This is a genomic window from Pseudarthrobacter sp. NPDC080039 (assembly GCF_040702335.1).
In the GTDB taxonomy this organism is placed as follows: Bacteria; Actinomycetota; Actinomycetes; order Actinomycetales; family Micrococcaceae; genus Arthrobacter; species Arthrobacter enclensis_A.
Genome location: NZ_JBFBKY010000001.1, coordinates 88222 through 318907, shown reverse-complemented (window position 1 = coordinate 318907; position 230686 = coordinate 88222). Strand labels below are relative to the sequence as shown.

Below are 230686 nucleotides of genomic sequence, written 5' to 3'. Positions count from 1 at the left end.
ACCATGCAGCTGCCAAACAGGAAGTTGAAAAGTGAACACGCAATCAACAGTCATCAACGTCACCGGCGAGGGCGCCGGCAACAACTACGGCGTCGTCGTCGGCCGCGGCCTTCTGGGTGACCTTCCCGCCCTCCTCGGAGAGCGTGTCCGCCGGGTCCTGGTGATCCACCCCCGCGCCCTGCGCCTCACTGGCGACACCGTCCGTGATGAACTCGCAGAAGCCGGCTTCACGTCCCTGACTGCGGAAATCCCGGATGCCGAAGAAGGCAAGCACATCCAGGTGGCTGCCTTCTGCTGGCAGGTTCTGGGCCAGAACGACTTCACCCGCTCGGACGCGATCGTTGCCGTGGGAGGCGGTGCCGTCACCGACCTTGCCGGCTTTGTCGCCGCCACCTGGCTGCGGGGCGTCAAGGTGATCCACATGCCCACCAGCCTGCTCGGCATGGTTGACGCCTCCGTCGGCGGCAAGACCGGCATTAACACCGCCGAGGGAAAGAACCTCGTAGGCGCCTTCCACCCGCCCGCCGCCGTCCTGGCGGACCTGGACACCCTGGACACCCTGCCGAAGAACGAGATCATTTCCGGCCTGGCGGAGGTGATCAAGTGTGGCTTCATCGCCGACCCCGCCATCCTGGACCTGGTGGAAAAGGACCCCGCCGCAGTGGTCGACCCCCGGTCCGACGCTCTTCGTGAGCTGATCGAGCGGGCCATCGCCGTGAAGGCCAAAGTGGTTTCCGAGGACCTCAAAGAGTCCGGACTGCGGGAGATCCTGAATTACGGACACACCCTGGGGCACGCCATCGAACTGGTGGAACGCTACTCGTGGCGCCACGGGGCGGCGGTCTCCGTGGGCATGATGTTCGCAGCCGAACTGGCGCGCAGCGTCGGGCGCCTCAGCGATGCCGACGCCGACAGGCACCGGAGCATCCTGGACGGCCTCGGGTTGCCGGTCACCTACCGGCGGGACCGGTGGCAGGGCCTGCTGGACGGGATGCGCCGCGACAAGAAGTCCCGTGGCGACCTTCTGCGCTTCGTCGTGCTGGACGGTATTGGCAAGCCGGGCATCCTTGACGTCCCGGACACCTCGCTGCTCTTTGCGGCCTACCAGGAAATTGCGTCCTGATGCAGGGCGACATGAGCGGCACCACCGACTGGCCGGAGGCCGGGTTCCCGGGAATCCGCATCAACCCGGACTCACTCCGGCCCCAAATCGTCAACGAGGACGCGGTCCGGGAAGCCTTGGCGGCCTCAGCCGATCCTGCGGACCACATCTTCGTGCTGCTGGTGGAAGGGCACGCGTCCGAGGCGGCTGAGCTGCTGGCCGAGGCGCGGTTCAAGGACCCGGAGTCATTCCGCCTGAGGGTGTTTGAAGCGGAGGTGCTGAGCGTCTCCCACCGCCTGGACCGCGCCATCGATTTGTTCCGCCAGCTCCTCGCGGAGGTGCACGGCACGCCCCGGGAAGCGCTGGCCCTCCAGTACCTGGGGAGGACGCAGTACGCGGCCGGACAAACATCGGCGGCGGTGGAGTCTTTCTCCAAAGCCCTGGACCTGCGCGTGGCTCAATCGGCCGACGCCGCCCAGATCTACTCTTCAACCGTCGCGCTCCAGCGGGCCCGGGACGTCCTGGATCTCGCCTGCTGAAGCGGCAGGCAGCGGCTTCGGAGAGGCTGCCCGTTATTTACCGGTAGAATGGTTGTGGAATTTTTGCATCCACGCGATTTTTGACAAACACGTGCAGGCGGGCCGTTGTGGCGTGCCCGCCCGGCATACAGCATCCGGCCCACGCGGCCGGACAAAGAAACCAGAGGAACCCAGTGGCAACCACTAATGACATTAAGAACGGAACGGTCCTGAAGCTCGAGGGCCAGCTCTGGAACATCATCGAATTCCAGCACGTCAAGCCTGGCAAGGGCGGCGCCTTTGTGCGCACCAAGATGCGCAACGTCATGTCCGGCAAGGTTGTTGACAAGACCTTTAACGCCGGCCTCAAGATCGAGACTGCCACGGTGGACCGCCGCGACTACCAGTACCTGTACCAGGACGGCGCGGACTTCGTTTTCATGGACACCTCCGACTACGACCAGATCACGGTCTCCGGCGCCACCGTGGGCGACGCCACCAACTTCATGCTTGAAAACCAGATGGTCAACATCGCCATCCACGACGGCACCCCCCTCTACATCGAGCTGCCGCCGAGCGTTGTCCTGGAGATCACCTACACCGAGCCGGGCCTGCAGGGTGACCGCTCCTCCGCAGGCACCAAGCCGGCCACCCTGGAAACCGGCTACGAGATCCAGGTTCCGCTGTTCATCGAAAACAACACCAAGGTCAAGGTGGACACCCGCGACGGCAGCTACCTGGGCCGGGTCACTGAGTAGTGAGCGCCCGCGGTAAAGCCCGCAACAGGGCACTGGATGTTCTTTTCGAAGCGGAGCAGCGCTCTGTTTCGGCGTTCGACGTGCTCCGTGCACGCCGGGAAAAGACCGACCAGGTGGTCAACCCCTACACCCTGGAAATCGTCGAAGGCGTGCTGTCCCACCAGGCAGCCATCGACGAGTTCCTGGAGACCTACTCGCAGGGCTGGACCCTGGAGCGCATGCCGTCGGTAGACCGCATCATCCTGCGCATAGGCACCTGGGAACTTCTTTACAACGAGGACGTCCCCGACGGTGTAGCCGTCAGCGAGGCAGTTGCGCTGGCAAAGTCGCTGTCCACCGATGAGTCGCCCCAGTTCATCAACGGCCTTCTCGGCCGGCTGCAGCAGCTGAAGCCTTCGCTGCTCGCGTAGGCTCCGCTCAGGAACGCGCAAAAGGACCCCGCCGTCGGCGGGGTCCTTTTGCGTTGCCGCGGACAGTTCAGCCGGCCACGGACGCCCGCAGGGAGAGGATCTGCTGCAGCTGCTGCCTTTCCTCCGCCTGGTGCAGCGGCACGTCGCGTCCACTCAGGATCCGTTGGCGGGTGTTGGCAAGCTGGGTGGCCGCCTTCAGGAACTGCTTCATCTGCGGCTTCCTGCCTGAGCCCGCCGCCCATGCCAGGGCTGTACGGCGTCCCGCGCGGGTGGCGAGGAGTTCGACCTCGGCGGGCGTAAACCACCCCGCGGCGGAGTATTCCAGCAGACGCTGCCGGGTAAGGCGCTTCTCCGCAACCCGCAGGAAGATGATGCCGCCCACCGCCAGGAGGAAAATCGGCACCTGGACCATGATGTAGTCCAGCACGAAACCCTGCCCCATGCTGTTCCACCGGTTGTGCAGGAACATGGCCGGCAGCAGCCCCACAAAGAAGGCCCCGATCGACGCGCCCGTGTGCCACCGCCTCGCTGCAAAGCCCATGACAAGACCGGTGGTGCCGGTGAAGATCGCGTGGGCGAACGGGGACATGACGCCGCGCAGGAAGAAAATCTGGGCGAAGTCGCTGGCCGGGGACGCCGACTCCGCGACGGCCCTGCCGAAGTAGAGGATGTTTTCGGTGAACGCGAACCCGCCGGCGATGGTGAAGGCGAACACCACGCCGTCCCCTGGTCCATCGAACTGCCGGCGCGCCGCGAGCAGGAGGATCAGCAGGCCCAGCGACTTTGCGAACTCCTCGACGATTGGTGCTTGGACGGTGGCCATGTAGGTCTGCAGGTCAGGTTCCCCGGTGAACTGGAAGGCGATCACGAAGAACGGCTGGATGAGCAGGGTTACGGCGACGGATACCGCCGCGCCCCATGTGAAAGCGAAAAACAGAAGCCGCTTCGGTTCCGGCTCCCACCGGTCAATGATGTGCACGGCCGCCAGGACCACCGTCAATGGAATGAGTGAGGCCAGGAAACCAATCACGAATCCGCCGACGCCGGTGTTGGACAACAGGAACGGCACCACGAGGAAAAGGCTCAGGAAAGCCAGGATGCCACCGGCCACGGCCAAGCCCACCAGCCCGCTGCGCGTGCGCGATGCCTGCAGCACCGCCCCCTGCGCCTGCGGCGGCACCACGGCAGCCAGCGGCTGGCCCTGGTGGCCCGGCGCGGCCCGGTAGTGCTGCGGCTGCACCTGTCCCATCCAGCTCGGGTTGGCCTGCCGGGGGACGGGGCCGCCCGGCCCGAGGTAGGGGTCGTCGGGCAGGCCGGGGGAGGGGTACTGCGAATACATCGGCATACCCGACAGCCTAAGCTGGGCCTACCGCGCCACCAAGGACCGCCCCACCAGGGCCGGGGCGGCCGCGGGACCGGGTGTGATGAGCGCCGCGTTGTTCCGGGGCCGGGGCCCGGGGACCGTGTGGTAATTTTGAAAAGCAAACATTCCTTTTTTAATTCCGTCCTGTGAGGCGGGGAAAGGGGAGACGAGCGTTGACTTCTGTCACCAGCGCACCGGTTCCAGCCAGGGTCGTCCTGAGCCAGGCGGACATTGACCGGGCACTCACTCGTATCGCCCATGAGATCCTCGAAGCCAACAAGGGATCCCGGGACCTGGTCCTTTTGGGCATTCCCCGCCGCGGTTACCCGCTGGCTGTCCGGCTTGCCGAAAAAATTGCCGCCGCGGACAACACCGTTGACGCCGCAGCCATCGTGGGGCAGCTTGACGTCACCATGTTCCGTGACGATCTCTCCCACCAGGGGACGCGGCCGCCGTATCCCACCCGTCTGCCCCGCACCGGCATCGACAACAAAGTGGTGGTGCTCATCGACGACGTCCTCTACTCGGGACGCACCATCCGGGCTGCCCTCGACGCCCTTGTCGACCTCGGCCGACCCCGCATCGTCCGGCTGGCGGTCCTGATCGACCGCGGGCACCGGGAACTTCCCATCCGCGCCGACCACGTTGGCAAGAACCTGCCCACCGCCGCCTCCGAGAAGGTCCGGGTCCGGCTCGAAGAAACGGACATGTCCGACGCCGGCGTCCCGGTCAACGAAGTCGTGATCGAGGGCGGCGCATGAAGCACCTTCTGTCCACTGAGGACCTCAGCCTTTCGAACGCCATCCGCATACTGGACACCGCCGAGGAAATGTCGGCCGTGGGGGAGCGGGAAGTGAAGAAACTCCCGGCCCTGCGCGGACGCACCGTGGTCAACCTCTTCTTCGAGGACTCCACCCGCACCCGTATCTCGTTCGAAGCCGCAGCCAAGCGGCTTTCGGCGGACGTCATCAACTTCGCAGCCAAGGGATCATCCGTCTCCAAGGGCGAATCCCTCAAAGACACGGCCCAGACGCTGTCCGCCATGGGTGCGGACGCCGTCGTCATCCGGCACTGGGCGTCGGGCGCCCCCCACCGGCTCGCCGCGACCGACTGGATCGATGCAGCCGTCATCAACGCGGGCGACGGCACCCACGAACACCCCACACAGGCCCTGCTCGACGCTTTCACCATGCGCCGGCACTGGGCCCGCCTCTCGGGCACCGGTTCCGAAGGGACCGACCTCAAGGGCATGCGGGTGGCCATCGCAGGCGACGTCCTGCACTCCCGCGTGGCGCGTTCGAACGTCTGGCTGCTCCGCACCCTTGGCGCGGAAGTCACCCTGGTCGCCCCGCCCACCCTGCTGCCCGTCGGCGTCGAAAAATGGCCCTGCAGCGTCAGTTACGACCTGGACCAGACGCTGGCAAACGGCGTCGACGCCATCATGATGCTCCGCGTGCAGGGCGAGCGAATGAACGCCTCCTTCTTTCCCAGCACCCGGGAATACTCGCGCCGCTGGGGCTTTGACGACAACCGCCTCCGTGCCCTGGATGACCTTGGCATGACGGATACGATCATCATGCACCCCGGACCCATGAACCGGGGCCTGGAGATCAGTGCCGCCGCCGCGGACTCGCCCCGGTCCACCGTCCTGGCGCAGGTCCGCAACGGCGTGTCCGTGCGGATGGCCGCGCTTTACCTGCTGCTCTCCGGTGACACCCGGGAACCAGCCGCACACCGGGCACCGGCCTACGCTGCCGCCGCCCCTTCCACCAAGGAGAGCATCTGATGGCAGCCAACACCGGAACGTACCTCATCCAGGGCGCCGCCATCCTTGGTGGCGAGCCCGCAGACCTGCTGGTCCGGGACGGCATCATCGCCGAGATCGGCAGTGGCCTTTCCGTCGACGGCGCCACCGTAATCGACGCCGCCGGCCTGGTGGCGCTGCCCGGCATGGTGGACGTGCACACACACCTCCGCGAACCCGGCCGCGAGGATGCCGAAACCGTGGAGACCGGAACGCGTGCGGCGGCGCTCGGCGGCTACACCGCCGTGCACGCCATGGCCAACAGCACGCCGGTTGCCGACACCGCAGGCGTCGTGGAGCAGGTCTACACCCTGGGCCGTGCGGCCGGATGGGTGGACGTCCGCCCGGTGGGCGCTGTAACGGTCGGCCTCGCAGGAGAGCAGTTGGCTGAGCTCGGCGCCATGGCCGATTCCCGTGCCCGGGTTCGGATGTTTTCCGACGACGGCATCTGCGTCCATGACCCCGTGCTGATGCGCCGCGCCCTGGAGTATGTCAAGGCGTTCGACGGCGTGGTGGCCCAGCACGCCCAGGAGCCCCGCCTGACCGCCGGGGCACAGATGAACGAAGGCGATGTATCCGCCGTGCTGGGCCTCACCGGCTGGCCTGCGGTTGCTGAGGAAAGCATCATTGCCCGGGACGTCCTGCTGGCACAGCACGTGGGCTCCCGCCTGCACGTGTGCCACGTGTCCACGGCCGGGTCGGTGGAGATTATCCGTTGGGCCAAGGAACGGGGTATCGACGTCACGGCCGAGGTCACGCCGCACCACCTGCTGCTCACCGACGACCTCGTGCGCAGCTACGACCCCGTCTTCAAGGTCAACCCGCCGCTGCGCACCGACGCCGACGTCCAGGCACTGCGTGCAGGCCTGGCAGACGGCACCATCGACGTGGTGGGCACAGATCACGCCCCACACCCGAGCGAGCACAAGGAATGCGAGTGGGCGCAGGCGGCCATGGGAATGACGGGCCTGGAAACAGCACTGTCCGTGGTCCAGCACGCCATGATCGACACCGGCCTGATGACCTGGGCTGACTTCGCCCGGGTCACGTCCACCGCCGCGGCGAAGATCGGCCGGCTGAGCGACCAGGGCAGGCCCATCGAGGCAGGCGAACCCGCGAACTTCATCTTGGTTGATCCGGCGGCACGCTGGACAGTGGACCCTTTCCGGATGGCCACCATGGGCCGCAACTCCCCGTTCGCGGGCAGGGAACTGCCGGGCAAGGTGGTGGCCACCTTCTTCAAGGGGCACCCCACCGTCCTCGACGGCGCACTCAACACGCCCCACCCCGAAGCCGCCGCAACCCCGGCAGGCGCGGCCTGATGGACAAGATCCTTCCCGGCCTTGCCATGCTGGCGGTGGTCGCCGTCGTCTTTGTCCTTCTTGCCCTGGGGTGGCGCAACCGCCTGAAACGCCAGTCCGACGTCGAGCAGCTGCCCCAGGTGCCCGGTGCACCGGGGGAGCCCACCGCCGTCGCCGAGGGCCAGTATGTGGCCACCACGACCGCCGGCGATTGGCTCGACCGGATTGCGGTGCACGGGCTGGGCATCCGCACCAATTCCAACCTGGCCGTGTACCCGCACGGCGTCCTTTATGAAAGAGCCGGGGCGCCCGCCCTGTACATCCCGGCTGCCTCCCTCACCGGCGTACGCCAGGACAGCGGGATGGCGGGTAAGTTCGTAGAAAAGGATGGCCTGCTGGTGCTCGCCTGGACACTTGGCAGGCACGAGCTGGACACCGGCTTCCGGACCCGCCGCGCCGCGGACAAGGACGTGCTGTACCAGGCCCTTCAGGATTTGATTTCGTCAGCCCCAGCGGCTGGTGCCACCAGTGGAAAGTAAGACAGTGAAAGCGAATACATTGACAGCAACCACCTCCGCTCCGGCAGCGCTAGTTCTCGAAGACGGGCGCATTTTCCGCGGCACCAGCTACGGCGCCACCGGCACCGCCCTGGGCGAGGCCGTCTTTGCCACGGGCATGACCGGCTACCAGGAAACCATCACCGACCCGTCTTACGCCCACCAGTTGGTGGTGCAGACGGCCCCGCATATCGGCAACACCGGTGTGAACGATGAGGACGCCGAGTCCCGGCGCATCTGGGTGGCCGGGTACATCGTCCGCGACGCTGCGCGGCGGCCCTCCAACTGGCGATCCGAGCGGTCGCTGGACGAGGAACTGGTGGCCCAGGGCATCGTCGGCATCCAGGGAGTGGACACCCGCGCCATCACCCGCCACCTGCGCGAGCACAAAACCATGCGCGCCGGCATCTTCTCCGGCGAGGCTGCGGAGGCCACGGACAAGGAACTGGTCGACGCCGTCCTGGCCAGCGCCCCCATGGAGGGTTCGCGCCTGGCCGAGGAAGTCAGCGTCGACAAAGCCTACGTGGTGGAACCGAAGGACCACGGCTGGGACGGTGAACCCCGCTTCACCATTGCGGCGATCGACCTCGGCATCAAGGCGATGACCCCCGTCCGCTTCGCGGAGCGCGGCGTCCGCGTCCACGTACTTCCCGCCACCGCCACCCTCGAGGACGTCAAGGCCGTCAACCCGGACGGCTTCTTCATGTCCAACGGCCCGGGTGACCCCGCCACCGCGGACGCCCAGGTCAGCCTCCTGCGCTCCGTCCTGGACGAAAAGCTGCCGTACTTCGGTATCTGCTTCGGCAACCAGATCCTGGGCCGCGCACTGGGCTTTGGCACCTACAAGCTACGCTACGGACACCGCGGCATCAACCAACCGGTCATGGACCGGCGCACGGGCAAGGTGGAAATCACTTCCCAGAACCACGGCTTTGCCGTGGACGCCCCGCTCGAGGGCGCCACCCAGGCTCCCGAGGCACGCTACGGGCGGGTGGAAGTGAGCCACATCAGCCTGAATGACGACGTCGTGGAAGGCCTGGCCTGCCTGGACATCCCGGCGTTCTCCGTGCAGTACCACCCGGAAGCAGCGGCTGGCCCGCACGATGCCGCCTACCTGTTCGACCGCTTCATTGACCTGATGGCGGACACGAAGAACGCTGACACCAACCCCGCCACCGACAACAAGACCGAGGACAAGAAGTAATGCCGAAACGTACCGACCTCAAGAGCGTCCTCGTCATTGGTTCCGGCCCGATCGTCATCGGGCAGGCCGCTGAATTCGACTACTCCGGCACCCAGGCACTGCGTGTCCTCAAAGAGGAAGGCCTGCGCGTCATCCTCGTGAACTCCAACCCGGCCACCATCATGACGGACCCGGAGTTCGCCGATGCCACCTACGTGGAGCCCATCACCCCGGAGGTGGTGGAGAAGATCATCGCCAAGGAGCGCCCCGACGCCGTGCTGCCCACCCTGGGTGGCCAGACGGCGCTGAACACCGCCATCGCTTTGGACAAGAACGGTGTGCTGGAGAAGTACAACGTGGAGCTGATCGGCGCCAACATCGCTGCCATCGAGCTCGGTGAAGACCGCGAGAAGTTCAAGGGCGTCGTGGAACGCTGTGGCGCCGAATCCGCCCGCAGCCACATCATCCACACCATGGACGAGGCGCTCACGGCCGCCGTCGACCTGGGCTACCCGATGGTGGTCCGGCCCTCCTTCACCATGGGCGGACTGGGCTCCGGCCTGGCCTACAACGAGCAGGACCTGCGCCGCATCGTCGGACAGGGCCTGCAGTACAGCCCCACCAGCGAGGTATTGCTCGAAGAGAGCATCCTGGGCTGGAAGGAATACGAGCTTGAGATGATGCGCGACAAGAACGACAACGTGGTTGTCGTCTGCTCCATCGAAAACTTCGATCCCGTTGGCGTGCACACCGGCGACTCGATCACCGTGGCTCCGGCCCTCACCCTCACGGACCGCGAATACCAGAAGCTGCGGGACGTCGCCATTGCGGTCATTCGCGAAGTCGGCGTGGACACGGGCGGCTGCAACATCCAGTTCGCCATCGATCCCAAGACCGGCCGCGTGGTGGTCATCGAAATGAACCCGCGCGTCTCGCGCTCCTCGGCACTGGCCTCCAAGGCCACTGGCTTCGCAATCGCCAAGATCGCCACCAAGCTCTCCCTGGGCTACACGCTGGATGAGATCCCCAACGACATCACCCAGAAGACCCCGGCGTCCTTCGAGCCCACCCTGGACTACGTGGTGGTCAAGGTACCCCGCTTTGCATTCGAGAAGTTCCCGGCGGCCGACAACACCCTTACCACCACCATGAAGTCGGTGGGCGAGGCCATGGCCATGGGCCGCAACTTCACCGAAGCACTGCAGAAGGCCCTGCGTTCCCTGGAACAGAAGGGCTCGCAGCTGGACTTCAGCTCCGTCCCCGAATACGAAGTGGCGGAGCTCATCGAAAAGGCCAAGCGCCCCACCACCGAGCGCCTGCACCAGGTCCAGCGCGCCCTCCTGGGGGGCGCCACCGTGGAGCAGCTTTTCGAGGCCACCAAGATCGATCCCTGGTTCCTTGACCAGCTCCAGCTGCTCAACGAGATCTCCCACGAAATCCGGCAGGCCGGAGCACTGACAGCGGACATGCTCAAGCGCGCCAAGCGCCACGGCTTCTCGGACGAGCAGATCGGTGCCCTCACGCACAACTCCGAGGCAGTGGTCCGCGGCGTCCGGCAGGCGCTGGGCATCCGCCCGGTCTACAAGACCGTTGACACCTGCGCCGCCGAGTTCGCCGCGTACACGCCGTACCACTACTCGGCGTATGACGAGGAGGACGAGGTTGCGCTGCACTCCAAGCCGTCCATCCTGATCCTCGGTTCCGGTCCCAACCGCATCGGCCAGGGCATCGAGTTCGACTACTCCTGCGTCCACGCCTCCATGGCGCTGCGCAAGGCCGGCTACGAAACCGTCATGGTCAACTGCAACCCGGAAACCGTCTCCACGGACTACGACGTCTCCACCCGGCTGTACTTCGAGCCGCTGACGCTTGAGGACGTCCTGGAGGTCATCGCCGCAGAGGAACGTACCGGCGGCGTCATGGGTGTGTTTGTCCAGCTCGGCGGCCAGACCCCGCTGAAGCTCGCCCAGCAGCTGGCCGACGCCGGCGTGCCCATCCTGGGCACCTCCCCTGAAGCCATCGACCTCGCCGAGCACCGCGGCGCCTTCTCCCGCGTGCTGGACAAGGCCGGCCTGGTTTCACCGAAGAACGGCACCGCCGTGTCGTTCGAGGACGCCAAGAGCATCGCTGACGAGATCGGTTATCCGGTGCTTGTCCGTCCGTCCTACGTGCTGGGCGGCCGGGGTATGGAAATCGTCTACGACGAGCCCAACCTCTCCCGCTACATCGCCAACGCCACCGAGATCACCCCGGACCACCCGGTGCTGATCGACCGCTTCCTGGAAGACGCCGTCGAAATCGACGTCGACGCCCTATTCGACGGCACCGATCTTTACCTGGGCGGCATCATGGAGCACATCGAGGAAGCCGGCATCCACTCCGGCGACTCCGCCTGCGTCCTGCCGCCCATCACCCTGGGCAGCAACGTCATCGAACGGGTGCGCGTGGCAACCCGCGCCATCGCCGAGGGCGTGGGCGTACGCGGCCTGATCAACATCCAGTTCGCACTGGCCTCGGACGTCCTGTACGTCCTGGAAGCCAACCCGCGTGCCTCCCGGACCGTGCCGTTCGTGTCCAAGGCCACCGGCGTCCAAATGGCCAAGGCAGCCGCCCTGATCGGCACCGGCGTGACCATCAACCAGCTCCGCAGCGCCTACAAGATGCTGCCGGAAACCGGCGACGGATCCACTCTGCCGCTGGACGCCCCCGTAGCCGTCAAGGAAGCCGTGCTGCCGTTCAGCCGGTTCCGCACCCTTGAAGGCAAGGTGGTGGACTCCCTGCTTGGCCCTGAAATGCGGTCCACCGGCGAGGTCATGGGCATCGACAAGCACTTTGACACCGCTTTCGCCAAGAGCCAGGCAGGCGCCAACAACGCGCTGCCCACCGAGGGCAAGGTGTTCGTCTCCGTGGCCAATCGGGACAAGCGCTCGGTGATCATGGGCGTCAAGCGGCTCTCGGATCTCGGGTTCGAGATCGTCTCCACCGGCGGTACTGCGGATGTCCTGCGCCGCAACGGCATCCAGGCCACCCCGGTGCGCAAGGTTGCTGAGGGCAGCAGCGCCGAGGGCGAGGGCACCATCGCGGACCTGATCGTGGCCGGCGAGATCGACATGGTCTTCAACACCCCGTCCGGCGGCGAAGCCCGCAGCGACGGCTACGAACTCCGTGCCGCGGCAACGTCCATCGGCATCCCGTGCATCACGACTGTGGCCGAATTCAACGCCGCCGTCCAGGCCATCGAGGCCATGCGCACCTACGAGTGGTCCGTCACCAGCCTGCAGGAGCACGCCGCAGCGCTTGCGGCGTCGCAGAAGGCGGCCCTGCAGCATGCCTGAGCAGGTAGCCGCCGCCGGCCGGGAGTCCTTTGGCTCCCGGCTCGGCGCCGCCATGGCTGCGCGCGGGCCGCTGTGCGTTGGCATTGATCCGCATCCGGCGCTGCTGCAAGCCTGGGGACTGGACGACGACGCCGCGGGGCTTCGGCGTTTCTCGCTGACCGTGCTGGAGGCGGTGGCTTCGCTCGCTGCCGCGGTGAAGCCCCAGGTGGCACTGTATGAACGGCACGGGTCCGCCGGCATGGCGGTGCTGGAGGAGCTCCTGGCCACGGCCCGGGACTCGTCAGTGCTCACGATTGCTGACGCAAAGCGCGGCGACATCGGTTCCACCATGGCCGCCTACGCTGACGCCTGGCTCCGCGACGGATCCCCCCTGGCAGCCGACTCAGTCACGCTGAGCCCATACCTCGGCTTTGAGTCCCTGCGCCCCGCGCTGGACCTCGCGGCCGACACCGGGCGCGGCGTGTTTGTGCTGGCACTGACATCCAACCCCGAGGGAGCTTCGGTCCAGCACGTGGGCGGAAGAGACTCCGTGGCACGCAGGATCACGGAGTCCGCCGCGGCGGAGAACGCCCGGTACGGGGGCAGCCTCGGTTCCGTGGGCCTGGTGGTCGGCGCCACCGTCGGCAGCGCACTGACGGACCTGGAGCTGGATCTGGCTTCCGTCCGCGGACCCATCCTGGCTCCCGGACTCGGCGCCCAGGGGGCAACTCCGGCTGACCTTCGGGCGACCTTCGGCACCGCCTACCCGCTGGTCCTCGGAACTTCCAGCCGCGGCATCCTGACGGCGGGACCGCAGGTCAGCGGACTGCGGGAAGCTGCACTCCACACCCTGGACGGACTCCTGGGATAGCCCGCAATTGCCCGGATGCATTGATTCGGGCTGCACCAAAGGGTAGTTTCAGGACAGGTCCAAGGGCGGCCGCCCTTGGATGAATCCGCCGACTTCGGGGGTGTCCGTGATGGTCCTGCGACCCTTATCTGCGTCTGAACGGGCCGATGCGCTGGGCAAGGCCGCGGCGGCCAGGGCCACCCGGGCTGCCGCAAAGGAGAGCCTGCGGAACGGCGACAGGACCGCCGCTGACATCATCAGCTCCGCGCTGGAGGACGACGCGCTGGCCCGCATGAGGGTTTCGGAACTGCTCGAAGCCCTTCCGGGCATTGGGAAGGTGCGGGCCGCCGCCATCATGCAGCAGCTGGGTATTGCTGCCTCCCGCCGGGTCCGGGGCCTGGGCGTCCACCAGCGCCGGGCGCTGGTAGATTTTATAGACGAGCATTGAGGCAGGCGGCGCCTGTCTTCCCCCAACTGCGCAAAAGGAATACGTGAGCAACAAACCTGGACTGACAGTCCTCGCAGGTCCGACGGCTGTTGGCAAAGGCACCGTGTCCACCTACATCCGTGACAACTACCCCGAGGTTTGGCTTTCCGTCTCAGCCACCACCCGGGCGCCCCGCCCCGGGGAAGTGGATGGCGTCCACTACTTCTTCAAAACCAGGGAGGAGTTCGAGCAGCTCATTGCTGAGGGTGAACTCCTGGAATGGGCTGTGGTCCACGGTCAAAACACCTACGGCACCCTGAAGAGCACCGTGAAACGGGCCATCGCCGAAGGCCGTTCCGTCCTGCTGGAGATCGACCTGCAGGGAGCACGCCAGGTCAAGGCGGCCGTTCCTGACGCCCAGTTCGTGTTCCTGGCCCCGCCCAGCTGGGACGAGATGGTCCGCCGGCTGGTGGGCCGGGGCACCGAAACCCCCGAGGAACAGCAACGACGCCTGGAAACCGCTAAACTGGAACTTGCTGCTGAACCGGAGTTCGACCACACCGTCATTAACGACGACGTCCGCCGGGCAGCGGACGAGCTTGTTTCACTCATGGGGCTGACACCGCATCCACACCTGCCGGAACCGTCAGCCCGCTAGGAATTTGGAGAATTCGTGTCCACGAACCTTGAAGGCATCATCAACCCGCCGATCGACGATCTGCTGAAGGTAGCGGATTCCAAGTACGGCCTGGTCATTTTCGGTGCCAAGCGCGCTCGTCAGATCAACGCTTACTACGCCCAGCTGCACGAGGGCCTGTTCGAATACGTCGGCCCGTTGGTTGACACCAAGCTGAACGAAAAGTCTCTGTCGATCGCCCTGCGCGAGATCAACGAAGGCAAGCTGGTTTCCACGCCGATCGAAGCCGCAGAGTAAACCTGCCGCTGCTGACGTGCTGTTGACGGAGGTCACGTGCGCATAGTCCTCGGAGTCGGGGGAGGGATTGCCGCCTACAAGGTGGCGTCGCTCCTCCGGCTTTTTACTGAAGCCGGCCATGACGTCACCGTGATCCCCACGGAAGCGTCCACCCGCTTTATCGGCACCGCCACCTGGGAGGCGCTGTCCGGAAACCCGGTCAGCAACAGCGTCTTTGATGACGTGCCCCTGGTCAACCACGTGCGCCTTGGTCACGAAGCGGACCTTGTTGTAGTCGCACCCGCCACAGCTGATCTCCTGGCGAAGGCTGCCACCGGCCAGGCCGGAGACCTGCTCACCAACACCCTGCTGATGGCCCACGGCCCGGTACTGTTTGCGCCCGCCATGCACACGGAAATGTGGCAGCATGCTGCCACCCGCGCCAACGTCGAAACGCTCCGCGCGCGCGGGACTGCCGTCCTCGAACCAGCCTCCGGCCGGTTGACCGGCGCCGATTCGGGGCCGGGACGGCTGCCGGAGCCGCAGGTGATCTTCGACGCCGCCATGGCGCTTGTCCAGGGACAGTCCGATTACCAGATGCCCTTGGCGGGCCGCACCGTGACCATCACCGCCGGCGGGACCCGCGAACCCCTCGACCCCGTTCGCTTCCTCGGCAACCGGTCTTCGGGCAAGCAGGGAGTGGCGCTGGCCGTCGCAGCACGCAACGCCGGTGCAACTGTCAGGTTCGTGGCCGCCCACATGGAAGTCCCGCCGCCTGCAGGGGTTGAAGTTGTGCGGGTGGAGACTGCCCTGCAGCTTCGGGAAGCCGCGCTGGAGGCTGCCAACGGGTCGGACGTCGTCATCATGTCCGCGGCCGTCGCTGATTTCCGCCCCGCCGAGATCTCGGATACCAAGATTAAAAAGCGGGACGACACCGCGGATCCCGTCATCACGCTGGTCCGGAACCCGGACATCCTGCAGGAACTTGTTGAGCAGCGGAATGGCGGCGCCGGCGGCGCCCCGCAGCTCATTGTCGGCTTCGCCGCAGAAACCGGGGACAGCCAGGGCGGTGTGCTGGCCTATGCGGAAGCAAAGCTGCAGCGCAAGGGCTGTGACCTCCTGGTGGTCAACCATGTGGGCACGGACAAAGTCTTTGGGCAGGATTCCAACTCGGTGGTCATCCTCTCCCGTTCCGGCGCCGAACCACAGGAAGCATCAGGAACCAAAACCGAGGTTTCCGACGCCATCATCAGCCGCATCAGCTTTGAACTGAACCACGTTTCGCCCCGGGCCTGACGTGTTTCGGGCCACGTTTGCTTAGCACGGGGACATCTCCCGCCTGGCAACCAACACCAACCAGTAAGGTAATTGAGTGACTTTACCGCTGCACCTTCCCCAGACCCATGGGACCACGCCCTCTGCGCTCCGGCTCTTCACGTCCGAGTCGGTTACCGAAGGCCACCCCGACAAGATCTGCGACCAGATCAGTGATGCCATCCTGGACGCACTGCTGGCCAGGGATCCCGAATCGCGCGTGGCAGTTGAGACAATGGCCACCACGGGGCTGGTGCACGTCGCCGGCGAAGTCACTACCGACGCCTACGTCGAAATCCCGCAGATCGTCCGTGAGACCATCCTGGGCATCGGCTACGACTCCTCTGCCAACGGCTTCGACGGCGCCCGCTGCGGCGTCTCCGTCTCCATCGGCCAGCAGTCCAACGACATTGCCGGCGGCGTCTTCAACTCACTTGAGGCCCGCGAAGGCCGCCAGGAGGACGACTACGACCTCCAGGGCGCCGGGGACCAGGGCCTCATGTTCGGCTACGCCAGCGACGAAACGCCGTCCTACATGCCCACCCCCATCTGGCTGGCCCACCGCTTGTCGGAACGGCTCACCGAGGTCCGCAAGACGGGCCAGTTGCCCTACCTTCGCCCGGACGGCAAGACGCAGGTCACCGTGGGCTACGACAAGGACGTTCCGGTTTCCGTGGAAACCGTGGTGATTTCCAGCCAGCATGCCGAGGGCGCAAGCCTGGAGCAGTTGCGGGCAGACCTCGCCGCCGTAGTCATCGGACCTGTCCTGGCCGCCGCCAACCTGGACGTCTCGCGTGCCGCGAACATCCTCAACCCTGCCGGTGAGTTCGTCATCGGCGGCCCGGTGGGCGACGCAGGCCTGACAGGCCGCAAGATCATCGTGGACACGTACGGCGGCATGGCCCGGCACGGCGGCGGCGCTTTCTCCGGAAAAGATCCGTCCAAGGTGGACCGCTCCGCCGCCTATGCCATGCGCTGGGTTGCCAAGAACGTGGTGGCTGCCGGGCTGGCCAAGCGCGCCGAAATCCAGATTGCCTACGCCATTGGCCAGGCGCGGCCGGTGGGAACCTACGTAGAGACCTTCGGGACTGAAACAGTTGATCCGGCCCGCATCAGTGAAGCCATCGCGGAAATCTTCGACCTGCGTCCCCGCGCCATCATCGACGCCCTTGACCTGAAACGGCCCATCTACGCCAAGACGGCCGCGCATGGCCACTTCGGCCGCGACGAACCGGACTTCACGTGGGAGCGCCTGGACCGAGTGGACGACCTCAAGGCTTTCTTCAACGCCTAGTTGCGCGCCTGTCCACGCCGGGAGCCAACCGCGCAGGCCGGGAGTCCAATGTCAGTGCCCGGTGCTTTGCTGTTCCTGTCCACCCGGCGGCTGAACGGAGGTAACTGCCATGGTTGCTGACAGCTCCGTCCAGCCGAGCCTGCTGCAGGGTTTTCCCGTGCGGAAGATGGCCGGCGGCGTCGCCTTGGCGGGGGAACTACCGGTGGCACGGGTCCTGGTTGACTCCTCCCTGCCGCACCTGGACCGCCCTTTCGACTACGCAGTGCCGGCCGCGCTGGACCAGGCCGCCCAGCCGGGAGTCAGGGTGAAGGTCAAGTTCAACGGCCAGGACCTCACCGGATTCCTGCTTGAGCGGTTGGCGGAGTCCGACGCCGGACACACCCTGGTGCCCCTGGCCAAGGTTGTGTCCCCGGTTCCGGTCCTGACGCCCGCCATCAGGGAGCTGTCGGCCGCGGTCGCTGCCCGGTATGCGGGTACAGTCAGCGATGTCCTCCGCCTTGCCGTACCGCCCCGCGTTGCCAGGCTGGAAAAGGATTACCCCGGGTCGCTGGACACCGGGACAGCGGAAGTAGACGCCGCTCCTCCTGCGCCCCCGGGCGTTTCCGCCTGGGCGGTGTACCGCACCGGCGCCGCGTTCCTGAGGCATCTGGCTGGTGGCGGATCTCCCCGGGCCGTCATTAATCCGCTGCAGGGCCACGGCGCGGCAGGGTGGCCGCACCTGCTTGCCCAGGCTGCGGCCGCAGCTTACGCCGCAGGCAGGGGCGCGCTGGTGGTGGTGCCGGACTACCGCGACCTGGACCGCCTGGAGGAAGCGCTGAATGGCCTGGTGCCCGCTGGGGCAGTGGCACGGCTTACTGCCGACGACGGTCCCACGCCCCGCTACCGGAGCTTCCTCCGCCTGCTGGCGGGCCGGGCCAGGATTGCCATCGGCACCCGGTCGGCCGCCTTTGCCCCGGTCCGGGACCTTGGACTGGTTGCCTGCTGGGACGACGGCGACGATCTCCACATCGAGCAGCGCGCGCCCTATGCCCATGCGCGGGAAGTCCTCCTCCTGCGGGCAGAACAGGAGGGGACGGCCTGCCTCCTTGCCGGCCACGCCCGCAGCACTGAGTCCCAGCGGCTGGTGGAGGCGCGCTGGGCGCTCCCCATCGAGGCTGACAGGGCCACGATCCGCAGCACCGTTGCCCGCGTGGTCAATACCGCCGACAGCTTCGAGCAGGAGCGGGACCCGCTCGCCACCGTCGCCCGCTTGCCCCACGCCGCATGGCAGGCGGCAAAGGAAGGACTGGAACGGGGCCCCGTCCTGGTCCAGGTAGGGAGGGCTGGCTACGCCCCTTCCTTGGTTTGTGACACGTGCCGGGAGCCTGCCCGCTGCGGCCACTGCCAGGGGCCCCTGGCACTGGCCGGCACCTCTGCGCTGCCCCAGTGCCGCTGGTGTTCCACCCCCGCTCCGGACTGGAAATGCGCCCACTGCGGCGGGAGACGGCTTCGAAAAGGCGCCACCGGAGTCCTGCGGACTGCCGAGGAACTCGGCCGGGCCTTCCCGGGCAGGACGGTCATCACTTCTTCCGGAGACCAAGTGAAGGCAACGGTATCTGCCGGCAAGACGCTGGTGGTGGCAACAGTGGGTGCGGAGCCGGTTGCGGAGGGTGGGTATGCCGCTGCCCTGCTGCTGGACGGTGATTCACTGCTGCGGCGGGAGACCCTCCGGGCAGGTGAGGACACCGTGCGGCGCTGGTTCAATGCGGCCGCCCTCGTCCGGCCTGCCCCGGACGGCGGACTTGTTGTTGTCACGGCTACGGACCCGGCCGCCACCGGGGCGCTGCTGCGGTGGGATCCCGCAGGTTACGCCCAGCGGGAGCTGTCCCTTCGGGCGGAACTGGGGCTTCCTCCCGCTGTGCGGATCGCATCGGTGACGGGGCCGCGGGCAGCGGTTGAACACTTTACTGGTGCGGTGCAAGCGCACTTGGCGGGCGAGGCCATTGCGGTGCGCACAGCAGGGCCCGCCCCGCTGCTGCTCACCGCGCCTCCCTCCGGCAGGCGCTCAGCCGAGGACGTTCGGACCCTGCTGTTCTTCACGTACGGCCAGGCCGCCGCCGTCGTCCGCGCGCTGCGGGTGACCCGGGCAGCGGTGGCAGCCAAACGGACCACGGACCCTGTGCAGCTGCGCCTTGACGGTGTTGACGTTCTCTAACGGCGCCTCTTCGCCATCACCTCGTGCGCCGCATCCACCAACTGGCGCGCGGATTCATCCCAGCTGAATTGTGCCGCGCGGGCAACCGACCGGCCGGACAGGTCCTTCCAGTGCGCCCCGTCCTGCAGTTGCCCCACTGCATCCGCAAACTGCGAAGGCGACTCCGGGTCAACATAGAGGGCGGCGTCTCCGCCGACTTCCCGGAAAATCGGAATGTCGCTGGCGATGACGGGCGTGCCCACAGCCATGGCCTCGACTAAAGGAAGGCCATACCCCTCGGCCCGGGACAGACTCACCAGCGCCGTCGCCCGCCGCAGCAGTGCGTCATATTCGTCATCTGTCACGCCGTTGTGGAACACCACGGATGCGCCCGGCGGGACAAGGGCTTCCAGTTCGGACTTCCGCTGCGGAGTGATCCGGCTTAGCAGGTGCAGGGTGTACCCGCTCAGCGCGCCCATCCCGGCCACCATTGTTTCCACGTTCTTGTAGGGCATGAACGAGCCCATGTAGATGATCGTTTTGTCCGCTCCGTCGCCCGGATCGCGCGGGTCCTGCGCGGGCTGGGGAGCGTTGGCGATGATGCGGACCGGTCGGCTGGTCAGGCGGTATTTGGCCATCAGCGCCTCCGTTGTCCTGCTGATGGTGGCCACGGCGTCGGCCCTGTTGAGGAGCAGACGCTGCGGCCAGAACGCCTTGTGGTAGAGCCGCCAGAGCAGCCGCACGGGGCCCGGAAGGAAACCGGGGGGAGCGGGGTGCTCGTAGTAGATGAGGTCGTGCAGGGTCAGGATCAAGCCGTACTTCCGGCCCCAGGTGCCCATCGTCTGCATGGGGCACACCACGACGTCGGCCCCCACGGCGTTGACCTTCCGCGCAACGAAGAGTTCCATGGGGGAGAGCGGACTGCTGATGAGCGTGTAGGGGACGTCGGGGAGCAGGGCGAGCTGCCGGGGGTCCGAGATGAGCATTGAGACATCCGCGATTTTCGCGGTGGCTGCGATCAGGCTTGCGCCGTAGCGGCTGATGCCGTCGTGGTGGTCGGTACGGGTAAAACGTGCATCAATGACGATCTTCACGCGGGATGGTCCTTCAGGAAGCTGCGGATGTAGCGGGCGGCCGGTTCCGGCGTTTCGTAGTGAATCAGGTGTCCGACGCCGGGAATCACCTTGAGTTCGCCGTCCGGCAGCAGTTCCAGGAGGCGGTGCTGGCTGGGAAGGGTGGCAATCTCATCCCTTTCACCGGCAATCAGCAGCACGGGCAGTTCCAGTTGCCCGGCGACTTCCGCCACGTGGCTGGTGACGGAGGCAGTGAAGGATTCCAGGAGGCTGTCGCGGTCCGCGAACGAACTGAAATAGGCGTGGTGCTGGCCGTGGATGAAGGCCCGCAGCTGACGGTCGCCGGTTTTGGCCATGGTCTCGCTCATTACCCGCACGATCAGCGGATTGCGCAGCAAAGCCAGGCCCGGGCGGCGGGGCAGCCGTGCAGCGAGCCGGTAGTACAGTACTGCGAGGCGCGTCATCACACCTTTGGGTCCCTCCAAGGCAGGAGCGGCGATGGGGTTGATGAGGATCAGCGGGCGCACAGCGCCCGGGTTGTTGGCCACGAAGTGAGCCGCCACGATGGAGCCAAAGGAGTGCCCAAGGAGCACTGTGTCCGGCCCCAGGTCCAGGGCGGCCATGAAGTCAGAGATGAACTGCCCGTACCGCTCCACGGAGTGCGGGCGCCGGGCAAAAGCGTCGGAGCGGCCAAAGCCGGGCAAGTCCGGCATGATGATCCGCATATCGGGAAGTTGGTCCGCTACGCGCAGCAGTCCGTGGTGGTCGCCGCGGAACCCGTGCACCACCAGCACGGTGCGGGTGTCCGGATTCGCTTCAAGGGGCTCGTAGGTCCAAAAGGCCACAGTGCCGTCGTCGAGGGTGATTGTGGAGGCGGAGGCGCGGGTGGCAAGGCTCTGGCTGAAGTAGGCAGGCGCAGGGGAAGTCCCCGGGTTCACGGTATCCATGCCCGGCCTAGTTCACGTTGTCCGGATGTGAACCGGTCCGCTGTCCGCGGTCCAGCGCCTTGATGGCCACCATGTCGCGTTCGGAGAGCTCGAAACTGAAAACGTCCAGGTTCTCGCGGATGCGGGCCTCAGAGCTGGCCTTGGGGATGGCGATGTTACCCAGCTGCATGTGCCAGCGGAGGATCACTTGTGCGGGGGTGCGGTTATGTTCCGTGGCGCAGGCCTGGATGACGGGGTCGGAAAGGACCTGGCCGCGGCCCAGCGGGCTCCACGCTTCGGTGCGGATTCCCAGCTCGGCGTGCTTGTGCCGGAGCTCGTCCTGTTGCAGCCATGGGTGCAGTTCGATCTGGTTGACGGCGGGGACCACCTCGGCGGTCTGGAGCAGGCGGTCAAGGTGAGCCGGCTGGAAGTTGCTGACGCCAATCGCCCGTACCCTGCCTTCCCGGTACAGGGTTTCGAGGGCCCGATAGGTCTCCGGGAACAGTCCCCGGCGCGGGCAGGGCCAGTGGATCAGGTACATGTCCACATAGTCGAGCCCCAAGTTGACCATGGAGTCATCGAAGGCCTGCAGTGTGGCGTCGTAGCCGTGATGGTCATTCCACACCTTCGTGGTGACAAAAATGTCTTCACGGGACAGAGACGGGAACAACTCGCCCGAGCCGCCACTGCCGGTCCCTGCATCCAGCTGGGAGCTGATGCCGCGGGCCACGCCGGTTTCGTTTCCGTACATCGCGGCGGTGTCGAAGTGGCGGTAGCCCGCTGCGAGCGCGGTGGCGACCAGTCCTTCCGCGTCAGCTGCCGGCACCTTGTACAGCCCGAAGCCGAGCTGGTCTATCAGCACGCCGTTGTTGAGGCTGAGCCGGGGTGAGGTTCTCATGGCAACGACTCTACCCACTTCAGCTGGCCAGTCCTTCGTAATCGACCAGCCGGCGTGCGGTGGCTTCATCGAGGATCAGGTCGGTGGCGAGCCTCGCCGCGAGGGCTCCGCGCAGGCCGTTGATCTTGGAAACTCCTGACACCACACAGATCCGTCGGCGCACTTGGCGGAGTTGGGCCAGCGACGGACCGGTGGAGCGTTCGTTCAGGACAATCCCGTCTGAGGAGCCGTCACCGCGGAAGAATACGGTGGCAACGTCGCCCACCACATCTGAGTTGGCCAGCGCGTTCAGGTCCTCCTCGTCAAGATAACCTCCGGCGTACACGTGACTGGGGTAGTCGGCGTGTACTGAACCCACGCCGAAGATGGCGATGCTCATCTTTGCCTGCAGTTCCAGGACGCGCTGGACGCTGCGCTCGTTCCACATTGCGGTCTTGGTGGCCGCGTGGTCGAAGAAGGCCGGGACGGGGAACTGTTCTACCCGCGCGCCGTAGGCGCTGCCGAACCTCCGCATGATGTCGCTTGCATAGGTGATGCCCGTGGTGTGCATGTTCCCGGCGCCGTTGAGCTGGACAATGACGCTGTCATGCGTGATTTTCCTGGTGAGGTGCCGGCTTACCGCGCTGAGAGTTGAGCCCCAGGCCACGCCGATGATGGCATTGGAATCCACCAGCGGCCCGATGGTGCGGGCGGCCTGCATGGCCACCCGGTCAAGTGTTTCCGCTTCGTTGAGGGTGCCCAGGATGGGGACTACGTGGACGTCCAGGTTGTACCGGCGCCGGATCATGCCCTCCAGTTCGGGACCGGTGTCCAGGGGGTTGCGGATCTGGATCTGCACCAGGCCGGACTCCCTGGCGGAGGACAGGAGCCTTGAAACGGTGGACCGGGAAGTGCGCAGTTCACGCGCGATCGCGTCCATCGTCAGGTCCTGCAGGTAGTACATTTGTGCAGCTCGCAGGGCTTCCTGATCCCGTGAAAGTGCCATCTCAGTTCCCTTCTGCACATTCGTGCATAGTCCTTGACTCCATTTTCCATTTCTCCGAAGAATAGAGCAGAACGGCGGCGCCATCCAGCGGCGGCCGCATCACACAAAGCCCCAAGGGAGTCGTTTTGGGACCCAAGGATCCATATGTTCAACCGTCTGTTGCTGCGCCCCGGCATGGGGTGGAACGCCCTTCAGTCCACAACCTGCGCCGCCGTCCGCACGCCAAAGTACTGGTGGTGGGTGGTGGTACTAACGGTGTGGGAACGTTCCGCGACCTTGCGCTGCAGGGCGTGGATGTCGCCCTGGTGGAGCGCGGTGACTACTGCCAGGGTGCAAGCGGCGCGTCCTCGCATATGATCCATGGCGGTATCCGGTACCTCGAAAACGGCGAATTCCGCCTGGTCCGCGAATCGGTCGTTGAACGGAACCGGTTGCTGAAGATCGCACCGCACTACGTCAAGCCCCTGCAGACAACCATTCCCATCTTCAGTACCTTTTCCGGCATCCTGTCCGCACCGCTGCGCTTCCTGACCCACAAGCAGCAGGGCAAGCCCAAGGAACGCGGAGCATTCCTTATCAAGGCCGGCCTCAGCCTTTATGACTCTTTTTCCCGTGATGGCGGAACGGTGCCGCGGCACCAGTTCCGCACGCACAAGGCAGCCCTTGAAGAGCTGCCCGCCCTTCGTCCGGACGTGAAATACACCGCCACCTACTTTGATGCCTCCGTCCATAATCCGGAGCGTCTGACCCTGGACGTCCTGCAGGACGGTGAGAAGGCCGGCCGCGCAGGTTTTGCCGGTACCGGCGGACAGGGGGCCACCGCACGGGCCAGTAACTACCTTTCCCTGCAGTCGATGTCATCAGCCCCCAACCCAGGGACCGGCAAGGGAGGCACCGTCCGCCTCCGCGACGAACTCACTGGGGAAGAATTCGACTTTACGGCCGACATCATCGTGAACACCACCGGGGCGTGGGTGGACCTCACCAACGAAGCGATGGGTGCTGCGTCATCCTTTATGGGTGGCACCAAGGGATCACACATTGTGCTGGATCACCCCGGCCTCCTCGCCGCCTGCCGCGGACGCGAAATCTTCTTCGAGCACACGGACGGCCGGATTGTCCTCATCTACCCCATGGGGGACCGGGTCTTGGTGGGCACCACCGACGTTGACGCGGACATGGCAGAGGACGCCATCTGCACGGACGAGGAAATCCAGTACTTCTTTGACCTGATCGGCCACGTTTTTCCCTCGATCAACGTCACAGCCGACGACATCGTGTACACCTTCTCCGGTGTGCGTCCCCTCCCGAGCCATGATGCCACCCAGCCGGGCTTCGTCTCCCGCGACTACCGCATCGAACGGCGGGCCTCCGGGGACAAGGGGAGCGGCGCCGTCGTCCTCAGCCTGGTGGGCGGTAAATGGACCACGTTCCGTGCCCTCGCAGAGCACCTGACCAATGACGTCCTCGCCGAACTTGGCGTCCAGCGCAAGGTGTCAACAGCCCAGCTTCCCATCGGCGGCGGTGCCGGCTTCCCTGCGGATGAAGCGGGAGAGCAGAAGTGGATCAAGGCGCATATGGCTGCCGGCCGGGACGCGGACCGTACCGCAGGTCTGCTGACCCGCTACGGGACCCGGGCCGAAGCGGTCATCGAATACCTCCACGCAGAACCTGACCAGCCGCTGCGGTCCACCAGGGAGCTCAGCGTCCGTGAGCTGGAGTTCATGGCGGCAAACGAGCAGGTGGGACACCTGGTGGATGTCTTCATCCGGCGTACCTCCCTGGCGTTCCGGGGTCTGGTCACTGGCGAACTTCTCAATGAAGTGGCGGAGGTGCTGTCCGTCCCGCTGAAATGGGACGCCGCAGCCCGCGCCGCTGAGATCAAGCACGCCCAGGACGTGCTGCAGCGTTTCCACCGTGTGGAAACGCACAGCCTGGTCTCCTAAGGCCGGGCAGCCGGCCGGGGCGCCCCAGTGCCCCGGCCCACCGGTCCTTCGCCCGCGGAGGACCGACAACTAAACAAAGAAGGAGTCAAAGATGTCTCTAGGAATAGTCTTCCTCTCCGAAGTCTTTGGTACGGGCATGCTGACCCTGTTGGGTTGCGGCGTCGTTGCCAACGTGGCTTTGAGGGGGACAAAAGGCAACAACGGCGGTTTCCTGATGGTCACATGGGGGTGGGGAATCGCCGTCTTCGCGGGTGTCTTCGTCGCCGCGAAGTCGGGTGCGCACCTGAACCCTGCGGTTACCCTCGGCCTGCTGCTCAACGGCAAGGCTGAATACGCTCCGGGCGTCACCGTGGACTTCGCCTCCACGCTGACCTACTTCGGCGGCGAGATGGTGGGCGCATTCCTCGGTGCCGTGGTCTGCTGGCTGGCCTACAAGCAGCACTTTGATGACGAGCCGGAGCCTGCCGGCAAGCTTGGCGTCTTCTCCACGGGCCCCGCAATCCGGTCAACGCCCTGGAACGTCATCACCGAAGTCATCGGCACTTTCGTTCTGGTGCTGGTAATCCTCACCTTCGGGGGTACGCCTTCCGGCCTTGGACCGCTCGCCGTGGCGCTGCTCGTCGTCGGCATTGGTGTGTCCCTTGGCGGCCCCACGGGCTACGCCATCAACCCGGCCCGTGACCTCGGTCCCCGCATTGCCCACGCCGTACTTCCCATCCGCGGGAAAGGGTCCAGCGACTGGGCCTACTCCTGGGTGCCCGTGGTCGGGCCGCTGATTGGCGGCGCGCTCGGCGGCCTCGTGGCCCGCATTGTTCCCATCATCGTCACGGCTGCTGCCTGACCCGGACCCACTCAAGAACCAACAAGACAAGGACGTCACAATGAACCAGTACGTAATCGCCATCGACCAGGGCACCACCAGCACCCGCGCCATCATCTTTGACCACAGCGGCGCCATCGTATCCTCCGGACAAATGGAGCACGAGCAGATCTTTCCCCAGGCAGGCTGGGTGGAACACGATGCCACGGAAATCTGGAACAACACCCGCGAGGTCATCGGTTCGGCGCTGTCCAAGGCGAACCTGACGCGGCACGATATTGCCGCAGTCGGCATCACCAACCAGCGCGAGACGGCAGTGGTGTGGGACAAGACCACGGGCAAGCCGGTATACAACGCGATTGTGTGGCAGGACACCCGGACCCAGGACATCGTGGACGAACTGGCCAGGGACGGCGGTGCGGACCGCTTCAAACAGAAGGTAGGCCTGCCGCTGGCCACGTACTTCTCCGGCACCAAGATCAAGTGGATCCTGGACAACGTCGACGGCGCCCGGGAAAAGGCTGAAGCCGGGGACTTGGTCTTCGGCAACACGGACGCCTGGGTCCTGTGGAACCTGACCGGCGGCGTGGAAGGCGGCGTCCATGTCACGGACGTCACCAACGCCTCCCGGACCCTGTTCATGGACCTCGAAACGCTGCAGTGGGACGACGAAATCCTCGGCATCTTCGGTGTTCCGCGGAGCATGATGCCGGAAATCAAGTCCTCCTCCGAGGTTTACGGGGAAGTCCACGGCTCGCAGCTGCTCCGCGAGACGCCGGTGGCGGGCATCCTTGGCGACCAGCAGGCTGCTACGTTCGGCCAGGCCGCCTTCGACGCGGGCGAAGCCAAGAACACGTACGGCACCGGCTGCTTCCTGATTTTCAACACGGGCGAGGAAATCGTCCACTCGAAGAACGGGCTGCTCACTACCGTGGGCTACAAGCTCGGCGACGCCAAGCCGCACTACGCCCTGGAAGGCTCCATCGCCGTCACCGGTTCGCTGGTCCAGTGGCTGCGCGACAACCTTGGCATGATCAGCAGCGCCCCCGAGGTGGAAACCCTTGCCGCTTCAGTCAAGGACAACGGCGGCGTCTACATCGTCCCGGCCTTCTCCGGTCTTTTTGCTCCGTACTGGCGCTCCGACGCCCGCGGCGCGATTGTGGGCCTGACCCGGTTCGTCAACAAGAACCACATCGCCCGCGCCGCCCTGGAGGCCACCGCATTCCAGACCCGCGAGGTGCTCGACGCCGTCAACGCTGACTCCGGCGTTCCCCTCACCGAGCTGAAGGTCGACGGCGGCATGGTCGCCAACGATGCGCTCATGCAGTTCCAGGCGGACATCCTCGGCGTCCCGGTCATTCGTCCCAAGGTCATTGAAACCACCGCACTGGGCGCCGCTTACGCGGCTGGCCTTGCTGTTGGCTTCTGGAAGGACCTCGGCGAGTGCTCGGCCAACTGGTCCGAGGACAAGCGATGGGAACCGCAGATGGACCAGGCCGAACAGGACCGGCAGTTGCGGCTCTGGAAGAAGGCCGTCACCAAGTCCATGGATTGGGTCGACGAGGACGTTCGCTAGTGTGACCCATCGTTGATGGCAGCCGCACCTGCCCTGCCCGCTTCGCGGTGCCCACCACACCCGGGCGAGGTGCGGCTGCCATCAACGTCACCGTCACACTCCCTCAGCCGCTTGTTTGCGACGTACGCTGATGGGGTGTGGACGTGCGCTAAAGTAGATTCATGCGTGCGATCCTTCTGCTTAGTTAGCCGCCGGCTTCCGAATACCGGACAGCTGAGCGGCAGCCCCTCCATGGTGAGGGGCTTTTGTGTGTCCGGGGCTATGCGCCGGGCCGGCAGCAGGGGGATCAGGCCGTTATGGCAGCACAGATGCCGTAACAGAACAGAAGAGGGCAGCAGTGGGCGTTCAGCCGGAGACAGAGACCGGAACAGCAACAACAGTGTCGGCGGAGCCTGAAGAGGGCACCTACAGTTTCGCCGCCATGGAGGCCAAATGGCCGCAGGTGTGGGAAGACCTCAAGGTCTTCACCCCGGTGGACGACGGGTCCCGGGAGCGACGCTACGTGCTTGACATGTTCCCGTACCCTTCGGGTGACCTGCACATGGGGCACGCCGAAGCATTCGCCATGGGTGATGTGGTGGCCCGCTACCTCCGCCAGCAGGGCTACGACGTGCTGCACCCGATCGGCTGGGATTCCTTCGGCCTGCCTGCGGAAAACGCCGCCATCAAGCGCAACGCCCATCCCAGCGAGTGGACCTACGCCAACATCGACACCCAGGCAGCGTCCTTCAAGCGGTATGCCATTTCCGCCGACTGGTCGCGCCGCCTGCACACCTCCGACCCCGAGTACTACCGCTGGACTCAGTGGCTGTTCAAGCGCTTCTACGAGCGCGGCCTGGCCTACCGGAAGAACTCCCCGGTTAACTGGTGCCCCAAGGACCAGACGGTCCTGGCCAACGAGCAGGTTGTCAACGGCGCCTGCGAGCGCTGCGGCACCACGGTCACCAAGAAGTCCCTGAACCAGTGGTACTTCAAGATCACGGATTACGCCGACCGCCTGCTGGATGACATGGATGAGTTGCGCGGCCACTGGCCGGAGCGGGTCCTGGCCATGCAGAAGAACTGGATCGGCCGGTCGGAGGGTGCCCACGTCAAGTTCGTGGTGGAGGCCGACGGCGGCAAGGCCGCCAAAGAGGTGACTGTCTTCACCACCCGGCCCGACACCCTGTACGGTGCAACTTTCTTCGTGGTCGCAGCCGACGCACCACTCGCCGTCGAACTCGTCACCGACGAGCACGCCGCAGCCCTGGATGAATACCGCGAACGGGTCAAGGCGCTGTCCGAGATCGAACGCCAGTCCACCGAGCGTGAAAAGACCGGCGTCTTCACCGGCCGCTACGCCGTCAACCCCCTGAACGGGGAGAAGCTGCCTGTCTGGGCCGCCGACTATGTCCTGGCGGACTACGGTACCGGGGCGATCATGGCCGTTCCCGCGCACGACCAGCGCGACCTCGACTTTGCCCGAGCCTTCGACCTGCCGGTGCGGGCCGTCCTGGACACCGGCGAAGAGGACCCGGCAGTGTCCGGTACCGCCACGGCGGGGGAGGGCACCCTGATTAACTCGGGTGAGCTGAACGGCCTCCCCAAGGCAGAGGCCATTCCCGCTGCCATCGCCATGCTGGAGCGGCAGGGCACCGGCGAGAAGTTCGTGAACTTCAGGCTCCGCGACTGGCTCCTGAGCCGCCAGCGCTTCTGGGGCACGCCCATCCCCATCATCCACTGCCCGTCGTGCGGAGAAGTTCCCGTTCCGGACGAGCAACTGCCGGTCACCCTGCCCTCGGACCTCCGTGGTGAGGACCTGGCGCCCAAGGGCACCTCACCGCTGGCCGCGGCCGAGTCGTGGGTTAACGTGGAATGCCCCACCTGCCACGGCCCCGCCAAACGGGACACCGACACCATGGACACGTTCGTGGACTCCTCCTGGTACTTCCTGCGGTTCGTTTCGCCGCACTACACCGAAGGCCCGTTCGATCCGCGGAAGATCAATGACTGGATGCCGGTGGGCCAGTATGTAGGCGGCGTGGAGCACGCCATCCTCCACCTGCTGTACGCGCGCTTCTTCACCAAGGTCATCCACGACCTGGGCATGATCGACGCTGACGAACCCTTTAGCGCACTCCTCAACCAGGGCCAGGTGCTCAACGGCGGCAAAGCCATGAGCAAGTCGCTGGGCAACGGCGTTGACCTCGGCGAGCAGCTGGACAAGTACGGTGTGGACGCGGTCCGGCTCACTATGGTGTTCGCGTCCCCGCCCGAGGACGACGTGGACTGGGCTGACGTCTCGCCGTCCGGTTCCGCCAAGTTCCTGGCGCGTGCCTGGCGCCTGGCGCAGGATGTCACCAGTGCGGCGGGTGTTGACTTCGCCGGCGGTGACCGCGCGCTGCGTTCCGTCACGCACCGCACCATCGCCGACGCCGCCGAATTGCTGGACGCCAACAAGTTCAACGTGGTGGTGGCCAAGCTGATGGAGCTGGTCAACGCCACCCGCAAGGCCATCGACTCCGGTGCCGGTGCAGGGGACCCGGCAGTCCGCGAAGCCGCCGAGGCTGTGGCTGTAATCCTCAGCCTGTTCGCGCCGTACACCGCCGAGGACATGTGGAACCTGCTCGGTCACCCGGCGTCGGTGGCAAATGCAGGCTGGCCTGCCCACGATCCCGCCCTGCTGGTCCAGGCAACCGTCACCGCTGTTGTCCAGGTACAGGGCAAGGTCCGTGACCGCCTGGAGGTATCCCCGGAGGTCTCCGAGGACCAGCTGCGGGAGCTCGCCCTGGCATCGGAGAACGTCCAGCGCGCCCTTGACGGCCGCGGCATCCGGACAGTGATCGTCCGTGCGCCTAAGCTGGTCAACATCGTCCCGGCCTAGCCGCAGCAGGTACCGGCCGTCGGAGGTTCTCCGGCGGCCTGTGCCGACTGAGCCGGACACCGTCTCCAGGAGGCCCATTGCCCGAGAGTAACGCCGCCGCCTGGCCGTGGGTCCGCGCCCGGTTGTCGGGCCTTCGTCCCGCGGGCCGCCCGGGCGCCCGGCGTGGCGGAAGCGCCGTGGTGCGCACCGCCGTCGTTACCGACTCGGCTGCTGCCCTGCCGGCGGACTATTCCAGCGGATTGCCGCGGGACGGAATCCTGACCGTAACGCCCATGCCGGTCATGGTGGGCTCGGAGATTTACGGTGAAGGCGAAGACGACATCCTGGAGACCATCGCCGTGGCCCTCGCCGCAGGGACCCCGGTCAAAACGTCCAGGCCTTCACCGGGCCAGTTCGAACAGGCGTACCGCGCTGCCCAGAAACGGGGATTCGAGGGGATCGTTTCGGTCCACATCTCCGGTGAGCTGTCTGGCACGGCAGACGCTGCCCGGCTGGCCGCAACCAGGGTGGGTATTCCGGTGGACGTGGTGGATACCCGGACTGTCGGAATGGCGCAAGGAATGGCGGTGCAGGCCGCCGTCGAGGCTGCCGCAGCCGGTGCCGGCAGGGCTGCCGTTGCCGCGGCCGCGGTGGCGCAGGCGTCTCGTACCAAGGTCTACTTCTACGTGCCCAGCCTGGAACAGCTGCGGCGTGGAGGACGGATTGGTGCCGCGGCATCGCTTCTGGGCACCGTGCTTGCCATCAAACCCATCCTGGCCGTTGAGGGCGGCAGGATCGTTCCGCTCGAGAAGGTCCGTTCAACTGCCAGGGCAGTAGCGCGGCTTGAAGAGATTGTGGTGGCCGAGGCCACGGCGCGCACTGGCCAATCCGTGTGCCTTGCGGTGCATCACTTCGGCAACCCTGAAGAGGCGGAGAGCCTGGCAGCCAGGTTGGAAGCCGCCCTTCCCGAGTGTCCTCCGGCCCGGACCAGCTCCCTTCCGGCGGTCCTGGCGGCCCACGCGGGGCTGGGCGTCCTCGCGGTCATCGTGGGCAGGATGGACAGCGGGCCCGGCGGCGGCACGCACTCTCCGACATAAGACGTGGCATGTGCCGGGCTGGAAGTACTCCTGGAGCAGGATGGGAATAAGGAAGCTTGGCGGAGGCTTGTCTTTAAGTGGGGCCGCCGACCTCTGGTTGCCTCTTCGAAAGGACCCTCTTGCCCACAGCTTTCATTCCCTTCACCATGCGCGCTTCAGCCCGTGACGGCCACCGCCGCACTTTCCGTACGGACGTCGAACGGCTGAGGGCCGGACACCTGCACTGGGCACCCCTTGATGTGCTCAGGTCAACCGGTACGCAGGCCGTGTTCCGCGGCGCCGTCCCACAGGGCGCGCACACGACGACCGATGCGGACCTCGCCCGGTTCCTGGAGGACCGGCTCGCAACGGCCGACATACATTTGGATCTCAGCGTCACTATCGACCGATAGCAGACGTGAAAAGCCCCGGACCGCGGTCCGGGGCTTTTGTGTGCCCGTCACGTGCAGTGTGGGAGTAGTAGGTCGGCTCCCCATTTGGCTCCGACAGCGGTCCTGAATGGGTTTGTTCCGCCCTCGTTTCCGCCGCCTGCACCGGAGACGTCGTGAGGCAACAAAGCCCTGCTGCCTGGGAGACGCCAGGCTTGCCGTGAGCGGGTCCTTGGCCTCTGGCTGTACTCCCAGGGAATCCATAGCATCGTCACATTATGCCGACCGCAGCGTTGGCTGCGGCCCACCCGAGAGGCAAGGGGGAAACAATGCCCGCCCAGCCCAAACGTGCTGCCAGTCTGCGTGTCGTTTTCCCGTGCCCCCTGGCACTTTCCTGGCACTTCTCCTGGCAGGGTGCTCGCAGGGAGGCGGGCCACCCGCACCCGTATGGGATCGGGTTTTGAGCGGCGGGCCGTGTGCCCCGGGACAATTTTGGGGCCGGAAGCTTTTGGACGGCGCGAGGGAAACAGGGCGTGCCGACAGGAAGCGTGTCCCTCGGTCAGTGCTTATGCTTTCCGCGGCACTGGCACTCCTCCTTGGGGGGTGCGCGCAAGGGGGCACGCCCTCCTCACAAACCCGGTCTTCCTCATCCGAGCCGGCCCAATATCCATCAAGCACATCAACCGAGTCTCCCTCAACCGTGTCTCCCCCAAGCGGGTCGGGCAGCCCGGCCTGCGACCTGATCAGGCCGGACATCGCTGCGAGGATCGATCCTTCCCTTGCTCAACAGGGGCCCGGTGGTAAACCGGCCGGGAGCCGGGCATCTGTGTGCAGCTACATGAGTAAGACGAGCCAGAGCCGGGTACTTAGCGTCACGTTGAGTACGCCCGCGTCGGAGTCGGAGATCGCTGAAGCAAAGAAGACTCCTGACTGTGCAGCTGTGGCCGGAATCGGTGATTTCGCCTGCATCCAGTGGACGGGGTGGTTCCGCGGTGAGCCAGGAGGGGCGTCGGCAAACACGGTGCTCAAAGCAGTGCGGGGCAGCGAAGCCCTCGACCTGCGCATTATCGACATGCCACCCAGGGCGCCGGAAATCGCGGGTCCGGACGGGGATGCTGCGGCCCGCTCTCTTGCCCAGGCAGTTGTTGAGGGCGGGTGGGGCAACGGGACTGAACTTCGTGTACCGGCTGCGCCACCTGTCGGACCGCAGACTTCTTCGAACAGCCCCGTATGCGCCCTGGTCAGTGTCGACGCTCTCAGGACGGCATTCGGTGCCACAACCCAGGCAGACGTCCTCCCTGGTGAAGGTAACTGCCGGTACCTCTTTGGCGCGTTGGGCACATCTGGTCCGGACTCGCTAATGTTCTCCGTTGAACTTCATCAGGGAGGTGCATCCGCGCTCTCGGGACCTTTGCCGCCGGATGGCCAAAGCATCGAGGGTGTTGGTGACAAAGCAACTCTCATCATCCGGTCGGAACCGGGCGGACCGAAGTCACTCAGGCCAGGAAGCGATGCGCCGGTCACGGTCATGTCACTCATGGTCGCCCGTGGGCAGAACATGGCCATCTTCACCGCACAGATCCTGATCTCCCCGGGCACCGAAGAACAGGTCAAGGAACAGTTCGTCACCTTGGTCAAGGGCATCGACTTCTGAGCCAGAGCATGTCCGCTGCGCCAACAAACTCCAGGGGTTCACAAAAAGGAGGGGATCCAGATGCATCGAGAGACCAGGAACTGCGTGCAAAAGCCCACGTGCACGGCGTCACCCACCGCCGGCAATACCACCCCGACATCGTCACCCAGCACGTCTTCCCTGGCAGAGCCCACCACACTGTCTCCCAGGGTCTTCACTGACCAGGAACTCATGACGATCAGCAGCAAAGTCCTGGAGCCGCATGGCGGAAGAGCCGACGATACGGACATGGCCCGCAAGTCTTACGCGGTGATGCAGCAGCCGCCGGCGTCTGCATCGCCGTCGTCCATACTCGGTCCCACCGAGCCGGCTGAATGCAACGTGTTCCATAGGTCGTGGCAGCACGAGGTGCAGTTGGACCTCTCCATGGGCTTTGCCCAAGGGGAGGTATTCAACATTGGCAATCACGGAACCGGCATGATTCTTTTTGACGTGCGAAGCGCTCCCCGGGACGCCCTCGCCAGAGCCGACTTCGATTACAGCCAGGAGCTGATGGTGCGCTGCGCGACGTTCGACCAGACAGTGTCCGGAGCTACCGGGCCTCAGAAGCTCACCATTCGACTTCTCCCGGGTCCGGACATAGGGGAGAAGGCCTACGTGACCAAGGAATCCATCGACGGGAACAACATGGCTGTCGGACTCCGGGTCCTTGCCGGAACGGTGTCCCTCGACATGGGGTTGAACCTGGGAGCAGTAACCGAGCAAGAGGCGCTCAGCGTGATGTTCCAGATTGCGCAGGAGTTTGTTGACGAGACGAAAAATCGGTAAACGCCTTTGAGCCACGTTTCCACATAGGGCTGTCAGCGGGTGCCGGTGCCTGGACGTGGTTCCTAGGGTTGAACCATGTCACGCCGGGATACTGCAGCAGCAGGTCAGCGGGCGCGCCATGCGAGGGAACGGCTGCAGGCGGCACTGGGGGACTCTCCTCCCGGGCTCCTTCAAAACGGATCCGACCCCGGCGGTTTCGAGTACCGGGGTCCGGATGAAGCGGTGGCCGATGAAACCGGCGCTGGTTCGGGAGCCGTTGCCGGTGGCCTGTCTTCGGTACGGTGGCGGATAGGGCAGCGTGTTGCCGTGCTGCTGGCCGGGCTGGGCGTAGTGGCGGGTGCCTGGTTCTGGTGGCAGGCAGGCACAGCCACCCCGGAGGTAGTGCCCTTGAGCGGTGTTGGGTCCGCCGGTGCACCTGCGGCCACCGGCACCGCATCAGGTGGTGCCGCAGGAACTGCCGGGGACGCTGGGCGGCAGGCCGGCCCAGCCGCCGAGCCGATCGTGGTGGTTCACGTGGCCGGGGCCGTCGCCCAGCCCGGTGTCATCCGCCTCCCGCAGGGCAGCCGTGTGGGTGACGCTATTGCTGCTGCCGGAGGTGCAACGGGGGACGCGGATGCCAACCGCCTCAACCTTGCCCTCGTGGTGGAGGACGGCCAGAAAGTCTACGTTCCGCAGCGGGGGGAGTCCGTGGCCGCCGAACCCGGGGCCTCGGATGCCGGTGGCGCCGGGACAGGCGGGAAGATCAACCTCAACACCGCTGACGCTGCGGAGCTGGATACGCTGCCAAAAGTGGGTCCCATCCTGGCCCAGCGGATCGTGGACTGGCGCAAGGAACATGGCCCCTTCAAGACAGTGGACGAGCTGGACGCCGTGGATGGGGTCGGGCCGAAAATGCTTGAGGCTCTCCTTCCCTTGGTGACGGTGTAGGGCGCCCGCCGTGGCAGTGGATCCGGAGGGGGAAACCAGGGGTGCCAGGCAGATGGGTCCTTCAGCCAGCTGGAGCGGCCGGCCGGGAACGGGCAGTCGCTGGAGCCGGTACATCGACTCCGCTGTCCGCGGCGGCGAGGAACGGCAGGCGCCCGGGCCGTCAGGGCCACCGATATCGGCGCAGGAATGGCCCCTGGAACCACGGCGAACCGGCAGAGTCCAGGCAACAGAGCCACCTCCGTCTCAGCGGGCCCGCAAACTAACACCAGGGCACCAGGGATCTTCCCGCTCCGGATTTCTCCGGAGGGCATGGGCACTGGGTCTTGGCCGTCTTCGCGAACGGATAACCTCCAGTGCCGTGGCTCAGGAAGGGGCCGGATCCGGCTCGGTCGCACCCCGCCGACGGACGGACCTGCGCCTTGTGCTGCCCGCAGCCCTGATATGGGCCGCATCAGTTGCCGGATTGTGGCTGCCGCCCCCCGGCCTCGCCACCCTGTGCGGTGCCCTGGCCGGAGCCGGCGGACTGATCCTTGTCCGGGCCGCCAAGGTATCAAAGGGACTGAAGGTTCATGCCGTCGTCGGCCGTCCGGCATACCCGACCCACAACGCCAGGGGACGGAGTGCCATCGCTGCCCTGGGCCTTTCCCTAATGCTGGCCGCTGCTGCCGCGGCCCATTCGGCTACATCCGCCACCCAGCGCTTCGACGGGCTCCTCGCCGATGCCGTTACGGCCGGCAAGTCAGCCGTTGCCGTGGTCGAAGTGGCCGGAAACCCGCGGGCGGTCGCCGGTCCTGGAGGCATGGACGCACGGTGGGCGGTGCCGGTCTGGACGCGGGAAGTGGCCACCGGAGGCGTCCTGGTGCGCACCCGGGCCCGTCTGGTGGTCATGGGCGGGGACGCGTGGGGTGACGTTGTGCCGGGGCAGACACTGCGGGCCACCGGCAAACTCCGGCAGGCGGAACCCGGGGAGCCGGAGGCAGGGAAACTGGCCGCCTCGGCCGCACCGGGCAAGGCCACCGGCGGTGACCTGCTTGAAGCGGGAGCGCGGGAACTGCGCGGGCGGTTCGTTTCAGCGTCGGCCTTCCTTGCGCCGGACGCCCGCGGGCTCCTTCCGGGAATGGTCACCGGTGACACCAGCGCGCTTGACGAGGGCCTGGGCAACGCTATGAAGGCCGTCGGAATGACGCACCTGACAGCCGTAAGCGGGGCCAACTGCAGCCTGGTCCTGGGGGCGCTGCTGGTGCTGTGCAGGCGGTTCCGGCTGCCACGCGTTGCCGCTGCAGCCTGCGCCCTCACGGGCCTGGCCCTCTTCGTGGTCCTGGTGGGACCCGATGCCAGTGTCCTACGCGCAGCACTGATGGGCGCCATCGGTGTCGCCTCCCTCGCCGGCGGCCGCTCTGGACGCGGGCTGAGCTTCCTGTGCCTGGCTGTCATCGCCCTGCTGCTGACCGACCCCGGGCTGGGCTCAAGTTACGGATTCCTGCTGTCCGTCCTGGCCACCTTGGGGATCATCCTTCTGGGGCGCAGGTTCGTCGACTGGATCCCGGCACCGGTGCCACGATGGATGGCAGCAGCCGTGACCGTCCCGTTGTCCGCCCAGCTGCTGTGCGGCCCCGTCATCATCCTCCTGCAGCCGCAATTCGCAACGTATTCCCTGCTGGCCAACGTGGTTGCCTCACCCCTGGTGGCGCCCGTGACCCTCCTCGGCACGGTGGCGGTGCCCCTGGTAGTCCTGCTGCCGTGGGCAGCAGCGGCACTGATCGCCGTGGCCGGACTGTTCAGTGCCGGCGTCGCTGCCATAGCCAGGTTCGCCGCACAGTTGCCCGGCTCCGCTCTTCCCTGGCCCGAAGGGGTTCCCGGGCTGGTCTCCATGGTGCTGATGTCCTTGGTGACAGTCGCCGCTGTATGGATGGCCACAGGGCCGGCCCGCCTCCTCCACAAGGTAACGGAGGCGCACGCCGCCACCATGACGCTGATAGAACTCGTGGAACTGCGGCTGCAGCGGCTTGCCGGGATGCACGGCTTGGACGGCGGGCGCAGACGTGGCAGGCTGGGATACTCCAATAAAACCTCCGGAAGGGACCGTCGATGGCCGCTGTGCAAAAGCGAGCAACCCGCTCCCCGGCATCGAATGCAGCATCCTGGCGGGACGCGGCCCCGGCCTCGATTGTGCTGGTCAGCGGCCCCGAGGAGTACCTGGGGATCCGGGCCATGGACAGCATCCGGTCCCGGGTCAGGGCCGCCGCGCCGGACGTCGAACTGAGCCGGATGAACGCTGCCGGTTATGAACCCGGAGCCCTGGCCATGCAGGTGAGCCCGTCGCTCTTCGGTGAAAGCAAACTGATCGAGGTCGAGGCTGTGGAGGGAATGAACGACGCTTTCCTGGCAGATGCGCTCACCTACCTGCAGCACCCGGAGCAGGACGCCGTCGTTGTGCTCCGGCATGCCGGAGGCAACCGGGGCAAGAAGCTCCTCGACGCCGTCAGGAAAGGCGGCTGGCCGGTGGTTGACTGCCAGCCGCTGAAGAAGGATTCAGACAAGGTGCAGTTTGTCACTGCTGAGTTCAAGGAGGCCGGGCGCCGCATCAACCACGAGGCCATCCAGGCGCTGGTGAACGCGGTAGGTGCAGACCTGTCCGAACTTGCTGCTGCCTGCGCGCAACTGATTGCGGACGCGGGCAGCACCGTCACCACCGAGACCGTGGACAAGTACTACGGCGGGCGGATCGAGGCCACGGCGTTCAAAGTTGCCGACGCAGCCATGGCCGGAAACGCGCCCCTGGCACTGTCAACGCTGCGCCACGCCCTTGCCACCGGTGCTGACCCCGTGCCACTGGTTGCCGCCTTGGCAGCCAAACTGCGCACCGTGGCCCGCGTGGCCGGTGCCTCCGGGTCATCCGCGCAGATCGCCGCGGAACTTGGAATGCAGCCCTGGCTGGTGGAGCAGGCACAGCGTGACGTGCGCCGCTGGACGCCGGATGGGCTGGTGCGCTCAATCCAGGCAACTGCCGAGGCGGACGCCCAGGTTAAAGGCTTGTCCCGCGACCCCGTCTACGCCGTCGAACATGCCGTGACCGTGATCGCCATGTCCGTCCAGGGCCGATAGCAGCGCCGGATGGGCTAAGCCGCCCGACGGCCGGGCTGCCGCGGAGTCCGGTGCGGCGCATACCAGGGCTTAAAAGGCGTCTGGCCGGTACCCAGGGGTACCGGCCAGACCATCAGTTCGTGGGAACTGGAAACCTTAGAGTGCGTTGACCTTCTTGGAGATCGCCGACTTGCGGTTCGCTGCGTTGTTCTTGTGCAGAACACCCTTGCTGACAGCCTTGTCCAACTTACGGCTGGCAGAAACGAGCGCAGTAGTAGCAGCTTCCTTGTCAGCGGACTCAACGGCGGTGTTGACGGCGCGGATGGCAGTCTTCAGCTCAGACTTGACTGCGTTGTTGCGCAGGCGAGCCTTCTCGTTGGTCAGGATGCGCTTCTTCTGGGACTTGATATTCGCCACGTGTGAACTCTCTTTGTAATGCGGAAATGGTCTAGAGGGCTTTCAGGCTGGCCTTGACTGAGCGGCGTGGGGATACCTATGGCGGCCAACCATCAGTGACCGTCGACCTGCACGGACACACAGCAATATAGAATAGCAGGTCAGTGGCGGGACTGGCCATTTACGCCGGTCAGGACCAGCCGTGTCTCCGGCGCAGCCCTGCCGCCACCTTTTCGAACCGCGTACCGTCCAGCACCGCCCCTTCCCGCCGGATGCTTTCCGGGCGGAGCTGCAGGACGCGGTCCAGCCGCACCTCGCTGGCCCTGCCCTGCTTGTCCCAGCCGCCTGCGCCAAGATCCACGTACCCGTCCGACGCGGTTCCGGCCGGGATCCTGTCCCTGCTGGTCATCATCAATGCCAGGAGGTAGGGGCCGTTGCGCCCCACCAGCAGGACCGGCCTGTCCTTCCCCCTGCTGTGGTCCTCCTCGTAGGGAACCCAGGCCCACACAACTTCGCCGGGGTCCGGATCCCCGTCAGGCTGCGGCGCGTACCGGACCGTGGCACGGCCAAGGTAGTCGCCGGGGTAGCCGGCACGTGCGGACCCACCTGTTATACCGCCGGTTCCTGCCAGTGGACGGCGGTACCTGTCGGGGGCGGGGGCAGCGGACTGCCCGGTCTGCAGCATCCGCAGACCGCGGCGCACTGCCTTTTGAAGGGAACGGAGATTCAGGGCCATCCCGAAAGCCTAGGCGGCTGTCCACCTGAACCCCGAATAAGCTCCGGCCGCGATGCGGTGGCGGTGTCCCGGACGTGGGACACTGGACGTTGAAGATGTGTGGCTGGCCCGCAGGCGCGTTTTGTGTGCCTGGCGGATGGCTGCAGAAAAGCCAACAGTAAGGACCCTGCGTGTCTCCCATGGCCCGCACCGCACCGGTGCCCGCCGCGACAGATCCGGCAATTATTCGGAACTTTTGCATCATCGCGCATATTGACCACGGCAAGTCCACCCTGGCTGACCGTATGCTGCAGTCAACCGGGGTGGTCCAGGCGCGCGACATGAAGGCCCAGTACCTGGACCGGATGGACATCGAGCGCGAACGCGGCATCACCATCAAATCCCAGGCGGTCCGCATGCCGTGGGAGGTGGACGGCGTCAGTTATGCGCTGAATATGATCGACACCCCGGGGCACGTGGACTTCACCTATGAGGTGTCCCGTTCCCTGGCCGCGTGCGAGGGCGCCATCCTGCTGGTGGACGCAGCCCAGGGTATCGAGGCCCAGACCCTCGCGAACCTGTACCTGGCCATGGAAAACAACCTTGCCATCATCCCGGTGCTGAACAAGATCGACCTGCCGGCAGCGCAGCCTGAGAAGTACGCAGCCGAGCTGGCCAGCCTGATCGGCGGCGACCCCGAGGACGTCCTGCGGGTCTCGGGCAAGACCGGCATGGGCGTCGAAGCCCTCCTGGACAAGATCGTCCGCGACCTGCCGGCACCGAAGGGCGACCCCGATGCGCCGGCCCGTGCCATGATCTTCGACTCGGTCTATGACACCTACCGCGGCGTGGTGACCTATGTGCGCGTGGTGGACGGCATGCTCCACCCGCGTGAACGCATCCAGATGATGTCCACCAAGGCCTCGCACGAACTCCTGGAAATCGGCGTCAGCTCTCCGGAACCCACCCCCTCCAAGGGCCTCGGAGTGGGCGAAGTGGGCTACCTGATCACCGGGGTAAAAGACGTCCGGCAGTCCAAGGTGGGTGACACTGTCACCAACCTTGCCAAGCCCGCTGCCGAATCGCTCCCCGGCTACGCCGATGCCAAGCCCATGGTGTTCTCAGGCCTGTACCCGCTGGACGGTGCCGATTACCCGGTACTCCGCGACGCCCTCGAAAAGCTCATGCTCAATGATGCAGCCCTGGTGTACGAGCCGGAGACCTCGGCTGCACTGGGCTTCGGGTTCCGGGTGGGGTTCCTGGGTCTCCTGCACCTGGAGATCACCCGCGAACGCCTGGAGCGCGAGTACAACCTCGACCTCATCTCCACCGCACCGAACGTTGAGTACGAGGTGACGTTGGAGGACAAGAAGGTGGTCCGCGTTACCAACCCCAGCGAGTACCCCACGGGCAAGATCGCCGAGGTACGCGAGCCCATGGTCTCCGCCACCATCCTGGCCCCCAACGAGTTCGTGGGCGCCATCATGGAACTGTGCCAGTCACGCCGCGGCGTCATGAACGGCATGGACTACCTTTCCGAGGACCGGGTGGAAATCCGCTACCGCCTGCCGCTGGCGGAAATCGTGTTCGACTTCTTCGACATCCTCAAGTCGAAGACCCGGGGCTACGGCTCCCTGGACTGGAAGGCCGACGGTGAGCAGGTTGCCGATCTTGTGAAGGTCGACATCATGCTCCAGGGCGAACAGGTGGATGCCTTCAGTGCCATCACGCACCGGGACAAGGCCTACGCCTACGGTGTGATGATGACCGGCAAGCTTCGCGAACTCATCCCGCGGCAGCAGTTCGAGGTGCCCATCCAGGCCGCCATCGGTTCCAGGATCATCGCCCGCGAAAGCATCCGGGCCATCCGCAAGGATGTGCTGGCCAAGTGCTACGGCGGTGACATCTCGCGTAAGCGCAAGCTGCTGGAGAAGCAAAAAGAAGGCAAGAAGCGCATGAAGATGGTGGGTACCGTGGAGGTGCCGCAGGAAGCGTTCATCGCCGCCCTCACCACCGACGAATCAAAGGACAAGGCCAAGAAGAAGTGACCACCGCACTGCGGGGAGCGCGCTGATGCCCAGCGTGCTTCCCCTCGGCGACCCGGCGCCGTCGGACGGTCTGCTGCCTGCCCAGGCGGCGGACGGGGCGGCGGCCCGGGCCTTTGGCCTGTACGTCCACATCCCGTTCTGTGCCGTGCGCTGCGGGTACTGCGACTTCAACACCTACACCGCCACGGAACTGGGCGGCGGTGCGTCACAGGATGCGTACGCGCAGACCGCTGTATCGGAAGTGGCCCTGGCAGCCAAGGTGATGGCACGGTCCGGGCTGCCGGAGCGGAAGCTCGGCACTGTCTTTTTCGGTGGCGGCACGCCCACCCTGCTGCCGGCTGATGACCTCGCCCTGATCCTTCGCGCTGCCATTGACCAGTGGGGCATCGAGGACGGCGCCGAGGTCACCACCGAAGCCAACCCCGATTCGGTCACCCCCGAATCCCTCGCCGTCCTCAAGGAGGCGGGCTTCACCAGGGTTTCCTTCGGCATGCAGTCCGCCGTCCCGCACGTGCTCAAGGTCCTGGACCGCACCCACACGCCCAGCAGGGTTCCGCAGGTGGTGCAGTGGGCGCGGGAGGCCGGACTGGATGTCAGCCTGGACCTGATTTACGGCACTCCGGGGGAGTCGCTCGCAGACTGGCGACACTCCCTGGAGACTGCCCTGTCCTACCGGCCGGACCACATCAGCGCCTACGCCCTGATTGTCGAGGACGGCACCAAGCTGGCAGCGCAGATGCGGCGCGGCGAGGTTCCGGGAATTGACGACGACGACCACGCCGACAAGTACGAGCTCGCCGACCAGCTCATCACCGCAGCCGGACTAGGCTGGTACGAGGTCAGCAACTGGGCGCGGAGTCCGGAGCATGCTTGCCGGCACAACCTGGCGTACTGGCGCGGTGACGACTGGTGGGGGATCGGCCCAGGCGCCCACTCGCACATGGGCGGGGTGCGCTGGTGGAATGTCAAGCACCCGTCCGCGTATGCAAACAGGCTTTCCCAGGGGCTCTCACCGGCCGCGGGCCGGGAAACCCTGGACGCGGAAACCCGGAACCTGGAGCGGGTGATGCTGGAGGCTCGCCTGCAGTCAGGGCTGGACATGTCCACGCTTAGCGCAGCGGGACGGCACCAAGTGGCCGGGCTTATCGCTGACAGCCTGGTGGAACCTGCTGCCGCCTTCAAGGACCGCCTGGTCCTCACGCTCAAAGGCCGGCTCCTGGCGGACGCAGTAGTCCGGCGGATACTGCCCGACTGACTGGGCCCACGCCCGTCGGGTCCGCCCCGTGGGGCCGGTGGCCCCGCGGGAGGCTCGGCTACTTAATCCAGCGCAGGTTGTACTGGTAGCGGTGCGGCTGGCCCTTGTTGACGTGGATGCCCGCGGCCACGGAGAAGCACGTGAGCGCAACCCAGATCAGGGTGGCGATGACCGCGAAGATGTTCCCCACGTAGGGAATGAACACCAGGATGTTGGCCAGCACCGCGGCGATGGTGGGCGGCAGGCTGAAGTTCAGGGCTTCCTTGGACTCCTGGGCGGTGAACGGCCCGCGGTCGCGGAAGATCAGGTAGATCAACAGGGAGGGCACGCATCCCAGGATCCCCCCGAAGTGCGCCAGGGTTGCCCACTGGCGGTCTTCGCTGGCCGTCAGCGGCAGGGCATTGGCGGGGACGCCATGGTACTCGGAACGGCCCTGGCCGTCCCTGTGATCACGTGCGTTTTCTGCCACAGTCGTTTTCCTTCGGGGTGCAAGTGGTGCTGACAACTACCAAGAATACTGGCTTTCGGGGCCGTGCCGCCCGTCAGGGCACGGTGAGGAAGTCAATGACCTCCTCAACGCGGCCCAGCAGCGATGCTTCGAGGTCCGCGTAGGTGCGGACGGCGCCCAGCAACTTCTGCCACCCCAGTCCGACGTCTTCCTTCGTGGCGTGGGGCCAGCCGAAGGCTTTGAGGATGCCCGTCTTCCAGTCCTGCCCCCGGGGCACGGCGGGCCACTTGTCGATCCCCAGGACAGCAGGCCGGATCGCCTGCCACACGTCCACGTAGGGGTGCCCCACGATCAGGACGTTGCCGGCAGCGCCGGGGGAGGCCATAACGGCGTCCGCGATGCGGGATTCCTTGGAATCGGGAACCAGATGGTCAACCAGGACCCCGAGCCGCCGGCCCGGACCGGGCCTGAAGTCCGCGACGGCTGCAGCCAGGTCGTCGATGCCATGCAAAGGTTCGACGACGATGCCCTCCACGCGCAGGTCGTCACCCCAGACCTTTTCCACCAGTTCGGCGTCGTGCTTGCCTTCCACCCAGATCCGGCTTGCCTTCGCTACCTGTGCGCGTTGGCCTTCCACGCGTACTGATCCCGAGGCAGTCCTGCCGGCGGCCGGACCACCGGCAGCGGGTTTCGGCGCCGGCGGCATCAGCCGGATGGGCTGGCCCTCGAGGAGGAAGCCGAAGCCGAGCCGGAAGGACCGGGATTTTCCCCTCCGGTCCTCCAGCGCAACCACATGCATCCCGCCGGATTTCTCCACGCGGGTGACGGCTCCTACCCACCCGGACTGCACTTCCTCGAGCACCATGCCCCGCTCCACGGGCACTTCGGGCAGTTCCGTCCGGTTTGTAGTGGAAATGCCGCGAGGCCCCCAGTTCTGGTAATCCATGGAATCGATCCGCCTAGCGCTAGGTCCTTCCTCCGGAATTTCGCCCGGAGCGGTACCAATGCTAACAACGGGCCAAGGCATAATAGACTGTTAGCACTTAGGCATGTCGAGTGCTAACCCTTGCGTTGCACCGGGCGGGGCATGTACCCGGACCATGGATGGAGGTGGAGAGTGAGCGAGCCACGCAAACTGGAAGTACTGCGGGCCATCGTGGAGGACTACGTCCACTCCCGCGAGCCGGTCGGGTCTAAAGCCCTGGTGGAGCGGCATCATCTTGGCGTTTCCAGTGCCACGATCCGCAATGACATGGCAGCCCTGGAGGATGAGGGGCTGATTACGGCCCCCCACACCAGTGCCGGGCGGATTCCCACGGACAAGGGCTACCGGCTTTTCGTCGACCAGATCTCCGCGGTGAAGCCACTCTCGGCACCTGAACGCCGCGCCATCCAAACCTTGCTCGAGGGTGCCGACGATCTCGACGACGTGCTGGACCGCACCGTCCGGTTGCTGTCCCAGCTGACCAACCAGGTGGCGGTCGTGCAGTATCCGCACCTGAGCAGGGCACTTGTCCGCCATATCGAATTCGTCCTGCTTGCCCCCCGGAAGGTCCTGGTGGTCCTCATCGCCAACAGCGGCAAAGTGGAGCAGCGGGTCATCGACGTCGGGCAGGACCTTGGTGACGAAACGGTGGCAGCCCTGCGCACCCGGTTCCTTGGGGCTCTGGGCGGAACACGCTTGAGCCACCTGGCGCAGGCGCTGCCCGCGGTGGTGGCGGCAACTCCCCATGCGCAGCGCCAGGCAGCCCATGCCCTGGCCCTGGGCCTGGAGGGGCTGGCCCAGAGCAGCCGGGAAGACCGCATGGTCATGGCCGGAACCGCCAACCTCGCCAGGTCCAATGTGGACTTCCCCCTGAGCATCGGTCCGGTGCTCGAGGCGCTGGAGGAACAGGTGGTGATGCTGCGGCTGTTGAGCGAAATGGCCCAGGACCACCGTGGCGTGGCCGTCAGCATCGGAAGGGAAAACCCGTATGACGGCCTTGCGGAAGCCTCCGTGGTGGCCACCGGCTACGGCCCGGACAGCGCCGCGAAAGTAGGCATCCTGGGCCCCACTCGGATGGACTACCCCACCACCATGGCCGCCGTCAGGGCAGTGGCCCGTTACCTGTCCAGGATTCTGGGGCCCTGACTCTTTGCAGCCGGAGCATGCTCGGGCTGGCCATCAAAGCAGCCAGGGTGCCCAACTGAACGCAGTACAAGAAGGAAGAGACACGAACTTTGAGCAGCCACTATGACGTCCTTGGAGTCTCACCCGAAGCAACGGGGGAAGAGATCAAAAAGGCCTACCGCAAGCTGGCCCGCACCCTCCACCCGGATGTGAACCCCGGGGAGGACGCTGCAGAACGCTTCAAGGCCGTAACCCACGCATACGAAGTCCTTTCCGATCCCCAAAAGCGCAGGATCTACGACACCACCGGCAACGAGAACGGAACGGACAACGGGTTCGGTGGCGGCGGGTATGCCGGCCAGGGGTTCGCCTTCCAGGACATCTTCGACACCTTCTTCGGCGCCGGCGGCAGCACCGGACCCGCTTCACGCGTCCGCCGCGGCCAGGACGCGCTCATCAGTGTCCGCATCGACCTTCGGGACGCCGTGTTCGGGGTCAACAAGAAGCTTGAAGTGGACACCGCGGTGGTATGCCCCACCTGTGACGGATCCTGCTGCCGCCCCGGCACCCAGCCTGAACGCTGCGACATCTGCGGCGGCAGCGGCCAGGTGCAGCGGGCCGTCCGCTCCATCCTGGGGCAGGTCATGACCGCAGCACCCTGCGGCACCTGTGAAGGATTCGGCACGGTCATCAAGGACCCCTGCAACGAATGCAGCGGCCAGGGCCGCGTCCGCAGCCGCCGTTCCCTGACCATCAAAGTTCCCGCCGGAGTCGCAACCGGAACCCGGATCCAGCTGTCCGGGCAGGGCGAAGCCGGTCCCGCCGGCGGTCCCGCCGGCGACCTGTACGTCGAGATCCGGGTTAATAACGATGCCACCTATGTACGCGAGGGCGACGATCTGCATGCCACCCTGCACATTCCCATGACAGCGGCGGCACTGGGCACGGATGTCAGCCTGGAGACCTTCGACGGTACCCAGGAAATTGACGTCAAGCCCGGTACCCAGTCCGGTGAAATCATCACCCTCCGCGGGCTGGGCGTCACCCACCTGAGGGGTTACGGCCGCGGCGACCTGAAGGTCCATCTCCAGGTGGATACCCCGGCCAAACTCGATGCCGCCCAGGAAGACCTTCTGCGCCAACTGGCCAAACTGCGTGGAGAACAGATCACGGAAGGCAAGCTGGCGGCCAGCGGCGGCATGTTCGCGAAGCTCCGGGACCGGTTCGGTAACCTGTAGCGGTGAGCAATCCCGTCTTCTTCACGTCGCCCGGTTCGCTGGCCGGGATGCTGCCTGGGCATATTTTCGTGCTCGAGGGTGCGGAAGCACGGCACGCCGTTACCGTCAAACGGCTGTCCCCGGGCGAGGCGGTGGACATCGTCGACGGTGCCGGCGCCCGCATGACCGGGAAGGTCGTCTCCGCCGCCGCTTCCGGGATGGAGGTGGAGTGCGGTTCGCTGACAGTGGAAGAAAGGCCGGAGGTTCGGCTGGTGTTGGTCCAGGCGCTGGCCAAGGGCGACCGGGACGAGCTTGCCATCGAAACCGCCACCGAGCTGGGGATCGACGCCGTCATACCGTGGCAGTCCGAACGCTCCATTGTGCGCTGGAAAGGTGAACGGGCCGCCCGGGCGCACGCCAAGTGGGAGTCTTCGGTTGCCGCCGCCGCCAAGCAGGCGCGGCGGGCCTGGATCCCCGAGGTGCGGGCCGCCGTCGACACACCCGGACTATCCGCTGCGGTGGAGGCGGCAGACCTGGCTGTTATCCTGCATGAAGACGCCGTCCGCCCCCTCCGGACTGTCCTTGAGCAATGGCACTCCGGTGAGGGCGCCGGCCCCCGCGAAGTCCTCCTGATCGTTGGACCGGAGGGCGGGATCGGACCTCGCGAAGTAACGAAGCTCTGCGACAAAGGTGCCGTGACTGCCCTGCTGGGGCACCATGTCCTGCGCTCCTCCACGGCCGGGCCGGCCGCCGTCGTACTGGCCAGCGACATCCTCGGTCGATGGGCCGCTAGCGCACTTTGAAGGACCTGGTGTCCTCGTTCCGGTCCGGTTGGCCATCCTGGCCCGCCTGGGCCACCCTCAGTTCGTAGTCGCCCACGGGCAGGTTGAGGGCAACGGTAAAGGCGCCGGCCTGGGCCGGGTCCGTGGCCGCAGTGGTTTCGCCGGTCAGGAACGGTGCCTTGCTGCCGCCGTCCGTCGACTGCAGGATCTGCCAGTGGAGCTTGGACCCCGGAGAGGTGCTTCGTCCGGTGATCTTGACGCTGCCTGCCGGCACCTCGGTGTTCTCCTGGGGGTCGATGATCCAAACCGGTGCCACCAGGCCGGCAGCGCGGGTCATGAGGGACCCCAACTGGATCTTGCCGAACGCAACATAGTCCGTGTGGCCGTCCACCAGGATCCGGACGCGGATCTGCTGCCCCGCGTCGATAAGGCCCGAACTGGCAGCAGCAGCCGTTGCCGTGTAAATGAGCTGCTGGATGGCGCGGGCCGCCATGTCGGCGTCCAGGTTGCTGTTGAAGGCATCGGAGGAGACATCGACTGTGATGACGTCCTTGCCGGAAATGGACGTGGCAAGTTTGTCCGGGTTTTGCCACGGGGTGAAGAAGTCGGGATCCAGCGGCTTCTCCGACATCATGGCCCGCAGGGCCCGGGTGACCGGGTTCTCCTGCTCCGGGACGTCGCGGAATTCGCGGTACAGGAAGATGTTTCCGCCGCTGCGGCCGATCCAGTAGACCGGGGCCTTGTTGGAGGACTGGGTGGTTTCGAGCGGAGCGCTGGTGGCGGGAGCATCGGGCATGGTGCCGCCGGATGCGGGGACGGACGCGACAGTGGCTGCGGGCGAGGACCCGCCGTCGGCAGTGCAGCCCGCCAGAGCCGGAACCAGCACCAGGATCCCTGCCAGGACAGCCGGGCGCAGGCGGCCCTTGTATCGTCCTGCCCCGTAGGGCGCAGAGGTTACCGGCACAGTACTGCCCTTGTCCTTTCCTGGCATGGCGGGCCGATCCCCTGGCGGCCTGGTGTCCCAACAGATGCTGGATTTCCAGCATTGCACAGCGTTGCGCAACATCAGCCGCTGCCAGCCGCTTCCGGCACAACTGCAACGGGAACGATATGAGGCCGATATGAAGTTGCTATCTAACGGCGGGCCCGGGCAGCCCTGGAAGGACCGTTTCACGCGGGAAGCAGCATCCCGGTATCGGGAGCCTCCAGGTGCTGGCGTAAGATAGAGGGACCGCTGGGCGCGGCGCTCCGGGCAACGGGAGCCGGCATCAGCAACAAAACTAATGACGTCGAACTTCGAGGGGACCACGGGCCTGCGGGCCAGCACCATGACTGAATCAGCGAATGGTAAGCGCCGGCTCAATACGGGCGAAGGCGGTCCGGGGGAATTCCCGCACTCCATGCCCGGGATCCGGACAGAAGTAGTCCTCTTTGAGAACTCCGACCAGATGGTTCAATCACTCGGCAGCCATGATGAGGCCCTGCGATTCATCGAAGAGCAGTTCCCGGATGTCAACTTCCACGCGCGCGGCAATGAACTGTCCATCAGCGGCCCGGTCAGCGATGTACCGCGGATCATGCGGCTGCTCCAGGAGGTCCGTGGCCTGGTGGCCCGCGGCACAGTCATCACTCCGGCGGTGCTGCAGCAACTGGTGTCCCTCCTGCGCACCCAGTCCCTGCAGAACCCGGTTGAGGTGCTCACCCACGACATCCTCTCGAGCCGTGGACGGACCATCCGGCCCAAGACGCTAAACCAGAAGAATTACGTTGATGCCATCGACGCCAACACCGTGATCTTTGGCATCGGCCCTGCCGGCACCGGCAAGACCTACCTGGCCATGGCCAAGGCAGTCCAGGCGCTGCAGCAGAAAGAGGTCAGCCGGATCATCCTGACCCGTCCCGCGGTTGAGGCAGGGGAGCGGCTTGGGTTCCTGCCCGGCACGCTCAGCGACAAGATCGACCCCTACCTGCGCCCGCTCTATGACGCACTGCACGACATGATGGATCCAGAGTCCATCCCGCGGCTGATGGCCGCCGGAACAATCGAGGTGGCGCCGCTGGCCTACATGCGAGGCCGGACCCTCAATGACGCCTTCATTATCCTGGACGAGGCCCAGAACACGACGCCCGAGCAGATGAAAATGTTCCTCACCCGCCTTGGCTTTGGTTCCAAGATGGTGGTCACCGGAGACGTCACGCAGGTGGACCTGCCCTTCGGGACGCGCTCCGGGCTGCGGATCGTCGAGGAGATCCTTCAGGGCATTGAAGGCGTAAGCTTCTCGGTCCTGGACGCCGCAGACGTTGTGCGGCACCGGCTCGTGGGGGACATCGTCAACGCCTACAACATCTGGGATGAAACCCAGCGGAACCGCGTCAAGCACTCAGCAAGCAGGGAAAAACGGGGGGAACGCGCGTGAGCATCGAGGTGAACAACGAGTCCGGCATCCAAGTGGAGGAGTCGGAGCTCGTTGCCCTGTCACGGTACATTTTCGAGCAGCTCTACATCCATCCCCAGGCCGAACTGTCCATCCTGCTCGTGGATGAACCAGCCATGGAGAAGCTGCACATCGAACTCATGGACGAGCCGGGCGCCACGGACGTGCTGTCGGTTCCCATGGACGAACTGACTCCCGGAACCCCGGACCGGCCCACCCCGCAGGGCATGCTGGGCGACATCGCCATCTGCCCGCAGGTGGCGAAGGTCCAGGCCAGGAATGCCGGCCACTCGCTCCAGGACGAGATGCTGCTGCTGACCACGCATGGCATTCTCCACCTGCTGGGCTACGACCACGCCGAGCCCGAGGAGAAGGCGGAGATGTTCGGACTTCAGCGTGAATTGCTGTCCGGCTTCACCGGCAAAGAAGCACCCGCCGAGACCACCCAGTGACGCAACTGCTCCTGGTCGCGGTGGCACTGGTCTTCCTTGCCGTCGCGGCTCTGCTGACAGCTGCCGAGGCGGCGTTCAGTTTCCTTCCCCGGCATGACGCCGAAGAGGCACTGCACAGAAGCCGCGGCACCGCCATGCGGCGCATCCTTGCCGAACCCGTAGCCCACACCCGGGCCCTGCGGTTCTGGCGTGTCTGGTTTGAGATGGCTTCCGCCGTCGCTGTCGCAGTCCTTATCGCGAGCCTCCTCGACAACGTGTGGCTGGCCGGGCTGGTGGCCACCGGCATCATGGCTCTCCTGGGATTCGTGATCGTGGGCGTGTCGCCCCGGCAGCTCGGGCGGCTGCATTCCACGGCCGTGGTGCGCTTCACCGCTCCGATGGTCCGGTTCCTCACCAGCGTGCTGGGACCGATTCCGGGCTGGCTGGTTGCCCTGGGAAGTTCGGCAGCTCCTGGTGCGCCCGGCGGCGACGACGCGTTCTTCAGCGAGCAGGAGTTCCGGGAACTTGTGGACCGGGCCAGCGAGTCCGACATGATCGAGGACACCGAGGCGGAGATGATCCAGTCCGTATTCGACTTCGGTGACACGCTGGTGCGGGCAGTGATGGTGCCCCGGACGGACATCGTGAGCATCGATGCCGGCTCAAGCCTGCACCAGGCGATGTCCCTGTTTCTTCGTTCAGGCTATTCCAGGATTCCGGTCATCAACGAAAACACGGACCACATCCTTGGCATCGTCTACCTCAAGGATGTTGCCGCGGTCGTCCACCAGCTGGGCGCAGGCCAGCAGCCGCCGGTGGTTGAGTCACTGGCGCGCGAAGTCCGTTACGTGCCGGAATCGAAGCCGGTCAGCGACCTCCTGCGCGAACTGCAAAAGGAATCCACACACGTCGCCATTGTCATCGACGAGTACGGCGGCACGGCCGGCCTGGTGACCCTCGAGGATCTGATCGAGGAAATTGTGGGCGAGATCGTGGACGAATACGACACCGAGAGCGCGGACGCGGTGGCCCTCGGTGACGGCTCCTACCGCGTCAGTGCGCGGATGGGCATCGACAACCTCGGTGAGCTTTTCGACCTGGAAATTGACGACGACGAAGTGGACACCGTCGGTGGCCTCCTCGCCAAGGCGCTTGGCCGCGTCCCGATCGTCGGAAGCAGCGTTGAGGTGCAGGGCGTGTCCCTGCGCGCGGAACGGCTGGAAGGCCGGCGAAACCGAGTCAGCCACATCATTGCGGCACCGGTACCAAGAGTAGAGACTGACCTTGAAGGCCTCCTGGAAGAGGCCGAAGCAACCCAGCAGGGAGTTCCACGTGAGCAAGAAAAATAAGGTTGCGGATACGGACGACTTTGGCGGCTTCCGCGCAGGGTTTTCCGTCCTGGTGGGGCGCCCCAACGCGGGCAAATCCACCCTCACCAACGCGTTGGTGGGTAAGAAAGTGGCCATTACGTCCGCCAAGCCGCAGACCACGCGGCACACCATCCGGGGAATCGTGCACCGGGACGACGCCCAGCTGATTCTCGTGGACACGCCGGGCCTGCACCGCCCCCGCACCCTCCTCGGCAAGCGCCTGAACGACCTCGTCGCGGACACTCTCGCCGAAGTGGACGCCATCGGATTCTGCCTTCCGGCCAACGAGAAAATCGGCCCCGGTGACAAGTTCATCGCTGCCCAGCTCGCCGCCGTCGGCCGCAAGCCGGTGGTTGCCATCGTCACCAAGGCTGACCTCGTGGACAAGCAGGCACTGACCGAACAGCTACTTGCCGTGGCGGCCCTTGGCCGTGAGGTGATGGGGGAGGACGGCTGGAAGGACATTGTTCCCGTTTCCGCCACAGACGGTTTCCAGGTTGAGACCGTTGCTGATGTGCTGATCAGCCACATGCCGCCGTCCCCTCCGCTGTACCCGGACGGAGAGCTCACCGACGAACCCGAAGCCGTTATGGTGGCTGAGCTGATCCGCGAAGCCGCCCTGGAAGGGGTCCGGGACGAGCTTCCCCACTCCCTGGCTGTCGTGGTCGAGGAAATAGTCCCCCGGGAGGACCGGCCGGAAGACAACCCCCTGCTGGACGTCCGCGTAAACCTCTATGTTGAGCGGCCATCGCAGAAGGCGATCATCATCGGTAAGGGCGGAAGCCGGCTGCGTGAGGTGGGCACCAACGCCCGCAAGGGCATCGAGGCGCTCCTGGGCACCCGCGTCTACCTGGACCTTCACGTCAAAGTGGCCAAAGACTGGCAGCGTGACCCCAAGCAGCTGGTTAAATTGGGTTTCTGACCCACGACTAGGGGGTCCCCGGGAGCGGGGCGGGGAAGTTCTCCCAACTGGACCACTAAGTTGGGCCGGGTTTCGAATCTAGAGGAAGGTTCAGCACGTGGGTCAAGGCCGCGATCAGCGCGACAACGAGGCTGACCTGTCAGTCGGGCCGGGACCGGTGTCCCGCCATTCGGACGGCGGGGCTGTTGGGGCTGCCCGGCACCTTGGACCTTTGCGCGGGATGCCCGTATGGCTGAAAGCCGTGACCGGCGTGGTGGCACTGGTCCTGGTGGCCGGAATCGCTTTTGCCGGATTCTGGTTTTTCAGGCTCCAGAACAATATTTCCAAAGCACCCCTGAACGCTGGTGGTGAGACCACCGAGTCGCCCGGGAACGATGCCACGGGGCGGCTGCAGATCCTGATTCTTGGTTCGGATACCAGGGACGGAAAGAACTCCGAGTACGGGACGGCTGATGATTCCACCGGTTACGGCAAGTCGGACGTCATGATGCTGATGGACATCTCCGAGGACAACAAGCGCGTCAACGTCATCAGCTTCCCACGCGACCTGCTGGTGGACATTCCCGATTGCAAGGACAGGAAGACCAACAAGGACTACCCGGCCCGTACCGGCGTCATGATCAACGAGGCCATGAGCGAGGCCGGCATCGGCTGTGCCGTGGACACCATCAACAAACTCACCGGTATGCAGGTGGACCATTTCATGATGGCCGACTTCAACGCCGTGAAGGAGCTGTCCAATGCGGTGGGCGGTGTTCAGGTCTGCATCAGTGACGCAGTTTATGATCCCGACTCGGGGCTGCGGCTGCCGGCCGGGACATCCTCTGTGCAGGGGGAGATGGCCCTTGCCTTCCTGCGCGCCCGCCATGCCTTTGCCGACGGCGGCGACCTCGGCCGCATCAAGGCGCAGCAAAGCTTCCTGTCGTCGCTGACCCGGAAGATCAAGGACGACGGAACCCTGTCCGATCCGGCCAAAATGCTGAAGATTGCCGATGTGGTGACCCAGAACCTGACGGTTGACGACGGGCTTGCTTCCGTTCCAGCTCTGTTGACCATCGGAAACCGACTCAAGAACATCGACATCACCAAGGTCGCGTTCGTGGCAGTACCCACGACGCCGGCGCCCATCGACCCCAACCGGCTGGTGATCGCGGAGCCTGCCGGCGCACAGCTTTTCTCGGCATTGCGGAAGAACGTTGACTTGACCGACCCCACCGCACCAACAACTCCGTCACCAAGTGAGACGGCATCCCCGTCCGCGTCTCCAACCGCGACAGCCCCGCCGGTGCCGCCCTACAACAAAGCCATCCAGCCCGTAACCGTTGCGAACGGCAGCGGCGTCAACGGCCGCGCGCAGGAGCTCGTGCAGGCCCTCGTCGCCGGCGGCTTCACCCAGACGGGGCAGTTCCTGGCCCAGCCGGTCGGCAAAACGGCTGTCTATTACGGCAATGGCTTCAATGATGTGGCGGCTGACGTCGCCGCGCTGTTGGGGATCCCTTCGACACTCATGATTCCGGCTCCCGCCGTGACAGGAGTCCAGGTGTATGTTGGCAGCGATTTCACCACAGGGACCGCTTTCGCGGCCGGCTCAGGGGGTGCCGCCGCGGCCGCATTGCCGCAGGACATCGTCAACCAGACGGCAGGCGACAAAGTCTGCCAGCAGGCCAATCCGAACGTCATCGTCCGGCAGTAACGGTACCGCCGCAGTCCCCATAGGACCGGGCTGCAGTCAGCCAACGAAATGGGCCCCCGTCAAAGGGGGCCCATCGTGCATTGGGTTCCGGCTACCAGATGCTGACGCGCTCCGTGGGGGGCATCCACATGCCGTCCTCGTCGGTGACGTCGAATGCCTCGTGGAACGGGTCCAGGTTCCGGGCGATGGCATTGGTTCGGAACTCGTTAGGGGAGTGGGGATCGGTGGCCAGCCGCCGGATGGCCTCTTCCTGCCGGATGACCTGGCGCCACCCGGCAGCCCAGGAGGCGAAGAAACGCTGCTGACCCGTCATACCGTCAAGGACCTCCGGTTCCTTGCCCTCGAGGCTGATCAGGTATGCCTTGTAGGCGATGGTGAGGCCCGCCAGGTCTCCGATGTTCTCACCGAGCGTGAGCCTGCCGTTGACATGGTGCCCCGGTGCGGCGGTGGGGGACAACGCCTCATACTGCGCCACGAGCCGGGCCGTCAGTGCCTCGAACGCCTGGCGGTCCTGGTCCGTCCACCAGTTCCGCAGCGCCCCTCCGCCGTCGAACTGTGATCCCTGGTCATCAAAGCCATGGCCGATTTCGTGGCCTATGACGGCGCCAATGCCGCCATAGTTGACCGCGTCATCCGCGTCGGCAGTGAAGAACGGAGGCTGCAGGATGGCCGCCGGGAACACGATCTCATTCATCATGGGGTGGTAGTACGCATTGACCGTCTGCGGCGTCATCAGCCACTTGTTCCGGTCCACCGGCTTGCCCACCTCGTCCAGGTGCCTGTCGACGTCCGCATTGTGGGCGCGCTCCACGTTCCCCAGCAGATCGCGGGGGTCGATTTCCACGGCGGAGTAATCGATCCATTCGTCCGGGTAGCCGATCTTCGCCCGGAAGGCTTCAAGCTTGCGAAGGGCCTCTGCCTTGGTGTCCGCACCCATCCAGCCGACGTCATTGATGCTGCGGCGGTAGGCCTCAATGAGGTTGGCCACCAGGGTCTGCATGCGCGCCTTGTGCGTCTCGGGGAAATGGCGCGCCACGTATATTTGCCCCACGGCCTCGCCAAGGGCGGCTTCGACGACGGCGACGCCGCGCTTCCACCGGTCCTTGTTCCGGGGCGTGCCGCTGATGGTGGTGCCATAGAAGGCGAAATTGGCGTCCACAAACGCGGGGGACAGGTACGGTGCAGCCGCGCTGACGACGCGCATGGCCAGCCATTCCTGCCACGTGGCCAGCAGTACTTCGTCCAGGAGCGCCGCCGCCCCGGAGAAGAAGTCAGGAGTGCTCACCACGATTTCGGCGCGCTTGTCCGGGTCGATTCCCGCAGCGTCAAACCAGGTGGACAGGAGCGGGAAGAGCGCATTGGCCTCGTCTGCGGTCTTCAGGTTGTACGTCTTTTGCGGGTCCCGCAGTGTGACGTTGTCCCAATGGTGCGAGGCCAGCTTTGTCTCCAGCTGGACCACCCGCCCGGCAGCGCCGTGGGGATCCGGAAGTCCTGCCAGTTCGAACATCTTCTCCACGTGCGCCGTGTAGGCCGTAACGACGGGCGCGAACTTCTCCTCCCGGTAGTAGGACTCGTCCGGCAGGCCCAGGCCGCCCTGCCCCGTGTACAACAGGACCCGGTCCGGATTTCCTGCATCGGGAGCGGGATAGATGTAGAACAGGCCGCCGACGTCGGCACGGAATAACCGGCCGGCAAGCGCAATGAGTTCCGGCACCGATCCGGTGGCGGCCACTTCAGCGAGCCGGCCCCGGATGGGCTCCATGCCCTTGGCTTCCACTGTCGCCTCGTCCATGAAGCTGTTGTAGAGGTCCCCGATTTTCCGCTCGATCCCGCTGGCGTCCGCGCCCTTGGCCGCAGCTTCCTCGATGATGTCCCGGACAGCAATCTCCGACCCGTCGCGGAGTGCCGTGAAGGTGCCCTCAAGGGGCCTGTCGTCGGGAATCTCGGTGGTCTTCAGCCAGGCGCCGTTGACGTGCTGGTAGAGGTCGTCCTGTGGCCGGACTGTGTGATCAAAGGTGGACAGATCGATCCCCGAAATGGGCACGGCAACTCCTTTTGCTGGGACGCCGCTGCCGGGCGGTACACCCGAGGCGTCTGCATGCTGGACTTTACGGACGGTAGTGCCCTTTCATCTTACGCACCCGTGTTACCCTCAAAGAGTGCGTGCAGAGCTCCTTCTCCTTAGCTGCCGCGGCGAGGCCACAGACGCTATCTAGCGCACGGCCCACCCTCGCTGCGGAGTTTGTGTTGCCCGGCCACCCTTTCACTGAAGATCGATAGAAAAGGCCACGAACATCATGCGAAACGCACAGAAGCCCTCCGGAATGCCTGCCCACCGGTACACGCCGTTCCAGGACCAGATCAAGGTTGAACTCCCGGACCGCACTTGGCCGGACAAGGTCATCACCAGGGCGCCGCGGTGGTGCGCGGTGGATCTGCGCGACGGCAACCAGGCACTGATCGACCCCATGAGCCCGGCCCGCAAGATGAAGATGTTCGACCTGCTGGTCCGTATGGGCTACAAGGAAATTGAGGTCGGATTCCCGTCCGCTTCACAGACGGACTTCGATTTTGTCCGCCAGCTCATCGAGGGCAACCACATTCCTGATGACGTCACCATCCAGGTCCTGACCCAGGCACGCGAACACCTCATCGAGCGCACCTATGAGTCCCTCGTAGGCGCCAAGCAGGCCATCGTCCACCTCTACAACTCCACCTCCGTACTGCAGCGGCGCGTGGTCTTCAACCAGGATGAGGACGGCATCCTGGACATCGCACTCCAGGGCGCGCGCCTGTGCAAGAAGTACGAGGAAACGCTCGCTGACACGCACGTGACGTACGAATACTCCCCGGAGTCCTTCACGGGCACCGAGCTCGAGTACGCCGTGCGGGTCTGCAATGCTGTGGCCGATGTCTTCGAAGCTTCCGCCGACCGCCAGGTGATCATCAACCTGCCCGCCACGGTTGAAATGGCCACGCCGAATGTCTACGCCGACTCCATCGAGTGGATGAGCCGCCACCTCCACCCCCGTGAGGGCATCATCCTCTCCCTGCACCCGCACAACGACCGCGGCACCGGAGTGGCGGCCGCCGAACTGGGCTACATGGCCGGCGCAGACCGCATCGAAGGCTGCCTCTTCGGCAACGGCGAGCGTACCGGGAACGTGGACCTGGTCACCCTGGGGCTGAACCTGTTCGTACAGGGCATCGACCCCATGATCGACTTCTCCAACATTGACGACGTCCGCCGAACCGTGGAGTACTGCAACCAGCTGCCCGTCCCGGAACGCTCCCCGTATGGCGGTGACCTGGTGTTCACGGCGTTCTCCGGCTCCCACCAGGACGCCATCAAGAAGGGGTTTGAAGCGCTGGAGCGTGATGCTGCCGCGGCCGGCAAGGCTGTGGACGACTTCACCTGGCAGGTTCCGTACCTCCCGGTCGACCCGAAGGACCTGGGCCGGAGCTACGAGGCTGTCATCCGCGTGAATTCCCAGTCCGGCAAGGGCGGCGTGGCCTACCTGCTGAAGAACGAGCACAGCCTGGACCTGCCGCGCCGCGCCCAGATCGAGTTCTCCGGGGTCATCCAGCGCCGCACGGATACCGTGGGCGGGGAGGTCAGCGGCGCCCAGCTCTGGCAGATTTTCCAGGACGAGTACCTGCCCTCCGGCAAGGCGGACGGCCAGTGGGGACGCTACTCCCTGGGCGGGGTCAAAACGGAGACGGACGCCGACGGCGGCATGACGCTTCACGCTTCGCTCACCATTGACGGTGCGCAGGTGAGCCGGACGGGCACCGGAAACGGTCCTATTGCTGCCCTGCTGAATATCCTGCACGAGGACGGCGTGGATGTCCGGGTGCTGGACTACAGCGAGCACGCCCTGTCCGAAGGCGGCAACGCCATGGCCGCGGCCTACGTCGAATGTGCCGTTGGTGAACGCGTCCTCTGGGGTGTCGGCATCGACGCCAACACCAGCATGTCCTCGCTCAAGGCCGTTATCTCAGCGGTCAACCGGGCCATCCGGGACGCCCAGGCCTGATACGGGACGGTGGTGCCGCCGGTTTGCTCCGGCGGCACCACCGGGTCCTGCCAGCTCCTGCCCCCGCAGGATGGGAAGATAGAGCGTGGTCCAACAGTCTTTTGCCTCCCGGGCATACCGGGACGACGCCGTGGTGCTCCGTACCCACAAGCTGGGCGAGGCGGACAGGATTATTACCCTCCTGACCAAGCACCACGGGCAGGTTCGCGCCGTCGCCAAGGGGGTCCGGCGCACCAGCAGCCGTTTTGGCGCCCGGCTTGAACCTTTCATGGTGGCGGACCTCCAGCTGGTCTCGGGCCGCACGCTGGACATTGTCACGCAGGCTGTTGCCAAAGGTGCATACGGCGGGAGCATCGCTGCTGACTATGGCAGGTACACCGTCGCCGCGGCCATGACCGAGACGGCGGAAAAGCTTACCGACGTGGACGGTGAGGCCGGAACCGCGCAGTACAACCTGCTGGTGGGGGCCCTTGCTTCCCTGAGCCGCGACGAACATGCCGCCGGCCTGATCCTGGATTCCTACCTGCTGCGCGCCCTTGCCACCGGCGGTTGGGCTCCGAGCTTCACCGACTGCGCCCGGTGCGGTGTGGCCGGTCCGCACACCGCGTTTTCCGCACCGCTGGGCGGCATGGTCTGCCCCCAGTGCCGCCCGCCAGGGTCCCCCGCGCCCGCGCCCGAGACCGTCATCCTGCTGGCGGCGTTGCTGACGGGGGAGTGGGCCACGGCGGACTCTTCCCTGCCCCAGCACCGCAAGGAAGCTGCGGGATTGGTAGCTGCATACCTGCAGTGGCACCTGGAACGAGTACTGAAGTCCCTCAAACATGTGGAGCGTAGCTGACAGTGGCCCTGGGAAAAAAGAACAACGCAGCCCGCAGGCGCACCCATCCCGTGGTGGCGCCCTACCCGCACCCCTCCGGCGCGGTGGCGCCGTCCATCCCGGCGGAATTCATTCCCCGGCACGTGGCCATCGTCATGGACGGCAACGGCCGCTGGGCCAATCAGCGGGGCCTGCCGCGGATCGAGGGGCACAAGGCGGGCGAGCCGGCGTTGCTGGACGTGATGGCCGGTGCCATCGAGTTGGGCATCGAGTACGTCAGTGTCTATGCCTTCTCCACCGAGAACTGGCGCAGGTCCCCCGAGGAAGTCCGCTTCCTGATGGGATTTAACAAGGATGTGCTGCGACGCCAGCGGAACCAGTTGGATGACTGGGGAATCAGGATCCGGTGGGCAGGACGGAGGCCGCGGCTGTGGGGCTCCGTGATCCGGGAACTGGAGGAGGCCGAGGAGTTCACGGCCGGCAACTCGACATGTAATTTGACCATGTGTGTTAATTACGGCGGCCGCGCTGAGATCACTGATGCCGTGTCCGCCATCGCCGCCGACGTTGCGGCAGGCAAGCTAAAACCGGGTGCCATCACCGAACGGACCATCCAGAAATACCTCGACGAACCGGACCTCCCGGACGTGGACCTCTTCCTGCGCAGTTCGGGGGAGCAGAGGCTGTCCAACTTCCTGCTGTGGCAGTCGGCCTACGCGGAGTTCGTCTTCATGGACACGCTGTGGCCTGACGTGGACAGGCGCACGCTCTGGGCTGCCGTCGAGGAATATGCCCGGCGTGACCGGCGCTACGGCGGTGCGGTGGATGCCGCCGCGCCCGCGAACCCGGGCCAGAGCCTTCCCTTGCAGTAACTCAGCCGTACGCCCGCAGCCAGCGGGACAGCCGCGAGTAGGCATCGGACCGGATGGGCTCGGGGGACAGGAGCACGTCGTGGAGGGCGCCGTCGATTCGTTCCACGGTCACCGTGCGGCCCAGACTGAGTGCCCTCGCGCTGATGGTGTTGACGTCCAGGACGGCGTCCGTGCGGCGCATTTCCTCCGACCACAGCAGCCCATTGGCGCTGCCCTTGGAGAGCAGGACAAGTATCGGCGCCTCGATCTCCAGGCCCCGGGCCACCCTTGCGTGCCCGGCCAGCACCGCACTCAGCCAGCCCGCCCGCACGGGGAAGGCCATCCGCGGCCGGTAGCGCTCGTCAAGCGGCCATTCGCCATCGGCCGCACTGCTGATGGTGCGCCAGTAGTGGCCCCGCTCAGGCAGGCGGAGTACTGTCTGAGGCCGGAGACGGGCCACGGGACCCACCATGCCGGAGGCGGCACGCCGCACCAGCGAACTGCCATGCATCTCAAGCCACGGGCTGTTAAGGACCAGCAGCGATACCGCCTCCGGATGCCTGCTGGTCCACAGGGCCGCCACCAGTCCGCCGGTGGAATGGCCCATCAAAGCCACGGGTCCCGGCGCCCCTTCAAGGCTGATGAGCCGGCACGCCTCCTCGATTTCGGCATCGTAGGCAGCCAGGTCGCCCACGTAACCGCCCGGTGACTCCGGACGCAGGCTCCGTCCATGGTTGTGCATGTCCAGGGCGTAGAAGTCGTAGCCGGCCGCAGCCCAGAACCGCGCCAGGTCGGTGTTGAAGAAGTAATCGCTCCAACCATGCAGGAAGAGCACAGCGCGGCGGGGGAGGGTGGCCGCGCCCTCCTGCCGCGGCGGCCGGAGCCGGACCAGGGTGGCTGTGCGCTCCACCCCGTCAGGTCCCGACGCCACGAAGGAATGGGACTCGAAGTCCGCGCCCAGGATGTCCTGCTCCCACTGCATGCCCTCATGCTAAACCGGCGCCCCGGTACTTATGTCCTGCCGCCGGCTTCTTCGTTTTGGCACCGCGCCCAAGAGACGGGAAACTGGAGCCATGCGCGTTTACCCCACTTTCTTCAGGCTGGCCTTTTCATGGATGGACGCCGAGCGCGCCCACAAGATCGGATTCAAAGGCATCCGCCTCGCGCATGCATCAGGTGCCGGGAAGGTGCTTCAGAAGCTGACGGCGCCGGCCCCGTCGCTGCGGACCACGGCCTTCGGTGTCACCTTTCCCTCGCCTTTCGGGCTGGCTGCCGGTTTCGACAAGGAAGGCCACGGCATCGAGGCCCTCACTGAGCTTGGCTTCGGCCACGTGGAGGTAGGCACCATCACCGGACAGGCCCAGCCCGGCAACGACAAGCCGCGGCTGTTCCGCCTGGTGAAGGACCGTGCGGTCATCAACCGCATGGGATTCAACAACGACGGCGCCGCGGCCGTGGCCCCCCGGCTCAAGGCAGCGCGTGCCGCGCTTCAGCGCCGCTACCCGGCGGTGCGGCCGGTCATCGGCGTCAACATCGGCAAGACAAAGGTGGTGGAGCTGGCCGACGCAGTGGACGATTACCTGGTCAGCGCCCGCAGCCTGGCACCTGCCGCGGACTACCTCGTGGTGAACGTGAGTTCACCCAACACGCCCGGACTGCGGCTGCTCCAGGACGTGGAGACGCTGCGTCCCCTTCTCACCGCGGTGGGGCACGAAGCCGACCGTGCCGCCGGGCGCCATGTGCCGCTGCTGGTGAAGATCGCCCCTGACCTCAGCGACGAGGACATCGACGACGTTGCACGGCTTGCCTTGGACCTGAAGCTGGACGGCATCATCGCCACCAACACCACCATCGCCCGGACGGGACTGACCTCGCCTGCGGACGAGGTGGAGAAATGCGGTGCAGGCGGGCTGTCGGGCGCACCGTTGAAGCAACGTTCGCTCGAGGTGCTGAAGCGGCTCAAACAAGCTGCCGGAGACGCTTTGACCCTCGTTGCGGTCGGCGGCGTGGAATCGGCGCAGGACGTCCAGGAGCGGCTCGACGCCGGTGCAACCCTGGTGCAGGGCTACACCGCCTTCCTGTATGAGGGACCGTTCTGGGCAGCCAGGATCAACAGGCAGCTGGCAAAGAACCGCCGCTGCTGACCCTAGGGGTGCCGCGGGCACCCCGGGAGCGTGACAAGGATCAAGTGACAGAAAACCCCGGCGGGATCATCCCGCCGGGGTTTTCTGTCTTGAAGTGGTGACGGTTCAGGCGGGGTACTGCCCGCGCTGCACCTGGGGCTTGGGAAGCCGCAGTTTGCGGAACTGAAGAGAGCGCATGGAACCGTACCAAACGGTACCGCCCTCCACAGCGCCAAACTTTTCGGCCAGCCGCTTGCGAAGCTTCCGCGAAAGGATGAAAACGTCCACGAAAACGGCCAGGAACATCACCCAGAAAGCACCGAGGACGTAAATCATCATGTCGCTGGAGGCCGGGACGACCAGGGAGACCAGCACGAAGAGCAGGGCGCCAAACATCAGGTACTCGCCCAGGTTGAACCGCGCGTCCACGAAGTCACGGGCAAAGCGCTTCTGCGGACCCTTGTCCCGCAGCGGCAGGAACTTCTCGTCGCCGGTATCCAGGGCCCGGCGCATCTTCAGGCGCTGGTCCTGGACGGCCTGGCGTTCGGCAGCCTTGGAGGCCTTGCGGTCCTCGGGCACCAGCGGGCGCTTGCGGGCAGCTTCCTGTGCCTTGCGCGTAGGGGTTGGCGCCCCCTTTCCGACGGCGCTGTTCTGCCGCGCAGCCGCCTCCGCTGCCTGCTGGTCTATGGTTTCCTGCGCCGTGGGCGCTTCTTTTCTACGTCCGAACACCTGACCAGAATACCTTGCAGCGGCCCGCCCTTTGCCTGTGCCCGCGGCTGGCGCAGACGGCCGCCGAATGTGACGGGGGTAATGTTTTGGCCATGACTTCATCACCGGCGGCCACCCCGCACAGCACCACAGACACCCCGGGAATGGACACCGGGACAACCGACAGGACGGAAGATCTCCGTTCGGCGGTAGACCGCTCCTTCGACCGGACGCTCTCAAGGCTCAAGGATCTCGTATCCATCCCAGGTATAGCCTGGCCCAGCTTTGACCGGGCACCGCTGGAACGCAGCGCTGACGCCGTCGCCGAACTCCTGCGTGGCGCCGGCCTTGCCGACGTCCAGGTACTCTCCGTCAACAAAGCGGACGGCACCCCCGGCGGGCCGGCCGTCGTCGCGCGCCGTCCTGCCACCGAAGGAAAGCCGACCATCCTGCTGTACGCCCACCACGACGTCCAGCCGGTGGGCGACGAGTCGCTGTGGGAAACCCAGCCTTTCGCCGCCGTCGAGAAAAACGGCCGCCTGTACGGCCGTGGTGCCGCCGATGACAAGGCCGGGATCATGACGCACATCGCTGCATACACCGCCGTGGCGGACGTCCTGGCCGGTTCCCTGGGGCTTGGGGTGACCTTCTTCATCGAAGGCGAGGAGGAAGCGGGATCACCCACGTTCCGCCCGTTCCTTGAGGCAAACCGCGAGCTGCTGCGGGCCGACGTCATCGTGGTGGCCGATTCGGGCAACTGGAAAGTCGGGGTCCCTGCGCTCACCACCAGCCTTCGCGGCTTGGTGGACGGCACCATAGAGGTGCAGGTCCTGGAGCACGCCGTGCACTCGGGCATGTACGGCGGTCCGGTGCTGGACGCACCCACCCTGCTGTCCCGCCTGATCGCAACGCTTCACGACGACGACGGCACCGTGGCCATCGAGGGCCTGGTCGCCCGGGACACGGCCTCGGTCGACATGCCGGAAGCGGACTACCGCACCGACGCTTCGGTGCTCGACGGGGTCAGGCTTGCCGGGACGGGAAGTATCGCCTCACGGCTGTGGACCAAGCCGGCACTCTCCATCATCGGGTTCGATGCCCCCGCCGTGGACGTGGCATCCAATACCCTGCTGCCGCGCGCGCGGGCCAAGTTCAGCCTTCGGCTGGCGCCGGGCCAGGATCCCGCAGAAGCCATGGAAGCTGTGCGCCGGCATGTGGAATCGCACGCGCCGTTCGGGGCCAGGGTCGTCTTCACTCCGGGGGAGGCCGGCAACCCGTTCCGGACCGACACTTCCTCGCCCGCTGCGTCCGTGGCCCTGTGGGCCCTGGGGGAGGCCTGGGGCGTTCGCGCCGTGGAAACCGGAATTGGCGGCTCCATTCCGTTCATTGCGGATCTGACTGAGCTGTACCCGGCTGCCCAGATCCTGGTTACGGGCGTGGAGGACCCGGATTCGAGGGCCCACAGCGCCAACGAGTCCCTCCATATCGGCGACTTCCGCAACGCCATCCTGGCAGAGGCGCTGATGCTTGCCCGATTCAACGGCGAAGGTCTTGCTGCGCAGCACTAAGGTCCTTTTTAAGGCATCGCGAATCGTACGGGCTTCCAGGGAACAACCGGACTGCTTTGACGGTTACGCCAGGAGTTAGAGCTACAGGACTGCCGCGCGTAGCATGTAGCTATAGCCCATACCGTATTTGTAGGGGCAGGCGCCGTTCCGGCGGCGCCGCCAGACCGTCCTAAGAAGGTAGGCCAATGAGCACCTCAACCAACGAAACCAGCACCGCCACCACCGTGGCCAGCGACGAACTGCCCGTTCACGAGGTCAACCTGACCGACGTCGCCGCCGGGAAGGTACGCAGCCTCCTTGAGCAGGAAGGCCGGACGGACCTGCGCCTGCGCGTGGCAGTGCAGCCCGGTGGATGCTCAGGGTTGATTTACCAGCTCTACTTCGACGAACGGCTCCTTGATGGCGATGCCGTGCGCGACTTTGACGGCGTCGAAGTTGTTGTCGACAAGATGAGCGTTCCGTACCTGAGCGGGGCCAGCATCGACTTCGAGGACACTATCTCGAAGCAGGGTTTCACCATCGACAATCCGAACGCCGGTGGCTCCTGCGCCTGCGGTGATTCATTCCACTAAGCCGGTTATTTCGCCTGATGTCCGCGCCGGGTTTCCTGCCGTCCAAAACGGCACGGGGGCTCGGCGCGGACATGTGGGCGAAACGCCCGGCGGAGCGGTAAGCTCTACACCGAGTAGTAAAACTTTTTTGTGCCCGGAGCGCCTTTGGCTGCCCGGACAACAGCAACAAGTAGGAAGGGCCGTCTGTGAGTTCGCAGAACCGAACCGGCAGCCGACGCAAAACGATCACCACGATCTCAAGCTTGGCAATTGCCGGCGCGTTGGTTTTGACCGGATGTTCGCCAGAGGTAGAGAAAGGGTGGATGCCCACTGAACGTGGCACCACCAGCAACACCGACCGCATCATGGACCTCTGGGTCAACTCATGGATTGCTGCGCTCGTGGTGGGCACCATTACGTGGGGCCTGATCATCTGGTGCCTGGTTGCCTACCGCCGCCGCAAGGGAACCGTAGGCTTCCCGCGGCAGACCAGCTTCAACCTCCCGCTCGAGGTCTTCTACCTGACTATCCCCATCTTCATGGTCCTGGTGTTTTTCTACTTCACCGACCGCGACCAGCAGGCCATCGATGACCGTTCGCAGCCGGCCGACGTCGTAGTTGACGTCCGCGGCAAGCAGTGGGCCTGGGACTTCAACTACAAGTCCGGCAACGTCATCCAGGAAGACCTCCACGAGGCCGGCGTCCAGGCGCACCTCACGGGCAACCCCATTGACAAGGAACAGCTCCCCACCCTGTACTTGCCGGTCAACAAGTCCGTCGACCTCGAACTCAACTCCCGCGATGTCATCCACTCTTTCTGGGTCCCCGCTTTCCTTCAGAAGCGCGACATGATCCCCGGCAAGACCAACTACATCCGGTTCACCCCCACTAAAGAGGGCACCTACGACGGCAAGTGTGCCGAACTCTGCGGCGAGTACCACTCCGAAATGCTGTTCCGCGTGAAGGTGGTGTCGGAATCCGAATTCCAGGCCCACATGGACCAGCTCAAGGCTGAAGGCAACACCGGCCTGCTCGGCGTGGATTACGACCGCAACCCGAACCTGAACGAAACCAAGTAAGGGGAGCGACGTGGCTACGTACACCCAATCCGCACCAGCGGGAGTCCTGCCGGCTCCCGTGGTACCCAAATCCAAGGGGCGCATCGTCGTCAACTGGATCACCTCCACTGACCACAAGACCATCGGGTACATGTACCTGATCGCGTCGTTCGTGTTCTTCTGCCTGGGCGGCGTGATGGCGCTGCTGATCCGCGCCGAGCTGTTTGAGCCCGGCATGCAGATCCTGCAGACCAAGGAGCAGTACAACCAACTGTTCACCATGCACGGCACGGTCATGCTGCTGATGTTCGCCACCCCGCTGTTCGCCGGGTTTGCCAACGTAATCATGCCGCTGCAGATCGGCGCCCCTGACGTTGCGTTCCCCCGCCTGAATGCGCTGGCGTTCTGGTTCTTCCTGTTCGGCTCCACCATTGCCGTGTCCGGGTTCATCACGCCGCAGGGTGCTGCTTCCTTTGGCTGGTTTGCCTACGCGCCGCTGTCCAACACCACGTTCACCCCCGGCATCGGCGGTGACCTGTGGGTCTTCGGGCTGGCACTGTCCGGCTTCGGCACCATCCTCGGTGCGGTCAACTTCATCACCACCATCATCTGCATGCGCGCTCCCGGCATGACCATGTGGCGGATGCCGATCTTCACGTGGAACACCCTGATCACCGCCATCCTGGTGCTGATGGCCTTCCCGCCGCTGGCCGCCGCCCTGTTCGCCCTGGGTGCGGACCGCAAGTTCGGTGCGCACATCTTCGATCCCGCCAACGGTGGCGCTGTCCTTTGGCAGCACCTGTTCTGGTTCTTCGGGCACCCCGAGGTGTACATCATCGCGCTGCCGTTCTTCGGCATCGTCTCGGAGATCTTCCCGGTGTTCAGCCGCAAGCCGATCTTCGGCTACAAGGGCCTGGTGTACGCCACCATCGCGATCGCCGCTCTGTCAGTGACCGTGTGGGCGCACCACATGTACGTCACCGGTGCAGTCCTCCTGCCGTTCTTCTCCTTCATGACCATGCTGATCGCGGTGCCCACTGGCGTGAAGTTCTTCAACTGGATCGGCACCATGTGGCGGGGGTCGCTGACGTTCGAGACCCCCATGCTGTGGAGCATCGGCTTCATGATCACCTTCCTCTTCGGCGGCCTCACCGGCATCATCCTGGCCTCGCCGCCGCTGGACTTCCACGTTTCGGACTCCTACTTCGTGGTGGCTCACTTCCACTACGTGGTGTTCGGCACCGTGGTGTTCGCCATGTTCGCCGGCTTCTACTTCTGGTGGCCTAAGTGGACCGGCAAGATGCTCAACGAGCGCCTGGGCAAGATCCACTTCTGGCTCCTGTTCCTGGGCTTCCACGGAACGTTCCTCATCCAGCACTGGCTGGGTGTCGAGGGTATGCCCCGCCGGTACGCCGACTACCTGCCAGAGGACAACTTCACCTGGATGAACCAGTTCTCCACCATCTCGTCGTTCGTTCTCGGTGCGTCCCTCATCCCGTTCTTCTGGAACATCTACATCACCTGGCGCAGTGCAGAGCGTGTCCAGGTTGATGATCCGTGGGGCTTCGGTGCATCACTCGAGTGGGCCACATCCTGCCCGCCGCCGCGCCACAACTTCACGTCCCTGCCCCGGATCCGTTCGGAGCGGCCCGCACTGGACCTGCACCACCCCGAACTCCGCCAGGTCCACACCGCTGAGTCGCCGGCTCCCGCAGCAGCGGTTCTCGGCAACGCCGACCAGAAGGACACCGCACTGTGAAAATCGAATCCTGGATTTTTGGTTCTGGAGTCTTCTTCTTCGTCCCTGTCGCACTCGTCTACGGCTTCCTCACCAGCTGGAGTGAGTGGGTGGGTACGCTGGGTATCCTGCTGGTCGGCGGCCTCGCCGGCATGATCGGCGCGTACCTTGGCTTCACGGGTAAGCGCGTAGGCCTCCGGCCCGAGGACCGCAGCGACGCTGAAATCCATGAAGGCGCCGGCGAGCAGGGCCACTTCAGCCCTTGGAGCTGGTGGCCCCTGGTTCTGGGGATTGCCTGCGCCACCGGCTTCCTCGGCCTGGCCGTGGGTGCCTGGATCATTTTCATTGCCGGTGGCATCGCCATCGTGGCACTCGTTGGCTGGGTGTATGAATACAGCCGCGGCGACCACGCGCACTAAGTAAAACACCTAAAACGACGTCGGGCCCCACCATTGGTGGGGCCCGAGGTCGTTTTTGCGGTTTCCGCAGCCTTTAGGGGGCTCCCTGCGACTCCAGGAGTTCGCGGATGCCGCGGAGTGCGTCCAGTGCGGTTTGATGCGCCAGAGCGTCCTGCAGGACGTGCCCGCTGACGGACAGCTCTACCTCGCACCCATGGGGGAAGTCGGCAGTCATCACCTGCAGCAGGGAACGCGCGTCCACCTTGGCGGCGCCGGCCTTGCTGATGGTGACCGGAAGCCCGGTGTCGGTGACGGCGCGGACAAATACCGCGGCAGCACGGGCATGCAGGCCCACAGGTGCTGCCACCACGGCCTTCTCTGTTAGCAAGGGGACTCCCTACATTGAAACGACGGCCCCCGCCCGTCTATTGCGAAATTTCCTCATCAAATATAGCGGGAGCTGGGTGGCCTCACTAAAGACTGCCGTGGTCGCCGCGCTGGTCTAGACCGTTCTAGAATTGGCTGCAAAACCGAAAGCAGGAGAGAAACCATGGCAGCTGGCGCCACGGCCATTACGGGCGAGATAGATCGCACCAGTGGGACCGCCATATACGTTCAACTGCGTGAAATTCTTCGTACGTTCATCGCGGAGTCCTGCCCTCCCGGCTCGGCTCTTCCATCCGAGCGCGATCTTGCCGAGCGTTTCGGCCTGGCAAGGATGACAGTCCGGCAGGCCATTGACGCCTTGGTGGGGGAGGAAGTCATCGAACGCGTAGTGGGCCTGGGGACGTTTGTCCGGCGGCCCAAGGTAGACCTCCAGGTGAAGCTGACCTCCTACAGCGAAGAGATGCAGCGTCGCGGCATGGTTCCGGCGGCCAAGGTGCTTAGCTTCGAACAAATAGGCGCCAGCGCGTTCCTTGCCCGCGAACTGCAGCTGGATGAAGGGACCCCGCTGGTCCGCTTCCGGCGGTTGCTTCTTGCGGACGGCGAGCCCATGAGCGTGGACGAAAACTTCATTCCGGCGCACCGCGTTCCCGGGCTGCTAGACGGCGAGCCGCCCACGTCGCTGTACAACGTGCTCAGCGAACAGTTCGGCCTGGTTATGGAGTGGGGAGAGGACATGATCGAGGCGACCGCCGCTTCGCCCTCCACTGCCCGGCTGCTGAATGTTGAGGTGGGGGCGCCGCTGTTGAAAATCCAGCGGCACGCGTTCGTTGCACGGGCCATGGTGGACTACTCAGTTTCGTACTACCGCGCGGACCGGTACAAACTCTGGGTGCCTCTGCAGCGGCCCGGAGCCAGGCGCGCCCGCAACCACTAGCCCTTTACCCGGCAGCACCGCCGCCGCCCTCTTCAAGCGTGGCCTGGCAGGGTCCTCCAACGACCGCGATACTGGCGGGCTCTACAGCTCCCTGCCGGCCCGGCAACGCAGAAAAGGCCCGATCCTGAATGGATCGGGCCTTTCCTGTCCACACTGGGGATTAGTGCGTCAGGCTCTTGCTTCCCTCTGCGGCTTCAACAGCTTCGTGGCCGTGGCCGTGGGCTGCCTCAAGCTCAGCAGGCGTTGCCGGGGCAACGCGGTCCTCGAAGAACCAGCGGGAGAGGAAGGCGCGCCGCTTTTCCTTGCGGGTGACGACGCCGTGCTCGTTGGGCTGGGCCGGAATCACCTGCGGCGACTCAAAGCCAACCAGCTTGTAGCGCTTGTACTCGTCCAGGGGCGCGTGGACTTCGATGAACTCGCCGTGCGGGAGTCGGACGATACGTCCGGTCTCACGGCCGTGCAGTGCGATTTCCCGGTCCTTGCGCTGCAGTGCAAGGGCCACACGCTTGGTGACAATGAACCCGATGATCGGTCCGATGAAGAACAGTGCACGGAGCCAGTACGTCACGTCGTTCAGCGAAACGTGGAAGTGCGTTGCGATGAGGTCGGAACCTGCAGCGGCCCACATGACGCAATACCAGACGAAGCCGGCCACACCGATGGCGGTGCGGGTGGGTGCGTTGCGCGGACGGTCAAGGACGTGGTGTTCCCGGTCGTCCTTGGTGACCCAGCGCTCGATCCACGGGTACGTGAACATGACGGTGAACAGGATCCCAGCCGGCACCAGTGCCGGCAGCAGCACGTTGAAGGTGAACACATGTCCGAACCAGACCTGCTCAACGTGCCAGCCGAACGGGTTGCCTGGCATCAAGCGGAGTGCACCGTCAACGAAGCCGATGTACCAGTCAGGCTGAGTGCCGGCCGAAACAGGGGAGGGGTCGTACGGACCGTAGTTCCAGATGGGGTTGATGGTGAAGAACGCAGCCATCAGGGCCAGGACACCAAACACGATGAAGAAGAAGCCGCCGGCCTTCGCTGCGTACACAGGACCGAGAGGGTAGCCCACAACGTTGTTGTCGTTGCGGCCAGGACCGGGGTACTGCGTGTGCTTGTGGATGACCACCATGAACAGGTGCAGGACGATCATCAGCAGGATCATGGCCGGTACCAGCAGGATGTGCAGCGTGTACAGGCGGCTGATGATGGCCGTGCCCGGGAACTCTCCGCCAAACAGGAAGAAGGAGATGTAGGTGCCGATAACCGGGATGGACTTGATAACACCGTCGATGATTCGCAGGCCGTTGCCGGAAAGCAGGTCATCGGGAAGGGAGTAGCCCGTGAAGCCGGCTGCCATGGCCAGGATCAGCAGCACGCTGCCGACAACCCAGTTCATTTCACGCGGACGGCGGAAGGCACCGGTAAAGAACACCCTAAGCATGTGGACCGCTACGGATGCCACGAACAGCAGCGCAGCCCAGTGGTGCACCTGGCGCATGAACAGGCCGCCGCGGATATCAAACGAGATATTCAGGGACGAGCTGTACGCCACCGACATTTCCACGCCCTTGAGGGGCGTGTAGGAACCGTCGTAATGCGTCTCGGCCATGGACGGGTCGAAGAAAAACGTCAGGAAAGTACCCGACAGCAGCAGGATGACGAAGGAGTACAGCGCCACCTCACCGAACATGAACGACCAGTGGTCCGGGAAGACCTTGCGGCCGAATTCGCGAAGGATGCCGGAACCGCCGACGCGGGAATCAACAAAGTCGGTAAACCGGCCCGCCTTTGTTTTAGCGACGAAAGCGGGTTCAGCCGTTGATGTTGCGCTCATGCTCATCACGCTCCCAGTAACTTGGTCCTACGGGTTCATGGAAGTCGCTGGTAGCGACGAGGTAGCCCTCGTCATCAACTGCGATGGGCAGCTGGGGGAGAGGACGGCTGGCGGGGCCGAAGATCACCTTGCACTCTTGCGTGAGGTCAAAGGTGGACTGGTGGCACGGGCACAGCAGGTGGTGCGTCTGCTGCTCGTACAGAGCAACGGGGCAACCGACGTGGGTGCAGATCTTGGAGTAGGCAACGATGCCGTTGTAACCCCACTGCTCGCGTCCCTTGGAGGGATGCAGCGACGAAGGATCCAGGCGCATGAGGAGGACAACAGACTTGGCCTTCTCATTGAGCTTGCCTTCCTGCAGCTCGTTCAGGCCCTCCGGGATCACGTGGAAGGCGGAGCCGATGGTGACATCCGAGGCCTTGATGGGAGTTCCGTCGGGGTCGCGGGTAAGTCGCTTGAGCTTTCCGTCCTGGGGAGCCCACATAGTGTGTGCGAGCTTGTCGTCAGGCCGCGGACCAAGATCGCCAAAGATGGCAACCGCGGGAAGCGGAGCAAGCGCTACAGCACCCAGGAGGGTGTTGCGGATCAGCGGGCGGCGCTTAATGCCGGTTTCCTCGACGATGTCGTCGACGATGCGGACAGCAGCCTGGCGGTCCTCCTCGTAGCGGATCGCGTGGCGCTCCTCGGAGACTTCGTGATCGGGCATCAAGGCCTTGGCCCAGTGCACGATGCCGGTACCGATGCCCAGCATGGCGAAGGCAGTGCCTATGCCGAGCAGGGCGTTCTGGAGCCGGATAGTGGCAATGCTGGAGTCGTTGCCCAGATCAATGGCGAAGTACGCCACCAGGAAGATCAGGGTTCCAACAACAGATATGCCAAACAGTAAGGCGACCTGCCGTTCTGCCCGCTTTGCGGCCTTCGGGTCCGTGTCAGCCAGGCGCAAACGATGCGGGGGAATTCCAGGATCCTGGAACCTCTCCACCTCATTCTGACCAGCCGTAGCTACGGTGCCCGAGTGGTTCGGACTGCCGTCACTATGGTTGCCCATAATTCGCCTCATCCTTCTCTCGTCCCGACTCTCGCCGGGTTAGTTTCTAATTTCAAGCTGCTGACAGGGCAGCAGAAGTGTGTTGTTCCCGCCGAAACGTCAGGACGTGCGGGAGGTCAGCCAGATGGTGAAAGCGATAATCACACCGAGACCAGCAACCCATACGAACAGGCCTTCGGCAACCGGGCCGAGGGAGCCGAGGTCGGCACCGCCCGGCGAACCGGTGGTCTCGATCTGCTTCAGGAAGGTGATGATGTCCTTCTTGCCTTCAGGGCTGATGTTGGCGTCGTTGAACACCGGCATGTTCTGGGGGCCGGTAGCCATGGCCTCGTAAATGTGCTTACCGGTGACATCGGCCAGGGCCGGTGCGAATTTACCCTGGGTCAGCGCACCGCCAGCTGCTGCGGCATTGTGGCACATGGCGCAGTTGGTGCGGAAGAGCTCTCCACCCTTTGCGGCGTCACCACCACCATTTGTCAGGTCGTCCGCAGGAATTGCCGGGCCGGCTCCCAGGGAAGCTACGTAGGCTGCAAGCTGTGAGGTCTGCTGCTCATTGAACTGGACCGGCTTCTTCATGGCCTGGGGACCGTTCATCTGCATCGGCATGCGGCCGGTGCCCACCTGGAAGTCAACTGCAGCTGCGCCAACGCCCACGAGTGAAGGGCCATCTTTGGAACCACTCGCGCCCATACCGTGGCAGGTGGCGCAGTTGGCGGCGAACAGTTTGCCGCCTTCTTCGACGTCGCTTGCGCTTGCGGTGGTGGTGCTCGCCTTGGCCTCATTCATGGAGGTTGCCGCGGCGTACAGCCCACCCGTGACGAGTAGCCCCATCAGAAGCAGCGCTATTGCTGCAAGTGGGTGACGCCGCTTTTGTGAGAGTGCCTTCACGTGGTGGTTCCTTTATTCGATCCTGCGCCGGCTCCGGGAGCCGCTACCTGAAATTCTGCCTCTTGTAGAAAAAGAATCAAAGCTGGCTACTTGAGTACGTAGATGACCAGGAAGAGGCCGATCCACACGACGTCAACGAAGTGCCAGTAGTAAGAAGTGACGATCGCGGATGTTGCTTCGAAGTGTCCGAACTTCTTCGCGGCGAAGGACCGGCCCATGATGAGCAGGAAGGCGATCAGGCCGCCGATGACGTGGAGGCCGTGGAAGCCTGTGGTCATGTAGAAGGCGGAACCGTAGGCGTTGGAGGAGAGCGAGACATGCTCCGAGACCAGCATGGCGTACTCGGTGGTCTGGCCGGCAACGAAGAACGCGCCCATAAGGAACGTAAGGGTGAACCATTCGTTCATTCCCCAGCGGGCGAACTGCAGTGCACCTCCGGTACGTCGGGGCTGTAGCCGCTCTGCAGCGAAGACTCCCATCTGGCAAGTGAAGGAACTGGCCACGAGGACAATCGTGTTAACGAGCGCAAAGGGGAAGTTGAGCTTGGCTGTCTCTTCCGCCCACAACTGCCCGCTGGTGGAGCGGAGCGTGAAGTACATGGCAAAGAGACCGGCGAAGAACATCAACTCGCTGGAGAGCCACACAACGGTTCCGACGGAAACCATGTTGGGGCGATTCAGCGTTGGGTGCGCCGGGGTACTGGGGGCATGGGTCGCAGATGTCACATAGACATTATGTCTGTAAAAGTCCGTGCTGCCCAACGCAAACCGCCTTTTCGGGGGACTTTTTCTACAAAGACGCGAAATTGCCCGGAAAAGTTCCGGACCCCGTTCACATTGGTCAGTGCACCGCATGGGTAGATAGCATCAGCAGGTGACTTCACTGGCATCTGCAGCGTCCGGCAACACCTGGCCCAGGCTGATCTCCGCGTTGATCAAGGGCACCGACCTCACAGCGGAGAACACCTCCTGGGCCATGGATACCATCATGTCCGGGGAAGCGACGCCCGCCCAGATCGCCGGATTCCTGGTAGCCCTCAGCGCCAAGGGCGAAACGGTGGACGAGCTGTCGGGCCTCGTTGAGGCGATGCTTTCCCACGCCAGGCCCGTGGCAATTTCCGGCGAAAAACTCGACATCGTCGGCACGGGTGGTGACCAACTTAACACCGTGAATATCTCCACCATGGCCGCCCTCGTCGCGGCCGGTGCCGGGGCAAAGGTGGTCAAGCATGGCAACCGTGCCGCGTCGTCGTCGTCGGGATCGGCGGACGTGCTCGAGGCCCTGGGGGTGCGGCTTGACCTGACCATCGACCAGGTGGTCCGCAACGCAGAAGAGGCCGGCATCACGTTCTGCTTTGCGCAGGTCTTCCACCCATCATTCCGGCATACCGCGGTCCCGCGCCGCGAACTGGCCATCCCCACTGCATTCAATTTTCTGGGACCGCTGACCAACCCTGCCAATGTGCAGGCCTCGGCCGTAGGCGTGGCCAACGCCCGCATGGCGCCGCTGGTGGCGGGCGTCCTGGCCCGGCGGGGGAGCAGGGGACTGGTGTTCCGCGGCAACGACGGCCTGGACGAGCTCACCACGACCGGGCCTTCCACTGTCTGGGAGATCCGGAACGGCAGCGTCAACGAACTGCGTTTCTCCCCGCAGGACCTCGGAATCAGACTTGCCACGGTGGAGCAGCTGCGGGGCGGCGATGCTGCGGCCAACGCAGGAGTTGTCCGTGACGTACTGGCCGGCAAAGAGGGCCCGGCGAGGGACGCAGTGCTGGTAAACGCCGCCGCCGGTCTGGTCGCATTCGACAGTGACGCCGAGGGTCCGTTCCTTGCCCGGATGCAGAACGCCTACGCGCGGGCGGCCCGGTCGATCGACACCGGTGCTGCCGCTGCCGTCCTGGACCGTTGGGTTTCCCTATCCCGCGCCTGAAAAGTCTCCGGGGTCTCCAACGGTGGGCAGCTTACTGTTCGAAGCCCAGCGAAAACGCAGCGTCCAGGTCGTGCTGCGAGTAAGCCCGGAACGCGATGTGTGTGGTGGTGTGGACTACCGCGGGAACCTTGGAGAGGCGGTCGGCGATGACGTCGGCAAGGTCCTCGTGCCGGTGCACGCGTGCCACCGCAATCAGGTCCCATTCACCCGTCACTGAATAGACCTCGCTAATGCCCTCGATGGCCGAGATCTCCTCTGCCGTCTCCGGAATGCGTGCGGCGTCAGTCTTGATCAGAACAAATGCGGTAACCACGTTTGAACCCCTTCAATCAGTTCCGCCGCGGCAGGGCCCGGCAGGTTTTCTCTGCACCAGCCTATTACACGGGCGACATTTCGCGGCGGCCGCCCCTGCTGCGGTTCCGGCGGCTATTTTTTGCGGAGCCTGCCAAAGCCCGCCACCAAAAGACGGTAGCCCAGCAGGAACACGGCCAGGGCCAGGGTGGCCACGATGATGAAAGGAAGCACAACGGTCTGTGCAGTCAGTGCCCGGAGGAGCATGCCCCCGACCAGGCTGCCGAGCCATACCGGAACACCTGCCCGGAGGAAGGACAAGGGTGCACGCCAGGCCCGGGATGCGATCCATCCCGCAGCCGCGCCTGCCAGGAAAGGCCATGCCGTCTGGAGTACGCCCAGGACGGCCTCCTCGCGGTGGTGCGCATCGTGGCCTATCGCAGCGAACGCGAGGATCAGCAGGATGTCCGCTGCCACCGCCGCAAGTACCGCCTTCACTGAGGTGGATTTCGCCGGCGTGGTTTTCAAGGAACTCATGGTTTCGAGCTTAGCGGCCGATGCGCAGCCGGACTTCCACGCGCCTACTTCCCGGCCACGCCCTTTCCATACCCGGCATCGCACTTGCCGTCATGAATAACGCCGTGACCGGACGCCACAGGATAGTGGTCCTGCGGATTGACGATCGCAGTTGTGATTCCTGTCGCCTTCCGTGCACAGTTTCGGACGAAGGAGCCTGACTCATCCTTTCCGCCGATCCACATGTCGATCCACAGTGAAGCATTCCCGAATTTCGCGGCGCCGGTATGGCACGGGCCTTCTTCAGGTCTTGGCCCGTCCCCGCAGGTGTCTTCAACGATGAAATAGCGGCGGACGTCCGGGAGGTAGATCCGCGTGCCTGCCGGAATGTCGAGGACGTCCTCACCAGTGGAACGGGAATGCCCGACGGCGAGAGTCACCGGATCAGAGTACGTCCCCGTACCCCCGGCCGTTTTGTGGAGCACGGGGTTGCTGATGAGGGCAGAGCCAGGAGGTGTGTTGTCGAACCAGGTGTAGGCCGTGACAACAACGTCTGTCCGCACTGATTCGTCCCCGCCATGGGAGGCTGTCCCGGTGCAGGCATCGACCGCCAGCGCAAGGCAGCATGAGACTGCCGCCGCCAGGCCGGGTTTGACCCGCCGCCTGGCGGATGCGCGGGCCGGCCGGTCCGGGCTGGAGGTGTTCTGCGGTCCCGTCATTGGCTGCTGCCGGTGAAACTGTTGCTGAGCGCCCTGGTAAAGTCGCCGGCGTCCTGCTCGACGCCGCTGCAGTCAGCTGATGGCCCCGGGGGCCCATCCGCCGCCAGCGGGCTGCATCCGTTGTCCCTGTTGATGGACCAAAGGGACAGCCGGCCGATGCCCCGTTCGCGCGCAAAGCTGTTCAGGCCTGACGCATCCTGCACGGAGAAAGTATTTCCCGCCACATCGTTGTCGCCCACCATGGGAGTGAGCCCGATGCCCTGCCAGATCTTTCCGGCATCGGCGGGTTTGCCGGCGCCGGAATACAGTTGCTCCAGGTCCTGGTGCGTGGCCTCAGCTGCAAGTTGTGACGCTGCGAGCATGCTCTCTCCCTCCCGGAGTGGGCCGAAATTCATGGTCATGATGTTCACGCCCGCGAGTTCCACCCCGGCGGAGAGCATCGCCTTCACGTTGTCCTTACCCTTGCTGCCGAGGCCATCCCTTGCCACGGGGAGTGTCAGCCAGACCCGCAGGGGGTTGCCCTTGGGCCTTTGAGCCTGGATCCGGGCCAGAGCCTCTGCCCGCGCTTTGGCCGCGACGGGGTCGGCTGCCTGCCCTTCCACGTCCAGATCCACTACGTTCAGTGAATAGCGGTTGATGACAGTTGTATAGGCATCCGCGAGAGCGGCGGCGTCCTGGCAGACGGTTGCCAGTTCCGGTCCGCGTTGACCACCGAATGAGACCGCAACGTCATTGCCTGCCGCCCGGAACTTCCGGATCTTGTCATCGAGCTGCAGCGTCCTGGCCGCTTCATCGAGGCTGACGGTTCCGCCCCAGGAAGGAACGCACTGCTGCGCGGGGTCGGCAGTGACAAAGGCGAGCAGCGTCGTGGCCCGTCCGCCAGCGGCGTTCTCCAGGACCGGCCCCGGCGGCACTGTGACGTCAAGGTAGCCTCCGAACCAGCCGGCGGCCGGCACTGGAGTTGGTTCGTTTGGTCCCTGGCCGCCCGCCGGAGTGCCCGCGCAGCCTGTCAGGACGAAAGCCAGCGCCAGAAGGGGCGCTCCCCACCGCTTTAGACGCGTATTTTGCAGCGCTGACATGTCACACGGAGGTGGGGGAGAGTGGGTGGTTGTCGGCAATGGAGGATGGCAGTACGGCGCTGTTGGTCCGCTGGGGTTTGTACCAGCCGACGGCGGATCCCCTCAGTGCCCTCAGGGCTGCGCCGAATACGACGTATGCGCGCAGGGGTTCGTAGATGAGCCGGTAGATCGGCACTATGAGCAGATGCGAGGGACTCTCATGCACCATCAGGACCGCGACCACGGAGATCACCATATGAGTTGCCATGACGAAGGCGGAAAACAGCGCGATCGCCTGCCATTCGCCGCGTGCAAGGCTCAGTACGGCTACGCCCACGGTCAGCGGCATGAAGATGAGCGGAACCAGGACCGAGATCAGTGCGTAGGGCATGGTGAGCAATCCCAGCGCACCGAACTTGGGGTTGAAGAGCATGGAGCGGTGTTTGTAGAGGGTCTGGATGTTGCCGTAGGTCCATCTCAACCGCTGCTTGAACAGCCCCCGAATCGTCAGCGGCGCCTCCGTCCATGCCACGGCGTTGTTCTCCTGCACGATGCTGTAGCCCAGTTGCTGCAGGGACAGCGTCAAGTCCGCATCTTCCGCCAATGTTGCATCGGAGTATCCACCGGCTTTGACCAGCGCCTCCCTGCGCCATGCTGCGCATGCTCCCGGCACGATGGAGATGGCACCCATCAGGCCTTCTGCCATCCTGGTGACGCAGATGCCTGAGAGATACTCCAGGCTCTGCCACGCCGCCACGAGGTTACGCCGGTTGCCTACCTTTACGTGACCGGCCACGGCGCCTATCTCCTTGGTCCCCGAAGGTGCCACAAAATGGCGGGCCAGCATCCTGACGGTGCGCGGTTCAAACAATGTGTCGCCATCCAAAGTCACGATGACTTCCCCCTTCGACTGCGCTATGCCGTAGTTGCTTGCCGCGGGTTTGCCCGAGTTGGCCTGCGTGTAGACGCGGAGCTGCGGCCACTTCTCTGCGTAGCTGCTGAGGACCTCAAGGGTGCCGTCTGTGGATCCGTCATCTACCGCCACCACTTCGAAGTGCGCATAGTCGCTGGCCCTGAGTGCATCCAGGGTCTTGCGGACGACCGGTTCCTCGTTGAAGACCGGGAGGACAACACTGACAAATGGCCAGTCCGTGGAGCCGGGCGGGTCCCACTTCCTTTTCCTTTGCTTGAAATTGCTGATGAGGGCCAGCAGCACGAAAAGGAATGTCAGGATGGTCAGTGACCCAACGCCAAACCAGAACAACCAGGTCAGTACCACGTTCGGCGTTACCAGGTAGGCAGTAAGAGCGCCGAAGGTCAGGCTGTCCTGGAAGCCGGGTGTGACGCTGTGCTGGGGGACAAAGGCAGCTGGCAGCATGGGCTCCAGGGTGGTAAACCGGTACCCTTGGGCTTTGGCCTTGGGAATGAATTTCTTCAACATTTCAATTGTCGCTGTCCTGTCCCCGCCGCCGTCATGGACCAGCATGACGTGGCCAAGTCCATCCAGTTCCGGGGCAGGAATCGGGGTTCCCGGCTTGTACTCCCAGTCCCGGGTATCCAGGTCCATGTTGACGTCCAGATACCCCAGTTGCTGTGACTGAAGCAGGGCGAGGGTGTTGTTCTCAGGGTTTCCGGTTGGGATCCGGAACAGCCTGGAGGCGTAGTTGTCAACAGCCCGCAGCACACGGTCCTCGCCGATGATCTCTTGCCGGTTGAAGGCGTCGTCATGCGCCCAGAAGTCGATATGACTCATGGTGTGGTTGCCCACCATGTGGCCTTCCCGGATCATGCGGCGGATGATATCGGGACTTTCGACGACATTTTGACCGACGACAAAGAAGGTGGCGGGCACTCCTTCATGCGATAGGAGGTCCAGGATTTCCGGGCTGAATCGAGTATCCGGTCCGTCGTCGAAGGTGAGCATGAGCGTGCGGTCGGGAGGCAGGCCATAGGCTTCGAGGGCGTACGGTTTGTTTCCTATGGTCGCGGCTTCCTCTGCTGTTGCCTCCCGCCATACTTGGTTGCTGAAGGGATCCTTCAGGTAATCGATGCCGTCGCGCCGCTCCACGAGCGCAATGCGGTGGAAGATCTCATTGCCCTGGTCGTACCCGACCCGGGGGATGTCTTTCAGGTCCTGTTGCGCAAGCAGTTGACGGGGATAGTCCGGGGTCTGGTTCAATGGGGCATGCTGAAGCGGCGCGGTAACTGCCGGCAGCACCACCCCGAGAACCAGCCCCAGGGCCAGCGTTGAGGCCAGGAAAGCATTCAGGATCCTGTGCCAGCGGGTGCCGGTGACATCGAAGAACACTGGTGGCTGCACAGCTGGTAAGTGAGGTGAGAGGTTCGACATTGGGCCTCTTCCTACAAATGGGAACTGCATTGGAGTCGCCCGTGAGGGCTGGCCGGAGACACGAGAATAGGTTTCAGCGTTCGGGCCCATCACGCGTAACGCGTACCTCAATGAAGAGTTAGGTATTACCTACCTATGCGAGGGGGCAGGTCCCATGGCCCCAAAGCGCGAGGGAAGGGGTACGTCTTCCTGGCTGTTCACTGCCTGTTGGCCGCTGCACCTGCGAACCAGCCAACTCGCTTCCCACCGCAGGTGGTAGCAGGAGTCTTCGTCCCATTCCACGAGGACGTCCGTCACCGTGTAGGCCACGGCATTGCCCACACAGGACCGGACCTTGACCGGTGCCGGGCGCAACAGCAGGACGGGTCGTCCGGGGGCATGCTTCAGGGCTTGGTCGCGCATTAGCGAGCGGCATCCCTCACAGGTGGAACCGGGATGGGTGCAGTTTACGGGGCGGAGGACTTCACGCATGGGGCGTCCTTGGAGCTAAAGGGAGATCCGGGCGCCGCCGCCGTCTGCATGAACAAAAGAAAGGCCGGAAAGGCTATTTCAATGCGCGCCCGCAGCAGAACCGGCTGGCCTGCCGCCGTGTCCAAAAGAGTAGGACGTCCACCGGCAGCGCGCATGGGTGTGAGCTACCCAACTTCCGGGCCATGCCCCCCGTTTCCGCCAGATAGGGGGAGGGGGATGCAGTAAGGTCACAGCAGGGCCAAGGCCAGCCCACTCGGACCGGAGGCGCAGTGAACAAAGCCCTGTGGATTTGCAGCCTCGTAGGAGCTGCCTTGGGAATCAGCCTGGGGCTGGCCATCTTCCAATCACCATTCTGGGGATGCGCGCTGGGTCTTGGACTCGGATCGGTGGTGGGCGCCTCAATCCGGCGTCGCCATTGAGGGGTACCGGAGGACCGCACGGTCCAGGTCTGCGTTAGTTGACATAATGTAGATTATCGGCGCTTTAGTGAAGGCCGGAGCAGTGGGGTTGAAAGCCTGCTCCCGGGCCTTGCAGGACGAGCCCAACCGGGCCTGGTCAAACGCCTTCAGCCATTGTCTTTCTTCAGGCGCCCGTCAAGAATGAACCAATGACGGTCTACGTGCGTTCACTCGAAACTGCAGTTCCGACGACAAAGCTGATCCAGTCCGAAGCCCGCGATGTTTTTGCGGCGCAGCCCGGCCTGTCACGCCTGGGCTCACGACTGGTCAGCACCTGCTTTGACAGCGCAGCGATCGAGACCCGGTACACTGCCGTCCAGGAACTGACCAATACGAGCCGCTCTGAGAATCCGCAGTTCTACGACCAGGAATCCGGGCTGCTGCTCAATCCCAGCACGAAGGTCCGCAACGACATCTTTGCGCGCGAAGCCACCAAACTGTTCGTGGAGGCATCCCGCGCTGCGCTGCAGGCCGCGCCCGAATTCGATCTACTTGACATAACTCATCTGGTGACGGTGTCCTGCACTGGTTTCTTCAATCCGGGCCCGGACTACAAAGTGGTTCGCGAACTCGGCCTCAACCCTGCCGTCCAGCGCTACCACCTGGGGTTCATGGGCTGTTACGCGGCCTTTCCCGCACTCCGCGCCGCCAAGCTCTTCTGCGAGGCGGACCCGAACGCCGTCGTCCTGGTCGTCTGTGCGGAACTGTGCTCCCTCCATGTCCGCACCTCCAATGATCCGGACACCATCATGGGGTCCGCCCTGTTCGCCGATGGCGCCGCGGCCGCCGTCGTGACGGCACGGCCGGACGTGGCGGAGACCGCCCTGATGAAGCTGGACCACTTCGAAACAGTCCTCACACCGGTCGGTGAGGACTCCATGGCATGGAACATCGGCGACCACGGCTTTGAAATGGTGCTCGGCAATTACGTGCCCCACATTATCGACGACCACATTGTCGGGGCCCTGCAGCCTCTTCTCGCGAGGGAACCGGAACTGGCGGCGCTCCCCTACGCTGCCATCACCCACTGGGCCATCCACCCCGGCGGCCGCAGCATCCTGGACAAAGTGCAGTCCCGGCTCGACCTGAGCGATATCCAGCTGGTTCCTGCACGGGAGACGCTTCGGAACTACGGCAACATGAGCAGCGCCACCGTGCTGTTCGTCCTCAAGCACATCCTGGAACAACCGATGGAGGACGGGCAGCCGCATGGGGACGGGCGCATCTGTTCCATGGCCTTTGGTCCGGGCCTGACCGTGGAGACGGGCTTGTTCACCAAGCTTCGCCAACCCACCGCCGGTGCCCAAAGCCCAGGCCAGGAGGACACCGCCGAAAACGTGGAACTTCTCCCCGGCCGGGCACCCGCGGAAGCCACGCTTGCCTGAGCGGGATGCGGCAGCAATGGGCGTCCTGCTCCGCCGACGCGCTGCCGCGGAAACCGAGCAGATGGACCGCCCCGACTGCGACCCCCGGCTTCTGGACAACACGTACCGGCAGTTCATGGTGATCAACCGCGTGCTGTCGGGCTGGCGGCAACTGTATGCCAGGGAGCTGCGGACCATCCAAAAGGCTGACCAAAGCCCGGTGACCGTCCTGGATGTCGGATCCGGGGGCGGTGACCTTCCGGTCATGCTGGCCCGCTGGGCCGCCAGGGACGGCAAACCTCTGCACATCACCGGCATCGACCCCGATCCGCGGGCAGCCGCCTTTGCCAGGCGACGGCCGTCCACCCCGGGTGTCGAATTCCGCCAGGCGCACAGCACCGACCTCGTGGAGGAAGGTGCTACGTTCGACGTCGTGATCTCGAACCACGTGCTGCACCACCTGGCACCGGATGAGCTTCGCCAGCTGTTGGCGGATTCGGAAGTCCTGGCCGTCCGGAAGGCGCTGCACAACGACCTGGTCCGGAGCCCGGCGGCGTTCGCCCTCTTCAGTGTGGCCGCGCTGCCCTTCCGGCGCTCCTTCATCCGCCAGGATGGGCTCACGTCCATCCGCCGGAGCTACCGGCCTGGTGAGCTGGCCGCCGCCGCTCCCCCGGGCTGGTCCGTTGGGAAGTCCGCGGCCTTTCACCAGGTCCTGTCCTTCCGCCGGGACTGACATGGATGCGGATGTCCTGATTGCGGGCGCTGGGCCGGTGGGCCTGTACCTGGCTGCTGCACTCCTCCAGGAAGGCGTGGCGGTGAGGATCTTCGAACAGCGGCAGGCCAGGAACCGGCATACGCGGGCCATCGGCATCCACCCGCCTTCGCTCCACGCGCTGGCCGGGGTGGGAGTGGCAGGCGACATGGTGCGGGGAGGTGTCCGCATCAGGGCCGGGATGGCCGTCAGCGGCGGGAGAACCGTTGGGACCATGGCGTTCGATTCCGTATCACCGGAATATCCGTTCGTGTTGGCACTGCCGCAGTTCCGGACTGAACAGCTCCTGGAAGACCGCGTCAACGCCCTGGATCCCCGTGCGATCGTCAGGGGTGCGGACGTCACCAGCGTCAAGGACGACGGCGGCAAGGTCACCCTGGGCGTTGCGGACGGAGCAGGTGACTGGGCTGGAGCCGCGCACGGCAGTGTCACCGCCACCGGTGCGTTGCTCGTCGCTGCCGACGGCGCCCGGTCCCGTCTGCGCGCCGCGCTCGGCGTGCCGGTGGTCCGCCGCATGTATCCGGATCATTACCTCATGGGGGATTTCGACGACGGCACGGACTTCGGGGACAACGCGGTCCTGTTCCTCGAACCTGAGGGAATCGTGGAGTCCTTTCCGTTGCCAGGCGGGGTCCGACGCTGGGTGGTGCGGCTGGGCCGTCCGGCTCCACCGGCGGCCTGTCCCGCCGAACTGGCCCGGTTGGTGCGATCCCGCACCGGATACCTGCCCGACGCGGGCACAAATTCCATGCTGAGCGCCTTCAGCGTCCGCTCCACCCTCGCCAGCCGCACTGTCGCCGGGAGGTGCGTGCTGTTGGGCGATGCCGCCCACGAAATCAGCCCCATCGGTGGCCAGGGCATGAACCTTGGCTGGCTGGATGCCCGTGAACTGGTGCCCTTGATCCGCGCAGCCCTGGCAGGAAAACCGACTGGACGGCAGCTCCGGGACTACGAAAAGAGCCGACATGGGGCCGCGGTCCGTGCGCGCCGGCAGGCGGAGATCAACATGATGCTGGGCAGGCCGCTGCCCGCGCCGCTCCTCAGGGTCCGGACCGAAGCCATCGGAGCCGCCGCAGCGATTCCGGCAGTGAACCGGTGGACTGCAAGGCGCTTCACGATGCACGGGGATCAGGCCTAGGCGTGGCTACCGGAAATAGCAGTCGTAGCTGTCCTGGGTCGCGATGACGCCGTCGAGGACTTCAAATACGGAGGACGTCCTGGCGCGGATGGTCTCACCCCGGTCCCAGTAGCGCAGGTCCATCAGCACAGTGGCCGACCAGTCAGCCTCGACTACTACCCGGCCCCCTTCACAGGTGGTCCGTTGGATGGTGAACCGCTGGTCCTTCACCACCTCGTGGCTTTGGTCCGCGCCTGCCAGCACCTCCGCCAGACCCCGGACGGAACCCTCCGGTGCCAGCAGGTGCGGGGCCTCCGTCAGGACGAAGGAACTGGAAAGGAACGGCCGGATGTCGTCAGCTCCGCCCCCCGCTTCAAGGACGCGGATGAATTTCAGCACGTGAGCAAGCGGGGCTGCGGGTGGGAGGAGATCGTGGACCATGCAGTAGACCCTAGCCGAAGGCGCCCTAGCGGCATTCGACAGTAGGCTGTCACCATGACCCAGGTTGTTCCCGAAACCACCGCCACTGCCGGCGACATCCGTGCAATGGTGGAGCGGATCCTGTCCGGCGCCGCCCTTCCCCCGATTGTCCAGGCGGGCCACCCGGCGCTGCGCCACCGCGCTGCCAAGTTCGATGGCCAGTTGTCCCCGGACCAGCTGGACCGCCTGATCCAGACCATGCGCGAGGTTATGCATGAGGCGCCGGGGGTGGGCCTTGCCGCCCCGCAGTTGGGCATCCCCCTGCAGCTGGCCGTCCTGGAGGACCAGTTTGATGTTGACCCCGATGCCGCGGCGGTGCGGAGCCGGAACCCGCTGGAGTTCCTGGCCGTCCTCAATCCGAGGTACACGCCGGTGGGAACGGGACTCGCGTCGTTCTACGAGGGGTGCCTGTCGCTAAGCGGGCTCCAGGCCGTGGTTGCCCGCCCGGACGCCGTGCTGTTGGAGTATTCTGCGCCGGACGGCACGCCCGTGCGGCGTGAGTTTTCCGGATGGCAGGCGCGTATCGTGCAGCACGAAACGGACCACCTGAACGGCATCCTGTACATAGACCGCGCCCAGCTGCGGTCGCTGAGCAGCAACGCGGAATACGCGGCACATTGGGCCGAGGCAGGCATCGGCAAGGCCCGGGAAGGCCTTGGTTTCGACGCCGGGCCTGCCGGCATCCCGCTGCCCTGACCCAACGTGCGTCCCGGCACAGTCACAGGCGGGACGCCAGGGACTGGCCGCCCTAAGATGGTGCCCATGCCTTCCCCGGATCTGCTCCTCCTCTGTCCTGTCTGCTCACACCCGCTGAAGCAGCTGGCAGGGGGCGCCGGGCGCCAGTCCCGCCTTACCTGCCCCAACGGCCACGCCTTTGACGCCGCCCGGCAGGGCTACTTCAACCTCCTTGTGGGAAAAGGTTCGCCCTTCGAACCGGACAGCGCCGCGATGGTGGCATCCCGCTTCGACTTCCTGGGGAACGGCTACTACCGCCCGCTGGCTCAGGCCCTGGCTGCCGCCGTCGTTCCTCATCTCCCGGAGGAAGGAGCGGTGGTGCTGGACTCCGGAACGGGGACCGGGCACTATCTGCGGGAGATCCTTGATGCGGCGGCTGGACAGGGGCGGAAGGCTGCCGCGGCAGGCCTGGACATCTCCAAGTTCGCTCTGCGCCGTGCCGCGCGGCTAAACCCGGAGGCGGTGAACCTGGTCTGGGACATCTGGAAGCCGTTTCCGGTGGCCGGCAACTCGGTGGACGCAGTCACAGTTGTCTTTGCTCCCCGCAACCCCGCTGAATTTTCCCGGATCCTGCGTCCCACGGGCCTCCTGGCAGTGGTAACCCCGCGGGGCGGACACCTCGGGGAAATCGCGGCCGTGACCGGAATGCTGGGTATCGAAGAGGGGAAGGACGAGCGCCTCGCCGAACAGATGGCCGGGCACTTCGTGGCAGACAGCAGCCGCGACGTCGACATCGCGCTGGACCTGTCCCGCCACGCCGCCGCGGACCTCGCGTTCATGGGTCCCGCCGGCCACCACGTGGACCGCGACCGCATAGCGGAACGGCTGGAAGACGTTCCGGAGCCAGTGAAGGCAACGGCGAAGTTCAGGCTCTCCGTATTCCGTCCCAGGACCGGAAACCCCCAATAACGACTTGGCTACTATCCCCCGCCGGCTGCGGGGAAGCGGCCCACTCCCCCACCCCCCGGACTAGGATGAAAAGACAGTTACCGGCGGATTCGCGGCTGCGGCTCCCCCGTGACGAAGGGGGAAACAGGGATGTTTGAATGGCTTGGCGAAAACTGGTGGGCGCTCTGGCTCACGGCTTTCCTGGCGTTTGCGGTGGTCGAGATGATCACCCTTGACCTGTTCTTCATCATGCTTGGCGGCGGTTCGCTTGCCGCACTGGTCGCCGACTTCGCCGGCGCGGAGCCCTGGCTCCAGGTGGTCGTCTTCTGCATCGTTTCACTGCTTATGGTTGCCTTCGTCCGGCCTCTGGCGCTCTCCCACCTGAAGAAAGGCCCGTCCGACCAGCGGACCAATGTGGACCGGCTGATCGGTGAGCCGGCGTTGGTGATGGAGGCCGTGACCTCCGACGGCGGCCTTGTGAAAATCGGCGGAGACATCTGGAGTGCCCGCTCCGCAGCGGGAGTGCTTCCCGCTGGCCAGAAAGTGGTCGTTTCAGCCATCGACGGCGCAACAGCAGTAGTTTCGGTACCGCCGACGGCGGCTGCCGGTCCAGATACAGCCTGACAATTGGGGAACAAGGAGTTGTATGGAAAACGCAGGCGGAACCGCATTGGCCATTGTGCTGGTGGTCCTGATCGTCTTTGTCATCATAGTTTTGGTCCGGTCTGTCCGGATCATCCCGCAGGCGCGTGCCGGCGTGGTGGAACGGCTCGGCAAGTACCAGCGGACGCTCAACCCCGGCCTGACCATTCTGATTCCGTTCGTGGACCGGCTCCTGCCGCTCCTGGACCTCCGGGAGCAGGTGGTGTCCTTTCCGCCGCAGCCTGTCATCACGGAGGACAACCTGGTGGTCTCCATCGACACCGTAGTGTACTTCCAGGTTACCGATCCGCGGGCCGCCACCTATGAGATCGCCAACTACATCCAGGCCGTGGAGCAGCTCACTACCACCACGCTGCGCAACGTGGTGGGCGGACTCAACCTGGAAGAAGCCCTCACCTCGCGGGACCAGATCAACGGACAGCTCCGTGGCGTCCTGGACGAGGCCACCGGCCGCTGGGGCATCCGCGTCTCACGGGTGGAACTGAAGGCCATCGATCCGCCGCACTCCATCCAGGATTCGATGGAGAAACAGATGCGCGCCGAGCGCGACCGACGCGCGGCCATCCTCACGGCTGAGGGGACCAAACAATCAGCCATCCTGACTGCGGAAGGCCAGCGGCAGGCCGCCATCCTTAGGGCCGAAGGCGAGGCCAAGGCGGCCATCCTCCGTGCCGACGGCGAATCCCAAGCCATCCAGAAGGTCTTTGACGCCATCCACAAGGGCAATCCGGACCAGAAGCTGCTGGCCTACCAATACCTCCAGACGCTGCCCAAACTGGCAGAGGGGTCGGCCAACAAGCTGTGGATCATTCCAAGTGAAGTCGGGGAAGCCCTGAAGGGAATCGGCAACGCCCTCGGGGGCACCACTGCGGACTCCCCGGAGGCCGGCGGTAAGGAGGGCACGCGGTTCCAGCCGGGACCCGCCGCGCCCAGCCAGCCTTAGCAACTTAGAGAAGGAGAGGGTTCCGCGGCGTCCGCGGAACCCTCCTTTTTTGGTCCAGACGGGATAGCACCCATATAATTGGGTATTTGTCCGGCAGGAGAATACCAGCTGGAACAACCAAGCTTCGCAATGCGTTGAATCCTATGATGCAGCACAGTGCACACAGTAGTCCGGCAGTGCCATGGCGCGGCCGGCTGGCGTGGAGATTTCATCCGCGAACCGACCAGAGGGAGAAAAGATGAGCGATCGCAGCCTGCGGGGCATGCGCCTTGGCGCGCAGAGCATGGAGACCGAGTCCGGAGTTGAGCCGGCTCCGCGCCAACGGGTCGAATACCGCTGCGCGGATGGCGAGCAGGTCTTTGTCACGTTCTCCTCCGAGGCGGAAATTCCTCCCGTGTGGGTCTCCAAGACCGGCAAGGAAGCGCTCCTGGTAGATGGCGAAAAGCCGGACACCAGCAATGACAAGGCAGTCCGTACCCACTGGGACATGCTGCTGGAACGCCGCTCCCTGCCCGAACTTGAGCAGATCCTTGAAGACCGCCTGACCATCCTGCGCGAACGCCGCGGAGAGCGCCGCTCGGCATAGGTCCACAGCGTATGAAAAAGGGGGCGCCCCCGCACTTTCGTGCGGGGGCGCCCCCTTCTTCTTTCTCCTGCGGAGGGCCGGACTTACCGGCCCCCCGCGGAGTGTTACGCCTGCTTGTTCTTCAGTTTGCCGGCCAGGGTGTTCCACCGCGCACCCAGGCCCCATTTGGTGACGTTGATCATGGCTTCCACCACGATGTTGCCGCTCATCTTCGACGCTCCCAGTTCACGCTCGACGAAGGTGATGGGACGTTCCTCGATGCGCAGTCCGAGTTTGGCCACGCGCCATGCCAGGTCCACCTGGAAGCCGTAGCCCACCGAGTCCACCTGGTCCAGGTTGAGCTTTTCCAGCGTGGTCCTGCGGAACGCACGGTAACCGCCGGTGACGTCCTTGATGGGCAGGCCCAGCATCAGGCGGGCGTAGGTGCTGCCCACCCGTGAAATTGCCTGCCGGTACAGCGGCCAGTTGACCACGCTGCCGCCGGGAACCCAGCGTGAGCCCATGGCCAGGTCGGCGCCCTGGTCCACCGCTTCGAGCAGCTGGGGAAGCTGCTCGGGCTGGTGTGAGCCGTCCGCGTCCATCTCTACCAGGACGTCGTAGCCGGCGTCCAGGCCCCACTTGAAACCGGCGATGTAGGCGGCGCCCAGTCCTTCCTTGCCCTTGCGGTGCAGGACGTGGACCTGGGAGTCCTCGGCCGCGAAGCCGTCGGCAAGCTGGCCGGTGCCGTCAGGGCTGTTGTCATCGACCACCAGGACGTCCGACGCCGGAACGGCCTTCCGAAGGCGCTGGAGCGTCTTGGGCAGCGACTCCAGTTCGTTGTAGGTGGGAATGATCGTAAGGACGCGCACAAAGGGCCTTTCCTGGTGGAATTGGTCGGTGCACCGCAGGCCGGGCTTGCCGGCCCCGGGCGCAACTCCCCATTATAGGGCGGACGGTTGACCGGTCAGGAACGCAAAGCCGGGCTGGCGAAGAGTTCCGCCCCGTTTTTGACAGTTTGCAGGCATACAGGATCGGAGCCTGTGTCCAGGGCCGGGAGCAAAGGCGTCCTGGCCCGGGGGTCGGTGCTCCACGACTGGACGCGCCCATCAGCCACCTGGACCATCAGTTCCTCCACGTCCCACACGGCAAAGCTTGCCGGGGCGCCTGGCACAAGCTGCCCCGCCATGGGATTCGGGTGCCGGGCCGCCCTCCAACCAGCGCGGGTGTGGCCAAGGAAGGCTGCCCGCGCGGAGATCCGTTCCCCAGGGTTGTGATGTTCCACGCACGCCCGCACGCTGGCCCACGGGCGCAGAGGGGTAACCGGACTGTCGCTGCCAAAGCAGACGGGAACCCCTGCAGAGTAGAAAGCGGCAAACGGATTCATCGAGCCGCCCCGCTCCCCCAGCCTGCGCCCGTACAGACCGCCCGGTCCGCCCCAGGCGGCATCGAACGCCGGCTGTGCGCTGACGGTCACGGAGTAGTGCGCCAACCTCGCCACAGCGGCGGCGTCCGCCATCTCCACGTGCTCAAACCGGTGGCCTGCGGCGCGCACCCGCTGCTCCCCCACTTCCTTGGCGGCCAGGTCCAGCGCTTCCAGCGCCGCGTCCAGCCCTGCGTCGCCGATCACATGGAAACCACCCTGAATCCCGGCCAGCGAGCAGGCCGCCAGGTGGGCCGCCGCCTGCTCGACCCCAAGGTACAGCGAGCCGCGTTCCCCGGCTGCGTCACTGTAGTCGCTGCGAAGTGCGGCAGTGCGGGAACCCAGTGACCCGTCAATGTTCAGGTCGCCGGCCAGCCCACGAAGGCCTGGGGGGAACTGCGCCACCAGCGCGCGGGCCTGTTCCTCGGACGACACCAGGCCACCCCAGTAGGGCATGACTTCCGGGAACTGTGGCCCGCCCCGTTCGTCGAGGTTCCATCCGGCGGCCATCCTGAGGTCATCGGTCCCGCCGATGTGGGGCGCGCCCATCTCCGCTACGGCGACGTACCCGTTGGCGGCAGCTTCGCCAAGGGCACGGGCCTGGTGGCGCTTCAGGGCCTCCTGGGGCATCTGCCGTGTTGCCAGCCGGGCTGCTTCGTGGGCTGCCCGCGTAACCCAGGCGCCGCCGTCGTACCCGTCTTTATTCCGGAGGGCGGCGGACTCTGCCATGGACGTGGAAACCAGTGCGGAATGCACGTCGACGCGCGACAGGTACACCGGCCTGCCCCTGGACGCCCGTTCGAGTTCTTCGGCGCTGGGGAGGGCGGGATCGGACCAGGCTGACTCGTCCCAGCCGTGGCCGAGGACCGGCCCTTCTCCAGGGGCCCCGGCGACTGCGTCCAGCACCGCCCGGGCAGAGGTGGCTGCCCCAAGCTGCAGCGACTCCAGCGCGATGCCGGTTTCCGTCAGGTGCACGTGAGAGTCAACGAAGCCCGGCGCAACCAGGGCGCCGCGGAGGTCGATGATCTCCATGGAGCTGTCGGCAATGGACGACGCCGCCTGCTCCGAGCCCACCCATGCAACGGTGTCGCCGTCCACCAGCATGGCGGTTGCGAACGGGTCTGCGGCGGTATAGACGGACCCGTTCCGGTACAGCACCGGGGCGGGGCGGGAAGTGGCGTCGGAAGGGGGCATGGGGGCGGGACTCCTGGGATGAGTGCAGGCGGCGTCAACCGGCAAGGGATAGAAGCGGGGTTAGAGAACGGAAGAGTAAGCCACGACGCCGCGGCGGATGAGGTTGATGGCTTCGGCGCACAGCCGCGCCAGGCGCGGTTCCAGGCCCGGGATCTTGGCGAGCTGGTCCAGGAGGTCAACCACCTGCTTGACCCAGCGGACAAAGTCCCCCGCGGCAAGGTCGGTGCCGCTGAGGACATCCTGCAGGTGCCGGCCGCGGGCCCACTTGTACAGTGGCCACACGAGGCCCAGTTCGGGCTCACCGGTCAATGGAAGCTTGTTTTCCTCTTCCACGTCCTCAAGGACTGACCACTCCCTGACCACGATGTCCACCGAGGTCTCCAGGGAGACGCTCGGCATGCGCGGCCGCAGGCCCCGGTCCTCGCGTTTGGCCTGGTAGACCAGCACGCTGGCCAGGGCAGCAACTTCGGCGGCGTCCAGGTCATCGAACGCGCCCAGGCGCAGTGACTGGGAGATCAGCAGGTCCTTCTCGCCGTAGATCCTGCGCAACCGCTGGCCATCCGCGCTGATCTTCAGGGCGCCGTCGCCGGTGTCCTCAAGGTAGCCATAGGCGGAAAGGACGTCACACACCCGGTCGAAGGTCTTGGCGATCGTGTTGGTGCGGCCCTGGATTTGGCGGACCAGGCCGTCCGTTTCACGCCGCAGCTTCCACCAGCGTTCCGACCACCGAGCGTGGTCTTCCCGTTCGCTGCAGCCGTGGCAGGGGTGTGCCTTGAGGGCCCGGCGCAGATCGGCGATGCGCCTCTCCTGGTTGGGAAATGCGGCGCCGCGGCCGAAATCGTGGTTGCGGTTCTGCCCGGGAGCAGGTGGCCGGTTCTCGCGCAGGGCGTTCCGTGCGCTGGAGGCAAGGTCCCGCCGGGACTTGGGCACCTTGGCATTGAAGGATTTGGGAATGCGGATCCGGGTAACCGGCGCGATGGGTCCTTCCAGGTCGTCGGTTCCTATCCGGCGCAGCTGGTTGTCCAGGGTGAGCACGGCAGGCCGGGGTTCGCGGCTGCTGTGGTCAGAGCTGAGGACGACGGCGGGCCCCGGGGCACGCCCGCCGGGAACGTTGACCACGTCCCCGGGCAGGAGGCGCGCGAGGGAGTCGTCACTGAGTGACTTCTGGACCCGCGACTTGGTCCGGGAGGTGGCACTCTCGGCATCGGAGAGTTCCCGGCGCAGCCGGGCATACTCCGTGAAGTCGCCAAGGTGGCAGGTCATGGACTTGGCGTAGCCCGCAAGGGATTCCTCCCGGCTCCGCACCTGCCTGGCCAGCCCAACCACCGACCGGTCGGCCTGGAACTGGGCAAAGGACGATTCCAGGATTTCCCGGGCCCTGGCACGCCCAAACTGCGCCAGGAGGTTGATGCTCATGTTGTAGGTGGGCCGGAAACTGGAGTTCAGCGGATACGTTCGCCGCGACGCCAGGCCTGCCACCGCTGTGGGGTCCGTGCCCGGCTGCCACAGCACCACTGCGTGCCCTTCAACATCAATGCCGCGCCGGCCGGCCCTGCCCGTCAGCTGGGTGTACTCCCCCGCGGTGATGTCGACGTGGGCTTCGCCGTTGAACTTGTCCAGCTTCTCCAGCACCACGGAACGGGCCGGCATGTTCACGCCCAGCGCCAAGGTCTCCGTGGCGAACACCGCCTTGACCAGGCCGTCGGCGAAGAGTTTTTCCACCACTTCCTTGAAGGTGGGCAGCATGCCGGCGTGGTGTGCAGCGAAGCCGCGAAGCAGTCCGTCGCGCCAGGTCCAGAAACCCAGGACGTCGAGGTCGTCTGGTGGAATGTCCTGGCCGGCCTCGTCAACGCGCTGGGCGATAATCCGCTGTTCTTTTTCCGTGGTAAGCCACAAGCCGGATCCCACACATTGCGCGACGGCCGCCTCACACCCTGCGCGCGAGAAGATGAAGGTGATGGCCGGCAGCAGGTCCATCCGGTCCAGGCTTGCGATTACCTGCGGTCGGCTGGCGGGGCGTACCCCCGTTGGTTCGCTCCTGCCCGGGCGGTCGTAAGCGCCACGGCCACGCTGGCCGCGGCGGCCAGCGCCGGGCCGGCTGCGGAAACTCTGCTGGCTCTCACTGCGTGCCACCGTCAGCAGGTCCGGGTTGACGTCGAAGCCCCGTCCCTTCGCGGTATCCCGGGTCTTGGCAGCCGGCACCGGCTGCTGGTCCCCGTCCTCAACCGGCGGGGCGATTTCGTCGAAGGTGGTTTCCCCGGCGAACAGGTCCATGATTTGCCGGCCCACCATGACGTGCTGCCACAGCGGCACCGGACGGTGTTCGGAAACAATGATGTCCGTGTCCCCGCGGACGGTATCGAGCCAAGCGCCGAACTCTTCGGCATTCGAAACGGTTGCGCTGAGCGAAGCGACCTGGACCTCGCTGGGTAGGTGGATGATGACTTCCTCCCAGACTGCACCACGGAACCGGTCGGCAAGGTAATGGACCTCGTCCATGACCACGTAGCCAAGGTCGTCGAGGGTGGCTGAGTCCGCGTACAGCATGTTCCGCAGGACTTCCGTGGTCATGACCACCACCTGCGCGTCCCCGTTGATACTGGTGTCGCCAGTGAGGAGGCCCACGTTGTCCGCACCGTACTTTTCGGTGAGTTCGGTGAACTTCTGGTTGCTGAGGGCCTTGATGGGGGTGGTGTAGAACGCCTTCAGCCCACGCTGAAGGGCCAGGTAGATGGCGAACTCCCCCACGATGGTTTTGCCGGCGCCCGTGGGGGCCGCCACCAGGACCCCCCTGCCCTCCTGCAGGGAGCGGCAGGCCTGCCGCTGGAAGTCGTCAAGTTCGAAGGCCAGGGTGCGGGTAAAGGCTCCAAGATACGTGGCGGCCTCGGCCCTGCGTTCCGCGCTGGCGCGGTATCTCTCAGCCGGCGAGAGTTCTTCAGGATCGATGGGCCCGGTGGAGAAGGGTCCGGTGGTGGAGGACATACCCCAAGCCTAGCGGCAGGCTAGAGCTTCTTAAGCTCGCTGCTTGGGGTGGCGATGTCCGCCGTTGCCTCGGTTTCCTCGACCTGCTTGGCCTGGCGGCGATCGCGGCGCCTGTCGTTCAGGATGCAGATGCCAATAGCTGCAAAGAACAGGGCCAGCAGTGGACCGGCCAGCATGAACATCGATATGGCATCCGCGCCGGGCGCGGCCATGGCCGCGAGGACAAACACCAGGAAGACGGTGATGCGCCAGGCCTTGAGGATGGTCCGGCCTGAAATAAGGCCTGCCATGTTGATGCCCACGAGCACCACGGGTACCAGGAACGCCAAGCCGAGCATCAGCACCATGCGGGTCACGAACTCGATGTAGGTCCTGGCATCGATGACGCTGGAAGACCCCTGGGGGGTGAACTGTGTCAGCGCGTGGACAACCTGCGGAACCACCAGCCAGCCCACCCAAATCCCGGCGAGGAACAGCGGGATGGCAGCAGCCATGTAGCCCAGGGTGTAGCGCCGCTCCTTGGATGTCAGGCCCGGCGTGATGAACGCCCAGAGCTGGTAGATCCAGATGGGGCTCGAGATGACGGCACCGATGAGGAGCGACATCTGGAGCTTGAAATCGAAGGGTGAGGCAATGGTCCCGAAGTTGATGGCGGCAAGTCCGCCGGTCTCATTGGAAATACGGTTGACCGGCTCGGCCAGGGCCTTCAGCAGCGGATCGTAAAGTATCCAGCCCCCAATACCGCCAATGACGACGCCGATAGCCGACTTGATCAGCCGGTTTTTCAGCTCCTTGAGGTGCTCCCAAAGCGACATCCGCCCCTCAGGATTGGCTTTGCGGGCCCGAGACAGTGCCACGGTAGGTCAGGCGCGGGTTGAAGGCGGAACGTCAGTGCCGTCTGTCGGCTCTCCGGGCTTCGCCTTGGGGTGGTTCACAATGGTTCCTTCCACGGGACCGGAGGGGTCGGTGGAGTCGGCCTTGCCGTCGTTCTTCATTTCCTTGACCTCGGACCTGATGATCCGCATGGACTGTCCCAGGCTGCGGGCCATGGCCGGAAGCTTGGGGGCTGCGAAGAGAAGCAAAGCAACGATGATGATGATTACGATTGGCCAGGGGCCATCAAAGAGTCTTCCCACGGGAAATCCTTTCCTCTAACTACATCCTACTTCTATGTGAAGTCGAGATCTCCGAGCGCCTGCGGCTGGCCCCGGTCCTTTTTGCGCTGCACTCGCCTGCGTCGGCGTTCTTCGCGCCGCGCCAGTTTGGATGCCTCGTAATCATGTCGCATGACGGCGGGCGAGGCAAAAACGGCAGAGCCCGGGCGCGGCCCCTCCGCTTCACCTGGCGCCTCCTGCACCTCGGGTGGGTTCAGGTGCCCCAGCTTTTCGCCCGCGGCGCCGAGATCCTTCATGGTCGCCATGAACTGCCGGAACAGACGGATGCCCAGAAGGACATACAACAGCAGGGACAGTGCGACGAGCGCCACCCATATGAGAATCCAGGACCACCAAGGCATGCTGAGAAGTCTATCCGGCGTATCTGTCCAGTGATGCCGCCAGCCACTCCCGGGCAGCCGTGGCCAGGTCGGCGGGCGCCAGGATCCGGGCGGTACCGCCGTGCTGGGCCACGAACATGGGCAGCCACGCCGTGTTGCCGAAGCGGATCTCTGCCACCATCCCGCCGTCGGGAAGCTCTGCCGTGCGTTCGGCGTAGTAGTCGTCCGCAAGCCCCCTCCCCTGGCGGGTGAGCTGGACGGTGACGGTGGTGTCGTCGTCGTTGGGCGTGAAGAGCTTGGCCGGGACGCCTCCCTCGGCTGCTCCTGTCTTGCTGGCATGTGCGCCGTTCGGGTGGATGTCCTGTATCCGGTCCAGACGGAAGTTCCGGAGTCCCTGCACGAGGTGGCACCACGCTTCGAAGTACCAGGTGTTGTCCAGCGAGTACAGGCGCAGCGGGTCGACGTCGCGTTCACTGACCGCGTCCCGCTGGGGTGACAGGTAGGCCAGGTGGAGCTGGGAGCGCGACTCGATGGCCTGCCGGACCGTGGCGTGGATGCCTGCGTCGGCGGGAGCCACCTGGGGGCCGGCAATGGAGGCCGCACGGAGCCCTTCTTCTCCTGCGGCTGCCAGGAGTTTCAAAGTGACCGATTCCAGGGCGCCGCCGCCGGGCAGGTCGGGCAGGCCATTGAGGGTTTCAAGTCCTGTGAGCAGAGCGCATGCTTCCTCGATGGTGAACCGGACAGGCCTCTTGAGGTCGAGGTCCTGGGTGATGAAGACGTGGTCGTCCTCCCATTGGATGTCGAGCAGGTCATCCGGATACCCCTCCGGCAACCCGGAGCAAATGAGGATCCGAAGGTCCGCCTCAAGTTCTCCGCGGGTGACGCCAAAGTGGTTGGCCACGTCCTGGATGTGGAGGCCCTGGTTGTGGACCAGGAATGGGACCAGCTGCAGCATGCGCTTGAGCTGGTCCTCCGAGGTTCCTTTCGGGGCAGGGCGCGGTCTGCGGCCCCCAAAAGTGTAGGCAGGTGGGACCGAGTCGCTGAAGTCAGCCGCGGCCTGAAGGCGGCGCTGGACGGAGCGGGACAGCTCAGCGGGTTCAACTGCCAGGGCCTCCGGCCCGTATGAGGCCAGCTCCTCGGCCAGGACTTCAAGGTCCCGGTACTCGAGGACAAGCCGGTCATATCCGTCTACGGGTGGAGCGGATGTCTGCTGCCGGCTCTCCGCGACCGCACGGCGGCGCAGGGCGAGGAGGTGTCCTTTCCGGACGTCCACTTCGGCTGTGCGCAGCGGCAACTCAGGGAGCCGGTCCAGCTCTGCGCGGATGTTGAAATCAGCCGGCGGTGTGTAGTGCTCCCGGGCGACGGTCGTCACAGCACTGGTGAGGCGGGACAGGCGGAACTGCCGTGCTGCCTTCCGGGCGCGGTCGTACCCCATGAGGTACCACTGGCCGAATCGGCTGCCAAGGCCCCACGGCTCAACAGTCCGCTCTTCCTCTTTGCCCGTGCTGGACGCAAGATACGTGAACGAAACGGGATGCCGGGCGTGCATCGCTGCGACGATGTCATCGAAGGCCTGGCCGGCCGGCTTGATCCGTGGCTGGACACCGGCAGGAAGTTCAACCTTGGCCAGCCGCCCGGACGCCTGCAGCTTGCGCAGTGCGCTTTGGGCTGCGGTCCCCAAGGCAGCCCGCTCCCAAAGCTGGGACGCCAGCAGGAGCACCGTCCATTCTTCGGGTGCGAGCTGGACGTCAGGGAGCCGGTTCGATTCCTTGCCTATCCTGTACCGGGTAGTGGCGGGATCGTCCTCGCTCCACCCAAGGTCAGTCAGGGTCTCGACGTCGAAGCCCATCGCCCGCAGGTCATTCTTGTCCCGTTCGAACATCCGCCCGAAAGCGACATCGTTGCCGGAGGTGTCGTGGTAGATCTTTTCACGCAACTCGCTGCGGCGGAGCCCGTAGCGGGTGTTGAGCAGAGCAATGAGCAGGTTCAGGAGGCGTTCGGTGCGGGATACGGACACCTTGGTTACGTTACTAAACCCGCCCGCTGAAAGCAGAAAGCGCGGCTGCACGGAGGGCAATCCTCCATGCAGCCGCGCTGTTTGCTGCGTCCCGGGGCCGGATCAGCGGACGGCGACGAGGTCCACGACAAAGATGAGGGCTTCGTTGGGGGCAATCGCTCCTCCGGCACCGCGCGAGCCGTAGGCCAGCTCTGACGGGATCTCCAGGCGGCGGCGGCCCCCGACCTTCATGCCCAGCAGGCCCTGGTCCCAGCCCTGGATAACCTGGCCCACGCCAACGCGGAAGTCCAGCGGAGTGCCGCGGCCCCATGACGCGTCGAACTCTTCCCCGGTGGACCAGGCGACGCCGACGTAATGGGTGGAGACGGTGTCCCCGGCTTTGGCTTCGCGTCCCGTTCCCTCAATGAGGTCGGTGATGACGAGTTCCGTAGGGACGTCGCCTTCGGGGAAATCGATCTCGGGCTTCTGGCGGTCGAATTCCCGCTGTCCAAACGACATGCTTGCTCCTATGCGTGAGAGTGATGGGTGCCGCGAAGGCCGCGGCGTCCCTGTAAGTCTTGCTACTTGACCCCGAGGATGTCCACTACGAAGACAAGGTCGCCCTTTGCCTGGCCCTGGCCGGCGTCGCCGTAGGCAAGGTCTTTGGGTATCACCAGCAGGACGCGGGAACCTACAGTCTTGCCGGTGAGGCCCTGCGTCCAGCCCTTGATGACACCGGAGAGGGGGAAGGTGGCAGGCTGGCCCCGGTCAAAGCTGGAGTCGAACTTGGTGCCGTCGGCCAGGTTGACCCCAACGTAGTTGACCGTCAGGGTGTCGCTTTCCTTGACCGCGGCGCCGGTGCCCTTGATCAGGTCCTGGGAGACCAGCGATGTGGGGGCGGGCGCGCCTGCAACATTGATCTGCGGTACGCCGTCCTTATCCGTCACAGTCGGAAGCCCGGCCGGCGGGGTCACCGTTTCACCCTGGGGCTTGTCGAGGACGGGGGTAGCGTCGGCAGCAGACACTACTTTGATGATCAGCAGCTGGGTGGGCTGGGCCGCGGCACTGGGGCTCGGGCTCGCGCTGTCAGAGGGGCTTGCACCATCGGAGGGGCTGGGGCTCGCGGAGGGAGAGCTCTGCTGTCCGGGGACGGCCAGCGCCAGGCTGGACCCTACCTTGGCACCTACGAACGCGTTGTAGATGACGGCGCTGCTGGTCTTCAGCTGATCGTTCAGCTCCAGGCTTTCCGGCTCATTGGGAAAAGTATCCTCAAGCTGCGAGCCGTCCGTGCCGTTCAGGGCCAGGATCGAAATCTTGGCTACCTGGTTTGCCTTGATGGTGTCACCGCTGCCTTCGGACACCACCTTGATAGTGGGCTGGGTGACGGTCAGCGGCTTGTCGAAGTCCACACCCGGGGCCTTCTTGTCCCCGTTGTCGGTCAGTTTGAGGGAGTCGAACTTTGCAGTCTCCCCGGCGGACTGGCTGCTGGGCTCTGGCTGCGAAGATGTGCCTCCGCAGGCGGTCAGGAGCAGCAGGCCGGGAAGGAGGATTGCTAGTAGTCGGCGCACGTAGGAAAACTTTCGTCGGGGCAGGGTGGATACGACATTCCGCATCACGGCGGACAATGCCGTTCGAAGGGTCCCGTTACGAAGGACCTTATCCAGAATAGACCCTGAAGCTGGACGTCAGCCCATAGAGTCCAGAAGAGCCTCCACGCGGTCGTCCACGCTGCGGAAGGGATCCTTGCACAGGATGGTCTGGTGGGCGCGGTCATTCAGTTTAAGATGCACCCAGTCCACGGTGTAGTCCCGCCCCAGTTCCTGCGCACGGCGGACAAAGTCACCCCGCAGCTTGGCACGGGTGGTTTGCGGTGGTGCATCCACCGCGCCCTTGATCACCGTATCGTCAACGATCCTGCGGACCGCACCGCGTGATTGCAGCAGGTAGAAGAGCCCGCGGCTGCGGGAAATGTCGTGGTACGTAAGGTCCAACTGGGCGATCCGTGGCGCATCCAGTGCCAGGCCGTGGCGTTCGCGGTAGTTGTCCATCAGCTTCTTCTTGATGGCCCAATCGATCTCAGTGTCAATGCCCCTGGTGTCGCCCGACTCGATGGCGTGGAGTGTGCGTTCCCACAGATCCAGGATCAGCGGAACATGCTGGTTGTGGGCACCGTGTTCGTTGACGAAGGCCGTGACCTTGCCCATGTACTCCTGCTGAATCTCCAAGGCAGTGAGCTGCCGCCCGTTGGCGAGGCGCACCAGCGCGCGGCCGGTGAGGTCGTGGGAGATTTCCCGGATGCTGCGGATGGGGTTCTCCATCCGCATGTCACGCATGATCACCCCTGCTTCGATCATCCGAAGGACGAGGTCCACGGTGCCGATTTTCATCAGCGCCGTTGCTTCGGACATGTTGGAATCCCCCACGATGACGTGCAGCCGCCGATAGAACTCGGCGTCGGCATGAGGCTCATCCCTGGTATTAATGATGGGCCTGGACCGGGTGGTGGCCGAGGAGACGCCCTCCCAGATGTGGTCGGCGCGCTGGGAGAAGGCGTAGGTGGCACCGTGCGGTGTCTTCAGGATCTTTCCCGCCCCGGCGATGAGCTGGCGGGTGACGAGGAACGGGATCAGTATCTCGGCGAGGCGGGAAAACTCGCCGCGCCGGGGAATGAGGTAATTTTCGTGGCTGCCGTACGAATTGCCCGCCGAGTCGGTGTTGTTCTTAAAGAGGTACACGGTGCCGTTGAACCCCTCGGCGGCCAGCCGCGCCTGGGCCTCATCCACCAGGTCGTCGAGGATCAATTCACCGGCGCGGTCGTGGGCGATCAGCTGGGCAAGGTCATCGCATTCCGCCGTGGCATATTCCGGGTGGGACCCTACGTCGAGATAAAGCCGCGAACCGTTGGTTAGGAACACGTTGGATGAGCGCCCCCAGCTGACCACCTTGCGGAACAGGTACCGGGCCACCTCCTCCGGAGCAAGAGGCCTGGAGTCGGGACTCGAGTAGGAGATCCCGAATTCGGTTTCAATGCCGAAGATTCTCTTGTCCATTTTGTTCCTCCTAGGCCAGCAGGGCTGTGATGTCCGCGCCGCTCAATCTGCGGAAGGCGCGCCGGGTGCCGCGGGAGCTGTCGGAGAGCCTGTCGAGGACGGCCACTTCAAGAGCGCTTGACGGCAACGGCGTCGATGGCTGGTCCCCCTCCTGGGCGGGCGTCAGTCCCTTCACTGCGAGCCGCACCGCGTCGGCGAAGCCGAGGGACGCCTGCCATCCGGCGTCGATGACCGCGGAAACCTTCTCAGCCTGGCCGCCCATGACGACGAAACTGTGCTCGTCCGCGATCGAGCCATCGAACGTTAACCGGTACAGATGGTCTTCGGCCTGGGTGGGACCTACTTCTGCCACGGCGAGTTCCACTTCAAACGGCTTTTGCTCGGCGGTGAATACGGCGCCCAGGCTTTGCGCGTAAACGCTGGCCAGACCGCGGGCGGTAACGTCCTCGCGGTCATAGGAGTAACCGCGGACGTCGGCATAGCGGACACCGGCCTGGCGGAGGCTTTCGAATTCGTTGTACTTGCCCACGGCGGCGAACGCGATCTTGTCGTAGATTTCGCCGACTTTGTGCAGGGACGGCGAAGGGTTCTCCGCGACAAGCGCAATGCCATCGGCGCAGCTGATGACCACCACCGAGCGGCCGCGGGCGATGCCCTTCCGCGCGAAATCCGCGCGGTCCTTCATCAGCTGCTCGGGCGACACATAGAACTGCTGCGTCATCTCAGGCCTCCCGTCCGGCGATGGTGCGGGCCTCGATCACGCCGCGGGACGCGGCTGCGAGTTCGGCCTCCGGAATACGTCGGGCCCCCGTGCTGTCCACCGTGTAGACCACGGGCCACAACTGCCTTACCGTATCCGGGCCGCCGGTGGCGGAATCGTCGTCGGCGGCGTCGTACAGGGATTCCACGGCAACGGAGAGCGCTTCCGCTGCCGTCAGGTTGGGGCGCCAGAGCTTTTTCAGGGCGCCACGGGCGAACACAGAACCGGACCCTACCGTGTGGTGCTCGTGTTCCTCGTACCTGCCCCCGGTAACGTCGTAGGAGAACAGGCGGCCGAGACCGGCGGTGGTGTCAAAACCTGCAAACAGAGGGACCACTGCGAGCCCCTGCAAGGCCAGCGGAAGGTTGCCCCTGATCATGGCCCCGAGCCGGTTGGCCTTGCCTTCGAGGCTGAGCTGCGTTCCCTCGATCTTTTCGTAATGTTCAAGTTCGACCTGGAAAAGCCTGGTCAGGTCGATTGCTATGCCGGCTGTTCCGGCGATGCCAAGGACGGAGAAGTGGTCCGCCGGGAAGACCTTTTCGATGTGCCTGCTGGCGATGACGTTTCCCATGGTGGCCCGCCTGTCGCCGGCCATCAGGACACCGCCCCCGTAGCTCATCGCAACGATGGTCGTGGCGTGTGGAACCTGCAAAGGGGCAGCCGCCGTCGCGCCACCCGGCAGGGACCGGTTGAAGGGCAGCAGCTCAGGCCGGTCCCGTAGAAGGTGCTCGGTAAAGGACGAGGTGGCGTTGGCGGCTACCTGGTTGGCGGTTGATTCCTGCACTCATCACTCCTTTGAACGTGGTACTTCAACGTCGGTACAGATTCCGGCCGTCCGCGGCTTCCGCCACCTCCCGGGTCCGGGTTACTGGCCGCCCTTTTGGACAAAGGCCCGGACAAACTCCTCGGCGTTGGATTCCAGGACGCCGTCGATTTCGTCGAGCAGGTCATCCACGCCTTCGGTTGATGCCGAGGCCTGCGCTTCGGGCGGAGCCGGGGGTGCCTCGGGGATGTCTTCGTCGACCTGGGTGTCGCGTGATTGCGGCTGCTGTTGCTCCTGGCCTGCCATTGGTTTCCCTCCTTCTGACTTCGGCGGATCAAGCGGATCCGCCGATATGCCCATCCTGCCACGGGATAGGCGTTCCGGCGCGGTTTACGCCGCAGGCGGAGTGCTGTTGTGTCCCAGCAGTTCCCCGAGGAACGGGGCCGCATCCCGGTAGCGCTCAAACAACGCTCCGGTGAGGGCTTTGGTTCCCCTCAGGGGCTCCCGGGTGGGAACCCGCTGAAGCCGTCCGTAACCCGGCACGTCGAAGATGACGGAGTCCCAGCTTGCCCCCACCACGTCCTTGCCGAAGGTGCTGATGCACTTGCCCCGGAAGAAGGCCCGGGTATCGGCCGGAGGCTCGGACACGGCCTTTGCGATGGCGGCATCATCCACCACACGCTGCATCCGGTTCCTGGACAGGAGCCGGTAGTAGAGGCCTTTTTCGGGCCTGATATCTGCCCACTGGAGATCCACCAGGCCCAGCCTGGCATCACTCCACTCAAGTCCGTCGCGCTGGCGGTAGCCCTCCAGCAGGGAAAGCTTGGCCACCCATTCCACAGAGGAGGCAGCAGCAGCGCGGTCATTATCAAGCTGGGTGAGAACCGACGCCCACCGCTCCAGCACCTCGTGGGTGTGCCCGTCACCGTCCACCGAGTCACCCACGCCGGTGTCCTGGGCAAGTTTGGCGGCGGCCTCGTGGTACATCCACTGCAGGTCCAGGGCAGTGACGCGGCGGCCGTCCAGCAGGCGCAGCTTCGCTGTCAGTGTGGTGTCATGGCTTACGGTCTTGAGCGCTGCGACGGGCTCGAAGACCTCGATCCTGGGCGCCAGACCGGCCTCGATGAGGCTGAGGACCAGCGCCGTAGTGCCGAACTTGAGGTAGTTGGACACCTGGCTCAGGTTGGCGTCCCCGATGATGACGTGCAGGCGCCGGTATTTGTCCGCGGTGGCGTGCGGCTCATCCCTGGTGTTGATGATAGGCCTGCGGATAGTGGTTTCCAGGCCCACTTCAGCTTCGAAGAAGTCCGCCCGCTGGCTGATTTGGAAGCCGGGGATGGAGCTGTCCTGGCCGATTCCCACGCGGCCTGCTCCGCACACCACCTGGCGGCTCACAAAAAACGGCGTCAGCCCGCGAACAATGTCCCCGAAAGGCACCGACCTGGGCATGAGGTAGTTCTCGTGGGAACCGTAGGACACGGACTTGTTGTCCGTGTTGTTCTTGTAGAGGTTGACCGGCGGGAGGGCAGGGTCCGCGGCCAGCCGGCGCACGGCGGCAAGTCCAACCAGGTCCCCCGCCGCGTCCCAGGCCACCGCATCCCGCGGGTTGGTGACCTCCGGGCTTGAGTATTCAGGGTGTGCATGGTCCACGTAAAGTCGGGCCCCATTGCCCAGGACCATGTTCATGAGGAGGGTTCCGGACTCATCCTGCCCGTCCAGTTCAAGTTCCTCGCGGCCGTAGGCCAGAGCCACCGCCTCTGCATCAAGCACGGGCGGCTGGTCGGTCAGCTGGCTGGGATGGGCCGCGCCCCTGTCCACCGTCCAGCCGCGGGCGTCATGGAGCGGCTCTTCATCGGTGTAGTCCCAACGGGTTTCAGCTCCACCCGCAGCCCGCTGCCGGGTGACTTGGGCGTACGCCTGCACCACCCGGGCGCTCATCATGGTGGCATTGGCGGAGGGTGCGGAAGGGGCGTGGATGCCGTATTCGGTTTCCGCCCCCATGACCCGCATGGCTCCGCCTGCGGGGAGAGCCTCCCCGCCGGCGGATCCCTGTGCACCCGTCATAGATACTGTCCTGTGGTGGGCATGGTCTCGATGGACTTGCCGGGCTCCTGGCCTGCCTTCCCTTGGACGATGGTGCGGATGTAAGTGATCCGTTCGCCCTTCTTTCCGGAAATCCGGGCCCAGTCATCCGGGTTGGTGGTGTTGGGCATGTCCTCGTGTTCACGAAACTCGTCCACCACCGCCCGCAGCAGGTGCTCGATCCGGAGCCCCTTCTGGTGGGTGGTCAGCAGGTCCTTGATGGCGTACTTCTTGGCCCGGTCCACCACATTCTGCACCACGGCGCCGGAGTTGAAATCCTTGAAGTACAGCATTTCCGTGTCGCCGTTGGCGTACGTGACTTCCAGGAACTCGTTGGACTTGTCCGTGGAGTACATGGCTTCCACCGTGCGCTGGACCATGGCGTCCACGGTGGCCTGGACATCGCCGTTGTGTTCGGCGAGATCCGATTCGTGGAATGGCAGATCGGGCGTGATGTATTTGTTGAAGATGTCGGCGGCAGCCTCCGCATCGGGCCGTTGGATCTTGACCTTCACATCCAAACGGCCGGGCCGGAGGATGGCCGGGTCAATCATGTCCTCGCGGTTGGATGCGCCGATGACGATGACGTTGTCCAGGCGCTCCACGCCGTCAATCTCACTGAGGAGCTGGGGCACGATGGTGGTTTCGACGTCGGACGAGATGCCTGTGCCGCGCGTGCGGAACAAGGAGTCCATTTCGTCGAAGAACACCACCACGGGGCTGCCGTCCGAGGCCTTTTCCCGGGCTCGGGAGAAGATCAGGCGGATGTGCCGCTCCGTTTCGCCCACGTACTTGTCAAGGAGTTCGGGTCCCTTGATGTTCAGGAAGTAGCTCTTGAGGTCCACGTTGCCGGACCGCTCGGCGGCGCGCGCAGCCAGGGAATTGGCGACGGCTTTGGCGATCAGGGTTTTGCCGCAGCCTGGAGGACCGTACAGGAGGATTCCCTTGGGCGCTTTCAAACCATGCTCCCGGTAGAGGTCCGGATGCAGGAACGGAAGTTCCACTGCGTCGCGGATCTGCTCGATCTGGGGACCCAGGCCGCCGATGTCCTCGTAGGTAATGTCCGGGACTTCCTCGAGCACAAGGTTCTCCACCTCGGAGCGGGGCACCTTTTCCAGGGCATAACCGGTGCGGGAATCGACCGAGAGGGCATCGCCGACCCTGAGCTTCTCCGCCTGGAGCGCCCCTGAGAGACGCACGACGCGTTCCTCGTCGGCGCGGCCGACCACCAGGGCGCGGTCCCGCCCCAGCATCTCCTTCAGGGTGGCCAGTTCGCCGGCGCGCTCGTAGCCCAGTCCGGCGACAATGAGGAGTGCTTCGTTCAGCAGCACTTCCTGGCCCACGGATAGCTGGTTTATATTCACCAGGGGGCTGACGCCCACGCGCATTTTCCGGCCGGCGTTGAAGATGTCCACCGATTCTTCGGTGGCCGCCTGGCCGCTGTTGCCCGGAGCGGGCTGACGCTTGGGATTGATTTGAAGAATGGTGCCGAAGCTGTAAGGCGGCTGACCCTCCTGGTCCAGGGCATTTTTCAGCCGAAGGATCTCTGCCTTCGCCGTCTCAAGCATGCTGACCAGCTTGGAGTTGTTCTGCGTCGCCGCTGCCAACTGGCGGTCAATATGCCTGAGCTTGTCCCGAAGTATGTTGACCTGGCGGTCAGCAACCGAGAGGTCGTTGGCGGCAGACTGCTCTGCCGGTGTACGTCCGGAGTCCTGGTTTGGTGTCTCCATGATGTATCAGCCCCTTCCTGCGCTTCTCTTAAGACATTAGTCCCAAGAAGGCGGGTAGGGATGGAGACTCTCGAAATCTGGACTAGTTCGTGACCTCGGGGGTATCCACCACGTTCGTCCCGGCAATGGCGTCCCGGGCAGCGCGGCGCAGCTTCTTGTCTGACACGGCCCGCTCCCCCACGGCGCCGGGCGTCCACGCGTTGACGTCTTCTTCGTTGAACTCGGTTTTGGAGGGACGGCGCTTGACGGAGATGCCGGTGACGCCATCTGCGAGCCGCCGGGTAACCAGCAGGAATCCGGTGTGGGCCACCATTCGGTGGTCTGGGCGGACGGCAAGCCCTTCGAGGTGCCAGCCGCGGACCAGCGACTCCCAGGCGTCCGGTTCAGTGAAGCGGCCATCGGCCCGGATGGCCTCTGCCGTGCGCGAAAGCTGGGTGACGGTGGCAACGTAGTTGATCCAGACGCCGCCCGGTGCAAGGACGGTGGCGACGGCGTCGAGGCACTCCCACGGCGCCAGCATGTCCAGGACTACGCGGTCCACGGATCCGGGCTCCTCAGCCTTAACTACTTCCTCCTGGAAGTCGCCGAGGGAAATCTGCCAGGCGGGGTGCGGGCCGCCGAAGATGGTCTCGACGTTGCCGCGGGCTATATCCGCGAACTCCTCCCGGCGTTCAAAGGAATGCAGGTAGCCGTTGTCGCCCACGGCGCGGAGCAGGGAAATGGACAGGGCACCCGAGCCGACGCCGGCTTCCACCACGCGTGCGCCGGGGAAAATATCCGCCATGGTGACGATCTGGCCGGCGTCCTTGGGATATACGACGGCGGCGCCGCGCGGCATGGACAGCACAAAGTCGGAGAGCAGGGGCCGAAGCGTCTGGTACTGCTGGCCCACATTGTTGACCACCACGGAGCCGTCCACCTTGCCGATGATTTCGTCGTGGTTCAGGAAGCCGCGGTGCGTATGGAATGCTCCACCACGTTCGAGCGTGATGGTGTTCATACGGCCGCGTTCGTCCGTGAGCTGGACGCGTTCGCCTTCGCGGAAGGGGCCACGTCGACGGGCAGCTCCCACCGGCTGCGAGCCGCCGGCGGCAGCACCGGCCCGGGCTGCTCCCTGGGCGTCATTGACGGCAGTTTCGCTGCTCATGATTTTTCCTCGCTCCTGTGAAACCTGTTACGCCGCGGAGGGAAACGTCCCGGGGACACTGTGGCCCTTTCAGCGGCAATGCACGACCGGCAGGTAACTCTACCGGTTCTGGCCCTGCCGGCGCCTATCGGTGCCTTGGCGCTTTCCTGTCATGGCGGCGAGGACAGCATCCTGGGTCAGCAGCCCGGTGACGCTGCCGTTGTGGTCCACCACCGCGTAATGGCGTCCTTCCAGCTGCGAGAGGAACTGGATCAGTTCCTGTCCCTTGGACCACTCGGGTACATAGGCTCCGGCAGCGAGGGGGAAGGCTACGGCGGTGATGGGGGTCGTATCGGCAGCTGCCGCGGGTACGGCGGCCAATGCCTCCGGATCCACCACCCCCCGGGGCCGGCCGTCTGGTCCGCACACTACTACCGACGGTGTTCCTGCTGCCTGCACCCGGAGGGCGTCGCGGACGGTGCCGGTGGCTGCAACGCCGCCCGCCGGCGTCGACAAAGCGGCGGCGCTGACCAACGGGAGACGTCCGCGGAGCGTTCCCTGCTGGATCGATGCCGAGGCACCCATCCAGAGAAAACCGCCCACCAGGACGGTGATCATGATGAGGCTGAAGTCCGGCCGGTCACCGGCGAGGTAGGGACGCAGGAGGAACCAGTAAGCGATCGCGACAACGATGATGCGGCCGCCCCAGCCGGCAGCCACGGTGCCCTTGGCCTGGCTGCCGGTGGCCTTCCAGACAATCGATTCCACCAGGCGGCCACCGTCCAACGGAAGTCCAGGCAGGACGTTGAAGACACCGATAAGGAAGTTGGCCCACATAAAGATGTTCGTCAGGATCCCGGCGACACTGCCTAGGCTGTCGGTACCGAGCACCAGCCACGCACCGCCGGCAAGGAGGAAGTTCGCTGCGGGTCCGGCAAAGGCGACGAGCACGGACCGTCCCGGGGAGGACGTAAAGCTTTCGAACTGGGTGTGGCCGCCCCACAGGTTGAGGACGATCTTCTGCGTGGGCCAGCCATAGATCTTCGCGGTCAGCGCATGGGCCAGCTCGTGCACGAGAACGGAGATCAGCAGCAGGACGGCGTAGGCAAGGGCGACCAAATAGGCGGCCATTCCGAGCATGGGATTGTTCCTGGCCAGTACCGGCCCATAGACAATCACCGTGAAGGCCGCGATGACAAACCACGAGTAGGCGAGAACTACAGGCACTCCGGCGATGCGTCCCAGCGGGATTCCTTCGCGGCGGCCCGGGCTCCCCTGTTGGGTGCCCGTTCCGGCCCCTGGGTCAGCCACGTGCATCACCCTGGGATGCGCAGGCCGGACCGGAGGGAACCGTGCTGGGCAACAGGGCTTCAAGCTCTGCAATGCCGCGCCCTGCGAGAGTTTCCCAGAGCGCGTAGTCCCCGTTGTCCGGCAGCGGCACGATGTGCGGCACGGCGACGGTGGTGACCCCGGATGCCACTGCCGCAGCGACACCGGGCACGGAGTCCTCGAGGGCGATGCAGTGGTGGATGCCAAGTCCGGGATCGTCTTCCTGCAGCAGTTCGACGGCGGTGAGGTAGGCCTCCGGGTGGGGTTTGCCCTGGCTTACGGTGTCCCCGGTCACCACCACCTCAAAATATGGCCGCGGGAGGCTCGCCACTACTTCGCGCGCCAGGGGACCCTCTGACATGGTGACCAGCGCGCAGCGGATGCCGGACAAGTGCAGTTCCTCAAGCAGCTCACGGGCACCCGGCCGCCACGGCACCCGCTGCCGCACACTGCTGATGACCTGGGCGGTAAGGGTGTCAATGATCTCGCGGATTTCCAGCTCGACACCGGCCTCCTGGAGCAGGCCGGCCGAAAACGTCAGTGACTGGCCCACCAGCTGCATTGCCTGGCGGTGGCTCCACGTTCCGCCATGGGATTCGACCAGCGCGTGCTCGGCGGCGATCCAGTAGGGCTCCGTATCCACGATGGTGCCGTCCATGTCCCAAAGGACGGCTTTGAGCGGTGAACCGGGGGCAGGAGATCGCATGACGCCAGTCTACGGGGGATGGCTGGGCGCAGGCTGTGGGCTACGCCCTTGGCGAATATCGGGCATGGCGGGAGCCCTTGGCTCCGGTTTCCCGCGATTTGCGGCGCTTCATTCCATGCGCAAGCGCGCACCTTGGACGTAGGGTGAAGAAATGAATAGCTTCGAGGGAGACACCGCCGATCAGGGTGCCGGACCCGAGCGGGAACGGTTCCTGCAGCCAGTGGCTGAAGGACAGCGAATAACGGTGATGCTTGCCGCCTTCGAAGGATGGAACGACGCCGGAGAGGCCGCCAGCGATTCGTTGCGTTACCTAAACAAGCTGTGGGGTGGAAAGAAAGTGGCATCAATCGATGCCGACGAATACTACGACTTTCAGTTCACGCGCCCCACAGTCCGCCGGAATGCGGCCGGCGAACGCAAGATCAAGTGGCCTTCCACCCGGATCTACAAGGCCACTGCGCCCAACTCGAACGTGGACGTCATTTTTGTGCAGGGAACGGAGCCCTCCTACAAGTGGCGCGCCTACACCGCCGAACTGCTGGCCCATGCCGAGGCGCTCAACGTCGACTACGTGGTGCTGGTAGGCGCACTGCTGGCAGATGTGCCGCACAGCCGCCCGATCCCCGTGAGCACGTCCTCCGATGACGCCCCGCTGCGCGAGCGCATGAACCTGGAGGCGTCCCAGTACGAAGGCCCCGTTGGGATTGTGGGCGTCCTGTCCGAGGTTGCCCTGTTGGCGGGAATCCCCGCGGTGTCCCTGTGGGCCGCCGTCCCCCATTATGTGGCGCAGGCTCCTTCGCCGAAGGCGCAGCTTGCCCTTCTGCACCGCATTGAGGAACTGCTGCAGGTGCCGTTGGATACCCATGAGCTGGCAGAGGAAGCCGACGCCTGGGAACGCGGCGTGGACGAACTCGCCACCGAGGACCCCGAGATTGCTGCCTACGTGCGGCAGCTGGAGGAAGCCAAGGACACAGCCGACCTTCCAGAGGCCAGCGGCGAGTCCATCGCCCGCGAGTTTGAGCGGTACCTGAAGCGCCGCGGCCAGGACCGGCCCTAGCGCGCCGGTCAGCCCCTTTAAAACCAGAAGAGGCCTGGCCGGGAGAAATCCCGGCCAGGCCTCTTTTTCTTAACGCTGGGAGCCTGCGTCTAAAGCCTGATGCCCAGGAGGGCGTCCACGGCGTCCTTTACCAGGGCGCGGTCAGCATCGTTGGCGGCAGCACCGCCGTCGTTCGCTGACCGTGCCCAGCGTGACACGGCAGCAACCGCTGCCGGCGCGTTCAGGTCTGCTGCCAGTGCTTTGCGTATTTCGGCGAGCAGCGCCTGGCCTGAGCCCTCGGGAGCGTGGTCCAGGGCTTGGCGCCACGCCGCCAGGTCTGCTTTCGCGGCGGTGAAGCCTTCATCAGTCCAGGACCAGTCGGAGCGGTAGTGGTGTGACAGGATGGCCAGCCGGATCGCAGCCGGCTCCTCACCCGCCGCACGCAGTCTGGAGACCAGCACCAGGTTGCCTTTTGACTTGCTCATCTTCTCGCCGTTGAGCCCCACCATGCCGGCGTGGGCGTAGTGCCGGGCCAGGGGAATCCCGGCGAGCGAATACGCGTGGCCGGCGCCCATCTCGTGGTGGGGGAAAATCAGGTCCGATCCTCCGCCCTGCACCGTGAAGGGTGAGGGCAGGTACTTTTGTGCGATGACGGTGCATTCGATGTGCCAGCCGGGCCTGCCGGCGCCCAAGCTGCCGCCGGGCCAGCTCGGTTCCCCCGGCCGTTCCACGCGCCAGAGAAGGGGGTCGAGCGCCTGTCGCTTACCGGCCCTGCCGGGATCCCCGCCACGCTCAGCGAAGAGCTCAAGCATGGCGCTTTCGCTCAAGTGGGAAATGCATCCCAGGACCCAGGCGTCAGGAGCCGCTGAGTGCTTGCCGGCCGCTTCGACGTCGTAATAGACATCGCCGTCGGGCTCGCCGTTGGCACCCGCCACCTGGTACGCCAGCCCCATGCTGACGAGCCGTTCCACCTCGGGCACGATCAGGCCGATGGACTCCACAGCGCCGACGTAGTGGTCCGGCGCAAGAACGTTCAGGGCTTCCATGTCGGTCTGGAAGAGTTCCACCTGCTGTGCGGCGAGGTCGCGCCAATCAACGCCGGTGGCGGTGGCACGTTCAAGCAGGGGATCGTCCACGTCCGTGACGTTCTGCACGTAGGAAACCTCGCTGCCGGAATCACGCCAGGCCCGGTTCAGCAGGTCAAATGCGACGTAGCTGGCCGCATGGCCCATGTGGGTGGCGTCGTAGGGAGTGATCCCGCAGACATACATGGAGGGTCTTGCCTCGTGTTCCAGCGGAAGTTCGCGGCCTGCCGCAGTGTCGAACAGCCGGATGGCGGGCATGTTTCCGGGCAGGGCAGGAACGGGGCGGGAAGTCCAGGATTTCACAAGCCAAGCCTAGTCCTAGGCGCTGATGACGCCGAAACCGAGCAGTAGGTACAGTGCCAGGCCCAGGAAAATGCGGTACCAGACGAAGAGGCGGTAGCTGCGGGTTGAGACGAACTTCAGGAACCAGCCGATGATGACGTAGCCCACGACCAGTGCGATCACGGTGGCAAGGGCTGTCTCCGGAAGGCCGAACGGCCCGGAGATGCCCTCCTTGGTTACCACCTTGTACAACTGGTACAGCCCGCTGCCGAACACCGCGGGGATGGCCAGCAGGAAGGAATACCGGGCCGCAGCTTCACGTGTGTAGCCCATCAGCAGGCCAGCGGTAATGGTTCCACCGGACCGGGAGACCCCGGGAATCAAGGCGAGTGCCTGCGCGAGGCCGTATAGGATGCCGTGCTTGTAGGTCAGGTGGGCAAGGTCCCGTTTCTGGGCGCCGACCGCGTCGGCGACGGCGAGGATGAGGCCGAAGACGATCAGCATGGTCGCGACGATCCACATGCTGCGGAGCACGGACTCGATCTGGTCCTGGAAAAGCAGTCCCAGCACGACAATGGGAACGCTGCCGAGGATGACCAGCCAGCCCATCCTTGCGTCAGGATCCTGCCGCGGCACCCTGCCGGCAAGGGAGCCCGCCCAGGCCTTGACTATCCGGACAATATCGCGCCAGAAGAAGATCAGCACTGCGGTCTCCGTGCCGAGCTGCGTGATTGCCGTGAAGGCGGCGCCCGGGTCCTCTGCGTTGGGGAGGAATTCCCCCACGATCCGCAGGTGGGCACTTGATGAAATAGGTAGAAATTCGGTCAGTCCCTGCACAAGGCCCAGCAGGGCCGCTTCAAACCAGTTCACGGTAAGACCCTACGGCATGGCGCCCGTGAATCTGCCCGTAAGCTTGCTGCTATGCAGCAGCGTTACGTCGGCAACAGTGGATTGCGAGTATCAGCCCTCTCCCTGGGCACCCGGTCATGGGGCGGGGAAACCGACGAACAGGACGCATCGGAACTGCTGCGCACCTTCCTCGACGCCGGCGGCCGGCACCTGGACACCTCGGCTTCCTACTCGGGCGGCGGTTCGGAGGCCGTCCTGGGCTCGTTGCTTGGCGATGTGGTGTCCCGCACCGAGATTTCCATTTCCACCAAGGCGGGGATGACGACGCCGGACGGGCGCCGTGCGGTGGACACGTCACGCAACGCGATGCTCACAGGACTTGACGCCAGCCTGGCCAGACTGGGCACCGACTATGTCGACCTCTGGTTTGCCGAGGCCTGGGACGGAAACGTTCCCCTCGACGAAACTTTGTCCGCGCTGGAATTCGCTGTCAGGACCGGACGTGCGCGGTACGCCGGTATCTCGAACTTCAAAGGCTGGCAGGCCGCCAAGGCCGCCGCCGTCAACCGCGTCCCCCTGGTTGCCGTCCAGGCCGAATACTCGTTCCTTAACAGGGCGCCGGAGGCGGAACTGATCCCGGCCGTGGAGGACGCCGGGTTGGGGCTCATGGCATGGGCTCCCCTGGGCCGCGGGGTCCTCACCGGCAAGTACCGGGGCAGCATTCCCGCCGGGTCCCGCGGGGCATCGGTTACAGAAGCTGCATATGTCGAGCCCTACCTTGAAGAAAAACCCTCGCGCATTGTGGACGCCGTCTGCATGGCGGCAAACGGGCTGGGCCGCACACCCCACGACGTGGCGCTGTCCTGGTTGCTGTCACAGAACGGCGTTGCCACTGCCATCGTGGGAGCGCGCACGCCTGTACAGCTCAAGGAAATCCTCGACGCCCAGCTCTCTCCCCTGCCTCCACAGATTGCACGGGCTTTGGAGGACGTTTCCGCCATCTGAGGGCCTGCCGGGCGTGATTACAGGGCGTGCTCCTGCGGTGCTGCTATTCCTCGACGATCTCCAAGTCTTCGTCGTCGTCCACGTCTGCTTCCTCGTCCTCTTCGTCCTCGTCATCGAAGACCTGCAAAGGGGTGACTTCGTTGTAGGCCTCGTAGAGCGCGTCCTCGTAAACCTCAAAGGCATCGGCTACGGCGAAAAAAGCTGCCTCGACGGAGGGGTCACCGTCCCCGCGGCGGTTCGATGCTGCTATAAGGTGTTCTTCCAAAGCGGTGGTCAGGGACGAAAGCGCGACACGCGGATCGATGCTCATGACTTCACGTTAGCCGGAAAAGGACGAAAATGGAGAGCAAATGAAGGAACAATTTCTCACCAGCTCGGTCCAGCGGGAACGGGACTATTTGCGGCAGTACGAGTACCTCGTATTGACTGTCAGCCCTGATGACTCCCTGCCGGAGGCGCGGCGCCGGCTGGTTGAACACTCCGAATACGGCAAGTGGGAACTGGAACGCAGCAAGCTCTACGTGGGCGGCGGCAGGCGCTTTTGGCTGCGCCGCCGGGTGATGCAGGTCCAGCGGACCGTCTAGTCTTCCAGCGGCCCCAGCCAGGCGTTGGCCACGGTGTTGTGGGCTGATTCGTCGTCTGACGGGTGGAACATCCCGGCCAGTACGTCCCGGTAAAGGCGCTCCAGTTCCGAGCCCCTGAAGTAGCTTGATCCCCCGCTGACGCGAATGGCCAGGTCCACCACGCGGCGTGCGGTTTCGGTGGCGTTGACTTTGAGGCCCACCAGTTTGGGGAACCATTGGGAGCCGTGGTCTGCCAGAGCGTCGACGTCGGCGGTCACCGCGGCGAGCTGGGGGTACAGGTTGTCCATGGCCATGGCGGCTTCTGCCACTTTCCAGCGAATGTCCGGGTCCTGCGCGTAGCTTCGCCCGCCGTTCTTGAATGACGTGCGCCGTTTTACCGTCTCCACGCCCAGGGCCAGCGCCCGCTCGCCCAGGCCGGTGTAAACAGCAGCGAGGAGGCTTTCAAAGCAGGCGAAGATCGCGAAGATCAGCGGGTCAGCGTTGGGGCCCGCCGGTAGTTTCCGGAAGATCCTGTCCGCTGGAACGGTGACACCGTCGAGGACAGTGGTGGCGGACTGGCTGGCGCGCATGCCCAGGGTGTCCCAGTCGTCCAGGATTCTGTAGCCGGGCGTTTCCCGGGTGATGAATCCGTGGACCAGTTCCCCGGCTCCGTCCCTGGCGTCCGGGTCCTTGCCGAAGATGCCAAGGCGGGTCCACGCCGGCGAGAGGCTGGTGAAGATCTTGGTTCCGGTGAACGAGTAGCCACCATCCCTGTCCGGAGTGGCGGTGGTCCGGGAATCGAAGAGGACCGAGTCGTTGCCTGCTTCTGAATTGCCGAACGCGAACACCTCGCCCCGGGCGGCTTCCTTGAGGACGAAGTCAAGGGAGCTGTCACCCCGGACAGCGAGGACGTGCGCGACGCCGGTCCACACCAGGTGCATATTGACGGCCAGCGCGGTGGCAGGGGCAGCCGTTGCAAGCCTGCGCTGGCACTGGGCCGCCGCTTCAAGCCCCAGCCCCGCGCCGCCGTCGGACGCTGGAACAAAAAGCTTCAGGTACCCCGCCGTGGCCAACTCCTGCAGGTCCTCGTGGAAGAAGGCGTTGTCCCGGTCATATCCGGCAGCGCGGCCACGGACACGCTCCAGGAGTTCGTCGGGCAGCAGATCCCCAGGAGTCATGGCCCGGTCCTCTCAGTAGTTGGTGAGCAGGGTGTTCAGCACCCGGGCGCCGAACTTAAGGGAGTCTGCAGGGACGCGCTCATCCACCCCGTGGAACATGCCGGTGAAGTCCAGTTCGTCAGGCAGCATGAGGGGTGCGAAGCCGTAGCCGGTGATGCCGAGCCTGCTCAGCGACTTGTTGTCCGTACCGCCGGAGAGCGTGTACGGCAGCACCTTGGCCCCCGGGTCCTCCTTGTGGAGGGCATCGATCATCGAGTCGACCAGGTTGCCGGCGAAGGGCACCTCGAGCGAGACGTCGTTGTGGACGTAGCTGACATCCACGCCGCTGCCGGCCAGTTCACGGACCATCTCGAGGACCTGCTGTTCCTGGCCCGGCAGCGTGCGGCAGTCCACCAGGGCTTCAGCGGATTCCGGGATGACGTTGTGCTTGTAGCCGCCCTTGAGAAGCGTCGGGTTGGTGGTGTTCTGCAGGGTGGCGCCCACGAACCTGGCTACGGTGCCAAGCTGGTTGAGCAGGAGGTCCGGGTTGTCGGCGTCGAACTCCACGCCGGTGAGTTCAGTCACGCCGTCAAGGAATTGTCGCGTGGTGGGAGTGAGCTCGATGGGCCACTTGTATTCACCGATGCGCGTGACTGCGGCGGCAAGCCGGGTGACGGCGTTGTCGGTGTTGATCTGGGAGCCGTGGCCGGCCCTTCCATGCGCCACCAGGCGGAGCCACGAAATGCCCTTTTCCGCCGTTTGCAGCAGGTAGGTCCGCTGGCCGCCGATGGTGGCCGAGAAGCCGCCCACCTCGGAAATGGCCTCCGTGGCCCCCTCGAACAGTTCCGGACGGTTATCCACGGCGTAGCGGGCGCCGTACACGCCGCCGGCTTCCTCATCAGCAAAAAACGCGAAGATGATGTCGCGCTTGGGCTTCCTGCCTTCCCTGGCGAAGCTCCGCAGGACGGAAAGGATCATGGCGTCCATGTCCTTCATATCGACGGCGCCGCGGCCCCAGATAAGGCCGTCCTTCAGTTCTGCACCAAACGGGTCCACCGACCACTGGTCACGCAGCGCGGGAACGACGTCCAGGTGGCCGTGCACCACCAGGGCGCTGGCTGAAGGGTCTTCGCCCGCCATCCTGGTCACCACGTTGGCCCGGCCGGGCGCGGACTCGAAGATCTCCGCCGTCATGCCCACCTCTTCGATCAGGCCCGCGGCGTACTCCGCTGCCGCACGCTCCCCCGGCCCTGAACCGTCACCGTAGTTGGAGGTGTCGATCCGGATGAGTTCCTGGCAGATCCGGACAACTTCATCCTCGGGCAGGACGTCAGGCATTGAAGGCTCCTTGGTAGGGAATGACTGGCTGGCGCGGGCGTAGCCGCTGCCCTCAGCCTACCTACTTGCCCCGATTCGTTGTTCTACGAAAAGTCGTGTTAGAGTTTTTCTCGCTGCTTCGGAGAGGCGCGAAACGCTGAAAGGCGGGACGGCTTTCCGAAATACCACCTGCGCGGGTGGCGGAATGGCAGACGCGCTAGCTTGAGGTGCTAGTCCTCGAAAGGGGGTGGGGGTTCAAGTCCCCCTCCGCGCACGATTGGAAAGCCCCGGAAAACGTTGTTTTTCCGGGGCTTTCTTGTGTTTTCCGGTGATGGGTGCGGGCCGGAACGAAGCTCCAGGTCGCGTTGCGTCAGCAGGTGACGGAAGCCGGAGATGCAGTCCTGCTCTTCCACACGTTGGTGGTCCCGGACACCTGGTACTGCGCCTGAACGAAGTAGGTCCAGGTCCCCGCGCCCGCCGTCTGGCTGGAGTACCCGTTAGTTGCAGGATTGATGGTGTAGATGACGCCGGTGGGGTCGGTGACCACGAGGACGTAGGCGGTTGCCCGCGGGACGGTTCCGACGCTGTTCACGGTAATGCTTAGGCGGTACTTTCCGCTGCTGCCAATCTGGCTGCAGGAAGCGGTGGTGGACGATGACGGGGTCGCGAGCCTCAGCGCCCCTGCGGTGAAGCCGGACGACGTGGAAGCTGTGAAGGCCGCGTGGGCTGCGGGGACGCCAACGAGAAGGAGGGACAACAGAAGCGCCAGCAATGTGCCGGCTCCCCTTGCCCGATTCCTGCGGCCTCCCACGATGCCCTTCCCTGTGCTTTCCCGGTGCCATGGACCTGCACCCTCCCCCACCTTTCCGGATGTGCCTCAAGAACTGCTCAAGGTCGCCTCTGGATGGCATCAATCCGGGCCCTCCAGAGTGTGACATGACCCTCAAAATCGCTCTTGACCTGCGGTGATGATCATTCTTGAGAGAATCTTGAGCTGATGTGTGGACCCGTCTTGATGTTCGCCGGGAATGGTGATCCAAGGTCAGGTCAAGCAGTGTGTGCCTGGCTTCCGACGGCCGGCCCACTGGGGTGGGCCCTTCACAGAAATGGACCAAAGCAATGGGCATCATGAAGACCACCACCGGCAAGATCCTCGCCTCCGTAGCCCTCGTCGGCACAGCTGCCGCCGTGGCCGGCATGGGCACCTTTGGCTCCTTCTCCTCGAGCACCACCGCCAGCCAGGCAGTCACCGCCGGCACCATCAAGATAGCTCTGGGCACGACTCCCGCAGACACCCTCACCGTTCCGGTCACCGGCCTCCTGCCTGGCGACACCGTCGAAAAGCTCGTCACCCTGAACAACACGGGCAACTCCGACCTGGGCACCGTCTCCCTCACCACAGCAGACACCGCCACGCCGGTCTCGGCCCTGACCACTGACACCTCCAACGGCCTCCAGCTGCTCATCGAAAACTGCAGCGTCGCCTGGAGCGGCACCGCCGCCCCGTACACCTGCTCCGGCAGTAAGACCACCGTCCTGGCTTCAACGCCGATCATCGGTGCCAACCGGGTCCTGGCCAACCTCACGTCCCTGACCAACGGCAAGACCGACAACCTGAAGGTCTCCACCACCCTGCCCAAGGCCGCACCGGACTCCTTCCAGGGTGCTACCAGCACCATCAGCTTCAACTTTGCCGCCACCCAGCGCACCGAGACGGTCAGGTAACCACTCCGGCTGTCCGGAACCAACCACCAGAGACGAGAAAGCTGCCATGACTGCACTTCCCATCGCCCGTAACCCCCACGGCACGGTCGACGGCGTCCAGAACGACAGCGCAGCGTCCGGTTCCGGGCGGCCGGCCCGTATCCTGCGGCGGGTGCTGGCAACCGCCACCACGACCCTGTTCGCATGCGCACTGGCAGCCATCCTGCTGATCGCCATTGGCCCACGCATCTTCGGTTACCACACGCTGACCATGCTCACCGGGTCCATGGCTCCCCTGATCAACCCGGGCGACGTCGTCGTGACGCTGCCCGTGCCCATCAGTGAAATCAAGGTCGGCGACATCATCACCTACCACATCCCCGTTGAGGACCAGCGGGTCGAGACCCACCGGGTCACCGAGCTGACCCCCAACGCCGACGGCTCCATCGTCGTGCAGACCAAGGGAGATGCCAACAACGGGGTCGACCCGTGGCTGGCAACCATCAGCACCCCGACCGTCGACCGGCAGGTGGCCACCGTTCCGTACGTCGGACAGGCCATCCGGGCCATCCGCGAACCCATTGTCCTGAACGTCCTTATGTACGGGGCTCCGGCGGTCCTGGTGGTCACCATGCTGGCGGGGATTTGGCGGAAGAGCCCCGCGGACTTAAAAGCCGGGGAAAGCGGCATTCCGCGCGCATGATCAATGGTCTTGACCTTCAAAAGATCCATGACCTGGGACGGGACCTGAACAGCTCCCACGTCGCCGTCCGGTTCCTCTCCAACTTTCTCGGAATGCTCCCCCAGCGGCTGGCGCGCATCCAGTCCGCCGTCGCCGCGTACGACGACGAAACCGCCATGGACGCGCTCATCAGCCTTACCATTACCGCCGCCATGACGGGGCCGCGGAAACGGAAAGCTGCTGCCTCGCGCTTCAGGACTCCGTCAGGAAGCGGGACTTCACCCTCGCGCACGGCCAGGTGGTAGCCCTGGCCGAGGTTGTGGCACGGCTTCAGTCCGTGGCACCCCTGCTGCTGGCCCAGGCCGCCCAGGCCCTGGGCCTGGGCGGGAAATTCGCCGTCCCAGGGTGCGCCGCCGCATGGAAGGCGCCAATGACGCAGTCTGGCAGGTAGGCCTGGACCCACCTGCCAACCTGGACTGAGCGGGTCGGACTACTTGGTTCCGAGGAAGATTGGGTTGGTGAGTGCGGCCATGGGGCCGAGCAGCAGCGTCGTGCCCATGTTGGTGCCGTTGCTGGCCGTGCCGTCGGCCATGGGGTGGCGCACCTCAGCCCGGACGTAGGCGGAGAGCTGGGCGGTGGTGATCCATGTGTGGGTGCCGTGGCCGGACGCCGGGAGCGTGGCTTGCTGGGTTTGCCCTTCGTCGGTGATGATCCGGATGACACCGTTGGGCACGCCGCTGACGTTGATGCTGACGGTCACCGGGGTGTCGGCTTTGACGTCGAGCCGCTCCCCGACTCCTGCTTTCCGGCCGCCTGCGGCGACGGTGAAGTCCAGGGAGATGTTGGCGGACTCGGCGATCCAGGTGCGGCCGTTGCGGATGCCGTCCAGGACTGCGTCGTGGGAGAGTGCCGCGGCGTTGACGACGTTGTGCGGCAGGCCGATGACCTGGGGCTCGCTGTGGGCGTCACTGTTGCCCATGGCAGGGACCCAGCGGCCGCCGGTGCGCACCGAATTGGCGAGCATGGAGTCCCAGGTGTTGATGGCATACTCATCGTCAGCCGTCCATGGTCCGGTCCAGACTTCGACGGCGTCAGCATCGTCGTAGCCGAACTTCCAGCGGCACGCGACGTACGGGCAGTAGGGGTGGGCGGGGACGACGAGGCCGCCGGAGGCGTGGATGTGCTGGGCCTCCTGCTCGAAGCCCTTGTCACGCGCCCGGTAGCGCCAGTCAATCCAGTCGCCAGGTTCTATACCCAGTGCGAGGTAGTGGCCGTTGCGGGTGGTGACCTCCTCGCCCGTGAGGATGAGGAGGTCCTCGCCGGCCAGCGGCCCCCACACGCCATGCGAGGCGGGGGTGTTGTGGTCGGTGCTGATCATGAAGTCGAGTTTCGCTGCCCTAGCGCCGGCAGCCACCTCGGCAGGGGTGCGCTTGCCGTCCGAGTAGATGGTGTGCAGGTGTGCGTCGCCGCGGTACCAGCCGGCGCTCTTGCCGGTGACCTGCTTGGGCGGGTACTGGGGGCGGAACGGGGTGCCGTCGGGTCCGTACTCGAGGGTGACATTGACGGTGTAGTCCATGCCCTGCTCAGACACTTGGTAGGGGCCCAGGGCGATGTTCCAGGTGCCTTTCCCGACCGGACCGGGCAGGTAGCCGGGGGTGGCTTCGGCGGCACTGATAAAGAACTCGGTGCGGAAACCGCCGGACCAGCCGCGGAAACCCTTCCCGGCAAGCTCGGTGCCCTTCTCGTCGAAGACGCCGATGTCGCAGGCGTTGGACAGCAGCCCCGGAGTGACAGTCGGCTTGCTGTAGCTGTAGGACACGCTGATCTTGTTGACGCCGGCAGGAATCTCAACCGGCAGGTATACAAAGTCGGCTGCTCCCGGATCCAGATGGCCGGTGATTGTCCGCGTCCTGCTGGCGCCGGTATCGGCAGCGGCAAAAGACACGGGGGCAAGGGTCACGGCAGCGCCGGCCAGCGCGGCGGCGAGGAATCCGCGGCGGGAAGGGGACAGGAAGACACTTTCAGCCTCGTGGGCTTTACATGGTGAAGTCACCGCCCGAGTCTCACGATGCGGACTGAACGGCAGGTGGCCTGGTGGCTAATAGGGGCTGAACCGCGGTGATTAATTGATAGCCGCATGGCAGTTGCGGAGTTGCGGAGTTGCGGAGTTGCGGGCGCTGCGAAGTCGCCGGACTACTTGCTATCCGGAACCTAAGCATGCTTACTATAGATAAAGCCGACAACGAACGGCTGCCGAACCAGAGGAGGAAGCACCATGGGACTGGGCGACAAGATTGACAATGCTGCCGAGAAGGCGGGCGGCAAGGCCAAGGAAGCTGCCGGCGCAGCCAGCGGCGATGAGAACCTGCGGGCCGAGGGTCAGGCGGACCAGGCCAAGGGTGACCTGAAGCAGGCCGGCGAAAAGGTCAAGGACGCCTTCAAGCACTGACGGGTATTTGCGGGAAGGGCGCGCTCAGCGAACGGGGCGCGCTCTTCCCATGCATTCCCGCCTGGACCACTTGACCGCTCCCCTTGGCGGACCTACAGTCCCTTCATGGCTGGCAGGCAGGGGTTATTGCCGCAGGGCGTGGTCTTGGTACATGGCATGTGGGGTGTGCCGGAAGACTGGACATGGGTCCGGCGTGAACTTGAAAAGCACCAGCCCAACCTGCAGGTGCTCGCACCGGACCTTCCCTCGCACCGCTCGCCCGAAGCCGGTCTGCTTGAGGACGCTGACGAGGTCCGGAGGGCCATCGAGGCAAGCCCGGCGCCCACCGTCGTTGTCGGCTGGTCCTATGGCTGTGATGTTGTCGGAATTGGCGCCCACGGCATGCCGAACGCGAGCCACCTCGTATATGTTTCCTCGCCTCCCTTGAAGGGGCAACCCGAAGTCCGTGATGCGCGCTGGGTGGATGCGATGGACCATATGCTCCGGGACGAGTACGGCCGGTTCGCTTTGGACGGCGACTGGTGGCTCAGCCAGGATGAAGCCGGATCACGGCTCCCGGACGAGGTGCGTGCCTTGCTGAGAGGTCACCCACGCAGATTTGTCACCAAAAAGACCCGCAGCGATCCTGTCCCCGCTCAGGCATGGGCGGAAATTCCCACGACCGTCCTCCTCGGTCTCCGGGACAACCTGACGGGGCAGGAGCAGAGGGCATGGGCACGCGACGCTGTAGCGGACGTCCGGGACATCGACACCGACCACTTCATGCTGTTCAACCGCCCCGATGTTGTTGCGGAAGTGATCCTCGAAGAAGCTCTTCCGTTCCAATAACAACCAGCAGATCCGCCATATGTCCGCAGCAGCCCGGAACCAGGTCGGGCCACCCGGTTCACGCGAGACGCGACTTCACGATCTCGCTGACGGCTTTGCCGTCGAAGCGGCCGCCAATCCTCGGTGTCACCAATTTCATGACTGCACCCATGGAGCGCATCGTCAGCTCGGCGCCGTCCGTTCCCAATTCCGCAATGACCCCATCGACGATTTCCTCGGCTTCCGGGCGGGTCAAGGCCGTGGGCAGGTACGCCTCAATGACCTCAGCTTCCGCAATTTCGGCCTGCGCCCGGTCCTGGCGGCCTGCGGCCGAGTAGGTGGCTGCGGTGTCGCGCCGCTTGGCGGCCTCCTTCTGCAGCAATGCCGTGACCTGGAGATCATCAAGGTCCACCGGAGTCCTGCCGGACTTCTCGCGCGTTTCGATTTCACCCAGAACGTTGCGCACCGTGGTCAGGGCGACCTTATTGCCGGCTTTCATGTGCACGACGACGTCGCCCTTCAACTTTTCCTTCAATGACATGCTTTCGCTCCGTTCTTCCCAGTAACCGGTGGTGTTGCGCACCCGGGGCGGCCGGACCGCCATCTTCATAGGCTAGTTTGGAAATCCAGCGGCCCGGACTTCCGGGCCCGAAAGGAGCACCGGGTGGACAGCACGGCAGGCAAATGGTTCCTCAACCACGCTGAGCGGGGAAATCCTGCGTCCGCCATCCAGTCTCGGGATGCAGGGACAGCGTCCTGGTCAGAGGGAAACCTGGTGCGTCCCCTGGTTCATGGTGCAACGTACTTCTCCCGGTTGCATGCGGAGCTCCGGGACCTGAAGGCAGGAGACCGGGTCTGGTTCACGGACTGGCGGGGCGACGCCGACGAGAAGCTCGAGGATGGGGGCCCCACCATCGGCGGTTTGCTTGCCGGCCTGGCCAGGTCCGGGGTGGAAGTGCGTGGCCTTGTCTGGAGATCCCATGGCGAACGCGTCTCGGCCCCGATCAGCGGGCGCTCCAACGAACTCCTCAGCCGCAAGATCAACGATGCCGGCGGTGAGGCATTGCTGGATCAGCGCGTGCGTCTCTTCGGCTCCCATCACCAAAAACTGGTGGTGATCCGCCGCCGCGACGATCCCTCCCGCGACGTCGCCTTCGTGGGGGGAATCGACCTGTCACACAGCCGCAGGGACGATTCCCGGCATTCGGGTGACCCCCAGGCGGTGACGATGGATCCGCACTACGGGCAGACACCACCGTGGCATGATGCGGCCCTTGAACTCCGTGGTCCCGTAGTGGCTGACGTGCTGGCCGTGTTCGCGGAACGGTGGAACGACCCCCACCCGCTGGACCGGCACACGCCTTACCGGATGCTGTTGCAGCGGCTGGCCCGGATGCCACGGCACCCCAATCCTCTCCCGGAGGCCGCTCCCCCACCGCCGCCGGCCGGCCCGCACGCCGTGCAACTGCTGCGCACTTACGGAATGAAGCATCCGCCCTTCCCGTTCGCACCGCAGGGCGAGCGGAGCATCGCCCGTGCATATGCCAAGGCTTTCGCCCAGGCCCGGTCGCTCATCTACATCGAGGACCAATATCTGTGGTCCATGGAGGTGGCAAGCGGAATTGCAGCCGCGCTCGAGAACAACCCTGCCCTGCACGTGATCATTGTGGTGCCCAGGTACCCGGACTCCGACGGGCCCGTGGGCGGGCCTCCCCGCCGGCTGGGGCAATTGCGCGCCCTCAGCGTGCTTCGACGGGCAGCGCCGGACAGGGTGGGTGTGTTCAACCTTGAAAACAGTGAGGGAACGCCCATCTATGTCCACGCCAAAATCTGCATCATCGACGACACCTGGTTCACCTGCGGATCAGACAACTTCAACCGCCGGTCCTGGACCACTGACAGCGAGCTCACATGCGCTGTGATGGACACCGCGGCCTCCGGGCTGACGGGTGATGGCAGCGGTGCCCAGCCCTCCCAACCTCTCGCCAGGGAGTTGCGGCTCCAGCTCTGGGCCGAACATCTCGGCCTGGATTACGACGATCCCAGGCTCCAGTCGGGCCAGGGCCAACTCGAGCTCTGGCACAGCACCGCGGAAGCCCTGGACCAGTGGCACCGCACCGGTCGCCGGTCAACCCGCCCAGCCGGACAAGTCCGGCACCACACCCCAAGTCCAGTAGGGCACTTCCAGCGCCTTTGGGCCGATCCAATCTACCGGTTCATTGTCGATCCGGATGGCCGGCCCCGGAAGCTGCGTGGCACCTCCCGGTTCTAGTCAACGCGCGAACGCTTCAGGCTTGAACTGGATCCCTCGCAGGCGTATTTCTCCTCTATCTCCCCGTCATCGCACTGTTCGTTGCCCTCCTGGTGGCAGTCGGCGTCGTCCAATTGCTGTTGCTGCCTTTCATCATTCTGTTCCGCCGGTTGCGGCGACCCAGGAATGAACCGGATGCCGATGGTTCCTGGATCCTGGGCCACTAAGACCAGCACCGCCAGGGGGCAGCCCCGCTAAGCTGCCGGGCCGCTGCCAGTACGGCATCCAGCGTAAAACCGGCACCGTCCGCCGGGACTGGTGCTGCTTCCGATAGGTTGGAGTCGACAGGCAATCTCTATCCGGCCATGGGAGCAGACGTGAAGGCAATCGTGTATGAAGCAACAGGTCCCTCATCGGTGCTGAAGCTCCAGGACAAACCACTGACTGCGCCGGGCCCCGGGGAAGTGCGGGTGCGCCTGGTGGTGTCGGGAGTGAACCCGACCGACTGGAAATCGCGGTCCGGAAGCGGAAGCCACACGCTGGACGCTCCGAAGGTCCCAAACCAGGACGGAGCCGGCGTCGTCGACCAGTTGGGGCCCGGCGTGGAAGGGTTTGCCGTGGGCGACCGTGTGTGGCTGTGGGATGTGGCCTGGGGCGGCAACGAAGGCACAGCCCAGGAGTACGTGGTGCTGCCGGCGCACAAGGTCGTGGCACTTCCTGACACCGAATCCTTCGACACCGGCGCCTCCCTGGGAATTCCCGCACTGACGGCCCACCGCGCCCTGACGTCCAGCGAGGACGGACCGGCCAGGCTCGCACCTGGAGCCCTCGCAGGCAAAACCGTGCTGGTGACCGGAGGCGCAGGGGCTGTGGGGCATGCGGCCATCCAACTCGCCCGGTGGGCCGGAGCGACTGTTATCACAACCGTCAGCGGCGACCGGAAGGCCGAACTTGCCAGCCGCGCAGGTGCGGAAACCGTCATCAACTACCGGCAGGACGACGTCGTCCGCGCCGTCAAGGAAGCAGCCGCAGATGGTGTGGACGTGATCGTGGATGTCAATGCGCCTGCGAACATCGAGGCGGACCTGCAGGTGCTTAAAACCGGCGGGACCATCTCGATTTATGCGGCCAACCCCGGCGAATCCCTCAACATTCCCATCCGCGAAAGCATGACCAGGAACGTCCGCTACCAGTTCATCCTGACCTACACGGTCACGGACGGGCAGAAACAGCAAGCGGTCACGGCAGTTGGCCAGGCCCTTGCCGCCGGAGCGCTTAGGGTTGGTGAAGAACATGGCCTGCCACTGGCGCGGTTCCCACTCGAGGAAACTGCCGCCGCCCATGACGCAGTGGAACAGGGAACGATTGGAAAGGTAGTCATAGACGTCGCACCGGCACCCTGACCTGCGCGCCCTGGCCTAGCGTGAAAGGCGGTCTCTCGCGGCGTGTTCAACCAGGACGGGTATGAATGCACGGACCCTGCCGGCGTCCAGCAGGCTGTGCTCCTGCTGGACCACGTCTTCGATGTGTTCCCGCGGCATTCCAGGAAACTTCGCGGCGAGCCTGTCCACCACGTCAGCCAGCGCGCGCAACTCTTCGCTTACTCCCATCGGGAAAGTGTCAGCGCTCCAGGCAACGCCCGTCAAGGCTTGACAGTTTGCCTTTCGTGCCGCCCGCGATGGTCAGCAGAACGACGGCGGACGCCTGGCTGCGCACGTCCGTCCATCGCAGGTGCTAACCGGCGAGGGGCACGTTCCAAGGTGGTCAGTGCAGGTGCAGCCTTCTGGCCCGGGGATGCCGGTTCCGTCCCTGGGGACGGGAACCGGCAGCAACCGGGCGGTACTCGATCCGCCCCGTCCCCGTCCTGAGTTCCCGCCGTTCCTGCCGCCGGGCCTTCCTCTCGGGGCGGTCGATGGCGGACAAAATGGTGAGCGTCACGGTAATCCACAGGAACGCCGTCCCCAACACAAAAGCAATTTCCAGCTCAGTGCTCATACCACAATGTTAGGCCCGGGCCCGTATTCTCCACCCCCTGGGGATCCACATCATTGGCCGCAAATCCACAGTGCCTAGAGAAGCCCCAGCTCCCTGACGGCCGCCATCACGTCGGACACCTGGACTGCGAGCAGGGCGGGATCAGGTTGGGCGGCGAATGTGTCTCCGCGCCGCAGTTCGGCGCGGGTGAGGACCACATGGGGGCCCGGCGGCGGACCCCAGATTTCGGGTGGGGCGGGACCGAAAAGAACCACGGACGGAGTCCCGTACGCCGACGCCAAGTGTGCAGCGCCCGTATCGGCAGAGACCACCAGCCGTGCGGCAGCGATCGTGGCGGCAAACTCACCCAGGCCCAGAACGCCGGCCAGCATGGAGGTGTCCGGAAGACCCGAAAGACGGCACACTTCCTGGGCACGTTCCCTTTCCGACGTGCCACCGGTGAAGACCACCTGGTGCCCGGCTTCTGCGAGCGCCGATGCCACTGCCGCGAACCGGCCGGCCGGCCACAGCCGGCTTCCGTAGGCTGCCCCCACGTGCAGCACGGTCGCGCCGGGCACCGGGCTGGGCATGTGCGGTGTGTTCAGCTGCACGTCCAGGGGATCGGCCTCTATGCCATGCCATTCGAGCAGCCGGACCCAGCGTTCGCGCTCGTGCAATTCGGGCCGCCACGGGGGGCCGTCCCGGTGCGGACTTTGGTGCCCCACGGTCCGCCGGGCTTTCAGGGCCTCAATCCGTCCCTGGCTTTCCGGGCCGCTGCCGTGGAGGTTGATGGCCACGTCCACTGCACCCGGTTCCATTGCCAGCGGTTCGTCCAGGCCGTGCGTCGGCAGAAGTTCATAGCCGCCCACCAGGCCCAGGGCTTCGGACAGCCAGCCCTGGGCCGCGTAGCGAAGGCGGTGATCCGGAAAGGCGCGCCGGATGCCCTTCAGCGCAGGCACGGCCACCAGCAGGTCCCCAAGCTTGAGGGCGCGCAGGACCAGGAGTTCCGGTTTGCCGTCGGCACGGATCAGGTCGGCGGACTCCCCGGCCGCCTGGACGGCGCTCATGCGTCCTGCTTTGCGAACGTCGCAGCCGAAAGGCTGCGGACGTCCTCGTAGACTTCGGACACCCCGATGCCTGCCACTACAGAGTCATCATGGACGCAGCGCGGTGCTGTCCAGCCGACCTGGGTGACATCGATGCCGCACGTGGGGCAGGCCGTCACCCATGACTTGTGGATCCGGTGAAGGCTCCGGCCCAGTGCGCCGGCGTTGATCACATTGCCGACCCAGAAGATACCGACCGTGGGGACGCCAAGCGCTTGCGCAAGGTGCCGGGGGCCGCTGTCGTTTGCTACCACCACATCGGCTTTTGCCAGCAGCGACACCAGTGCGGCCATATCCAGTGCGCCCGCCACGGAACGGACAGCGGCGGACCCGGCACGCGCGGCGATGTCCTCCGCGAGGTCCTGCTCGCTGCTGTCCCCAATGATTACCACGCTGGAGCCGTCAGAGGCGCAGGCGCCGGCAAGTTCGGCGAACTTTTCAGCGGGCCAACGACGACGGGGGTCAGTGGCGCCGGGATGGATCACCACGAACGGCTGGCCGGCACCCCCATCCGCCGCGTCGGTCACAGCCCCGCCGTGGGCGGGCGCCAGCCGAGCTTCAAGGTCCAGGGGAAATGCACCGGCGAACCCTGCGACTTCCAGCGCCCTTAGAGGTTCATGCTGGTAGTAGATATAGGGGATGGTCCGTTCGAGGCTGGCTGCATCAGCCGTCCTGGTGCCTACCGTGTGACGGGCGCCCAGCCGTAACAGGAAGGGATTGGAATACCGTCCCCCTCCATGAAGCTGGACTGCCAGATCAAAGTGCCGGCTGCGCATGTCCGCAAAGAAACGGTCCAGCTCACCGGCATCCTCTTCCCCGGGCCTGACACCCTCTGCGAACGGAAGCACAACAACCTCATCCACCGGGCTCTTCAACGCTCCCAGCAGGGCCTGGTGCACAGGGGTGCCCAGCAAGGTGACCGTTGCAGAGGGGTAGGCTGCCTTCAGCGCAGCCATCGCCGGAATGGCGAAGATCAGGTCGCCCAGCCCGCCCCCGCGCAGGACAACGATCCTGGTCACGCCGTCGAACTTCTCCAGTACCGGACCGACGCCCACTCCCACCTGTCCCGCACCGCCGAACTCTGCGGTGAGTTGCTCCACGATCTGCCCCTTCCGTCACGCAGAGGAAACAGCAACCGCCATCCCTCCACAGCCAACGCAGCCGCAATGCGGTTGGAAAACCCCCGGCTGCTCCCCTGAACCTTTACCCAGCCGGCCGCAGATCTACGCTCGTTATTGGGGAATACCGGCCTTATGCTGTACGTTTCATACCCGACAGCCAATCAAAGAAAAGAGAAGCACCCAAAGTGGCAACCGATTACGATGAACTGCGTTCCGACGTCAAGGAATCGCAGGACAACTCACTCGAGCAGCTCCAGTCAGCAAATGCTCCCGACGCCCGCAGTGTTGTGCAGGAGTTGGACGAGGCTGACGGGCTGGACGGCGCCGGCGTCCCTGGCGGCGAATTCGTCGCTGAGGAGCTCGTAGTCCAGGTCATCCCGCAGGCTGAGGATGAGTTCACCTGCTACTCCTGTTTCCTGGTCCGGCACCGGTCGCAGATCGCCCGCCAAAAAGACGGGCACAGCTACTGCACCGAGTGCGAAGGCTAGTCAGCAAGCTTTCCTGAGGGTCGGCACTACGATCCCTGTCGAGAGGCACGCCGCAGGCGTGCCTCTCGGTCTTTAAGAATCCATCCAGCCCGCGTCCGTAGCATTGGACACAATACGTTCGACGCCGGGACCCGCATGGGGGCCGGCAGCCAGGAGGCATCGGTGGACATCCCCGCCAACTTTTGGAGCGCGTTGAGCGCAGCCTTCACCCAAACAAACGTTCCCACCGTCACGTTGGGCGAGATGCTCCTTTCCCTGGCGGCCGCCGTCGCCCTTTCCATCCCGCGCCGCAGCTGGCGCTACTTCGGCCTCCTCGCTACCGCCACGCACGAACTGGGCCACGCGTTTGCAGCCGTGACCTCCGGACAACGGCTGTCTGGAATCCGGCTTCGGCTGGACCACTCCGGGACCACCACCACGTACAGCCGGAGCAGGCTGGCGGCCGCATGGTCGTGCTTTTGGGGTTACCCGGTACCCGCAATGGTCGGGGCGGCTTTCGTGTGGTGCGGACTCGGTGGCTGGGGTCCTGCTGCCATGGCCGGCAGTTCCCTGGTTCTGGCTGCGTCCCTTGTCTTCCTCCGCAACTTTGCCGGATTGGCCATCACCATCGTGGCCATAGCGGGCGCAGCCGCACTGGCATTCCTTGCATCCGGTTCCATGGCGGGTCACGTATCAGTCGTTCTCGGCCTGGCTCTTCTGGTGGCCGCCGTGCGTGACCTGCTCAAACTCACCAACGTCCACCTCCGCCGGCGCGACCGCCTGAACACCTCCGATGCCTACCTCCTCTACCGTGCCACCGCTGTACCATCCGGCATCTGGATTGCCTTGTTCACGCTGGTGGTGGCCGGTGCATGGCTGGTGGCCTGGCAGCCAGTCTCGGCAATTCTGCTGGAACGCCGGTAGACGACGGTGGCGGCGCATAGGCTTGGGGCATGAGCCAGGAAACCGAAAGTGCCACCGCAGCGACGGGCGGCACCAGCGAACACAGCACCCGCGGTGCGTATGTAACGGGCGGGGCCGAGTTCACCCGCGATACCAACTACATCGAGGACCGCATCACCAGGAGCGCCTCCCCCGGCAGCAACGGCGAGCCGGGTTGGCCAGTGGAGGCCGGGCGCTACCGTCTCATTGCGGCCAGGGCCTGCCCCTGGGCGAACCGCACTGTGATTGTCCGCAGGCTGCTCGGGCTGGAAGAAGCCATCTCCCTGGGCCAGCCCGGACCCACCCATGATGCACGTTCCTGGACATTCGACCTCGACCCGCACGGCGTGGATCCGGTCCTGGGCATTGAACGCCTCCAGGAAGCCTACTTCAAGCGTTTCCCGGGCTACCCCCGCGGCATTACCGTGCCTGCAATCGTCGACGTGCGCAGCGGCGAGGTAGTCACCAATAACTTCCCGCAGATCACCCTGGACTTCTCCACGGAGTGGACGGATTTCCACCGGCCCGGTGCACCGCAGCTCTACCCGGAGCACCTCCGGGAGGAAATCGACCTGGTCAACAGGCGCGTTTTCACCGAGGTCAACAACGGCGTCTACCGATGTGGATTCGCAGGTTCGCAGCAAGCCTATGAGTCAGCGTACGCACGCTTGTGGGCCGCCATGGACTGGCTTGAGGACCGCTTGTCCCGGCAGCGCTACCTGGTGGGCGACACGATCACTGAGGCAGACGTCCGGCTGTTCACCACACTGGCCCGGTTCGATCCCGTGTACCACGGCCACTTCAAGTGCAACCGGCAGAAGCTGAGTGAAATGCCCAACCTATGGGGCTACGCCAGGGACCTTTTCCAGATACCCGGATTCGGCGACACCATCGACTTCGTGCAGATCAAGCAGCACTACTACATCGTGCATGAGGACATCAATCCCACCGGGATCGTTCCAGCCGGCCCCGACCTCAGCGGATGGTTGGAGGACCACGGCCGGGAATCGCTGGGCGGCCGCCCCTTTGGCGATGGAACACCGCCGGGGCCGGTCCGGCCAGGCGAGGAAGTGGCCGCGGGACACGGAGCATAGACTCCCCGACCGGACAGGAAATCGTTTTCCGCCTACACTGGGCGGCATGCTTACTTCCCTGGGTTTCGTGGCTCCCGGTTACGAGGACGTCCTGGCCCTCTTCGAATCCTTCCTCGCCGAAGATCCCCACTACAGCGCGCAGGTGGCCGCCTATCGTGACGGTGTTCCGGTGCTCAGCCTGAGCGGCGGGCCTGGCATGGATCCGGATACCCTGACGGGTGCCTATTCCTGCTCCAAGGGAGTGGCCGCGATGGTCATCGCGCTCCTTGTGCAGGACGGTGTCCTGGACCTCGACAAAGCGGTGGTGGATTACTGGCCGGAATTCGGCGTCCATGGAAAGGACCGGCTGCTGGTCAGGGAGGCGCTGTCGCACCAGGCGGGGCTCCTGGGTGTCGAGGGCGGATTCGGCTTGGAGGAGTTCACCACGGCGGGAGCCGCATTGCGGCTCGCCGCGGCTGCACCTGCCTGGCAACCGGGCCGACAGTTCGGCTACCACGCGCTCACCATTGGCATCCTGATGGAGGAGCTGTGCCGCCGGACCACGGGCGAGGCGTTGCAGGACATTTACAACCGAAGAATCCGTGAGCCGCAGGACGTCGACTTCTTCCTGGGGCTGCCGGCAGACCAGGAACCGCGGTACCGGGATGTCCTGTACGAGGCAGATGCGGCGCAGCCGTGGGTCGACCCGCTCAGCCTCGAGGGCATGAACAGCAACGCCCCGGTCAGCAGCATCATGGAACTGCCCAACATCCGGTCCGTCAGGGCCGCCGGCATGTCAGCCGCCGGCGGTGTGGGGTCTGCCGACGGCCTGGCCCGGTTGTATGCCGCAGCCACCACTGGCGTTGGAACCGACAGTCCCTTCCTCACTGAGGAAACCATCGCTGCAATGACGCGGGAGCAGGTGTGGGGCCTGGACCGCTCTTCCGGCCTGGACAACGCGTTTGCGGTGGTTTTCATGAAACCCCATCCCTCGCGGAACTTCGGCAGCCACCGGGCCTTCGGGCACGAAGGGGCAAACGCTGCCCTCGGTTTTGCCGACCCGTCCTACCGTTTGGCTTTCGGCTACATTCCCCGGCGCGCGGAAGAAGGGCGCACTCAGGGCCGCGCCCACCGCCTGGCTGCTGCGGTACGCCGCTCAACAGCAGGTTTGTCCTGACGCACCGCCGGCCCTACTGTTGTCCGGATGGGCAATACTCAGGCACGGCCGGACGCACGGTGGGCTCGGGGGACCCAACTTCTCAAACAATCGGTGGCTGGACTTTCCGCTGCCTTCGCGGAGCGGCGGCTTCAACTTGCGGCTAAAGCCGCACTGGCAGCCGGGCTGGCTTTTGCCATCGCGCCGCACATGCCCGGCGCGGCATCGCACTACGCATACTACGCGCCGCTGGGCGCGCTGGTGGCGATGTACCACAACGTGGCCGGCTCGGTCAGGCAGGGGCTCCAGGCGCTCGCCGGGCTGGCTGTTGGCATCGGACTTGCCTTCATCCTTGTCAGCATCGCCGAGCCCTCGCCGCTGACCGTGGCGTTGTTCATGGGAATAGGCGTGCTGCTGGGCGGCCTGCCGGGCATTGGCTCAGGCAGCGACTGGATTCCGACGGCGGCCCTCCTGGTTCTGCTGGTGGGCGGCAGAAACGCCGAGGATTTCTCCTACGGCTACCTGGTGCAGATGGCGGCGGGCGTGGTGGTCGGCATCGCTGTGAACTTCCTGATCTTTCCGCCACTGCACCTCAGTGCGGCCGCCTCCAGCCTCGTGGACCTGCGGCAGGCCCTCGGGCGCCAACTGACGGACATGGCCGCGGCGCTGAAGGAAAAGTGGCCGCCTGAGCACGAGGACTGGTCCCGCCGGTCAGACGAACTGTCCGAGGCGGCAAGTTCGGTGCGGCACCTGGTCAAGGAAGCCGACGCCAGCCGCCGGGCCAACCCGCGCAGAAAACTCCACCCGCGCGACGTGGACCAGGACTACCGCGACCTGCAGAACCTGGAGCGCGTGACCTTCCACATCCAGGACATGACCGATGTCCTTTCAGACGTGATCTGGGAGGATGACGTGCCGTACGCGATCCCCCTGCAGGACAACGAGCCGCTGGCGGATGCCATCAACGCAACGGGAGAACTCCTCTCGATCCACAGCGACAGCGACGAGCGCACATACAAAGACTCCTATGAAGCCGCCAGGACGGCGGTGGAGGCCTGTATGGCCTCCACCGCCGGCAGGCAGGCCGCACAGGGAACCGTGCCTGCGTCCGAGTCGGTCCTTCTGAGCCTCCACCGGATCCTGCGGGTCATCCGCCCCAGGGGGTAGGCACGGCGGGCTGTTGCCTGTCCTAAACGGCGGTGACGGTCCCGCTGAAGTGGCGCCGTCCGGAGCGCGGGCTCCAGGCGACATAGTCGGACCGCTTCCACGCCCCTGCCCCGCTTTCTTCTGAAGTGATCTCCAATGCAACCCGGGAGGGAAGGAAGACCGGGGCCTCAAAATCAACGTCCCAGGTGAATGAATCTCCGCGGGCCGGCCCCACATCTGCGAGCGCACGTGATGCCAGGTACATGCCGTGGGCTATGGAACGCCGCATGCCCAGGGCCTTGGCCGAGAGCACGCTTAGGTGGATGGGATTGAAATCCCCCGACACTGCTGCGTAGGCCCGGCCCGTATCCACTCCAAGGTGCCACAGCGCCGTAGGGTCCGGCGCTGTGAAGTCGGGCCTGGGCGGAACGGCCGTGGGTTTGTCTATGCCCGGCAGGAACACACCCTTGGCCAGGTATGTGGAAACTCCGCGCCAGTGGACATCCTGTGAGTCCGGGCGTCGCACTTCCGCCACAACGTCCACCTGCGTACCCGCACGGTGGCCACGGAGATTCTCCACCCTCGCCGTCATGTCCAGAATGTCGGTGAATACCAGCGGCGCCCTTTGCTCCACCCTGTTGCGAAGGTGGATCATCCCCAGCAGGGGAAGCGGAAAGTCGTCGCGGTTCAGGACGCTCATGGCCAGGGGAAAGGCGATTGCGTGGATGAAGCCTGCCGGCAGAACGTCGCTTGCCGTCTCGCCTATCAGGTGCTGGTAGGCCGTCAGGTTCTCCACGTTCACCCTAACGCCCCTGACTTCGTGGCTTTCAGCCGGAAGCACGGCGGAGTCGTGGGTTCCCAGCAGCCTGCGGCGGGCCGCCTGCGCGGCAGCGTTGACGTAGAGCTTGGACAGGGAGGGCATTTCTGCCAGGACCAACGGCTGCTGGAGCGTCATGCCCCCACCAAATTCTGCCCGCATACACGCAGCACCTGCCCGTTGATTCCACCGGCCGCGTCACTGGCGAGGAACGCTATGGTCTCTGCTACGTCAGATGGCATTCCGCCCTGCTGCAGCGAATTCAGTCGCCGCGCCACTTCACGGACGGCAAAGGGGATGCGCGCGGTCATGTCTGTTTCGATGAATCCCGGGGCGACGGCATTGATTGTGCCGCCGGCAGTGGCGAGCAGCGGAGCGGTGGCACGCACCATTCCCATCACTCCCCCCTTGGACGCTGCGTAGTTGGTCTGTCCCCGGTTCCCGGCGATGCCGCTGGTAGAGGCAACTGAAACAATACGCGGAGTTGACCGGAAGTATTCGGAGGCCAGCAGGGCCTCGTTGATGTGGAGCTGGGCAGCAATGTTGATATTGATGACCAGGTTCCACCGCGCCTGGTCCATGTTGGCCAGGAGCTTGTCCCGTGTGACGCCGGCGTTGTGAACGACGATATCCAGCCGCCCGTGCCGCTGCACGGCATGGTCGATGATCCGCTGCCCCGCGTCAGCGCCGGTGATGTCCAGCTGCAGGGCGGTGCCCCGCACCTCATTGGCAACGGCTGCCAACTGGTCACCTGCAGCCGGAATGTCCACGAGGACCAGGGTGGCGCCGTCCCTGTGCAGGGTGCGGGCAATTTCAGCCCCAATACCCCGGGCTGCGCCGGTGACTACGGCCACCTTCCCTGCCAAAGGACGTTCGGGATCTGCGGGAAGCGCCCCGTCCTCCGTGGAGACCGACAGGAACTGGCCATCCACGAACGCCGAGCGGGCCGAGAGGAAGAACCTGACGGCACCCAGGACACTGGGGCTCGTGGTCGCCGTTCCGTTGCCGAGAAGCACGCCGTTTCCCGTTGCGCCCGCCCGCAGTTCTTTGGCAAGCGACCTCAGGAAGCCATCCACTCCCTGCCGTGCAGCCGCAGCATGGGGCGAAGACGCCTCTGCCGCCCGCCGCGACAGCGTGATGAGCCGCCCGCAGGGTTGCAGGTCGCGGAGTGACCCGGCCGCTGCCAGCACGGGCCTTTCAAGCTCCGCCGGGTGCTCCAGCTCGTCGAGGACCAGGATGATGGCCGCCAGCTTTTCCGCCGGAACGGCGTGCCGCCTGACGTCAAGGTCCCAGGACAGCAGTTCGGCGGCGAGTTTGTCTGCGCCCGGCGTGTCCCCTACGACGACGACGGGTCCGGTCACCAGTGGTTGGCCGGACTTGTAGCGGCGGAGTACGGCGGGCTGCGGAAGGCCCAGCTTCCTGGCAACACTTCGGCCCAGGTTGCTGTTGACCATCTGGGTGTATGTATCTGCCACGCCGCCCCCTACCGAGATTCCAGGATTGCGACGACGCCCTGGCCGCCTGCTGCGCAAACGGACACCAGGCCCCTGGCGGGACGCCCCGCGGAAGCTGCCTTGGCGTGGAGCATCTTTGCAAGCGTGCCCACGATCCTGCCACCGGTGGCCGCGAAAGGGTGGCCCGCTGCCAGCGAAGACCCATTGACGTTGAGCCGGGTCCGGTCGATGCTGCCAAACGCGCCCTCCAGGCCGAGCCTGGTTCGCCCGAAGTCCTCGTCTTCCCATGCGGCCAGGGTGCTTAGGACCGTGGCCGCAAAGGCCTCGTGGATTTCGAAGTAGTCAAAGTCGGCCAGCGTCAGGCCCTGGCGGCCCAGGAGCCGCGGCACAGCGAATACGGGGGCCATCAGCAGGCCGTCCTTGCCGTGGACAAAATCCACGGCCGCGGCCTCGGCGTCCACGACGGCTGCCAGTTTAGGGAGGTCGCGGGCATCTGCCCACTCGTCGGAGGCAAGCAGCACGGTTGACGCACCGTCGGTGAGCGGAGTGGAGTTTCCGGCGGTCATCGTGGCGTCGGCTCCGAGGTTACGGCCGAAGACGGGCTTCAGGGAGGCCAGCTTCTCCATGGAGGTGTCCGCACGAAGGTTCGCGTCACGCGTCAGTCCGCGGTAGGGGGTCATGAGGTCATCAAAGAACCCTGACTCGTAGGCTGCGGCGAGATTGTGGTGGCTGTTCAACGCCAGTTCGTCCTGCGCTTCGCGGGAGATCTTCCACTGCGCAGTGGTCAGGGCCTGATGCTCACCCATGGTCAGGCCGGTCCGGGGCTCTGCCGTGCCGGGGGCCAGTGGTGCCAGGTCCTTGGGGCGCAGGCGGCTCAGGATCTGGAGCCGCTGGGGAAGTGTCCTGGCGCGGTGCAGGTCCAGGATGACCTCGCGAAGCCCTTCGCTGACCACCACCGGCGCATCGGAAGCGGAGTCCACGCCGCCCGCAATGCCGGATTCAATCTGCCCCAGCTTGATCTTGTTTGCCAGGCCCACCACGGTTTCGAGGCCCGTGGCACAGGCCTGCTGGAGGTCGTACACCGGGGTCTCGGCGGAGAGCGCCGACCCCAGGACGGCTTCCCGGGTGAGGTTGAAGTCCCGCGAGTGCTTCAGTACCGCACCCGCGGCGACTTGGCCGATCCGCTCGTCCTGAAGCCCGAACCGGGCAATCAGGCCATCGAGCGCGGCGGTGAGCATGTCCTGGTTTGAGGACTTTGCATAGGCGCCGCCCGCACGGGCGAACGGAATCCTGTTGCCGCCGACGATCACTGCCCTGCGGGTTGCCGGGACGGCGGCCGCGGCCGGTTCCTCAGGGGCGGGGGTGGTCTGTCCGTCTATGGACATGGATGGCTCCTCTGGTCACATGTGGTTACCGATACCCAGCGTACCTGATACGCTGGGTATCGTGAACTTTCAGGACACGAACATTCCCTTGGCCGTCGACCTGGCTTCTCCCGCCAGCCCTGACGGCCGCTCCTCGCGCTGGCAGAGCCACAGGGAGGAACGCCGCAGGGACCTCATCAAGCAGGCCCGGCGTGCCGTGCATGCGCTGGGCAGCGATGCGTCCATGGAGGACATCGCCACAGCCGCGGGCACCTCGAAATCCGTCTTCTACCGTTACTTCGGGGACAAGGCCGGACTTCAGCAGGCAGTGGGTGAAGTGGTCCTCAACCAGATGCAGCACCGCATCCAAGAAGCAGCACAAAGCGCGCTCACGCCGCGGGAGGGCCTGCTGGCGATGGTCTCGGCCTACCTTCAGATGGCCGATACCAGCCCCAACGTCTACGCGTTCGTCACCAGCTATGCCCCAAGCGAACCCGCAAACCCGCCGCATAACGCCGCGGGGGGCCCGCTGGGCCACTTCTTCGAAGCCATCGCGGACATGATTGCCACGCCCATGCGCTCGCATCTGCGCGATGTTGACCAGACCGTCATCGGCTACTGGCCCAAGGCGGCCATCGGCCTGGTGCGCAATGCCGGCGAACAGTGGCTCAGCACGCCGGACTCCCCGGCCAAGCCGAGCCAGGAGAGCATGGCCCGCCAAATCACCGCCTGGCTGTGCGTGGGAATTGCCCCGGAAGTTTCCCTGGCCTCACCGACCACCAAGTTATCCGCCAAAGAAGGACTATGACATGACTGACGTAGTGGACCGCCCCGCCGGCAAGGGCCCCCGCCCCGCGGCAACCTTTGCAGCCACCATCCCGGCCGAAAACCCTGAACCCGCCATCGACGTCGAGGCACTGGGCCGGCAGCTCCTGGGCAAGTGGGCTGACGTTCGGCTCCAGGCAAGGGAGCTGGCCGCCAGGCCGGAACTGCACAAGGTCGAGGGCCTGACGCACACGGACCACCGTGCACGCGTCTTCGGGCAGCTCAAGTACCTCGTGGACAATGAAGCCGTACACCGGGCTTTCCCCACCGAACTGGGCGGCTCCGACGACCACGGCGGAAACATTGCTGGGTTCGAGGAGCTCGTGGTGGCTGATCCGTCGCTGCAGATCAAAGCGGGCGTCCAGTGGGGACTCTTCGGCTCGGCAGTGATGCATCTGGGCACCGCGGAGCACCACGCCAAGTGGCTGCCCGGCATCATGAACCTGGAAATCCCCGGCTGCTTTGCCATGACCGAAACCGGCCATGGCTCAGATGTGGCCAGCATCGCCACCACGGCAACGTATGACCCCGCCACCGAAGAATTCGTGGTCAACACCCCCTTCCGCGCCGCCTGGAAGGACTACATCGGGAACGCCGCAATTGACGGACTCGGCGCCGTCGTTTTCGCGCAGCTGGTTACCCACGGCGTCAACCACGGAGTGCATGCCTTCTACGTGGATCTTCGGGACCCGGACACCAAGGAATTCCTGCCAGGGATCGGCGGGGAGGACGACGGCATCAAGGGCGGCCTGAACGGCATCGACAACGGCCGGCTGCACTTCACCAATGTCCGCGTTCCCCGGACCAACCTCCTGAACCGCTACGGCAACGTCGACGCTGACGGAACCTACACCTCACCCATCGCCAGCCCGGGGCGGCGCTTCTTCACCATGCTCGGAACCCTGGTCCAGGGCCGCGTCTCCCTGGACGGAGCCGCCGTCGCTGCCTCCAAGGTGGCGCTGAAGGCAGCCATCCAGTACGCCACCGAACGCCGGCAGTTCAACGCCTCCTCCCATACCGAAGAAGAGGTCCTGCTGGACTACCAGCGGCACCAGCGCAGGCTGTTCACCCGCCTGGCAGCCACCTACGCGGCAAGTTTCGCCCACGAGCAGCTCCTGCAGAAATTCGACGACGTCTTCTCCGGCGCCCATGACACCGACGCGGACCGGCAGGACCTGGAGACCCTGGCGGCGGCACTGAAGCCCCTGAGCACCTGGCACGCACTGGACACGCTGCAGGAATGCCGGGAAGCCTGCGGGGGCGCCGGCTTCCTGATTGAGAACCGGTTCGCCTCACTGCGGGCAGACCTGGACGTCTACGCCACCTTCGAAGGCGACAACACCGTGTTGCTTCAACTGGTGGCCAAGCGACTGCTTGCCGACTACGCCAAGGAGTTCCGCAACGTGGACTTCGGCGTCCTGGCCCGTTACGTGGTGACCCAGGCGGCAGGCGCCGCGGTCCACCGCACCGGCCTGCGCCAGGTGGCGCAGTTCATGGCGGATAGCGGCTCGGTCCAGAAGGCCGCCATCGCCCTCCGGGATGAGGACAGCCAGCGCGCGCTCCTGACGGACAGGGTCCAGACCATGGTGGCAGAGGCGGGAGCCGCTCTCAAGGGCAGCAAGCGACTGCCGCAGGACAAGGGCGCGGCCTTGTTCAACCGGCACCAGAACGAACTCATCGATGCTGCGCAGGCCCATGCCGAACTCCTGCACTGGGAGGCGTTCACGGACGCACTCCAGAGAGTGGAGGACCCGGGGACCCGGAAGGTGCTGACGTGGCTGCGCGACCTGTTCGGCCTGTCGCTGATCGAGAAGAACCTGTCCTGGTACCTCATGAACGGCCGCCTCTCCATGCAGCGCGCACGTACCGTAGGCGGCTACATTAACCGGCTGCTGGAAAAGATCCGCCCGCATGCCCTGGATCTGGTGGACGCCTTCGGGTACGGCGATGACCACGTTCGCGCAGCCATCGCCACCGGTGCGGAGAAGGCGCGCCAGGATGAAGCCCGCGAGTATTTCCGCACCGCACGGGCGAGCGGGCAGTCGCCGGTGGACGAGAAGGTCCTGATCGCCCGGACCGCGGCGGACCGGAAGGGCTGAGTCGCCGGCCGGGCCTAAACAGCATGCCCCGAAGCACGGAAACAACGACGGCGCCGCTCCCCTGCCAAGGGAAGCGGCGCCATCGTGCGTTGCACCGCCGGGACGCTCAGGCTCCGGCCGGGAGCACCGAGCGGTAGACCTCAAGGGTGGTCTCGGTGATGGACTCCCAGGAGAAGTGCTTCTCAGCCCGTTCCCGGCCTGCCTGTCCCATGGCACGGGCGCGTTCGGGATCGGACACCACCTCAATGAGGGCGTCAGCGAACTCGCGGACGAACTTCTCGGGGTCCAAGGGCGTCCCCGTGCCGTCGGTCACCTGTTCCAGGTCAACCAGAAGGCCGGTGCGGCCATGGTCGACAACCTCGGGGATGCCGCCGGTTGCGCTGGCCACCACTGCCGCGCCACAGGCCATGGCTTCGAGGTTGACGATGCCCAGCGGTTCGTAGATGGACGGGCAGGCGAAGGCGGTGGCGTGGCTTAGGACCTGGATCAGCTCGTGGCGCGGCAACATGCGTTCGATGAGCACCACGCCGGTGCGCTGCTTCTGCAGGTCCTCGATCAAAGCGGCGGTTTCCGCTGCCAGTTCCGGGGTGTCCGCAGCACCGAGGCACAGCACCAACTGGACGTCCGCCGGAAGTTGCGCGGCCGCCCGAAGGAGGTACGGGACGCCCTTCTGGCGTGTGTTTCTTCCCACAAAGACGACGCTCGGTTTGGCGGGATCGATGCCCAGGGCGCGGACGGCGTCGTCGTTTTCGTCACGCTGCCACAGCTCCACGTCGATGCCGTTGTGGACCACCCGGACCTTTTCCGGGTCCACGTTGGGGTAGCTGCGCAGGATGTCCTGGCGCATGCCCTCGGACACGGCGATGATGGCCGCTGCCGCTTCGTAGGCCGTCTTCTCCACCCAGGAGGACAGGGCATAGCCGCCGCCCAGCTGCTCGGCCTTCCAGGGCCGCAGCGGCTCGAGGCTGTGGGCGCTGAGAACGTGCGGAATTCCGTGCAGCAAGGAGGCCAGATGCCCGGCCATGTTGGCGTACCAGGTGTGCGAATGGACCACGTCCGCGCCCTGCACGTCCGGCACAATGCGCAGGTCCACACCCAGGGTCTGAACCGCCGCATTGGCCCCGCCCAGGTCCTCGGGAACCTGATACGACGTCACGGTTGCTCCGTGGTAGTCGGCATCGCGGGGAGCTCCGAAAGCACGAACCTGCAGGTCAACATGCTTACTAAGCACCCTGCTCAATTCGGCTACATGCACCCCGGCGCCACCGTAGATCTCCGGCGGGAACTCTTTAGTCACAATGTCTATTCGCACAAGACCCAAGGTAGTCGTTCACGGATAACTGTTCTAGTGTGAAGGAGTCCGGGCCTACCGGACTGTCTTGGGGAGTTACGAAGGCGTACAGGAGCGACCATTATGCCGTTGACCAAAAAAGTCCTGGCCATTGTCCTCGCAGGTGGCGAGGGAAACCGACTTATGCCGCTGACGGCAGACCGGGCCAAGCCTGCTGTGCCCTTTGCCGGCAGTTACCGCCTGATTGACTTCGCGCTGTCCAACCTGGTGAATTCCCGCTACCTGCAGATCGTCGTGTTGACGCAGTACAAGTCGCACAGCCTTGACCGCCACATCTCCGAAACCTGGCGCATGTCTACCCAGCTGGGCAACTACATCGCGTCGGTGCCGGCACAGCAGCGCGTGGGCAAGAGTTGGTTCCTGGGCAGCGCAAACGCCATTTACCAGTCCCTGAACCTGATCCACGACGCCAACCCGGACATCGTGGTGGTGGTCGGCGCCGACCACGTCTACCGCATGGACTTCGCCCAGATGGTGGCCCAGCACGTGAACAGCGGGGCCAAAGCCACCGTGGCGGCGGTACGGCAGCCGCTGCATATGGCGGACCAGTTCGGCGTCATCGAGGTGGACCAGAACGACCCCCAGAAGATTGCCGCCTTTGTTGAGAAGCCCGCCAGCACTCCCGGGCTTGCCGCAGACCCCTCCCAGTTCCTCGCCTCCATGGGCAACTACGTGTTCGACGCCGACGCCCTGGTGGCCGCGCTGCATGTGGACGCCGAACGCCTGGACACCAAGCACGACATGGGCGGTGACATCATTCCCTACTTCGTGAACCGCGGCGAGGCAGGTGTCTACGACTTCACGCTGAACGACATCCCCGGCTCCACCGAGCGCGACCGCACCTACTGGCGCGACGTCGGCACCATCGACTCGTTCTACGATGCCCATATGGACCTCATCTCGCCGCTGCCGGTGTTCAACCTGTACAACTCCGAGTGGCCCATCTACACACGCCAGAGCATCTCCCCGCCGGCCAAGTTCGTCCGCGGCGAGAACAACACCATTGGCACCGCCCTGGATTCCATCGTGGCCAACGGCGTGGTGATCTCCGGCGGCGTGGTGGAAGGCTCCGTCCTCTCCAACGACGTCTATGTCGCAACCAGCGGCAGGGTCATCGATTCGGTCCTGATGGACAAAGTGCAGATCGGTGAAGGTGCTGTGGTCAACCGGGCCATCCTGGACAAGAACGTCAAAGTTCCCGCCGGTGCCGCCATCGGCCTGGACCCGGACCTTGACCGGGCACGCGGCTTCAAGGTCACAGAATCCGGCATCACCGTCCTCGCCAAAGGCCAGGAAGTGCCGGAGCCCGGTGACGAGGAACGCCAGCTCGCTGCCCGGCACCTGAGTCTTATCCCGAACGCTGTGAAGGCTGCCGCCGAACAGTACCCGGACGTGCGTGACACGGTGGACAAGGTGGCCGGCGCCCATGCCGCCGCAGCGGCGGAAGCGACACCCGGGGCCCGGATCTCCTGACCCTGACCAACGACCTCTACGGCATCCGCAGGCCGGGGCACCTCTCGTGGTGTCCCGGCCTGCGGCGTTCACGGTAAAATTTTCCCAATGAGCTCCCCCGATCTGACCCCTGAGGACATCCAGGCCTGCCTCAAGGTCCTGAACACCATCCACGCGTACGACGAGGAGCACCCGGACTACATCTCGGTGCGCCGCGCCACCGGAAAGATGTTTAAGGCCGTCAAGCGCCACCGGAGGGTCACCAAGCGCGATACCATCGCCGAGGCCGACCGCGCCGTCATCGCCCAGACTGCCACAGCCGCGCCGGACCGGATCGACGACGAGACCCGCGGCAACAAGCTGGCTCCGTCTGCCACCGGCAAGATCGCGGGGCACCTCATCCGGTCCCGCCCCTGCTACATCTGCAAGCAGCACTACACCCAGGTGGACGCGTTCTACCATCAGCTGTGCCCGGAATGCGCGGCGTTCAGCCACAGCAAGCGGGACGCCCGGACCGACCTCACCGGACGCCGGGCTCTTCTCACCGGCGGCCGCGCCAAGATCGGGATGTATATCGCCCTTCGGCTGCTCCGGGACGGCGCCCACACCACCATCACCACCCGCTTCCCCAAGGACGCCGCACGCCGGTTTGCGGCCATGGAGGACAGCGGCGAGTGGCTGCACCGGCTCCGGATCGTAGGCATCGACCTGCGTGACCCCGCCCAGGTGATGGCCCTGACCGACTCACTTAATGAGGCCGGACCCCTGGACATCATCATCAACAACGCCGCGCAGACCGTGCGCCGTTCGGGCAACGCCTACAAGCCACTGGTGGACGCTGAGGACGAACCCCTCCCCGCCGCGCTGGAACAGGCCAACGGCGGCCCCGAACTCCTGACCTTCGGCCACGCGCACGACAAGCACCCGCTGGCCCTTGCCGGCAGTGTCACCGAGCACCCCGTGCTGGCCGGGGACGCCATCACCTCCCTGGCGCTGTCCACCGGGTCCGCCTCCCTGGAACGCATCGCCACGGGCACCGCAATCGACGCCGGCGGCCTGGTGCCGGACCTGGCCACCATCAACAGCTGGACCCAGGTGGTGGACGAGGTGGATCCGCTCGAAATGCTCGAGGTGCAGCTCTGCAATGTCACCGCGCCGTTCCTGCTGGTCAGCCGGCTTCGTGGCGCCATGCGGCGCTCCACTGCCCGCCGGAAGTACATCGTGAACGTCTCCGCCATGGAGGGCCAGTTTTCCCGGGCCTACAAGGGGCCGGGGCACCCGCACACCAACATGGCGAAAGCGGCGCTGAACATGATGACCCGTACCAGTGCCCAGGAGATGCTGGACGCGGATGGCATCCTGATGACGGCCGTGGACACGGGCTGGATCACGGACGAACGCCCGCACTTCACCAAGGTCCGGCTCATGGAGGAAGGCTTCCACGCGCCCCTTGACCTGGTGGACGGCGCAGCCCGGGTCTACGATCCCATCGTCATGGGTGAACAGGGTGAGGACCAGTACGGTGTCTTCCTGAAGGATTACAAGCCCAGCCCCTGGTGATGGGCGTATGCTCACGGCATGAGCAACGAGTCATCAAGCCAGGTGCAGAACCTAGAACACCACGAATGCTGGGCCCTGCTGCGGACGGTGTCCGTGGGAAGACTGGCGGTGCTGGCTGACGGCCGTCCGGATATCTTCCCGGTCAACTACACAGTGGACGGCGGCACGCTGGTCTTCCGGACCGCCCAGGGAACCAAACTGTCCGCAGCAACCGGCGGCGATGCGGCTGTCGCCGTCGAAGCGGACGGCGTGGACCCCGACACTGGCTTGGCGTGGAGCGTGGTGGTCAAGGGCACTGCCGCCCTGGTCAAGAGCACTGAGGAGGTACTGGAAACCTCCCGCCTGTACCTCTTCCCCTGGCAGTCCGGACGGAAAGACGCATTTGTGCGCGTCACCCCGGATTCGGTGACGGGGCGCCGCTTCAAAGTCACCGATCCGATGACCTGGTGGACCCAGATCAACGGCTCAGCCAGGACAGCCCCCGAGTAAGCACGTGGGACCAAAGCCGGCCTGCTGGCGATCCCCCGGCCAGGTCGGCCGGGGAAGCCACGGTGTCAGGCCAGCTGGGTGATCTCCACGCTGACTTTCAGCGCGGACCCGCCGCCGCCGGACAGTATGCCTTTCAGCGGGGACACATCGCGGTAGTCCCGGCCCCTGGCCACCGTGACGTGGAAGTCGCCGGCGGGCTTGTGGTTGGTGGGGTCCCAGCTGCGCCAGTCCCCATCCCACCACTCAAGCCACGCATGCGACTGCCCGGCCACGGTCTCGCCGATTCCGGCGCTTGACCGCGGGTGCAGGTAGCCGGAGACGTAGCGCGCCGGGATACCGCAGCTCCGCAAGGCGCCGATGGCCAGGTGCGCCAGGTCCTGGCAAACCCCCTGGCGCTGGCCCCAGGCTTCCTCGGCGTTGGTGGTCACGGCCGTTGAGCCGGACATGTAGGTCATTTCCCCGCGCATCCAGGCAAAGATGGCCATGGCTGCCTCGTGCGGGTTCTTTCCCGCCACGACGTCCGGGATGATGCCCAGCACTTCGTCGCCGGGGCCGCTGAGCCGGGACTGTGGCAGCCAGTCGCTGAAGGCGTCAAGGGTCTCCGGGGACTTGAGGTCGTCCCAGCCCACGATGTCAGCTTCGGCCGGGATCTTTTCCGCCCGGTGCACCTCCACCGTGATGTTGGAGACCACCTCAAGGTTCTCGTGCGGCATCTGCATGTCAAAGGCGGTGACCCTGGTTCCCCAGTAATCCCGGTAGGTGCTCACCGCCGCCTGCGACGGGGACACCTTCACCACAGACTCCAGCACCACCTGCTGCGAGTCGGTCAGGGGGGTCATCCGGGCCTCGTTGTAGGACAGGGTCACCCGCTTGTTGTACTTGTAGGCCGTCCTGTGGACGATGCTCAACCGGGTCATGACAGTTCTCCCACCCAGGCAAGCTCGTCCGCCTGATTGAAGTACTTACGGGAAATGGCGTCCGAAGCCTGGGACACTGCCTTCTGGACCCGTTCCATGTGCTCGGGAAGTTCGGACATGAGGTCGTCTGTCCGGTGGAACTCCAGGAAGGTCCGGGCCTGTCCCACGATGCGGCGGGCGTCGTTGATGAACCCCACCCTCTGCGCGGACGGGTCCAGCTTGGCCAGGCACTCGTCGGCATCCCGCAGGGCGTAGACGATGGACCGCGGAAACAGCCGGTCCAGGAGCAGGAATTCGGCGGCGTGCTGGTCGCCGAAGGCCGCCCGGCGGGTGCGGAGGAACGATTCGTAGGCGCCCGCGCAGCGCAGCATGTTGACCCAGGACATGCCGGCGGACAGCACGTCGCGGGTGGAGAGCATCCGGGCTGTCATGTCTGCGCGTTCCAGGGAACGCCCCAGGACCAGGAACAGCCAGCTTTCGTCATGGCTCACCGTGGTATCGGCGAGGCCGCTGACCATCGCCGTGCGCTCCAGCGTCCAGTTGCAGAAACGGTAGGTGCCCACCACGTCCTTGCGGTGCTGGCTCAGGCCGTAGTAGGTGGTGTTCAGGCTCTCCCAGAGGGCCGATGACACCGTCTCACGCGCACGCCGTGCATTCTCGCGGGCCGCACCCAGGGAGCCTGCGATGGACGTGGCGCTGGTTTTGTCGTACGCCAGGGCGTGGAGCAGTTCGGGGAGTCCAAAGTCCTCGCTCTGCGGGCGGGCGCCCATGACCGCCAGGAGTTCCTGGGCCACGCTTTTGCGCTCCTCCATGGGGAGGTGGTTCAGGCGCTCCAGGTGCACGTCGAGGATTCGGGCGGTACCGTCCGCCCGCTCCACGTAGCGGCCGATCCAAAACAGGGACTCGGCAATACGGCTAAGCATTCGCGGCTACCTCCTGCGCGCCCGGAACGTTGTAAAAGACATGCACGACGGCGAAGCGGCTCACTGCTGCTGCTCCGACTGGCGGTCGCGCCAATTGCTTTCCACGGGCCACACGGAGACGCGCTCGCGGACGGTGACGGACTGACGGGGCACGGTTTCCACCGGCATCTGCGGCGAGTCGGCCAGGACCCAGGTGTCCTTGGAGCCGCCGCCCTGGCTGGAATTGACGATCAGGGAGCCTTCCTTGAGCGCTACGCGGGTGAGGCCGCCGGGGAGCACCCAGACGTTGTCGCCGTCGTTGACGGCGAAGGGGCGCAGGTCCACGTGCCGGGGGCCGAACTTGTCACCTGCCAGGGTGGGGACGGTGGACAGTTGCAGGACGGGCTGGGCGATCCAGCCGCGGGGGTCGGCGATGATCCGCTGGCGGAGGGCGTCCAGTTCGTCCGGTGAGGCATCGGGCCCGATGACCAGCCCCTTGCCGCCGGAACCGTCCACGGGTTTGACCACCAGTTCCGCGAGGTTGTCCAGGGTGTACTCCCGGGCTTCCTTCTCCTCGAGCCGGTAGGTGTCCACGTTGGCGATGATGGGCTCCTCGCTGAGGTAGTAGCGGATCAGGTCAGGGACGTAACTGTAAACCAGTTTGTCGTCGGCAACGCCATTGCCCACCGCGTTGGCAATGGTGACTCCACCGGCGCGGGCGGCGTTGACCAGTCCTGGGCAGCCCAGCATGGAGTCGGACCGGAACTGCAGCGGGTCCAGGAAGTCGTCGTCGATCCGCTTGTAGATCACGTCCACACGCTGCTCACCGGCGGTGGTGCGCATGTAGACGCGGTTGCCACGGCAAATGAGGTCGCGACCTTCCACCAGTTCCACGCCCATGAGGCCGGCCAGGAGGGTGTGCTCGAAGTAGGCGCTGTTGAAGACGCCCGGGGTGAGGACGACGACGGTGGGATCGTCCACGCCTGCAGGCGCGGTCTTGCGCAGGGCCGAGAGGAGCCGGCGGGGGTATTCCTCCACGGGCCGGATGAGCTGCTGGCCGAAGGCTTCAGGAAGGCCCTTGGCCATGGCGCGCCGGTTCTCCAGGACATAGCTGACTCCTGAGGGGACCCGGACGTTGTCCTCCAGGACGCGGAAGGTACCTGCTGCGTCGCGGACCACGTCGATACCCGAAATGTGGACGCGGACGCCGCCGGCAGGCTCGAATCCATGGACCTGCCGGTGGAAGTGCGCACTGGTGGTGACGAGCTGGCGGGGTATCACGCCGTCGGACACCACGGTCATCTTGTCGTAGACGTCGTTCAGGAAGGCTTCGAGGGCGCGGACGCGCTGGGCCACTCCCCGTTCCAGGACATCCCATTCAGCTGCGGGGATGACCCGGGGCACGATGTCGAGCGGAAAGGGCCGCTCCTCGCCCGCGTAGTCGAACGTGACGCCGCGGTCCAGGAAGGTCCGTGCCATGGAGTCGGCGCGCGCGCTCACGTCCGCCAGGGAGAGCTTCCGGAGTGCCTCCGCCACCTGCCCGTACGAGTCCCTCGCCTGTTGCCCCGGGGCGAACATCTCGTCGTAGGCTCCGGTGCGGCCAGCGGCCTCGGAGTAATCCTGGAATAGGTCTGACATGTCCAATAGCCAACCATCTTTTTGTTTCGAGTTCATTACTGCCATCCATTCTGGCGTGTTGGCGCCGATGGCCCGGTTCGTACTTTACTGGGCCTTTCAGGCACAGTAGGTGAGTGCCCGTCAGCAGAAGCCTCCCAGAACCCGCTCCCGGCAGTTCCGGGACCCGGTTGGGACGCTTGCTGCCCGGCCTGGTGACAGCAGCAGCTGCCGTCGCGGCGGCCTTCGTGCTGCACGGGCTTGTCCCGGCGCTGCCCGCGATGACCCTCGCCGTTGTGCTCGGCGTCCTCGCGGCCAACCTCCCCGGCGCCAGTACCTGGACCGGTGGCCGGGCGCGGCCTGGACTGGATTTCGCGGGGAAACATTTGATGCGTGCCGGGATCGTGGTCCTGGGCCTGAAGGTCAGCATCATGGATGTCCTGCACCTGGGGTGGCTGGCGCTGGTCATGATTGTGGCCGTCGTGGCGGCCAGTTTCGGTGGGACCTACGCGATTTCGCGCCTCTTCCGCCTGCCGCCGGTGACCTCGCTCCTGGTGGCCACCGGGTTCTCCATCTGCGGGGCTTCCGCGATTGGCGCCGTGGCCGCCGTCCGGCGCATCCGGCATGCTGACACGGTCCTGCCCGTGGCCCTGGTGACCCTCTGCGGGACCCTGGCCATCGGGGTCCTTCCCCTGCTGGCCCACCCGTTGGGACTTTCGGCCGCTGTGTTCGGCGCCTGGACCGGGGCCTCTGTGCACGACGTGGGCCAGGTGGTGGCCACGGCGCAAACCGCCGGAACCGCCGCCCTGGCGATCGCCGTCGTCGTCAAGCTCACCCGGGTGCTCCTGCTGGCACCTGTGGCCGCGATGGCCGGCGCGCACCACAGGGTCCGCGCGCGTGACCTGGGTGCCGCGGATGGAACCAAATCGAAAATGCCGCCCGTAGTGCCGCTGTTTGTTGTGGGGTTCATGGCCATGGTGGCGCTCCGGTCCACGGGCTGGCTGCCGTCGCCTTGGCTCGAGGCCGGGGCAACGCTGCAGGACATCCTGCTGGGTGCCGCGCTGTTCGGGTTGGGCTCGGCGGTGCGGATCCGGACCCTGCTGCACACCGGCGGACAGGCACTCCTGGCAGCCCTGGCTTCGTGGCTCCTGATTGCCGTACTGGGGCTGGGCGCAGCGTTCCTCATCGCAGGCTGAGCCGATGAAACGGCACCGTGATTAGATAGCCGGGTGTCACATGAGAATCTGCAGCGCCGCGAAGCCGCTGAACGTTCAGCCCTGGTCAGCACCACCAGCTACGACGTGTCCCTGGACGTGCGGCAGGCTGCGGATCCGGCAGTCCCGGGCTACACGAGCCGCAGCGTCATCACCTTCACAGCAGAACCGGGCGCAAGCACCTTCCTGGACTTCATCGGCAGCGACGTGCACAGCGTGTTCCTCAACGGCAAGGGCCTGCCCGTGGAGGATGTGGTGGAGGGCGCGCGGATCAGGCTGGACAACCTGCGGGCAGAGAACCAGGTCACCGTCACCGGAACAGCCCTGTACAGCCGGTCCGGCGAGGGCATGCACCGGTTCGTGGATCCCGCCGACGGCCAATGCTACCTCTACACCCAGTACGAGCCTGCTGACGCCCGCCGGGTCTTCGCCAACTTCGAACAGCCGGACCTCAAGGCCACTTTCACCTTCCACGTCATGGCTCCCGCCGACTGGCAGGTGGCCTCAAACGGTACCGAAGTGCAGCGCACCCTGCTCACCAGCGACCCCGCCACGGCCTGCTGGGACTTCGCCACAACGATGCCCATGTCCACCTACATCACCACGGTGCTGGCTGGCCCCTACTTCAAGGCAGAGGACCGCTGGCAGGCAACGCTCGACGACGGCACGCACCTTGATGTGCCGCTGGCCCTCTACTGCCGGGCGTCGATGACGGCGTCCTTCGACACGGAAGAGCTGTTCGGCCTGACCAAGAAGGGCCTGGACTTCTTCAACCGCCTCTTCGATCTCCCCTACCCGTGGGGCAAGTACGACCAGGCCTTCGTGCCCGAATACAACCTCGGCGCCATGGAGAACCCCGGGCTGGTCACTTTCACCGAAAGCTACGTCTTCACGTCCCGGGCCACCGACGCCCAGTACCAGGGCCGGGCCAACACCCTGCTCCACGAGATGGCCCACATGTGGTTCGGGGACCTGGTGACCATGAAGTGGTGGGACGACCTGTGGCTCAAGGAATCGTTCGCCGACTACATGGGAACCCTCGGCGTGGACCGGGCCACGGACTGGGACACCGCGTGGGTGAACTTCGCCAACAAGCGCAAGGCATGGGCCTACGTCCAGGACCAGCTCCCCACCACCCATCCCATCGTGGCCGACATCCCCGACCTGGAGGCGGCGAAGCAGAACTTCGACGGCATCACCTACGCCAAGGGCGCCTCGGTGCTCAAGCAACTGGTGGCGTATGTGGGCTTTGACGCCTTCATCGCGGGGTCGCGGGAGTACTTCCGGAAGCACGCCTACGGAAACACCTCGCTGGCAGACCTCCTGGCAGCCCTGGACGCCGCCTCCGGGCGTGAGCTGTCCGCCTGGGCCCGGCAGTGGCTTCAGACCTCGGGAATTTCCACACTGTCCCTGGACATCGGTGCCGGCAACACGGAAGCGGACGACGACGGCGTGCCGGGCAGGGTGGCAATCGTCCAGGAGGCAACGGACCCGGTCACGGGACGGGAGGAGCTGCGGCCGCACCGCCTCCGCGTGGGTTCCTACGACTTCAACGCCGACGGCGCCCTGGTGCGGACCGGGACCATCGAAACCGACATAGCCGGCAAACGCACGGAGCTGCCCCAGCTTGCCGGACAGCCGCGGCCTGCGCTCCTGCTGGTCAACGACGACGACCTCACCTACGCCAAGGTCCGGCTGGACCCGGTCTCCGAAGCTACCGTCCGTTCGTCGCTGGACAGGATCACCGATCCCATGGCACGCGCCCTCTGCTGGACGTCGCTCTGGAACTCGGCCCGGGATGGCGAAAGCCCCGCATCCTTGTACGTTGACGCAGTGACCGCCTTCGCCCCGGCTGAGACGGGGATCGGCGTACTCCTGAACGTCCTCGACAACGCTGCGACCGCCGTCGAACGCTACACGCCGGCCGGCACCCGCGGCAGCGTCCGTGCATCCTTCCTGGCGGCAGCCGCTGCCCAGCTGGATGAGGCTGTGCCTGGCTCGGACCAGCAGCTTGCCTGGGCCCGCACCGTGGCCGCCCTGAGCCGGCATGACGATGCCCTGCTCCCCCGGCTGCGCGGGCTTTTGGACGGAACGTCCGCGGTCGAGGGGCTGGCGGTGGACGCCGAACTTCGATGGCACCTCTGGCACGCCTTGGCCGCCAATGGCCAGGCCACCGCCGGTGAGCTGGATGCAGAACTGGCCCGCGACACCACCGCCTCCGGCCGGGCCGGGCACGCAACTGCCATGGCGTCCAGGCCGGAATCCAAGGTCAAGGCCGCGGCCTGGGACGCAGCCGTCCACGGGAACGAACTGTCCAACCAGCTCCTCACTGCCACCATCAGCGGTTTCACCACAGCCCCGCCGGCGCTCCTGGAGCCATACGCGGAGCCCTACTTCGACTGCCTGCGGACTGTTTGGGACACGCGCAGCATCGAAATCGCCAGCCGGATCGTCCGGGGCCTCTACCCTGCCGCCCAGGACCTGGTGCCCGGTGTCCGCCCCGATGACCACCCGGTCGTCCGGCGGACGGACGACTGGCTGGCCGCCAACCCGGACGCCCCGCATGCCCTGCGCCGGATCATCATTGAGCAGCGCAGCCACCTGCTGCGGGCACTCACGGCGCAGGCCGCCGTCGTCAATTCAGCGCCCCAAGCCGGGCCGGCGCATTGACGGCGGGCCTCCCTGCGCAGGGACAGTTCCTGCGCGGCGAGCAGGGCCCTCACTGCCCTGCCGGGGTCAGGGGACGCGGTGGAGCCACTCCCGGGTGCCGAACTTGGCCGCCACCCGCTCCTCGGCCGCGGCCAGCTCGTGTCCGGCAAGCTGTGACGGCGTTGCCCCGTAGCGCTCGCTGAACACCTCGATCATCGCTTCGATGATGGCCATGCGGGCCAGGCCGGTCTGCCGGCGGAGCGGGTCCACGCGCTTCTTGGCGCTGCGGGTGCCTTTGTCGGAGAGCTTTTCCTTGCCGATCCGCAGGACCTCCACCATTTTGTCCGCGTCGATGTCGTAGCTCATGGTGACGTGGTGCAGCATGCCGCCGTTGGCCAGGCGCTTCTGGGCAGCGCCGCCAATCTTCCCCTGGTCCGTGGCAATGTCATTGAGCGGGATGTAAAAGGCGTTGATGCCGAGTTTTTCCAGCGCGGCCATGACCCAGGCGTCAAGGAAGGGGTAGGAGTCGGCGAAGCTGAGCCCGTCCACCAGGGTCTGGGGCAGGTAGAGCGAGTAGGTGATGCAGTTGCCGGCCTCCATGAACATCGCTCCCCCGCCGCTGATGCGCCGGACCACGTTGATGCCGTGCTTGGCCACGCCCTCGGGATCCACCTCGTTCTGCACGGACTGGAAGCTTCCGATCACCACCGAGGGTTCCTGCCAGTCCCAGAACCTCAGGGTGGGGGTGCGTTCACCGGTGCCGACGGCCTCGGTGAGCACCTCGTCCAAAGCCACGTTGATTTCCGTGGGCAGCACGGTGGGCGCGATGATGTTCCACTCGTGGTCTCCCCAGGAGGAGGCCTTGGCCAATGCGCGGCGGACTGTGACGGCCACTGCGTCAGCCGAGAAGCCGAAGAGCACCGCTCCAGCGGGCAGGGCGGCGGTGACGGCGGCCGCGAGGTCCTTGGCCGGTGTGCCTTCGGGAAGCCCGGTCAGCGCGCCGTTGATGTCCTCCAGCGCCTCGTCCGGTTCCAGGAAGAAATCGCCGCTGACGGAGACGTTGGCAAGGCCGCCGTCCACGACGTCGAGGTCCACCACCACGAGTTTGCCGCCGGGAACCTTGTACTCGCCGTGAAGGCGCTGGTTGGGGGCGGCATTGGTGGCAGGAGAGGCTGACTCGGTCATGCTTCCCATCCTGCCGCAGAAAGCGGGTGCACGGCTAACACAGAAGGCCCGCACCGGAAACGGTGCGGGCCTTCTGCAACAAGCTTGGGCGAACGAATTACTTCTTGCCGCCGAAGCCCTTGAAGCGAGCGTTGAAGCGCTCGACGCGGCCTGCAGAGTCCATGATGCGCTGCTTGCCCGTGTAGAACGGGTGGGACTCGGAAGAGATTTCGACGTCGATGACCGGGTAGGTGTTCCCGTCTTCCCACTCGATGGTCTTGGAGGAAGACACGGTGGAGCGGGTCAGGAACTTGGTGCCGGAGGCCAGGTCGTTGAAGACAACAGCTTCGTACTTAGGGTGGGTATCAGACTTCATAATGGGACCTTTGTTCGCGCAGCTGGATTTTGCCAGCTGCCAGGTATGAATGGGATGGCTGGACGCTGTTGCATCAGCCGAAGCTGAAAAAGCAGGACAACCAGCTATCCATCATAGCCGATGCGGGGTGCCCTGACGAACCGGACCCGGGGCGCCTCCCGCCCCCCTGCCCAGGTCAGTCCCGGGCCCGCAGCTCCCAGAAGGCCACGGCTGAGGCGGCGGCCACGTTCAGTGAATCGACGCCATTGCGCATGGGGATTTTGACGGCGAGGTCGACGGCGGCGAGAGTCCCGGGGCTCATGCCGGCACCTTCGGTGCCTAGCACCAGGGCGAGCTTGTCCAGGTTGCGGGATGCGACGGCGTCGACATTCTCTGCATCGGGGGTCAGTTCCAGTGCCGCGACGGTGAAGCCGTGGTCCTTGAGGACCTCGAGGTCCCCGGGCCAGTCCTGCAGGCGCGCCCAGGGAACCTGGAAGACCGTGCCCATGCTGACCCTGACGCTCCTGCGGTAGAGCGGATCGCCACAGCGCGGGGAAACCAGGACGGCGTCGATGTCCAGGGCGGCGGCGGACCGGAAGATGGCGCCCACGTTGGTGTGGTCCACGATGTCCTCCAGCACCGCCACGCGGCGGGCCCCGGACAGGAGCTCCGGAAGCGGCACCGGCGCGGGGCGTTGCATGGCCGCCATGGCGCCCCGGTGCAGGTGGAATCCGGTGATTTCCTCCAACAGGGCAGCCGAGCCGATGAAGGCCGGAACGTCGGGGTACGCCCGGAAGACGTCGTCGAGGTCTGCCATCCACTTTTCGGCGAGGAAGAACGACCGCGGCTGGTGCCCGGCGGCCAGCGCCCGGCGCAGCACCCGCGACGATTCGGCAATGTACATGCCCTCCGCCGGTTCGCGGAGTTTGCGCAGGTGCACGTCGGTCAGGGTGGTGTAGTCGCTGACCCGGGGGTCGTCGGCGGATTCGAGGTAGTGGAAAGTCACCGGGTGATTATTGCAGCAGGTTGGCGATCATGACGCCGAGGGCCACGATGCCCAGGCTGAAGATCACCGCACGCAGGACGCGGGGCGACAACTTGCGGCCCACCTTGGCGCCCATCAGGCCGCCGATGGTGGAACTCACGGCGATCAGCAGCACCACCAGCCAGTTGACACGGTCGAAGGCGAACAGCAGGTAGGAGATGGCGGCCACCAAATTCACGCCGAGGACCAGGAAGTTCTTCATGGCGTTGGCGTTCTGGATGGTGCCGGTGAGGAATACCCCCAGGATGCCCACCAGCAGGATCCCCTGCGCAGCGACGAAGTAGCCGCCGTATACCCCGGCCAGGTACACCAGGACCACCAGGAGGACGCCGTGGCGTTTGTCCCGGACAGCGTGTTCGGGGTTGGCCTCGCGGTTGCGGACCCAGTCCTGCAGCCGCGGCTGGAACACGACCATCAACATGGCCAGGACCAGCAGGACGGGGGCCACATAGTGGAAGACCTTTTCGGGCAGGTGCAGCAGCAGCCACGCGCCGGTGATGCCGCCCAGGACGGATGCCGGCAGCAGGCGCATGACCTGCCGCCCGCGGCCGGCCAGCTCGCGGCGGTACCCGAAGGCTCCGGCGCCGGTGCCGAAGACCAGGCCCATGGCGTTGCTCATGGAGGCTGTTACGGGGGCGACGCCCAGGGCGATGAGGACCGGGAAGGTGACCAGGGTGCCTGAACCCACTACCGCGTTGATGGTGCCGGCCCACAGGCCGGCGATGAACACAATGATGCTGCTGAAGAATTCCACGACGCTGGTGCGGGTGCGGTCTAGCGGCGTGCTGTTGCGGTGTAGCGTCCCGCGTTCTCGGTCACCGCGAGCGGCAGTCCGAACGTGGTGCTCAGGTGTTCTTCGGTGAGTACTTCCGTGATGGGGCCGGCTGCCACTACGCCGCCGTCGCGCAGCAGCATGGCGTGCGTGAAGCCCGGCGGGACCTCCTCGAGGTGGTGCGTGACCAGGACCATGGCCGGGGCCGCCTCGTCGCGGGCCAGTTCGCCCAGCTTGTGGACCAGTTCTTCACGGCCGCCCAGGTCCAGTCCGGCACCGGGCTCGTCCAGCAGCAGCAGTTCCGGGTCCGTCATGAGCGCACGGGCGATCTGGACGCGCTTGCGTTCGCCTTCGGACAAGGTGGCGAAGGTCCTGTTCAGCAGCGGTCCCATGCCCCAGTCGTTCAGGAGCCGGAAGGCGCGCCGTTCGTCGTCGCGCTCGTACCCCTCCCGCCAGCGGCCGGTGACACCGTAGGCCGCCGTGACCACAACATTGAGGACGTTCTCGTGCTCGGGGATCTGGGTGGCAAGGGCTGCAGAGGAAAGGCCGATCCGCGGCCGGAGCTCGAAGACGTCAACACGCCCAAGAATCTCGTCGAGGATGCCTGCGGTGCCGCTGCTCGGGTGGAGCCGGGCCGCCGCGATCTGGAGGAGGGTGGTCTTGCCTGCGCCGTTGGGGCCAAGGATGACCCACCGTTCACCTTCATTGACCTGCCAGTCAACCTTGTCCAGCAGGGTCTTTTTGCCTCGGACAACGCTGACGGAGTCCAGTTCCAGAACATCACTCATAGGAGTAGACACTAGGACAAAACAGAAGATGACTGATAACCGGTGTGAAGGCACCCTAATGGCATTGCGACCGTACCCGCAATCGATTAAGGCCGCTCCTCCGCTGCTGACTAAGATTGCAGGCATGACTTCGAACGTGACTGCGGTCAGCTATGGCCTGAATGTAACCCCCGCCGGCCTGGAGCAGCTGCGTTCCGTCCTCGCGTCGCACGGCGCCGAGGTGCTCTCCGAATCGGAGGCGGGTGACGACCGGTACCAGGTCCGCGTCTTTGAGCTGGACCTCCCGGATGCAACCGCTGCCGGGCTTGCAGCCCTCCGCCGGTCCGTGGCTGACGCGGCAGTCAGCGGTTTTGATACCGCAGTGGTGCCTGCAGGCCTTCGCTCCGCCGCGCGGAAGCTGCTGATCATGGACGTGGACTCCACCCTGATCCAGCAGGAGGTCATCGAACTCCTGGCCGCGTATGCCGGAAAGCGGGAGGAAGTGGCAGCCGTGACGGAAGCGGCCATGCGCGGTGAACTGGACTTCGCCCAGTCCCTCCACGCCCGGGTGGCGGTGCTCGCGGGGCTGCCTTCCGACGTCGTCCATTCCGTCCGCAAGGAAGTGAAGCTCAGCGAAGGCGCCGGACAGCTGGTGGCCGCCTTCAAGGCCGCCGGCCACACCGTGGCCGTCGTGTCAGGCGGCTTCAACCAGATCCTCGAACCGATCGCCGCGGAGCTGGGCCTGGATTACTGGCAGGCCAATGAACTCGAAATCGTGGACGGCGCGCTGACCGGCAAGGTCTTGGGCGCCGTCGTGGACAGGGCCGCCAAGGAAAAGTACCTGCGCGAGTGGGCAGCCGCCGAGGGAATCGCCCTCGAACACACCGTGGCTGTAGGCGACGGCGCCAACGACCTGGACATGCTGGGCGCTGCCGGCATCGGGGTTGCCTTCAACGCCAAGCCGGCCGTCCGTGCCGTGGCCGACGCCGCGCTGAACATGCCGTACCTGGACGCCGTCCGCCACGTCGCCGGCGTCTGACGCCCGCTACGCCTGAATACAAACTGGCCCCCTCCGCTGGATTACCCGGCGGAGGGGGCCAGCTGCCCGCTGCTGCTTAGTTGGAGGCCTCCTGGGCGCCCTTGCCGAAGTAATCGGCACCGCCGGCGTACTCGGTGTGACCGGATTCGACGTCGGCCGTGGCCATGCCCGCCACAACCTGGGCGAACTCTTCCACGGAGTAGAGCTTTCCTGCCTCGGCGCGGCGCGCCTCGATGGCACCCGGGGTGGAGCGGTCCAGCAGGGTGGCGGTGACCGTGCCCTCGATCATGTCGCCGGAGACGACCACCAGGGAGATGCCCTTGTCGGCAAGATGGGGGATGAGTTCACGCAGGGCGTCCTCGCCGGCGCGCTTGCTGCGGGCCACCGGTTCGTATGCCGGCATGGTGGGGACGCTGTTGATGAAGTGGGCCTGGTGGCTGGTCACGAAAACCACGCGCGAGCCTTCCTTCATCAGGGGCACGGCAGCGTTCAGCATGTTCACCTGGGCGTCGCGGTTGAGCTTGAGGGCGTAGTCCTCCCCCATCCCGGTCTCCATGCCGCCGGAGGCGTTGAGGACCAGCAGGTCCAGGGACCCAAAGTTCTCCATGGCGGCGCTGGCGAGGGCCTGGACGCCTTCCTGCGTGGTCAGGTCTGCGCCGACAGCAACGGCACGGCCGCCGGCAGCTTCGATGCCCTGCACCACCTTGTTGGCGCGGGGCGCCTTCTGGCGGTAGTTGACCACGACGGCGGCACCCTCCGAGGCCAGGATCCTGGCTACGTCAGCACCAATGCCCCGCGATGATCCGGTGACGATCGCCGTCTTGTTATCCAGCAGTCCCATGCAAGCTTCCTTTGTTCGAAACATCTAAAACGTTGTGGTCTGCAGTCCATCATGCCAGCGGCCGGTTCCGGTATCCTTTGTCCGACTTCGACAAATAAGCACCGCCAAGCTAGTTCCCTGCAGGGGCGGACCCTGGTGGGTCAGTGGCCCATGCCCAGGCCGCCGTCCACCGGGATCACGGCACCGGAGATGTAGGCGGCTTCGTCGCTGGCGATCCAGCGGACAACATTGGCCACCTCGGCGGCCTCGGCAAAACGGCCGGCGGGGATGCTGGCCAGGTAGTCCTTCTGGGTGGCTTCGGGGAGTTCGGCGGTCATGTCCGTGTTGATGAAGCCGGGAGCCACCACGTTCGCCGTGATCCCGCGGGAACCAAGTTCGCGGGTGAGGGACCGGGCGATGCCCACGAGGCCGGCCTTGGAGGCGGAGTAGTTGATCTGCCCGGGTGCTCCGTACAGGCCCGAAACCGAGGAGATCAGCACCACGCGGCCCTTGCGGAGACGGATCATGCCCTTGGAGGCCCGCTTGATGACGCGGAAGGCGCCGGTGAGGTTGGTGTCGATGACAGAGGTGAAATCGTCCTCGCTCATGCGCAGTAGCAGGGTGTCCTTGGTGATTCCGGCGTTCGCCACCAGCACTTCCACGGGGCCGTGGGCTGCTTCGACTTCCTTGAAGGCTGCGTCCACCGACGCTTCGTCAGTGACGTCAGCCTTGACGCCGAGGATGCCTTCCGGCAGCTGGCTCTCGCTGCGGTAGGTCACGGCCACTTTGTCACCGTTGGCCAGGAACGCCTTGGCAATGGCCAGGCCGATGCCGCGGTTGCCGCCGGTCACCAGGACGCTGCGGGGTGCGGAAGCTGTTTCAGTCATGGAGGGGCTCCGGAATTCTGCGGCGGGCTGCGCCGCGATAGCGGGGTGTGGTTTGGGCTGCCTCCGATCTTAGCGGCAGCCCCGCGGCGCGTTTGGGCAGCACTGCCGATGGTGCGAGAATTAAGGGAAGCCTTTGGAGCGTGATCATTCACCGTGACCCTTGAAAACCATGCGGGACGTTCCGTGCCCGGAGAACCGGGCCGGTTCTCCGGCGACACCGAAGTCCACAGCATCACGGACGCCGCGGGCGCGCATTCGGAGGATATGCGGCAGCGGATGATCAAGTATGCCCTGGCCATGGGTATCCGCATGGTGTGCCTGATCCTGATTTTCGTGGTGGATGGGTGGTTCAAGATCATTCCGGTGGTGGGCGCTGTCTTCCTGCCGTGGTTCGCCGTGGTGATTGCCAACGGCAGCGACAAGGCGGAGACGCCCAGTGACCTGCTGCTGGATTCGGCACCGCTGGCCGAGATTGAAAGCCCACCTGCCCCGGCGGCGGATGAAGAGGCAGGAAGCGCAGTGCTCCAAGGTGAACTGGTGAATGAGGACGAGGCGAAGCCTGGAGAGGAGCGGCCGGCATCATGAGTATTTTCGACTTCGCGGCAGGAACAGATACCGCATCTGAAGCCGGGGCCGTCTGCTCACGGAAGGCGTGCAGGGCAGCAGCTTCCTGGCAGCTGCTCTGGAACAACCCGAAAATCCACACGCCCGAGCGGCGCAAGACCTGGCTGGCCTGCGCCGACCACCGGGAGTGGCTGGAGGACTACCTGCAGACCCGGGGGCTTTGGAAGGAAACGCGGCCCTTGGCCGCCGGGGACGGCGAACGCCTGGAGCAGGACATCTGAATGTACCGTTTCCTCTTTTCCAGCAAGTGGCTGGGCTACCTCCTGCTGGCCGCCATTTTCGCCACGGCCTGCGTCTTCCTTGGCAGATGGCAGATGGACCGGCGCGCCGAGACCCTCGCCGAGATCAACCGGGTGGTCACCAACTACTCGGCGACGCCCATCCCTTTCGCGCAGGCACGGGACCAGTTCAACCAGATGGACCCGGCCAGGGAGTGGACCCAGGTTGAGCTGAAGGGAACCTACGATCCTGCCGGCAGCCGGATCGTGCGCAACCGGCCGCTGAACGGACAACCCGGGTATGAGGTGGTGGTCCCTTTCCGCCTGGACACGGGGGAAACGGTGGTCATTGACCGCGGCTGGCTGCCCATCGGCAACAAGAACCCCGGCAGCCCCGACTCCGTGCCCGCGCCCCCGTCCGGTGAGGTCACCGCCGTCGTGCGTCTTAAGCCTGGTGAGCCGCAGCTCCAGCGCGGAGCCCCTGAAGGCCAGCTTGCGTCCATTGACCTCCCTGCCTACGCTGCGCAGCTGGGCCATCCGCTGCTCACGGGCGCCTACGGCCAGCTCGCCTCCGAAACGCCTCCCGCCGCCGACATGCCCGTCGCCTTCCCCAAGCCGTCCACGGACGAGGGGACGCACCTGTCCTACTCACTCCAGTGGTTCGCCTTCGGCGTGCTCATGTTTGTTGGTTTCGGCTACGCTGCCCGCCAGCAGGCACGCAATGCCGCCATCGACGCCGAGGACCAGGAAGAGGAGTTGCAGGACGGCGCCATCCACTCAGCCGTCCCGGCCGCCCGGCGTCGGCCGACTGCCCCGCGCAAGCGCAAAAAGGCGACTGCCGAGGAAGAGGAAGACGCCCTCCTGGACGCGCAGGGGTACTGAGGGATGGAGTACGACGCCGGCCCGGTCGCCCGGGTGCGTTCTGCCCTGGTGGAGGCAGGCATCGGCGACACCGTGAAGACTTTTCCGGCCGGTGTCCCCACAGCGGCGGCAGCTGCGCAGGCGCTGGAATGCGATCTCGCGGCCATCACGAACAGCCTCATCTTCGACCTCAGCGGCGAGCCCCTGCTGATTCTCGCCAGCGGCGCCGCCCGGGTGGACACCGCACTGGTTGCGGCACGGCTCGGCACCGGCAGGATCCGCCGTGCCAGCCCCGCCTTCGTTTTGGAACACACGGGCCAGGAGGTAGGAGGCGTCGCACCCGTGGGGCATCCCAGGAGAATCAGGACGCTGCTGGACGAGTCCCTGCAAGCCCACGGGATCCTGTGGGCAGGAGCAGGTGACCACAACTCGATGTTCAGCATCACCTACCGGGACCTGCACAGGATCACCGGTGCGCTGGAACTGCCGGTGCGCTAAGCCAGCGTGATCAGGTCCAGGTAGTCCTCGTTCCAGAGGTCCTCGACGCCATCGGGAAGCATGACCACGCGTTCCGGATTCAGGGCTTCAACCGCGCCTTCGTCGTGGCTGACCAGGACCACGGCACCCGTGTAGTTGCGCAGGGCGCCGAGGATTTCGGCGCGGCTGGCGGGGTCCAGGTTGTTGGTGGGCTCGTCGAGGAGCAGGACGTTGGCGCTGGAGGCGACGATGGTGGCCAGGGCCAGACGCGTCTTCTCGCCGCCGGAGAGCACGCCGGCGGGCTTGTCCACGTCATCACCGGAGAACAGGAATGAGCCCAGGATTCCGCGGACTTCCGCGTCTTTCATGTCGGGCGCTGCGGAGCGCATGTTCTCCAGCACGGTGCGGTTGTGGTCGAGGGTTTCGTGTTCCTGGGCGTAGTAGCCAACCTTGAGCCCGTGGCCGGGGATGACTTCGCCGGTATCGGGGGCGTCCACGCCCGCCAGCATGCGCAGCAGCGTGGTCTTGCCGGCACCGTTGAGTCCCAGGATGACCACCTTGGAGCCGCGGTCGATGGCCAGGTCCACGTCCGTGAAGATCTCCAGGGAGCCGTAGGACTTGCTGAGGCCATCCGCGGTGAGCGGTGTTCTGCCGCAGGGCGCAGGGTCCGGGAACCGCAGCGCTGCCACCCGGTCCTGCTCGCGGACTGCTTCCAGGCCGCTGAGCAGGCGCTCGGCACGCTTGGCCATGTTCTGCGCCGCCACGGCCTTGGTGGCCTTCGCCCGCATCTTGTTGGCCTGGTCCATGAGGACCTGGGCCTTCTTTTCTGCGTTGGCGCGTTCCCGCTTCCGGGCGCGCTCGTCGGTTTCCCGCTGCTGGAGGTACCGCTTCCAGTCCATGTTGTAGAAGTCGATCTGGGCGCGGTTGGCGTCCAGCAGGAACACCTTGTTGACGGTGGCTTCCAGCAGGTCCGTGTCGTGGCTGATGACGATCAGGCCGCCCTGGTGGTTCTTCAGGAAGTCGCGCAGCCAGGCGATGGAATCGGCGTCGAGGTGGTTGGTGGGCTCGTCGAGGAGCATCGTTTCGGCATCCGAATACAGGATGCGGGCGAGTTCCACACGGCGCCGTTGGCCACCTGACAGCGTTTTGAGCGGCTGGTTCAGCAGGCGGTCCGGGAGGGCGAGGTTGGAGCAGATGGAGGCAGCTTCGGCCTCGGCCGCGTACCCGCCGGCTGCGAGGAATTCGGATTCGAGCCTGTCGTACCGGCCCATGGCCTTGCGCTGGACATCCGCGTCCTCGCTGGCCATTTCATCGTGCGCCTTGCGGAGTTTGCCGACGACGACGTCCAGTCCACGGGCGGAGAGGATGCGGTCCCGCGCGAGCTGCTCCATGTCCGGAGTGCGCGGGTCCTGGGGCAGGTAGCCGATCTCCCCGCTGCGGGTCACCTTGCCGGCAGCGGGAAGGCCTTCGCCTGCCAGGACGCGGGTCAGGGTGGTTTTTCCTGCTCCGTTCCGGCCCACCAGGCCGATCTTGTCCCCTTTGTCGATGCGGAAGCTCACCTGGTCCATCAGGAGCCGGGCACCGGCGCGCAGTTCAAGATCCTGGACAGTAATCACAGCAGGTAAGGCCTTTCACAACAGGGAACGCCACAGTCCGCGCACGGTGTGCGAAGGGACGCTGGGCAGAGCGGCCGTGAGAACGGCACAGTCCAGTCTACCGTCCGGCAGGCGGGCCATTTTTCAACGGCACCCCTGGATGATTTGGACGGATGCCGTGGGCTTAACTGGGCGCGGCGGCGCCATAGGTTCACGGACAATGAGGGCATGGAATTCGATCGGCTGCTCCAGATCCGGCGCATCTACGCCCAGCCTGCCGCACTGGAGCTGCCCCGCGGCCGGGAGATCGTGGCCCGCTGGCCGGACGCCGACGTCGTGGCGGTGGAAAACCATTGGAACATCCCGGACGTGCACGGCGACGAAACCAACGTGCCGCGCTGGTCACGCATCAAGACGGAGGCCCTGGTCCTCGGGGTCAAGAAGTCGCTGACCGTCAAGCCAAACGGCAGGTCCGCGGATTTCATTGCGCCGTCCACCGCCAACGGATGCGCCATGGCCTGCGCCTACTGCTACGTTCCCCGGCACAAGGGCTACAGCAACCCGGTCACGGTGTTCGCCAACATCGACCAGATCGCCAGGGCGGTGGAGCGGCACGCCAACCGGCAGGGGATCAAGCTCGAGCCCAACCAGTGCGACCCCGAACTCTGGGTCTATGACATCGGCGAGAACAGCGACTGCTCGGTAGACGCCCTGATAAGCGACAACGTGGAGGAACTTGTCACGTTGTTCCGGGAACTGCCCAACGCGAAGCTGTCCTTCGCCACCAAGTTCATCAATCCAGCGATGCTGAAGTGGAACCACGGTGGCCACACCCGGATCCGCTTCTCGCTCATGCCCGCGGACCTGGCGAAGACAGTCGACGTGCGGACATCGCCGATGGCGGTGCGGATGGCCGCGATCAATGACTTCGTGGAGGCCGGTTACGAGGTCCATGTGAACTTCTCCCCCGTCATCATCACCGACACCTGGCTCACGGACTGGGAGGAACTTCTGCGCCAGCTCGACGCAGCCCTGACACCGGCCGCCAAGGAACAGCTTGCGGCCGAGGTGATCTTCCGTACCCACAATGAGCAGCTTCACGAAGTCAACCTGGGATGGCACCCCCAGGCCGAGAACGTCCTGTGGCGCCCCGACCTTCAGGAGTCGAAGACCTCGTCGAACGGCTTCAACAATGTCCGCTACCGGTCACGGGCCAAGGCCGCCTATGTACGGCAACTTACCGCCCTGATCCAGGACGTCGCACCGTACTGCCGCATCCGCTACGCCTTCTGAGAGGCGCAACGGATGCGGCCGGTTGCTGTCAGCTGTCGTTCTCTGCGGGCCGGTGCGCGCCGTTCCCTGCCGCAGTGGCTGCCTTCTTGGGGCCGCCTTTCGACTTTCCGAAGGGCAGCACCTTCAGCAGCGGACCCACGATGGCCAGGACGACGAGTCCCCAGGCGAGCCCGATAACTGCCGAGCACAGAGTGTCGACCAGCCAGGCCAGGAAGCCGCCCACCACCGCAACGCCGGCCACCGGGTGCTCAAGGGCATGGATCAGGTCATAGGGTGCGTGCCAGCCAAGGTCGTGAACCCCCTGCACCATGATGTGGCCGCCGACCCACAGCATGGCGATGGTCCCCACGAACGTAATCGCAGCGAGCACGGCCGGCATTCCCCTGACCAGCAGATGCCCGAAGCGCTTGGCGCGGGGAGAGTCCTTGGCGGCCAGGTGGACGCCGATGTCATCCATCTTGACGATGAGTGCGACGGCGCCGTACACGAGCACAGTGATGGCGAAGGCCACCAGGACCAGGATCAAGGCGCGGACCCAGATGGACTCTGTTGCCACCTCGTTCATCGAGATGACCATGATCTCGCAGGACAGGATGAAGTCCGTGGTGATGGCGCCCTTGACTACCTTGGCTTCCGCGTCGTGCCCGCGTTCCACGGCCGGCGCTTCCTCAGGCTCATGGTGGCCGCCGCGGAGTTTGTGCCAGACCTTCTCTGCGCCCTCGTAGCAGAGGTACGTGCCGCCGAGCATGAGGATGAACGGGATGATCCAGGGGACGAAGGCGCTGATGAGCAGCAGGGCCGGAAGGATGATGAGGAGCTTGTTCCGGATGGAGCCCCAGAAGATCTTCTTGATCATCGGCAGTTCGCGGGACGGGTCCGAGCCGGATACGTACTGCGGGGTGACGGCGGCGTCGTCGATCACGACGCCTGCGGCCTTGGCCCCTGCCTTGGCGGCTCCGGCCGCGACGTCGTCCACCGAGGCGGCGGCGATGCGGGCGAGGGCCGCTACGTCATCCAGAAGGGCGACGAGCCCGCCGCTCATTCTTGGCCTCCGCGCTGGGTGGGAGCGGGGCGCTGGGTATGGCTGGGTGGGTGCGAGAGTGGCATCTTCGGAGTATATGGCAGGACGGTATCAGCCTCTGGTCAGCTCCTGGGCGAGCATCACGATGATGCCGCTCGGGCCCCGGAGGTAGGTGAGTTTATAGACGTCCCCATACGTTGCCACGCCCCGAAGCGGATGGCAGCCGTGCCGTGCCGCGATCTCCAGTGCCTGGTCGATGTCGTCCACTGAGAAGGCTACGCGGTGCATGCCGATCTCATTGGGGCGGGTGGGCTCTGTCTGGATTGCCTCAGGGTGGATGTATTCGAAGAGTTCGAGGCGGCCGTTGCCGTCCGGCGTCTGGAGCAAGGCAATTTTGGCATGGTTGCCGTCGAGGCCGACGGCGGTGTCTGCCCAGTCTCCGCTGACGGTCTCCCTGCCCAGGACGGTAAGCCCGAGGTCGGTGAAGAAGGCGATCGTCGCTTCCAGGTCGCTGACGGCGATGCCTACGTTTTCTAGTTTGATCGGCATGTGCCACACGCTATCAAGTGCGGGGCCTGGCCACTTCGGATCAGGAGGAGTAAAGGGCTCCGGGGGACTACGGGTGGCCGCGGTGTTCGAGGATGGCAACATCCATCTCCAGTCGGGAGGAGAAGATGGATAGATCGGGGCCGAGCTTAGCGGATTAGTTACTGGGGGATGTCGACCGTGGGATCGGTTCCTGTACGAACTCGCCACCGCGCACTATCCTCTCGTTCGGCCTCGGTACGGCGGGTTCGCTGCCCAGGAGTGTGCGTGTGAGCGTTTCGGATTCGGCCATGAGCTGGGCTGCAGCGTCGTCGAGATGGCGGTCCCCCAGCTCTGCTTCCTCCTTAGCGGCGCTAAGCACAGCTCGTCGGACGAGCTCCTTGGCGAGCGATGCCGTCGTCCCTTCGATCAACGCGGCCGCGCGGGCAAGGGCGGCGTCCGAGAAGCCCAAGCCGCGCCCATACAGAGCGAGCAGCGCGCGGCGCTCTGCGAGTCCCGGCAGCGGGAGTTCAACGGCGAGGTCCACGCGACCCGGCCGCTGGGCGAGTGCTCGCTCGAGCATTTCGACCCGGTTTGTCGTGAGGACGAACGCGATGTCCGCGTCTCCGTCAAGCCCGTCGAGGGCGTCGAGAATTTCGAAGAGGAGGGGCTGTAGGCTGGGCCCGAAGCTGCGGTCCTCGGCTACGAGGTCAACGTCCTCGAGCACGACGATCGACGGCGTGAGCGCCCGCGCCATCTGCGCGGCCTCGCTCACACGGGACAGCGAACGCCCGGCCATCATGAGCACGGTTGTCCCCTCGGAAGTCCCGATGAGGTGCCGCACGGTGTGCGTCTTGCCAGTACCCGGCGGCCCGTAGAGCAGGAGCCCGCGCTTGAGGTGCTGGCCAAGGGCCGTGAGCGCAGCAGCGTGTCGGCCCACGGCTAGCGTGTGGTCCCGGATGCGCGAAAGGACCCCCGGCGCGAGGATGACGTCTGCTGCGCGGACCCGCGGACGCTCGACGAACGTGATCCCACCGGTGGCGGGTGCACGGCCGGGACCGAACCCGGTCGCAGAGAGCAGAACCACCTGGCCCTTGAAGATGCTCTCCCGCTCAAGGCGCTCTCGAAGTTCGAAAAAGAGGCGGGATACGGCGTCCCCATTGGTGGCGATGACCTCGAGCGACGGGACGAACCGCTGATCGTTGGGGGATGCCCCGCGCTGCAGGATCGCCACCGGGGCTTCGTCGTACCGGAACAGGCGGAGCCCGAACTGCAGCGTGCGGCGCTGCTCGCTCGGCCCTACCGACGCATTCGAATAGTCCGGCTGCGAGACAGATGGGAAGGAGCGGCCGAGGGGACCGGGATCCAGCATGCCTCGTAGATCCGTGTGCATGCGCAACTGGCCACCGCCGACGCCGATTACCCGCGCGGACGGATCGCGACTGGCAATCTCGTCGAGAACCGCGTCCGTGTCGACGAGGCGAAGCATCTGAATAGGCTCGGCGACCACGGCGACCTCGCCGGGATCCGTCCCAAGATGCGCGCGCACCACGTCGCGGATACTGCTTCCCGATCCGCCTCCAGCGCTCACGGCGGACAGACGCACGAGCTCGCCGAAATCGTTGAGGAACTTCCCCAAAGCCTCATCCATGACCCCGAGCCTAGCAATCAACCGGTACCCGGAATGCGTTGCCGGATCCCCGCCATGAGTTGCTGTGCGATTTCCGGGGGGAGGCTGAGTGGACAATCACCGCCCGTAAGCCGGTCTCCGTTAAGGGAGCAATCGGAAGGCTCCCTCTTGGAATGCACACGTACCCCGACACGCTGATTCCCGTATGACCCGCCCGCAAAACTGCCCGGTGAAGGTCCCCTAAACGCTACACAGGAAATTGGCTCAAGCCGTTAGAAGGAGCTGGGTTCCAGCTGCTCCGCCCACGTCCCACCTTCGTCCGGCATGCAGGATGCCGCCGGTCGGCGGCGCCGTTGTGCCCAGCCGGAAACACCCACGGCCGGCCTTAGTGGGACTCCTACAAAATGGCCCCCGTTCCACCCCGGTAGCGTCGGCTGTACATTAGATTCCGCTTGTACAACCCCGACAGGACCACCGATGAGCAACACTGAAACCACCCCCAAGACGAGCAAACGGACAGAGCGACGCCGCTGGAACGGCACGGACCTGGGGCTGATCGCCGTTTTTGCAGCCCTCGTCGCCGCTGCAGCCCTGGTACCAGGACTCGCCCTCAACGGCTTCGGCGTCCCCATCACCTTTCAGACCCTGGCCGTGATGCTCACCGGGCTGGTGCTGGGCCCCGCCCGCGGACTCGCCGCCGTCGGGCTCTACACGCTCCTGGGCCTCGCGGGCCTGCCCATCTTCAGCCAGGGCCGCAGCGGCCTGGGCATCCTCGCCGGTCCCTCCGCCGGCTACATCATTGCCTTCCCCATTGCCGCGGGCGTGGTGGGGTGGCTGGCCACCCTGGTCATCCGGCGCACCACTAAGGCACGTGCCCTGTGGTTCTTCCTGTCCGCGACTGCCACGAGCGTCGTCATCGTGCACACGCTGGGCATCCTCGGCATCGCCATGAACTCCAAGGCCACCCTGGAGCAGGCCTTCGTCAGCGACCTGGTCTTCTACCCCGGGGACATCATCAAGAACGTCCTCGCCGCCGCCATCGCCGTAGCCCTCCACCGGGCCTTCCCCGACGTCCTGGTCCGCCGCGTACGGCGCCGCGGGCTGCCGGCCGAAAGCGCGTAGGCCGCCATGCCTGCGGTGGCCTTTGACCAGGTGAGCGTCGCCGTCGAGACGGAGGAATCACCCCAACCCAAGGTCCTCCTTGACGCCGTCAGCCTGAGGCTGGACGAAGCACGGGTGGGCGTCATCGGCGCGAACGGATCCGGCAAATCCACGCTTCTGCGCCTGGTCAACGGGCTCATCCAGCCCACCAGCGGCACGGTGACGGTCGACGGCGACGACACAGTCCGCGCCGTCCGCAAAGTCCGGCGGAACGTAGGGTTCGTGTTCACCGATCCGCTGTCCCAGCTGGTGATGCCCACCGGGCGGGAAGACGTGGAGCTGTCGCTGCGCCGCTCCGTCCGCAACGGCACCGAACGACGCAGCAAAGCCGAATCTGCCCTCGCACGCCTTGGCCTGCTGCACCTGGCGGACCAAAGCATCTACGAACTCTCGGGCGGCGAACGCCAGTTGATGGCGCTCGCCGCCGTCCTCGCCGTCGAACCCAAGGTGCTCGTACTGGACGAGCCCTCCACCCTCCTGGACCTGCGCAACCGCGAACTGCTTCGCCGGACCCTGGCGGACCTGGACCAGCAAATCATCATGTCCACCCATGACCTTGACCTGGCCCTGGACATGGAACGGGTCCTGGTGGTCCAGGAGGGCCGGGTGGCGTTCGACGGCGCGCCCACCGAAGCGGTGGCAGCGTACCGCCATTGGTGCATGCAGGCCCTGGATCCGGCAGGACGGGACGCGCCGTGAGGGGCCACGGCTTCCTCCTTGCCAACTACGTGCCGGGCAACTCGCTCCTGCACCGTGCGCCGCTTGCGCTGAAGTTCCTCGTGGTCCTTGCCTGCGGACTGCTGTCCTTCATCATTGTGGACTGGCGCATCTCCGCAGCGGTACTCGCGGCCCTGGGCGGGCTGTTCCTGGGCAGCGGTGCAGGACTCAAACGGTTGTGGGGCGCCGTCAGGCCGCTGGCCCCCGTGCTGCTGGTCATCGGACTGTTTCAATGGTGGCAGCTGGGCGGCCCCACGGCAGCGCGGATCGTTCTGAACATCCTGGTCTGCGTCATGGCCGCGTCCCTGCTCACCGCAACCACTCCCATCCAGCAACTCCTCGACGGCGTAGTCCAGCTGGCGCGTCCCTTCCAGCGGTTTGGCGCCGATCCAGAGCGCTTCGCCCTGACCATCGGCATCATGCTCCGCAGCATTCCCTTCATCGCGGGCACCTTCGCCGACGTCCGCGATTCCGCGAAGGCCAGGGGCCTGGAGCGCAATCCACGGGCGCTGGTCCTGCCGGTGTTCATCACCTCGGTGGCCTATGCCCGCCAAACAGGTGAGGCGCTCGCCGCGCGGGGCCTGGGCGAGGCGGAAGACTAGGGCCGGAGGCGCCCGTACTGCACTAACGCAGCCGTCCCCATTCCACCGGCCATGCTGATCATGGCCAGCCCCAGGGCGCCCGGCGTCCCCATCCTCCGTGCCTGGGCCAGCAGCCGTGTCACGAGGACGGCGCCCGACGCACCGTACGCATGCCCCAAAGCCAGCGCGCCGCCGTCGAGGTTCGCCCGATCCGGGTCAATGCCCAGCTGGTCCAGGCACGCCAATGTCTGGGACGCGAAGGCCTCGTTGAATTCCACCAGGTCCAGCTCGTCCGCTGCCACGCCTGCCGTTGCCAGCACCTCAGCGGCAGCCGGGACGGCGCCGATTCCCAGCAGCTGGGGAGCCACGCCGGAGGTGGCAGTACCGAGCACCAGCATCGCGTCGGGCACCCCCAGTTCACGCGCACGCGCCAGGGAGGTGATGACGACGGCGGACGCGGCATCCGCGTCAAAGCAGGAGTTTCCGGCGGTGACAGTCCCCCCTGGCACGAAGGCGGCAGGGAACCGCGCCATGACGGCAGGGGTGAGGCCCCGACGCGGGCCACCATCGGACGTCACAGTCCCCGAGGATGTCTCCAGCGGCACGAGTTCACCGGCAAAATGTCCCTCCCGGGCGGCCGCAATGGCCTTTCGGTGGCTTGCCAGCGCGAAGTCATCCTGGCGCTCCCTGCCCACGCCGTATTCCGCTGCAACCGTTTCCGCCGCCACACCCATGTCCGGGTCGCCAAAGCTGCGCGGCACAAACTGGGCGCGGCGGTAGAACTCCGGGCCGCCGTCGTCCTCCTTCCGGTGCGCACGCAGGGGCGCGGTGCTGGTGCTCTCCACTCCCCCCGCCAGGTACATCGGGCTGCCCCCGGCCGCCACCAGCCGGGATGCAAGGACGATCGCGTCCAGGCCCGAACCGCACTGGCGGTCGACCGTGATCCCGGGGACGCTGACCGGGAGTCCGGCTTCCAGCAGGGCCAGCCTGGCAACGTTTCCGCCGCCGCCAACGGCATTGCCGATCAACACGTCGGCAACAGAGGCCGGGTCCAGGGCAAGGTCGGCAACGAGCGCGGCCAGGACCGGGGCCAGGAGCTCGTGGGCGCGCAGGGACCGCAGTGCACCGTTGACCGGGCACACAGGGGTGCGGCGGGCGGCGATGATGACCGGCTGGCGGTCGGGCGGCAGGAAGTCAGCCGGCAAGGGAACGCACCCTCGGGTCCCGGGCGCTGATCCACTCGAGGAGTAGGTTGCGGCTGACCTTTCCGCGGTCAGTGACGGGAAGCTCGGCCAGCAGGTAATACTGAAGCGGGCGTTTATGCCGGGACAGGATGTCCTCCAGCCCGGCCCGCAGCTGAGTCGCGGTAAGGCCGCCATGGGACGGAAGAACCCCGGCCACCACGCGCTGCCCGCGTAAATCGTCGGGCATACCGGCGGCGACGGCGGCAGCAACTCCGGGGACTGTCGCCACGGCGAGTTCCACCTCGTGCGGGTAGACGTTCCGGCCGGCGGTGAGGATCATGTCGGCACGCCGTCCGAGGATGTGCAGTTCGCCGTCCGCCAGATAGCCCTGGTCCCCCACCGTGTACCAGTCGCCGAAGGACCGCAGTGCTTCGCCGTCGTCGCCCCACAGATACCCGTTGCTCACCATGCCGCTGCGGACGCAGATGTTCCCGTACCCGCCATCGGGGACCGGGGCGCCGTCGTCCTCCAGGATCCGGACTTCGACGCCGGGGAAGGGCCGTCCGATTCCGCTGCCGCCGGCGGTGGCCGGCTGCCCGGGAGCCAGTCCCAGGCCGGATACGAAGCTCAGTTCGGATGCGCCGTAGTATTCGTAGATGGTGGCGTTGGGCGCCCAGCGCCGGGCTGCTTCCAGAGTGCGGGCATCAAGTTTGGACCCCGCACAGATGATGGTGCGGATGTTCGAGGCATCGACGCATCCTGTCATCCCGCGTTCGCTGAGCATCCGCAGCATGGTGGGTACCAGGACCAGCCGGGTCACACGGTCGTGGGTGATCGCGGCGTGGACATCCCCGACGTCGAAGGTCTCCAGCGTCTGGAATTCGGACCCGGCGTAGAGGCACTCGGCCAGCGCATAAAGGTTGAGGCTGGCCGCGAGCGGACCCGGAGCCAGGGTGACGTCGTCCTTGCGAAGGCCGAAGAATTCGATCGAGGCGTCAAAGGACTCCTGCCAGGACCGGCGGGAGCGGGTGAAGGCCTTCGGCACGGACGTGGTTCCCGAGGTGAGACCGATCAGGAACCCTGCGTCCAGCGGACCATCGGCCAGTTCGTCATCCGGGGACACCGGGGACGGAACGGCGCAGGCCTCCACCCGCCGGGCAATGTCCTCCTGAAGGGAAGCCGGCCACTCAGGATCCAGGACCGCGCACTGGCGGCTGCCGGCAACGGCGGCGGCGAACTTCACGGCGAAGTCCACGGAGTTGGTTTCGCAGAGGGTGGTCACCGATTTGCTCTCGGCGACCAGTCCGGCTGCGGCGTCGCGCAGCCCGACCCAGTCCAGGCGCCTCCCGGCGATCAGCACCGCAGTGTCGTGCGGGCGTTGGCCGGCCCACCGCTGGATCTTGTCGAGGAAAGGCACGCACCAACTTTACCGGCTGGCCCGGATTGAGCCTGCGGCCCGCGGGTAATGTGACGTTATGAGTTTCAACGACAATGTGCAGCTTGATCCCTCCCAGGTCCAGGACCGCCGGGGCATGGGTACGGGGGTAAAAGTCGGCGGCGGAATCGGCGGCGGCCTGGTGCTGCTCATTGCGCTCCTCCTCGGCATCAACCCCAACATGCTCGGCGGCCTCACCGACGGCGGCACGGCGGGCCAGTCCCAGGGCACGGCTCCGGCCTGCAGCACCGGCGCGGACGCCGACGCCCGGCTCGACTGCCGGATAACCGGCACCGTGAACAGCCTCAATGCGTTCTGGCCTGGCTACCTCAAGAAGTACAACGTGCAGTACCCGCAGCCGAAGGCAGTCATCTTCAGCGGCGGCACCAACACGGCGTGCGGAGCCGCCACCTCCGAGGTAGGACCCTTCTACTGCCCTACCGACACCACCGCGTACTTTGATCCCGGGTTCTTCCAGGAGCTGGTGGACCGGTTCGGCTCGTCAGGCGGCCCGCTGGCCCAGGAATACGTGGTGGCACACGAGTTCGGCCACCACGTCCAGAACCTGCTGGGCGACCTGAAACGCGCGCAGCAGGATCCGAAGGGGCCCGAATCCGGTTCCGTCCGCACTGAGCTTCAGGCCGACTGCTACGCCGGCCTTTGGGCCAAGTACGCCTCCACCACCCCCGATCCCAAGACCGGGCAGCCCTATCTGGAACCCCTCACCCCGCAGGACGTCAACGACGCACTGTCCGCCGCTGCCTCCGTGGGTGATGACCGGATTCAGAAAGCCGCCACCGGACGGGTCTCCCCCGAAGGCTGGACCCACGGCTCAAGCGAGGAGCGCCAGCGCTGGTTCTCCCGCGGCTACCAGTCCGGCGACATCAACCAGTGCGACACGTTCTCAGCAGCCACGCTTTAGCAGCAACAACGACGACGGCGGGCCACCTTTCCTGCGAAAGGTGGCCCGCCGTCGTCGTACTTTTTTAGATGTTGAAGCCGAGGGCCCGCATCTGGTCCTTGCCGTCGTCGGTGATCCGTTCCGGACCCCATGGCGGCATCCATACCCAGTTGAGGCGCCAGTCGTCAACGACGCCGTCCAGGGCCTGGCCTACCTGCTCCTCCAGCACATCGGTGAGCGGGCACGCGGCGGTGGTGAGCGTCATGTCGATCAGGAGCGCGCCGTCGTCGTCGGAGTACTTCAGGCCGTACAGGAGGCCCAGGTCCACAACGTTGACGCCAAGCTCAGGGTCAATGACGTCCTTGAGCGCCTCTTCGACGTCCTCCAGGGCCGTGCGGCCCGGCTTGATTTCGGTCATGACAGATCGTCCTTACTAGGCCTGTGCCGCGGCAGAGGCCGCGATGGTGGCTGCGCCGGCGCCCTTGGCGTAACGGTCGTAGCCTTCTTCCTCGAGGCGGTCGGCCAGCTCCGGGCCGCCTTCCTCCACAACCTGGCCGTCCACGAAGACGTGCACGAAGTCGGGCTTGATGTAGCGCAGGATGCGGGTGTAGTGGGTGATGAGCAGCGTGCCCATGTTGCCCTCCGCGTGCGCGCGGTTGACGCCCTCGGAGACGATCTTCAGTGCGTCAACGTCCAGGCCGGAGTCGGTCTCGTCCAGGACGGCGAACTTGGGCTTGAAGAGCTCCAGCTGAAGGATCTCCACGCGCTTCTTCTCACCGCCGGAGAAGCCTTCGTTGACGTTGCGCTGGGCGAAGTCGGCGTCAATGCGCAGCTTCTCCATGGCATCCTTGACGTCCTTGGTCCAGGTACGCAGCTTGGGTGCTTCGCCGTCGATTGCGGTCTTGGCGGTGCGCAGGAAGTTGGTCATGGTGACGCCCGGAACCTCCACGGGGTACTGCATGGCCAGGAAGACGCCGGCGCGTGCGCGCTCGTCAACGCTCATGGCCAGCACGTCTTCGCCGTCCAGCGTGATGGTGCCGCTGGTGACGGTGTAGCGCGGGTGGCCGGCGATGGTGGAGGCGAGGGTGGACTTGCCGGAGCCGTTGGGGCCCATGATGGCGTGCGTCTCGCCGGTCCTGATGATCAGGCTGACGCCCTTCAGGATCTCCTTGGTGCCCTGTTCCGTCTCAATGCTGACGTGCAGGTCCTTGATCTCAAGAGTTGACATGCTCTTCTTTCTTTTCGCTCGTAAGTCTGGTGCTGCGGGCGCTCAGTAGTTGTTTACTGCTGCGCCGTTCAAAACGTTGGTGACGTCCACATAGACGTCGTCTCCGTCGAGTTCGACGGCGAACACTGGTACAGGATCGTAGGCGGGGAGCTGGAGCGGCTGGCCGCTGCGCAGGTCGAACTGGGAGCCGTGGCCCCAGCACTCGATGGCGCAGCCCTCCACGTCGCCCTCGGACAGCGAAATGTCCGCATGCGAGCAGGTGTCACCGATGGCGTGGATGTCCCCCATGGAATCCCGCACCACGGCCACGGGATAGCCGTCGATCAGGATCCGCAGCGCCTGCTTGACCTGGATGTCGTTGGCGCTGCAAACCAGCTCGCCCTTGGGTGTGCCGCTCATACGTTCCTGCCTGCCTGTCCCTAGTAGTCGATTGCCGCGAGTTCGCGTTCCACAGCCTCGGTCAGGCGCTCTTCGAGGGCCGGAACCTTGATCTGCTGGATGATCTCGTTGAGGAAGCCACGGACCACCAGGCGGCGGGCAACATCCTCGGGGATGCCGCGTGCCATCAGGTAGAACAAGTGCTCGTCGTCGAACCGGCCGGTGGCGCTGGCGTGGCCGGCACCTTCGATCAGGCCGGTTTCGATCTCGAGGTTGGGCACGGAGTCCGCGCGGCAGCCGTCGGTGAGCACCAGATTCTGGTTCTTCTCGTAGGAGTCGGTGCCTTCGGCCTGCTTCTGGATCAGGACGTCGCCAACCCACACCGTGTGCGCGCCCTTGCCCTGCAGGGCGCCCTTGTACAGGACGTTGGACTTGCAGTTGGGCATGTTGTGGTCAACGAACGAGCGGTGCTCAAGATGCTGTCCGGCATCGGCGAAGTACAGGCCCAGGAGCTCGGCCTCTGCCCCTTCGCCGGAGAACCGGACGTTGGAGTTCAAGCGGACGATCTTCCCGCCGAGGGTCACGGCAATGTGCTTGTACACGGCGTCCTTGGCAACCTCGGCGTCGTGCTGTGCCAGGTGCTTGGCGTCGTCGCCCCACAATTGCAGCGACACGACGGTGAGGTGGGCACCGTCGCGGACCAGGATTTCCACGTTGCCGTCGTGGTCGGCAGAGCCGTCGTGTTCGATGATCACGACGCCGCGGCTGTTGGCCCCGGCCTCGATGACCACGTGGGAGTTGCTGCGGAGGCCCGCGCCGTTGCCGGTCAGGACAACGCGCACGGGAGCGTCCAGCTCGGCGTTCGCCGGGATGGAGATCAGCTGGGCGTCACCGGCATTGGCGGAGGCGACCACAGCGGCGCGGTCGGCGGGGATCAGCGTGGCACCACGGGGGGCTTCGCCTGCGCGGAGGGTCCGCTGCGCCACGGCCGCGGGGGCTTCGACGGAAACGGCCAGGGCACCGGCCGCGGACGGAGCGTCGGACAGCAGGTTGGCAAGTTCGCGCACCGGGGTGAAGCGCCATTCCTCTTCCCGGCCGTTGGGCAGGGCGAAGTCGGCCACGTCATGGCTGGTGAGGCGCTCAGCGCGCGAGGCCATCACCTGCGTGCCGTGGCTGTGGTGGCGGTCAACCTTGGAGGCGACCAGGTGTTCGCCTTCCTCGGTGAAGCCGGCGATCGACGGTGCGCCGATGCGCGCCTTTTCGGTAGTTGCTTCGGCAGTCATTAACCGACGGATCCTTCCATCTGGAGTTCGATGAGGCGGTTCAGCTCAAGGGCGTATTCCATGGGCAGCTCGCGGGCGATCGGCTCAATGAAGCCGCGCACGATCATGGCCATGGCCTCGTCCTCGGGCATGCCGCGGGACATGAGGTAGAAGAGCTGCTCCTCGCTGACGCGGGAAACGGTGGCCTCGTGTCCCAGCTGCACATCGTCCTCGCGGATGTCGATGTACGGGTAGGTGTCCGAGCGGGAAATAGTGTCCACCAGGAGCGCGTCGCAACGCACGGTGTTGGCGGAGTGCTTGGCGCCTTCGCGGACCTGGACCAGGCCGCGGTAGGCAGCACGGCCGCCGCCGCGGGCCACCGACTTGGAGATGATGGAGCTCTTGGTGTTGGGCGCGATGTGGACCATCTTGGAGCCCGTGTCCTGGTGCTGGCCTTCGCCGGCGAACGCGATGGACAGGGTCTCACCCTTGGCGTGCTCGCCCACCAGGTAGACGGCCGGGTACTTCATGGTGACCTTGGAGCCGATGTTGCCGTCAACCCATTCCATGGTGGCGCCGGCTTCGCAGATTGCGCGCTTGGTCACCAGGTTGTACACGTTGTTCGACCAGTTCTGGATGGTGGTGTAGCGGACGCGGGCGCCCTTCTTCACGATGATTTCCACCACGGCGGAGTGCAGCGAGTCCGAGGTGTAGATCGGCGCGGTGCAGCCTTCGATGTAGTGGACGTAGGAGTCCTCGTCGGCGATGATCAGGGTGCGCTCGAACTGGCCCATGTTTTCCGTGTTGATGCGGAAGTAGGCCTGCAGCGGGATGTCCACGTGGACGCCCTTGGGCACGTACACGAAGGAGCCGCCGGACCAGACGGCGGTGTTCAGCGAAGCGAACTTGTTGTCGCCCACAGGGATCACGGTGCCGAAGTACTCCTGGAAGATCTCCGGGTGTTCCTTCAGCGCGGTGTCAGTGTCCAGGAAGATAACGCCCTGGGCTTCGAGGTCCTCGCGGATCTGGTGGTAGACCACCTCGGATTCGTACTGTGCGGCGACGCCCGAGACCAGACGGCTCCGCTCGGCTTCCGGGATGCCCAGCTTCTCGTACGTGTTGCGGATGTCCTCCGGGAGGTCTTCCCAGCTGGCAGCCTGCTTCTCCGTGGACCGGACGAAGTACTTGATGTTGTCAAAGTCGATGCCGGAGAGGTCTGCACCCCAGGTGGGCATCGGCTTGCGGTCGAAGTACTTCAGGCCCTTGAGGCGGAGGTCGAGCATCCATTCCGGCTCGCTCTTCTTGGCCGAAATGTCCCGGACTACCTCTTCATCGAGACCACGCCGTGCATTGGCGCCGACGTCGTTCTTGTCGGCCCAGCCGTACTCATAGTTGCCGATGCCGTGGAGCTCGGGATTCTTTTCCAGAATCTCCGAGATCACAGTGTTTTCGGCTACTGCTTTCTCTGATAGTTGGTCCGTCATCACGGCCTTTCTTGCTGATGGTTGATTACTTCGTCCAGGCCTGCGGGGGCTGCGGCCGGCACGGTGGCCGGTTTGGCAGACAGCCTGCCTGTAGGAATGTGGGTGGTGCAGACGTGCCCGCCGCGTGCCAGGGTGGAGAGCCGGCGTACGTCCACGCCTACCAGTCTTGAGAACACTTCGGTTTCAACGTCGCAGAACACCGGGAACCGGGCCGCGAGCTGCTGGATGGGGCAGTGGCCCTGGCAGAGCTGCACGCTGGACAGCGCGGCGGGGAGGGGTGCCTTGGCCTCGATGGAGGCTGCGGAGGCCACGAAGTTGTCGCGGCTCAAAGCGGCCGACAGGGCCGTGGCGCGGTCCCGGATGTCCGGGCCGGCCTTTTCAATTTCAGGAGCGTAGCGCCGCTCCATGTCTGCGAACCGCTCTTCGGCGAAGGCGCGCACAGCATCCGGGCCGGCAACTTTCTGCAGCTGCTGGAGCGCCAGGGCTGCAATATCGAGGTAGTCGTTGCCCAGGCTTGTCTGGCCCTGGGAGCTGAGGACGTAGCGGCGGGCCGGGCGGCCTGCGCCTGCTCCCGGTTTCGCCACGCGCTTGACCTCGATGACGCCGGCGCGCGAAAGGTGGTCCAGGTGCCGGCGGACAGCCGCCGGGGTGAAGCCCAGCATGTCCCCCAGTTCAGCGGCGCTGACGGGTCCATGCTCCAAAACGGCGGCGAGGACCCGGTCCCGGGTGCGCTCGTCGGCCTCAGCCACAGGGCTGGAGGCGACAGGACCCGGCCCTGCCACAGGCGCAGCACTGGTATCGGTCATGGAATACACAACACAATCATGTCGTAATTTAGTCCCGCACTCCAGTAAGGGCAGGCTGACCTTGGCCCCGCCGCCGCGCAAACTCCTGGGATCGCAAAATTCCCAAGGATAGGGCACCTTCCTGAAGGGCGGCTCCATATACTACATCCCGTAGAATACTGTGGTGCGATCCCCCCAGTCCCCCGTCCTGTCCATCCATGGGCTCATCAAGGACGTTGGCCCCCTGTCCAGCCTGGACGGCAAGATGCTCAGGGTTGTCAGCGGTGTTTCCCTCGTTGCGGAGCGCGGACAGGTTACCGCCCTGCTCGGCGCGAACGGCGCCGGCAAGACAACAACCCTCGAATGCGCGCAGGGCCTGCAGAAGCGCACCGGCGGCAGCATCTCGCTGCTGGGCCAGGATCCTGACACGGCGGGTGCCGCCCTGAGGTCCCGCGTGGGCGTAATGCTGCAGGACGGCGGCCTCCCGCCGTCGGCCAGGCCCCTGCCTTTGCTGCGGCACATCGCCGGCCTGTATGCCAATCCCTGGCCGCTGGATGACCTGGTGGGCCGGCTCGGCATCGACACCTTCAGCCGGACGGGTGTCCGCAGGCTCTCCGGCGGACAGAAGCAGCGCCTGGCACTGGCCGCAGCCCTGATCGGCAGGCCCGAAGTTCTGTTCCTTGACGAGCCCAGCGCTGGCCTGGACCCGCAATCGCGGCAGCTGGTGTTCGACCTCATCGCCGAGCTGCGTGACAACGGGATGGGGATCATCCTGACCACGCACCTGATGGATGATGCGCAGCGGCTGGCGGACTACGTGTACATCATCGACGGCGGCCGCAACGTTGCGGAGGGCACGGTCCAGGAGCTGCTGCAACGCAGCCCTGTCACGGACCATGGCACCGACCACGTGCGGACCCTGGTGTTTGAAGCCCCGTCGGGCCTGGACCTGGCGGCGGTGCTGCCGGACGACGTCGACGTTTCCGAGGCCCGCTCCGGCAGCTACACGGTGACCGGAGCACTAACGCCGCGCCACCTCTCCGCCCTTGCCCAGTGGTGGGAAGCGAAAGGCATCATGCCTGCCTCGATGAGCCTTGAGGCGCGTAGCCTTGAAGACGTCTTTTTGGACATTTCAGGAAAGGACATCCGATGAGCACCGCAGCACTCCAGGACCAGCAGCAGCCCGCGTCCCTGCTGCGCCGCGTCCTGCTGCAGGGCCGGTATGAGGCACTGGCCATGCTGCGGAACGGCGAACAGCTGATCCTCGCAGTGGTTCTTCCGCTGCTGGCGCTGGTGGGGCTGACGGTGACCCCGATCCTGGACGGCATGGGCTCCAGCCGTATCAACGTGGCCGTCCCAGGGATCCTTGCACTGTGCGCGATGTCCACCGCCTTCACCGGCCAGGGCATCGCCACCGGATTCGACCGCCGCTACGGGGTGCTCCGGTTCCTGTCCACCACGCCACTGGGGCGTGGCGGACTGATTGCCGGCAAGATCCTTGCGGTCCTGGCCGTCCTGTGCATCCAGGTTGTGGTGGTGGGCCTTGTCGCCCTCGCCCTGGGCTGGCAGCCGGCCGCGGCGGGCTGGCTTCCGGGACTGGGGCTCCTCGCGCTGGGCGCGGCGGCTTTCACCGCGCTCGGGCTGCTGGTGGCCGGAACCGTGCGTCCCGAAGCCACGCTGGCCATCACCAACCTGTTGTGGATCCTCCTTGGAGCCATGGGCGGCATCGTGCTCCCGGCCGAAAGGCTGCCCGCCGCCGCTCAGGCTGTCGTGCACTTCCTGCCTTCCGGCGCATTGGGCGAGTCGATGCGCGCCGCCTTCCTGGGCGGGGCCGTAAACGGCGGCGCCGCCCTCATCCTGCTGCTCTGGACGGTCATCGCCGGGGCAGCTGCCATCCGTTGGTTCAAGTGGAATTGAGAAAATCGTGACCACGGCTTCACGCCTCCCCCAGATTGCCGGCCGCCTGGCGTCGCGGCTCCCCCGCACCGTGGACGTCAGGATCCGCCGGCTCGCCGTCGCATCCCTGATCGGCCAGACGCTCCTGGTGGTCACCGGCGGCGCGGTCCGGCTCACGGCGTCCGGCCTTGGCTGCCCCACCTGGCCCCGCTGCACCTCGGACTCGCTGGTCAACACCCCGGCGATGGGCATCCACGGCTTCATCGAGTTCGGAAACCGGCTCCTGACGTTTGCCCTGGCCGCGGTGGCCGTCCTGATGCTGGTGTTCCTGTGGAACCTGCGCAAGGAACGCAAGGACCTCTTCCTGTTGGCGATCGGCCTCCTTGCCAGCATCCCGGCGCAGGCCGTCATCGGCGGAATCACCGTCCTCACCAACCTCAACCCCTGGGTTGTGGGCCTGCACTTCCTCGTGTCGATGGCCCTTGTGGTGTTCTCCACCCTCCTGGTCAACCGGGCCTATGGCCGCACGGGCCGCTTCCTGGCTGCCCCGCATGCCGCGCTGCCTGCTGTCCTGCGCCCGGTGACGTCCGCCGTCGCCCTTTCTTCCGCCGCCGCCGTGATGCTCGGCGTGGTGGTTACCGGCGCCGGCCCGCATGCCGGTGACGCCGACGCCCCCCGCAACAACCTTGACTGGGACCTGTTCTCGCACATCCACGCTGTACCCGCCTACCTGGTCACGGCCGGAACCGTAGTGGCACTGGTGCTGGTCTTCAGGCGCCGCGTCACGGGCCCGTTCCGGACCGCGGCCCTGATGCTGCTGGGCGTTACCGTGCTCCAGGCCATCATTGGTTTCACCCAGTACTACAACGGCATTCCGGCCCTGCTGGTGGCGGCCCACATGCTCGGCGCGGCGCTGCTGATGGCCGCCTCGACGAACGCCTGGGACGTTGCCCATTCCAGCCCGGCGGAACGGGCCGGCGCTACGAAGTAAGCGCCCCGTCCGTCTGGAACGCCGGGAGGCGCCCCGCCCCTTCCGGGGACGGGGCGCCTCTCTTCGGTTAAGGCCCTGGCGGTGTGGAGTTACCGGCCAGCCAGGACGCTTTCCTGGGCTCCGGCGTCGAACGCCGGATCCAGGTTCTCAATCCCGTCCGCCGTGATCCTGAGGACGCGCGCCGTGGCGATGTCGTAGAAGAGGCCGGTGGCCTGTACCCCGCCCCCGGCGATCGCTGGCCCCGCGACAGGATGGCTCTGCAGCTTTGCCAACTGCAACGCCACGTTGACCATGGCCAGCTGGTCAACCACGCTGTAGCCGGCCGCCGCGGCCTGCATCCCGACGGGATGGCCCTCCTGCAGTTCCGCATAACTCGGCCGGGCATGGTCCAGCCACTGCCCAAACGCCGGGCCCAGCGAACTGTTGCTGCCGCCGTCGGCTTCCTCAAGCAGCGCCTTCATGGCGCCGCAGTTGGAGTGACCGCAAATGACCAGCGACTGCACCCCCAGGCCGTTCACGGCAAAAGACAGGGCTGCATCAACCGACGCTTCCTCGCCATGGCCGCACACTGCGTTGCCAATGTTCCGCAGGGTCAGCAGGTCCCCCGGACCACTGCTGGTGATGAGATTCGGATTGACCCGGGAGTCGACGCAGGCCACGAACAGGCTGTCCGGATTTTGCGCTTCCGCCAAGTCATGTACCAGCGGACGGACCTGGTGGGCGAACCGGCGGTGGTATTTGTTGATGCCGAGAAGCAGCGGCTCCTTCCTTGGGGGAAGTGGCAGTTCCGTTGCGTCTTCTCGGCGGGGTGCACGCTGCGCGGCGTCCCTGAACACGGTGTTCCCGTGCTCCTCGATGTTGACGCTGCCGCCCGTGGCCTGGTGCTGCAGCTGCCAGGCGATGAGGGCTTCACGGAAGGAATGGTCCACGTAGTCGGCGTTCAGCTCCATTACAACGTCCGCCCCGCCGGGGACAACCTGGAGGACGCCGCTGAGCTTGGGCAGCGCGAAGAAGCTGCATGAGCCGGCAATGGTCACCCGCCACGGCGACGACGGCGTGGCGGGCCGGTGTGCCTGGATGGGGGCCCGCAGGACGCGCCACAGCACGCTGGCCGCGGCAAGTGCCAGGCCCATCATGACGCCTTCAAGCAGGTTCAGGAACACTACGCAGAGCAGGGTCACCACGTAGATGGCGAAGTCCCCGGTCCGCAGGCTGGTCCTGATATCTGCCAGCTTGATGAGCCGCGCACCGATCACCACCAGCAGGCCGGCCAGGACAGCAAGCGGGATCAGCTGGATCAGGCCGGCAAAAAGGGTCGAGAATGCAAGGACCCAGACGCCATGCAGCACGGCGGACGCCCGGCTGGCGGCGCCAGCCTCCACGTTGGTGGCGCTGCGGACGATTACGCCCGTTACGGGCAGGCCGCCCAGTGACCCGGAAACGATGTTTGCGGCTCCCTGGCCGATGAGCTCCCTGTTGAGGTTGGTCCGGGGACCGGTCTGCATTTTGTCCACGGCAACGGCGGACAGGAGGGACTCGATGCTCGCGATCAAAGCCATGGTCAGGATGGCAAAGGCGAACGCCCGCCAGTTTCCGTCGGGGAGCTGGGGCGGGGCCATGGCATCCAGGATCGAGCCGTCCAGCGGGATGCGTTCGACCCCCGGCGCGAACGCGACAGCAAGTGAGGTGCCTGCCGCGACGGCGGCAAGGGGGCCGGGGACGCGCCTGGCAGCTGCCGGCAGGAACTTCCAGCCGAGGAGGATGGCCACGACGGCAAGTCCCAGGAGGGCGCCGTGCAGGTCCAGGTCCGTGATAGCCGAGGGAAGGGCGGCAAGGTTCTCAAAGGCTGAGCCGGCGGGCTTCGAGCCCAGAAGAACGTGGAGCTGCTGCAGGATGATGGTGACGCCGATGCCGGCCAGCATGGCCTTGACCACCACCGGTGACACGGCCAGGGCAGCCCTGCCCACCCGGCTGATGCCCAGCAGGAGTTGCACGACGCCCGCCGCGGCGGTGACGGCACAGGTCACCTGCCACCCGAATTCCTGGACCAGGCCGGCGACGACGACGGTCAGCCCGGCCGCCGGTCCGCTCACCTGGAGCGGCGAGCCGCCAAGGCTGCCTGCCACGATGCCGCCCACGGCCGCGGCGATGAGGCCGGCCATGATGGGCGCTCCGGAGGCTGCGGCGATGCCCAGCGAAAGCGGAAGGGCCACCAGGAACACCACCAGGGAGGCCGGCACGTCCGCACCCAGATGCCGGGGCAGGCGCGGCCGCCGCAATGTGAAGCCGCCGGGTTTTTCCTTGGATCCTGGCGGGCTGTGGCTGGGAGCGGGGACTGCGGCGGGACGGGCTTCCATTGTATTTTCCTTTTCAACAGGGGGAAGGGTCCGCTCCACCGTAAGCAGTTCATAACTGTAAATGACAGAAAAGGTGACAGATATGACAAAGATGTCATATCGTTCGTTGGGGCAACGAATTGGGCAGGGTAGCTGGGCATCCGCCGTGGTCGCGTTTTGCGCTTAAGACAACGCGGCGGCCCCCACAGAATATGGGAGCCGCCGGGTGCGTTTCGGTTCTCTAGCGGATAAAGGCGTGCCCAATGAACGGGTCCACAGCAAGTGCGATGAAGAGCAGCGTCAGGTAGCTGATGGAGCCGTGGAATACCTTCATGGCGCGCTTGTCCGGAATGTCCTCACGCTGGGCGCGGGCGTAGAGGGCGTGGGATTCGTACAGGAACCAGGCGCCGGCAAGGACGGCGGTAACGGTGTAGACCCACCCGGCGCCGCCGGCCGGAACCATCAGCAGGGAGCAGGCCACCATGGCCCATGCGTAGAGAACCACCTGGACGGACACGACTTTGGCGCCGGCAATCGCTCCCAGCATGGGGACGTTGGCGTTCCGGTAATCCTCGCCGTAGCGCATGGAGAGCGGCCAGTAGTGCGGCGGAGTCCACAGGAAGATCACCATGAACAGGATGACGGCGGGCCACTCCACAGAGTTGGTCACCGCGGCCCAGGCAATCAGCACCGGGAAGCAGCCAGCGGCACCTCCCCACACGATGTTCTGCGCGGTGCGGCGCTTGAGGATCATGGTGTAGATGACCACGTAGAAGAAGATGGCGCCGAGCCCCAGCCAGGCGGATAGCGGGTTCGCTCCGAACCACAGGATTACGATGGCGGCTGCGCCGAGCAGCCAGGAAAAGACCAGGGCCTCGCGGGGGGTGACTTCACCGGTAACCAGCGGCCTGTTCTCGGTCCGATGCATCAGCTTGTCGATGTCGCGGTCAATGTAGCAGTTGAAGGCACCCGCGCTGCCGGCGGCAAAGGCCCCGCCCACCAGCGTGGCAAGGATCAGCCCGATGGAGGGGAAACCCCGCTGGGCGTAGATCATGGTGGGAAGCGTGCTCACCAGGAGCAGTTCGATCACGCGCGGCTTGGTGAGGGCGAGATACGCCTTGGCCTTACGGGCAAACCCGGCACCGGAGGCCCGGGAGGCGTTCAGCGGCGTATCTGTAGTGCTCACGGTGGCAGTCACCCGTTCTGTATGGCGGTTGAGGCTGGCAATGCAGCTCCGGTCGTGCGGCCCGGACCCGGGCACGGCACGAAGGAAAGAATTATGTGGTGCGTGCAACAGCCGGGGAACCCCGGGCGGCGAAAGTGATGCGCACCCGGCGTTGGCCTCCGAATATCATACCGCGCCGCGGGCCCCGCCCCTGCCCCGCCATATGCGCACATGATTGCTCGCGGGCCCATTCGAGCAGATTAACTCAACCCTCCGTGACGCTGATTCATAAAAGGGGAAATTGCGTCCACAACGTGAGATTTGGGCCGCCCGGAGTATGGATAAGAGCTAAGCTGTCACCAGATCAGCACGCAGCAAGAAAGCGGTGGAAAACGCATTCCCGCTGCTGTCCGTGGCTGATGGCAAGGATCAACGTTTCGATGGTGAACGGCTGGTACACACACCGCAGCGGCCGCCCACAGCGCGCTCTGATGGGTCCGGTGTACCGGCCGCCGCCAGCACAGAGAGGGGCCCGGTTTTCGTGCCACATTTGGAAGAGCAAGAACTGTCATGGACCAGCTTGGACCAGAAGGCCGTGGACACCATCCGCGTCCTGGCTGCGGATGCCGTGGAGAAGGTGGGCAACGGCCACCCAGGAACGGCCATGAGCCTGGCCCCGGCCGCGTACCTTCTCTTCCAGAAGCTGATGCGCCACGACCCGCGTGATCCCCAGTGGCTGGGCCGCGACCGGTTCATCCTGTCCCCCGGCCACACCTCCCTGACCCTTTACATCCAGCTGTTCCTTTCCGGCTACGGGCTGGAACTGAAGGACCTGGAAGCGCTCCGCACCTGGGGTTCGCTGACCCCGGGCCACCCGGAGTACAAGCACACCGCCGGTGTGGAGATCACCACTGGACCGCTGGGCCAGGGCCTTGCGTCCTCCGTGGGCTTCGCCTACTCACAGCGCCGCCAGCGCGGCCTGTTCGACGCCGACGCTCCCGCAGGCGAGTCACCGTTCGACCACACCATCTGGGTCATCGCCTCCGACGGCGACCTCCAGGAAGGCGTGACCTCCGAGGCATCCTCGCTGGCCGGCCACCAGGAACTCGGCAACCTCGTGGTCATCTATGACGAGAACCACATCTCCATCGAAGACGACACCGACATCGCCTTCACCGAGGATGTCCTGAAGCGCTACGAAGCCTACGGCTGGCACACCCAGCGCGTGGACTGGACCCGCACGGGCGAATACAAGGAAGACGTCCAGGAGCTCTACTCGGCCCTGCTCGAGGCCAAGGCAGAGACCTCCAGGCCGTCCATCATCTCGCTCCGGACCATCATCGGTTACCCGGCACCGAAGAAGCAGAACACCGGCAAGATCCACGGTTCCGCCCTTGGCGCCGAGGAAGTTGCCGCACTCAAGGAAGTACTTGGCTTCGACCCCGCCAAGTCCTTTGAGGTGGACCAGGAAGTCCTGGACCACGCCCGCCAGGCAGTGGAACGCGGCGCCGCCGAACACAAGCAATGGGAAGAAACCTTCAACGCCTGGAAGGAAGCCAACCCCCAGGGTGCGGCGCTCCTGCAGCGCCTCGAGGCGCAGGAACTTCCCGAAGGCGTCGATGCAGCGCTTCCGGTCTTCCCTGCCGGCAAGGACGTTTCCACCCGTGCGGCATCCGGCAAGGTCCTCAACGCCCTGGCCCCGGTCCTGCCCGAACTCTGGGGCGGCTCCGCCGACCTCGCCGAGTCCAACAACACCACCATTGAGGGTTCCCCCTCGTTCGTGCCGGCCTCCAAGCAGACCGACGCGTGGTCAGGCAACCCGTACGGCCGCGTGCTGCACTTCGGCATCCGCGAACACGCAGCCGCGTCGATCGTGAACGGCATTACGCTGGCGGGCAACACCCGTGCATTCTCCGGCACCTTCCTGATCTTCAGCGACTACCAGCGCCCCGCGATCCGCCTCGGCGCCCTGATGGGTGTCCCGTCCCTGTACGTCTGGACGCATGACTCCATCGGCCTGGGTGAGGACGGCCCCACCCACCAGCCCGTGGAACAGCTCGCTGCCCTGCGCGCCATCGTTGGCCTGGACGTGGTCCGCCCCGGCGATGCCAATGAAGTAGCCGCCGCATGGAAGACCATGCTGGAAAACCACTCCAACCCGGCAGGCATCGTCCTGACCCGCCAGAACATCCCCACCTGGGAACGCGGCGAGGGCGACGCCGACGGCGACACATTCGCGTCGACCGCAGGCGTGGCGAAGGGCGGCTACGTCCTGGCCGAGGCTTCGAAGGACGGCGCCACGGTTCCGGCCGACGTGATCCTGATTGCCACCGGTTCCGAGGTCCAGCTGGCCGTCCAGGCCCGCGAAGCCCTCCAGTCCGAGGGCATCGCGGCGCGCGTTGTGTCCATGCCGTGCGTCGAGTGGTTCAAGAAGCAGGACGCCGCCTACCGGGAATCCGTCCTGCCTGCCGCCGTCAAGGCACGCGTGTCGGTGGAAGCAGGACTGGCGCTGGGCTGGCGCGAATTCGTCGGCGACGCCGGCCGTTCGGTCAGCCTCGAACACTACGGCGCTTCCGCCGACTACAAGCGCCTCTTCCAGGAGTTCGGCATCACGGCTGAAGCAGTGGCAGCCGCCGCCAAGGACTCCCTCTCCGCCCTCCAGGCCTAAAACCTAAACTTTCAGGAGATACAACAATGACTACTCCCACCCAGCAGCTCTCCGACGCCGGCGTTTCCATCTGGCTCGACGACCTTTCCCGCGGACGCCTGGAAACGGGCACCCTCCGCAAGCTCATCGAGGAGAAGAACGTGGTTGGCGTAACCACCAACCCGTCCATCTTCCACGCCGCCATTACGTCCGGCACGGACTATGACCACATCATCGCCGGCAAGGCCGCAGAAGGCGCCAGCGTGGAGGATACGATCTTCGAGATCACCACTACTGACGTAGCCGACGCCTGCGACCTCTTCGCACCCGTGGCTGCCGCCACCAGGGGCGTGGACGGCCGTGTTTCCATTGAGGTCGATCCCCGCCTGGCCTGGGACACCGCAGGCACCATCGCCGAGGCCAAGCACCTCTACCAGCGCGTGAACAAGGACAACGTCCTCATCAAGATCCCGGCCACCATCGAAGGCCTCGAGGCCATCACCGCAACCCTGGCCCAGGGCATCAGCGTCAACGTGACACTGATCTTCTCCCTCGAGCGCTACCGCGCGGTCATCAACGCCTTCCAGTCCGGACTGGAGCAGGCCAAGGAAAACGGCCACGACCTCTCGAAAATCCACTCCGTCGCATCCTTCTTCGTCTCCCGCGTGGACACCGAAATCGACAAGCGGCTGGACAAGATCGGCACGGACGAAGCAAAGGCCCTCAAGGGCAAGGCCGGCCTGGCAAACGCGCGCCTGGCTTACCAGGTGTACGAAGAGCTCTTCTCCACCGAGCGCTGGGCCCTGCTGGCCGACGCCGGGGCACTCCCCCAGCGCCCCCTCTGGGCCTCCACCGGCGTGAAGGATCCGGCTTACCCGGACACCCTCTACGTCACCGAACTGGTGGCACCCGGTGTAGTGAACACCATGCCGGAGAAAACCCTGGACGCCACCTTCGACCACGGCGTGGTCACCGGCGACACTGTCACGGGCACCTATGATGAGGCGAACGCAACCCTCGACGCCCTGGAAAAGCTTGGCGTTTCCTACAACGACGTCGTCGCGCTCCTTGAAACCGAAGGCCTGGACAAATTCGTGGCCAGCTGGAAGGAACTCCTGGCCGACGTCGAAGGCGCCCTCGCCTCTGCACGGAAGGCTTCCTAACACCCATGAGCACTCTCAGCTACGACGCCACAGGCGCTGCCCGGCAGGCACTTGAGCAGCACCTTCCCGCCCTCATCGAGGACAGGATCGCAACCCGGATCTTCGCCAAGGACCACACCCTGTGGGGCCCGGACGCCGAGTCCGAGTCGGCAATCCGCCTCGGCTGGGTAGAGGCCGCCACCGTTTCACAGCCCCTGGTCAAGGACATCCTGGAACTCCGGGATGCCCTGCGCGCCGAAGGCGTCAGCAGGATCGTCCTTTGCGGCATGGGCGGCTCCTCGCTGGCCCCCGAGGTCATCGCGGGCACCGCCGGCGTCGAGCTGACAGTGCTGGACAGCACGGACCCGGACCAGGTCCGTGCTGCCCTCGCCGACCGCTTGGCCGCGACCGCCATCGTGGTCTCGTCCAAGTCCGGTTCCACCCTGGAGACCGACTCCCAGCGTCGCATCTTCGAGCAGGCCTTCACGGAGGCCGGTGTGGACGCCAAGAGCCGTATCATCATCGTGACGGATCCGGGCTCGCCGCTGGACAAAGCCTCCAGGGAGGCTGGTTACCGCGCAGTCTTCAACGCCGACCCCAACGTGGGCGGCCGCTACTCCGCCCTGACCGCGTTCGGGCTGGTCCCGTCCGGCCTGGCCGGCGTGGACATCCAGGCTTTCCTCGACGAAGCCGAGGAAGCCGCGGAGATCCTCAACGATGACGCACCCGAAAACATCGGACTGGCCCTGGGCGCGGCCCTGGGTGGAACCAGCCCGTTGCGGAATAAAATCGTCATCGCAGAAGACGGTTCAGGCATCGTTGGGTTCGCGGACTGGGCCGAACAGCTCATTGCCGAATCCACCGGCAAGCTGGGCACCGGTATCCTTCCGGTCGTGGCAGGTCCGCACGCACCTGAGGTGACTTCGGGTGCGCCCGACGTCCTGGTGGTGCGCCTGGTTGCCGCGGATGCCGACGTCGAACTCGGTGAAAACCAGGTGGCGATCGCCGGGGGCCTCGCCACCCAGATGATGGTGTGGGAGTTTGCCACGGCTGTGGCCGGGCGCCTGCTGGGCATCAACCCCTTCGACCAGCCTGACGTCGAGGCCGCCAAGGTGGCTGCCCGTGGCCTGCTGGATGCCCAGCCGGAACCCACGCCCGCTGCTTTCGTGGACGGTGCCATCGAGGTCCGGGGCGGCGACTGGCTCGGCGACGCTGCTACGGCAGAGGGCGCAGTCAAGGCGCTGCTCGGCACCCTCGCCGCGGACAGCTACCTCAGCGTCCAGGCCTACTTCGACAGGCTGGCCTTCGCCGGGCTGGAGGGAATCCGTGACGAACTTGCCGCCGCCACCGGCCGTCCTGTCACTTTCGGCTGGGGACCGCGCTTCCTGCACTCCACGGGGCAGTTCCACAAGGGTGGCCCTGCCATCGGCGTGTTCCTCCAGGTGACGGCCGCAGCAGCCGAGGACCTGGCGATCCCGGACCGGCCCTTCACCTTCGGCGAGCTAATCGCCGCGCAGGCCGCCGGCGACGCCCAGGTCCTGGGTGAACACGGACGTCCCGTGCTGCGCCTCCACCTCACAGACCGAGCCGCGGGCGTGGCCCAGTTGCAGGACATTGTCGCTGCCCTGTCCACCCGTGCATCCGCAACCGAAAGCTAAGGCACAGAAGCACCATGCCAGAAACTGAATACGGCCGGAAGAGCGCGGGCCGCGGGCGTAATCCGCTGCGTGATCCTCGTGACCGCCGTTTGAACCGGATCGCCGGTCCATCATCGCTTGTGTTGTTTGGCGTAACGGGTGACCTCGCCCGGAAGAAGCTCATGCCTGCGGTGTATGACCTGGCCAACCGCGGGCTGTTGCCACCGAGTTTCGCGTTGGTGGGGTTCGCCCGCCGCGAGTGGGACAAAGAGGACTTTGCTGCCGAGGTGAAGGCGTCGGTCCAGGCCCACGCCCGGACACCGTTTGATGAGGCGGTGTGGAACCAGCTGTCCGAGGGCATCCGGTTTGTCCAGGGCGAGTTCGACGACGACGCCGCATTCGAGCGCCTCGGTGAGACCATCAAGGAACTCGACGACGTCCGCGGCACCCGCGGAAACCACGCGTTCTACCTGTCGATCCCGCCCAAGGCCTTTGAACAGGTCTGCCGGCAGCTGTCCAAGCACGGCCTGGCACAGGCCGACGGGGACAAATGGCGCCGCGTGGTGATCGAGAAGCCGTTCGGTCACGACCTCGACTCGGCCCGTCAGCTGAACGACATTGTCGAGTCGGTGTTCCCGCCGGATGCTGTGTTCCGGATCGACCATTACCTGGGCAAGGAGACGGTCCAGAACATCCTGGCGCTGCGGTTCGCGAACCAGTTGTTCGAGCCGCTGTGGAATGCCAACTACGTGGACCATGTCCAGATCACCATGGCCGAGGATATCGGCACCGGAGGACGGGCCGGGTATTACGACGGGGTCGGCGCGGCCCGCGACGTGATCCAGAACCACCTCCTGCAGCTGCTGGCGCTTACGGCGATGGAAGAACCCATCTCCTTCAACGCCGATGACCTGCGTGCCGAAAAGGAAAAGGTGTTGGCTGCGGTCAAACTCCCGGAGGATCTGTCCACGCACTCGGCGCGTGGCCAGTTCACCGGCGGCTGGCAGGGCGGGGAGCAAGTCCAGGGCTACCTGGAGGAAGAAGGCATCCCGGCCGATTCGACGACGGAAACCTACGCGGCGATCCGGGTGGACATCCATACCCGCCGCTGGTCCGGGGTGCCGTTCTACCTGCGGGCCGGCAAGCGCCTGGGCCGCCGCGTCACCGAGATCGCCGTGGTGTTCAAGCGCGCCCCAAACCTGCTCTTCACCGATCATGGCGAGGATGACTTCGGGCAGAACGCCGTGGTGATCCGCGTGCAGCCGGACGAAGGCGTGACCATCCGGTTCGGGTCCAAGGTTCCCGGCACCCAAATGGAAGTCCGCGACGTGACCATGGACTTCGGCTACGGGCACTCCTTCACCGAATCGAGCCCGGAAGCATATGAGCGGCTGATCCTGGATGTCCTGCTGGGTGAGCCGCCGCTGTTCCCGCGGCATGAGGAAGTGGAGCTGTCCTGGAAGATCCTTGACCCGTTCGAGGAATACTGGGCCTCCCTGAACGAACAGCCCGAACCCTACGCCCCCGGTTCCTGGGGCCCGGCCAGCGCTGATGAACTGCTGGCCCGCGACGGACGAACCTGGAGAAGGCCATGATCGTAAACCTGCCGGACACCACCACCTCCAAGGTGTCCAAGAAGCTCATGTCCCTGCGCGAGCAGGGCGGTGTGATCGCCCTGGGCCGCGTCCTCACGCTCGTGGTGGTTACCAAGTCCGGGCTCGAAGAGGAAGCTATCGAGGCCGCGAACGATGCCAGCCGGGAACACCCCTGCCGCATCATCGTGCTCGCGGACGCCGGGAAGGACGCCGAGGACCGGTTGGACGCCCAGATCCGTGTGGGAGGGGACGCAGGTGCCTCGGAGGTGATCGTGCTGCGCGGCTACGGCCAACTCGCGCACGAATCCGAGTCCCTGGTCGCCGCACTGCTGCTCCCGGACGCCCCGATCGTGGCCTGGTGGCCGCACGGTGCTCCCGAGAACGCCTGCGAAACCTCCATCGGCGCGATTGCGCACCGCCGGATCACGGACTCCGCGAACGAACCCGACCCCCAGGCCGCGCTCGAACGCATCCACCGCACCTACAAAGCAGGCGACACCGACCTCGCCTGGACCCGCCTGACCAACTGGCGCATCCAGCTCGCGGCAGCATTGGACGAAGTGGATTCGTCGCCCGTGACGGCTGTCGCCGTCGAAGGTGCCTCGGATTCACCCTCCACCATCCTGCTCGCGGCTTGGCTCACCCTGACCCTGGATGCGCCCGTCACCATCGTGGCGGACCCTGCCGGAACCGGCATCCGCCGGGTTCGGCTGACCCGCCCGGGCGGCGACGTCCAGCTGTTCCGGCCGGGTCTCTCCGTGGCCGAACTTACCCAGCCCGGCCAGCCGGCCCAGCGGATCTCCCTCCCGCGCCGCAGCCTCCGGGACTGCCTCGCCGAAGAGCTTCGCCGGCTGGACCCGGACGAAGTGTTCGGTGAAGTGATTACTATTGGACTGCCACGTACCAATCTAAGGAGCGTCCGACCCAGTGAGCGTTGACCCACGTGTAAGCATCCATCCTGATTCGTCCGTCCTCATGGCCGCCATCGCGGCACGCCTGATCACCAAGCTCGTTGATGTCCAGGACAAGTACGGCGAAGCGACCGTGGTGCTCACCGGGGGAACCGTGGGAATAGGCACGCTGAAGGCTGTTGCCGATTCTCCGGCGTCACCTGCCGTCGACTGGTCCAAGGTCAACTTCTGGTGGGGTGACGAGCGTTTTGTTGCCTCTGCCGACCCGGAACGGAACACCAAGCAGGCGTTCGACGCTTTGCTGTCCCACATTCCCGTGGACCCGGACCGGGTACACTCACCCGGTTCTTCGGATGATTTCGGGAGCCCTGAAGAAGCAGCGGACGACTACGCACGCAGGCTGCGTGACGCAGCGGCAGCGGAACACGCAGCCGACATGTCCGACGACCGGCCTGAGGAGCCCGCCGCACTTCCCCGGCTGGATGTGGTGCTGCTGGGCGTGGGTCCCGACGCACACATAGCGTCCCTGTTCCCGGAGCAGGCTGGGATCCGCGAAAAGGAGCGTACGGTGGTGGGTGTCCGGAATTCCCCCAAGCCGCCGCCGCTGCGGATATCCCTGACGCTGCCCGCCATCAACACGGCAGCTGAAGTGTGGATGGTGGTAGCCGGCGAGGACAAAGCGGGAGCGGTGGGACTGGCGCTTGCCGGGGCAAACCCAGTGCAGGTGCCTGCCTCGGGACCCCGGGGAACGTCACGGACCCTGTGGCTGATCGACGAGAACGCGGCCTCACGTGTCCCGCAGCAGCTGGTCCGGAAGGACGCCGCGGGCGCGTAGTTTTTCCAGCGCTCCGGCCAGGACGGCTTCGGCGTCCTGGCCGGAGCGCCGTTCTTTAACGTATTCCAGATGGCTCTTGGAGCCGTCGTCGAACAAGTCCTCGGGCGCAGCTGCCTGGCCGTCCCGGGTAGCAGGTCCGCCGCACCGCCGGCAGTCCCACGTTCGGGGAATCTGGTCCTCGGGCATCTTCAGGAACACGGGTTGGGTTTCATGCCCCTTCGAGCACCAGTAGGACACCCGGATGCGCGGCAGGGGCCGGGACGGGGAATCATTACCCTGCAGGGTTGATCCAGAGCCTGCGATTACGCCCGCGCGGGTACCCCGAAAACCAGATGCTGGGTGGACCATGGGAAACTCCTGCCTCGCCTGCCTGGACCGTTAAACAAAATAAGACTGTGGCTGCCGGTGAATCGACAGCCACAGTCTAGTTTTCAGGCCTGGGGGCCGGGAGGGCCGAAAGGTCCTTGTGTCACGCAGTTAGTGAGGGTCAGGAGTCCCCCACACCGCTGAAGCGCATGATCAGGCCGAGCGCGATGATCACAACACCCCAGGTGACCCCAAGAATGATGGTGAAGCGGTTGAGGTTGCGTTCTGCCACACCGGAAGAGCTGAGACCTGAGCTCATTCCGCCGCCGAACATATCCGACAAGCCGCCGCCGCGTCCCTTGTGCAGGAGGATGAGCAGCGTCAGCAGGAGGCTGGTGATGCCCAGGAGGATCTGCAGAATGACATGAAGAACGTCCACGACGGCCTTTCAGAAGTTGGGATTGCGGGAGTGTGCGCTGGCTCCGGACTAGTCCGCGACCAGGTGGCTCTCGAACCTGACAATATTAGCAAACTCAGCCGGGTCAAGGCTGGCGCCGCCCACCAGGACGCCGTCCACGTCACGTTCCCGCAGGATGGCACCAGCGTTGTTGCCCTTGACCGAGCCGCCATACAGCAACCGGGTCTTGGCTGCCACGTCGGCGCCGAACAGGGTTTCCAGCTCTGCGCGGATGGCGGCGCACATTTCCTGTGCGTCCTCCGGGCCTGCCACCTCGCCCGTGCCGATGGCCCAGACGGGTTCGTACGCCACTACCAGTTCCGCAGCCTGCTCATTGGTGAGCCCGGCCACCCCTGCCCGGAGCTGCTGGAGCGTGTGGTCAACGTGGGTGCCCGCCTGACGGATTTCCAGGCCCTCCCCTACGCAGAGGACGGGAACCACGCCGTGCCTGAACGCTGCCTTGACCTTGGCGTTAAGGACCTCGTCGGATTCGTTGTGGATGGTACGGCGTTCGCTGTGGCCCACCAGGACGTACTTGCATCCGAGCTTATTCAGGAACTGGCCTGAGATATCGCCGGTGTAGGCGCCGGAATCGAACTGGGACAGGTCCTGGCCACCATACGCGATGTGAAGGTCGTCGCCCTGGACCAGGGTCTGGACCCCCCGGAGGTCGGTGAACGGCGGGAAGACGGCAACCTCAACGCGGCTGTAGTCGTGCTTCGCGTCTGAAAGGGTCCAGGCCAGCTTCTGCAGGAGCGTAATGCCCTGCACATGGTCCATGTTCATTTTCCAGTTGCCCGCGATGAAGGGCGTGCGGTCGAAAGCGCCGTTCGTTGAGGTAGTCACGTAATCTCCAAGAGTTCTTGATATGTGTTCGGCCGGCAGGCTGCCGCGGGCAACCTGCCGGCCGGAGGACTGCATGCTCCGCTGACTGCGGGACAGCAGCTGTGTTTAGCCGGTGTGCTGTACACCGGCGTGCTTCTAACGGTCCAGGACGCTCAGGCCGGGGAGTTCCTTGCCTTCGAGGTATTCCAGGCTGGCGCCGCCACCTGTGGAAATGTGGCCGAACTGGTCGTCGGCGAACCCCAGGGTGCGTACAGCGGCAGCCGAATCGCCGCCGCCCACCACGGTGAAGCCTTCCGTCCCGGTCAGGGCCTGGGCAATGGCACGGGTACCTGCCGAGAAAGCCTCGAATTCGAAGACACCCATGGGGCCGTTCCAGAAGACGGTACGTGCGCCCTTGATCCGTTCAGCGAAGGCGGCGGCGGTTTCGGGTCCAATATCCAGGCCGATGCCCTGGGCACCAAAGCTGCTGCCTTCAATGGCGTCCGCGGCGACGGTCTCGTGGGCGGCGTCGGCGGCGAACTTCTCCGCCACCACTACGTCTGTGGGAACCACGAATTCCGTGCCGGCGTCCGCAGCCCGCTTCAGGTAGTCCTGGACGACCGGGATCTGGTCCTCTTCAAGGAGGCTGGAGGCGACCTTGTGTCCCTGGGCTGCCAGGAAGGTGAAGAGCATGCCGCCGCCCACCAGGATGGTGTCCGCTTTGCCGATCAGGTTGTTGATGACGGCAAGCTTGTCCGAGACCTTGGAGCCGCCGAGCACCACCACGTAAGGGCGCTGGGTGTCGGTGGTGAGCTTCCGAAGGACCTCAACCTCGGTGTGCACCAGGTCGCCCTGGTACGACGGCAGCCGGGTAGCGACGTCATAGACGCTGGCATGCTTGCGGTGGACGGCGCCGAAGGCGTCATCCACGTAAGCGCCGTTGCTGCCGGTGAGTGCCACCAGCTCGTCCGCGAAGGCGCCGCGTTCGGCGTCGTCCTTGCTGGTCTCCCGGGCGTCGAAACGGACGTTCTCCAGAACGAGTGCTTCACCGTCCTGCAGGGATGCAGCGGCAGCCTTGGCGGCATCGCCGACGGTATCGGCGGCCAGGGTGACCTTGAAGCCCGCCAGCTCGGCGAGGCGGTCCACTGCGGGCCGCAATGAGTACTTCTCCTCCGGCGCGCCCTTGGGGCGTCCGAGGTGGGCTGTTACCAGCACGCGGGCACCGGCGTCCGTGAGCTTTGCCAGCACTGGGAGCGAGGCCTTAATGCGGCCGTCGTCAGTGACTGTAGAGCCGTCGAGCGGCACATTCAGGTCACTTCGAACCAGAATGTACCGCCCGCGGACACCTTCAGCGATCAGTTCGTTGAGGGTGTGAAATGTCATGTCTCTAACCCTAGCCCAGCTTGGATGCCACAAGCTCCGTAAGGTCAACGAGGCGGTTGGAGTAGCCCCATTCGTTGTCATACCAGGAAACAACCTTGACCTGGTTGCCGATGACCTTGGTCAGGCCGGCGTCAAAGATCGAGGAAGCGGGGTCGCCGACGATGTCCGAGGACACGATGGGCTCCTCGGTGTAGGTCAGGAAGCCCTGCAGTTCGTCAGACTCCGAGGCACGCTTGAGCGCTGCGTTGACTTCCTCCACCGTGGTCTCCCGGGAAACCGTGACGGTGAGGTCGGTGGCGGAGCCGGTGGGCACGGGGACGCGGATGGCGTAGCCATCCAGCTTGCCCTTGAGCTCCGGCAGGACCAGGCCGATTGCCTTGGCGGCACCGGTGGAGGTGGGAACCATGTTGATGGCTGCAGCGCGGGCACGGCGCAGGTCCTTGTGCGGGCCGTCCTGGAGGTTCTGGTCGGCGGTGTAGGCGTGCACGGTGGTCATGAGACCGCGCTCAATGCCGAATTCGTCGTTGACCACCTTGGCCAGCGGGCCGAGGCAGTTGGTGGTGCAGGAGGCGTTGGAAATGATGTTGTGCTTGGCGTTGTCGTAGAGGTTGTGGTTGACACCCATCACGATGGTGATGTCTTCGTCGGAAGCCGGAGCGGAGATCAGGACCTTCTTGGCGCCGGCTGCAATGTGCTTCTGCGCATCAGCTGCCTTGGTGAAGAAACCGGTGGATTCAATGACGATGTCCACGCCCAGTTCGCCCCAGGGGAGGTTGGCGGGGTCGCGTTCGGCCAGGACCTTGACCACGTTGCCGTTGACGACGATGTTGCCGTCCTTGACCTCGATGGTTTCCTTCAGGCGCCCGCCGACGGAGTCGTACTTGAACAGGTGTGCCAGGGCTTCGGGGCTGGTGAGGTCGTTGACTGCAACGATCTCAAGGTCCGCGCCTTGGGCAAGCGCTGCGCGGAAGTAGTTGCGGCCAATGCGGCCGAAGCCGTTGATACCAATACGGGTCGTCACTTTTACAGTCTCCTTGGTGCTTAGAGAAGCACTACTAGTTGAGCGGGCGTTCAAGCCAACTAACAGATCCCGCACGCCATTGGGCAGAGATGATTAACACGGAGGGCGACCAGCCTCATTGCTGAAGGCTAACCGCCTTCCGTGACCTATCTTACGTTTAAGTGGGTCCGCCCCCGCAAGTGCGGGGGCGGACCGTCCACATCCCGGCTGGTTTAAGTCGGAATGTGAAGTTTGTTACAGCGGGGTATAACGCTCGTCACTACGGGAGGGTGATGAGGCCCGTGGCGTTGGTGCGGGCTGCCTCGAAGCGCTGGGCGACGTCTGCCCAGTTGACGATGTTCCAGAAAGCCTTGACGTAGTCGGCCTTCACGTTGACGTAGTCCAGGTAGAAGGCGTGCTCCCACATGTCCAGCATCAGCAGCGGGATGGTGCCCAGGGCGGTGTTGCCCTGCTGATCGTAGAGCTGCTCGATGACCAGGTTTCCGCCGATGGGCTCGTAGGCCAGGAAACCCCAGCCGGAGCCCTGCAGGCCAAGGGCTGCAGCGGAGAACTGGGCACGGAAGGCATCGAAGGAGCCGAAGGCGTCGTCGATCGCGGCAGCCAGCTCACCTTCGGGCTTGTCGCCGCCGTCCGGGGAGAGGTTCTTCCAGAACACGGAGTGGTTCACGTGGCCGCCGGTGTGGAACGCGAGGTCCTTCGAGAGCCGGTTGATGTTGGCGAAGTCGCCCTTTTCACGTGCCTCGGCCAGCTGGGCCAGGGCGTTGTTTGCGCCTGCAACGTAGGCTGCGTGGTGCTTGCTGTGGTGCAGTTCCATGATCCGCGCGGAGATGTGCGGTTCGAGGGCGGCGTAGTCGTAGCTGAGTTCCGGCAAAACGTACTCGGTCACAAAATCCTCCAATATCGTGGACCCGAAGGTCCGGTTGGTAACTCTCGGATTGTGCATCCGGGCAGCTGGTGCCCGGAATTCTTTCTGATTCTATGGGGCGCTTACTCGTCCAGCATTTCAGGCGTCACATTGGCGTCCGTTCCGGGAATGCCCAGGTCAAGCGCGCGCTTGTCCGCCATGGCCAGCAAGCGGCGGATCCTGCCCGCGATCGCATCCTTGGTCATCACCGGATCAGCCAGGCGGCCCAGCTCGTCAAGGCTTGCCTGCTTGTGCGCCACCCTCAGTTCACCGGCGTACTTCAGGTGGTCGGGCACGTCGTCGCCCAGGATCTCCAGGGCCCGTTCCACACGCGCGCCGGCGGCCACCGCTGCCTGCGCGGAGCGGCGCAGGTTGGCATCATCGAAGTTGGCCAGACGGTTGGCGGTCGCCCTGACCTCCTTGCGCATCCGGCGTTCCTCCCACACCATCAGCGCATCATGCGCCCCCATGCGGGTCAGGAGCGCGGCGATGGTGTCCCCGTCGCGGATGACCACCCGGTCCACTCCCCTGACTTCACGGGCCTTGGCCTGGATGTCCAGCCGGCGGGCGGCACCCACCAGGGCCAGGGCGGATTCGGGGCCGGGGCACGTGACTTCGAGCGACGACGACCGGCCGGGTTCGGTGAGCGAGCCATGGGCCAGGAACGCCCCGCGCCATACGGCTTCGGCGTCCGCGGCTGATCCATTCACGACGGCGGACGGCAGGCCACGCACGGGGCGCCCGCGTCCGTCCAGGAGGCCGGTCTGCCGGGCCAGCGCCTCGCCGTCGCGGACGACGCGGACCACGTAGCGGCTGGCGCGCCGGAGTCCGCCGGCAGACACCACGATGATCTCGCTTTGGTGTCCGTACACCTCGGCGATGGCTGCGCGGAGCCTGCGGGCAGTGGACGCCAGGTCCACTTCCGCCTCGATGACGATCCGGCCGGAGATGATGTGCAGTCCCCCGGCGAACCGGAGCATTGCGGAGACCTCAGCCTTGCGCACTGATGACTTCTTAATGTCCAGACGGGACAGTTCTTCCTTGACCGATGCTGTCAGTGCCATGGCACCTTCCTAACTGTTCCCAAAAATGTCCTGGTACGCCGTGGCCAGCCGGAGCGGCTCATGGACGGGGCGGCGTCCCGACGCCCCTACTTTACCCAAGACCACCTCCGCGCCGATCATGCCGGCGGCCTTCTCGAACTCCTGCCGGTCCGGCACTGAGGCGGGATCTGCCAGGACCACGTCGACGCTGAACTCCGGTGCGTAGCGTCGAAGCACATGCAGGTGGTCCGCCGCCGTCATGCCGGTTGTTTCCTTGGTATCCATGGCCAGATTCATGGTGAGGCAGCGTTTGGCGGGGGTGGCGCAGAGGGCCTGCCGCATCTCGGGCAGCAGCAGGTGCGGCAGGACCGACGTGTACCAGGATCCCGGGCCAAGGACCACCCAGTCGGCCAGCTCAATGGCGGTCAAGGCCTCTGTGCAGGCGGGTGCGGATTTGGGCAGGAGCCGGACTTCCTCCAGCGAACCCGCCACCGCGCAGCGGGCCTGGCCGTGGATGGTCTGCAGGGCAGTCCCGCCGTCCGGGGCGGTCACCCGGATGTCGCCTTCGATGGTGAGCGGGACCGTGGACATGGGCAGCACCTGCCCGCGGGCGCCGAGGAGGGCCCCGGCCCATTTGAGCCCCGCCACCGCGTCGCCGAGCAGCTCCCACAATGTGACGATCAAAAGATTGCCCATGGCGTGTTCGTCCAACGAGCCGCCGGAACCCTTACCACGACGGAAGCGGTGCTGCATGACATCGCGCCAGGTACGTCCCCAGTCGGTGTCGTCACAAAGCGCTGACAGGGCCATGCGGAGGTCTCCCGGCGGGAGGACACCGTACTCTTCGCGCAGACGCCCGGAAGATCCGCCGTCGTCCGCCACGGTGACAACTGCAGTCAGCTCGGAGGTGAGCAGCCGCAGTGCCGACAAAGAAGCGGCCAGTCCGTGGCCGCCGCCCAACGCCACAACGTTGGGGCCCTTGTCCTGCTGGCCCGAGCCCTTACCGGCGGGGGGCGGCACCAGGGGCAGGGCTCCGGTGAACAGGGCCATTATTCGCGGCCCAGATCCCGGTGCGCGGTGGTCACCGTGACCCGCGGATACTGCGCGAGCTTCTTGGAGAGTTCCACTGCCACGGCCACGGAGCGGTGCTTGCCCCCGGTGCAGCCCACCGCAATGGTGGCGTAGTGCTTGTTCTCCCGGCGGTAGCCTTCCAGCACGGGCTCCAGGGCCAGGACGTAGCGGTCCACGAAGTTCTTGACGCCTTCGGCTTCGAGGACGTAGTCGCTGACGTCCTTGTCCAGTCCGGTCTGCGGGCGCAGCTGGGGAACCCAGTGCGGATTGGGGATGAAGCGGGCGTCGGCCACGAAGTTGGCGTCCACCGGCAGGCCATACTTGAAGCCGAAGCTCATGACATTGAGCCGAAGGGCCACGGGGCCGGTTTCGCTGAAGAGTTCCGTAATGGCAGTGGCCAGGCCGTGGACGTTGTAGTTGGTGGTGTCCAGGACGACGTCGGAGCTGTCGCGCAGTTCCTGCAACAGCTCGCGTTCGGCCGCGATACCGTCGAGTATCCGACCGCCGCCCTGAAGCGGGTGTGGACGGCGCCCCTGTTCGAACCGCCGCACCAGGACGTTGTCGCTGGCGTCCAGGAAGAGGACCCGGAAGGTCACTCCGCTGGCGGCGAGTGCGCCAAGCGCAGAGCGGATGTCGGCAAAGAGGCCTTTGCTGCGGACGTCAATCACCACGGCCAGCCTGGGGATGGACTGTGGGGCGTGGGAGACGAGCTCGGCGAGCGTGCCCAGCATCTGCGGCGGAAGATTCTCCACCACGTACCAGCCATGGTCCTCCAGGGCGTCTGCCGCGGTGCTCCGTCCGGCGCCGGACATTCCGGTGACTACCAGCAGCTCCGCTTCGAGCGGCTTAACGGGCTCCAGCCCGTCGTGCCCCGCTCCGGATTCCGCCGTCGTGTCTGCCATGAAGCCTGCCCCGTTTCCTTGTTGTCCCCCGGGCGGCCGCTGTGGCGGCGCCCGTCTTTTACCCTAGCTAAGATTCGATGATTTCGCCGGTGGTCATGTTGATCGCCGGCACGGCCACAGCCTCGGGCCCATCAGCCGCAAAATGGCTCACGATGGCGCCGGCGAGTGCGGGGCCAATACCTTTCGCCTGGGCCAACTCTTCCACGGAGGCCGCCTTGACGCCCTTGACGGAGCCAAAGTGCGCCAGCAGGGCCTTCCGCTTGGAAGCGCCCAGGCCGGGAACGGCGTCCAGCGCCGAAACCGTCATGGCCTTACCCCGCTTTTGCCGGTGGAAGGTGATGGCGAAGCGGTGGGCCTCGTCACGGATGCGCTGCAGCAGGTACAGCCCCTGCGATGTGCGGGGCAGGACAACCGGGAAGTCGCTGTCCGGAAGCCACACCTCCTCCAGCCGCTTGGCGAGCCCCACCACGTAGACGTCGTCGATTCCCAGGTCTGCGAGGGCGCGCGCCGCGGCGTTCACCTGGGGCTGGCCGCCGTCAACCACCACCAGGTTGGGCGGGTAGGCGAACCTTGCCTTCGGCGCGGGCGTGGTGGTGTCCAGCGCCGCTTCCGCCGCCTCTTGGTCGGTGGCTTCCAGGACGGCCTCGTCCACCTGCGCCGATTTGTCGTCGAGGTAGTGGCGGAACCGGCGGGTCAGGACGTCGTGCATGGCGGCGGTATCATCGGCTGCTGCGGGACCGGTGATGGAGAACTTGCGGTAGTCGGACTTCTTCGGCAGCCCGTCCTCCACCACCACCATGGACGCCACCACGTTGGTGCCCTGCACATGGGACACGTCAAAGCATTCGATCCTCAACAGGGGGACGGGCAGGTCCAGGGCTTCCTGCAGTTCCTGGAGGGCCTGGGACCTGACGGTGATGTCCCCGGCGCGCCGTGTTTTATGGAGCTTCAGCGCATGCTCGGCATTTTCGCGGACCGTGGACATCAGCGCTGCCTTGTCCCCGCGCTGGGGTACGCGGATGTCCACTTTTGCGCCCCGAATCCCGCCCAGCCACTTGGCAAGGTCCTCGGCGTTGCTGGGTGTCACGGGCACCAGCACTTCGCGCGGCAGCCTGCCGTGGGTGTCGCCGTCCTCGCCGTAGACCTGCTGCAGCAGATGCTCCACCAGGTCCGGCGTGGTGAAGTCCTCCACCTTTTCCACCACCCAGCCGCGCTGGCCGCGGATCCTGCCGCCGCGGACGTGGAACACCTGGACGGCAGCTTCCAGTTCATCCTCATGGAGGGCGAAGACGTCCGCATCCGTATCCTCGGACAGCACCACGGCGTTCCGCTCGAAGACCTTGCGCAGCGCCGTGATGTCGTCACGGAGCCGGGCCGCGTGCTCGTAGTCGAGCTTCGCCACGGCGTCAGCCATCTGCTTTTCCAGCTTGTTGATGAACCTCTTGGCCTCACCGCCCATGAAGGCGCAGAAATCCTCTGCCAGTGCGCGGTGATCCTCTGGCGAAATCCGGCCCACGCACGGCGCGGAGCACTTGTCGATGTAGCCCAGGAGGCAGGGCCGGCCGCTGGCCTCAGCCCGCTTGAAGACGCCGGGGCTGCAGCTCCGGACGGGGAAAACGCGCAGCAGCGTGTCCATGGTTTCCCGGATGGCGCCGGCCGTGTAGGGGCCGAAGTAGCGTGTTCCCTTGCGTTTGTCCCCCCGCATCACCTGCACCCGCGGGAACTTATCGCTCATGGTCACCGCAAGGTAGGGATAGGTCTTGTCATCCCGGAACACCACGTTGAAGCGGGGCTTGAATTCCTTGATCCAGGTGTACTCCAGCTGGAGCGACTCCAGTTCGCTGCCCACCACGGTCCATTCCACACTGCTGGCCGCGTGGACCATGGCGTAGGTTTTGGGCAGCAGCCCGGCAGGGTTGGCGAAATAGGAGTTCAGCCGGGAGCGGAGGCTTTTCGCTTTGCCAACGTAGATGACCCGGCCATGCGGGTCGCGGAACCGGTAGACGCCCGGGTTGGTGGGGATTTCACCGGTTTTTGGCCGGTAACTTGCTGGATTTGCCACCTATCAAGTCTACTGAGTTCCGCCGGTCTTCCCTGCAGCGCCGGACCCGGCATGACTGCCGGCCCGGGCTACTCCGCGGACTTGCTCTGGTTGTAGCTGGCGGACCGCTCCTGGCCGCTGAGTTCGGCGATAGCGTTCATGATCCGGTCCGTTACTTCGCGGCGGGCAGGCAGCGAGTGGTCCGGCCCTGTCTTGTCGAAGTAGAGCGGCTCGCCCACTTTCATGGTGAAATGCTGCGGCCTGACCCCTTTTTCACCTGCGCGCTGGAGCTTCTCGGTCCCGATCAGGCCCACGGGAATCACGGGCGCACCGGTGGTGAGGGCCAACCAGCCGACGCCGGTGCGTCCCCGGTAGAGGATGCCGTCACGGGAGCGGGTGCCTTCGGGGTAGATGCCAATGCCGCGGCCAGCTTCCAGGATGTCCAGCAGGGTCTTGAGCGCCTGGACACTGGCAGCCTGTTCCCCGCGCTCTACCGGAATGGAACCCACTGACTCGAAGAAGGCCTTCATGACCTTGCCCTTGACGCCGCCGGTGGTGAAATACTCAGCCTTGGCAAAGAAGGCGACCGGCCGGGGCATCAAGGCCTGGACGATGACGCTGTCGAAGAAGGACAGATGGTTGGGCGCCACAATGAACGGGCCGTCGGAGGGCACGTTTTCAAGTCCGACGACGGTGGGCCGGCAGGTGCCGGCAATCAGGTTCCGGGTGGTCCAGCGGACGGCATCAAACATTTCCATCGTTGCTCACCCCGCTCATTGCCGCGGTGTGGATTGCCTGCAGCCGCTCGATGACTGCCACCAGTTCCCCGCCGTCCCTGACCACAGCCACAGACCCTGCGTCCTCCAGTTCACCGTCGGGAGCGAAGCCCCACATAACGCCGATGCAGTCCAGGCCGTTGGCAATGGCTCCGGAGACGTCCTGCGCACGGTCTCCCACCATGATGGCGTGTTGGGTGTCCAGGTCCTGCAGGGCGGCGGCGATGATCTCCGTCTTGCCCAGCGGGACCCCGTCCACCGCCGCCTCGTCGTCGGCGGAGCCATGGATGCCGTGGAAGAAACCGTCGATGCCATGGTGGGCCAGTACTTTATGCGCCAGCCTCTGCGGCTTTTGGGTAGCCACGGCCACGGGGCGTCCGCCCTCCGCAAAGGACTCAAGGATGTCGCGGATGCCGGGGTACAGTCGGCTCTGGGCGATACCCGTGGCGACGTAGTGCTCCCGGTACCGGTGGACTACTTCTTCGAGGCGGTCTGCCGGCACTTTTGCGATGTTAAGGAGGGAGTCGCTCAACTTGGGGCCGATCATCGCATCGAGCAGGTCCTGGCCTGGAACCGGGAGCCCCAGCCCGCGAAGGGCCGAGGCAATCCCCTCAGTTATTCCACCGGCCGGGTCGACAAGAGTGCCGTCCAGGTCAAAGATCACGGGCACTGTTGTTGAAGTCACCGGGTTAGTTTCTCACGACAGCAGCAGTGCCCGAAACTCGCATTCCTCCTGGGGAATATTTCCGGCGGGATTCCGTTGCAGGTCAGCCCAGGATTTCGGCGAGGAACTTCCCGGTGTGGCTCGTGGCCGACTTGGCCACCTGTTCCGGCGTTCCTGCGGCGACGACCTGGCCGCCGCCCGAACCACCGTCGGGTCCAAGGTCCACCAGCCAGTCCGCACTCTTGATGACATCGAGGTTGTGCTCGATGGTGATTACGGTGTTGCCCTTGTCCACCAGCCCCTGCAGGACCATGAGGAGCTTCCGGATGTCTTCGAAGTGCAGACCCGTGGTGGGCTCGTCCAGGACGTAGATGCTGCGGCCGTTTGACCGCTTCTGCAGCTCTGCCGCCAGCTTGACCCGCTGCGCCTCACCGCCGGACAGGGTGGTGGCGGGCTGCCCCAGCCGGACGTAGCCCAGGCCCACGTCCACCAGGGTGTTCAGGTGGCGTGCGATGGGCGAGAACGCAGCGAAGAATTCGGCACCCTCTTCGATGGGCATGTTGAGGACATCGGCGATGGTCTTGCCCTTGTAATGCACCTCCAGGGTTTCCCGGTTGTAGCGGGCCCCGTGGCACACCTCGCAGGGGACATACACGTCCGGCAGGAAGTTCATTTCGATCTTCAGGGTGCCGTCGCCGGAACATGCCTCGCAGCGGCCGCCCTTGACGTTGAAGGAGAACCGGCCGGGAAGGTAGCCACGTACCTTCGCCTCGGTGGTCTCTGCGAAGAGCTTGCGGATGTTGTCGAAGACACCGGTGTAGGTTGCCGGGTTGGAGCGCGGGGTGCGGCCGATGGGGCTCTGGTCAACGTGGACAACCTTGTCCAGGTGCTCCAGGCCTTGGACTGTCTTGTGCCTTCCGGCCACCTGCTTGGCCCCGTTGAGCTTGTTCGCGAGCACCTTGTAGAGGATCTCGTTGACCAGTGTTGACTTGCCGGAGCCGCTGACGCCGGTCACCGCGGTGAAGAGCCCCAGCGGGAAGGCCGCATCCACGTTCAGGAGGTTGTTCTCCCGGGCGCCCACCACTTTGATCTCGCGCTTTTTGTCGTACTTGCGGCGTTTCTTGGGGACCTCGATGGCCTTGCGGCCCGAAAGGTAGTCGCCCGTCAGCGACGCGGTGTTTTCCAGCAACTCCTTGTACGTGCCCGAATGCACCACCTGGCCGCCGTGCTCGCCGGCTCCCGGCCCGATATCAACAATCCAGTCGGCCACGTGGATGGTGTCCTCGTCGTGTTCCACCACGATGAGCGTGTTCCCCATGTCCCGCAGCCGGGTCAGCGTTTCGATCAGCCGGCGGTTGTCGCGCTGGTGCAGCCCGATGGACGGCTCATCAAGGACGTAGAGTACGCCCACCAGGCCGGATCCGATCTGGGTGGCAAGCCGGATGCGCTGGGCTTCGCCACCGGAAAGGGTGGCGGAGGGCCGCTCGAGGTTGAGGTATTCCAGGCCCACGTCCAGGAGGAAGGTCAGGCGTGCCTGGATCTCCTTGAGGACCTGGTGCGCGATCTGTGCTTCACGCCCGGTCAAGACCAGGTTGTTGAGGAAATCGGCGCATTCCCGCATGGGCAGGGCTGCAACCTCCGCGATGGACTTTCCGTTGATCAGGACGGACAGGGACGCCGGATTGAGGCGGGCACCGTTGCAGGCGGGGCAGGGAACCTGCCGCATATATTCCTCGTAGCGGTCGCGTGCCCAGTCGGAATCGGTCTCGCCGTGTTTGCGGTGGACATACTGGATGGCGCCTTCAAATCCGGTGCTGTATTTGCGTTCGCGGCCGAACCGGTTGCGGTACTGCACCACCACCTTGTGGTCCTTGCCGTGCAGGATGGTCTGGCGGACGTCCTTGCCCAGCTTCTCCCACGGCGTGGTCATGGAGAAGCCCACTTCCTTGGCCAGGCCCTCCAGGAGCCGGTTCCAGTATTCCGTGGTGGCGGTGCCGAGTGACCAGGGGGCGATGGCGCCCTCTGACAGGGAGAGTTCAGGGTTGGGAACGATGAGTTCCTCATCCACTTCGAGCCGGGTACCGATTCCGCTGCAGGCGGCACAGGCGCCGAAGGGGTTGTTGAACGAGAAGGAGCGGGGCTCGATCTCATCAATGGCCAGGGGGTGTTCGTTGGGACATGCGAGGTTTTCCGAGAACGCACGGATCCGTTCCGGGGCGTCTGCGTCAACGTCCACGAATTCCGCCAGCACCCGGCCCTCCGCCAGTCCCAGCGCGGTCTCGATGGAGTCGGTAAGCCGCTGGCTGATGCCTTCCTTGACCACCAGGCGGTCCACCACAACTTCAATGGTGTGCTTGAACTGCTTGCCCAGCTTTGGCGGATCGCTCAACTGGACCAGGTTGCCGTCCACACGCGCCCGCGAGTAGCCCTTGGCACTGAGTTCCTTGAAGAGGTCCACGAACTCGCCCTTGCGTCCGCGCACCACCGGCGCCAGGACCTGGAACCGGGTGCCTTCGTCGAGTTCCAGGAGCTGGTCCACGATCTGCTGAGGCGTCTGCTTGGAGACCGGCTCGCCGCAGACAGGGCAGTGCGGCCTGCCCACGCGCGCCCACAGGAGGCGCATGTAGTCGTAGATCTCGGTGATGGTGCCCACCGTGGACCGCGGGTTCTTGCTGGTGGATTTCTGGTCGATGGAGACCGCCGGGGACAGTCCCTCGATGAAGTCCACATCCGGCTTGTCCACCTGGCCCAGGAACTGGCGTGCGTAGGCGGACAGCGATTCAACATAGCGCCGCTGCCCTTCGGCGAAGATGGTGTCGAATGCCAGTGAAGATTTCCCGGACCCGGAGAGGCCGGTGAAGACGATCATGGCATCGCGCGGCAAGTCAAGGTCCACATTGCGCAGGTTGTGCTCACGCGCGCCCTTCACCACAAGGCGGGAGAGGTCCGGACGCTCGACGGCGGCAGAGGAGGGGACCATCAGGGAAGCGGAGGGGGCAGAGGTTTCTTCAGCTAAGGCTTTAGGCACCCCATAATGCTAATCGAAAACTTTTTCGAACATGGACGGTTCCGCCCTCAGGGAACATCGTAGGCGGCAGCCAGCAGCTTGACCGCTTCGGCGAAGCTTGCTCCCTGGGATTTGGCCGCGACGGCATACGCGGCAGCGGCAGCGGCAAGGCCTCCCAGCCTGTCGTCGAGCGCGCAGACAACGGTACCGTTCCGCCCGTGCGTGGCAACGACACCGGCGGCCTCCAGCTCCTTGTACGCCCTCGCCACGGTATGCGGAGCGACGTCAAGGGTTTCGGCCAGGGCCCGCACCGCAGGCAGACGGGTACCCGGGGCCAGTTCGCCGCTGTCCACGAGGTGGATGACCTGGAGCCTCAGCTGCTCGAAAAGGGCCACGCTGCTGGCCTGGTTGGGCCGCCACTGTCCGGGGAACTCCCGGACAGTCCTCACAGCCCACCCTCCAGGACGCCCGCTTTCCCATCGCGTTCGGCGAACTGCGCGTTGTAGAGCCTGGCGTAGTAGCTGTTGGCGGCGAGAAGGTTTCCGTGGGTACCTTGCTCGACGATGCGTCCGTGGTCCATGACGAGAATTAGATCAGCGTTGCGGACGGTGGACAAACGGTGGGCGATCATGAAACTGGTCCTGCCGTCCCGGAGCCGCTGCATGGCCTTTCGGATAAGCAGCTCCGTCCTGGAATCCACGGAGCTTGTTGCTTCGTCCAGGACCAGAACGGAACGGCCGGCCAGTTGCGCCCTCGCGATGGTGATGAGTTGCCTCTGCCCTTGGCTGAGTGGCTCCCCGCCGTTATCCAGCTCCGTGCCGTAGCCGTGCGGAAGGGACCTGATGAAGCGGTCCGCGTGGGTGGCTTCTGCGGCGGCCACGATGGCAGCATCGCCAGCGTCCGGCCGCCCATACGCGATGTTTTCCCGGATGGTACCGGCAAAGAGCCAGGAATCCTGCAGGACCACGCCAAAGTGGGCGCGCAACAGGTCGCGGGGGATTCCGGCGATATCCACTCCCCCCATGGTGATCCGGCCGGAGGAGGGCTCCAGGAATCGCATCAGCAGGTTCACCACGGTGCTCTTGCCTGCTCCGGTGTGCCCCACGATGGCTACCGACTGGCCGGGCTCCACGGCAAAGGTGAGGTTGCGCACCGCCGGGACGGACCCAGGGTACCCGAAGGTGACGTCGTGGAAAGCGATGCGTCCGCCGGCCGGAACGCCGCCAGCCTTACCGCCGGGATCCTGGGGGTCCTCGGCGGCGTCCAGGAGCACGAAGACCCTGGCCGCGGACGCTGCACATGACTGCATGACATTGAGCAGCCCTCCGATTTGCCCCACGGGCTGGGTGAACAGCCGGCTAAACTGGATGAAGGCCTGAACGCCGCCAATGGTCATTGCTCCCGCGATTACCTGCAGGGCGCCCACCACTGCAACCGCGATGTAGTTCAGGTTGGATATGAGCACCATCAGCGGCTGGACCACACCGGCGGAGTACTGGGCCTTGGCGGCTGCGCGAGCCAGCCGGCCGTTGCTGCGGCTGAACACCGCGGTTGCCTGCCCCTGGTGGCCGAATGCCTTGATGACTTCATGGCCGCTGATGAACTCCTCAACGTGTCCGTTGAGCTCTCCGGTTTCCTTCCATTGCCTGGCGAAGTGTTCCTGGGACCGACGGGCCACCAGGACGGTGATCCAAGTGGAAACCGGCACGGTGGCAATGGCGATCGCGGCGAGCAGCGGTGAAATAAACAGCATCATGGCCAGGGAACCGCACAGCATCAACGCGGACACAATCAGCTGGGTCAGGACCTGGTTCAGGGCCTGGGCAATGTTGTCAATGTCGTTGGTGGCCCGGCTCAGGACGTCCCCGCGGGAACGTTCCCGGAAGTAGGTGGAAGGGAGTCGGTGCAGCTTATCCTCGACCGAGGCGCGGAGGCCGTGCATGAGTCCCTGCACTGCGCGTGCCGCCAGGGCCCCCTGTAGCCAGTTAAACAGTGAGGCGAAGAGGTACATCGTGGCCACAGCTGCCAGCAGGATTCCTAGGCGCTGGTCCAGGCTGCCCTGGAAGATGCCCTCCACCACCACGTCGGTGGCGTCTCCAAGGTATTTCGGCGCGGCCACGTTTAGTCCCGCGAACGCGCAGGTGGCCGCAACGGCGCCCAGCATCTGCAGCCGGAAGGGGCGCAGGAGGCCGAGGAGCCTGCCGGCAGTTGCCCAGAAGCGGTGGGCCGTTTCCCCGGCTTCCTCCTGGCCCGTCACTGCGTGCCGTCCAGCGCCAGCTGTGATTCGGCGATTTCCCGATAGGTTTCTGAGGTTTCGAGGAGCTCCTGGTGTGTCCCCTGCGCAACGAGGCGGCCGTCGTCGAGCACCAGGATGAGGTCCGCGTCCTCCACGGCTGAGATCCGTTCCGCCACCATGATCACCGTTGCGTCCCCGAGCTGCTGGTCCAGGGCATGCCGCAGCCGGGTCTCCGTTTCGTAGTCAAGGGCTGAGAAACTGTCGTCAAAAACGTAGAGTGCTGCTTTGCGCAGCAGCGCCCTGGCAATGCACAGCCGCTGCCGCTGCCCGCCGGACAGGCTCGCACCTCCCTGGCCCACGGGGGTGGCGAGCCCCAGCGGGAGGTCACCCATGAACCGCATGGTCTGCGCCGTCCTGAGGACGGCCCAGAGTTCCTCGTCAGCAGCTTCCGGGGCGGCTATACGCAGGTTGTCCGCTATGGTGCCGGTGAACAGGTGTGAGTGCTGCGGCACAATCGCCATGGCGGCGCGGAGCTGATCCAGCGGCAGATTCCGGGTGTCCTGGCCGCCCAGGGTGATGCAGCCTTCCGTGGGATCAAGCAGGCGGGGTATCAGGTTCAGGAGGGTGGTCTTGCCGCTGCCCGTGGATCCGACGATTGCGGTGGTGGTGCCGGGAGCCGCGGTGAAGCTGATGCCCGCAAGCACCGGGGCTTCCGCTCCGGGATAGGAAAAGCCAACGTCCTGGAACGTCACTTGTGCCGGCTGCGTTGCGTCCAGCCGGGACTCCGCCGGCTCGGCTGCGGCCTGGACTGACGGCTCGGTATCCAGTACGGCCTGGATGCGTTCGGCGCATACCGCAGCACGTGGCGCAGTCATGAGGACGTACATGGACATCATGATTGCCAGCAGGATCTGCATGATGTAGGCGATGAAAGCGGTGAGGGCCCCGATGTTCATCAGGCCTGCCTGGATGCGGTGGCCACCGAACCACACGACGGCAACCGAACTGATGTTGACCACCAGCATGATCATCGGCAGCATCCCCGCCACCAGCAGCGCGGACTGCAGGTTGTTGGCCGTCAGGCCGGCGTTCGTCTCCGCAAACCGGCGCACTTCGTGCCGCTGGCGGACGAAGGCACGAATGACGTCCACACCGATGATCTGTTCACGAAGGATGCCACCAGTCCGGTCCAGCAGGTCCTGGCCTTCACGGTAAAGCGGTATCAGCCGGCGGACGATCAGGTACATGATCAACAGGAGGATGGGCACGATGGCGATCACCACCACGGACAGCGCCGGGTCCTGGTGAACGGCGAGCACGACGCCGCCGATGCCCATGGCAGGGCCGGCAAAAAGCATGGTGAAGACGAGCACCGCAAACGCCTGGATCTGCTGGACGTCGTTGGTGGCGCGCGTGGTCAGGCTTTGGGTTCCGAACATGGCCACGTCCTGCGACGAGAGCGACTGGATCCTGGTGAAGACTTCAGCCCGCAGGCGGTGCCCGGTCCTCATGGCCACAACTGCGCCGAGGTAGCCCGCCGCGATGGCCGCTGCGGCCTGCACCGCTGCGATGACTGCCATGAGCACGCCGAGCCTCGAGATCACACCGGGTTCCCCCGCAACGATTCCGTCATCAATGATGGCCGCGTTGACGGTGGGCAGCAGCAGGTTTGCCGCCGCCTGGAGCAACTGCAGGAAGACGATCGCCCACACTTGCGGGTATTGGCCCGCGAGCTGCCGCTTTATGAGTCCGACCAGCAAAATACCCCCCTGTACGTGCCTTCGGCCGAAGAGGGGGCCAGCGGCTTGACCCCTACACCAGAGGACATTGTAAGCCAGATCACTTTTCTTTGCTGTCACATCGTGTGACTGGCTGGAAAAGCATCGGGGAGGGCGTCAGTCCGCTTTGCGGCCCACGGCAAAGATGCGGCGGAAAGGAAATACGGTGCCGTGCACTCCCTGGGGATAGGCTTCCCGCAAAGCGGCTGCATACTCGGTTTCGAAGCGCTTGGCGTCAGCCTCCCCAAGGGCGGCCAGGACCGGGCGGAGTCCAGTGCCCCGGACCCATTCCAATACCGCGTCCGTCCCCGTCAGGACCTGCTGGTAGCTGGTCTCCCACGCATCCGCGGCGCAGCCGGCATCCAGCAGGATGCGCAAATAGTCCGCAGGATCCCCCACGGACTCGCCGCCCCGCAGCACGCCGGCCAGCTTCGAAGCCCAGCGGTCCGACGCCGCCAGTTCGCGCATAAGGGCGTGCGAGGGGGCGTTGAAATTCCCGGGCACCTGCACGGCGAACCATGCCCCCGGCCGGAGGGCTGCGACCCACCTCCGCATCATGTCCTGGTGGCCCGGGACCCACTGGAGGGCCGCGTTGCTCACCACGACATCCGTCTTTGGGGAGGGCATCCAGTCGGCGATGTCCGCCTGTTCAAAGCTCAGGCCGGGAACTTCCGCCGCCAGCGGGGCGGCCTTTGCCAGCATCTCAGCGGAGGAATCCACACCAACCACCCGGGCACCTGGCCAGCGTTCCGCCAGGGTTGCCGTGAGGTTTCCTGGGCCACAGCCAAGATCCACCACCTGCACGGGATCCTCCGCATGGATCCGGGCCGTGAGATCGAAGAACGGCCTGTTCCGGTAGTCCCCAAACTGGACGTATTTTTCGGGGTCCCATTTCATGAATCTCTCCAGGTTCTGACGCACACACGGGCAAGCCGTAGCCTAACCCGGCAGCACCGCCCTGCCGGTATGCCACGTGGCACTAAGGTTGAAGTCAATGAAACTCGTTGACCAGCTGAGCGATCTGTCCGTCCCCAACCGTCCCGACGCCGTCGACCCCGACGCCCTTTACACGCGGTTTGTGGAATGGACGGAAAGCCGGGGGCTGTCGCTGTACCCGGCCCAGGACGAAGCCATCATGGAACTGGCAACGGGGGCCAATGTCATCCTGGCCACACCCACAGGCTCCGGTAAGTCGCTGGTGGCGATCGCCGCGCACTTCCAGGCCATGGCACAAGGCCGCCGCAGCTATTACACGGCGCCCATCAAAGCCCTGGTGTCCGAGAAATTCTTTGCACTCTGCGACATCTTCGGGGCCGGGAACGTGGGCATGATCACCGGGGACTCGGGGGTAAACCAGGACGCGCCGATCATCTGCTGCACGGCGGAAATCCTGGCCAACATTGCCCTGCGGGAAGGCGCTGCCGCGGAGCTGGGTGCTGTGATCATGGACGAGTTCCACTTCTATTCAGACCCGCAGCGCGGCTGGGCCTGGCAGGTGCCCCTCCTGGAACTCCCGCAGGCGCAGTTCCTGCTCATGTCCGCCACGCTGGGGGACGTCACCCGCTTCGAAGAGGGGCTGACCGCCCTAACGGGCCGTGCCACCACCACGGTCAGCTCGGCGGAGCGGCCCATTCCCCTGCATTACTACTACCACCAGAGCCCCGTGCACGAGACGCTGGAGGAGTTGCTGTCCACCCGGCAGGTGCCGGTCTACGTGGTGCATTTCAGCCAGCTCGAAGCGATCGACCGCGCGCAGAACCTGATGAGCATCAACGTATGCACCAGGGAGGAAAAGGACAAAATCGCGGAGCTCATTGCCAACTTCCGGTTCGCGGCCGGGTTCGGCAAGACGCTGAACAGGCTGGTTCGCCACGGAATCGGCGTGCACCACGCCGGAATGCTCCCCAAATACCGCAGGCTTGTGGAGCAATTGGCCCAGGCAGGGCTGCTGAAGGTCATCTGCGGGACGGACACACTGGGCGTGGGCATCAACGTGCCCATCCGGACGGTGCTGCTCACCGCCTTGAGCAAGTACGACGGCGTCCGCACCCGGCTGCTCAACTCACGTGAGTTCCACCAGATTGCGGGCCGGGCCGGCCGGGCAGGCTACGACACCGCCGGGACGGTGGTGGTACAGGCTCCCGAGCACGTGATCGAGAACGTCAAGGCGATGGCCAAGGCCACCGCAAAGTTCGGGGACGACCAGAAAAAGCTGCGCCAGGTGGTGAAGAAGAAACCGCCCGAGGGGTTCGTGTCCTGGGGCGAACCCACATTCAAGCGGCTGGTGGAATCCGTTCCGGACCCGTTGACATCCAGCTTCACCGTGACCCACGCGATGCTGATGAACCTGATGGAACGGCCCGGCGACCCCTTCGCTGCCGCCCGCCGCCTGCTCACCGAAAACCACGAGCCACGGTCCTCCCAGCTGCGCCTGATGAAGAAGGCACTGGGCATCTACCGGGAACTGCTGGCCGCCGAGGTCATCGAGCGGATTCCCCCGGAGGAGCAGGGTCCCGACGGGCGCACCGTCAGGCTGACCGTCCACCTTCAGCCGAACTTTGCCCTGAACCAGCCGCTCTCCCCCTTCGCACTTGCCGCACTGGACCTCCTTGACCCGGAGTCGCCGTCGTACGCCCTGGACGTGGTCTCCGTCATCGAGGCCACCCTGGAGAAACCGCGGCAGATCCTGTCGGCGCAGCAGAAGAAGGCCCGCGGTGAAGCGGTGGCGGCCATGAAGGCTGACGGCATCGACTACGACCAGCGGATGGCCATGCTGGACGAGGTGACCTACCCGCAGCCGCTCGCGGAAATCCTGGGTGAGGCGTTCGAGGTTTACCGGAAGGCCGCGCCGTGGGTGGGCGACTTCGAGCTCGCGCCGAAGTCGGTGGTCCGCGACATGTACGAACGGGCCATGAACTTTGGCGAATTCGTCCAGTTCTACGGGCTGGCGAGGTCGGAAGGGATCGTGCTCCGGTACCTCGCCGACGCCTTCAAGGCACTGCGCCAGACCGTCCCGCAGGACATGCTCCGGGAGGACCTGGCCGATCTGACCGCGTGGCTGGGTGAGCTGGTGCGGCAGGTCGACTCAAGCCTCCTGGACGAGTGGGAGGAACTGGCCTCCGGTGCGGCGCCGACGCCGCACGACGCGCCGCCGCCTCCGCCGCCGTCGCTCACGTCCAACATCCGTGCCTTCCGCGTGATGGTGCGCAATGAGATGTTCCGCCGCGTTGAATTGTTCGCCGACGAGGACGCCACCGCGCTGGGAGAGCTCGACGGCGGCTCCGGTTGGGGTGCCGACCGCTGGGAAGATGCGCTGGACGACTACTTCGACGAGCACGACGATATTGGGACAGGGCCTGATGCCCGGGGACCAGGGTTGCTCATCATCACCGAGGAACCCGGAAGCTGGAAGGTGCGGCAGATTTTCGACGACCCCGCCGGCAACCACGACTGGGGCATCTCGGCGGACGTGGACCTGGCGGAGTCGGATGCGAGCGGCACTGCGGTGGTGCGGGTGACGGACGTGAACCGGCTCTGACGCGGCAGCCGGCGCGGACCCTGAGGGAGGCCATCCGGCGCCGGCGGTAAGCTCGGAGAATGAGTGTAATCCGGCCCGCAACACGGCACGACGTCCCCGCCATCCTCCGCATGATCCACGAACTGGCCCGGTACGAGAAGGAACCGGACGCCGTCCGCAACACGCCGGAAATGCTGGAGCAGGTGCTGTTCGCGGAAAACCCGCGCGTCTTCGCCGCCATGGCGGAAAACGAGGAGGGCGAGGTGCAGGGCTTCGCCCTGTGGTTCCTGAACTACTCCACCTGGGAGGGCGTGCACGGGATCTATCTGGAAGACCTCTACGTCAGTCCAGAAGCCCGCGGCGAAGGCCATGGCAAGGCCCTCCTGCAGCACCTGGCCGCCATCGCCGTCGTCAACGGCTACGCGCGCGTGGAATGGAGCGTTCTTGACTGGAACGAACCGTCCATCAACTTCTACCGCCGCCTGGGTGCCCGCCCCATGGACGGCTGGTCCACCTTCCGTCTTACGGGTGAAGCGCTGGACCGCTTTAGCCAGGCGACCTCCCTTCCTGCTCCTGCCCGTGGCTGACGTGGAGCAGAGCCCGGCTGCCGCCGTCGGGCACGAAATCAGGGCCAGGCATGAATTCCGCGGCATGCGGTCGGTGGAGCACTACTTCACGGTACCCCTGGACCACGACGAACCAACCGGCGGGGCCATCACCGTTTTTGCGCGGGAGTATGTCTCAGCGGCGCACAGCGAGGAGGCTGCTTCCCGGCTGCCCTGGCTCCTCTACCTGCAGGGCGGACCGGGCGGGCGCGGCAACAGGTGGGGTTCCCTGGGCGGCTGGGGCAAGGCAGCGGCCCAGGACTTTCGCATCCTCATGCTGGACCAGCGCGGCACCGGCCTCTCCACCCCCCTCGACCGCGTCACGCTGGCAGACCGGGGGTCTGCAGCTGCGCAGGCCGCCTACTTGGAGCACTTCCGCGCCGACTCGATCGTGGCGGACGCCGAGCTGATCCGCACGGCCCTGTCGTCGCCGCCCTGGACCATCTACGGCCAGAGCTACGGCGGTTTCTGCGCCCTGACCTACCTGTCATTTGCAGCGGAGGGCCTGCGTGAAGTCCTGATCACCGGTGGCCTGGCGCCGCTCACCGGCAGCGCGGACGACGTGTACAGGGCCACGTACCAGCGCGTGGCGGCGCGGAACGATGAATACTTCGGCTGGTATCCGGAGGACCGGAAGACGGTGGAGCGGATCGCCAGCCACCTGCGGGCCACCACCGAATCGATGCCCGACGGCACACCCCTGACTGTGGAGCGCTTTCAGATGGCGGGGGCTTTCCTGGGCGGCAACACCCGCGTGGACAGCCTTCACTACCTGCTGGAGGACGCCTTCGTGGAGACTGCCGGCGGACCGAGGCTTTCGGACACGTTCCTGGAACAGCTCCAGGGTGTGGTCTCACGACGGTCCAACCCCCTGTATGCGCTGATGCACGAGTCCATCTACGGCCAGGGCGCAGCCACCGGTTGGTCAGCCTGGCGGATGCTTGCCGAAAACCCCTGGTTCAGGCCGGACGCCGAGCCCCTGCTGCTGACGGGCGAAATGGTGTACCCGTGGTACTTCGAGCAGGACCCTGCCCTCCAGCCGCTGCAGGAAGTAGCCCAGTTGCTGGCGGAAAAGCAGGACTGGAAGCCGCTCTACGATCCCCAGGTGCTGGCCGGCAACGCCGTTCCGGTGGCAGCAGCGGTCTACACGGACGATATCTACGTGGACCGCGACCTCTCCCTCCGAACCGCCGCGGCCGTGCGCGGGCTGCAGGTCTGGGAGACAGCTGACTTCCACCACGACGGGATAGCCGACGACGGTGAGCGGATTTTTGCCCGCCTGCTGGAGATGGTCCGGTCAGCCACCCGCTGACCCACGGTGCGCTGCGCGGGTGACGAAGGCTTGGTGTTTGGATTCCCAGTTCCGCAGCGGGAATGGAGCCGGTGGCTCAAAAAAGCAGACCCCGGCCGCTCATGCGGCCGGGGTCTGCTGCGCGGTAAACGCCTGGTGGCGCCTACTCGGCGTCGCTGTGGCTCTTCCGGGCGTCCTCCTCAAGCCGCGGATCAATCGCGGCCGCCTGGGCCTTGGAGCTGAGGAGGCTGGCGACAACGGCGACGATGATGGTGCCCACGATGACTGCGAGTGACACGAAGGTGGGAATCTCAGGCGCCCATTCGATGTGCTGTCCGCCGTTGATGAAGGGCAGCTCATTGACATGCATGGCGTGCAGGACAAGCTTGATCCCGATGAAAGCGAGGATAAAGGACAGGGCGTGCTTCAGGTATATGAGTCGGTTCATCAGACCGCCCAGCAGGAAGTACAGCTGCCGCAGGCCCATCAGGGCGAACAGGTTGGCGGTGAAGACGATGAACGGGCTCTGGGTCAGGCCGAAGATGGCGGGGATGGAGTCCACGGCAAACAGCAGGTCCGTGAGGCCAATGGTGATGAAGACGATCACCATTGGGGTGAACACCTTCTTGCCGTTCACTGTGGTCCGCAGCTTACCGCCGTCGAACTTCTCGGACATGGGAATGACCTTGCGGATCCTGGCGATCAGCGGGTTCTCCCGGTCTTCTTCCTCCTCGCCCTCGTCCTGGGCCTGCTTCCAGGCCGTCCACAGCAGGAACGCTCCGAAGATGTAGAAGACCCAGCTGAACTGCTCGATGACGATGGCGCCGAGCATGATGAAGATGCCGCGCAGGATCAGGGCGATGATGATGCCCACCATCAGCACTTCCTGCTGGTACTTCCTCGGCACGGAGAACCTGGCCATGATGATGATGAACACGAACAGGTTGTCGATGCTGAGGCTGTACTCGGTGACCCAGCCGGCCACGAACTGGCTGCCGAATTCGGCACCGGTGAAGGCAAACATGGCGCCGGCGAAGACGAGGGCCAGGGTGACGTAGAAGGCCACCCAGAGACCGGCTTCCTTCATGGACGGTTCGTGCGGGCGCCGGACCACCAGGAGGAGATCGGTCAGGAGAATCAGGCCGAGGACGACAAAGGAGCCAACCTCAAACCAAACAGGCAAATCGGGCACGGCGAAGCCTTTCGCAGGGTACACAAAATGGTGTAAGTCTCTCCGGCCTGCCAGTGCACTTGGTGCTGATGCGGCGGCCCGCTACGCCCGGCCGGGCAACCATGCCCTGCGTGTTGACGATCGTAGCGCTTGGGATACTCCCCTACGTGCCTTTAACTGTACCCCAGCCGAATAACCGGCAGAGGTCAGGCGTGGCCGGCCGCCTGCATCTGGCGCAGTTCCTTCTTGAGTTCGCTGACTTCGTCACGGATCCGCGCCGCCACCTCGAACTGGAGTTCGGCCGCGGCGCCATGCATTTGTTCCGTCAACTGCTCGATCAGGCCCACCAGGTCCTCGGCCGGCGCGGCCGCCAGGCCATCGGAACGGACCTGCGCCGCGCCCTTCTTGGTCCCGGCTTTGTTGGCCCCCGTGATGCCACGCTTGCCCTTGCCGTAGTCGAAGCTGCCCAGCAGCGCATCCGTATCGGCGTCTTCCTTGGCCAACTGGTCCGTGATGTCGGCGATCTTCTTCCGCAGCGGCTGGGGATCGACACCATGTGCGGTGTTGTAGGCCACCTGGATGGCGCGGCGCCGGTTGGTTTCGTCAATGGCGTTGGCCATGGAGTCGGTGATCCGGTCCGCATACATGTGTACCTGGCCGGAGACGTTGCGGGCGGCCCGTCCGATGGTCTGGATCAGGGAGGTGGAGGAGCGCAGGAAGCCTTCCTTGTCCGCATCCAGGATGCTGACCAGGGACACCTCGGGAAGGTCGAGGCCCTCACGGAGGAGGTTGATGCCCACCAGGACGTCGAAGGATCCCAGCCGCAGTTCACGCAGGAGCTCCACGCGCCGCAGGGTGTCGACATCGGAGTGCAGGTATTCGACTTTCACGCCGTGGCCCAGCAGGTAGTCGGTGAGGTCCTCCGCCATGCGTTTGGTCAGGGTGGTGACCAGGACGCGCTCATCCTTCTCTACCCGGGTCTTGATTTCGCCCAGGAGGTCATCGATTTGCCCCTTGGTGGGCTTGACCACCACCTCGGGATCCACCAGGCCCGTGGGCCGGATGATCTGCTGGACGAAGCCGTCCGCTTTGCCCAGTTCATACTTGCCGGGGGTGGCGGAGAGGTAGACGGTCTGGCCCACGCGTTCCAGGAACTCGTCCCACTTGAGCGGCCGGTTGTCCATCGCGGACGGCAACCGGAAGCCGAAGTCCACCAGGTTCCGTTTGCGGGACATGTCTCCTTCGTACATGGCCCCGATCTGGGGAATGGTCACGTGGGACTCATCCACCACCAGCAGGAAGTCGTCCGGGAAGTAGTCGAGCAGGCAGTGCGGCGCGGTGCCGGGCCCACGGCCGTCAATGTGCGCTGAGTAGTTCTCGATGCCGTTGCAGAAACCCATCTGCTGCATCATTTCGAGGTCGTACGTGGTGCGCATCCGCAGCCGCTGGGCTTCGACGAGCTTGTTCTGGCTTTCCAGCACCTTGAGCCGGTCCGCCAGTTCATCCTCAATCCGCTTGATGGCCCGCGCCATCCTTTCCGGGCCGGCCACATAGTGGGAAGCCGGGAAGACGTACATCTCTTCCTCATCGCGGATGACCTCGCCGGTGAGCGGGTGGAGCGTGTGGATGCTCTCGATCTCGTCGCCGAAGAACTCAATCCGAATGGCCAGTTCCTCGTACATGGGAATAATTTCCACGGTGTCGCCGCGGACCCGGAAGGTTCCACGGTGAAAGTCCATGTCGTTGCGGGAATACTGCATGGAGACGAACTTGCGGAGGAGGTCGTCCCGGTTCATCTCGGCGCCACGGCGGAGGGTAACCATGCCGGAAATGTATTCCTCAGGGGTTCCCAGGCCGTAGATGCAGGACACGGTGGCCACCACGATCACATCGCGGCGGGTCAGCAGCGCGTTGGTGGCGGAGTGGCGGAGCCGTTCCACTTCCTCGTTGATGGAGGAATCCTTCTCGATGAAGGTATCCGTCTGCGCCACGTATGCTTCGGGCTGGTAGTAGTCGTAGTAGGAAACGAAGTACTCCACCGCGTTGTTGGGCAGCAGTTCGCGAAACTCGTTGGCGAGCTGGGCCGCAAGGGTCTTGTTCTGCACCATTACCAGGGTGGGGCGCTGCACCTGTTCAATAAGCCAGGCAGTGGTGGCACTTTTACCGGTACCGGTGGCGCCAAGCAGCACCACGTCCTTCTCACCGTTGTTGATGCGCTGCGTCAGTTCCGCGATGGCGGCTGGCTGGTCTCCGGCAGGTTTGAACTCGCTGATGACTTCGAAGGGCGCTACAACACGGTTGATCTCCTGCGCAAGGCTCATGAATCTAATTTACAGCGGGCCACTGACACTGGACTGCCGCTTCCGTTACAGGCGAACACCGCCGAACGCAGGCTCCGGTGTCAGGACGGGTACGACGGCGGCACCCACCCGGTTGCCTCAGCCCAGGCCGACATCCGGGGCCACGCAGTGTCCGTGAACCACGGCTCCTTTGCTTCCGCGTAAGCCCTGGTAGTGGGCGAATCCGCGAAGCGGCCCGCCAGGTCCGCCTTGTGCGCTTGGTAATCCCGAAGCGCGGAGGGATCGTTCCGCAGCCAGTCCCGGAACATCAGCGCGTAGCGCCATCCCGCGGAACCCGCTGCGCGGACGTGCACGTTGACGGCCCGGCACGGATCGGCATTGGCGTGGAACCGCTTCTGCCATGCGGACGGGTCAGGATCGCCGGGCTTCGGCGTGTCCGACTCCGCTCCCCGTACCGCCGGGAAGCCGGCGGCCGCCAGGAACGGGGCCAGCTTTTCGGCGGCCTCGAGATCCTGCACCGACACCTGCAGGTCGATGACGTCCTTGGCGGCCAGGCCGGGAACGGCGGTGGAACCAACGTGGTCCACCGCCAGGATGAGCTCCGGGGCCGCCGCCACCAGCCGCGCCGCGATCCGGGCTGCCTGGACGGCCCACTCGTCACGGTGCGGTTCCAGCACCGGTCCCCCACGGCGTGGTGCACGTGTCCGCGCAGCCAGGTTGTGGGCGAACGGCACCAGCCGCGCATCCCACAGCCGGTCCACCTGGTCCAGAAGGTGCTGCAGGGTGCTGGAGTTGTCGAGGACGACGTCGGCAGCGGCCAGCCGGTCACTTCGAGAGGCCTGCGAGGCCATCCGGGAACGGGCAGCCTCCACCGTCATCCCCCGGATGTCCAGCATGCGCTGCACCCGCACATCGTCAGGTGCGTCCACCACAACCACCAAGTGGAAGGCCGCGCCCTGGCCGGTCTCAACCAGGAGGGGAATGTCCTGGACCACCACGGAGTTCCGGCCGGCCCCAGCCGTGATGGCCGCGGCCCGGGCGCGCACCAAGGGGTGGACGATCGCATTCAACGCGGAAAGGCGGTCCGGATTGCCGAACACCGCTTCGCCCAGCCGCGGCCGGTTGAGCCGCCCGTCGTCGTCGAGCATCCCGGGACCGAACTCCGAGATGATCCGTTCCAGCCCTTCAGTACCGGGCTCAACCACCTCACGGGCCAGCGCATCCGCGTCCACCAACACTGCGCCGCGTTCCTTCAGGCGGGCGGCCACCACTGATTTCCCTGAGGCGATTCCGCCCGTCAACCCAATCTTCAGCACCCTCCCACACTAGGGCACGCCTCCTGGACCGCCGAGTGGTCCCTGTGCGCCGGTCATGCGGTTACGCGTTATTCTCCGCTCGGATTCTGATTCCCTGAAGCATCCGCCGGGACATGATGAAGCTCGCCACCTCCACTGCTTCGACCATCCAGGCTACCCACCATTGGCGGTAGGCGTACCGCTCCCGGACCAACAGCCGGGTGCTGCCGTCGGGCTGCGGCCGCAGGACGAACGCCCAGGTGAAGTCGAACGGCCCGGGAGGTGAACCGGGTGGAACCCGCAGGACCAGGGCGCTTCCCTCGTCAACGAGGGCCACTTCAAGGTCCGAGGACGCAGCCGGTGCCAGGTGGACATGGTCCCCGGCCTGGATGTCCTGCCACTCCGGGTGGATCCGGTCTGCGCTGTGAATGTCGAGGCCCAGGAAGTTTTCCAGGAAGTCGTAGCTGTAGAAACCGCCGCGTCCCTGGCCCATCTGCGCCAGCCAGGGCCATACAGCCCCAGCGGGGGCCTTGATGGTAACCGCACGCGTTGCCAGCAGGTCGGGGGTGGGCAGGAAGTCATCGCCGGGGAGCGCGTCGGCCGTCTCTGCATCAGTTTCACCCCAGCGCAGGTAATGCCTTCGGAACCAGGCAGCCGATGCTGCCGCTGCTGCCAGCAGCACTACCGGCCTGGCCGGCCACCTGAATATGCGTGACATGGGTCAAGTTTCCAGGCTGCAGCCTGCCCTGTCATGGGCCGATAGGCCTGATGCGCTTCTCCACTAGACTGAAGCGGTGTTGAACCCGGCGGACCCACCACAGGACACGGACAGCCGGGCCACCGCCTACACCACCCTGAAAGCAGGGCAGGACTACCGGCACGAACTTGAGATCAAGCGCTCCCGGTTCATCACGGTCCTCCGGCGGGCCGGCACCGAGGACCAGGCCCGGGACCTCGTGGCAGGCCTCCGTCGCGAGTTCCATGACGCCCGGCACCACTGCTCCGCGTTCGTCATCGGGCCCGACCGGACTGTCCAACGCTCCAGCGACGACGGCGAACCCGCGGGGACTGCAGGCATTCCCATGCTCGAAGCCCTGCTGAAGAGGGAAACCGCTCCCGGGGTAACGGACCTCAGCGACGTCAGCGCCGTCGTCGTGCGTTATTTCGGCGGTGTCCTGCTCGGCGCCGGCGGCCTGGTGCGGGCGTACTCGGAATCGATCTCGGCGTCCCTGGATGTGGCGCCCTTGGTCCACCGCAGCCGGTTGCGCATTTGCTCCGCCCCTGTCCCCCACGCGGCAGCGGGCCGCCTGTAGAACGACCTGCGGGCGGCAGGCATGGTCATGGCCGACACCACGTACCAGGACCGGCATACGGTGCTGCGGATTGCCGTCCCGGATGATGCCGGCGCCATCGCCGCGGCAACTGAACGGATCCTGCAGCTCACGGCGGGCGCCACAACCCTTTCCCCCGACGGAACGGAGTGGGTTGATGAAGCCCTCGGCTGACATTGCCTTGGTGGACGTCGATGACGCCGTGGCTGACCAACTGCTGGAGCTGGCCAAGAGGGATGCTTCCCCGGATGAGGTGGCTCCCCCGCTGGGCGGCCCTGGCTGGAACCTGGAGCGCACGGCCTGGTTTTACGGCTACCACCATGCTGCCGCCGCGGGACTGGACGGACCCGCCGCAGAAAAATCCTGGGCAGTCTTCTGTGGCGGCGACATTGCCGGCTCAGTGCGGCTTAGACGGAATGACAAAGACGTGCAGTCGGCGGAAACCGGTATCTGGCTTGGCCGCAGCTTCCGTTCCCGGGGAATCGGCGCCGCGGCCCTGCACCTCGTCCTCGGCGAAGCCCGCCGGGCAGGGCTCCAGCGGGTCACCGCCCGGACCCTGGCCGGCAACCGCAGCGCCCTGCGGCTGCTCACGAAAGCCGGGGCGGCGCTGACGGACGACGGCGAAGGGACAGTCCTCGGCGTCGTCGACCTATAAACCCGCGCAACCCCTGTCGCCCTCAGCTGGGGAGCACACCCCACTGGGGAACGGGCCCCCTTCCGGCGCGCCCGCCGCGTCTGCCGGGTTAAAACAGAACGGGCCCCCGCTTTCGCGGGGGCCCGTCATGTCAGCCCGGATGTACCGGGCCGGTGGCAATTAGTTGCCGGTCAGCTTCTCGCGCAGGGCAGCAAGTGCCTCGTCCGAAGCCAGGGTGCCGGCACCGGTGTCGGTGGCAGCAGGCTCGGAGGAGTAGCTGGTGGCGCCGGAGTCGCTGTCACCGGACGTCGCTGCAGCAGCGTCGTCGGCAGCGTGCTGGGCAACCTGCTTCTTGTGGGCTTCCCAACGTGCCTGGGCGTCAGCGTACTGCTGCTCCCATGCGGCGCGCTGTGCTTCGTAGCCCTCGAGCCATTCGTTGGACTCGGGGTCGAAGCCCTCGGGGTACTTGTAGTTGCCCTCTTCGTCGTACTCTGCGGCCATGCCGTACAGAGCGGGATCGAATTCGGTGCTGTCGGCGTCGACGCCCTCGTTGGCCTGCTTGAGGGACAGCGAGATGCGGCGGCGTTCCAGGTCGATGTCGATGACCTTGACGAACAGTTCGTCGCCAACGGAGACAACCTGCTCGGCCAGCTCCACGTGGCGGACAGCCAGCTCGGAGATGTGGACCAGGCCTTCGATGCCGTCTTCGACGCGGACGAACGCACCGAAGGGAACCAGCTTGGTGACCTTACCCGGAACAACCTGGCCCAGGGCGTGGGTGCGGGCGAAGGTCTGCCACGGGTCTTCCTGCGTAGCCTTGAGGGACAGGGAGACACGCTCACGGTCCAGGTCCACTTCGAGGACCTCGACGGTGACTTCCTGGCCAACCTCGACAACCTCGGACGGGTGGTCGATGTGCTTCCAGGACAGCTCGGAAACGTGAACCAGGCCGTCTACGCCGCCCAGGTCCACGAATGCACCGAAGTTGACGATGGACGAAACAACGCCGGGACGGACCTGGCCCTTTTCCAGCTTGTTGAGGAAGGTGGAGCGGACCTCGGACTGGGTCTGCTCGAGCCATGCACGGCGGGACAGGACCACGTTGTTGCGGTTCTTGTCCAGTTCGATGATCTTGGCTTCGATCTGCTGGCCGATGTACGGAGCCAGGTCGCGCACACGGCGCATCTCGACGAGGGATGCGGGCAGGAAGCCGCGCAGGCCGATGTCGAGGATAAGACCACCCTTGACAACCTCGATGACGGTACCGGTGACGACGCCGTCTTCTTCCTTGACCTTCTCGATGTCGCCCCAGGCACGCTCGTACTGAGCGCGCTTCTTGGACAGGATCAGACGGCCTTCTTTGTCTTCCTTGGTGAGCACCAGGGCTTCGACCTGATCGCCGACGGAGACGACGTCCCCGGGGTCAACGTCGTGCTTGATGGACAGCTCACGGGAGGGGATGACACCTTCGGTCTTGTAACCGATGTCGAGCAGGACTTCATCGCGGTCGACCTTGACGACGGTACCTTCGACGAGGTCTCCGTCGTTGAAGTACTTGATGGTGGCGTCGACAGCTGCGAGGAAGTCCTCAGCGGTACCGATGTCGTTAATGGCGACGACGGGGGTACCGGGCTTCTCGGTGGAGGTGATGGTCATGTAGTAGGGGCTCCGTTGTGGATAGTTAGTCGGTCAGGCAAACCGGCGCGCCCGCGTCATGGAACGCAGGCGCGATTCGCGGTGAATCCGACGGATCCTCCGGGTCATCCTGATTTTGTGGATTACTTTCTTGATGCAGCCCCAGGGGGCCGCAAGTGCGCGCACGTGGTACACGCCCGTTTATTCTAGTCGCTGCCGGCAATGAGGGTCAAAGCGGCGTGTGCCAGGCGGGCCCGGACCTAGAAATGGGTCAGGCAGTGGGTGGCTCGTTCAACCGCAAACATCTGCTGGGCCTTGAAGGCGGCTCCGGGGGTAACCTCGCTGATGGCGCCGGCGGCTTTGAGCGTTACTGGGCTCACTCCGCCGAGGTAGATGGAGGACAGGGCTGAGACGTCCAGCGCGAGGTCCGCGGGCGCATCCCCGGGCAGGAGTTCGACGGCGGCCCCGCCGCCCTTGACGTCCAGGGCGAATGTGCCTGCAGTGAGGCCCAGCGGGTCCGCCACAGTGAGGACCAGCCGGCCGTCCGCCGGGTAATGGCGGGCTGCCAGCGCCTGCGGGACGTCGAGGATCCTGAGCCACAGCATGTCCCGGCTGTCCGAGGCATCAATGCAGCGCGCATCAGTCAACGCCCAGGCGAGGGGGTCGTCCACCGGCGCTTCATTCCAGGTGACGCGCTCCACGAGGTCAATGGCGCCAAGATACTGCCAGAGCTCCAGGTAGGCCTGATCGGTGGCCGCCACGAGATCCACCACCTCCATGGTGGCCGGCGTGGTATCCCAGCCGGCGAACTTGTAGGAGACGTAACCGTCCACGCTGCCATTCGGCCCATAGTGCAGCGCCGCCTTGATGGCCGGATCTTCCTTGCCCTCCCGGCTCAGCGACCCGGAGGCCAGCAGCCAGTACCATTCCTGGCGTCCGAGGGACCCTGGCGTGTGGCGATGCACCCGCCCAAACACTTTGGGGGCGACCTCGAGCAGGACTTTGGGGTCTGCGACCTCCACGGTGCCCGTGGCCTGGGGGCGCACCCTGAACCGCGCCGTGGTGTCCACTTTCACCGAGCGTTCCAGGCTGGCCACACCGTATCCGAAGCGTCCGTAAATGCTGCCCTCTGAAGCGGTGAGTGCTGCAACGGCGATGCCGTCGTCCTTGGCGGCCTGCAGGTCTTCGGTCATCATGCGGCGCAGCAGGCCACGCCGCCGGTGCGGGGTCCGGACGGTCACGGCGGTAACCATCTGGGTCTCAAGCATTCGTCCGAAGCCGATGTTGAGTGTTTTCCGGAACGTGCCGAAGGTGGCTACGGGCACCTCGGCGGGAAGGGACGACTGCGCCACCGGGCCCGTCTGGTAGGCGCCCGTGAAGATCCTGCCGTCAGCCTCGTAGGTGGCCATGGAACATGCCACATGGGCGGCGGACCGGGTGGCATCGTGGAACCCGAAGGCGACCGCCCGGGCCCAGGCTTCGGCTTCTTCGTAGCCGTCCCTGCCCTCCGAGACAGCAGGAAAGCGCCGTATCTCATAGTTACCGCTCAGATTCCCCATTTACCCGAGCCTAGTAACGAATCCGGCGCCTGGCCAGCAACAACGTTGCCCCGCCGGGCGCCGCCGGCCCGCAACGCCTAGTGGCCGGCGTCGTACCAGCTGGGTCCGACGCCGATCTGCACTTCCAGCGGCACGCTGAGGTCGGCCGCGGCTGCCATCTGCTCAGTCACCAGCTTTTCCGCTGCTGCCCGCTCCCCCGTTGCCACTTCAAGAACCAGTTCGTCGTGGACCTGGAGCAGCAGCCGCGACTTCAGGCCCTGCGCCTGCAGCTCCGCGTGCACGCCCAGCATGGCGCGTTTGATGATGTCCGCTGCCGAGCCCTGGATGGGGCTGTTGAGCGCGATGCGTTCGGCATTCTCCCGCAGCTGCCGGTCCGTGTTGGTGAGGTCCGGCAGGTAGCGCCGCCTCCCTTCGATGGTGGCTGTGTACCCGTCCACGCGGGCCTGGTCCACAACGCCCCGGAGGTAATCGCGGACGGCACCGAAGCGGTCGAAGTAGTCCTTCATCAGGGTGCGGGCCTCGTCAACGGAGATCTCCAGCTGCTTGGACAGGCCAAAGGAGGTCAGTCCGTAGGCCAGGCCGTAGGACATGGCCTTGACCTTCGAGCGCATGGCGCTGGTGACCTGGTCCGTGGGGACGTGGAAGATGTTGGAGCCGACGAAGCGGTGCAGGTCCTCGCCGTCCCTGTAGGCCTGGATCAGCCCCTGGTCCCCGGAGAGGTGCGCCATGATGCGCATCTCGATCTGGGAGTAGTCGGCGGACAGGAGGCACTCGTAGCCGTCGCTGACCACGAAGATCCCGCGGACGCGGCGGCCTTCCTCGCTGCGGATGGGGATGTTCTGCAGGTTGGGATTGTTGGACGAGATGCGGCCGGTGGCTGCAACGTTCTGGGCGTAGGTGGTGTGGATGCGGCCGTCCTCCGCCACAGACTTCTTCAGCGACTCGATCATCTGGCGCAGCTTGGCGGCCTCGCGGTGCGCCATGAGCTGCACCAGGAACTCGTGCCCGGTTCTTTCCAGAAGGTTCTTCAGGGAGGCTGCATCCGTGGTGTAGCCGGACTTGATCTTCTTGGTCTTGGGAAGCTGGAGTTCGTCGAACAGGACGGTCTGCAGCTGCTTGGGCGAACCAAGGTTGACCTCGTGGCCGATGGCGGCGAAGGCCTGTTCCTGTGCCTGGTCAATGACGCGGGCGAGGTCGGCCAGCTGCTCGTCCATCTTGTCCATGTCGATCGCGATGCCTGCGAGTTCCATGTCGGCCAGGACCCGGCTGACCGGCAGCTCGAGGGTAGAGAGAAGTTCCTCTGCCTTGCGTTCCTTGAGTTCGTCCTCGAAGTAGCGGCTCAACGCCAGCACAACCGCGCCCGCCTGGACCAGGGCGTCCGCGGCGGCGGTGTCGTCGCCGTCGAACGACAGTTCCAGCTGCCCGGCCTTGGCCGTGGCGGCGGGAAGCCCGACGTTGAGGTGGTGCTGGGCAAGCTCGGCGAGCTCGTAGGTGCGGCGGTCCGGCTGGATGAGGTAGCCGGAGATGGAGGTGTCGTCCACGACGCCTTCAAGCTCCAGCCCGCGGGCGCTCAGGGCCTTCAGCGCAGCCTTGAACCCGTGCATCACCTTGGGCGCCTCCGGGTCGCGCAGCCAGGCGGCCAGGACGTTCTCAGTCTCCGCGTCCTGGTCTGCGAGGTCCACGTACACGGCGGCGCCAGAACGGACTATGGCCACCGCAGCGGCGTCCTCGCCAATCCGGCCCGGAACGAGGTCGACGGCGAGGGCGGACCGTTGTCCGGAGCCCCCCGCCAGGAAAGCGGCCAGATCCGCGGCATTGACTGGGGTGGTGTACTCCGGGGTGTCGATGCTTTCGCGCTCGGCTGCAGGGGTGTCGGCGTCCCCGTACAGGGCGAACAACCGGCCGCGGATGGCTTTGAATTCGAGTTGGTCGAAGAGGTCTTCGATGGCGGCCTGGTCAGGGCGCGGCTGGTAGAGGTCTTCCAGGGTGACGGGAAGTGCCAGGTCCGTGTGCAGTTGGTTCAGCCGCCGGTTGCGCTTAACGTTCTCGATGTTCTCGCGGAGCGCGTCACCCACCTTTCCGCCAATGGAATCAAGGTGCTCCAGGACGCCTTCCAGGCCGCCGTACTGGTTAATCCACTTTGCCGCCGTCTTGGGCCCCACGCCGGGCACGCCGGGCAGGTTGTCCGCCGTCTCCCCCACCAGCGCGGCGAGGTCCGAATAGCGGGACGGGGGAACGAAGTACTTCGCTTCGATGGCGGCGGCATCCATTCTGGGAATATCGCTGACGCCCTTCTTGGGGTAGAGCACGAAAACGTTGTCCGTGACGAGCTGGAAGGCGTCCCTGTCACCGGAAACCAGCAGCACCTCGAATCCGGCCTTCTCTCCCATGGCGGCGAGCGTGGCCAGGATGTCGTCAGCCTCGTAGCCGGGCATCTTGATGGTTTTGATGCCCCAGGCCTCCATGACCTGTCCGATGAGGTCGATCTGGCCGCTCATCTCGCGGGGGGTCTCGTTCCGGCCGCCTTTGTATTCGCTGTACTCGGTCTTCCGGTGCGTGGATTCGTCAGAGACGTCGAACGCAACCGCGATGTGCGTGGGCTGCTGTTCCTTGATCAGGTTGATCAGCATGGAGGTGAAGCCGTGGATGGCATTGGTGTGCTGGCCGTTGGAGGTGGAGAACTTGTCGGCCGGCAGGGCGAAGAATGCGCGGAAGGCCATGGAGTGACCGTCAAGGACCAGGAGCCGTGGCTGGTCGGTGATGGGAATGACGGGGGCTTCGGTAGCTGAAACAGATCCTCCGGCCGCGGGGGTAGCGGGCTTCACAGCAGGCCTGGAAGCGGACGACGGGCGCTGCACGGCAGTCCCCTCATCGATGGCCTGGGACGGGAAAGGGACCGGTTTGGTTGTTTCACTCACAGGTGCCAGCCTAGTTGCCATGACAGACAATTTCACGCCGGGCGCTTTGGCCGAAGAGCTCACAGCCGCCGGTATTCCCGACCACATGCACGGCTGGCTGGGCAGGTTTGGCGTCGGGGCCCTGGTGGTGAAGATGGGGATCCGTTTCCTGGAGATGAGCCCTGAACACACCGTTGCCACCATGCCGGTGGAAGGAAACACGCAGGTGGCAGGCATCCTTCATGGCGGAGCGCACGTGGTGCTGGCGGAAACACTGGGTTCCTTCGCCGCAGGAATGCATGCCGGCCCGGGGCGCCATGCCGTGGGCATTGAGGTCAACGCCACGCACCACCGGTCGATCGCCGAAGGCGTGGTCACTGGCACCTGCACGGCAGTCCACCTGGGACGCACGCTGACCACGCACGAGATCGTCATGACTGATGCCCAGGGAAGACGCCTTTCGACCGCGCGGATCACCAACATGCTCCGCGACAACGCCGGCTAGGGGAAACCCGGGTCAGGACTGCCGGCCCGGGACCCGGGCAACAGGTAGCGCAACTCAACGATGCCCCTGCCCAGGGTGCGGGAGGCCGCCAGCTCAAGTGGCGGCGTCGGGCCGTTCATGGGCAGCAGCCGCTTCCCCGCGCCCAGCACCACCGGGATGACGGAGAGGATGATCTCGTCGAGCAGTCCGGCGTCGGCGAACTGGGCTGCCAGGTTGCCGCCACCGACGACCCAGATGTTCCCGTCCCCCGCCGCACGCCGGAAGTCGGCAATGAATTCCTCGACGTTCCCGCGC

At 65.4% G+C, this 230686-nt stretch carries 213 protein-coding genes, 1 tRNA gene and 1 pseudogene (2 of these 215 running past the window's edge); 106 read left to right on the top strand and 109 right to left on the bottom strand.

All coding sequences use genetic code 11. The features are described from left to right. The 5 genes from AB0313_RS01470 to nusB all read left to right on the top strand — a co-directional run. A protein-coding gene (locus AB0313_RS01470; protein ID WP_366303096.1) for a shikimate kinase crosses the window boundary here: on the top strand, positions 1–35 show its final stretch. It extends 535 nt beyond the left edge of the window; only the last 35 of its 570 coding nucleotides appear in the window; its start codon lies off the left edge, out of view; the stop codon is at positions 33–35. Further along, positions 32–1123, top strand: coding sequence for a 3-dehydroquinate synthase (gene aroB, locus AB0313_RS01465; protein WP_141941550.1), 1092 nt, complete (start codon positions 32–34; stop codon positions 1121–1123). The genes AB0313_RS01470 and aroB overlap by 4 nt, the downstream gene beginning before the upstream one ends. Beyond that, positions 1123–1641, top strand: coding sequence for a tetratricopeptide repeat protein (locus AB0313_RS01460; RefSeq protein ID WP_141941548.1), 519 nt, complete (start codon positions 1123–1125; stop codon positions 1639–1641). Before aroB ends, AB0313_RS01460 begins: the two co-directional genes overlap by 1 nt. Positions 1642–1814: 173 nt before the next feature. After that, positions 1815–2378, top strand: coding sequence for an elongation factor P (efp, locus tag AB0313_RS01455; protein ID WP_141941547.1), 564 nt, complete (start codon positions 1815–1817; stop codon positions 2376–2378). Then, on the top strand, positions 2378–2788 hold the full coding sequence (gene nusB / locus AB0313_RS01450) for a transcription antitermination factor NusB (RefSeq protein ID WP_141941545.1): 411 nt from the start codon (positions 2378–2380) through the stop codon (positions 2786–2788). Before efp ends, nusB begins: the two co-directional genes overlap by 1 nt. Before the next feature lie 67 nt (positions 2789–2855). Here nusB and AB0313_RS01445 read toward each other — a convergent pair whose 3' ends face one another. Then, positions 2856–4133, bottom strand: coding sequence for a PrsW family intramembrane metalloprotease (locus AB0313_RS01445; protein ID WP_366303093.1), 1278 nt, complete (start codon positions 4131–4133; stop codon positions 2856–2858). Between the two features lie 191 nt (positions 4134–4324). Between AB0313_RS01445 and pyrR the strand changes: the two genes are divergently transcribed. The 13 genes from pyrR to AB0313_RS01380 all read left to right on the top strand — a co-directional run bounded on the left by pyrR (position 4325) and on the right by AB0313_RS01380 (position 19302). After that, positions 4325–4912 (top strand): bifunctional pyr operon transcriptional regulator/uracil phosphoribosyltransferase PyrR, encoded by a 588-nt coding sequence (gene pyrR, locus AB0313_RS01440; RefSeq protein WP_141941541.1) that lies wholly within the window; start codon positions 4325–4327, stop codon positions 4910–4912. Continuing rightward, positions 4909–5937 carry an aspartate carbamoyltransferase catalytic subunit gene (locus AB0313_RS01435; RefSeq protein ID WP_141941539.1) on the top strand — a complete coding sequence of 343 codons (1029 nt, stop codon included), beginning with the start codon at positions 4909–4911 and terminating at the stop codon, positions 5935–5937. The genes pyrR and AB0313_RS01435 overlap by 4 nt, the downstream gene beginning before the upstream one ends. After that, positions 5937–7277 carry a dihydroorotase gene (locus AB0313_RS01430; protein ID WP_141941537.1) on the top strand — a complete coding sequence of 447 codons (1341 nt, stop codon included), beginning with the start codon at positions 5937–5939 and terminating at the stop codon, positions 7275–7277. Before AB0313_RS01435 ends, AB0313_RS01430 begins: the two co-directional genes overlap by 1 nt. Beyond that, positions 7277–7795, top strand: a complete 519-nt coding sequence (locus tag AB0313_RS01425; RefSeq protein ID WP_141941535.1) for a hypothetical protein — start codon at positions 7277–7279, stop codon at positions 7793–7795. The genes AB0313_RS01430 and AB0313_RS01425 overlap by 1 nt, the downstream gene beginning before the upstream one ends. A gap of 19 nt (positions 7796–7814) precedes the next feature. Continuing rightward, positions 7815–9017, top strand: coding sequence for a glutamine-hydrolyzing carbamoyl-phosphate synthase small subunit (carA, locus tag AB0313_RS01420; RefSeq protein WP_366303090.1), 1203 nt, complete (start codon positions 7815–7817; stop codon positions 9015–9017). Beyond that, positions 9017–12331: a carbamoyl-phosphate synthase large subunit gene (carB, locus tag AB0313_RS01415; RefSeq protein ID WP_141941531.1), complete on the top strand. Its 3315-nt coding sequence runs from the start codon at positions 9017–9019 to the stop codon at positions 12329–12331. The genes carA and carB overlap by 1 nt, the downstream gene beginning before the upstream one ends. Further along, on the top strand, positions 12324–13181 hold the full coding sequence (gene pyrF, locus AB0313_RS01410; protein ID WP_366303088.1) for an orotidine-5'-phosphate decarboxylase: 858 nt from the start codon (positions 12324–12326) through the stop codon (positions 13179–13181). The genes carB and pyrF overlap by 8 nt, the downstream gene beginning before the upstream one ends. A 109-nt stretch (positions 13182–13290) precedes the next feature. Beyond that, entirely contained in the window at positions 13291–13608 is a 318-nt protein-coding gene (gene mihF, locus AB0313_RS01405; RefSeq protein ID WP_174237589.1) for an integration host factor, actinobacterial type, read from the top strand. Between the two features lie 43 nt (positions 13609–13651). Then, positions 13652–14245, top strand: a complete 594-nt coding sequence (gene gmk / locus AB0313_RS01400) for a guanylate kinase (RefSeq protein ID WP_141941528.1) — start codon at positions 13652–13654, stop codon at positions 14243–14245. 15 nt (positions 14246–14260) lie between these two features. After that, positions 14261–14521: a DNA-directed RNA polymerase subunit omega gene (rpoZ, locus tag AB0313_RS01395; RefSeq protein ID WP_026264487.1), complete on the top strand. Its 261-nt coding sequence runs from the start codon at positions 14261–14263 to the stop codon at positions 14519–14521. A gap of 36 nt (positions 14522–14557) precedes the next feature. Then, complete coding sequence (gene coaBC / locus AB0313_RS01390) at positions 14558–15796, top strand: bifunctional phosphopantothenoylcysteine decarboxylase/phosphopantothenate--cysteine ligase CoaBC (protein WP_141941526.1); 1239 nt, start codon at positions 14558–14560, stop codon at positions 15794–15796. Positions 15797–15872: 76 nt separating this feature from the next. Beyond that, positions 15873–17108 carry a methionine adenosyltransferase gene (metK, locus tag AB0313_RS01385; protein WP_141941524.1) on the top strand — a complete coding sequence of 412 codons (1236 nt, stop codon included), beginning with the start codon at positions 15873–15875 and terminating at the stop codon, positions 17106–17108. Positions 17109–17217: 109 nt separating this feature from the next. Continuing rightward, positions 17218–19302, top strand: coding sequence for a primosomal protein N' (locus tag AB0313_RS01380; protein ID WP_366303085.1), 2085 nt, complete (start codon positions 17218–17220; stop codon positions 19300–19302). Here AB0313_RS01380 and AB0313_RS01375 read toward each other — a convergent pair. From AB0313_RS01375 to AB0313_RS01360, 4 genes are read right to left on the bottom strand one after another with little or no spacing between them, the layout of a single operon-like run. Then, on the bottom strand, positions 19299–20375 hold the full coding sequence (locus AB0313_RS01375; protein ID WP_366303083.1) for a glycosyltransferase family 1 protein: 1077 nt from the start codon (positions 20373–20375) through the stop codon (positions 19299–19301). The genes AB0313_RS01380 and AB0313_RS01375 overlap by 4 nt on opposite strands. After that, positions 20372–21301 (bottom strand): alpha/beta hydrolase, encoded by a 930-nt coding sequence (locus tag AB0313_RS01370; protein ID WP_366303081.1) that lies wholly within the window; start codon positions 21299–21301, stop codon positions 20372–20374. The genes AB0313_RS01375 and AB0313_RS01370 overlap by 4 nt, the downstream gene beginning before the upstream one ends. Positions 21302–21308: 7 nt before the next feature. After that, positions 21309–22178, bottom strand: coding sequence for an aldo/keto reductase (locus tag AB0313_RS01365; protein WP_307306032.1), 870 nt, complete (start codon positions 22176–22178; stop codon positions 21309–21311). Between the two features lie 19 nt (positions 22179–22197). Then, on the bottom strand, positions 22198–23163 hold the full coding sequence (locus tag AB0313_RS01360) for a sugar-binding domain-containing protein (RefSeq protein WP_141941516.1): 966 nt from the start codon (positions 23161–23163) through the stop codon (positions 22198–22200). Between the two features lie 179 nt (positions 23164–23342). On the opposite strand from AB0313_RS01360, the gene AB0313_RS01355 reads away from it, so the two are divergent. From AB0313_RS01355 to AB0313_RS01325, 7 genes are all read left to right on the top strand, one after another. Then, positions 23343–25109, top strand: coding sequence for a glycerol-3-phosphate dehydrogenase/oxidase (locus AB0313_RS01355; RefSeq protein WP_366303078.1), 1767 nt, complete (start codon positions 23343–23345; stop codon positions 25107–25109). 91 nt (positions 25110–25200) lie between these two features. After that, a complete protein-coding gene (locus AB0313_RS01350) occupies positions 25201–25950 on the top strand; it encodes an MIP/aquaporin family protein (RefSeq protein WP_141941507.1) in 750 nt (249 codons plus the stop codon). Between the two features lie 40 nt (positions 25951–25990). Beyond that, entirely contained in the window at positions 25991–27505 is a 1515-nt protein-coding gene (gene glpK, locus AB0313_RS01345; protein ID WP_141941505.1) for a glycerol kinase GlpK, read from the top strand. Between the two features lie 337 nt (positions 27506–27842). After that, positions 27843–30368: a leucine--tRNA ligase gene (gene leuS, locus AB0313_RS01340; RefSeq protein WP_141941503.1), complete on the top strand. Its 2526-nt coding sequence runs from the start codon at positions 27843–27845 to the stop codon at positions 30366–30368. A gap of 77 nt (positions 30369–30445) precedes the next feature. After that, positions 30446–31444, top strand: a complete 999-nt coding sequence (locus tag AB0313_RS01335) for a DegV family protein (RefSeq protein WP_366303075.1) — start codon at positions 30446–30448, stop codon at positions 31442–31444. A 119-nt stretch (positions 31445–31563) separates the two neighbouring features. Further along, entirely contained in the window at positions 31564–31836 is a 273-nt protein-coding gene (locus tag AB0313_RS01330) for a hypothetical protein (RefSeq protein ID WP_366303073.1), read from the top strand. Between the two features lie 814 nt (positions 31837–32650). Beyond that, positions 32651–33466, top strand: coding sequence for a hypothetical protein (locus tag AB0313_RS01325; RefSeq protein WP_366303071.1), 816 nt, complete (start codon positions 32651–32653; stop codon positions 33464–33466). Between the two features lie 38 nt (positions 33467–33504). Here AB0313_RS01325 and AB0313_RS01320 read toward each other — a convergent pair whose 3' ends face one another. Continuing rightward, complete coding sequence (locus AB0313_RS01320) at positions 33505–33678, bottom strand: hypothetical protein (protein WP_366303069.1); 174 nt, start codon at positions 33676–33678, stop codon at positions 33505–33507. Between AB0313_RS01320 and AB0313_RS01315 the strand changes: the two genes are divergently transcribed. From AB0313_RS01315 to holA, 4 genes are all read left to right on the top strand, one after another. After that, the gene (locus AB0313_RS01315) at positions 33677–34273 is read left to right on the top strand and encodes a hypothetical protein (protein ID WP_307312094.1); all 597 of its coding nucleotides are present in this window, start codon (positions 33677–33679) and stop codon (positions 34271–34273) included. The two genes, AB0313_RS01320 and AB0313_RS01315, sit on opposite strands and share 2 nt — an antisense overlap. Positions 34274–34348: 75 nt before the next feature. Next, a complete protein-coding gene (locus tag AB0313_RS01310) occupies positions 34349–35200 on the top strand; it encodes a helix-hairpin-helix domain-containing protein (protein WP_307312096.1) in 852 nt (283 codons plus the stop codon). Positions 35201–35558: 358 nt separating this feature from the next. Next, entirely contained in the window at positions 35559–37463 is a 1905-nt protein-coding gene (locus AB0313_RS01305; RefSeq protein WP_366303066.1) for a ComEC/Rec2 family competence protein, read from the top strand. Continuing rightward, entirely contained in the window at positions 37412–38305 is an 894-nt protein-coding gene (gene holA / locus AB0313_RS01300; protein WP_307311853.1) for a DNA polymerase III subunit delta, read from the top strand. The genes AB0313_RS01305 and holA overlap by 52 nt, the downstream gene beginning before the upstream one ends. Before the next feature lie 135 nt (positions 38306–38440). Here the strand turns inward: holA and rpsT are convergent, their stop codons facing one another. Further along, positions 38441–38701, bottom strand: coding sequence for a 30S ribosomal protein S20 (gene rpsT, locus AB0313_RS01295; RefSeq protein WP_018761400.1), 261 nt, complete (start codon positions 38699–38701; stop codon positions 38441–38443). Positions 38702–38870: 169 nt separating this feature from the next. Next, entirely contained in the window at positions 38871–39416 is a 546-nt protein-coding gene (locus AB0313_RS01290; RefSeq protein WP_366303064.1) for a type II toxin-antitoxin system PemK/MazF family toxin, read from the bottom strand. 170 nt (positions 39417–39586) lie between these two features. Between AB0313_RS01290 and lepA the strand changes: the two genes are divergently transcribed. Both lepA and hemW read left to right on the top strand, forming a co-directional pair. Continuing rightward, positions 39587–41443 carry a translation elongation factor 4 gene (gene lepA / locus AB0313_RS01285; RefSeq protein WP_141941488.1) on the top strand — a complete coding sequence of 619 codons (1857 nt, stop codon included), beginning with the start codon at positions 39587–39589 and terminating at the stop codon, positions 41441–41443. Positions 41444–41468: 25 nt separating this feature from the next. Beyond that, a complete protein-coding gene (hemW, locus tag AB0313_RS01280) occupies positions 41469–42698 on the top strand; it encodes a radical SAM family heme chaperone HemW (protein WP_307311846.1) in 1230 nt (409 codons plus the stop codon). Positions 42699–42756: 58 nt separating this feature from the next. Here hemW and AB0313_RS01275 read toward each other — a convergent pair whose 3' ends face one another. After that, positions 42757–43167, bottom strand: a complete 411-nt coding sequence (locus tag AB0313_RS01275; protein ID WP_141941485.1) for a DUF4870 domain-containing protein — start codon at positions 43165–43167, stop codon at positions 42757–42759. Between the two features lie 73 nt (positions 43168–43240). Next, positions 43241–44092 (bottom strand): DUF3097 domain-containing protein, encoded by an 852-nt coding sequence (locus AB0313_RS01270; RefSeq protein ID WP_141941483.1) that lies wholly within the window; start codon positions 44090–44092, stop codon positions 43241–43243. A gap of 171 nt (positions 44093–44263) precedes the next feature. Between AB0313_RS01270 and hrcA the strand changes: the two genes are divergently transcribed. The 3 genes from hrcA to AB0313_RS01255 all read left to right on the top strand — a co-directional run bounded on the left by hrcA (position 44264) and on the right by AB0313_RS01255 (position 47276). Next, positions 44264–45277 carry a heat-inducible transcriptional repressor HrcA gene (gene hrcA, locus AB0313_RS01265; protein WP_141941481.1) on the top strand — a complete coding sequence of 338 codons (1014 nt, stop codon included), beginning with the start codon at positions 44264–44266 and terminating at the stop codon, positions 45275–45277. An 89-nt stretch (positions 45278–45366) separates the two neighbouring features. Further along, entirely contained in the window at positions 45367–46494 is a 1128-nt protein-coding gene (gene dnaJ, locus AB0313_RS01260; protein ID WP_141941479.1) for a molecular chaperone DnaJ, read from the top strand. A 2-nt stretch (positions 46495–46496) separates the two neighbouring features. After that, positions 46497–47276, top strand: coding sequence for a 16S rRNA (uracil(1498)-N(3))-methyltransferase (locus AB0313_RS01255; protein WP_141941476.1), 780 nt, complete (start codon positions 46497–46499; stop codon positions 47274–47276). Here the strand turns inward: AB0313_RS01255 and AB0313_RS01250 are convergent. After that, positions 47263–48219 (bottom strand): GerMN domain-containing protein, encoded by a 957-nt coding sequence (locus AB0313_RS01250; protein ID WP_307311841.1) that lies wholly within the window; start codon positions 48217–48219, stop codon positions 47263–47265. The two genes, AB0313_RS01255 and AB0313_RS01250, sit on opposite strands and share 14 nt — an antisense overlap. Before the next feature lie 364 nt (positions 48220–48583). Here AB0313_RS01250 and AB0313_RS01245 point away from each other — a divergent pair, with 364 nt between their 5' ends. The 5 genes from AB0313_RS01245 to AB0313_RS01225 all read left to right on the top strand — a co-directional run bounded on the left by AB0313_RS01245 (position 48584) and on the right by AB0313_RS01225 (position 54106). After that, a complete protein-coding gene (locus tag AB0313_RS01245; protein WP_366303249.1) occupies positions 48584–49672 on the top strand; it encodes a PhoH family protein in 1089 nt (362 codons plus the stop codon). Continuing rightward, positions 49669–50142, top strand: a complete 474-nt coding sequence (gene ybeY, locus AB0313_RS01240) for an rRNA maturation RNase YbeY (protein ID WP_141941473.1) — start codon at positions 49669–49671, stop codon at positions 50140–50142. The genes AB0313_RS01245 and ybeY overlap by 4 nt, the downstream gene beginning before the upstream one ends. Next, the gene (locus AB0313_RS01235) at positions 50139–51470 is read left to right on the top strand and encodes a hemolysin family protein (RefSeq protein ID WP_141941471.1); all 1332 of its coding nucleotides are present in this window, start codon (positions 50139–50141) and stop codon (positions 51468–51470) included. The genes ybeY and AB0313_RS01235 overlap by 4 nt, the downstream gene beginning before the upstream one ends. Continuing rightward, positions 51454–52413: a GTPase Era gene (gene era / locus AB0313_RS01230; protein WP_141941469.1), complete on the top strand. Its 960-nt coding sequence runs from the start codon at positions 51454–51456 to the stop codon at positions 52411–52413. Before AB0313_RS01235 ends, era begins: the two co-directional genes overlap by 17 nt. A 220-nt stretch (positions 52414–52633) precedes the next feature. Further along, positions 52634–54106: an LCP family protein gene (locus AB0313_RS01225; RefSeq protein WP_307311873.1), complete on the top strand. Its 1473-nt coding sequence runs from the start codon at positions 52634–52636 to the stop codon at positions 54104–54106. Between the two features lie 91 nt (positions 54107–54197). Here AB0313_RS01225 and AB0313_RS01220 read toward each other — a convergent pair whose 3' ends face one another. Further along, complete coding sequence (locus AB0313_RS01220) at positions 54198–56150, bottom strand: M13-type metalloendopeptidase (protein WP_366303058.1); 1953 nt, start codon at positions 56148–56150, stop codon at positions 54198–54200. A gap of 253 nt (positions 56151–56403) precedes the next feature. Here AB0313_RS01220 and leuA point away from each other — a divergent pair, with 253 nt between their 5' ends. The 3 genes from leuA to AB0313_RS01205 all read left to right on the top strand — a co-directional run bounded on the left by leuA (position 56404) and on the right by AB0313_RS01205 (position 59832). After that, complete coding sequence (gene leuA / locus AB0313_RS01215) at positions 56404–58143, top strand: 2-isopropylmalate synthase (RefSeq protein WP_141941462.1); 1740 nt, start codon at positions 56404–56406, stop codon at positions 58141–58143. Between the two features lie 85 nt (positions 58144–58228). After that, positions 58229–58981 carry a DNA repair protein RecO gene (gene recO, locus AB0313_RS01210; RefSeq protein ID WP_141941460.1) on the top strand — a complete coding sequence of 251 codons (753 nt, stop codon included), beginning with the start codon at positions 58229–58231 and terminating at the stop codon, positions 58979–58981. A gap of 2 nt (positions 58982–58983) precedes the next feature. Continuing rightward, positions 58984–59832: an isoprenyl transferase gene (locus AB0313_RS01205; RefSeq protein ID WP_141941458.1), complete on the top strand. Its 849-nt coding sequence runs from the start codon at positions 58984–58986 to the stop codon at positions 59830–59832. Position 59833: 1 nt separating this feature from the next. Here AB0313_RS01205 and AB0313_RS01200 read toward each other — a convergent pair whose 3' ends face one another. Next, complete coding sequence (locus AB0313_RS01200; RefSeq protein WP_366303055.1) at positions 59834–60793, bottom strand: alpha/beta hydrolase; 960 nt, start codon at positions 60791–60793, stop codon at positions 59834–59836. Between the two features lie 91 nt (positions 60794–60884). Between AB0313_RS01200 and AB0313_RS01195 the strand changes: the two genes are divergently transcribed. Continuing rightward, positions 60885–61955, top strand: a complete 1071-nt coding sequence (locus AB0313_RS01195; protein WP_366303054.1) for a quinone-dependent dihydroorotate dehydrogenase — start codon at positions 60885–60887, stop codon at positions 61953–61955. Between the two features lie 105 nt (positions 61956–62060). Here AB0313_RS01195 and AB0313_RS01190 read toward each other — a convergent pair whose 3' ends face one another. Beyond that, entirely contained in the window at positions 62061–62663 is a 603-nt protein-coding gene (locus tag AB0313_RS01190) for a DUF3043 domain-containing protein (RefSeq protein ID WP_307311827.1), read from the bottom strand. Between the two features lie 92 nt (positions 62664–62755). On the opposite strand from AB0313_RS01190, the gene AB0313_RS01185 reads away from it, so the two are divergent. The 5 genes from AB0313_RS01185 to AB0313_RS01165 all read left to right on the top strand — a co-directional run bounded on the left by AB0313_RS01185 (position 62756) and on the right by AB0313_RS01165 (position 67976). Further along, the gene (locus AB0313_RS01185) at positions 62756–64210 is read left to right on the top strand and encodes a dipeptidase (RefSeq protein WP_366303052.1); all 1455 of its coding nucleotides are present in this window, start codon (positions 62756–62758) and stop codon (positions 64208–64210) included. Positions 64211–64395: 185 nt separating this feature from the next. Beyond that, on the top strand, positions 64396–64782 hold the full coding sequence (locus AB0313_RS01180; RefSeq protein WP_043456239.1) for an iron-sulfur cluster assembly accessory protein: 387 nt from the start codon (positions 64396–64398) through the stop codon (positions 64780–64782). Between the two features lie 185 nt (positions 64783–64967). Continuing rightward, positions 64968–65840, top strand: a complete 873-nt coding sequence (gene coxB, locus AB0313_RS01175; RefSeq protein WP_141941450.1) for a cytochrome c oxidase subunit II — start codon at positions 64968–64970, stop codon at positions 65838–65840. A gap of 10 nt (positions 65841–65850) precedes the next feature. Beyond that, on the top strand, positions 65851–67578 hold the full coding sequence (ctaD, locus tag AB0313_RS01170; RefSeq protein WP_141941448.1) for a cytochrome c oxidase subunit I: 1728 nt from the start codon (positions 65851–65853) through the stop codon (positions 67576–67578). Continuing rightward, positions 67575–67976, top strand: coding sequence for a cytochrome c oxidase subunit 4 (locus AB0313_RS01165; protein WP_141941446.1), 402 nt, complete (start codon positions 67575–67577; stop codon positions 67974–67976). The genes ctaD and AB0313_RS01165 overlap by 4 nt, the downstream gene beginning before the upstream one ends. Before the next feature lie 73 nt (positions 67977–68049). On the opposite strand, the gene AB0313_RS01160 is transcribed toward AB0313_RS01165, so the two are convergent. Beyond that, on the bottom strand, positions 68050–68343 hold the full coding sequence (locus tag AB0313_RS01160) for an HPr family phosphocarrier protein (protein WP_366303049.1): 294 nt from the start codon (positions 68341–68343) through the stop codon (positions 68050–68052). A gap of 162 nt (positions 68344–68505) precedes the next feature. Between AB0313_RS01160 and AB0313_RS01155 the strand changes: the two genes are divergently transcribed. Then, positions 68506–69276 carry a GntR family transcriptional regulator gene (locus AB0313_RS01155; RefSeq protein ID WP_141941442.1) on the top strand — a complete coding sequence of 257 codons (771 nt, stop codon included), beginning with the start codon at positions 68506–68508 and terminating at the stop codon, positions 69274–69276. A gap of 160 nt (positions 69277–69436) precedes the next feature. On the opposite strand, the gene AB0313_RS01150 is transcribed toward AB0313_RS01155, so the two are convergent. The 4 genes from AB0313_RS01150 to AB0313_RS01135 form a co-directional block, all read right to left on the bottom strand. Continuing rightward, positions 69437–71107: a ubiquinol-cytochrome c reductase cytochrome b subunit gene (locus AB0313_RS01150; RefSeq protein WP_141941440.1), complete on the bottom strand. Its 1671-nt coding sequence runs from the start codon at positions 71105–71107 to the stop codon at positions 69437–69439. Continuing rightward, positions 71085–72155, bottom strand: a complete 1071-nt coding sequence (locus AB0313_RS01145) for a Rieske 2Fe-2S domain-containing protein (protein ID WP_366303046.1) — start codon at positions 72153–72155, stop codon at positions 71085–71087. The genes AB0313_RS01150 and AB0313_RS01145 overlap by 23 nt, the downstream gene beginning before the upstream one ends. A gap of 99 nt (positions 72156–72254) precedes the next feature. Then, the gene (locus tag AB0313_RS01140) at positions 72255–73043 is read right to left on the bottom strand and encodes a cytochrome c (protein ID WP_307311810.1); all 789 of its coding nucleotides are present in this window, start codon (positions 73041–73043) and stop codon (positions 72255–72257) included. Positions 73044–73129: 86 nt separating this feature from the next. After that, the gene (locus AB0313_RS01135; RefSeq protein ID WP_141941434.1) at positions 73130–73708 is read right to left on the bottom strand and encodes a heme-copper oxidase subunit III; all 579 of its coding nucleotides are present in this window, start codon (positions 73706–73708) and stop codon (positions 73130–73132) included. Between the two features lie 208 nt (positions 73709–73916). On the opposite strand from AB0313_RS01135, the gene trpD reads away from it, so the two are divergent. Continuing rightward, complete coding sequence (gene trpD / locus AB0313_RS01130; protein ID WP_141941432.1) at positions 73917–74972, top strand: anthranilate phosphoribosyltransferase; 1056 nt, start codon at positions 73917–73919, stop codon at positions 74970–74972. 31 nt (positions 74973–75003) lie between these two features. Here trpD and AB0313_RS01125 read toward each other — a convergent pair whose 3' ends face one another. The 6 genes from AB0313_RS01125 to AB0313_RS01100 all read right to left on the bottom strand — a co-directional run bounded on the left by AB0313_RS01125 (position 75004) and on the right by AB0313_RS01100 (position 80308). Continuing rightward, a complete protein-coding gene (locus AB0313_RS01125) occupies positions 75004–75285 on the bottom strand; it encodes an Lrp/AsnC ligand binding domain-containing protein (protein ID WP_043456257.1) in 282 nt (93 codons plus the stop codon). A gap of 113 nt (positions 75286–75398) precedes the next feature. Next, positions 75399–75800: a DUF3054 domain-containing protein gene (locus tag AB0313_RS01120; protein ID WP_366303043.1), complete on the bottom strand. Its 402-nt coding sequence runs from the start codon at positions 75798–75800 to the stop codon at positions 75399–75401. Between the two features lie 44 nt (positions 75801–75844). Next, positions 75845–76498, bottom strand: a complete 654-nt coding sequence (locus AB0313_RS01115) for a hypothetical protein (RefSeq protein WP_366303041.1) — start codon at positions 76496–76498, stop codon at positions 75845–75847. Further along, positions 76495–77454 carry a chitinase gene (locus tag AB0313_RS01110; RefSeq protein WP_141941428.1) on the bottom strand — a complete coding sequence of 320 codons (960 nt, stop codon included), beginning with the start codon at positions 77452–77454 and terminating at the stop codon, positions 76495–76497. Before AB0313_RS01110 ends, AB0313_RS01115 begins: the two co-directional genes overlap by 4 nt. 124 nt (positions 77455–77578) lie before the next feature. Continuing rightward, positions 77579–79906 carry a bifunctional polysaccharide deacetylase/glycosyltransferase family 2 protein gene (locus AB0313_RS01105; RefSeq protein WP_366303039.1) on the bottom strand — a complete coding sequence of 776 codons (2328 nt, stop codon included), beginning with the start codon at positions 79904–79906 and terminating at the stop codon, positions 77579–77581. 129 nt (positions 79907–80035) lie between these two features. After that, the gene (locus AB0313_RS01100) at positions 80036–80308 is read right to left on the bottom strand and encodes a hypothetical protein (RefSeq protein WP_366303037.1); all 273 of its coding nucleotides are present in this window, start codon (positions 80306–80308) and stop codon (positions 80036–80038) included. 676 nt (positions 80309–80984) lie between these two features. Here AB0313_RS01100 and AB0313_RS01095 point away from each other — a divergent pair. From AB0313_RS01095 to AB0313_RS01085, 3 genes are read left to right on the top strand one after another with little or no spacing between them, the layout of a single operon-like run. Then, complete coding sequence (locus AB0313_RS01095; RefSeq protein WP_141941422.1) at positions 80985–82220, top strand: type III polyketide synthase; 1236 nt, start codon at positions 80985–80987, stop codon at positions 82218–82220. Between the two features lie 16 nt (positions 82221–82236). Further along, the gene (locus AB0313_RS01090) at positions 82237–82932 is read left to right on the top strand and encodes a class I SAM-dependent methyltransferase (RefSeq protein ID WP_366303247.1); all 696 of its coding nucleotides are present in this window, start codon (positions 82237–82239) and stop codon (positions 82930–82932) included. Between the two features lies 1 nt (position 82933). Beyond that, a complete protein-coding gene (locus tag AB0313_RS01085; protein WP_366303035.1) occupies positions 82934–84109 on the top strand; it encodes an NAD(P)/FAD-dependent oxidoreductase in 1176 nt (391 codons plus the stop codon). 6 nt (positions 84110–84115) lie between these two features. On the opposite strand, the gene AB0313_RS01080 is transcribed toward AB0313_RS01085, so the two are convergent. Then, complete coding sequence (locus AB0313_RS01080; protein WP_307305499.1) at positions 84116–84529, bottom strand: nuclear transport factor 2 family protein; 414 nt, start codon at positions 84527–84529, stop codon at positions 84116–84118. Between the two features lie 54 nt (positions 84530–84583). Between AB0313_RS01080 and AB0313_RS01075 the strand changes: the two genes are divergently transcribed. The 5 genes from AB0313_RS01075 (at position 84584) to AB0313_RS01055 (ending at position 88383) form a co-directional block, all read left to right on the top strand. Then, positions 84584–85264: a peptide deformylase gene (locus AB0313_RS01075; protein ID WP_307305502.1), complete on the top strand. Its 681-nt coding sequence runs from the start codon at positions 84584–84586 to the stop codon at positions 85262–85264. Between the two features lie 66 nt (positions 85265–85330). Further along, the gene (locus AB0313_RS01070; protein ID WP_307305505.1) at positions 85331–86212 is read left to right on the top strand and encodes a putative RNA methyltransferase; all 882 of its coding nucleotides are present in this window, start codon (positions 85331–85333) and stop codon (positions 86210–86212) included. Between the two features lie 129 nt (positions 86213–86341). Beyond that, positions 86342–86815, top strand: coding sequence for an NfeD family protein (locus AB0313_RS01065; RefSeq protein ID WP_141941407.1), 474 nt, complete (start codon positions 86342–86344; stop codon positions 86813–86815). Positions 86816–86837: 22 nt separating this feature from the next. Beyond that, positions 86838–87797, top strand: coding sequence for an SPFH domain-containing protein (locus tag AB0313_RS01060; RefSeq protein WP_307305510.1), 960 nt, complete (start codon positions 86838–86840; stop codon positions 87795–87797). Between the two features lie 238 nt (positions 87798–88035). Continuing rightward, positions 88036–88383: an RNA polymerase-binding protein RbpA gene (locus tag AB0313_RS01055; RefSeq protein ID WP_026266052.1), complete on the top strand. Its 348-nt coding sequence runs from the start codon at positions 88036–88038 to the stop codon at positions 88381–88383. Positions 88384–88487: 104 nt separating this feature from the next. On the opposite strand, the gene AB0313_RS01050 is transcribed toward AB0313_RS01055, so the two are convergent. The 18 genes from AB0313_RS01050 to AB0313_RS00965 all read right to left on the bottom strand — a co-directional run bounded on the left by AB0313_RS01050 (position 88488) and on the right by AB0313_RS00965 (position 108995). Then, positions 88488–89231: a polyprenol monophosphomannose synthase gene (locus tag AB0313_RS01050; protein WP_141941403.1), complete on the bottom strand. Its 744-nt coding sequence runs from the start codon at positions 89229–89231 to the stop codon at positions 88488–88490. A 95-nt stretch (positions 89232–89326) separates the two neighbouring features. After that, positions 89327–90976: an amidohydrolase family protein gene (locus AB0313_RS01045; protein ID WP_366303031.1), complete on the bottom strand. Its 1650-nt coding sequence runs from the start codon at positions 90974–90976 to the stop codon at positions 89327–89329. A 60-nt stretch (positions 90977–91036) separates the two neighbouring features. Next, complete coding sequence (locus tag AB0313_RS01040) at positions 91037–93958, bottom strand: DEAD/DEAH box helicase (RefSeq protein WP_141941397.1); 2922 nt, start codon at positions 93956–93958, stop codon at positions 91037–91039. Positions 93959–93978: 20 nt separating this feature from the next. Then, positions 93979–94773, bottom strand: a complete 795-nt coding sequence (tatC, locus tag AB0313_RS01035) for a twin-arginine translocase subunit TatC (RefSeq protein WP_141941395.1) — start codon at positions 94771–94773, stop codon at positions 93979–93981. Positions 94774–94821: 48 nt separating this feature from the next. Then, positions 94822–95094 (bottom strand): Sec-independent protein translocase subunit TatA, encoded by a 273-nt coding sequence (gene tatA / locus AB0313_RS01030; RefSeq protein WP_141941393.1) that lies wholly within the window; start codon positions 95092–95094, stop codon positions 94822–94824. A gap of 32 nt (positions 95095–95126) precedes the next feature. Beyond that, on the bottom strand, positions 95127–95474 hold the full coding sequence (locus AB0313_RS01025; protein WP_366303028.1) for a hypothetical protein: 348 nt from the start codon (positions 95472–95474) through the stop codon (positions 95127–95129). 10 nt (positions 95475–95484) lie between these two features. Further along, positions 95485–97470, bottom strand: a complete 1986-nt coding sequence (locus tag AB0313_RS01020) for a WYL domain-containing protein (protein WP_366303245.1) — start codon at positions 97468–97470, stop codon at positions 95485–95487. A 102-nt stretch (positions 97471–97572) separates the two neighbouring features. After that, complete coding sequence (locus AB0313_RS01015; RefSeq protein ID WP_141941388.1) at positions 97573–97968, bottom strand: FKBP-type peptidyl-prolyl cis-trans isomerase; 396 nt, start codon at positions 97966–97968, stop codon at positions 97573–97575. Positions 97969–98030: 62 nt separating this feature from the next. Then, on the bottom strand, positions 98031–99017 hold the full coding sequence (locus AB0313_RS01010) for an FKBP-type peptidyl-prolyl cis-trans isomerase (RefSeq protein WP_141941386.1): 987 nt from the start codon (positions 99015–99017) through the stop codon (positions 98031–98033). Positions 99018–99134: 117 nt separating this feature from the next. Beyond that, on the bottom strand, positions 99135–100499 hold the full coding sequence (gene pafA, locus AB0313_RS01005) for a Pup--protein ligase (protein WP_366303025.1): 1365 nt from the start codon (positions 100497–100499) through the stop codon (positions 99135–99137). A gap of 10 nt (positions 100500–100509) precedes the next feature. Further along, positions 100510–101220 carry a proteasome subunit alpha gene (gene prcA, locus AB0313_RS01000; protein WP_141941382.1) on the bottom strand — a complete coding sequence of 237 codons (711 nt, stop codon included), beginning with the start codon at positions 101218–101220 and terminating at the stop codon, positions 100510–100512. Position 101221: 1 nt separating this feature from the next. After that, positions 101222–102043: a proteasome subunit beta gene (prcB, locus tag AB0313_RS00995; protein ID WP_141941380.1), complete on the bottom strand. Its 822-nt coding sequence runs from the start codon at positions 102041–102043 to the stop codon at positions 101222–101224. Positions 102044–102124: 81 nt separating this feature from the next. After that, a complete protein-coding gene (locus tag AB0313_RS00990; protein ID WP_141941378.1) occupies positions 102125–102328 on the bottom strand; it encodes a ubiquitin-like protein Pup in 204 nt (67 codons plus the stop codon). Between the two features lie 84 nt (positions 102329–102412). Continuing rightward, complete coding sequence (gene dop / locus AB0313_RS00985) at positions 102413–104086, bottom strand: depupylase/deamidase Dop (protein ID WP_141941376.1); 1674 nt, start codon at positions 104084–104086, stop codon at positions 102413–102415. Then, positions 104083–105834, bottom strand: a complete 1752-nt coding sequence (gene arc / locus AB0313_RS00980) for a proteasome ATPase (RefSeq protein ID WP_307305550.1) — start codon at positions 105832–105834, stop codon at positions 104083–104085. The genes dop and arc overlap by 4 nt, the downstream gene beginning before the upstream one ends. Before the next feature lie 82 nt (positions 105835–105916). After that, positions 105917–106981 (bottom strand): tRNA (adenine-N1)-methyltransferase, encoded by a 1065-nt coding sequence (locus AB0313_RS00975; protein ID WP_141941371.1) that lies wholly within the window; start codon positions 106979–106981, stop codon positions 105917–105919. A 99-nt stretch (positions 106982–107080) separates the two neighbouring features. Next, complete coding sequence (locus AB0313_RS00970) at positions 107081–108277, bottom strand: site-2 protease family protein (protein WP_366303022.1); 1197 nt, start codon at positions 108275–108277, stop codon at positions 107081–107083. Continuing rightward, complete coding sequence (locus AB0313_RS00965) at positions 108264–108995, bottom strand: HAD family phosphatase (protein ID WP_307305557.1); 732 nt, start codon at positions 108993–108995, stop codon at positions 108264–108266. The genes AB0313_RS00970 and AB0313_RS00965 overlap by 14 nt, the downstream gene beginning before the upstream one ends. A 151-nt stretch (positions 108996–109146) precedes the next feature. Here AB0313_RS00965 and AB0313_RS00960 point away from each other — a divergent pair, with 151 nt between their 5' ends. Beyond that, complete coding sequence (locus AB0313_RS00960) at positions 109147–110052, top strand: PAC2 family protein (protein WP_141941367.1); 906 nt, start codon at positions 109147–109149, stop codon at positions 110050–110052. 89 nt (positions 110053–110141) lie between these two features. On the opposite strand, the gene mshC is transcribed toward AB0313_RS00960, so the two are convergent. Further along, the gene (gene mshC / locus AB0313_RS00955) at positions 110142–111419 is read right to left on the bottom strand and encodes a cysteine--1-D-myo-inosityl 2-amino-2-deoxy-alpha-D-glucopyranoside ligase (RefSeq protein WP_366303019.1); all 1278 of its coding nucleotides are present in this window, start codon (positions 111417–111419) and stop codon (positions 110142–110144) included. 15 nt (positions 111420–111434) lie between these two features. Then, on the bottom strand, positions 111435–112268 hold the full coding sequence (locus tag AB0313_RS00950) for an undecaprenyl-diphosphate phosphatase (RefSeq protein WP_141941364.1): 834 nt from the start codon (positions 112266–112268) through the stop codon (positions 111435–111437). 51 nt (positions 112269–112319) lie between these two features. Between AB0313_RS00950 and AB0313_RS00945 the strand changes: the two genes are divergently transcribed. Next, on the top strand, positions 112320–113252 hold the full coding sequence (locus AB0313_RS00945) for an aldo/keto reductase (protein WP_141941362.1): 933 nt from the start codon (positions 112320–112322) through the stop codon (positions 113250–113252). Positions 113253–113295: 43 nt separating this feature from the next. Here AB0313_RS00945 and AB0313_RS00940 read toward each other — a convergent pair whose 3' ends face one another. Then, complete coding sequence (locus tag AB0313_RS00940; RefSeq protein WP_141941360.1) at positions 113296–113562, bottom strand: hypothetical protein; 267 nt, start codon at positions 113560–113562, stop codon at positions 113296–113298. A gap of 40 nt (positions 113563–113602) precedes the next feature. Between AB0313_RS00940 and AB0313_RS00935 the strand changes: the two genes are divergently transcribed. Beyond that, positions 113603–113836 (top strand): DUF5703 family protein, encoded by a 234-nt coding sequence (locus AB0313_RS00935; protein ID WP_018771130.1) that lies wholly within the window; start codon positions 113603–113605, stop codon positions 113834–113836. On the opposite strand, the gene AB0313_RS00930 is transcribed toward AB0313_RS00935, so the two are convergent. Both AB0313_RS00930 and AB0313_RS00925 read right to left on the bottom strand, forming a co-directional pair. Beyond that, a complete protein-coding gene (locus AB0313_RS00930; protein WP_366303016.1) occupies positions 113833–114993 on the bottom strand; it encodes an acyl-CoA dehydrogenase family protein in 1161 nt (386 codons plus the stop codon). The two genes, AB0313_RS00935 and AB0313_RS00930, sit on opposite strands and share 4 nt — an antisense overlap. A gap of 12 nt (positions 114994–115005) precedes the next feature. Further along, complete coding sequence (locus AB0313_RS00925) at positions 115006–116310, bottom strand: M20/M25/M40 family metallo-hydrolase (protein ID WP_307305571.1); 1305 nt, start codon at positions 116308–116310, stop codon at positions 115006–115008. Positions 116311–116480: 170 nt separating this feature from the next. Here AB0313_RS00925 and AB0313_RS00920 point away from each other — a divergent pair. Next, positions 116481–116563: transfer RNA gene (locus AB0313_RS00920), tRNA-Leu, on the top strand. A 96-nt stretch (positions 116564–116659) separates the two neighbouring features. Here AB0313_RS00920 and AB0313_RS00915 read toward each other — a convergent pair. Next, positions 116660–117046 (bottom strand): hypothetical protein, encoded by a 387-nt coding sequence (locus AB0313_RS00915; protein WP_141941354.1) that lies wholly within the window; start codon positions 117044–117046, stop codon positions 116660–116662. Positions 117047–117417: 371 nt separating this feature from the next. Between AB0313_RS00915 and AB0313_RS00910 the strand changes: the two genes are divergently transcribed. Genes AB0313_RS00910 through AB0313_RS00900 form a run of 3 tightly spaced genes read left to right on the top strand, consistent with a single transcriptional unit; the run spans position 117418 to position 118980 of the window. After that, a complete protein-coding gene (locus AB0313_RS00910; RefSeq protein WP_366303014.1) occupies positions 117418–118014 on the top strand; it encodes a TasA family protein in 597 nt (198 codons plus the stop codon). Between the two features lie 46 nt (positions 118015–118060). Continuing rightward, the gene (locus tag AB0313_RS00905; protein ID WP_366303012.1) at positions 118061–118696 is read left to right on the top strand and encodes a signal peptidase I; all 636 of its coding nucleotides are present in this window, start codon (positions 118061–118063) and stop codon (positions 118694–118696) included. Next, complete coding sequence (locus AB0313_RS00900) at positions 118693–118980, top strand: hypothetical protein (protein ID WP_366303010.1); 288 nt, start codon at positions 118693–118695, stop codon at positions 118978–118980. The genes AB0313_RS00905 and AB0313_RS00900 overlap by 4 nt, the downstream gene beginning before the upstream one ends. A 185-nt stretch (positions 118981–119165) precedes the next feature. On the opposite strand, the gene AB0313_RS00895 is transcribed toward AB0313_RS00900, so the two are convergent. Then, entirely contained in the window at positions 119166–120728 is a 1563-nt protein-coding gene (locus AB0313_RS00895; protein WP_222116069.1) for a CehA/McbA family metallohydrolase, read from the bottom strand. Positions 120729–120950: 222 nt separating this feature from the next. Here AB0313_RS00895 and AB0313_RS00890 point away from each other — a divergent pair, with 222 nt between their 5' ends. Beyond that, positions 120951–121124: a CsbD family protein gene (locus AB0313_RS00890; protein ID WP_141941346.1), complete on the top strand. Its 174-nt coding sequence runs from the start codon at positions 120951–120953 to the stop codon at positions 121122–121124. A 138-nt stretch (positions 121125–121262) separates the two neighbouring features. Beyond that, complete coding sequence (locus AB0313_RS00885; protein ID WP_366303007.1) at positions 121263–121952, top strand: alpha/beta hydrolase; 690 nt, start codon at positions 121263–121265, stop codon at positions 121950–121952. Positions 121953–122010: 58 nt separating this feature from the next. Here the strand turns inward: AB0313_RS00885 and AB0313_RS00880 are convergent, their stop codons facing one another. Beyond that, the gene (locus AB0313_RS00880) at positions 122011–122472 is read right to left on the bottom strand and encodes a GatB/YqeY domain-containing protein (RefSeq protein WP_366303005.1); all 462 of its coding nucleotides are present in this window, start codon (positions 122470–122472) and stop codon (positions 122011–122013) included. 123 nt (positions 122473–122595) lie between these two features. Between AB0313_RS00880 and AB0313_RS00875 the strand changes: the two genes are divergently transcribed. Then, positions 122596–124203, top strand: coding sequence for a phospholipase D-like domain-containing protein (locus tag AB0313_RS00875; RefSeq protein WP_366303003.1), 1608 nt, complete (start codon positions 122596–122598; stop codon positions 124201–124203). A 356-nt stretch (positions 124204–124559) separates the two neighbouring features. Continuing rightward, positions 124560–125585 carry an NADPH:quinone reductase gene (locus AB0313_RS00870; protein WP_141946329.1) on the top strand — a complete coding sequence of 342 codons (1026 nt, stop codon included), beginning with the start codon at positions 124560–124562 and terminating at the stop codon, positions 125583–125585. A 15-nt stretch (positions 125586–125600) separates the two neighbouring features. Here the strand turns inward: AB0313_RS00870 and AB0313_RS00865 are convergent, their stop codons facing one another. From AB0313_RS00865 to AB0313_RS00850, 4 genes are all read right to left on the bottom strand, one after another. Next, the gene (locus AB0313_RS00865; protein ID WP_141941340.1) at positions 125601–125792 is read right to left on the bottom strand and encodes a three-helix bundle dimerization domain-containing protein; all 192 of its coding nucleotides are present in this window, start codon (positions 125790–125792) and stop codon (positions 125601–125603) included. Between the two features lie 154 nt (positions 125793–125946). Beyond that, positions 125947–126177 carry a hypothetical protein gene (locus AB0313_RS00860; protein WP_141941338.1) on the bottom strand — a complete coding sequence of 77 codons (231 nt, stop codon included), beginning with the start codon at positions 126175–126177 and terminating at the stop codon, positions 125947–125949. Between the two features lie 74 nt (positions 126178–126251). Beyond that, a complete protein-coding gene (locus tag AB0313_RS00855; RefSeq protein WP_307305608.1) occupies positions 126252–127223 on the bottom strand; it encodes a glycosyltransferase family 9 protein in 972 nt (323 codons plus the stop codon). Next, positions 127220–128362, bottom strand: a complete 1143-nt coding sequence (locus AB0313_RS00850) for a glycosyltransferase family 9 protein (RefSeq protein ID WP_366302999.1) — start codon at positions 128360–128362, stop codon at positions 127220–127222. The genes AB0313_RS00855 and AB0313_RS00850 overlap by 4 nt, the downstream gene beginning before the upstream one ends. A 206-nt stretch (positions 128363–128568) precedes the next feature. On the opposite strand from AB0313_RS00850, the gene AB0313_RS00845 reads away from it, so the two are divergent. From AB0313_RS00845 to AB0313_RS00825, 5 genes are all read left to right on the top strand, one after another. Then, a complete protein-coding gene (locus tag AB0313_RS00845) occupies positions 128569–128871 on the top strand; it encodes a DUF4193 domain-containing protein (RefSeq protein ID WP_018761323.1) in 303 nt (100 codons plus the stop codon). Between the two features lie 162 nt (positions 128872–129033). Next, on the top strand, positions 129034–129774 hold the full coding sequence (locus AB0313_RS00840) for a M50 family metallopeptidase (protein WP_366302997.1): 741 nt from the start codon (positions 129034–129036) through the stop codon (positions 129772–129774). Positions 129775–129803: 29 nt separating this feature from the next. Continuing rightward, positions 129804–130886 carry a glutathione S-transferase C-terminal domain-containing protein gene (locus AB0313_RS00835; RefSeq protein WP_366302995.1) on the top strand — a complete coding sequence of 361 codons (1083 nt, stop codon included), beginning with the start codon at positions 129804–129806 and terminating at the stop codon, positions 130884–130886. A 46-nt stretch (positions 130887–130932) separates the two neighbouring features. After that, positions 130933–132042, top strand: a complete 1110-nt coding sequence (locus AB0313_RS00830; protein WP_366302993.1) for a serine hydrolase domain-containing protein — start codon at positions 130933–130935, stop codon at positions 132040–132042. A gap of 93 nt (positions 132043–132135) precedes the next feature. Further along, entirely contained in the window at positions 132136–133188 is a 1053-nt protein-coding gene (locus AB0313_RS00825; protein WP_366302991.1) for an FUSC family protein, read from the top strand. 22 nt (positions 133189–133210) lie between these two features. Here AB0313_RS00825 and AB0313_RS00820 read toward each other — a convergent pair whose 3' ends face one another. Genes AB0313_RS00820 through AB0313_RS00810 form a run of 3 tightly spaced genes read right to left on the bottom strand, consistent with a single transcriptional unit; the run spans position 133211 to position 136823 of the window. Beyond that, positions 133211–134122: a MaoC/PaaZ C-terminal domain-containing protein gene (locus AB0313_RS00820; protein ID WP_366302989.1), complete on the bottom strand. Its 912-nt coding sequence runs from the start codon at positions 134120–134122 to the stop codon at positions 133211–133213. Beyond that, on the bottom strand, positions 134119–135459 hold the full coding sequence (locus AB0313_RS00815) for a 3-oxoacyl-ACP reductase (protein ID WP_366302987.1): 1341 nt from the start codon (positions 135457–135459) through the stop codon (positions 134119–134121). Before AB0313_RS00815 ends, AB0313_RS00820 begins: the two co-directional genes overlap by 4 nt. An 8-nt stretch (positions 135460–135467) precedes the next feature. Next, the gene (locus AB0313_RS00810) at positions 135468–136823 is read right to left on the bottom strand and encodes an acetyl-CoA C-acetyltransferase (RefSeq protein WP_366302985.1); all 1356 of its coding nucleotides are present in this window, start codon (positions 136821–136823) and stop codon (positions 135468–135470) included. Positions 136824–136884: 61 nt separating this feature from the next. Here AB0313_RS00810 and AB0313_RS00805 point away from each other — a divergent pair, with 61 nt between their 5' ends. Together AB0313_RS00805 and AB0313_RS00800 are read left to right on the top strand one after the other, a co-directional pair. Beyond that, the gene (locus AB0313_RS00805) at positions 136885–137610 is read left to right on the top strand and encodes a TetR/AcrR family transcriptional regulator (RefSeq protein ID WP_366302983.1); all 726 of its coding nucleotides are present in this window, start codon (positions 136885–136887) and stop codon (positions 137608–137610) included. A gap of 1 nt (position 137611) precedes the next feature. After that, a complete protein-coding gene (locus AB0313_RS00800; RefSeq protein ID WP_366302981.1) occupies positions 137612–139726 on the top strand; it encodes an acyl-CoA dehydrogenase in 2115 nt (704 codons plus the stop codon). A 106-nt stretch (positions 139727–139832) separates the two neighbouring features. Here AB0313_RS00800 and glgA read toward each other — a convergent pair whose 3' ends face one another. Further along, on the bottom strand, positions 139833–141038 hold the full coding sequence (gene glgA, locus AB0313_RS00795) for a glycogen synthase (RefSeq protein WP_366302979.1): 1206 nt from the start codon (positions 141036–141038) through the stop codon (positions 139833–139835). 102 nt (positions 141039–141140) lie between these two features. Here glgA and glgC point away from each other — a divergent pair, with 102 nt between their 5' ends. The 3 genes from glgC (at position 141141) to AB0313_RS00780 (ending at position 144578) form a co-directional block, all read left to right on the top strand. After that, entirely contained in the window at positions 141141–142550 is a 1410-nt protein-coding gene (gene glgC / locus AB0313_RS00790; RefSeq protein ID WP_307305647.1) for a glucose-1-phosphate adenylyltransferase, read from the top strand. Positions 142551–142637: 87 nt separating this feature from the next. Further along, complete coding sequence (locus AB0313_RS00785) at positions 142638–144089, top strand: SDR family NAD(P)-dependent oxidoreductase (RefSeq protein WP_141941310.1); 1452 nt, start codon at positions 142638–142640, stop codon at positions 144087–144089. A gap of 18 nt (positions 144090–144107) precedes the next feature. Next, complete coding sequence (locus AB0313_RS00780; protein ID WP_174237502.1) at positions 144108–144578, top strand: pyridoxamine 5'-phosphate oxidase family protein; 471 nt, start codon at positions 144108–144110, stop codon at positions 144576–144578. Positions 144579–144643: 65 nt separating this feature from the next. Here the strand turns inward: AB0313_RS00780 and AB0313_RS00775 are convergent, their stop codons facing one another. From AB0313_RS00775 to AB0313_RS00765, 3 genes are read right to left on the bottom strand one after another with little or no spacing between them, the layout of a single operon-like run. After that, entirely contained in the window at positions 144644–145495 is an 852-nt protein-coding gene (locus tag AB0313_RS00775; protein WP_141941308.1) for a transglutaminase family protein, read from the bottom strand. Beyond that, positions 145492–146418: an alpha-E domain-containing protein gene (locus AB0313_RS00770; protein ID WP_141941306.1), complete on the bottom strand. Its 927-nt coding sequence runs from the start codon at positions 146416–146418 to the stop codon at positions 145492–145494. The genes AB0313_RS00775 and AB0313_RS00770 overlap by 4 nt, the downstream gene beginning before the upstream one ends. 60 nt (positions 146419–146478) lie before the next feature. Next, positions 146479–148035, bottom strand: a complete 1557-nt coding sequence (locus AB0313_RS00765) for a circularly permuted type 2 ATP-grasp protein (RefSeq protein ID WP_141941304.1) — start codon at positions 148033–148035, stop codon at positions 146479–146481. A gap of 167 nt (positions 148036–148202) precedes the next feature. Between AB0313_RS00765 and AB0313_RS00760 the strand changes: the two genes are divergently transcribed. Beyond that, positions 148203–149207: a putative sulfate exporter family transporter gene (locus tag AB0313_RS00760; RefSeq protein ID WP_366303243.1), complete on the top strand. Its 1005-nt coding sequence runs from the start codon at positions 148203–148205 to the stop codon at positions 149205–149207. 33 nt (positions 149208–149240) lie between these two features. Further along, a complete protein-coding gene (gene pepN / locus AB0313_RS00755; protein WP_366302975.1) occupies positions 149241–151895 on the top strand; it encodes an aminopeptidase N in 2655 nt (884 codons plus the stop codon). 66 nt (positions 151896–151961) lie between these two features. Here the strand turns inward: pepN and AB0313_RS00750 are convergent, their stop codons facing one another. From AB0313_RS00750 to AB0313_RS00730, 5 genes are all read right to left on the bottom strand, one after another. Continuing rightward, positions 151962–153059, bottom strand: a complete 1098-nt coding sequence (locus AB0313_RS00750; RefSeq protein WP_366302973.1) for a biotin/lipoate A/B protein ligase family protein — start codon at positions 153057–153059, stop codon at positions 151962–151964. A gap of 97 nt (positions 153060–153156) precedes the next feature. Further along, positions 153157–153414, bottom strand: coding sequence for a type B 50S ribosomal protein L31 (locus tag AB0313_RS00745; RefSeq protein WP_018761303.1), 258 nt, complete (start codon positions 153412–153414; stop codon positions 153157–153159). Between the two features lie 175 nt (positions 153415–153589). Continuing rightward, on the bottom strand, positions 153590–154399 hold the full coding sequence (locus AB0313_RS00740) for an RNA methyltransferase (protein WP_141941296.1): 810 nt from the start codon (positions 154397–154399) through the stop codon (positions 153590–153592). 7 nt (positions 154400–154406) lie between these two features. Next, complete coding sequence (locus tag AB0313_RS00735; protein ID WP_307305670.1) at positions 154407–155192, bottom strand: sulfite exporter TauE/SafE family protein; 786 nt, start codon at positions 155190–155192, stop codon at positions 154407–154409. Between the two features lie 20 nt (positions 155193–155212). After that, entirely contained in the window at positions 155213–155998 is a 786-nt protein-coding gene (locus AB0313_RS00730; RefSeq protein ID WP_141941292.1) for an ABC transporter ATP-binding protein, read from the bottom strand. Between the two features lie 124 nt (positions 155999–156122). Between AB0313_RS00730 and serB the strand changes: the two genes are divergently transcribed. Further along, complete coding sequence (gene serB, locus AB0313_RS00725; RefSeq protein WP_366302970.1) at positions 156123–157016, top strand: phosphoserine phosphatase SerB; 894 nt, start codon at positions 156123–156125, stop codon at positions 157014–157016. A 76-nt stretch (positions 157017–157092) separates the two neighbouring features. Here the strand turns inward: serB and AB0313_RS00720 are convergent, their stop codons facing one another. Both AB0313_RS00720 and AB0313_RS00715 read right to left on the bottom strand, forming a co-directional pair. Continuing rightward, on the bottom strand, positions 157093–157857 hold the full coding sequence (locus tag AB0313_RS00720; RefSeq protein WP_141941288.1) for an SDR family oxidoreductase: 765 nt from the start codon (positions 157855–157857) through the stop codon (positions 157093–157095). A gap of 140 nt (positions 157858–157997) precedes the next feature. Further along, positions 157998–158723 carry a beta-ketoacyl-ACP reductase gene (locus AB0313_RS00715; RefSeq protein WP_141941285.1) on the bottom strand — a complete coding sequence of 242 codons (726 nt, stop codon included), beginning with the start codon at positions 158721–158723 and terminating at the stop codon, positions 157998–158000. A gap of 153 nt (positions 158724–158876) precedes the next feature. On the opposite strand from AB0313_RS00715, the gene AB0313_RS00710 reads away from it, so the two are divergent. From AB0313_RS00710 to AB0313_RS00695, 4 genes are read left to right on the top strand one after another with little or no spacing between them, the layout of a single operon-like run. Then, positions 158877–159308 (top strand): DUF3099 domain-containing protein, encoded by a 432-nt coding sequence (locus tag AB0313_RS00710; protein ID WP_141941283.1) that lies wholly within the window; start codon positions 158877–158879, stop codon positions 159306–159308. Continuing rightward, positions 159305–159568, top strand: a complete 264-nt coding sequence (locus AB0313_RS00705) for a hypothetical protein (protein ID WP_141941281.1) — start codon at positions 159305–159307, stop codon at positions 159566–159568. The genes AB0313_RS00710 and AB0313_RS00705 overlap by 4 nt, the downstream gene beginning before the upstream one ends. Continuing rightward, positions 159569–160447: an SURF1 family protein gene (locus tag AB0313_RS00700; RefSeq protein ID WP_366302967.1), complete on the top strand. Its 879-nt coding sequence runs from the start codon at positions 159569–159571 to the stop codon at positions 160445–160447. Positions 160448–160450: 3 nt separating this feature from the next. Next, positions 160451–160924 carry a YbaK/EbsC family protein gene (locus tag AB0313_RS00695; protein ID WP_366302965.1) on the top strand — a complete coding sequence of 158 codons (474 nt, stop codon included), beginning with the start codon at positions 160451–160453 and terminating at the stop codon, positions 160922–160924. Here the strand turns inward: AB0313_RS00695 and abc-f are convergent. Continuing rightward, on the bottom strand, positions 160921–162519 hold the full coding sequence (gene abc-f / locus AB0313_RS00690; protein ID WP_366302963.1) for a ribosomal protection-like ABC-F family protein: 1599 nt from the start codon (positions 162517–162519) through the stop codon (positions 160921–160923). The two genes, AB0313_RS00695 and abc-f, sit on opposite strands and share 4 nt — an antisense overlap. A gap of 207 nt (positions 162520–162726) precedes the next feature. Between abc-f and AB0313_RS00685 the strand changes: the two genes are divergently transcribed. After that, complete coding sequence (locus AB0313_RS00685) at positions 162727–163791, top strand: spore photoproduct lyase family protein (RefSeq protein WP_366302961.1); 1065 nt, start codon at positions 162727–162729, stop codon at positions 163789–163791. Between the two features lie 28 nt (positions 163792–163819). On the opposite strand, the gene AB0313_RS00680 is transcribed toward AB0313_RS00685, so the two are convergent. The 3 genes from AB0313_RS00680 to AB0313_RS00670 all read right to left on the bottom strand — a co-directional run bounded on the left by AB0313_RS00680 (position 163820) and on the right by AB0313_RS00670 (position 166988). Next, positions 163820–164833 (bottom strand): DUF808 domain-containing protein, encoded by a 1014-nt coding sequence (locus AB0313_RS00680; RefSeq protein WP_366302959.1) that lies wholly within the window; start codon positions 164831–164833, stop codon positions 163820–163822. Positions 164834–164923: 90 nt separating this feature from the next. Beyond that, entirely contained in the window at positions 164924–165361 is a 438-nt protein-coding gene (locus AB0313_RS00675; protein ID WP_307305700.1) for a VOC family protein, read from the bottom strand. A 154-nt stretch (positions 165362–165515) separates the two neighbouring features. Next, positions 165516–166988, bottom strand: a complete 1473-nt coding sequence (locus tag AB0313_RS00670) for an ATP-binding protein (protein WP_366302957.1) — start codon at positions 166986–166988, stop codon at positions 165516–165518. Between the two features lie 456 nt (positions 166989–167444). Here AB0313_RS00670 and AB0313_RS00665 point away from each other — a divergent pair, with 456 nt between their 5' ends. The 3 genes from AB0313_RS00665 to AB0313_RS00655 are packed head-to-tail and all read left to right on the top strand — an operon-like array spanning position 167445 to position 169447. Further along, a complete protein-coding gene (locus tag AB0313_RS00665) occupies positions 167445–168089 on the top strand; it encodes a biotin transporter BioY (protein WP_366302955.1) in 645 nt (214 codons plus the stop codon). Between the two features lie 6 nt (positions 168090–168095). After that, positions 168096–168827 carry an ABC transporter ATP-binding protein gene (locus AB0313_RS00660; protein WP_366302953.1) on the top strand — a complete coding sequence of 244 codons (732 nt, stop codon included), beginning with the start codon at positions 168096–168098 and terminating at the stop codon, positions 168825–168827. Next, positions 168824–169447: an energy-coupling factor transporter transmembrane protein EcfT gene (locus tag AB0313_RS00655; RefSeq protein ID WP_366302951.1), complete on the top strand. Its 624-nt coding sequence runs from the start codon at positions 168824–168826 to the stop codon at positions 169445–169447. The genes AB0313_RS00660 and AB0313_RS00655 overlap by 4 nt, the downstream gene beginning before the upstream one ends. Here AB0313_RS00655 and AB0313_RS00650 read toward each other — a convergent pair. Together AB0313_RS00650 and AB0313_RS00645 are read right to left on the bottom strand one after the other, a co-directional pair. Then, positions 169444–170631, bottom strand: coding sequence for a thiolase family protein (locus AB0313_RS00650; protein ID WP_366302949.1), 1188 nt, complete (start codon positions 170629–170631; stop codon positions 169444–169446). The genes AB0313_RS00655 and AB0313_RS00650 overlap by 4 nt on opposite strands. Next, positions 170621–172027 carry an AMP-binding protein gene (locus AB0313_RS00645; RefSeq protein WP_366302947.1) on the bottom strand — a complete coding sequence of 469 codons (1407 nt, stop codon included), beginning with the start codon at positions 172025–172027 and terminating at the stop codon, positions 170621–170623. The genes AB0313_RS00650 and AB0313_RS00645 overlap by 11 nt, the downstream gene beginning before the upstream one ends. A gap of 58 nt (positions 172028–172085) precedes the next feature. Between AB0313_RS00645 and AB0313_RS00640 the strand changes: the two genes are divergently transcribed. Further along, complete coding sequence (locus tag AB0313_RS00640; RefSeq protein WP_141941253.1) at positions 172086–172967, top strand: neutral zinc metallopeptidase; 882 nt, start codon at positions 172086–172088, stop codon at positions 172965–172967. Between the two features lie 64 nt (positions 172968–173031). Here AB0313_RS00640 and AB0313_RS00635 read toward each other — a convergent pair whose 3' ends face one another. Genes AB0313_RS00635 through AB0313_RS00610 form a run of 6 tightly spaced genes read right to left on the bottom strand, consistent with a single transcriptional unit; the run spans position 173032 to position 178104 of the window. Then, positions 173032–173364, bottom strand: a complete 333-nt coding sequence (locus AB0313_RS00635) for a metal-sulfur cluster assembly factor (protein ID WP_018761278.1) — start codon at positions 173362–173364, stop codon at positions 173032–173034. Positions 173365–173379: 15 nt separating this feature from the next. Then, a complete protein-coding gene (gene sufC / locus AB0313_RS00630; RefSeq protein WP_141941251.1) occupies positions 173380–174174 on the bottom strand; it encodes a Fe-S cluster assembly ATPase SufC in 795 nt (264 codons plus the stop codon). Between the two features lie 42 nt (positions 174175–174216). Continuing rightward, positions 174217–174573, bottom strand: a complete 357-nt coding sequence (locus tag AB0313_RS00625; protein WP_141941249.1) for a non-heme iron oxygenase ferredoxin subunit — start codon at positions 174571–174573, stop codon at positions 174217–174219. Between the two features lie 20 nt (positions 174574–174593). Beyond that, positions 174594–175835: a Fe-S cluster assembly protein SufD gene (gene sufD, locus AB0313_RS00620; protein WP_366302944.1), complete on the bottom strand. Its 1242-nt coding sequence runs from the start codon at positions 175833–175835 to the stop codon at positions 174594–174596. Continuing rightward, a complete protein-coding gene (sufB, locus tag AB0313_RS00615) occupies positions 175835–177298 on the bottom strand; it encodes a Fe-S cluster assembly protein SufB (protein ID WP_141941245.1) in 1464 nt (487 codons plus the stop codon). The genes sufD and sufB overlap by 1 nt, the downstream gene beginning before the upstream one ends. Further along, positions 177298–178104 carry a helix-turn-helix domain-containing protein gene (locus AB0313_RS00610; RefSeq protein ID WP_366302942.1) on the bottom strand — a complete coding sequence of 269 codons (807 nt, stop codon included), beginning with the start codon at positions 178102–178104 and terminating at the stop codon, positions 177298–177300. Before AB0313_RS00610 ends, sufB begins: the two co-directional genes overlap by 1 nt. Before the next feature lie 163 nt (positions 178105–178267). On the opposite strand from AB0313_RS00610, the gene AB0313_RS00605 reads away from it, so the two are divergent. Genes AB0313_RS00605 through AB0313_RS00595 form a run of 3 tightly spaced genes read left to right on the top strand, consistent with a single transcriptional unit; the run spans position 178268 to position 180970 of the window. Beyond that, positions 178268–179236 (top strand): ABC transporter ATP-binding protein, encoded by a 969-nt coding sequence (locus AB0313_RS00605; RefSeq protein ID WP_141941241.1) that lies wholly within the window; start codon positions 178268–178270, stop codon positions 179234–179236. After that, complete coding sequence (locus AB0313_RS00600) at positions 179233–180000, top strand: ABC transporter permease (RefSeq protein WP_141941239.1); 768 nt, start codon at positions 179233–179235, stop codon at positions 179998–180000. Before AB0313_RS00605 ends, AB0313_RS00600 begins: the two co-directional genes overlap by 4 nt. 7 nt (positions 180001–180007) lie before the next feature. Further along, the gene (locus AB0313_RS00595; RefSeq protein WP_366302940.1) at positions 180008–180970 is read left to right on the top strand and encodes a COX15/CtaA family protein; all 963 of its coding nucleotides are present in this window, start codon (positions 180008–180010) and stop codon (positions 180968–180970) included. Positions 180971–181059: 89 nt separating this feature from the next. Here AB0313_RS00595 and AB0313_RS00590 read toward each other — a convergent pair whose 3' ends face one another. Then, positions 181060–183327: a bifunctional SulP family inorganic anion transporter/carbonic anhydrase gene (locus AB0313_RS00590; protein WP_366302938.1), complete on the bottom strand. Its 2268-nt coding sequence runs from the start codon at positions 183325–183327 to the stop codon at positions 181060–181062. A gap of 220 nt (positions 183328–183547) precedes the next feature. Beyond that, the gene (locus tag AB0313_RS00585) at positions 183548–184504 is read right to left on the bottom strand and encodes a heme o synthase (protein WP_366302936.1); all 957 of its coding nucleotides are present in this window, start codon (positions 184502–184504) and stop codon (positions 183548–183550) included. A 517-nt stretch (positions 184505–185021) separates the two neighbouring features. Between AB0313_RS00585 and tkt the strand changes: the two genes are divergently transcribed. From tkt to pgl, 6 genes are read left to right on the top strand one after another with little or no spacing between them, the layout of a single operon-like run. Then, positions 185022–187139, top strand: coding sequence for a transketolase (gene tkt, locus AB0313_RS00580; protein ID WP_366303241.1), 2118 nt, complete (start codon positions 185022–185024; stop codon positions 187137–187139). 26 nt (positions 187140–187165) lie between these two features. Further along, entirely contained in the window at positions 187166–188281 is a 1116-nt protein-coding gene (gene tal, locus AB0313_RS00575; RefSeq protein ID WP_366302934.1) for a transaldolase, read from the top strand. A gap of 5 nt (positions 188282–188286) precedes the next feature. Continuing rightward, positions 188287–189918, top strand: a complete 1632-nt coding sequence (locus tag AB0313_RS00570; protein WP_307305751.1) for a glucose-6-phosphate isomerase — start codon at positions 188287–188289, stop codon at positions 189916–189918. Positions 189919–189932: 14 nt separating this feature from the next. Further along, positions 189933–191492 carry a glucose-6-phosphate dehydrogenase gene (gene zwf / locus AB0313_RS00565; RefSeq protein WP_141941227.1) on the top strand — a complete coding sequence of 520 codons (1560 nt, stop codon included), beginning with the start codon at positions 189933–189935 and terminating at the stop codon, positions 191490–191492. Next, entirely contained in the window at positions 191489–192430 is a 942-nt protein-coding gene (locus AB0313_RS00560) for a glucose-6-phosphate dehydrogenase assembly protein OpcA (RefSeq protein WP_141941225.1), read from the top strand. The genes zwf and AB0313_RS00560 overlap by 4 nt, the downstream gene beginning before the upstream one ends. Then, positions 192420–193238 (top strand): 6-phosphogluconolactonase, encoded by an 819-nt coding sequence (pgl, locus tag AB0313_RS00555; protein WP_141941223.1) that lies wholly within the window; start codon positions 192420–192422, stop codon positions 193236–193238. Before AB0313_RS00560 ends, pgl begins: the two co-directional genes overlap by 11 nt. On the opposite strand, the gene AB0313_RS00550 is transcribed toward pgl, so the two are convergent. The 17 genes from AB0313_RS00550 to AB0313_RS00470 form a co-directional block, all read right to left on the bottom strand. Continuing rightward, positions 193191–193586, bottom strand: coding sequence for an RNA polymerase-binding protein RbpA (locus tag AB0313_RS00550; protein ID WP_141941220.1), 396 nt, complete (start codon positions 193584–193586; stop codon positions 193191–193193). The two genes, pgl and AB0313_RS00550, sit on opposite strands and share 48 nt — an antisense overlap. A 139-nt stretch (positions 193587–193725) precedes the next feature. Next, complete coding sequence (gene secG, locus AB0313_RS00545; RefSeq protein WP_141941218.1) at positions 193726–193983, bottom strand: preprotein translocase subunit SecG; 258 nt, start codon at positions 193981–193983, stop codon at positions 193726–193728. Positions 193984–194031: 48 nt separating this feature from the next. Continuing rightward, complete coding sequence (gene tpiA / locus AB0313_RS00540) at positions 194032–194847, bottom strand: triose-phosphate isomerase (protein WP_331321553.1); 816 nt, start codon at positions 194845–194847, stop codon at positions 194032–194034. Between the two features lie 135 nt (positions 194848–194982). Continuing rightward, positions 194983–196209, bottom strand: coding sequence for a phosphoglycerate kinase (locus tag AB0313_RS00535; protein WP_366302930.1), 1227 nt, complete (start codon positions 196207–196209; stop codon positions 194983–194985). 10 nt (positions 196210–196219) lie between these two features. Further along, positions 196220–197230 (bottom strand): type I glyceraldehyde-3-phosphate dehydrogenase, encoded by a 1011-nt coding sequence (gap, locus tag AB0313_RS00530; RefSeq protein ID WP_141941212.1) that lies wholly within the window; start codon positions 197228–197230, stop codon positions 196220–196222. A 259-nt stretch (positions 197231–197489) separates the two neighbouring features. Beyond that, positions 197490–198116: a superoxide dismutase gene (locus AB0313_RS00525; RefSeq protein ID WP_307305772.1), complete on the bottom strand. Its 627-nt coding sequence runs from the start codon at positions 198114–198116 to the stop codon at positions 197490–197492. A gap of 101 nt (positions 198117–198217) precedes the next feature. Continuing rightward, complete coding sequence (whiA, locus tag AB0313_RS00520) at positions 198218–199198, bottom strand: DNA-binding protein WhiA (RefSeq protein ID WP_043454785.1); 981 nt, start codon at positions 199196–199198, stop codon at positions 198218–198220. 9 nt (positions 199199–199207) lie between these two features. After that, complete coding sequence (gene yvcK / locus AB0313_RS00515; RefSeq protein ID WP_141941208.1) at positions 199208–200227, bottom strand: uridine diphosphate-N-acetylglucosamine-binding protein YvcK; 1020 nt, start codon at positions 200225–200227, stop codon at positions 199208–199210. Continuing rightward, positions 200227–201150 carry an RNase adapter RapZ gene (gene rapZ / locus AB0313_RS00510; protein ID WP_141941206.1) on the bottom strand — a complete coding sequence of 308 codons (924 nt, stop codon included), beginning with the start codon at positions 201148–201150 and terminating at the stop codon, positions 200227–200229. Before rapZ ends, yvcK begins: the two co-directional genes overlap by 1 nt. A gap of 67 nt (positions 201151–201217) precedes the next feature. Next, positions 201218–203212 carry an excinuclease ABC subunit UvrC gene (uvrC, locus tag AB0313_RS00505; protein WP_366302926.1) on the bottom strand — a complete coding sequence of 665 codons (1995 nt, stop codon included), beginning with the start codon at positions 203210–203212 and terminating at the stop codon, positions 201218–201220. Positions 203213–203280: 68 nt separating this feature from the next. Next, complete coding sequence (locus AB0313_RS00500; protein ID WP_141941202.1) at positions 203281–203949, bottom strand: lysophospholipid acyltransferase family protein; 669 nt, start codon at positions 203947–203949, stop codon at positions 203281–203283. Continuing rightward, a complete protein-coding gene (locus tag AB0313_RS00495) occupies positions 203936–204652 on the bottom strand; it encodes an HAD hydrolase-like protein (protein WP_366302924.1) in 717 nt (238 codons plus the stop codon). Before AB0313_RS00495 ends, AB0313_RS00500 begins: the two co-directional genes overlap by 14 nt. An 82-nt stretch (positions 204653–204734) precedes the next feature. Beyond that, a complete protein-coding gene (uvrA, locus tag AB0313_RS00490) occupies positions 204735–207659 on the bottom strand; it encodes an excinuclease ABC subunit UvrA (RefSeq protein ID WP_141941199.1) in 2925 nt (974 codons plus the stop codon). A gap of 47 nt (positions 207660–207706) precedes the next feature. Continuing rightward, positions 207707–208087 (bottom strand): GntR family transcriptional regulator, encoded by a 381-nt coding sequence (locus AB0313_RS00485; RefSeq protein ID WP_141941197.1) that lies wholly within the window; start codon positions 208085–208087, stop codon positions 207707–207709. After that, positions 208084–209895, bottom strand: coding sequence for an ABC transporter ATP-binding protein (locus tag AB0313_RS00480; protein WP_366302921.1), 1812 nt, complete (start codon positions 209893–209895; stop codon positions 208084–208086). The genes AB0313_RS00485 and AB0313_RS00480 overlap by 4 nt, the downstream gene beginning before the upstream one ends. Then, positions 209892–211634 (bottom strand): ABC transporter ATP-binding protein, encoded by a 1743-nt coding sequence (locus tag AB0313_RS00475; protein ID WP_366302919.1) that lies wholly within the window; start codon positions 211632–211634, stop codon positions 209892–209894. The genes AB0313_RS00480 and AB0313_RS00475 overlap by 4 nt, the downstream gene beginning before the upstream one ends. Before the next feature lie 135 nt (positions 211635–211769). After that, on the bottom strand, positions 211770–212549 hold the full coding sequence (locus tag AB0313_RS00470) for a trans-aconitate 2-methyltransferase (RefSeq protein ID WP_307305796.1): 780 nt from the start codon (positions 212547–212549) through the stop codon (positions 211770–211772). Positions 212550–212646: 97 nt separating this feature from the next. Here AB0313_RS00470 and AB0313_RS00465 point away from each other — a divergent pair, with 97 nt between their 5' ends. The 3 genes from AB0313_RS00465 to AB0313_RS00455 all read left to right on the top strand — a co-directional run bounded on the left by AB0313_RS00465 (position 212647) and on the right by AB0313_RS00455 (position 217086). Next, on the top strand, positions 212647–215190 hold the full coding sequence (locus AB0313_RS00465) for a DUF3516 domain-containing protein (RefSeq protein ID WP_366302917.1): 2544 nt from the start codon (positions 212647–212649) through the stop codon (positions 215188–215190). A 59-nt stretch (positions 215191–215249) separates the two neighbouring features. After that, positions 215250–215756, top strand: coding sequence for a GNAT family N-acetyltransferase (locus AB0313_RS00460; RefSeq protein ID WP_366302915.1), 507 nt, complete (start codon positions 215250–215252; stop codon positions 215754–215756). A gap of 64 nt (positions 215757–215820) precedes the next feature. Then, positions 215821–217086: an alpha/beta fold hydrolase gene (locus tag AB0313_RS00455; protein ID WP_366303239.1), complete on the top strand. Its 1266-nt coding sequence runs from the start codon at positions 215821–215823 to the stop codon at positions 217084–217086. Between the two features lie 142 nt (positions 217087–217228). Here the strand turns inward: AB0313_RS00455 and AB0313_RS00450 are convergent, their stop codons facing one another. From AB0313_RS00450 to AB0313_RS00435, 4 genes are all read right to left on the bottom strand, one after another. Next, a complete protein-coding gene (locus tag AB0313_RS00450; protein WP_141941186.1) occupies positions 217229–218257 on the bottom strand; it encodes a TerC family protein in 1029 nt (342 codons plus the stop codon). Between the two features lie 185 nt (positions 218258–218442). After that, on the bottom strand, positions 218443–220557 hold the full coding sequence (gene uvrB / locus AB0313_RS00445; RefSeq protein WP_366302913.1) for an excinuclease ABC subunit UvrB: 2115 nt from the start codon (positions 220555–220557) through the stop codon (positions 218443–218445). An 80-nt stretch (positions 220558–220637) separates the two neighbouring features. Continuing rightward, positions 220638–221852: a dephospho-CoA kinase gene (coaE, locus tag AB0313_RS00440; RefSeq protein WP_366302911.1), complete on the bottom strand. Its 1215-nt coding sequence runs from the start codon at positions 221850–221852 to the stop codon at positions 220638–220640. A 61-nt stretch (positions 221853–221913) separates the two neighbouring features. Further along, on the bottom strand, positions 221914–222549 hold the full coding sequence (locus AB0313_RS00435) for an SRPBCC family protein (RefSeq protein ID WP_366302909.1): 636 nt from the start codon (positions 222547–222549) through the stop codon (positions 221914–221916). A 136-nt stretch (positions 222550–222685) separates the two neighbouring features. Between AB0313_RS00435 and AB0313_RS00430 the strand changes: the two are divergent. Further along, a pseudogene (locus AB0313_RS00430) lies at positions 222686–223336 on the top strand (YigZ family protein). Further along, positions 223320–223817, top strand: a complete 498-nt coding sequence (locus tag AB0313_RS00425; RefSeq protein WP_141941180.1) for a GNAT family N-acetyltransferase — start codon at positions 223320–223322, stop codon at positions 223815–223817. The pseudogene AB0313_RS00430 and the gene AB0313_RS00425 overlap by 17 nt, the downstream one beginning before the upstream one ends. Before the next feature lie 159 nt (positions 223818–223976). Here AB0313_RS00425 and rpsA read toward each other — a convergent pair whose 3' ends face one another. The 3 genes from rpsA to polA form a co-directional block, all read right to left on the bottom strand. Then, positions 223977–225452 carry a 30S ribosomal protein S1 gene (rpsA, locus tag AB0313_RS00420; RefSeq protein ID WP_141941178.1) on the bottom strand — a complete coding sequence of 492 codons (1476 nt, stop codon included), beginning with the start codon at positions 225450–225452 and terminating at the stop codon, positions 223977–223979. Between the two features lie 239 nt (positions 225453–225691). Continuing rightward, the gene (locus AB0313_RS00415) at positions 225692–226990 is read right to left on the bottom strand and encodes a GNAT family N-acetyltransferase (RefSeq protein WP_366302907.1); all 1299 of its coding nucleotides are present in this window, start codon (positions 226988–226990) and stop codon (positions 225692–225694) included. A gap of 77 nt (positions 226991–227067) precedes the next feature. Beyond that, the gene (gene polA / locus AB0313_RS00410; protein ID WP_366302905.1) at positions 227068–229908 is read right to left on the bottom strand and encodes a DNA polymerase I; all 2841 of its coding nucleotides are present in this window, start codon (positions 229906–229908) and stop codon (positions 227068–227070) included. A gap of 19 nt (positions 229909–229927) precedes the next feature. Between polA and AB0313_RS00405 the strand changes: the two genes are divergently transcribed. After that, the gene (locus AB0313_RS00405; protein WP_366302903.1) at positions 229928–230392 is read left to right on the top strand and encodes a hotdog fold thioesterase; all 465 of its coding nucleotides are present in this window, start codon (positions 229928–229930) and stop codon (positions 230390–230392) included. Here the strand turns inward: AB0313_RS00405 and AB0313_RS00400 are convergent. After that, positions 230389–230686, bottom strand: the 3' portion of a protein-coding gene (locus tag AB0313_RS00400; protein ID WP_366302901.1) for a dihydrofolate reductase family protein. It continues 278 nt past the right edge of the window; only the last 298 of its 576 coding nucleotides appear in the window; its start codon lies off the right edge, out of view — the gene reads right to left on this strand; its stop codon occupies positions 230389–230391. The two genes, AB0313_RS00405 and AB0313_RS00400, sit on opposite strands and share 4 nt — an antisense overlap.

Excerpts from the sequence above, each read along its gene's own strand:
- tatC (WP_141941395.1), bottom strand. The coding sequence starts at position 94,773 with ATGTCGCTTTGGGAGCACCTCAAGGAGCTGAAAAACCGGCTGATCAAG.
- AB0313_RS00765 (WP_141941304.1), bottom strand. The coding sequence starts at position 148,035 with ATGTCAGACCTATTCCAGGATTACTCCGAGGCCGCTGGCCGCACCGGA.
- AB0313_RS00570 (WP_307305751.1), top strand. The coding sequence starts at position 188,287 with ATGAGCACTCTCAGCTACGACGCCACAGGCGCTGCCCGGCAGGCACTT.
- zwf (WP_141941227.1), top strand. The coding sequence starts at position 189,933 with ATGCCAGAAACTGAATACGGCCGGAAGAGCGCGGGCCGCGGGCGTAAT.
- sufC (WP_141941251.1), bottom strand. The coding sequence starts at position 174,174 with ATGTCAACTCTTGAGATCAAGGACCTGCACGTCAGCATTGAGACGGAA.
- uvrB (WP_366302913.1), bottom strand. The coding sequence starts at position 220,557 with ATGAGCCTTGCGCAGGAGATCAACCGTGTTGTAGCGCCCTTCGAAGTC.
- AB0313_RS01370 (WP_366303081.1), bottom strand. The coding sequence starts at position 21,301 with ATGGATACCGTGAACCCGGGGACTTCCCCTGCGCCTGCCTACTTCAGC.
- AB0313_RS01270 (WP_141941483.1), bottom strand. The coding sequence starts at position 44,092 with ATGGATTACCAGAACTGGGGGCCTCGCGGCATTTCCACTACAAACCGG.
- AB0313_RS01105 (WP_366303039.1), bottom strand. The coding sequence starts at position 79,906 with ATGTCGAACCTCTCACCTCACTTACCAGCTGTGCAGCCACCAGTGTTC.
- AB0313_RS00745 (WP_018761303.1), bottom strand. The coding sequence starts at position 153,414 with ATGAAGTCTGATACCCACCCTAAGTACGAAGCTGTTGTCTTCAACGAC.
- AB0313_RS01155 (WP_141941442.1), top strand. The coding sequence starts at position 68,506 with ATGGCAGCTGGCGCCACGGCCATTACGGGCGAGATAGATCGCACCAGT.
- AB0313_RS00625 (WP_141941249.1), bottom strand. The coding sequence starts at position 174,573 with ATGAGCGGCACACCCAAGGGCGAGCTGGTTTGCAGCGCCAACGACATC.
- AB0313_RS00685 (WP_366302961.1), top strand. The coding sequence starts at position 162,727 with ATGGAATTCGATCGGCTGCTCCAGATCCGGCGCATCTACGCCCAGCCT.
- AB0313_RS00550 (WP_141941220.1), bottom strand. The coding sequence starts at position 193,586 with ATGGTCCACCCAGCATCTGGTTTTCGGGGTACCCGCGCGGGCGTAATC.
- AB0313_RS01025 (WP_366303028.1), bottom strand. The coding sequence starts at position 95,474 with ATGCCTTGGTGGTCCTGGATTCTCATATGGGTGGCGCTCGTCGCACTG.
- dop (WP_141941376.1), bottom strand. The coding sequence starts at position 104,086 with ATGACGGGTGCACAGGGATCCGCCGGCGGGGAGGCTCTCCCCGCAGGC.
- AB0313_RS01320 (WP_366303069.1), bottom strand. The coding sequence starts at position 33,678 with ATGAGTTCCTGGTCAGTGAAGACCCTGGGAGACAGTGTGGTGGGCTCT.
- rpsA (WP_141941178.1), bottom strand. The coding sequence starts at position 225,452 with ATGACCATCACCTCCACCGAGAAGCCCGGTACCCCCGTCGTCGCCATT.
- AB0313_RS01075 (WP_307305502.1), top strand. The coding sequence starts at position 84,584 with ATGACCCAGGTTGTTCCCGAAACCACCGCCACTGCCGGCGACATCCGT.
- AB0313_RS00600 (WP_141941239.1), top strand. The coding sequence starts at position 179,233 with ATGAGCACCGCAGCACTCCAGGACCAGCAGCAGCCCGCGTCCCTGCTG.
- AB0313_RS01150 (WP_141941440.1), bottom strand. The coding sequence starts at position 71,107 with ATGAGCGCAACATCAACGGCTGAACCCGCTTTCGTCGCTAAAACAAAG.
- AB0313_RS00930 (WP_366303016.1), bottom strand. The coding sequence starts at position 114,993 with ATGACTCCTGGGGATCTGCTGCCCGACGAACTCCTGGAGCGTGTCCGT.
- AB0313_RS01225 (WP_307311873.1), top strand. The coding sequence starts at position 52,634 with ATGCCCGTATGGCTGAAAGCCGTGACCGGCGTGGTGGCACTGGTCCTG.
- AB0313_RS00855 (WP_307305608.1), bottom strand. The coding sequence starts at position 127,223 with ATGAGCGCCGTCCAGGCGGCCGGGGAGTCCGCCGACCTGATCCGTGCC.
- AB0313_RS00770 (WP_141941306.1), bottom strand. The coding sequence starts at position 146,418 with ATGCTTAGCCGTATTGCCGAGTCCCTGTTTTGGATCGGCCGCTACGTG.
- AB0313_RS01080 (WP_307305499.1), bottom strand. The coding sequence starts at position 84,529 with ATGGTCCACGATCTCCTCCCACCCGCAGCCCCGCTTGCTCACGTGCTG.
- AB0313_RS00665 (WP_366302955.1), top strand. The coding sequence starts at position 167,445 with ATGAGCAACACTGAAACCACCCCCAAGACGAGCAAACGGACAGAGCGA.
- AB0313_RS00715 (WP_141941285.1), bottom strand. The coding sequence starts at position 158,723 with ATGACTGAAACAGCTTCCGCACCCCGCAGCGTCCTGGTGACCGGCGGC.
- AB0313_RS01065 (WP_141941407.1), top strand. The coding sequence starts at position 86,342 with ATGTTTGAATGGCTTGGCGAAAACTGGTGGGCGCTCTGGCTCACGGCT.
- glpK (WP_141941505.1), top strand. The coding sequence starts at position 25,991 with ATGAACCAGTACGTAATCGCCATCGACCAGGGCACCACCAGCACCCGC.
- AB0313_RS00810 (WP_366302985.1), bottom strand. The coding sequence starts at position 136,823 with ATGTCCATAGACGGACAGACCACCCCCGCCCCTGAGGAACCGGCCGCG.
- AB0313_RS00635 (WP_018761278.1), bottom strand. The coding sequence starts at position 173,364 with ATGACCGAAATCAAGCCGGGCCGCACGGCCCTGGAGGACGTCGAAGAG.
- AB0313_RS01135 (WP_141941434.1), bottom strand. The coding sequence starts at position 73,708 with ATGGTTTCCGTCGGAACCGTTGTGTGGCTCTCCAGCGAGTTGATGTTC.
- AB0313_RS01360 (WP_141941516.1), bottom strand. The coding sequence starts at position 23,163 with ATGGCACTTTCACGGGATCAGGAAGCCCTGCGAGCTGCACAAATGTAC.
- AB0313_RS00470 (WP_307305796.1), bottom strand. The coding sequence starts at position 212,549 with ATGAAATGGGACCCCGAAAAATACGTCCAGTTTGGGGACTACCGGAAC.
- AB0313_RS01200 (WP_366303055.1), bottom strand. The coding sequence starts at position 60,793 with ATGCAGTGGGAGCAGGACATCCTGGGCGCGGACTTCGAGTCCCATTCC.
- AB0313_RS00785 (WP_141941310.1), top strand. The coding sequence starts at position 142,638 with ATGAGCTCCCCCGATCTGACCCCTGAGGACATCCAGGCCTGCCTCAAG.
- yvcK (WP_141941208.1), bottom strand. The coding sequence starts at position 200,227 with ATGGCCCTGTTCACCGGAGCCCTGCCCCTGGTGCCGCCCCCCGCCGGT.
- AB0313_RS00990 (WP_141941378.1), bottom strand. The coding sequence starts at position 102,328 with ATGGCAGGCCAGGAGCAACAGCAGCCGCAATCACGCGACACCCAGGTC.
- AB0313_RS00865 (WP_141941340.1), bottom strand. The coding sequence starts at position 125,792 with ATGGGAGTAAGCGAAGAGTTGCGCGCGCTGGCTGACGTGGTGGACAGG.
- AB0313_RS01365 (WP_307306032.1), bottom strand. The coding sequence starts at position 22,178 with ATGAGAACCTCACCCCGGCTCAGCCTCAACAACGGCGTGCTGATAGAC.
- AB0313_RS01350 (WP_141941507.1), top strand. The coding sequence starts at position 25,201 with ATGTCTCTAGGAATAGTCTTCCTCTCCGAAGTCTTTGGTACGGGCATG.
- pyrF (WP_366303088.1), top strand. The coding sequence starts at position 12,324 with ATGCCTGAGCAGGTAGCCGCCGCCGGCCGGGAGTCCTTTGGCTCCCGG.
- AB0313_RS01435 (WP_141941539.1), top strand. The coding sequence starts at position 4,909 with ATGAAGCACCTTCTGTCCACTGAGGACCTCAGCCTTTCGAACGCCATC.
- AB0313_RS01430 (WP_141941537.1), top strand. The coding sequence starts at position 5,937 with ATGGCAGCCAACACCGGAACGTACCTCATCCAGGGCGCCGCCATCCTT.
- AB0313_RS00465 (WP_366302917.1), top strand. The coding sequence starts at position 212,647 with ATGAAACTCGTTGACCAGCTGAGCGATCTGTCCGTCCCCAACCGTCCC.
- AB0313_RS00660 (WP_366302953.1), top strand. The coding sequence starts at position 168,096 with ATGCCTGCGGTGGCCTTTGACCAGGTGAGCGTCGCCGTCGAGACGGAG.
- leuA (WP_141941462.1), top strand. The coding sequence starts at position 56,404 with ATGCGAAACGCACAGAAGCCCTCCGGAATGCCTGCCCACCGGTACACG.
- AB0313_RS00535 (WP_366302930.1), bottom strand. The coding sequence starts at position 196,209 with ATGACATTTCACACCCTCAACGAACTGATCGCTGAAGGTGTCCGCGGG.
- mihF (WP_174237589.1), top strand. The coding sequence starts at position 13,291 with ATGGTCCTGCGACCCTTATCTGCGTCTGAACGGGCCGATGCGCTGGGC.
- AB0313_RS00945 (WP_141941362.1), top strand. The coding sequence starts at position 112,320 with ATGCAGCAGCGTTACGTCGGCAACAGTGGATTGCGAGTATCAGCCCTC.
- AB0313_RS00905 (WP_366303012.1), top strand. The coding sequence starts at position 118,061 with ATGACTGCACTTCCCATCGCCCGTAACCCCCACGGCACGGTCGACGGC.
- AB0313_RS01445 (WP_366303093.1), bottom strand. The coding sequence starts at position 4,133 with ATGCCGATGTATTCGCAGTACCCCTCCCCCGGCCTGCCCGACGACCCC.
- AB0313_RS01045 (WP_366303031.1), bottom strand. The coding sequence starts at position 90,976 with ATGCCCCCTTCCGACGCCACTTCCCGCCCCGCCCCGGTGCTGTACCGG.
- AB0313_RS00910 (WP_366303014.1), top strand. The coding sequence starts at position 117,418 with ATGAAGACCACCACCGGCAAGATCCTCGCCTCCGTAGCCCTCGTCGGC.
- AB0313_RS01085 (WP_366303035.1), top strand. The coding sequence starts at position 82,934 with ATGGATGCGGATGTCCTGATTGCGGGCGCTGGGCCGGTGGGCCTGTAC.
- AB0313_RS01195 (WP_366303054.1), top strand. The coding sequence starts at position 60,885 with ATGCGCGTTTACCCCACTTTCTTCAGGCTGGCCTTTTCATGGATGGAC.
- AB0313_RS00890 (WP_141941346.1), top strand. The coding sequence starts at position 120,951 with ATGGGACTGGGCGACAAGATTGACAATGCTGCCGAGAAGGCGGGCGGC.
- AB0313_RS00925 (WP_307305571.1), bottom strand. The coding sequence starts at position 116,310 with ATGCCTGACGTCCTGCCCGAGGATGAAGTTGTCCGGATCTGCCAGGAA.
- sufB (WP_141941245.1), bottom strand. The coding sequence starts at position 177,298 with ATGACGGACCAACTATCAGAGAAAGCAGTAGCCGAAAACACTGTGATC.
- AB0313_RS01070 (WP_307305505.1), top strand. The coding sequence starts at position 85,331 with ATGCCTTCCCCGGATCTGCTCCTCCTCTGTCCTGTCTGCTCACACCCG.
- AB0313_RS00800 (WP_366302981.1), top strand. The coding sequence starts at position 137,612 with ATGACTGACGTAGTGGACCGCCCCGCCGGCAAGGGCCCCCGCCCCGCG.
- AB0313_RS01145 (WP_366303046.1), bottom strand. The coding sequence starts at position 72,155 with ATGGGCAACCATAGTGACGGCAGTCCGAACCACTCGGGCACCGTAGCT.
- AB0313_RS00960 (WP_141941367.1), top strand. The coding sequence starts at position 109,147 with ATGAATAGCTTCGAGGGAGACACCGCCGATCAGGGTGCCGGACCCGAG.
- AB0313_RS00460 (WP_366302915.1), top strand. The coding sequence starts at position 215,250 with ATGAGTGTAATCCGGCCCGCAACACGGCACGACGTCCCCGCCATCCTC.
- AB0313_RS01055 (WP_026266052.1), top strand. The coding sequence starts at position 88,036 with ATGAGCGATCGCAGCCTGCGGGGCATGCGCCTTGGCGCGCAGAGCATG.
- prcA (WP_141941382.1), bottom strand. The coding sequence starts at position 101,220 with ATGACGCAGCAGTTCTATGTGTCGCCCGAGCAGCTGATGAAGGACCGC.
- AB0313_RS00900 (WP_366303010.1), top strand. The coding sequence starts at position 118,693 with ATGATCAATGGTCTTGACCTTCAAAAGATCCATGACCTGGGACGGGAC.
- carB (WP_141941531.1), top strand. The coding sequence starts at position 9,017 with ATGCCGAAACGTACCGACCTCAAGAGCGTCCTCGTCATTGGTTCCGGC.
- AB0313_RS00975 (WP_141941371.1), bottom strand. The coding sequence starts at position 106,981 with ATGAGCAGCGAAACTGCCGTCAATGACGCCCAGGGAGCAGCCCGGGCC.
- arc (WP_307305550.1), bottom strand. The coding sequence starts at position 105,834 with ATGGAGACACCAAACCAGGACTCCGGACGTACACCGGCAGAGCAGTCT.
- AB0313_RS00405 (WP_366302903.1), top strand. The coding sequence starts at position 229,928 with ATGACAGACAATTTCACGCCGGGCGCTTTGGCCGAAGAGCTCACAGCC.
- AB0313_RS00830 (WP_366302993.1), top strand. The coding sequence starts at position 130,933 with ATGCTTACTTCCCTGGGTTTCGTGGCTCCCGGTTACGAGGACGTCCTG.
- hemW (WP_307311846.1), top strand. The coding sequence starts at position 41,469 with ATGCCCAGCGTGCTTCCCCTCGGCGACCCGGCGCCGTCGGACGGTCTG.
- AB0313_RS01290 (WP_366303064.1), bottom strand. The coding sequence starts at position 39,416 with ATGGCCCTGAATCTCCGTTCCCTTCAAAAGGCAGTGCGCCGCGGTCTG.
- AB0313_RS00880 (WP_366303005.1), bottom strand. The coding sequence starts at position 122,472 with ATGTCATTGAAGGAAAAGTTGAAGGGCGACGTCGTCGTGCACATGAAA.
- AB0313_RS01040 (WP_141941397.1), bottom strand. The coding sequence starts at position 93,958 with ATGTCCTCCACCACCGGACCCTTCTCCACCGGGCCCATCGATCCTGAA.
- AB0313_RS01180 (WP_043456239.1), top strand. The coding sequence starts at position 64,396 with ATGAGCACCTCAACCAACGAAACCAGCACCGCCACCACCGTGGCCAGC.
- AB0313_RS01015 (WP_141941388.1), bottom strand. The coding sequence starts at position 97,968 with ATGTCGTTTGGACAGCGGGAATTCGACCGCCAGAAGCCCGAGATCGAT.
- AB0313_RS00425 (WP_141941180.1), top strand. The coding sequence starts at position 223,320 with ATGAAGCCCTCGGCTGACATTGCCTTGGTGGACGTCGATGACGCCGTG.
- pafA (WP_366303025.1), bottom strand. The coding sequence starts at position 100,499 with ATGGACAAGAGAATCTTCGGCATTGAAACCGAATTCGGGATCTCCTAC.
- sufD (WP_366302944.1), bottom strand. The coding sequence starts at position 175,835 with ATGACTGCCGAAGCAACTACCGAAAAGGCGCGCATCGGCGCACCGTCG.
- tal (WP_366302934.1), top strand. The coding sequence starts at position 187,166 with ATGACTACTCCCACCCAGCAGCTCTCCGACGCCGGCGTTTCCATCTGG.
- AB0313_RS00675 (WP_307305700.1), bottom strand. The coding sequence starts at position 165,361 with ATGCCGATCAAACTAGAAAACGTAGGCATCGCCGTCAGCGACCTGGAA.
- AB0313_RS01460 (WP_141941548.1), top strand. The coding sequence starts at position 1,123 with ATGCAGGGCGACATGAGCGGCACCACCGACTGGCCGGAGGCCGGGTTC.
- AB0313_RS01425 (WP_141941535.1), top strand. The coding sequence starts at position 7,277 with ATGGACAAGATCCTTCCCGGCCTTGCCATGCTGGCGGTGGTCGCCGTC.
- AB0313_RS00415 (WP_366302907.1), bottom strand. The coding sequence starts at position 226,990 with ATGGGGAATCTGAGCGGTAACTATGAGATACGGCGCTTTCCTGCTGTC.
- AB0313_RS00820 (WP_366302989.1), bottom strand. The coding sequence starts at position 134,122 with ATGACGCTCCAGCAGCCGTTGGTCCTGGCAGAAATGCCCTCCCTGTCC.
- AB0313_RS00835 (WP_366302995.1), top strand. The coding sequence starts at position 129,804 with ATGAGCCAGGAAACCGAAAGTGCCACCGCAGCGACGGGCGGCACCAGC.
- AB0313_RS00590 (WP_366302938.1), bottom strand. The coding sequence starts at position 183,327 with ATGGAAGCCCGTCCCGCCGCAGTCCCCGCTCCCAGCCACAGCCCGCCA.
- AB0313_RS00970 (WP_366303022.1), bottom strand. The coding sequence starts at position 108,277 with ATGCACGTGGCTGACCCAGGGGCCGGAACGGGCACCCAACAGGGGAGC.
- AB0313_RS00670 (WP_366302957.1), bottom strand. The coding sequence starts at position 166,988 with ATGGATGAGGCTTTGGGGAAGTTCCTCAACGATTTCGGCGAGCTCGTG.
- AB0313_RS01060 (WP_307305510.1), top strand. The coding sequence starts at position 86,838 with ATGGAAAACGCAGGCGGAACCGCATTGGCCATTGTGCTGGTGGTCCTG.
- AB0313_RS00750 (WP_366302973.1), bottom strand. The coding sequence starts at position 153,059 with ATGACCGAGTCAGCCTCTCCTGCCACCAATGCCGCCCCCAACCAGCGC.
- AB0313_RS00860 (WP_141941338.1), bottom strand. The coding sequence starts at position 126,177 with ATGAGCACTGAGCTGGAAATTGCTTTTGTGTTGGGGACGGCGTTCCTG.
- serB (WP_366302970.1), top strand. The coding sequence starts at position 156,123 with ATGACTTCGAACGTGACTGCGGTCAGCTATGGCCTGAATGTAACCCCC.
- AB0313_RS00680 (WP_366302959.1), bottom strand. The coding sequence starts at position 164,833 with ATGAGCGGCGGGCTCGTCGCCCTTCTGGATGACGTAGCGGCCCTCGCC.
- AB0313_RS00940 (WP_141941360.1), bottom strand. The coding sequence starts at position 113,562 with ATGAGCATCGATCCGCGTGTCGCGCTTTCGTCCCTGACCACCGCTTTG.
- AB0313_RS01120 (WP_366303043.1), bottom strand. The coding sequence starts at position 75,800 with ATGAGTTCCTTGAAAACCACGCCGGCGAAATCCACCTCAGTGAAGGCG.
- AB0313_RS00560 (WP_141941225.1), top strand. The coding sequence starts at position 191,489 with ATGATCGTAAACCTGCCGGACACCACCACCTCCAAGGTGTCCAAGAAG.
- AB0313_RS00610 (WP_366302942.1), bottom strand. The coding sequence starts at position 178,104 with ATGACCGATACCAGTGCTGCGCCTGTGGCAGGGCCGGGTCCTGTCGCC.
- rapZ (WP_141941206.1), bottom strand. The coding sequence starts at position 201,150 with ATGGCAGACACGACGGCGGAATCCGGAGCGGGGCACGACGGGCTGGAG.
- AB0313_RS00720 (WP_141941288.1), bottom strand. The coding sequence starts at position 157,857 with ATGGGACTGCTGGATAACAAGACGGCGATCGTCACCGGATCATCGCGG.
- AB0313_RS01325 (WP_366303071.1), top strand. The coding sequence starts at position 32,651 with ATGAGTAAGACGAGCCAGAGCCGGGTACTTAGCGTCACGTTGAGTACG.
- AB0313_RS01095 (WP_141941422.1), top strand. The coding sequence starts at position 80,985 with ATGACGGTCTACGTGCGTTCACTCGAAACTGCAGTTCCGACGACAAAG.
- AB0313_RS01310 (WP_307312096.1), top strand. The coding sequence starts at position 34,349 with ATGTCACGCCGGGATACTGCAGCAGCAGGTCAGCGGGCGCGCCATGCG.
- holA (WP_307311853.1), top strand. The coding sequence starts at position 37,412 with ATGGACAGCATCCGGTCCCGGGTCAGGGCCGCCGCGCCGGACGTCGAA.
- whiA (WP_043454785.1), bottom strand. The coding sequence starts at position 199,198 with ATGGCACTGACAGCATCGGTCAAGGAAGAACTGTCCCGTCTGGACATT.
- AB0313_RS00435 (WP_366302909.1), bottom strand. The coding sequence starts at position 222,549 with ATGTCACGCATATTCAGGTGGCCGGCCAGGCCGGTAGTGCTGCTGGCA.
- AB0313_RS01380 (WP_366303085.1), top strand. The coding sequence starts at position 17,218 with ATGGTTGCTGACAGCTCCGTCCAGCCGAGCCTGCTGCAGGGTTTTCCC.
- AB0313_RS00780 (WP_174237502.1), top strand. The coding sequence starts at position 144,108 with ATGAGCAACGAGTCATCAAGCCAGGTGCAGAACCTAGAACACCACGAA.
- AB0313_RS00775 (WP_141941308.1), bottom strand. The coding sequence starts at position 145,495 with ATGACCCGGTTGAGCATCGTCCACAGGACGGCCTACAAGTACAACAAG.
- AB0313_RS01115 (WP_366303041.1), bottom strand. The coding sequence starts at position 76,498 with ATGACGGGACCGCAGAACACCTCCAGCCCGGACCGGCCGGCCCGCGCA.
- AB0313_RS00730 (WP_141941292.1), bottom strand. The coding sequence starts at position 155,998 with ATGAGTGATGTTCTGGAACTGGACTCCGTCAGCGTTGTCCGAGGCAAA.
- AB0313_RS00705 (WP_141941281.1), top strand. The coding sequence starts at position 159,305 with ATGAGTATTTTCGACTTCGCGGCAGGAACAGATACCGCATCTGAAGCC.
- AB0313_RS00935 (WP_018771130.1), top strand. The coding sequence starts at position 113,603 with ATGAAGGAACAATTTCTCACCAGCTCGGTCCAGCGGGAACGGGACTAT.
- AB0313_RS01185 (WP_366303052.1), top strand. The coding sequence starts at position 62,756 with ATGACTTCATCACCGGCGGCCACCCCGCACAGCACCACAGACACCCCG.
- AB0313_RS00965 (WP_307305557.1), bottom strand. The coding sequence starts at position 108,995 with ATGCGATCTCCTGCCCCCGGTTCACCGCTCAAAGCCGTCCTTTGGGAC.
- AB0313_RS00700 (WP_366302967.1), top strand. The coding sequence starts at position 159,569 with ATGTACCGTTTCCTCTTTTCCAGCAAGTGGCTGGGCTACCTCCTGCTG.
- glgC (WP_307305647.1), top strand. The coding sequence starts at position 141,141 with ATGCCGTTGACCAAAAAAGTCCTGGCCATTGTCCTCGCAGGTGGCGAG.
- AB0313_RS01315 (WP_307312094.1), top strand. The coding sequence starts at position 33,677 with ATGACGATCAGCAGCAAAGTCCTGGAGCCGCATGGCGGAAGAGCCGAC.
- AB0313_RS00640 (WP_141941253.1), top strand. The coding sequence starts at position 172,086 with ATGAGTTTCAACGACAATGTGCAGCTTGATCCCTCCCAGGTCCAGGAC.
- AB0313_RS00455 (WP_366303239.1), top strand. The coding sequence starts at position 215,821 with ATGCGGTCGGTGGAGCACTACTTCACGGTACCCCTGGACCACGACGAA.
- AB0313_RS00695 (WP_366302965.1), top strand. The coding sequence starts at position 160,451 with ATGGAGTACGACGCCGGCCCGGTCGCCCGGGTGCGTTCTGCCCTGGTG.
- AB0313_RS01100 (WP_366303037.1), bottom strand. The coding sequence starts at position 80,308 with ATGCGCGACCAAGCCCTGAAGCATGCCCCCGGACGACCCGTCCTGCTG.
- AB0313_RS01245 (WP_366303249.1), top strand. The coding sequence starts at position 48,584 with ATGACTGAATCAGCGAATGGTAAGCGCCGGCTCAATACGGGCGAAGGC.
- AB0313_RS01090 (WP_366303247.1), top strand. The coding sequence starts at position 82,237 with ATGGGCGTCCTGCTCCGCCGACGCGCTGCCGCGGAAACCGAGCAGATG.
- AB0313_RS00500 (WP_141941202.1), bottom strand. The coding sequence starts at position 203,949 with ATGGAAATGTTTGATGCCGTCCGCTGGACCACCCGGAACCTGATTGCC.